The organism is Comamonas squillarum, assembly GCF_025309455.1.
GTDB lineage: Bacteria > Pseudomonadota > Gammaproteobacteria > Burkholderiales > Burkholderiaceae_C > Comamonas > Comamonas squillarum.
The window spans coordinates 3329020-3559705 of the sequence record NZ_CP104377.1 but is presented as its reverse complement, the minus strand read 5'-3'; the positions used below and the strand labels follow the sequence as shown (position 1 = coordinate 3559705).

General features: G+C 64.7%; 192 protein-coding genes and 1 riboswitch (1 of these 193 cut by a window edge). Of the genes, 104 read left to right on the top strand and 88 right to left on the bottom strand.

Going from position 1 to position 230686, the window contains the following annotated elements:
* Window positions 1-110: 110 nt before the first annotated feature.
* Window positions 111-665, bottom strand: coding sequence for a Spy/CpxP family protein refolding chaperone (locus tag N4T19_RS16475; protein ID WP_260718547.1), 555 nt, complete (start codon window positions 663-665; stop codon window positions 111-113).
* A 312-nt stretch (window positions 666-977) separates the two neighbouring features.
* On the opposite strand from N4T19_RS16475, the gene N4T19_RS16470 reads away from it, so the two are divergent.
* Complete coding sequence (locus tag N4T19_RS16470) at window positions 978-2057, top strand: recombination-associated protein RdgC (protein ID WP_182344319.1); 1080 nt, start codon at window positions 978-980, stop codon at window positions 2055-2057.
* 76 nt (window positions 2058-2133) lie between these two features.
* Here the strand turns inward: N4T19_RS16470 and cueR are convergent, their stop codons facing one another.
* From cueR to gstA, 3 genes are all read right to left on the bottom strand, one after another.
* Window positions 2134-2610, bottom strand: coding sequence for a Cu(I)-responsive transcriptional regulator (gene cueR, locus N4T19_RS16465; protein WP_116925341.1), 477 nt, complete (start codon window positions 2608-2610; stop codon window positions 2134-2136).
* A 2-nt stretch (window positions 2611-2612) separates the two neighbouring features.
* Window positions 2613-2807: a heavy-metal-associated domain-containing protein gene (locus N4T19_RS16460; RefSeq protein WP_021027169.1), complete on the bottom strand. Its 195-nt coding sequence runs from the start codon at window positions 2805-2807 to the stop codon at window positions 2613-2615.
* A 155-nt stretch (window positions 2808-2962) separates the two neighbouring features.
* On the bottom strand, window positions 2963-3565 hold the full coding sequence (gene gstA, locus N4T19_RS16455) for a glutathione transferase GstA (protein ID WP_260718546.1): 603 nt from the start codon (window positions 3563-3565) through the stop codon (window positions 2963-2965).
* 221 nt (window positions 3566-3786) lie between these two features.
* Here gstA and mnmG point away from each other — a divergent pair, with 221 nt between their 5' ends.
* The 7 genes from mnmG (at window position 3787) to N4T19_RS16420 (ending at window position 10898) form a co-directional block, all read left to right on the top strand.
* Window positions 3787-5766: a tRNA uridine-5-carboxymethylaminomethyl(34) synthesis enzyme MnmG gene (mnmG, locus tag N4T19_RS16450; protein WP_182344315.1), complete on the top strand. Its 1980-nt coding sequence runs from the start codon at window positions 3787-3789 to the stop codon at window positions 5764-5766.
* A complete protein-coding gene (rsmG, locus tag N4T19_RS16445; RefSeq protein ID WP_260718545.1) occupies window positions 5763-6419 on the top strand; it encodes a 16S rRNA (guanine(527)-N(7))-methyltransferase RsmG in 657 nt (218 codons plus the stop codon). The genes mnmG and rsmG overlap by 4 nt, the downstream gene beginning before the upstream one ends.
* A gap of 158 nt (window positions 6420-6577) precedes the next feature.
* Window positions 6578-7192 (top strand): LysE family translocator, encoded by a 615-nt coding sequence (locus N4T19_RS16440; RefSeq protein WP_260718544.1) that lies wholly within the window; start codon window positions 6578-6580, stop codon window positions 7190-7192.
* Window positions 7193-7214: 22 nt separating this feature from the next.
* Window positions 7215-7988, top strand: coding sequence for a ParA family protein (locus N4T19_RS16435; RefSeq protein WP_021027164.1), 774 nt, complete (start codon window positions 7215-7217; stop codon window positions 7986-7988).
* Between the two features lie 175 nt (window positions 7989-8163).
* A complete protein-coding gene (locus tag N4T19_RS16430; RefSeq protein ID WP_409935119.1) occupies window positions 8164-8727 on the top strand; it encodes an RBBP9/YdeN family alpha/beta hydrolase in 564 nt (187 codons plus the stop codon).
* Between the two features lie 3 nt (window positions 8728-8730).
* Window positions 8731-9648 (top strand): ParB/RepB/Spo0J family partition protein, encoded by a 918-nt coding sequence (locus tag N4T19_RS16425; RefSeq protein WP_116925336.1) that lies wholly within the window; start codon window positions 8731-8733, stop codon window positions 9646-9648.
* A gap of 209 nt (window positions 9649-9857) precedes the next feature.
* Window positions 9858-10898 carry a peptidoglycan-binding protein gene (locus N4T19_RS16420; protein WP_182344309.1) on the top strand — a complete coding sequence of 347 codons (1041 nt, stop codon included), beginning with the start codon at window positions 9858-9860 and terminating at the stop codon, window positions 10896-10898.
* Window positions 10899-10955: 57 nt separating this feature from the next.
* Here the strand turns inward: N4T19_RS16420 and N4T19_RS16415 are convergent, their stop codons facing one another.
* From N4T19_RS16415 to N4T19_RS16405, 3 genes are all read right to left on the bottom strand, one after another.
* The gene (locus N4T19_RS16415; protein WP_260718543.1) at window positions 10956-13049 is read right to left on the bottom strand and encodes an ATP-binding response regulator; all 2094 of its coding nucleotides are present in this window, start codon (window positions 13047-13049) and stop codon (window positions 10956-10958) included.
* Window positions 13050-13054: 5 nt separating this feature from the next.
* Complete coding sequence (locus N4T19_RS16410; protein WP_165841151.1) at window positions 13055-14563, bottom strand: ABC transporter substrate-binding protein; 1509 nt, start codon at window positions 14561-14563, stop codon at window positions 13055-13057.
* Between the two features lie 85 nt (window positions 14564-14648).
* Window positions 14649-15302 (bottom strand): response regulator transcription factor, encoded by a 654-nt coding sequence (locus tag N4T19_RS16405; RefSeq protein WP_021027159.1) that lies wholly within the window; start codon window positions 15300-15302, stop codon window positions 14649-14651.
* Between the two features lie 368 nt (window positions 15303-15670).
* Between N4T19_RS16405 and N4T19_RS16400 the strand changes: the two genes are divergently transcribed.
* From N4T19_RS16400 to N4T19_RS16385, 4 genes are all read left to right on the top strand, one after another.
* Window positions 15671-16246, top strand: coding sequence for a hypothetical protein (locus tag N4T19_RS16400; protein WP_182344305.1), 576 nt, complete (start codon window positions 15671-15673; stop codon window positions 16244-16246).
* 19 nt (window positions 16247-16265) lie between these two features.
* Window positions 16266-17642, top strand: a complete 1377-nt coding sequence (locus tag N4T19_RS16395) for a CsgG/HfaB family protein (protein ID WP_260718542.1) — start codon at window positions 16266-16268, stop codon at window positions 17640-17642.
* Between the two features lie 118 nt (window positions 17643-17760).
* Window positions 17761-20760: a beta strand repeat-containing protein gene (locus N4T19_RS16390; RefSeq protein ID WP_260718541.1), complete on the top strand. Its 3000-nt coding sequence runs from the start codon at window positions 17761-17763 to the stop codon at window positions 20758-20760.
* A gap of 144 nt (window positions 20761-20904) precedes the next feature.
* A complete protein-coding gene (locus N4T19_RS16385) occupies window positions 20905-21534 on the top strand; it encodes an N-acetyltransferase (RefSeq protein ID WP_260718540.1) in 630 nt (209 codons plus the stop codon).
* 15 nt (window positions 21535-21549) lie between these two features.
* On the opposite strand, the gene N4T19_RS16380 is transcribed toward N4T19_RS16385, so the two are convergent.
* Window positions 21550-22164, bottom strand: a complete 615-nt coding sequence (locus N4T19_RS16380; RefSeq protein ID WP_182344297.1) for a flavin reductase family protein — start codon at window positions 22162-22164, stop codon at window positions 21550-21552.
* A 59-nt stretch (window positions 22165-22223) separates the two neighbouring features.
* Window positions 22224-23135, bottom strand: coding sequence for an AraC family transcriptional regulator (locus N4T19_RS16375; protein ID WP_116925327.1), 912 nt, complete (start codon window positions 23133-23135; stop codon window positions 22224-22226).
* 125 nt (window positions 23136-23260) lie between these two features.
* On the opposite strand from N4T19_RS16375, the gene N4T19_RS16370 reads away from it, so the two are divergent.
* Complete coding sequence (locus N4T19_RS16370; RefSeq protein WP_260718539.1) at window positions 23261-24550, top strand: MFS transporter; 1290 nt, start codon at window positions 23261-23263, stop codon at window positions 24548-24550.
* A gap of 108 nt (window positions 24551-24658) precedes the next feature.
* On the opposite strand, the gene N4T19_RS16365 is transcribed toward N4T19_RS16370, so the two are convergent.
* Together N4T19_RS16365 and N4T19_RS16360 are read right to left on the bottom strand one after the other, a co-directional pair.
* Window positions 24659-26080: an FAD-binding oxidoreductase gene (locus tag N4T19_RS16365; RefSeq protein WP_260718538.1), complete on the bottom strand. Its 1422-nt coding sequence runs from the start codon at window positions 26078-26080 to the stop codon at window positions 24659-24661.
* Between the two features lie 136 nt (window positions 26081-26216).
* The gene (locus tag N4T19_RS16360) at window positions 26217-26441 is read right to left on the bottom strand and encodes a hypothetical protein (protein WP_116925325.1); all 225 of its coding nucleotides are present in this window, start codon (window positions 26439-26441) and stop codon (window positions 26217-26219) included.
* Between the two features lie 154 nt (window positions 26442-26595).
* On the opposite strand from N4T19_RS16360, the gene N4T19_RS16355 reads away from it, so the two are divergent.
* Together N4T19_RS16355 and N4T19_RS16350 are read left to right on the top strand one after the other, a co-directional pair.
* Complete coding sequence (locus N4T19_RS16355; RefSeq protein WP_116925324.1) at window positions 26596-27207, top strand: cob(I)yrinic acid a,c-diamide adenosyltransferase; 612 nt, start codon at window positions 26596-26598, stop codon at window positions 27205-27207.
* A gap of 14 nt (window positions 27208-27221) precedes the next feature.
* Window positions 27222-28121 carry a LysR family transcriptional regulator gene (locus N4T19_RS16350; RefSeq protein ID WP_116925323.1) on the top strand — a complete coding sequence of 300 codons (900 nt, stop codon included), beginning with the start codon at window positions 27222-27224 and terminating at the stop codon, window positions 28119-28121.
* Between the two features lie 37 nt (window positions 28122-28158).
* On the opposite strand, the gene N4T19_RS16345 is transcribed toward N4T19_RS16350, so the two are convergent.
* Complete coding sequence (locus tag N4T19_RS16345) at window positions 28159-29376, bottom strand: D-amino acid dehydrogenase (protein WP_260718537.1); 1218 nt, start codon at window positions 29374-29376, stop codon at window positions 28159-28161.
* A gap of 225 nt (window positions 29377-29601) precedes the next feature.
* On the opposite strand from N4T19_RS16345, the gene N4T19_RS16340 reads away from it, so the two are divergent.
* Both N4T19_RS16340 and N4T19_RS16335 read left to right on the top strand, forming a co-directional pair.
* The gene (locus N4T19_RS16340) at window positions 29602-30486 is read left to right on the top strand and encodes an amino acid ABC transporter substrate-binding protein (RefSeq protein ID WP_021027896.1); all 885 of its coding nucleotides are present in this window, start codon (window positions 29602-29604) and stop codon (window positions 30484-30486) included.
* Window positions 30487-30565: 79 nt separating this feature from the next.
* Window positions 30566-31297, top strand: coding sequence for an aspartate/glutamate racemase family protein (locus tag N4T19_RS16335; RefSeq protein ID WP_116925321.1), 732 nt, complete (start codon window positions 30566-30568; stop codon window positions 31295-31297).
* Window positions 31298-31305: 8 nt separating this feature from the next.
* Here N4T19_RS16335 and N4T19_RS16330 read toward each other — a convergent pair whose 3' ends face one another.
* The 6 genes from N4T19_RS16330 to N4T19_RS16305 form a co-directional block, all read right to left on the bottom strand.
* The gene (locus N4T19_RS16330) at window positions 31306-31734 is read right to left on the bottom strand and encodes a hotdog fold thioesterase (RefSeq protein WP_116925320.1); all 429 of its coding nucleotides are present in this window, start codon (window positions 31732-31734) and stop codon (window positions 31306-31308) included.
* Between the two features lie 153 nt (window positions 31735-31887).
* Window positions 31888-32844, bottom strand: a complete 957-nt coding sequence (locus N4T19_RS16325; RefSeq protein ID WP_116925514.1) for a LysR family transcriptional regulator — start codon at window positions 32842-32844, stop codon at window positions 31888-31890.
* Between the two features lie 83 nt (window positions 32845-32927).
* Window positions 32928-34319, bottom strand: a complete 1392-nt coding sequence (locus N4T19_RS16320; RefSeq protein ID WP_260718536.1) for an L-serine ammonia-lyase — start codon at window positions 34317-34319, stop codon at window positions 32928-32930.
* A 13-nt stretch (window positions 34320-34332) separates the two neighbouring features.
* Window positions 34333-36048, bottom strand: a complete 1716-nt coding sequence (locus tag N4T19_RS16315; protein ID WP_260718535.1) for an acyl-CoA dehydrogenase family protein — start codon at window positions 36046-36048, stop codon at window positions 34333-34335.
* Window positions 36049-36109: 61 nt separating this feature from the next.
* A complete protein-coding gene (locus N4T19_RS16310) occupies window positions 36110-36913 on the bottom strand; it encodes an ABC transporter permease (protein WP_260718534.1) in 804 nt (267 codons plus the stop codon).
* Complete coding sequence (locus tag N4T19_RS16305; protein ID WP_116925316.1) at window positions 36910-37539, bottom strand: ABC transporter ATP-binding protein; 630 nt, start codon at window positions 37537-37539, stop codon at window positions 36910-36912. The genes N4T19_RS16310 and N4T19_RS16305 overlap by 4 nt, the downstream gene beginning before the upstream one ends.
* Before the next feature lie 396 nt (window positions 37540-37935).
* Between N4T19_RS16305 and N4T19_RS16300 the strand changes: the two genes are divergently transcribed.
* From N4T19_RS16300 to N4T19_RS16235, 14 genes are all read left to right on the top strand, one after another.
* Window positions 37936-39876, top strand: coding sequence for a filamentous hemagglutinin N-terminal domain-containing protein (locus N4T19_RS16300; RefSeq protein WP_260718533.1), 1941 nt, complete (start codon window positions 37936-37938; stop codon window positions 39874-39876).
* Window positions 39877-39878: 2 nt separating this feature from the next.
* Complete coding sequence (locus tag N4T19_RS16295; RefSeq protein ID WP_260718532.1) at window positions 39879-41582, top strand: ShlB/FhaC/HecB family hemolysin secretion/activation protein; 1704 nt, start codon at window positions 39879-39881, stop codon at window positions 41580-41582.
* Window positions 41583-41668: 86 nt separating this feature from the next.
* Entirely contained in the window at window positions 41669-52846 is an 11178-nt protein-coding gene (locus tag N4T19_RS16290; RefSeq protein WP_260718531.1) for a hemagglutinin repeat-containing protein, read from the top strand.
* Window positions 52847-52849: 3 nt separating this feature from the next.
* The gene (locus tag N4T19_RS16285; RefSeq protein ID WP_260718530.1) at window positions 52850-53245 is read left to right on the top strand and encodes a hypothetical protein; all 396 of its coding nucleotides are present in this window, start codon (window positions 52850-52852) and stop codon (window positions 53243-53245) included.
* A gap of 305 nt (window positions 53246-53550) precedes the next feature.
* Window positions 53551-54042, top strand: coding sequence for an SMI1/KNR4 family protein (locus N4T19_RS16280; protein ID WP_260718529.1), 492 nt, complete (start codon window positions 53551-53553; stop codon window positions 54040-54042).
* The gene (locus N4T19_RS16275; RefSeq protein ID WP_260718528.1) at window positions 54033-54236 is read left to right on the top strand and encodes a barstar family protein; all 204 of its coding nucleotides are present in this window, start codon (window positions 54033-54035) and stop codon (window positions 54234-54236) included. The genes N4T19_RS16280 and N4T19_RS16275 overlap by 10 nt, the downstream gene beginning before the upstream one ends.
* Window positions 54237-54519: 283 nt before the next feature.
* Window positions 54520-54924, top strand: coding sequence for a hypothetical protein (locus tag N4T19_RS16270; protein WP_260718527.1), 405 nt, complete (start codon window positions 54520-54522; stop codon window positions 54922-54924).
* Between the two features lie 53 nt (window positions 54925-54977).
* Window positions 54978-55217 carry a hypothetical protein gene (locus N4T19_RS16265; RefSeq protein ID WP_260718526.1) on the top strand — a complete coding sequence of 80 codons (240 nt, stop codon included), beginning with the start codon at window positions 54978-54980 and terminating at the stop codon, window positions 55215-55217.
* Between the two features lie 255 nt (window positions 55218-55472).
* Window positions 55473-56177, top strand: coding sequence for a hypothetical protein (locus N4T19_RS16260; protein WP_260718525.1), 705 nt, complete (start codon window positions 55473-55475; stop codon window positions 56175-56177).
* Between the two features lie 87 nt (window positions 56178-56264).
* Complete coding sequence (locus N4T19_RS16255; protein ID WP_260718524.1) at window positions 56265-57827, top strand: hypothetical protein; 1563 nt, start codon at window positions 56265-56267, stop codon at window positions 57825-57827.
* A 201-nt stretch (window positions 57828-58028) separates the two neighbouring features.
* Window positions 58029-59750 (top strand): molecular chaperone HscC, encoded by a 1722-nt coding sequence (locus N4T19_RS16250; RefSeq protein WP_260718523.1) that lies wholly within the window; start codon window positions 58029-58031, stop codon window positions 59748-59750.
* A gap of 2 nt (window positions 59751-59752) precedes the next feature.
* Window positions 59753-61477: a J domain-containing protein gene (locus N4T19_RS16245; protein WP_260718522.1), complete on the top strand. Its 1725-nt coding sequence runs from the start codon at window positions 59753-59755 to the stop codon at window positions 61475-61477.
* 47 nt (window positions 61478-61524) lie between these two features.
* Window positions 61525-62157 (top strand): hypothetical protein, encoded by a 633-nt coding sequence (locus N4T19_RS16240; protein ID WP_260718521.1) that lies wholly within the window; start codon window positions 61525-61527, stop codon window positions 62155-62157.
* Window positions 62158-62339: 182 nt separating this feature from the next.
* On the top strand, window positions 62340-62717 hold the full coding sequence (locus N4T19_RS16235) for a barstar family protein (protein ID WP_260718520.1): 378 nt from the start codon (window positions 62340-62342) through the stop codon (window positions 62715-62717).
* A 47-nt stretch (window positions 62718-62764) separates the two neighbouring features.
* Here N4T19_RS16235 and recQ read toward each other — a convergent pair whose 3' ends face one another.
* Window positions 62765-64693: a DNA helicase RecQ gene (gene recQ, locus N4T19_RS16230; protein WP_260718519.1), complete on the bottom strand. Its 1929-nt coding sequence runs from the start codon at window positions 64691-64693 to the stop codon at window positions 62765-62767.
* Window positions 64694-65025: 332 nt separating this feature from the next.
* On the opposite strand from recQ, the gene N4T19_RS16225 reads away from it, so the two are divergent.
* Window positions 65026-66090, top strand: coding sequence for a homocysteine S-methyltransferase family protein (locus N4T19_RS16225; protein ID WP_116925511.1), 1065 nt, complete (start codon window positions 65026-65028; stop codon window positions 66088-66090).
* Window positions 66091-66119: 29 nt separating this feature from the next.
* Here the strand turns inward: N4T19_RS16225 and N4T19_RS16220 are convergent, their stop codons facing one another.
* Window positions 66120-66794, bottom strand: coding sequence for a GntR family transcriptional regulator (locus tag N4T19_RS16220; protein ID WP_116925302.1), 675 nt, complete (start codon window positions 66792-66794; stop codon window positions 66120-66122).
* 315 nt (window positions 66795-67109) lie between these two features.
* Here N4T19_RS16220 and N4T19_RS16215 point away from each other — a divergent pair, with 315 nt between their 5' ends.
* The 6 genes from N4T19_RS16215 (at window position 67110) to N4T19_RS16190 (ending at window position 73757) form a co-directional block, all read left to right on the top strand.
* Window positions 67110-67844: a DUF969 domain-containing protein gene (locus tag N4T19_RS16215; protein ID WP_021027884.1), complete on the top strand. Its 735-nt coding sequence runs from the start codon at window positions 67110-67112 to the stop codon at window positions 67842-67844.
* Window positions 67841-68797: a DUF979 domain-containing protein gene (locus tag N4T19_RS16210; protein ID WP_116925301.1), complete on the top strand. Its 957-nt coding sequence runs from the start codon at window positions 67841-67843 to the stop codon at window positions 68795-68797. The genes N4T19_RS16215 and N4T19_RS16210 overlap by 4 nt, the downstream gene beginning before the upstream one ends.
* Window positions 68798-68821: 24 nt before the next feature.
* Window positions 68822-69490, top strand: coding sequence for a pyroglutamyl-peptidase I (pcp, locus tag N4T19_RS16205; RefSeq protein WP_116925300.1), 669 nt, complete (start codon window positions 68822-68824; stop codon window positions 69488-69490).
* Between the two features lie 22 nt (window positions 69491-69512).
* Window positions 69513-70289: a LamB/YcsF family protein gene (locus tag N4T19_RS16200; RefSeq protein WP_021027881.1), complete on the top strand. Its 777-nt coding sequence runs from the start codon at window positions 69513-69515 to the stop codon at window positions 70287-70289.
* Between the two features lie 14 nt (window positions 70290-70303).
* Entirely contained in the window at window positions 70304-71896 is a 1593-nt protein-coding gene (locus tag N4T19_RS16195; protein ID WP_260720311.1) for a 5-oxoprolinase subunit B/C family protein, read from the top strand.
* Window positions 71897-72032: 136 nt separating this feature from the next.
* Window positions 72033-73757: an acetyl/propionyl/methylcrotonyl-CoA carboxylase subunit alpha gene (locus N4T19_RS16190; protein ID WP_260718518.1), complete on the top strand. Its 1725-nt coding sequence runs from the start codon at window positions 72033-72035 to the stop codon at window positions 73755-73757.
* A 106-nt stretch (window positions 73758-73863) separates the two neighbouring features.
* On the opposite strand, the gene N4T19_RS16185 is transcribed toward N4T19_RS16190, so the two are convergent.
* On the bottom strand, window positions 73864-76266 hold the full coding sequence (locus tag N4T19_RS16185) for a glucose/quinate/shikimate family membrane-bound PQQ-dependent dehydrogenase (protein WP_182344271.1): 2403 nt from the start codon (window positions 76264-76266) through the stop codon (window positions 73864-73866).
* 569 nt (window positions 76267-76835) lie between these two features.
* Here N4T19_RS16185 and N4T19_RS16180 point away from each other — a divergent pair.
* On the top strand, window positions 76836-77672 hold the full coding sequence (locus N4T19_RS16180; protein ID WP_260718517.1) for an aminoglycoside phosphotransferase family protein: 837 nt from the start codon (window positions 76836-76838) through the stop codon (window positions 77670-77672).
* A gap of 193 nt (window positions 77673-77865) precedes the next feature.
* Here the strand turns inward: N4T19_RS16180 and N4T19_RS16175 are convergent, their stop codons facing one another.
* Together N4T19_RS16175 and N4T19_RS16170 are read right to left on the bottom strand one after the other, a co-directional pair.
* Entirely contained in the window at window positions 77866-78126 is a 261-nt protein-coding gene (locus tag N4T19_RS16175) for a DUF7661 family protein (protein WP_260718516.1), read from the bottom strand.
* 118 nt (window positions 78127-78244) lie between these two features.
* Window positions 78245-80209 (bottom strand): sigma-54-dependent Fis family transcriptional regulator, encoded by a 1965-nt coding sequence (locus N4T19_RS16170; RefSeq protein ID WP_260718515.1) that lies wholly within the window; start codon window positions 80207-80209, stop codon window positions 78245-78247.
* Window positions 80210-80489: 280 nt separating this feature from the next.
* Here N4T19_RS16170 and N4T19_RS16165 point away from each other — a divergent pair, with 280 nt between their 5' ends.
* Both N4T19_RS16165 and N4T19_RS16160 read left to right on the top strand, forming a co-directional pair.
* A complete protein-coding gene (locus N4T19_RS16165; RefSeq protein WP_260718514.1) occupies window positions 80490-82343 on the top strand; it encodes a flavin-containing monooxygenase in 1854 nt (617 codons plus the stop codon).
* Between the two features lie 102 nt (window positions 82344-82445).
* Window positions 82446-83426: a YihY/virulence factor BrkB family protein gene (locus N4T19_RS16160; protein ID WP_116925293.1), complete on the top strand. Its 981-nt coding sequence runs from the start codon at window positions 82446-82448 to the stop codon at window positions 83424-83426.
* Between the two features lie 81 nt (window positions 83427-83507).
* On the opposite strand, the gene N4T19_RS16155 is transcribed toward N4T19_RS16160, so the two are convergent.
* The 3 genes from N4T19_RS16155 to N4T19_RS16145 form a co-directional block, all read right to left on the bottom strand.
* Window positions 83508-84809, bottom strand: coding sequence for an MFS transporter (locus N4T19_RS16155; RefSeq protein WP_116925292.1), 1302 nt, complete (start codon window positions 84807-84809; stop codon window positions 83508-83510).
* Between the two features lie 231 nt (window positions 84810-85040).
* Window positions 85041-86561 carry an acetyl-CoA hydrolase/transferase family protein gene (locus tag N4T19_RS16150; protein WP_116925291.1) on the bottom strand — a complete coding sequence of 507 codons (1521 nt, stop codon included), beginning with the start codon at window positions 86559-86561 and terminating at the stop codon, window positions 85041-85043.
* 237 nt (window positions 86562-86798) lie between these two features.
* Window positions 86799-88091 carry a solute carrier family 23 protein gene (locus tag N4T19_RS16145; protein WP_116925290.1) on the bottom strand — a complete coding sequence of 431 codons (1293 nt, stop codon included), beginning with the start codon at window positions 88089-88091 and terminating at the stop codon, window positions 86799-86801.
* Between the two features lie 287 nt (window positions 88092-88378).
* Here N4T19_RS16145 and N4T19_RS16140 point away from each other — a divergent pair, with 287 nt between their 5' ends.
* The 6 genes from N4T19_RS16140 (at window position 88379) to minE (ending at window position 93618) form a co-directional block, all read left to right on the top strand.
* Window positions 88379-89317, top strand: a complete 939-nt coding sequence (locus N4T19_RS16140; RefSeq protein WP_260718513.1) for a zinc ribbon domain-containing protein — start codon at window positions 88379-88381, stop codon at window positions 89315-89317.
* A gap of 23 nt (window positions 89318-89340) precedes the next feature.
* Complete coding sequence (locus N4T19_RS16135) at window positions 89341-89979, top strand: hypothetical protein (RefSeq protein WP_133248223.1); 639 nt, start codon at window positions 89341-89343, stop codon at window positions 89977-89979.
* Window positions 89980-90071: 92 nt separating this feature from the next.
* Window positions 90072-91553, top strand: a complete 1482-nt coding sequence (locus N4T19_RS16130) for a hypothetical protein (protein WP_165841241.1) — start codon at window positions 90072-90074, stop codon at window positions 91551-91553.
* Between the two features lie 190 nt (window positions 91554-91743).
* A complete protein-coding gene (gene minC, locus N4T19_RS16125; protein WP_116927430.1) occupies window positions 91744-92475 on the top strand; it encodes a septum site-determining protein MinC in 732 nt (243 codons plus the stop codon).
* A gap of 67 nt (window positions 92476-92542) precedes the next feature.
* A complete protein-coding gene (minD, locus tag N4T19_RS16120) occupies window positions 92543-93355 on the top strand; it encodes a septum site-determining protein MinD (protein ID WP_116927431.1) in 813 nt (270 codons plus the stop codon).
* A 5-nt stretch (window positions 93356-93360) separates the two neighbouring features.
* Window positions 93361-93618 carry a cell division topological specificity factor MinE gene (gene minE / locus N4T19_RS16115; RefSeq protein ID WP_021027472.1) on the top strand — a complete coding sequence of 86 codons (258 nt, stop codon included), beginning with the start codon at window positions 93361-93363 and terminating at the stop codon, window positions 93616-93618.
* A 381-nt stretch (window positions 93619-93999) separates the two neighbouring features.
* On the opposite strand, the gene N4T19_RS16110 is transcribed toward minE, so the two are convergent.
* Genes N4T19_RS16110 through N4T19_RS16095 form a run of 4 tightly spaced genes read right to left on the bottom strand, consistent with a single transcriptional unit; the run spans window position 94000 to window position 97221 of the window.
* On the bottom strand, window positions 94000-94458 hold the full coding sequence (locus N4T19_RS16110; RefSeq protein ID WP_021027471.1) for a PaaI family thioesterase: 459 nt from the start codon (window positions 94456-94458) through the stop codon (window positions 94000-94002).
* Window positions 94455-95615, bottom strand: coding sequence for an acyl-CoA dehydrogenase family protein (locus N4T19_RS16105; protein ID WP_116927432.1), 1161 nt, complete (start codon window positions 95613-95615; stop codon window positions 94455-94457). Before N4T19_RS16105 ends, N4T19_RS16110 begins: the two co-directional genes overlap by 4 nt.
* Window positions 95616-95647: 32 nt before the next feature.
* On the bottom strand, window positions 95648-96841 hold the full coding sequence (locus tag N4T19_RS16100; RefSeq protein ID WP_116927433.1) for a thiolase: 1194 nt from the start codon (window positions 96839-96841) through the stop codon (window positions 95648-95650).
* Window positions 96842-96855: 14 nt separating this feature from the next.
* Window positions 96856-97221 (bottom strand): Zn-ribbon domain-containing OB-fold protein, encoded by a 366-nt coding sequence (locus N4T19_RS16095; RefSeq protein WP_116927434.1) that lies wholly within the window; start codon window positions 97219-97221, stop codon window positions 96856-96858.
* Window positions 97222-97476: 255 nt separating this feature from the next.
* On the opposite strand from N4T19_RS16095, the gene N4T19_RS16090 reads away from it, so the two are divergent.
* From N4T19_RS16090 to N4T19_RS16080, 3 genes are all read left to right on the top strand, one after another.
* On the top strand, window positions 97477-98685 hold the full coding sequence (locus N4T19_RS16090; protein ID WP_116927435.1) for an ABC transporter substrate-binding protein: 1209 nt from the start codon (window positions 97477-97479) through the stop codon (window positions 98683-98685).
* An 83-nt stretch (window positions 98686-98768) separates the two neighbouring features.
* On the top strand, window positions 98769-100208 hold the full coding sequence (locus N4T19_RS16085) for an NAD-dependent succinate-semialdehyde dehydrogenase (protein WP_116927490.1): 1440 nt from the start codon (window positions 98769-98771) through the stop codon (window positions 100206-100208).
* Window positions 100209-100342: 134 nt separating this feature from the next.
* A complete protein-coding gene (locus tag N4T19_RS16080) occupies window positions 100343-101164 on the top strand; it encodes a TlpA disulfide reductase family protein (protein WP_260718512.1) in 822 nt (273 codons plus the stop codon).
* On the opposite strand, the gene N4T19_RS16075 is transcribed toward N4T19_RS16080, so the two are convergent.
* The 6 genes from N4T19_RS16075 to N4T19_RS16050 form a co-directional block, all read right to left on the bottom strand.
* Window positions 101151-102692, bottom strand: coding sequence for a class I adenylate-forming enzyme family protein (locus N4T19_RS16075; protein ID WP_260718511.1), 1542 nt, complete (start codon window positions 102690-102692; stop codon window positions 101151-101153). The two genes, N4T19_RS16080 and N4T19_RS16075, sit on opposite strands and share 14 nt — an antisense overlap.
* 10 nt (window positions 102693-102702) lie before the next feature.
* Window positions 102703-103692 carry a Bug family tripartite tricarboxylate transporter substrate binding protein gene (locus tag N4T19_RS16070; protein WP_260718510.1) on the bottom strand — a complete coding sequence of 330 codons (990 nt, stop codon included), beginning with the start codon at window positions 103690-103692 and terminating at the stop codon, window positions 102703-102705.
* A 44-nt stretch (window positions 103693-103736) separates the two neighbouring features.
* On the bottom strand, window positions 103737-104933 hold the full coding sequence (locus N4T19_RS16065; protein WP_116927442.1) for an acetyl-CoA C-acetyltransferase: 1197 nt from the start codon (window positions 104931-104933) through the stop codon (window positions 103737-103739).
* Window positions 104934-104956: 23 nt separating this feature from the next.
* A complete protein-coding gene (locus N4T19_RS16060) occupies window positions 104957-106225 on the bottom strand; it encodes an acetyl-CoA hydrolase/transferase family protein (RefSeq protein ID WP_409935118.1) in 1269 nt (422 codons plus the stop codon).
* Window positions 106222-107115 (bottom strand): MaoC/PaaZ C-terminal domain-containing protein, encoded by an 894-nt coding sequence (locus tag N4T19_RS16055; protein WP_260718509.1) that lies wholly within the window; start codon window positions 107113-107115, stop codon window positions 106222-106224. Before N4T19_RS16055 ends, N4T19_RS16060 begins: the two co-directional genes overlap by 4 nt.
* 294 nt (window positions 107116-107409) lie before the next feature.
* Window positions 107410-108315, bottom strand: a complete 906-nt coding sequence (locus N4T19_RS16050) for an SDR family NAD(P)-dependent oxidoreductase (protein WP_116927493.1) — start codon at window positions 108313-108315, stop codon at window positions 107410-107412.
* A gap of 223 nt (window positions 108316-108538) precedes the next feature.
* Here N4T19_RS16050 and N4T19_RS16045 point away from each other — a divergent pair, with 223 nt between their 5' ends.
* The 7 genes from N4T19_RS16045 (at window position 108539) to N4T19_RS16015 (ending at window position 116524) form a co-directional block, all read left to right on the top strand.
* Complete coding sequence (locus N4T19_RS16045) at window positions 108539-109435, top strand: HTD2 family dehydratase (protein ID WP_260718508.1); 897 nt, start codon at window positions 108539-108541, stop codon at window positions 109433-109435.
* Between the two features lie 87 nt (window positions 109436-109522).
* The gene (locus N4T19_RS16040; protein ID WP_116927445.1) at window positions 109523-110689 is read left to right on the top strand and encodes an acyl-CoA dehydrogenase family protein; all 1167 of its coding nucleotides are present in this window, start codon (window positions 109523-109525) and stop codon (window positions 110687-110689) included.
* A 40-nt stretch (window positions 110690-110729) separates the two neighbouring features.
* Window positions 110730-111911, top strand: a complete 1182-nt coding sequence (locus tag N4T19_RS16035; RefSeq protein ID WP_260718507.1) for a CaiB/BaiF CoA transferase family protein — start codon at window positions 110730-110732, stop codon at window positions 111909-111911.
* A 25-nt stretch (window positions 111912-111936) separates the two neighbouring features.
* Window positions 111937-113316 (top strand): MmgE/PrpD family protein, encoded by a 1380-nt coding sequence (locus N4T19_RS16030; protein WP_116927447.1) that lies wholly within the window; start codon window positions 111937-111939, stop codon window positions 113314-113316.
* Window positions 113317-113465: 149 nt separating this feature from the next.
* On the top strand, window positions 113466-114419 hold the full coding sequence (locus N4T19_RS16025) for a tripartite tricarboxylate transporter substrate-binding protein (RefSeq protein WP_232539630.1): 954 nt from the start codon (window positions 113466-113468) through the stop codon (window positions 114417-114419).
* Window positions 114420-114640: 221 nt separating this feature from the next.
* The gene (locus N4T19_RS16020; protein ID WP_260718506.1) at window positions 114641-115522 is read left to right on the top strand and encodes an HpcH/HpaI aldolase/citrate lyase family protein; all 882 of its coding nucleotides are present in this window, start codon (window positions 114641-114643) and stop codon (window positions 115520-115522) included.
* Between the two features lie 132 nt (window positions 115523-115654).
* Window positions 115655-116524, top strand: coding sequence for a hypothetical protein (locus N4T19_RS16015; RefSeq protein ID WP_021024706.1), 870 nt, complete (start codon window positions 115655-115657; stop codon window positions 116522-116524).
* Between the two features lie 67 nt (window positions 116525-116591).
* On the opposite strand, the gene N4T19_RS16010 is transcribed toward N4T19_RS16015, so the two are convergent.
* From N4T19_RS16010 to N4T19_RS15995, 4 genes are all read right to left on the bottom strand, one after another.
* Window positions 116592-117518, bottom strand: coding sequence for a tripartite tricarboxylate transporter substrate binding protein (locus N4T19_RS16010; RefSeq protein ID WP_116927495.1), 927 nt, complete (start codon window positions 117516-117518; stop codon window positions 116592-116594).
* Between the two features lie 122 nt (window positions 117519-117640).
* Complete coding sequence (locus N4T19_RS16005) at window positions 117641-119218, bottom strand: class I adenylate-forming enzyme family protein (protein ID WP_260718505.1); 1578 nt, start codon at window positions 119216-119218, stop codon at window positions 117641-117643.
* A gap of 23 nt (window positions 119219-119241) precedes the next feature.
* Entirely contained in the window at window positions 119242-120195 is a 954-nt protein-coding gene (locus N4T19_RS16000) for a Bug family tripartite tricarboxylate transporter substrate binding protein (RefSeq protein ID WP_260718504.1), read from the bottom strand.
* Window positions 120196-120383: 188 nt separating this feature from the next.
* Window positions 120384-121691, bottom strand: coding sequence for a Glu/Leu/Phe/Val family dehydrogenase (locus tag N4T19_RS15995; protein ID WP_116927450.1), 1308 nt, complete (start codon window positions 121689-121691; stop codon window positions 120384-120386).
* Window positions 121692-121899: 208 nt separating this feature from the next.
* Between N4T19_RS15995 and N4T19_RS15990 the strand changes: the two genes are divergently transcribed.
* Entirely contained in the window at window positions 121900-122682 is a 783-nt protein-coding gene (locus N4T19_RS15990) for a fumarylacetoacetate hydrolase family protein (RefSeq protein ID WP_182344238.1), read from the top strand.
* A 97-nt stretch (window positions 122683-122779) separates the two neighbouring features.
* Here the strand turns inward: N4T19_RS15990 and catC are convergent, their stop codons facing one another.
* The 9 genes from catC to N4T19_RS15945 form a co-directional block, all read right to left on the bottom strand.
* Window positions 122780-123064: a muconolactone Delta-isomerase gene (gene catC, locus N4T19_RS15985; RefSeq protein WP_116927452.1), complete on the bottom strand. Its 285-nt coding sequence runs from the start codon at window positions 123062-123064 to the stop codon at window positions 122780-122782.
* A 275-nt stretch (window positions 123065-123339) separates the two neighbouring features.
* Window positions 123340-124104, bottom strand: coding sequence for a hypothetical protein (locus tag N4T19_RS15980; protein ID WP_116927453.1), 765 nt, complete (start codon window positions 124102-124104; stop codon window positions 123340-123342).
* Between the two features lie 9 nt (window positions 124105-124113).
* Window positions 124114-124986: a YaiO family outer membrane beta-barrel protein gene (locus N4T19_RS15975; protein ID WP_182344234.1), complete on the bottom strand. Its 873-nt coding sequence runs from the start codon at window positions 124984-124986 to the stop codon at window positions 124114-124116.
* A gap of 20 nt (window positions 124987-125006) precedes the next feature.
* A complete protein-coding gene (wecB, locus tag N4T19_RS15970; protein WP_260718503.1) occupies window positions 125007-126191 on the bottom strand; it encodes a non-hydrolyzing UDP-N-acetylglucosamine 2-epimerase in 1185 nt (394 codons plus the stop codon).
* Window positions 126188-128077, bottom strand: coding sequence for a polysaccharide deacetylase family protein (locus N4T19_RS15965; RefSeq protein ID WP_260718502.1), 1890 nt, complete (start codon window positions 128075-128077; stop codon window positions 126188-126190). Before N4T19_RS15965 ends, wecB begins: the two co-directional genes overlap by 4 nt.
* 10 nt (window positions 128078-128087) lie before the next feature.
* Entirely contained in the window at window positions 128088-129107 is a 1020-nt protein-coding gene (locus N4T19_RS15960; protein ID WP_116927457.1) for a hypothetical protein, read from the bottom strand.
* On the bottom strand, window positions 129104-130057 hold the full coding sequence (locus N4T19_RS15955) for a bactofilin family protein (protein WP_116927458.1): 954 nt from the start codon (window positions 130055-130057) through the stop codon (window positions 129104-129106). The genes N4T19_RS15960 and N4T19_RS15955 overlap by 4 nt, the downstream gene beginning before the upstream one ends.
* The gene (locus N4T19_RS15950) at window positions 130054-131502 is read right to left on the bottom strand and encodes a glycosyltransferase family 2 protein (RefSeq protein WP_116927459.1); all 1449 of its coding nucleotides are present in this window, start codon (window positions 131500-131502) and stop codon (window positions 130054-130056) included. Before N4T19_RS15950 ends, N4T19_RS15955 begins: the two co-directional genes overlap by 4 nt.
* A gap of 531 nt (window positions 131503-132033) precedes the next feature.
* A complete protein-coding gene (locus tag N4T19_RS15945) occupies window positions 132034-132801 on the bottom strand; it encodes an enoyl-CoA hydratase (protein ID WP_260718501.1) in 768 nt (255 codons plus the stop codon).
* Window positions 132802-133150: 349 nt separating this feature from the next.
* Between N4T19_RS15945 and N4T19_RS15940 the strand changes: the two genes are divergently transcribed.
* From N4T19_RS15940 to N4T19_RS15915, 6 genes are all read left to right on the top strand, one after another.
* The gene (locus tag N4T19_RS15940) at window positions 133151-133603 is read left to right on the top strand and encodes a YjfI family protein (protein WP_232539485.1); all 453 of its coding nucleotides are present in this window, start codon (window positions 133151-133153) and stop codon (window positions 133601-133603) included.
* Between the two features lie 40 nt (window positions 133604-133643).
* A complete protein-coding gene (locus N4T19_RS15935) occupies window positions 133644-134348 on the top strand; it encodes a PspA/IM30 family protein (protein WP_182344220.1) in 705 nt (234 codons plus the stop codon).
* A 93-nt stretch (window positions 134349-134441) separates the two neighbouring features.
* Window positions 134442-135125, top strand: coding sequence for a ubiquinone biosynthesis protein UbiH (locus N4T19_RS15930; RefSeq protein ID WP_116927463.1), 684 nt, complete (start codon window positions 134442-134444; stop codon window positions 135123-135125).
* Window positions 135126-135203: 78 nt separating this feature from the next.
* Window positions 135204-137294 (top strand): flotillin family protein, encoded by a 2091-nt coding sequence (locus N4T19_RS15925; RefSeq protein WP_116927464.1) that lies wholly within the window; start codon window positions 135204-135206, stop codon window positions 137292-137294.
* A 129-nt stretch (window positions 137295-137423) separates the two neighbouring features.
* Window positions 137424-142925, top strand: a complete 5502-nt coding sequence (locus N4T19_RS15920) for a DNA repair ATPase (protein ID WP_260718500.1) — start codon at window positions 137424-137426, stop codon at window positions 142923-142925.
* Between the two features lie 135 nt (window positions 142926-143060).
* A complete protein-coding gene (locus tag N4T19_RS15915; protein ID WP_116927497.1) occupies window positions 143061-146429 on the top strand; it encodes a mechanosensitive ion channel domain-containing protein in 3369 nt (1122 codons plus the stop codon).
* Here N4T19_RS15915 and N4T19_RS15910 read toward each other — a convergent pair.
* Complete coding sequence (locus N4T19_RS15910) at window positions 146426-147364, bottom strand: LysR family transcriptional regulator (RefSeq protein WP_116927466.1); 939 nt, start codon at window positions 147362-147364, stop codon at window positions 146426-146428. The genes N4T19_RS15915 and N4T19_RS15910 overlap by 4 nt on opposite strands.
* A 68-nt stretch (window positions 147365-147432) precedes the next feature.
* Between N4T19_RS15910 and N4T19_RS15905 the strand changes: the two genes are divergently transcribed.
* Complete coding sequence (locus N4T19_RS15905; RefSeq protein ID WP_021025337.1) at window positions 147433-147888, top strand: PACE efflux transporter; 456 nt, start codon at window positions 147433-147435, stop codon at window positions 147886-147888.
* A 65-nt stretch (window positions 147889-147953) separates the two neighbouring features.
* Here N4T19_RS15905 and gltS read toward each other — a convergent pair whose 3' ends face one another.
* Window positions 147954-149192, bottom strand: coding sequence for a sodium/glutamate symporter (gene gltS / locus N4T19_RS15900; protein WP_182344212.1), 1239 nt, complete (start codon window positions 149190-149192; stop codon window positions 147954-147956).
* A gap of 225 nt (window positions 149193-149417) precedes the next feature.
* Window positions 149418-149530, top strand: a riboswitch (S-adenosyl-L-homocysteine riboswitch).
* A gap of 35 nt (window positions 149531-149565) precedes the next feature.
* Between gltS and metH the strand changes: the two genes are divergently transcribed.
* From metH to N4T19_RS15885, 3 genes are all read left to right on the top strand, one after another.
* The gene (gene metH, locus N4T19_RS15895) at window positions 149566-152319 is read left to right on the top strand and encodes a methionine synthase (protein WP_182344210.1); all 2754 of its coding nucleotides are present in this window, start codon (window positions 149566-149568) and stop codon (window positions 152317-152319) included.
* Between the two features lie 127 nt (window positions 152320-152446).
* Window positions 152447-152716 (top strand): helix-turn-helix domain-containing protein, encoded by a 270-nt coding sequence (locus tag N4T19_RS15890; protein WP_116927469.1) that lies wholly within the window; start codon window positions 152447-152449, stop codon window positions 152714-152716.
* Between the two features lie 3 nt (window positions 152717-152719).
* The gene (locus N4T19_RS15885; protein WP_260718499.1) at window positions 152720-154069 is read left to right on the top strand and encodes a type II toxin-antitoxin system HipA family toxin; all 1350 of its coding nucleotides are present in this window, start codon (window positions 152720-152722) and stop codon (window positions 154067-154069) included.
* Between the two features lie 46 nt (window positions 154070-154115).
* On the opposite strand, the gene N4T19_RS15880 is transcribed toward N4T19_RS15885, so the two are convergent.
* Window positions 154116-154721 carry a DUF4304 domain-containing protein gene (locus tag N4T19_RS15880; protein WP_260718498.1) on the bottom strand — a complete coding sequence of 202 codons (606 nt, stop codon included), beginning with the start codon at window positions 154719-154721 and terminating at the stop codon, window positions 154116-154118.
* 250 nt (window positions 154722-154971) lie between these two features.
* Here N4T19_RS15880 and N4T19_RS15875 point away from each other — a divergent pair, with 250 nt between their 5' ends.
* The 3 genes from N4T19_RS15875 (at window position 154972) to N4T19_RS15865 (ending at window position 157318) form a co-directional block, all read left to right on the top strand.
* Window positions 154972-155796: an ABC transporter substrate-binding protein gene (locus N4T19_RS15875; protein WP_116927471.1), complete on the top strand. Its 825-nt coding sequence runs from the start codon at window positions 154972-154974 to the stop codon at window positions 155794-155796.
* Window positions 155797-155864: 68 nt separating this feature from the next.
* Window positions 155865-156632: an amino acid ABC transporter permease gene (locus N4T19_RS15870; RefSeq protein ID WP_260718497.1), complete on the top strand. Its 768-nt coding sequence runs from the start codon at window positions 155865-155867 to the stop codon at window positions 156630-156632.
* Window positions 156629-157318: an amino acid ABC transporter permease gene (locus tag N4T19_RS15865; protein WP_260718496.1), complete on the top strand. Its 690-nt coding sequence runs from the start codon at window positions 156629-156631 to the stop codon at window positions 157316-157318. The genes N4T19_RS15870 and N4T19_RS15865 overlap by 4 nt, the downstream gene beginning before the upstream one ends.
* Window positions 157319-157375: 57 nt before the next feature.
* Here the strand turns inward: N4T19_RS15865 and N4T19_RS15860 are convergent, their stop codons facing one another.
* From N4T19_RS15860 to N4T19_RS15850, 3 genes are all read right to left on the bottom strand, one after another.
* Window positions 157376-158737: a glycerophosphodiester phosphodiesterase family protein gene (locus N4T19_RS15860; RefSeq protein WP_182344202.1), complete on the bottom strand. Its 1362-nt coding sequence runs from the start codon at window positions 158735-158737 to the stop codon at window positions 157376-157378.
* Between the two features lie 272 nt (window positions 158738-159009).
* A complete protein-coding gene (locus N4T19_RS15855; protein WP_021025328.1) occupies window positions 159010-159279 on the bottom strand; it encodes a hypothetical protein in 270 nt (89 codons plus the stop codon).
* 43 nt (window positions 159280-159322) lie between these two features.
* Window positions 159323-160102: an SDR family oxidoreductase gene (locus N4T19_RS15850; protein WP_116927475.1), complete on the bottom strand. Its 780-nt coding sequence runs from the start codon at window positions 160100-160102 to the stop codon at window positions 159323-159325.
* 123 nt (window positions 160103-160225) lie between these two features.
* On the opposite strand from N4T19_RS15850, the gene N4T19_RS15845 reads away from it, so the two are divergent.
* Complete coding sequence (locus tag N4T19_RS15845; RefSeq protein ID WP_116927476.1) at window positions 160226-161161, top strand: LysR family transcriptional regulator; 936 nt, start codon at window positions 160226-160228, stop codon at window positions 161159-161161.
* Between the two features lie 93 nt (window positions 161162-161254).
* Here the strand turns inward: N4T19_RS15845 and N4T19_RS15840 are convergent, their stop codons facing one another.
* The 3 genes from N4T19_RS15840 to N4T19_RS15830 all read right to left on the bottom strand — a co-directional run bounded on the left by N4T19_RS15840 (window position 161255) and on the right by N4T19_RS15830 (window position 162852).
* Window positions 161255-161593, bottom strand: a complete 339-nt coding sequence (locus tag N4T19_RS15840; protein WP_116927477.1) for an RNA recognition motif domain-containing protein — start codon at window positions 161591-161593, stop codon at window positions 161255-161257.
* Between the two features lie 113 nt (window positions 161594-161706).
* The gene (locus N4T19_RS15835; RefSeq protein ID WP_116927500.1) at window positions 161707-161916 is read right to left on the bottom strand and encodes a hypothetical protein; all 210 of its coding nucleotides are present in this window, start codon (window positions 161914-161916) and stop codon (window positions 161707-161709) included.
* A 264-nt stretch (window positions 161917-162180) separates the two neighbouring features.
* Entirely contained in the window at window positions 162181-162852 is a 672-nt protein-coding gene (locus N4T19_RS15830; RefSeq protein WP_409935117.1) for an ankyrin repeat domain-containing protein, read from the bottom strand.
* A gap of 177 nt (window positions 162853-163029) precedes the next feature.
* On the opposite strand from N4T19_RS15830, the gene N4T19_RS15825 reads away from it, so the two are divergent.
* Window positions 163030-164196: a hypothetical protein gene (locus N4T19_RS15825; RefSeq protein ID WP_260718495.1), complete on the top strand. Its 1167-nt coding sequence runs from the start codon at window positions 163030-163032 to the stop codon at window positions 164194-164196.
* A gap of 19 nt (window positions 164197-164215) precedes the next feature.
* Here the strand turns inward: N4T19_RS15825 and N4T19_RS15820 are convergent, their stop codons facing one another.
* The 4 genes from N4T19_RS15820 to N4T19_RS15805 all read right to left on the bottom strand — a co-directional run bounded on the left by N4T19_RS15820 (window position 164216) and on the right by N4T19_RS15805 (window position 167440).
* Window positions 164216-164842 (bottom strand): pseudouridine synthase, encoded by a 627-nt coding sequence (locus N4T19_RS15820; protein ID WP_260718494.1) that lies wholly within the window; start codon window positions 164840-164842, stop codon window positions 164216-164218.
* Window positions 164842-165528 carry a GntR family transcriptional regulator gene (locus N4T19_RS15815; protein WP_021025306.1) on the bottom strand — a complete coding sequence of 229 codons (687 nt, stop codon included), beginning with the start codon at window positions 165526-165528 and terminating at the stop codon, window positions 164842-164844. The genes N4T19_RS15820 and N4T19_RS15815 overlap by 1 nt, the downstream gene beginning before the upstream one ends.
* Window positions 165529-165532: 4 nt before the next feature.
* On the bottom strand, window positions 165533-166840 hold the full coding sequence (locus N4T19_RS15810; protein WP_260718493.1) for a C4-dicarboxylate transporter DctA: 1308 nt from the start codon (window positions 166838-166840) through the stop codon (window positions 165533-165535).
* A gap of 234 nt (window positions 166841-167074) precedes the next feature.
* Complete coding sequence (locus N4T19_RS15805; RefSeq protein ID WP_116927482.1) at window positions 167075-167440, bottom strand: RidA family protein; 366 nt, start codon at window positions 167438-167440, stop codon at window positions 167075-167077.
* Window positions 167441-167572: 132 nt separating this feature from the next.
* Here N4T19_RS15805 and N4T19_RS15800 point away from each other — a divergent pair, with 132 nt between their 5' ends.
* Window positions 167573-168238, top strand: coding sequence for a TenA family protein (locus N4T19_RS15800; RefSeq protein WP_260718492.1), 666 nt, complete (start codon window positions 167573-167575; stop codon window positions 168236-168238).
* Window positions 168239-168316: 78 nt separating this feature from the next.
* Window positions 168317-169516 carry a threonine ammonia-lyase gene (locus N4T19_RS15795; protein ID WP_116927483.1) on the top strand — a complete coding sequence of 400 codons (1200 nt, stop codon included), beginning with the start codon at window positions 168317-168319 and terminating at the stop codon, window positions 169514-169516.
* A gap of 11 nt (window positions 169517-169527) precedes the next feature.
* Here the strand turns inward: N4T19_RS15795 and N4T19_RS15790 are convergent, their stop codons facing one another.
* Window positions 169528-171045 carry an aminotransferase-like domain-containing protein gene (locus tag N4T19_RS15790; RefSeq protein WP_260718491.1) on the bottom strand — a complete coding sequence of 506 codons (1518 nt, stop codon included), beginning with the start codon at window positions 171043-171045 and terminating at the stop codon, window positions 169528-169530.
* Window positions 171046-171155: 110 nt separating this feature from the next.
* On the opposite strand from N4T19_RS15790, the gene N4T19_RS15785 reads away from it, so the two are divergent.
* The 3 genes from N4T19_RS15785 (at window position 171156) to N4T19_RS15775 (ending at window position 174300) form a co-directional block, all read left to right on the top strand.
* The gene (locus tag N4T19_RS15785) at window positions 171156-171767 is read left to right on the top strand and encodes a LysE family translocator (RefSeq protein ID WP_260718490.1); all 612 of its coding nucleotides are present in this window, start codon (window positions 171156-171158) and stop codon (window positions 171765-171767) included.
* A 103-nt stretch (window positions 171768-171870) separates the two neighbouring features.
* Entirely contained in the window at window positions 171871-172017 is a 147-nt protein-coding gene (locus N4T19_RS15780; protein WP_165841246.1) for a hypothetical protein, read from the top strand.
* A gap of 414 nt (window positions 172018-172431) precedes the next feature.
* The gene (locus N4T19_RS15775) at window positions 172432-174300 is read left to right on the top strand and encodes a phosphoenolpyruvate carboxykinase (GTP) (RefSeq protein ID WP_260718489.1); all 1869 of its coding nucleotides are present in this window, start codon (window positions 172432-172434) and stop codon (window positions 174298-174300) included.
* Window positions 174301-174683: 383 nt separating this feature from the next.
* Here the strand turns inward: N4T19_RS15775 and N4T19_RS15770 are convergent, their stop codons facing one another.
* Window positions 174684-175121, bottom strand: coding sequence for a hypothetical protein (locus N4T19_RS15770; protein WP_021029029.1), 438 nt, complete (start codon window positions 175119-175121; stop codon window positions 174684-174686).
* A 146-nt stretch (window positions 175122-175267) separates the two neighbouring features.
* Here N4T19_RS15770 and N4T19_RS15765 point away from each other — a divergent pair, with 146 nt between their 5' ends.
* The 3 genes from N4T19_RS15765 to N4T19_RS15755 all read left to right on the top strand — a co-directional run bounded on the left by N4T19_RS15765 (window position 175268) and on the right by N4T19_RS15755 (window position 177799).
* Window positions 175268-176245: a LysR family transcriptional regulator gene (locus N4T19_RS15765; protein WP_116927621.1), complete on the top strand. Its 978-nt coding sequence runs from the start codon at window positions 175268-175270 to the stop codon at window positions 176243-176245.
* Between the two features lie 41 nt (window positions 176246-176286).
* Window positions 176287-177132 carry a metallophosphoesterase gene (locus tag N4T19_RS15760; RefSeq protein WP_116927620.1) on the top strand — a complete coding sequence of 282 codons (846 nt, stop codon included), beginning with the start codon at window positions 176287-176289 and terminating at the stop codon, window positions 177130-177132.
* A gap of 244 nt (window positions 177133-177376) precedes the next feature.
* Entirely contained in the window at window positions 177377-177799 is a 423-nt protein-coding gene (locus N4T19_RS15755) for a universal stress protein (RefSeq protein ID WP_116927619.1), read from the top strand.
* Window positions 177800-177973: 174 nt separating this feature from the next.
* Here the strand turns inward: N4T19_RS15755 and N4T19_RS15750 are convergent, their stop codons facing one another.
* Window positions 177974-178918 carry a LysR family transcriptional regulator ArgP gene (locus N4T19_RS15750; RefSeq protein WP_260718488.1) on the bottom strand — a complete coding sequence of 315 codons (945 nt, stop codon included), beginning with the start codon at window positions 178916-178918 and terminating at the stop codon, window positions 177974-177976.
* 87 nt (window positions 178919-179005) lie between these two features.
* Here N4T19_RS15750 and N4T19_RS15745 point away from each other — a divergent pair, with 87 nt between their 5' ends.
* Window positions 179006-180340: a D-amino acid dehydrogenase gene (locus tag N4T19_RS15745; RefSeq protein WP_313900066.1), complete on the top strand. Its 1335-nt coding sequence runs from the start codon at window positions 179006-179008 to the stop codon at window positions 180338-180340.
* Between the two features lie 69 nt (window positions 180341-180409).
* Here the strand turns inward: N4T19_RS15745 and N4T19_RS15740 are convergent, their stop codons facing one another.
* On the bottom strand, window positions 180410-181510 hold the full coding sequence (locus N4T19_RS15740) for a branched-chain amino acid aminotransferase (protein ID WP_182344170.1): 1101 nt from the start codon (window positions 181508-181510) through the stop codon (window positions 180410-180412).
* Between the two features lie 238 nt (window positions 181511-181748).
* Window positions 181749-182558, bottom strand: coding sequence for an alpha/beta fold hydrolase (locus N4T19_RS15735; RefSeq protein WP_116927615.1), 810 nt, complete (start codon window positions 182556-182558; stop codon window positions 181749-181751).
* A gap of 154 nt (window positions 182559-182712) precedes the next feature.
* Here N4T19_RS15735 and N4T19_RS15730 point away from each other — a divergent pair, with 154 nt between their 5' ends.
* Window positions 182713-183240 carry a flavin reductase family protein gene (locus N4T19_RS15730; RefSeq protein WP_021029037.1) on the top strand — a complete coding sequence of 176 codons (528 nt, stop codon included), beginning with the start codon at window positions 182713-182715 and terminating at the stop codon, window positions 183238-183240.
* 61 nt (window positions 183241-183301) lie between these two features.
* On the opposite strand, the gene N4T19_RS15725 is transcribed toward N4T19_RS15730, so the two are convergent.
* Together N4T19_RS15725 and N4T19_RS15720 are read right to left on the bottom strand one after the other, a co-directional pair.
* A complete protein-coding gene (locus N4T19_RS15725; RefSeq protein WP_116927613.1) occupies window positions 183302-184075 on the bottom strand; it encodes a ferredoxin--NADP reductase in 774 nt (257 codons plus the stop codon).
* 145 nt (window positions 184076-184220) lie between these two features.
* Window positions 184221-185177 carry a LysR family transcriptional regulator gene (locus N4T19_RS15720; protein ID WP_260718487.1) on the bottom strand — a complete coding sequence of 319 codons (957 nt, stop codon included), beginning with the start codon at window positions 185175-185177 and terminating at the stop codon, window positions 184221-184223.
* An 87-nt stretch (window positions 185178-185264) separates the two neighbouring features.
* Between N4T19_RS15720 and N4T19_RS15715 the strand changes: the two genes are divergently transcribed.
* Window positions 185265-186356 (top strand): alpha/beta hydrolase, encoded by a 1092-nt coding sequence (locus tag N4T19_RS15715; protein WP_260718486.1) that lies wholly within the window; start codon window positions 185265-185267, stop codon window positions 186354-186356.
* 4 nt (window positions 186357-186360) lie between these two features.
* Here the strand turns inward: N4T19_RS15715 and N4T19_RS15710 are convergent, their stop codons facing one another.
* The 7 genes from N4T19_RS15710 to N4T19_RS15680 form a co-directional block, all read right to left on the bottom strand.
* Window positions 186361-187185, bottom strand: coding sequence for an IclR family transcriptional regulator (locus N4T19_RS15710; RefSeq protein ID WP_116927611.1), 825 nt, complete (start codon window positions 187183-187185; stop codon window positions 186361-186363).
* A 29-nt stretch (window positions 187186-187214) separates the two neighbouring features.
* Window positions 187215-188351 carry an alpha-hydroxy acid oxidase gene (locus tag N4T19_RS15705; protein ID WP_116927610.1) on the bottom strand — a complete coding sequence of 379 codons (1137 nt, stop codon included), beginning with the start codon at window positions 188349-188351 and terminating at the stop codon, window positions 187215-187217.
* A gap of 13 nt (window positions 188352-188364) precedes the next feature.
* Window positions 188365-189279 (bottom strand): 4-hydroxy-tetrahydrodipicolinate synthase, encoded by a 915-nt coding sequence (dapA, locus tag N4T19_RS15700; RefSeq protein WP_116927609.1) that lies wholly within the window; start codon window positions 189277-189279, stop codon window positions 188365-188367.
* 6 nt (window positions 189280-189285) lie between these two features.
* Window positions 189286-191049 carry an ABC transporter permease subunit gene (locus N4T19_RS15695; protein WP_260718485.1) on the bottom strand — a complete coding sequence of 588 codons (1764 nt, stop codon included), beginning with the start codon at window positions 191047-191049 and terminating at the stop codon, window positions 189286-189288.
* Complete coding sequence (locus tag N4T19_RS15690; protein WP_260718484.1) at window positions 191046-192140, bottom strand: ABC transporter ATP-binding protein; 1095 nt, start codon at window positions 192138-192140, stop codon at window positions 191046-191048. The genes N4T19_RS15695 and N4T19_RS15690 overlap by 4 nt, the downstream gene beginning before the upstream one ends.
* A 148-nt stretch (window positions 192141-192288) precedes the next feature.
* Complete coding sequence (locus N4T19_RS15685; RefSeq protein WP_021029043.1) at window positions 192289-193365, bottom strand: ABC transporter substrate-binding protein; 1077 nt, start codon at window positions 193363-193365, stop codon at window positions 192289-192291.
* Between the two features lie 50 nt (window positions 193366-193415).
* Window positions 193416-194846, bottom strand: a complete 1431-nt coding sequence (locus tag N4T19_RS15680; protein WP_260718483.1) for an FAD-binding oxidoreductase — start codon at window positions 194844-194846, stop codon at window positions 193416-193418.
* A 293-nt stretch (window positions 194847-195139) separates the two neighbouring features.
* Between N4T19_RS15680 and N4T19_RS15675 the strand changes: the two genes are divergently transcribed.
* Window positions 195140-196354: an ABC transporter substrate-binding protein gene (locus N4T19_RS15675; protein ID WP_116927606.1), complete on the top strand. Its 1215-nt coding sequence runs from the start codon at window positions 195140-195142 to the stop codon at window positions 196352-196354.
* A gap of 111 nt (window positions 196355-196465) precedes the next feature.
* Window positions 196466-198367, top strand: a complete 1902-nt coding sequence (locus N4T19_RS15670) for an ABC transporter permease (protein ID WP_182344152.1) — start codon at window positions 196466-196468, stop codon at window positions 198365-198367.
* 49 nt (window positions 198368-198416) lie between these two features.
* Here the strand turns inward: N4T19_RS15670 and N4T19_RS15665 are convergent, their stop codons facing one another.
* The 3 genes from N4T19_RS15665 to N4T19_RS15655 all read right to left on the bottom strand — a co-directional run bounded on the left by N4T19_RS15665 (window position 198417) and on the right by N4T19_RS15655 (window position 202052).
* Window positions 198417-198776, bottom strand: coding sequence for a signal protein (locus N4T19_RS15665; RefSeq protein WP_409935116.1), 360 nt, complete (start codon window positions 198774-198776; stop codon window positions 198417-198419).
* Between the two features lie 143 nt (window positions 198777-198919).
* On the bottom strand, window positions 198920-200524 hold the full coding sequence (locus N4T19_RS15660; RefSeq protein ID WP_260718482.1) for a DUF3482 domain-containing protein: 1605 nt from the start codon (window positions 200522-200524) through the stop codon (window positions 198920-198922).
* 13 nt (window positions 200525-200537) lie between these two features.
* Window positions 200538-202052, bottom strand: a complete 1515-nt coding sequence (locus tag N4T19_RS15655; protein ID WP_260718481.1) for a DUF2868 domain-containing protein — start codon at window positions 202050-202052, stop codon at window positions 200538-200540.
* 101 nt (window positions 202053-202153) lie between these two features.
* Here N4T19_RS15655 and trpB point away from each other — a divergent pair, with 101 nt between their 5' ends.
* From trpB to N4T19_RS15600, 11 genes are all read left to right on the top strand, one after another.
* A complete protein-coding gene (trpB, locus tag N4T19_RS15650; protein ID WP_409935115.1) occupies window positions 202154-203353 on the top strand; it encodes a tryptophan synthase subunit beta in 1200 nt (399 codons plus the stop codon).
* Between the two features lie 194 nt (window positions 203354-203547).
* A complete protein-coding gene (locus N4T19_RS15645; protein WP_260718480.1) occupies window positions 203548-204549 on the top strand; it encodes a LysR family transcriptional regulator in 1002 nt (333 codons plus the stop codon).
* 11 nt (window positions 204550-204560) lie between these two features.
* A complete protein-coding gene (locus N4T19_RS15640) occupies window positions 204561-206048 on the top strand; it encodes a SidA/IucD/PvdA family monooxygenase (RefSeq protein ID WP_116927600.1) in 1488 nt (495 codons plus the stop codon).
* Entirely contained in the window at window positions 206045-207019 is a 975-nt protein-coding gene (locus N4T19_RS15635; RefSeq protein WP_116927599.1) for an ABC transporter permease, read from the top strand. Before N4T19_RS15640 ends, N4T19_RS15635 begins: the two co-directional genes overlap by 4 nt.
* Entirely contained in the window at window positions 207016-207954 is a 939-nt protein-coding gene (locus tag N4T19_RS15630) for an ABC transporter permease (RefSeq protein ID WP_116927598.1), read from the top strand. Before N4T19_RS15635 ends, N4T19_RS15630 begins: the two co-directional genes overlap by 4 nt.
* A complete protein-coding gene (locus tag N4T19_RS15625; protein ID WP_116927597.1) occupies window positions 207951-208979 on the top strand; it encodes an ABC transporter ATP-binding protein in 1029 nt (342 codons plus the stop codon). The genes N4T19_RS15630 and N4T19_RS15625 overlap by 4 nt, the downstream gene beginning before the upstream one ends.
* Window positions 208980-208984: 5 nt before the next feature.
* The gene (locus N4T19_RS15620) at window positions 208985-210013 is read left to right on the top strand and encodes an ABC transporter ATP-binding protein (protein ID WP_116927632.1); all 1029 of its coding nucleotides are present in this window, start codon (window positions 208985-208987) and stop codon (window positions 210011-210013) included.
* Between the two features lie 72 nt (window positions 210014-210085).
* On the top strand, window positions 210086-211654 hold the full coding sequence (locus tag N4T19_RS15615; protein ID WP_182344142.1) for an ABC transporter substrate-binding protein: 1569 nt from the start codon (window positions 210086-210088) through the stop codon (window positions 211652-211654).
* On the top strand, window positions 211654-212961 hold the full coding sequence (locus tag N4T19_RS15610; RefSeq protein ID WP_116927595.1) for an acyl-CoA thioesterase/bile acid-CoA:amino acid N-acyltransferase family protein: 1308 nt from the start codon (window positions 211654-211656) through the stop codon (window positions 212959-212961). Before N4T19_RS15615 ends, N4T19_RS15610 begins: the two co-directional genes overlap by 1 nt.
* A 16-nt stretch (window positions 212962-212977) precedes the next feature.
* The gene (locus N4T19_RS15605; RefSeq protein ID WP_116927594.1) at window positions 212978-213496 is read left to right on the top strand and encodes a CMD domain protein; all 519 of its coding nucleotides are present in this window, start codon (window positions 212978-212980) and stop codon (window positions 213494-213496) included.
* On the top strand, window positions 213493-214104 hold the full coding sequence (locus N4T19_RS15600; protein WP_021024826.1) for a peroxidase-related enzyme: 612 nt from the start codon (window positions 213493-213495) through the stop codon (window positions 214102-214104). Before N4T19_RS15605 ends, N4T19_RS15600 begins: the two co-directional genes overlap by 4 nt.
* Before the next feature lie 97 nt (window positions 214105-214201).
* Here the strand turns inward: N4T19_RS15600 and N4T19_RS15595 are convergent, their stop codons facing one another.
* From N4T19_RS15595 to N4T19_RS15560, 8 genes are all read right to left on the bottom strand, one after another.
* The gene (locus N4T19_RS15595) at window positions 214202-215575 is read right to left on the bottom strand and encodes an LLM class flavin-dependent oxidoreductase (protein WP_260718479.1); all 1374 of its coding nucleotides are present in this window, start codon (window positions 215573-215575) and stop codon (window positions 214202-214204) included.
* 30 nt (window positions 215576-215605) lie between these two features.
* Entirely contained in the window at window positions 215606-216169 is a 564-nt protein-coding gene (locus N4T19_RS15590; protein ID WP_260718478.1) for a carboxymuconolactone decarboxylase family protein, read from the bottom strand.
* Between the two features lie 2 nt (window positions 216170-216171).
* Window positions 216172-217077 carry a branched-chain amino acid ABC transporter permease gene (locus N4T19_RS15585; RefSeq protein ID WP_116927590.1) on the bottom strand — a complete coding sequence of 302 codons (906 nt, stop codon included), beginning with the start codon at window positions 217075-217077 and terminating at the stop codon, window positions 216172-216174.
* Entirely contained in the window at window positions 217074-217937 is an 864-nt protein-coding gene (locus N4T19_RS15580) for a branched-chain amino acid ABC transporter permease (protein WP_232539479.1), read from the bottom strand. Before N4T19_RS15580 ends, N4T19_RS15585 begins: the two co-directional genes overlap by 4 nt.
* Entirely contained in the window at window positions 217937-218659 is a 723-nt protein-coding gene (locus N4T19_RS15575) for an ABC transporter ATP-binding protein (protein WP_260718477.1), read from the bottom strand. Before N4T19_RS15575 ends, N4T19_RS15580 begins: the two co-directional genes overlap by 1 nt.
* Window positions 218656-219432 carry an ABC transporter ATP-binding protein gene (locus tag N4T19_RS15570; RefSeq protein ID WP_116927588.1) on the bottom strand — a complete coding sequence of 259 codons (777 nt, stop codon included), beginning with the start codon at window positions 219430-219432 and terminating at the stop codon, window positions 218656-218658. The genes N4T19_RS15575 and N4T19_RS15570 overlap by 4 nt, the downstream gene beginning before the upstream one ends.
* Window positions 219429-220655 (bottom strand): ABC transporter substrate-binding protein, encoded by a 1227-nt coding sequence (locus tag N4T19_RS15565; RefSeq protein WP_260718476.1) that lies wholly within the window; start codon window positions 220653-220655, stop codon window positions 219429-219431. The genes N4T19_RS15570 and N4T19_RS15565 overlap by 4 nt, the downstream gene beginning before the upstream one ends.
* A 167-nt stretch (window positions 220656-220822) precedes the next feature.
* Window positions 220823-222367, bottom strand: a complete 1545-nt coding sequence (locus tag N4T19_RS15560) for a YifB family Mg chelatase-like AAA ATPase (RefSeq protein WP_116927586.1) — start codon at window positions 222365-222367, stop codon at window positions 220823-220825.
* 327 nt (window positions 222368-222694) lie between these two features.
* Here N4T19_RS15560 and N4T19_RS15555 point away from each other — a divergent pair, with 327 nt between their 5' ends.
* The 3 genes from N4T19_RS15555 (at window position 222695) to N4T19_RS15545 (ending at window position 225181) form a co-directional block, all read left to right on the top strand.
* The gene (locus tag N4T19_RS15555) at window positions 222695-223426 is read left to right on the top strand and encodes a TorF family putative porin (RefSeq protein ID WP_116927585.1); all 732 of its coding nucleotides are present in this window, start codon (window positions 222695-222697) and stop codon (window positions 223424-223426) included.
* Window positions 223427-223469: 43 nt separating this feature from the next.
* Window positions 223470-223808: a P-II family nitrogen regulator gene (gene glnK / locus N4T19_RS15550; protein WP_027010591.1), complete on the top strand. Its 339-nt coding sequence runs from the start codon at window positions 223470-223472 to the stop codon at window positions 223806-223808.
* Window positions 223809-223873: 65 nt separating this feature from the next.
* Window positions 223874-225181, top strand: a complete 1308-nt coding sequence (locus N4T19_RS15545) for an ammonium transporter (protein WP_043338911.1) — start codon at window positions 223874-223876, stop codon at window positions 225179-225181.
* 88 nt (window positions 225182-225269) lie between these two features.
* Here the strand turns inward: N4T19_RS15545 and N4T19_RS15540 are convergent, their stop codons facing one another.
* The gene (locus N4T19_RS15540) at window positions 225270-227522 is read right to left on the bottom strand and encodes an aminotransferase class V-fold PLP-dependent enzyme (protein WP_182344136.1); all 2253 of its coding nucleotides are present in this window, start codon (window positions 227520-227522) and stop codon (window positions 225270-225272) included.
* A gap of 100 nt (window positions 227523-227622) precedes the next feature.
* Here N4T19_RS15540 and N4T19_RS15535 point away from each other — a divergent pair, with 100 nt between their 5' ends.
* The 4 genes from N4T19_RS15535 to glcF all read left to right on the top strand — a co-directional run.
* Entirely contained in the window at window positions 227623-228084 is a 462-nt protein-coding gene (locus N4T19_RS15535) for an Lrp/AsnC family transcriptional regulator (protein ID WP_027011371.1), read from the top strand.
* Window positions 228085-228159: 75 nt separating this feature from the next.
* Window positions 228160-229107, top strand: a complete 948-nt coding sequence (locus tag N4T19_RS15530) for an SMP-30/gluconolactonase/LRE family protein (protein ID WP_021028891.1) — start codon at window positions 228160-228162, stop codon at window positions 229105-229107.
* Between the two features lie 70 nt (window positions 229108-229177).
* A complete protein-coding gene (gene glcE / locus N4T19_RS15525; RefSeq protein WP_116927582.1) occupies window positions 229178-230329 on the top strand; it encodes a glycolate oxidase subunit GlcE in 1152 nt (383 codons plus the stop codon).
* Between the two features lie 33 nt (window positions 230330-230362).
* Window positions 230363-230686, top strand: the 5' end (the start) of a protein-coding gene (gene glcF / locus N4T19_RS15520; protein WP_116927581.1) for a glycolate oxidase subunit GlcF. Its footprint extends 942 nt past the window's final position; 324 of the gene's 1266 nt are visible here — the first part of the coding sequence; its start codon is at window positions 230363-230365; the stop codon falls past the right edge of the window.

The following is a 230686-nucleotide window of genomic DNA, read 5'->3' as shown; positions in this document are numbered from 1 at the left end:
ACCGCTGACGCTGTCACGGGCATATACACAGGCACAAAAAAGCGCAGCTGGTCAGGGCTGCGCAGGAGGGGTTGGAGAGGGAGACAGATGCCAGGAGGCGGGCGGTTGCCCTATTTACTGTCCATAGGTGGAACAGTCTGTTTCGGATTGGGGCCTTGATGGCGCTGGCCATGCGGGCCCTTTCCGTCCGGGCCGCGTCCGCGGCGCTCATGCATCTTCAAGGTTTCCGCATCAAAAGTCTTTTGCTGCTCAGGCGTCAAGGTGGCATAGAAAGCCTTGGTCGCCTGGTTGCGCTGGTCCATCGCAGCCTGGTGCTTGGCATGCATGGCCTGCATCGCGTCAATACGCTCTGGCGTGGTCATCTTGGCAAAGTCTGGACGTTCAGGGCGGTCACCGGGGGCCGGGCGCTGGGGCTTGACGGCCGTCATATAGCTGGTCCAGGCGGCTTCCTGGCTGGCATTGAGCTTGAGCGAGGCCTTGAGTGCCTGCATGCGTTTGGCCATGTGTGCCTCGCGTGCTTCGGGGTCATGGGCCTTTTTGGCAGGGGCGGGGGCGCTTTGTGTGGTGGGGGCTACTGCGGGGGCAGCCGGGGTTTGGGCGAAGCTGGAAACCGACAGGCTGGCCAGCATGGCGGTCACGATGGCGCTGCGTTGTAAGAGAGACATAGTGGTTCCTTTCCGGGTTGTGATGTCTTATGCGATGTCTGCAGTGTCCGCCTGCCATGTAATAGCGCTGTCACTGGCCGGTATGGCTGTGTAAAGAATTAGCAATTTTGGTTGTGTGGCTTTGGGGGAGGCAAGCGCTGCTGCTACCAGCGCCCACCCATCCCAAACCCGGTTTTTTGCCTGGCGCATCGGGCTGGGGCGGGCCCGATTCGCGGCACAATGGACAGCAGATCAGTGCGGCACACCAGGGCCGCTTGTGTTTTTTAAAGGGCTGCTGCGCAAGACTGCAGCCCCCCAGAACAAAGGAATGGCATGTTCAAGAACATGATTTTTTACCGCATCTCCGAAACCTGGCAGCCGGATTTGGTCGCGCTGGATACGGCCTTGGCCAAGCAGCAGTTTGAGCAGTGCGGCGCTACCCAGGAAAAATCCACCGGTTGGGTGCCTCCGCGCGGCGAGGAGCACGGCGCGATGGTCGAGTCGGTAGGGGGCCAGTGGATCTTGCGGCTGATGAGCGAGAGCAAGATGCTGCCCGCCAGCGTGCTCAACCGCAAAGTTGATGAAAAGCTCGCCCATATCGAAGCCCAGGAAGGCCGCAAGCCCGGCAAGAAGGAAAAGCAGGAGCTCAAGGACGAGTGCAAGCTCGATCTGCTGCCGATGGCCTTTACCAAGCAGGGCGGGCTGTGGATCTGGATCGATCCGCAGGCGCGCCTCCTGGTGCTGGACACGAGCAGCCAGGGCCGTGCAGACGAAGTGATCACCATGCTGGTGGAGGCCTCGCCCGGTTTTTCGGTGGCGCTGATCGACACCCAGAACAGCCCCCAGGGGGCGATGTCTGCCTGGCTGCACAGCTACGATGCGCCGGCGGGCTTCAGCATTGACCAGGAGTGCGAGCTCAAGAGCGCCGATGAATCCAAGGCGGTCGTGCGCTATGCCCGCCACCCGCTGGGCATCGACGAGATCCGCGAGCATATCGACCAGGGCAAGCTGCCCACCAAGCTGGCGCTGACCTGGGATGACCGGGTCAGCTTTGTGCTGACCGAGGGCCTGCAGCTCAAGAAGGTGGCCTTGCTCGATGTGGTGATGGAAGGGGCCAGTGAGGATGGCGGTTTTGACGCCGATGTGGCCATTGCCACCGGGGAGTTCAGCCAGCTGATTCCCGACCTGATCCAGGCACTGGGCGGCGAAGGCCGCACCGAGCTGGGCCAGCTGCCCGACCGGGGCGACAAACCCGCCGCAGCGGCCCGGGAAGGGGCTGCAGCGCCCGCCAAGCCGATGAGCCAGGGGGTAGGCGCTGCCAAGCCATTCCAGGCGTCTGGCAAGCCTGGCGGCATGCAGACCGGGCCCAAATCGGCACCGGTGGACCAGGATCCGGATTCCAGCCCTTTCTGATCTGGGCCAACCGCAGAAACGATAACGCGCTCCCAGGAGCGCGTTTTTTATGCCTGTGCAATGCTTGGACAGGGCTTTAGTGCTTGCAGCAGCTGGCTGCGTCAGGGTCGGCATGCGGGTCGGACAGGCTGTCGAGAATAGGGCAGTCCGGGCGCTGGTCGCCGTGGCAGCTGTGCACCAGCGCCTGCAGCGAGCGCTCCATCGCCTTCATCGCGGCAATGCGCTCGCGCAAGGCGCCGATATGCTTTTGCGCAATCTCCTTGACCGAGCTGCTGGCGCGCTGCTTGTCGTGCCAGAGGTTGAGCAGGTTCTCGATCTCCTCCATCGAGAAGCCCAGATCGCGGCAGCGGCGGATGAAGGAGAGCGTATGCACATCGGACTGGGTATACAGCCGGTAGCCGCTGTCGGTGCGGTGCACATGGGGCAGCAGGTTCAGCGACTCGTAGTGGCGCGCCATGCGCGCAGAAATACCCGCCAGCTGGGCTGCCTGGCTGATGGACACCGGCCAGGCGATGGACCGCTCAGTGGCAGGCTTGCGTGACGGGCTGGCCATGCTTACTGGACCTGGTAGCCTTCGGCCGCAATGGCCGCTGCGATCTTGTCAGCGGGCTGGCTGGACTCGACCACCACCTTGCCTTGGGCGCGGTCGATGGCTACCTTGGCCTGGGCGTCGAGTTGCTGCACAGCCTGGGTGACGGCACGCTCGCAGTGGCCGCAGGTCATGCCTTGGACTTGGAAGGTGTTTTGCATCAGAGTTTCCTTTTCCTGTAGTTGATGGCTTGATCTTGAAAGCTGACACGGTGTGAAGGTCAAGAGCAGGGGCTTTCGCCTGGAACAAGCCATCAGAACTGCTTCGGTCCGGATGTGTTTCACGTGAAACAGCATCCATGGACCGACAGGCTGCATTACTGCTTTTCGTCCGCGATGGCCTTTTGCACCGAAGGACGGGCGCCCACGCGCTGCAGGAAGCTTGCCAGGTTTTCCAGGCCGCTGATGTCGACACCGACAAACTTGCTCCAGCCGCAGACGGTGAACAGGTAGGCATCGGCCACGCTGAAGTCCGCGCCCATCAGGAATTCCTTGCCGGCCAGCTGCGCATCCACCCAGGTCAGGCGCTTGAGCACTTGTCCACGGGCCATGTCCTTGACAGGGTCGGGCATATTGGGGTTGAACAGCGGGGAGAAGCCCTTGTGGATCTCGGTGCCGATAAAGCCCAGCCACTCTTGCAACTGGTAGCGCTCGAAGGTGCCGTTCGCGGGTGCCAGTTTGGAGGCGGGCGCCTGGTCGGCAATGTACTGCACGATGGCGGGGCCTTCACGCAGGCGCTGGCCATTGTCCAGCTCCAGCACCGGCACATAGCCCAGCGGGTTGATCGTGTAGAAGTCGGTGCCGTCCTTGAGCTGGTGGGTCTTGGTGCTGGCCATCTCCAGGGTGAAGGGCAGACCGGCTTCCAGCAGGGCGATATGGGGCGACAGCGAACAGGCGCCGGGAGAGAAATACAGCTTCATCGACAAATCTCCAGTGAAAGGTGAAAGCCAAACCATGCTATCGCTTTTGACAAAGCTTTGCAGCCAGGTGGCTGCGGCGCAATAACACGGCTGACCGCGTGTAAACCCCCAAGTCATTAAAATAGCGGGCAAAACCGACTATTCGCCATTCTGTCAAAGGGCTGCAGAAGGGCATGACTGCATGCAAGGCTGCTGCCTTGCGAGCCCTGGAACGAGGCCGTATGAGCCAAACCCCCTATACCTATCCGCAAGAATTTGATGTCATCGTTGTGGGTGGCGGCCATGCCGGCACCGAGGCGGCGCTGGCCGCTGCCCGCATGGGCAGCAAGACGCTGCTGCTGACCCACAACATCGAAACCCTGGGCCAGATGAGCTGCAACCCCAGCATTGGCGGCATTGGCAAAGGCCATCTCGTCAAGGAAGTGGATGCGCTGGGCGGCGCCATGGCGCTGGCCACCGACAAGGGTGGCATCCAGTTCCGCATTCTCAACAGCTCCAAGGGCCCGGCCGTGCGTGCCACCCGTGCGCAGGCCGACCGTATCCTGTACAAGGCAGCGATCCGCGAGACCTTGGAGAACCAGCCCAACCTCTGGTTGTTCCAGCAAGCGGTCGATGACCTGATGGTCGAGGGCGACCGCGTGGTGGGCGCCGTCACCCAGGTGGGTATCCGTTTTCGCAGCCGCACCGTGGTGCTGACGGCCGGGACTTTCCTGGACGGCAAGATCCATGTGGGCCTGAACCACTATGCCGCAGGCCGCGCCGGTGATCCGCCAGCGGTCAGCCTGTCGGCGCGCCTGAAGGAATTGAAGCTGCCCCAGGGGCGCCTGAAGACCGGCACGCCGCCGCGCATCGATGGCCGCTCGATCGACTTCAGCCAGTGCGAAACCCAGCCGGGCGACGGCATGCCCGGCGGCGTCAACGAAGGCCAGCTGCCGGTGTTCAGCTTCATGGGCAATGCAGAGATGCACCCGGCGCAGATGCCTTGCTACATCACCCACACCAATGCGCGCACGCACGAGATCATCCGCAGCGGCTTTGACCGCAGCCCGATGTTCACCGGCAAGATCGAAGGGGTAGGGCCGCGTTACTGCCCGAGTGTGGAAGACAAGATCAACCGCTTTGCCGACAAGGAAAGCCACCAGATCTTTCTGGAGCCCGAAGGCCTGACCACCCACGAGTACTACCCCAACGGCATCTCGACCAGCCTGCCGTTCGACGTGCAGTACGAACTGGTGCGCAGCATGAAGGGCCTGGAGAACGCCCACATCCTGCGCCCGGGCTATGCGATCGAGTATGACTACTTCGACCCACGCTCCTTGAAGAACAGCTTTGAGACCAAGCAGATCCAGGGCCTGTTCTTTGCCGGCCAGATCAATGGCACGACCGGCTACGAAGAAGCGGCAGCCCAAGGCCTGTTTGCCGGCCTGAACGCCGCACTGCAATGCCGGGGCGAAGGCCCCTGGACGCCGCGCCGTGATGAAGCCTACCTGGGCGTGCTGGTCGACGACCTGATCACCAAGGGGGTGACCGAGCCCTACCGCATGTTCACCAGCCGGGCAGAGTTCCGCCTGCAGCTGCGGGAAGACAATGCCGACATGCGCCTGACCGAAGAGGGGCGCAAGATGGGCCTGGTCGACGATGCGCGCTGGGATGCCTTCAGCCGCAAGCGCGATGCTGTTTCACGTGAAACAGAACGCCTCAAGGCTACCTGGGTGAACCCACGCATCGTCGCTGCGCAAGAAGCCGAACGTGTGTTGGGCAAGGCCATGGAGCGGGAGTACAACCTGTTCGATCTGCTGCGCCGCCCTGGTGTGGACTACACCACCTTGATGAGCATGAACGAAGGCGCCTACCAGACCAGCGACGTTTCACGTGAAACACTGGGTGCACTGAGCGAGTCCGTGGTCGAGCAGGTGGAGATCGGTGCCAAGTACTCGGGCTATATTGACCGCCAAAAGGACGAAGTGGAGCGCGCAGCCCATTACGAGAAACTGCGCCTGCCCGCCGAGCTGGACTATATGCAGGTGACAGCGCTGTCGTTTGAGGTGCGCCAGAAACTGCAGACCCACCGCCCCGAAACCCTGGGCCAGGCATCGCGTATTTCCGGTGTCACCCCCGCTGCCATTTCCTTGCTGATGGTCCACCTGAAAAAAGGTGGCTTCAAAGGCTTCAGCACTGCACAAGAGGTAACGACTGCATGAGCGCACCATTGGAAATCCCACTGCGTGATGGCGTTCAACAACTGGGCCTGTCGCTGAGCGATGAGCAAATTACCCAGCTGATGGCTTTTCTGGATCTGCTGCAGAAGTGGAACAAGGTCTACAACCTGACCTCGGTGCGTGACCCGCAGGAGATGCTGACCCACCATTTGCTCGACAGCCTGGCTGCGGTGCCGCCGCTGGTGCGCCATCTGGAGGGGGTCGGCCTGCCAGCCCCCAAGCTGCTCGATGTCGGCTCGGGTGGCGGTCTGCCCGCTGTGGTGTTCGCCATCTGCCTGCCGCAGCTGGATGTGAGCTGCGTGGATACCGTGGGCAAGAAGGTGGCCTTTATCCAGCAAGCGGCTGCCGCGCTGCGCCTGCGCAACCTGCATGGCATCCAGTCGCGCGTCGAGCAGCTGAGCCAGCAGTACGACGTGGTCAGCTGCCGTGCCTTTGCCGCCTTGCAGGATTTCACCGCCTGGTCGGCCCAGACCTTGAAGGCCGATGGCATCTGGCTGGCGATGAAGGCCAAGCGCCCTGACGATGAGCTGGCGCTGTTGCCCGCGTCGGTACAGGTGCTGAACATCGAGCCGCTGCAGGTGCCTGGGCTCGATGCCGAGCGCTGCATTGTCTGGATGCGGCAGCAGGCGGCATAGCCCCGCGTTGCGGATCGCAGGCCGCGCCACCTGCACCATCCACCAGCCCCGATTTTTCGGGGCTTTTTGCTGACGCTTGCGCCGGTAACAACACGCTTTTGCTGGCTTGCAAGCAGGACCGTCGTTTACACTCAAAGTTTCCATCGCAGAGGCGGCACATGTTTGGCATTTCTGACTATGGTGCATTTGTCTTCGCCGTGCTCCTGTTCTTGATGATTCCCGGGCCCGGCAACCTGGCGCTGATCACCTCCACGGGCAAGGGCGGCATCCAGGCCGGTCTGGCCGTATGCGCGGGCTGCATGGCCGCTGACCAGTTGCTGATGTGGCTGGCCGTTGCCGGCGTGGCGGCCGTGATGAGCGCATACCCGGCCGCCTTTCAAGCGGTGCAATGGCTGGGCGCAGCCTACCTGGCCTGGATTGGCTACAAGCTGATAACGTCCCGACCAGGTGACCAGCCGGTCATCAAGATTGCGCCCCGGCATTATTTCAGGCAAGGCTTTCTCATCACCATGATGAATCCCAAGGCCATCGTGTTCTACATGGCGTTTTTCCCGCTGTTTGTTGATCCGGCCACCCACCGGGGCTTGCCCACTTTTGCGGTGATGGCAGCGACCGTGGCGGTGATCAGCCTGGCCTATTGCACGGTCGTGGTGCTGCTCACCAGGATGCTGGCTGAGCGCCTGCGCGCCAATCCGGCGCTGGTTAAATGGCTGGAGAAAACGGCGGGTGTGTTTTTGATTGGTTTTGGCCTTAAGCTGGCCCTGACCAAATAAGTTAGTGGACAAGCGAGTTCTCATGGCAAAAATTTTCTGTATCGCCAACCAAAAAGGCGGCGTCGGCAAGACCACCACCGCAGTCAACCTGGCGGCCGGTCTGGCCAAGATCAAGCAGCGTGTGCTGCTGGTTGACCTGGATCCGCAAGGCAATGCCACCATGGGCTCGGGCATCGACAAGCGCGCGCTGGAGACCTCGGTCTATGACGTGCTGCTCGAATCGAGCACCATCAAGGAGGCCGCTGTCCATTCCGAGCGCTGCGGCTACTGGGTGCTGGGCGCCAACCGCGAACTGTCTGGCGCCGAAGTCGAGCTGGTCGAGCTCGAGCGCCGTGAAAAGCGCCTCAAGGCCGCGCTGGAGGCGAGCGACGCCGACTTTGACTTTGTGCTCATCGACTGCCCGCCCAGCCTGTCCATGCTCACCTTGAACGGCCTGTGCTCGGCCCATGGCGTGATCGTCCCGATGCAGTGCGAGTACTTTGCGCTCGAAGGCCTGACCGACCTGGTCAACACCATCAAGCAGGTGCATGCCAACCTGAACCGCGATCTGGAGATCATCGGGCTGCTGCGAGTCATGTTCGACCCGCGCATCACCTTGCAGCAGCAGGTGAGCGACCAGCTGCGCGAGCATTTCGGCGACAAGGTGTTCGACACGGTGATTCCCCGCAATGTGCGCCTGGCCGAAGCCCCCAGCTACGGCCTGCCCGGCGTCGTGTTCGACCCGGCGGCCAAGGGCAGCAAGGCCTTTGTCGAGTTCGCCAAAGAGATGGTCAAGCGCATCAAACGCATGAAGTGACAGCCGGCCCCGCCGCTGCCCGACCGACCTCCGCTGCCTGGCATGCGGAGGTCTTTTTCTTGGTGGCCTGCGCGCTGCAGGCACCCGCGTTGCGTATGGCAAGCATTCGGGCACAATAAGGGTTTGCATTTCTTTGAAACAGCGCAGTACGGTGGCGCTTTTTTGCTATTAAAAAATGAGCATTGAATCCTCGTCCATCAAGCTGCTGCCGGGGTGGCAAAACAGCGGGCCGGGCCATTGGCAAACGGTGTGGGAGCAGCAACTGGGGTATGAGCGCGTGCAGCAGCACGACTGGCTGCACCCCAAACGCGGTGACTGGACGGCGCGCCTGCAGGATGTGGTGCTGGATGCGCCCCAGCCCGTGGTGCTGGTCGCCCACAGCCTGGGCTGCATTCTGACGGCCTGGTGGGCCGCGCATTCGCCCCAGGCGGCCAACAAGGTGCGCGGCGCGCTGCTGGTGGCGCCGGGCGATGTCGAGCGCGCCGACCTGGCCGAACAGATCCCTGGCTGGTCGCCGATCGCGCTGCAAAAACTGCCCTTTCCCGCCATCTTGGTGGGCAGCCAAAACGACCCCTATTGCAGCGCCGAGCGCGCGCAGTGGCTCGCTGGCCACTGGGGCGCGCGCTGGGTGGACCAGGGCGCCTGCGGCCATATCAATGCCGAATCGGGGCTGGGCGACTGGCCGCTGGGCCAGGCGCTGCTGGCCGAGCTTACGGCCGAACCAACAAAGGTGAATTAAGACATGGTTACCAAGAAACCCAAGGGTCTGGGACGCGGCCTCGAAGCACTGCTGGGCCCCAAGGTCGAGGACGCTGCGCCCGCCGGCGACGACAAGGGCCAGCTGCCCCACCAATTGCGGCTCGATGACATGGTCCCCGGCGTCTACCAGCCGCGTACGCGCATGGACGAGGGCGCGCTGTACGAGCTGGCCGAAAGCATCAAGGCCCAGGGCATCATGCAGCCCATCCTGGTGCGCAAGCTGGCCTCGGGTGACCACGCCGGCAAGTACGAAATCATTGCTGGCGAACGGCGCTTTCGAGCCGCGCGCATCGCCGGTCTGGCCGAGGTGCCGGTGCTGGTGCGTGATGTGCCGGACGAGTCCGCCGCGGCGATGGCGCTGATCGAGAACATCCAGCGCGAAGACCTCAACCCGCTGGAAGAAGCCCAGGGTCTCTCGCGCCTGGTGGGCGAGTTCCAGATGACGCATGAGCAGGCTGCGCAGGCGGTGGGCCGCTCGCGATCGGCTGCGTCCAACCTGCTGCGCCTGCTGAACCTGGCCGAACCCGTGCAAACCATGCTGATGGCCGGGGATCTGGACATGGGCCACGCGCGTGCCTTGCTGGTGCTGGACCGCGCCGCGCAGATCACCGCAGCCAACCAGATCAATGCGCGAAAAATGAGCGTGCGGGAGGCCGAGAGCCTGGTCAAAAAGGTCAGTGCCGAGTTCTCGGGCGAAACCCCGGTCAAGGCCAAACCGGCGAAATCGCGCGATTTGAAGCGCGTCGAAGAAGAGCTGTCGGACCTGTTGATGGCCGAAGTGGAAGTGCGCGTGAAAAAGCGCGTCAAGCGCGCCGGCAAACTCGAAGAGATGGGTGAATTGGTAATCCAGTTTGGCTCTCTGGATGCCCTGAATGGATTGATTGATAAATTACGTGGATAATGCACCGGCCATGTGCTGCACGTCGTGATTTGGGTGACATTTACTAACAACTTCGCTTAAGAGCGGACAACGCTCCACCGAGGTTCCTGGAAGCAGGTGATTCCCGTGTCAGCAGCGCAAAGCAAAAATACGAAATCGAAGTAATCGAGCCTGGAAGGAATTCCGGGCTCGCTTTGAATGAACAACTGAATGATTTGCGGGAGAGCGACATGAAAAAGGCAGCATTGGCGGCACTGGCCGTCTTGGCATTGGCAGGCTGCGAAAGCACCGGTATGAAGCTGGGCGGCGGCACCAACAACATGGTGACCGGTGGCGCAGCAGGGGGCAGCAGCCAGGGCGAAAACAGCCAACTCGAAAAATGTGATTCGCCGGTGGGTACCGTCTCCCTGGTCGAGAACCAGCAAGCGGGCTGGTACACCATCTTGCGCAACGAATACCGCCTGCCACCGACCGCCAATCTGCTGCGCGTGCTGATCCAGCAATCGAACTGCTTTGTGGTCGTGGAACGCAGCGCTGCCGGCATGAACGCGATGAACCGCGAGCGCGCGATGATGGACAACGGCGAAATGCGCAAGGGCAGCAATTTCGGCAAGGGCCAAGTGGTCGCATCGGACTACGGCCTGACGCCTGAGGTGACCTTCAGCGAAGACAATGCCGGCGGCTTTGGCGCGGCGCTGGGCGGCATCCTGGGCGGCCGTGGCGGCGGCGCGCTCGCAGGCGTGGCTGCCAACAGCAAGACCCGTGAAGCATCGGCCATGCTGACCCTGGTGGACAACCGCTCGGGCGTGCAGGTGTCCTCGTCGACCGGCAATGCCAGCAACACCGACTGGGGTGGCTTTGGTACCTTGTTCGGTGGCGCAGCTGGTGCCAGCATGGGTGGCTACTCCAACACCTCGCAAGGCAAGGTCGTGTCGGCCGCTTTCGTCGATGCCTACAACCAGATGGTGCAGGCGCTGCGCAACTACAGTGCGCAATCCGTCAAGGGCCAGGGCCTGGGCGGTGGCGGTCGTCTGGGTGTGGATGGCGCCGCAGCGCCCAGCCAGACCTCGGCACCCGGCGCCAAGACCAATGTGCGCCTGAGCATGAAGCAAGCGCAGCAGCGCCTCAACGAGCTGGGCTACGATGTGGGCACCCCCGATGGCGCCTCCGGCCCGCGCACGCAGAACGCGCTGCGCTCCTTCCAGCAAGACCAGGGCCTGTCGGTGACGGGACGCCTGGACCAGGCCACGATGCGCCAGCTGTCGGAATAAGCCTTCCGCACTGCCTAGCCAGGCCAGCAAACCCGCCGCTCACCCCGGCGGGTTTTTTCATGCCCTGTCGATGACCTCGTCGATATCGGCAGGCGGCTGGGTTTCCATGAACTCCTCAATATCGCAGCGCAGCTGCAGCTCCCGGGCCAGCAGCTTGTGCAGCTGGCGCGGATCGATGGGCTTGTGCATCAAGGTCGCCCCCAGGCTGTTGGCCATCTGCAGCCTTTTGGGGGCCGTGTCGCCGGTCAGGATCACGTAGTGGGGCAGCATCTGCTGCCAGGGCACATGCTCGGCCGTGGCATCGCGCACGGCCATGACGACCATGCTGCCGTCTTCGGTGGCCGACAGGCGCAGGTCGGTCAGCACCACATCGAAGGGCTTGCTGTTGCTCTCCTGCATATGGCCGATCAGGCGCCGCACCTGGTCCACATTGGCCGCGCTCATCACCTGGCAATGCCATTGCTCGAGCATGCTGGCCAGCCCCACGCGCACCAGCGGCTCGTCATCGACCACCAGCACCTTGAGGCCATGCAGCGACGAGTAGTCGCCATCGTCGGGCTGCTCCCACAGGCCGGCGACCAGCCCATAGCCGCCGGCGGGCACGGCCTCTGCCATCAGGCTGACGCGGAAGACGCTGCCGCGCCCCGGGATCGATGACAGCGCGACCTTCACGTTCAGGATATCGGCCAGCTCGCGCACGATCGCCAGACCCAGCCCCAGGCCCTTGGTGCCCATGTGCTGGTCTTCGGCCACCTGGCGGAACTTCTGGAAGATTAGGTCGTGGTGCTCGTCATCGATGCCCACACCGGTGTCCCAGACCTCGATCACGCGCTGCAGGCCGCGTTTGCGCACCCCCAGCAGCACGCCACCGTGGTCGGTGTAGCGCAGCGCGTTGGACACCAGGTTGCGCAGCAGCATAAAGAGCAGCGACTGGTCGGTGTAGATCCAGTCTTCGCTGTCGCGCACGCGGAAGACCAGGTTCTTGGCGTCGGCCTGTGGGCCGAACTCCTTCTCCAGCCGGCGCAAGAAGCCGGCAATGGCCACCGGCTGGAACTTGGGGTCCAGCACGCCGGCCTCGATGCGCGAGTAATCCATCAGGGTGTCGAGCATCTCGCGGCTGGCCGACAGCGCAGCGCGCGCGTGCTCGAGCACCACCGCCTGCTGGCTGTTGAGGCCCGAGCCGCGCAAGGTCTCCAAAAACAGGTTGAGCGCCTGCACCGGCTGGCGCAGGTCATGGCTGGCGCCGGCCAGAAAGCGGTTCTTGGCGCGCACCGCGTTCTGGGCCGAGCGGGCATGGTCGCTCAGGTGCTTCTTGTACGACGCAATGGCCCGGCCCAGCTGGTCGATCTCGTCACCCCACTGCTGGGGCACCGCGTAGATGCCGCCAAACTCGTCATTGCTGACCTCGCGGCGCAGCGCCACCAGGCGGCGCGAGACCGAGGCATGCATGTAGATGCCCGCCATCGCCACGCACAGGATCAGCACGGCCACCAGCCAGTTCAGATTGCTCTGCTGGGCCGCCACATCCCGGGACAGCTGCACGCTGCGCTCATTGAGCTGGCGCCGCAGGTCGGCCGCAGCGCGGCTGGCCAGCAAGGACATGTCGGTGGCCAGCATCTGGTTCTCGGCCACCAAGTGGAAGACGGCGCGGTCATCGAGGCCATGCTGCGCGGGCTGAAAGATCGCCTGGCTCAGCTGCTGCACATTGGCGTTGAGCGCATTGCGCTTGGACTGCATCAGCGGGTCGATCGCGCCATCAAGCCGTGTCTGCGTCATCTCGCCGAGCAGCTTGTCGAGCCAGCCCATGCGGTCGGTCAGCTCCACCATGTTCAGCCGCCGCTCGCCGATGTCGTTGGTGATGGCGACCAGGCGCGCATAGCTGCCGATCATCTCGCTTTGCTGCATCACGCGCGTGCTGGCAATGAGCTGCTCCATCTCCACGCTGGACAGCTGCTGCAGGGCCTGGTTGGTGCGGCGCAGGCCCTGCAAGGTCAAGGCAAACACCACGGCAATACCCACGGCCAGAATCACCAGCATCAGCAAGATGCGCGAGGTCACCGACATCGGAAAACTGCGCTTGTCCGGTGCGGCCTGCGCGGCAGGTGCTGGTGGTGGTAGTGATGGGCTGTCTGGCATAGGGGAAGCTGCCATTGCTGTCAGTTCTGCCAGCGCAGGTCTTCGAGCGCAAAGGTCGGGATCGGGCATTGGGACCACATGCCCACCAGGCCCTTGCGCATGAAGTTGCGCTCGGGCCGCACGACGATGAAGGCGTTGACCGCATCTTCGGCCAGCTGCCTTTGCGCCTGGCCCAGCCAGTCATCGAGCTCCTGGGGCGATGCGGACGCGCGCAGCTTTTCCCAGATCTTCTTGAACACACGGTTGTTGTACTGGAAGTAGTAGTCATCGCGCGCATAGATGCCGATGTCCATTGGCTCCACATGCATGATCAGGCTCAGGTCATAGTCCTTGCGCTTCATCACCTGGTCCAGCCAGGTGGGCCAGTCCATGCGGATGATCTCGACCTGCAGGCCGATGGCTTCGAGCTGCGCGGCCACGATCAGGCTGCCGTAGCGCCCGTAGTCGGTGGGCGGCACGGCCAGGCGCAGGCTGGTGCCCGGGGCCACCTGGGCCTGGGCGAGCAGGGCCTTGGCCTGGGCCGGGTCGTAGGGGTAGCGCTGCACCAGATCGACATAGGCCCGGTGGTGGGGCGAGAAGTGGCTGCCAATGGGCAGCACCTCGATAGAGCCGCCATAGATGTTCTGGTAGCGGCTGCGGTCGAGGGCATGGTTGATGGCCCGCCGCACGCGGATATCGTTCAGCGGCGCGCGCGCATTGTTCATCGCGATCAGCAGCTTGCCTTCCACCCCGCGCTGGCCCATCACATAGTCGGTGCGCGCCATGAACGAGGCCGTCAGCCGCGTGACCGAGCTGAGCGCATCGATGCGTCCTTCGGCCAGCATGTTCTCGGTCTCGGCTGCGCTCGACATGAAGAGGAAATCGGCCATGCGGATGGCGGGCTTCTTGCTGTCCCACCACTGCTCGTTGCGCAGCAAGGTGATCGATTTGCCCTTGGTCCATTTTTCGACCTGGTAGGGGCCGGTGCCCACCGGCGTGCCGGCATTGCTCGCGGCGCTGTCGGGGTGCACCATCACCGCGCCGGGCATGGCCAGCGCATAGCTGAGCAGTGCGTCGGGCTCGCTCAGGCGGATGCGCAGCAGGTACTCGTCCACGGCCTCGACGGAGACGAGCTTGTCGAACCATTCGAGGTAGGCATTGGTGTTCTTCATCTGCAGCAGGCGCTGCAGGCTGAAGGCAGCCGTGGCGGCATTGAAGGGCTTGCCATCGTGGTAGCGCACTTGGCGGCGCAGCACCATATCGACCTGCTTGCCGTCCTGGCTCACGGTCCAGCTCTGCGCCAGACGCGGCTTGATCTGGCCTTGCCCGTCGATGATGGTCAGGCCCTCGAACACATTGGCGTAGGTGATCTCGCTGGCGGTGGCCGCCGATGTGCTGGTGATGTCGAACGACGCGGGCTCCAGCGGTATACCGATGCGCAAGCGGTCAGATGCCGCCTTGGCGGGCGCCAGGCCCACCAGGCAGCAGAGCAGCAAAACGGCCAGTGCCCAGCGCATCCACTGGGGCTTGTCTTGGGGGCCTGTATCCATCATCGCTTCCTCGTTGTGCACCTGCCTGGCATCGGGCCGGCAAGTGGCATGGCGCTGGCGCTTGGGCGGCGACAGCAGCAGCTTTTTATTTGATGGCCGTGGCGGGCAGGATACCGTTGCGTTGCGCCACCAGCACCGCCTGGGTACGGGTATCGGCTCCCAGGTGCTTGAGGATGGACGCCACCTGGTTGCGGATCGTGTGTTCGCTCAGCCCGAAATGCTTGGCAATGGCCTTGTTGCTAAAGCCCTTGGCCAGCATCTTGAGCACTTCATACTGGCGCAGCGGCAGCACCTCGGCGCTGGGCTTGGCGGCGGGCTCCAGGCTGCGGCCGCTGGCCTTGTGGATGTTGTGCTCCATGCCCAGGCTGCGCAGCAACCAGTGCTGCACCTGCGCGCAGATGGCCTCGGGCTCCAGCGCCTTGGAGATGAAGCCCGAGGCGCCCTGGCGCACCGCATCGCGCATCAGCTCGGGGTGGTCATGGCCCGAGAGCATCACCACATAGGCGCCGGGCCAGCGTTTGCGGATCTGGCCAATGCCTTCGAGCCCATCACAGCCGGGCATGCTGATGTCGAGCATGACCAGGTTGACCCAGTGCTCCTGCGCCACCGCATCGGTGACCGAGCCCGCTTCGTGGATATCGGCCTGCAGCATGTTGCTGCTCAGCAGCATCATGCGCAGGCCTTGGCGGAAGAGGGGATGGTCATCCACCAGCATGACCGATGGCAGGGGCAGTGTCATATCCGCAGGCTCCTTCTTGCGGCATGGGGGGCGCAGTTCTTCATGGCCCGTACCTTACATCTATTTACCGAAGCAACCAATAGTCCATATGAACTAGTGCGCCTTACCGCCGCTTTGATAGTTTCGAAGTATCTGCTCGTGTTGAAAAAAGTCCAATGATTTTTATGGATTTATTGAGAATACAAGGATGCATTTTTCGTCCCACTTGCGCTGCTAAATGGTCTTTAGGCTAGTACATCTGGTCTATTTACAATTGCTTACTGCCAGCCGAACATGCCTTCCATGCGATGGCTGGCCGCCATGGGATGCCTGTCGTCGCTCCATCTGTTTTGCCCATGAACAGCACAACACCCAACTGTGAGGACGACATGAAACACAGCGCCATCTACCTTGCCGCAGCCCTGCTGACGGCAGCCGCTTCCAGCCATGCCCAGGGCTGGCTCGGCGAATCGGTGCCCTGGCAGTTCCAGACCAGCGCCGACCGGGCCAACCGGGCCCTTACCAACGACCTCATAGAGAAGAAAAAAGGCGGCTACTACGACGCCTTCAAAAGCACCTACATCACCAATATCGAGCGCCAGGTGAACTGCAACTTCCAGCCCACCGCCGCCGGCAACAGCAGCTCGGCCGACCAGGCCAACCAGGTCGCCTCTCCGCAGACCAATGCATCGGCAGGCAACAGCGCATCGAGCACCGGCAGCGCCAGCGACAGCAGCGACAACCTGGGCCGTGGTGGCGTGGCCAACAACAACCAGAGCAACAGCGGCGCCATCAGCAGTGGCGTGCAGGGCAGCCCATCGACGACCACGATGGCGCCGATCAACAGCGAAAACGCCCATGGCCAGCAGGACATGCAGGTCGCGCAGAACAACAGCGGCAACCAAAGCACCAACGTGAGCGGAAGTTCAGCCTGCCAGTTCGGCGCCAGCGGTGCCATCAACTAAAGCGCGGACGGAGGACACCATGCACGCCCTGAACCTTTACCCCCTGTCCGCGCGCGGTCCGCTGCCCCGCCGCACGATGACCCTGTCGGCCCTGGCCGCCACCTTGCTGCTGAGCGGCTGCGCGCTGCCCACCTACCAGCAGGTGCGCATGGCCGATGACGAAGCGCCCGTGATGCAAGGCCCTGGCCCGCGCCACAACGGCACCCCGCTGGACAACAGCTTTGCCTGCCTGTCGCACCGCATCGTCGAGCAGCGCAACGGCCGCGCCCCGCTGTCGATTGCCGTGGGCGACATCAAGGACTACACCGGCAAGTACTCCCAGGGCGATGGCAATGTCGTCACCCAGGGCGGATCGCTGATGGTCTATTCGGCGCTGGGCAAGCTCGGCGGCGCCATCGATGTGCGCGAGCGCTTTGACACCCGCGTGGCCGAGCTGGAGCTGGCCTACACCGACCGGCGCCAGCTGGGCGATGGCAACCAGCACGCACTGGCCGATGAGAAAGGCCAGCGCGCGGTGCCCTGGCTGCCGTACTACGGCGGCTCCATCCTGCGCTCGGACTACTACATCATCGGTGGCCTCACCGAGGTGAACTACAACATCCAGTCCGGCGGCATCGAAGCCCAGGTCAACCAGATCGGCCCGCGTTACCGCGTCTTCACGATGAACGTGGGCGCCGACCTGCGCATCGTCGAGACCAAGACCTTGCGCGTGGTGCGTGCCGTCAGCCTGCAAAAGCAGATCGTGGGCCGCGAGATTGGTGCGGGTATCTTCCGCTTCTTTGGCAGCAACCTGTTTGACATCAACGCCGGCAGCAAGGACCTGGAGCCCGTGCAACTGGGCGTGCGTACTACCTTGGAGCAGGGCGTGCTCGAGCTGATCAGCACGGTGACGCAGACCCCAGCCGGCCCTTGCATGGAAGGCGCCAAGACGGCAGCAGGCGAGCCCGCTGCAGTACCGCCAACGCCTGTTCCCACCGAACCTGCAGCACCGGTCCCTGCGCCTGTACCGGCTGCTGCTCCTGTCGCTGCAGCCACCGAGCCGATGCCCGAAAAAACCAAGGCCGCGATGACCTCGCTGGACGTGGTCTTTGAAGAAAACAACACCCGCATTGCGCAGCAATCGGCCACCGCTGCAGAGACCGTGGCCACCCGCCTGCGCGCCGGCCAGGGCGTGCGCATGGCGCTGCTGGCACGCGAGAACGAGAACGACCAGAACCCCGCCCGGCGCGATGCGCTGACCGACGAGCGCCTGCAGGCGCTGCGCGCTGAACTGGCCCAGCATGGCATCCCGCCTGGCCAGGTGCAGGTGCTGTGGCGCCCCACGCCCGGCGACACCACCGTGCACCGCTACGGCGCGGGCTACCGCCTGCTGGCGCGGTTGCAGGTCAAGCCTTGACTGGCAACATTTCAAAGCTACCAATTTCATAGCTTATAGCGCTTTATAGACGGGCACTAAGAGCATAAAACACCCAAATCACGTCTAGTTTTCCTCCCTGTACCCCTAGGAGACAGTCATGTCCCACAAGCACCCAACCTTTCTTCGCCGGGCACGCCTGGCTCCGCTGGCCGCTGCGGCGGCATTGATCGCTGCGACCTCCGGTGTGGCGCTGGCGCAGAGCAATGGAACCGCTCCGGTGGCCGGACCCTCGGCCAACCAGACCAGCAACGGGGTGGTGAACGCCCAAAACAGCAGCAATGCGCAGTACACCAACTTCCCCAGCAATGGCGTGGTGAACGGCAATGGCGTGGATGCGCTGGCCATCGGAAACCAGCACCGGCTTGCCACCGGTGCGGCTGCCGCCCTGACCATCAACAACCAGCCGCCGACGCTGCCCACGGTGGACATTGCCCAGCAGGTCAGCGGCACCGTCAGCAGCACGACCTCTGGACTGATCGGCGTCAATGCCGCCAATGTGGTGGGCAACCACGATGGTGATACCGCCAGCGTGAGCAATAACGAAGCCACCTCCACCGCGATCGGCAGCACGGCGGTAGGCACCATGCAGATCACCGGCACAGCGGTGGACATGAGCACCCCGGCGACGGCGGCGGTTAGCCAGACGGCAACGGGGGCGGTGTTTGGCACCACCTCCCTGACCCAGGTAGGTATCCGCCTGAACCAGACCGGGGGTGCCAACCCCGCCAATGCCATGGACAACCTGGGGCTGAGTGTCTCGGGCAACCAGGTCGATGCCAGTGCCCAGGCCAACACCACCCAGGCGGGTATCCAGGTGCAGGGCGGCAGCGTCAATGTGGGGGCCGATGCCAGCAGTACCGTTGACCAAGTGGCCACGGGCCCTGTTTTTGGCATCTCCTCGGTCGGTGGTTTGCTGGGTATCCGGGTTCAGGGCACCCCCAACCAGCCCATGACGGACAGCACCCTGGGCGTGAGCAGCAACCAGGTGCAAGCCTCTGCTGGCGGCAACCAGCAGACCAGCAACCTGCAGATCACGGCATCGGGTGATGTGGTGCAGGCGCCCGGTACGGTTCTGGCCACCACGGCGACCCAGGGCAATGGCGGCATTGTCATCGCCTCAGGCTCGGCAACCACCCTGGGCATCGACAACCAGAAGCCTGGCTCGGCCAACAACAGCTACAGCGTCGCGGGCAACAGCGTCAGCGCCCAGGCCGATGGCAACAGCGGCAGCAACCGCACGGCTGTGGCTGCTGCAGGCAGTATCGACGGTGCGGTGTTGGAGACCACGAATTCCCAGACCCTGGTCTCGCCCGTCGTCACCGCTGGTGCGAGTGTGTTATCGCTGGGCGTGCAGACCCTGGACAGCAGCAATGACACCATGAGCGTCAGCGGCAACCTGGTACAAGCCCAGGCCCAGGGCTCCAGCGCCAGCAACCAGACCCGTGCAGGCGCCAGCAACATTGCTGGCAGCCTGGCCACCACGGCCAATACCCAGGTGAATGCGGGCGGTGCCGTTTCGGCCGGTGCTGGCGCTGCGCGCATCGGCAGCAGCTCGACCAGCCTGTCGGGCAGCAGCCTGACGGTGAGCGGCAACCAGGTGGGCGCAGAGGCCACGGCCGCCTCCGCCACCAACGATGCCCAACTCGGTGCCGACAATACGGTGACGCAATCGGCCGCCGTGGTGATGAACACGCAGGGCCATGCCACCGGCGCAGTGGAGGCCAGCGCCAGCTCCAACCTGGTGGGCGCAGCGACTGCCAGCGCCACCAATGCCACGCTGGTGGTCAGCGGCAACCAGTTCAGCGCCAGCGCTGCCAGCCAGAAGGCCGACAACCTGGCCCGCATCAATGCCACCAATGGTGTGGTTGATTCTGGCGCCATCGTGGTCAATGTGCAGGACCACCAGGCCGGCAATGTCGGTGCCACGGTCGCAGACTTCATCAACGTCAGCCCTGCGCCCCAGCCAGCCCCGATGCTGATCGGCCTGCGTGCCGACACGGCCTCGGGCGCCAGCCTCACCGTCACCGGCAACCAGGGCGCCTCGGATGCCATCGTCAACCAGGCGAACAACCAGGTCTCGATAGCCGGCAGCCGCATCGATGGCAGCTCCGCGGCCATTCTCTACAACGCACAAAACGTGTCGTCGGGCAATGCACAATCGCTCACCTGGGTCAACCTGGGGGTAGATGGCAACACCGTGGCAGACACCACGCGTGCCGGTGGCCATGAGCTGGTGGTGAGCAACAACCAGTTCAGCGCCAATGCCAGCCAGAACCAGGCCGTCAACAGCCTGGAGATGAACGCCGTCAGCACGCTGGGAACGGGCGGCCTGCAGCCGGCACTGCTGGGCAGCGTGCAGACCTCGGCAGGCGCCACCTCGGCGACCACGCGGATGGACATCCTCAGCGGCAACAGTGTGGCTACCGATGCCAGCGGCAACACCACCATCACGGGCAACCAGGCCAGCAGCATGGCGCGTGCCAACGTCGCCAACAACCAGCTGACGCTGGCTGCCGGCACGCAGGCGAGCGACCAGTTTGCGTTGCTGGCCAATTCGCAGGGCAACACCGGTGCCGTCACCTCGACCACCAGCTTGCTGGCCGGTGGCAGTGCTGCCAACCGGCTTGATGGCAACATCACCACCACCGGCAACCAGGCGCTGGCAGTGGCGGCAGGCAATACGTCCCTCAACAGCGTGCAGGTAGGTGCCGGCACGGCGCTCAACAGCGGCTCTGGCGTGGGCTTGCTCAATTCGCAGGCCAATAGCGGCAACGTGTTGGCCACCGCAACGCTGAACGCCGATGGCTTCAGCCGTGGCAGCTCGCTCAACCTGAGCGGCAATACGGCCAGCGCCACGGCCGTGGGCAACAACGCGGAGAACGTCGTGAACGTGTCGGCCCTGCCTGGCCAGCAAATGGCCAGCGCGCAGCTGACCTCCACCCAGATCAACAGCGGCAACGTGTCGGCAGTGGTCAGTGGCAGCTACAGCGCCTCCGGCGTACCGGGCACCAGCGGCATCAATGTATCGGGCAACCGCTCGTCTGCCGTGGCGATTGGCAACCGTGCCACCTCGTCGATGACATTGGGTGTGCAATAAGCCGTAAGGCCTTGCACTTTGACAGCCCGCCTGGCTCCCCAGGCGGGCTTTTTTGTGTTTGCCAGCAGCGGGGCATATCGCACCCTTTGCGTGCGAAATGCTGCCGGGGCTAACCTGCCGGGTTTTCATCTGAAGGAGTTTTGTATGAACCTCGCGATACCCCCCTTCTGGGCATCCTGGCTGTACCGGCCGGTGGAGTTGCGCATCGATGTGAGCCCGATTCCACCCCAGCAACTCGAAGGCGAATGCGCCTCCATCCACGATCGCATCCACACGCCCGGCGACAGGCTCCATGGCCTGCCCGAGATCCCTTTGTCCGACCCCCGTTTTGCCATCCGCTACCGCAGCGCCGATGGCGAGTTCTATGTCTATGTCGAAGACCAGCTGGAGCACCGCATTGCGGGCTTTACCGTCTTCAACCGCCTGATCGAGCTGGACAAGCGCGCCGACCGCTACATACGCGGCCCGCACAGCCGCTTTGACCCCGCCTACCAGCGCAAGGGCCTGGCCTCTTGCATCTACCGCTGGGCGCTCGATGCCGGCCTGTGCCTGGTCACAGGCGCGCGCCAGTCACCGGGCGCGCATGCGCTGTGGCACAAGCTCGCTGCCAGCCACCGCCTGGGCTATGTCGATATCAGCAACAAGAAAATGCACTACCTGGGCGAGCGCATGGCGCCCGAGCGGCTCGATCCGCTCAGCACCCGCATGTTTTTGCTCGGCCAGGGCTGGTCGCTGGGCAGCTTTGCCGCAGCCACCGGCATGCGCTGCGATTGACGATGCCGCGCGGCATTACGCGGGCCGGCGCATCACGAACTTGCCCGCCTCGCTGATCGTGAAATAGTCGCCCGGCCCGCCGCCGCGCAGCAGCGGCTTGCCCGCTGCCGTCTGGTACACGCCGCCTTGGAGCAGCTGCTCGTCGATATGCACCATCACCACCTCGCCCAGCACCAGCCAGGTGGGCACCTGCGTGCCTTGCGCGGTCTGCAGCTGCACGATCTGGGTGCAGCGGCATTCCATCGTCACCAGGCTGGCCTGCACGCGCGGCGGGCGCACCAGTGTCGAGGGCTCGGTGGCCAGGCCGGCCAGCTCGAATTCGTTCACCTCGGGGCCCACGGCCGCGCAGCTCTGGTTCATCGCCTCGGCCAGCGATTCGCTCGCCAGGTTCCAGACAAACTCGCCCGTCGCCTCGATGTTGTTCAGGCTGTCCTTGCGCCCCACGCTGGCAAAGCCGACGATGGGCGGCACATAGTTGAAGGCGTTGAAAAAGCTGTAGGGCGCCAGGTTCAGCACGCCGCTGCTGCTGGTGCTGGAGATCCAGCCAATCGGGCGCGGGCCGACGATGGCGTTGAAGGGGTCATGGGGCAGGCGGTGGCCTTGGCGGGGTTCGTAGCTGTGCAGGGGCATGGTGGGGAATGGCAGAGGTTGGATAGTGGAAGAAACGGCGGCAGACCTGGAACGGCCTCCTAGCGGGTCTGCATGCCCAGAAAACGCACCGGTGACAGGCCGCAGGCACGCTGCACCATGGCGCTGAAGGCGCTGGGCGTATAGCCCAGCTCGGCAGCTATCTGGCCAATGGCCAGGCCGCTGGCACCCAGCTCCACCGCCTTGGCCAGAATGACCTGCTGGCGCCACTGCAGGTAGGTGCAGCCCAGCTCCTGGCGGAACAGGCGCGCAATGGTGCGTGGGCTGGCGCCGCTGTTGTGGGCAAAGGCCTGCAGGCTGTCATGGGCCAGCGGGTCGTCCAGGACGGCCTGGCACAGGCTGTGCAGGCGCTTGTCGCGCGGCATGTCCACCCGCAGATCGAGCTGGGTCGCCTGGCGCAGCTCATCGAGCAGCAGCGCGCTGACATGGCGCTCGCGCGCGAGCTGCGCGGCGCTGGGCGCGGGTGCATCGTCGGGCAGGGTGGGCAGATCGCACACGAGCGCGCGCATCAGCTCGGAGACCTCCAGCACACGGCAGCGCCGCCAGAGGTTGGCAGCGCTGTCACCCGGGCCGGGGCCGCACTGACCTTCGGCCTGGTAGATGTAGAGGGTGCGCAGCTCGGCCGTCTCCACGAGGGTCACCGCATGCTCGACACCGGGCGGAATCCAGAGCGCGCGCCGGGGCGGCACCACAAAGGTGGCCGATGGCACGCGCAGGTGCACGGTGCCGGTGACCGAGATGGCCAGCTGCGCCCAGGCATGCTGGTGGGGCAGCACCCGGGTGTCTCCGCTCAGCTCACGCAGCTTGGCACGCACCGGCCGCTCGGCGGTGGGCACAAACAGGTGCGGGGTGAGCGAGTCCACATACTGCCAGGCACGGCGGGCGCTGGCAGCCTCGCCGCTGGCGGCAGCGCGTGCCGCGTGGGGCGGGGAGGCAGTCCGGGCAGAAGTCATGGCAGCAAGGCGGTTGGGGGTGGCAGTGATGGGGAAGGGCCAGGTGCAGCAGCTTGGCACATTGGCGATAGTAATCGTCTCTCTGTCGCATACATGCCGACAGGGCTTTGGCTAACATCGCTGCCATGACAACCAGCACAACAATACCGCCGGGCGCGCCCGGGCCCAGCGCGTTGGGCAGCCTGCGCCAAGATTCGCGCACCATCGGCCTGGTGGGCCTGGCCCATGGCTCCTCGCACTTCTTCCACCTGCTGCTGCCGCCGCTCTTCCCCTGGCTGATTGCAGATTTCGGCTTCAGCTACTCCGAGCTCAGCGTGCTGGTGTCGGCCTTTTTCATCGTCTCGGGCGTGGGCCAGGCGCTGGCCGGCTTTGTGGTCGACCGCTTTGGCGCCCGCCCCATCATGTTTGCCGCGCTCAGCAGCTTTGCGGTGGCCGGTGTCATTGCCGGCACCGCCAACAGCTATGCGCAGCTGATGCTGGCCGCCATCTTTGCCGGCCTGGGCAACGCACCCTTCCACCCGGTGGATTTCACCATCCTCAACAAGCGCCTCTCGCCCCAGCGCCTGGGCCATGGCTTCTCGGTGCATGGGCTCTCGGGCAACCTGGGCTGGGCGGCGGCGCCGGTGTTCATGGCCGGCATCACCTCGGCCACCGGCTCCTGGCGCATGGCTTGCCTCTGCGGCGCCGCGCTGGCGGCCATCATCCTGACCATCATGGTCATCAACCGCGATGCGCTCGATGACCGGGTCAGCCTGCCTGGCGCGGCCCCTGCCAAGGCGGCGGTAGCCGGCAAGCAGGAGCACCCGATGGCCTTCCTGAAGCTGCCCTCGGTCTGGCTGTGCTTCTCGTTCTTTTTCTGGACCACCTGCGCGATGAGCGCCATCCAGTCGTTCTCCAGCGCGGCGCTGCAGCAGCTCTACGGGCTGCCCGCCAGCATCACCGCCTATGTGGTCACCGGCTATATGCTGTTTGGCGCCGCCGGCATGGTGCTGGGCGGCTTTCTGGTGGGCCGGGTGGAGCGGCTGGAGAAAGTCATCTCTGCCTGCCTGCTGTTCTCCGGCATCTTGCTGGCGCTGGTGGGCACCGGCTGGCTGCCCGGCTATGCGGCGCTGGGTGTGGCGGCGCTCGCCGGTATCGGCACCGGCCTGGCCGGCCCCTCGCGCGACATGCTGGTCAAGCGCGCCGCGCCGCCGGGTGCCACCGGCCGGGTCTATGGCACCGTCTACTCGGGGCTGGACCTGGGCTTTTGCCTGGCCGCTCCGGTGTTTGGCTACATGCTGGACCACCACATGAACGCCGGTGTGTTCTTTGGCGCGGCCGTGGGCATGGTGCTGAGCGTGGTGTCGGCCGGCTTTGTCGGCGCCGGAGTGGCCGCGCGCAAGCAAAAGGAAAAGGCCGCTGTGGTGCCTGCCTGAGCAAGACGCTGTACCCCCTGGGCACCCGCAGAAAACCCGCCACAAGGCGTAAAAAGGCCCGCGCAACCGCTTGGTTGCGCGGGCCTTTCACTGGGTCGCTGGTATGGATCAGCCCAGCTGGAAGATCTTGCCCGGGTTGAGGATGTTCTTGGGGTCCAGCGCCTGCTTGATGGCGCGCATCATGGCGACGGCGCCTTCGCCGGCTTCTTCCAGCAAAAAGCCCTGCTTGTGCACGCCAATGCCGTGCTCACCGGTGCAGGTGCCGCCCAGCGCAATGGCGCGCTGCACCAGCTGGTGGTTGAGCTGCTCGGCCTGCGCGCGCTGGGCATCGTTGTCCGGGTCGATCAGGTAGCCAAAGTGGAAGTTGCCGTCACCCACGTGGCCCACCAGAAAGTAGGGGATGCCGCTGGCATCGGCCTCGGTCACGCATTGCAGCAGCGCATCGGCCAGGCGGCTGATGGGCACGCAGGTATCGGTGGTGATGCAGCGGCAACCGGGCACGCTGGAGACGGCGGCAAAGTAGGCATTGTGGCGGGCGGTGAAGAGGCGCGTGCGGTCTTCCGGGCGCTCGGCCCATTCAAAGGCATTGCCGCCATGCTCGCGGGCCAGGTCCTGCACCATCTCGGCCTGCTCCTTGACGCCGGTGGGCGAGCCGTGGAACTCCATCAGCAGCATCGGTTCCTCGCGCAGATCGAACTTGCTGTAGGCATTGACCATGCGCACTGCATTCACATCAATGAGCTCCACGCGCGCAATCGGAATGCCCATCTGGATGGTCTCGATCACGGTGCGCACGGCCGCTTCAATCGTCGGGAACGAGCAGATCGCGGCACTCACCGCTTCGGGCAGCGGGTAGATGCGCAGGCTGATCTCGGTAAAGATGCCCAGCGTTCCTTCGCTGCCCACCATCAGCCGTGTCAGGTCGTAGCCGGCCGCGCTTTTCTTGGCGCGGTTGCCGGTGCGAATCACCTGGCCGCTGGCGGTCACCACCTCCAGCGCCAGCACGTTCTCGCGCATGGTGCCGTAGCGCACGGCATTGGTGCCGCTGGCGCGGGTCGATGCCATGCCGCCAATGGAGGCGTCAGCGCCCGGGTCGATCGGGAAGAAAAAGCCGGTGTCCTTGATCGCCTCGTTGAGCTGCTTGCGGGTGATGCCCGGCTGCACGGTGATGGTCAGGTCCTCGGTGTCGATCGACAGCACCTGGTTCATGCGGCTCACATCGATGCTGATGCCGCCTTGCACGGCCAGCAGATGGCCTTCGAGCGAGGAGCCGGCGCCGTAGGCAATGACGGGCACCTCGTGCTGGTGGCACAGCGCCACGGCATCCTGCACATCCTGGCTCGACTGGGCATAGACCACGGCCGCTGGCGGCGGCGCGGTGATGGAGCCTTCGTCGCGCCCATGCTGCTCGCGCACGGCCTGCGAGGTCACGCACTGGCTGCCAAAACGGGCACTGAGCGCTGCCATGAAGGCATCGGGAATGGGGCGCTGCGCAGCAGCCAGAATGTGGGGGGAGGTGGGCGCGTTCATCGGGTTCTCCAGGGCGGGAGCCAAGAATAGCACCGCCGGCTTTTCATGGCTGTCCGCTGCGCTGCAGCCGGGCATGAAAAAACCCCGCCGTAGCGGGGAGGGGGAGAGTTCGGGAAAACCGGCAGTGGCTGCTGGGTCAGAGCGCCTTTTTGACCGGTTGGCGCGCCTGATGGCGGCGCGGGTCATGGGTGCCCAGTTGGCGCTCAACCTGGATAATGCGGCTGCCGCTAGCGGCCTGACCGATGCGTTGTTGGCTGCTATTGAGCGGCTGGGCATGCGCCATCGCCGATGTGACCGCAATCGATGCAAACAGCATCACGCTGCGGGCGTCAAAGGGATGGGCGAAAAACTTGCCAGACATCTGTAGATCCTTTCGTCATTCAGACATGGCTCTATTGAACCCGGAATCGGCCGGTTTTGCTATCATTTTTGCTTAGTGTTGCCTCGGCTACATATTTCCTGTGCCGGTAACAGAAAATAGGCGCTGGTTCACCGCTGCTTTACAAGGATTACCCATGGGCAACCGTCTCTCCCAAATTGCGACCAGAACCGGTGACGATGGCAGCACCGGGCTGGGCGACAACAGCCGCGTCTCCAAGGCCAGCGGCCGGCCCCAGGCGATGGGCGATGTCGACGAGCTCAACTCCCACATCGGCCTGCTGCTGTGCGAGCCGCTGCCCGCCGATGTGCGCGAGCTGCTGGTCGATATCCAGCACCAGCTGTTCAACCTGGGCGGCGAGCTGTCGATGCCCGGCTACGAGCTGCTCAAGGACGATGCATTGCTGCAGCTCGACACCGCACTGGCGCACTACAACGCGCAGCTGCCGCGCCTGGCCGAATTCATCCTGCCCGCCGGCACGCGTGCGGCCGCGCAATCCCATGTCTGCCGCACCGTCGCGCGCCGCGCCGAGCGCATGGTGGTGGCGCTGGAGCAGGGCGAGGCCATGCGCGCCGCACCGCGCCAGTACCTCAACCGCCTGTCCGATCTGCTGTTTGTGCTGGCGCGCGTGCTCAACCGCGTTGATGGCGGTGACGATGTGTACTGGAAAAGCGCGCGGCTGGCGCGCATGCAGGCCGAAGATGGCCACGGCGGCCCCGGCGACAACAACATCGGCGCGGGCCGCTGAACCCTGAGGCCCCCATGCGCCTGCGCCATATCGAAGTCTTCAACGCGGTGATGCACACCGGCAGCGTCAGCGCTGCGGCGCGCCTCATCAACATCTCGCAGCCAGCCGTCAGCCGCACCTTGCAGCATGCCGAGCTGCAGCTGGGCTTTGCGCTGTTCCAGCGCAGCAAGGGGCGGCTGACGCCGACCAGTGAGGCGCTGGCCTTGCTGCCGCACATGGAAAAGCTGTTCGCCCAGCTCGAAGAGGTGCAGCGCCTCGCTGACAGCCTGCGCCAGGGCCGCGACAGCGATTCGCTGCGCATTGCCAGCGTGCTGGCGCTGGGCCACGAGGTGCTGCCCCGGGCGCTGGCGCAGTTCAAGCAGAAGCACCCGCATGTCAGCGTCAGCCTGCAGTCGCTGCATTCGCCGCAGATCGTCTCGGCGCTGATGATGCAGGAGGCCGATGTCGGCTTTGTGCTGAGCAATGTGCAGCAGGCCAGCCTGCAGCAGGAGAACCTGGCCCGCGTGCCGATGGTCTGCGTGGTGCCCAAGGGCATGCTGCCGCCCTTCAAGCTGCGCGCGGGCAGCCTCTCGCTCGATGACCTGACCGGCGTGCCCACCATCAGCCTCGATGCGCAGGACCCCGTGGGCATGCTGCTGAGCCAGCTGGCGCGGGAATCGAGCGCCGGCCTGAACCACTATGTGACCGTGCAGACCTACCACACGGCGCTGGCCATGGCCCACCACGGCCTGGGCGTGGCCATGGTCGATGGCTGCACCGCCTTGTCGGCCGACACGAGCAAGGTCGATGTGCTGCCGCTGGCGCCCGGCCTGCAGGTGCCGGTCAATGCGATCCGCGCGGTCTCGCAGCCGCAATCACTGCTGGTCAAGGCGATCACGCGCGAGATGCAGAAGGTGCTGGCGGCGCAGCTGTAAGCCTCTGCGTCAACGTGCGATTGTGCGATTGCGCGGCTCAGGCAGCCTGGCCGATCTCGTAGGCCAGCTGTGCCCCCGTGCCAAACGCCAACGTAAAACCCAGCGCGCCGTGGCCGGTGTTGATCCACAGATTGCTGGCGCCTGCGCAATTGGCAATCGGCACAGCAGTCGGTGTGGCAGGGCGCAGGCCGGCCCAGGGCTGGACCTGCACAAAATCGCTGCAGCCGGGAAACACCGCTTCGGTGGAGGCACACAGGCTTTGGATCTTGTCCTGCGGAATGCGCAGGTCGTGGCCCACCAGCTCCACCATGCCGGCTACGCGCAGGCGCTCGCCAATGCGCGCAAACACCACCTTGCGCGCGCTGTCGGTGATGCTCACCGTGGGCGCCTTGTGGCCGGCTGCTGCCACATCCAGGGTGATGCTGTAGCCCTTGAGCGGGTAGACCGGCAGGTCCACGCCCAGTGGCTTGCACAGTGCCACGCTGTCCACGCCCAGCGCCACCATGAAGTGCTCGGCCTCGATATCGCCCTGCGCCGTCTGCAGCGCGACGATCTTGCCGCCTTCGCGGCGCAGGCTGTGGATGGGCGTGTCCATGATGAACTTCACCCCCTTTTGGCGCAGCCAGTCTTCGAGCTGGCGGCAGACCTGGTAGCAATCGGCGGCGCACTCGCTGGGCGTGTGCACGGCGCCGGCAAACTGGCTGCGGTAGGCGGCGAGCGCAGGCTCCAGCGCGACGGCTTCGTCGGCGCTGACGATGCGCTGGGGCGCGCTGCCCAACTGGCTTTGCACCTCGAGCTGGTGGCGCGCCGACTGCACGGCTGCATCGCTGGGGTAGAGCACCAGCTTGCCGGTGCTGCTGTAGTCCCAGTCGCCGCCCACCTGGGTCTGCATGGCCTCAAAACGCTGGCGGCTGACGGCGGCCAACTGCAGCAATGTGCGGGTGCTGGCCGCAGACCGGTCGGCATTGCAGGCACCCAAGAAAGCCAGGCCCCATTTCCATTGCTGGGGATCGGCCTGCAGGCGGAACTTGAGCGGCGAGTCGCTGCTGAACAGCAGCTTGGGCAACTGCTTCCAGATGGCGGGGTCGGCCAAGGGTTGCACATAGCTGTAGCTCAGCTGCGCACCATTGCCCATGCTGGTGCCGCTGCCCGCATGTGAGGCTTTGTCAACCACCGTAACCTGGTGCCCAGCCTGGTGCAGCTCATAGGCGGCCGCCAAACCCACAATTCCCGCACCCAGAATGCATACCTGCATGGAACACCCCCTGAAAACCCTTAAATATAGGCGCTTGAATTCAGGCTGTCGCATAGCAAAATGGGCAACAGGCATGCCGTTTGCTTATAGGTACAGCGGTTCTTCACCTTTGCGGTATGCCATGCACCATAACCAAGCGTTATGGGCCTGTCCCAAAAAGGCATTGTTGGAACAAAGCACTGGTTTCTACACTGTTTGCATTGATTGATTCAAGGAGGTCTCACCATGAAGTTTGTTAAGTCGCTGGTCTGTGCTGCCGCTGCCGTTGCCTGCCTGCCCTCGGCCTTTGCCGATGTGCTGGCCAAGGCCAAGGATTCGGGCGAAATCACGTTCGCCTACCGCGAATCCTCGGTGCCGTTCAGCTACCTCTCCGGTGGCCAGAACGCCATTGGCTTCTCGGTGGACATCTCCAATGCCGTGGCCGATGCCGTGCGCAAGGAAATCGGCAAGCCCGACCTGAAGGTCAAGTGGCAGTCGGTCACCTCGGCCAACCGCATTCCGCTGATCCAGAACGGCACCATCGTGCTCGAATGCGGCTCCACCACCAACAACAGCGCCCGCAACAAGGACGTGGATTTCGCGATCAACTACTTCTACACCGGCACCCGCGTGGCCGTGAAGAAGAGCTCGGGCATCAACAGCTGGGCCGATCTGAAGGGCAAGACGCTGGCGATCACCACCGGCACCACCAACCTGCCTGTGGTGCGCAAGTACAGCGCCGACCAGAAGCTGGACATCAACATCACCTTGGCCAAGGACCATTCCGACGGCTTCTTGCTGATGGAAAACGACCGCGCAGCCGGCTTTGCGATGGATGACATCCTGCTGTACGGCTTGAAGGCCAACTCCAAGGACCCTGCTGCCTACGAAGTGGTGGCCGATGCGCTGCAAGTCGAGCCCTATGCCTGCATGCTGCCCAAGGACGATCCTGCCTTCAAGAAGATCGTCGATGGCGTCATCGGCGGCATGATGAAGTCCGGTGAGTTCACCAAGCTGTACGACAAGTGGTTCATGCAACCCATCCCGCCGAAGAACCAGGCGCTGGGTCTGCCGATGAACAAGGAACTCAAGGACAATCTGACGGCGCAAAGCGACAAGCCTGCGATCTGATGGACAATCCCGTGTCGTGCACGGCACGCACTGCAATGGCCCGGCAACGGGCCATTTTTCATTTTCTCTGGAGTTCGGCATGACGCTTTCCACCGTAGGCATTCTGGGCGGCATGGGCCCGGCAGCGGGCGCTGATTTTGTGCGCCTGTTTGTACAGGCCTGCGCAGACCATTTGCGGGCCAGCGGCGCCGCTGTTACCGACCAGGGCTACCCCACGCATTGGCTGGCCCAGTTGCCGATACCGGACCGCAGCGCCGCGCTGCTGGCGCCCGAGACCGCAGAGGACCCCTTCGCGATGATGTGCCAGGGCCTGGACAAGCTCCAGGCAGTGGGCGCCCAGGCGGTGGCCGTGGCCTGCAATACCGCCCACGCCTGGCATGGGCGCCTGCAGCAGGCCTACCCGCAGCTGCAGCTCTTGCACATTGCGCGCGTGGTGGCCGAGGGCCTGCAAGAGCAAGGCCACCAGGCCTGCATGCTGCTGGCCACGCAAGGCACCTACCGCATTGGCCTGTATGACCAGGCGCTGGCCGCCTGCGGCATCACCGTGCACCTGCCGCAAGAGGCTGAGCGTGAGTTGCTGATGCGCGGCATCTACCAGGGTGTCAAGGCCGACCGCATGGACCAGGCGCGCGCCGATTTTGCCGCCGTGGCCCAGGCCATGCGCGCCCGCCATGGCGATGTGCCGCTGATCATGGGCTGCACCGAAATACCGCTGGCCCTGCCAGGCGCGGCCAGCATGCAAGGCCTGCCGTTGGTCGACCCGGCCTGGGAGCTGGCGCGTGCCTTGGCGCGCGTGGCCTACGGCAACTGAATAAGGCCTTAAGCGGCGTCTTCCAGCATCGCCATCGTGATGCGTGAAACGCAGGTCAGCTTGCCGTCATCGTTGACCATGTCGATCTGCCAGACCTGGGTCATGCGGCCGATATGCACGGGCTTGGCGGTACCGGTGACCCAGCCGCTCTTCACACCCCGGATATGGTTGGCATTGATGTCCAGCCCCACGCAGCGCCAGCCTTCTGGCGACGAGAACAGCGCGCCAACAGATCCCAGCGTCTCCGCCAGCACCACGCTGACGCCGCCATGCAGCAGCCCAAAGGGCTGGTGCGTGCGGTGGTCCACCGGCACGCGGCCTACCAGGTAGTCGTCGCCGATTTCAACGTATTCGATGCCCAGGTGTTCAATCGCCGTATTGCGCGCCTTGTCGCGCAGCGCATCCAGCGAGATGGGCTTTTTCCAGATAGCAGTCATGGGGTGTCCAGGCTCAACAAAAGGGATGCCACAGCATAGCGCTGCACAGGCCCGCTGCCTACCGCCTGCATGACTGGCTGGTGTTGCCAGGGCGCTGGCGTGAGCTTTGTGGCAGCTTTTGACGCAGTGGCGGGCTCGCTGGGGCCCGGCGGCTCAGTTGCTGGTCGGCACCTGTTCGTTGTCGCTGTCCGTATCGCCCTGGCCTTCGTCACCGCTGGCACCGTCTTCGACCAGCAGCTCCACCAGCTCGCGGGCAAAGGAGGGGAGCGATTCGAGGTTGCGCACCACGATCTGCATCTCGCGGTTGGACCATTCGTCCGAGATGCTGATGATGCGGATGTCCATGCTGCGCGCGTGGCGGCGGGCAGCGGATTCGGGCAGGATGCCGATGCCCACGCCCGCTTCGATCATGCGGCAGGCGGCCTCGAAATTGCCCACCTGGATGCGTTGCTTGATCGGGCGGTGCAGCAGGTCGCTGTGCTGGCGCAAGAACGCGTGGATGGCGCTCGATTCATGCAGTCCGATGTAGTCGTACTCCAGGGTGTCGCCAAAGGCCACGGCCTTGCGCCGGGCCAGCGCATGGTCGGCATAGACGACGAGCACCAGGCGGTCGCGCCGGTAGGGCATCGCGACCAGGCTTTCGGTGCGCACCTGGCCGGCGACGATGCCGATATCCGTCTGGCCTTCACCCACGGCACGGATGATGTCGTTGGACAGGCGCTCGCGCAGGTCGATATCCACATCCGGGTGCTTGCGCAGGTAGGCGCGCAGCACCGGGGGCAGGAACTCGCCCAGCGCCGTGGTGTTGGCAAACACGCGCACATGGCCCTTGATGCCACGCGCGTACTCCTGCATGTCGCCGCGCAGATGCTCGATCTGGCCCAGCACGGTGCGCGCATGCTGCACAAAGGCCTGGCCCGGCAGGGTCAGGGTCACGCCCTGGCTGGTGCGGTACAGGAGCTTGACGCCCATGCTCTCTTCCAGGTTCTTGATACGGGTGCTGGCCGCCGGCAGCGAGATGAACGACAGCTCGGCCCCCCGCGTCATGCTGTTCGCGTCTGCCACATGCACCATGAGGCGCAGATCTACCAAGTCAAAATGCATTGCCATGGCGCGATTGTAGGCGCTGGGGTCGGCCACCCCCCGTGCGCAAGGCCCGGCTTGTCACCCAGGTTGGTGGCCGCCGCTTGAGATCAGCATTCGACGATGTGCACGGCCAGCCCGCCCAGCGAGGTCTCCTTGTACTTGCTCATCATGTCGGCGCCGGTGGCGCGCATCGTGGCGATCACGTTGTCCAGGCTCACGACATGCGAGCCATCGCCGCGCAAGGCCATGCGTGCGGCATTGATGGCCTTGACGGCGGCCAGCGCGTTGCGCTCGATGCAGGGCACCTGCACCAGGCCGGCAACCGGGTCGCAGGTCAGGCCCAGGTGGTGCTCCATGCCGATCTCGGCGGCGTTCTCCACCTGCGCTGGTGTGCCGCCCATCACCGCGCACAGGCCTGCTGCCGCCATCGAGCAGGCCACGCCCACCTCGCCCTGGCAGCCCACTTCGGCGCCCGATATCGAGGCGTTTTCCTTGTACAGCATGCCGATGGCGCCTGCGGTCAGCAAAAAGTCCACCACGCCGGCCTCGCTGGCGCCGGGCACAAAGCGCCAGTAGTAGTGCAGCACGGCCGGCACAATGCCGGCAGCGCCATTGGTGGGGGCGGTCACCACCCGGCCGCCGGCGGCGTTTTCCTCGTTCACGGCCAGTGCAAACAGGTTCACCCAGTCCATCACCTCCAGCGGATCGGTGCTGGCACCGTGGGCATGCTGGGTCAGTCCTTGGTAAAAGCCGGCCGCACGGCGTTTGACGTTGAGCCCGCCGGGCAGGCGCCCTTCGGTGCGGCAGCCGCGTTGTACGCAGTCCTGCATGGCCTGCCAGATCTTGAGCAGGCCGCTGTCGATGTCGGCATCGGCGCGCCAGTGGCGTTCATTGGTGCGCATGATCTGCGCAATCGGCTGCTGGTGGTCCTGCGCCAGCTGCAGCAGCTGCGCGGCGCTGTGAAAGGGCAGGGGCAGCACCTCGGTATCGGGCGCAATCGCCTGCTGGCGCTCGGCATCGTAGGCGGCCTCTTCGCTGACGATAAAGCCCCCGCCCACCGAGTAGTAGGCCTGCGCGTCGACCAGCCCATGCTGCGCATCCCAGGCCTCCAAGCGCATGCCATTGGGGTGGAAAGGCAGGCTGACCTCGCCAATCAAGAGCAGGTCGGTGGCCGGGTCAAACACGATGCGCTGCTCGCCATTGAGCAGCAGCTGCCCGGTGCTGTGGACTTCGGCAATCAGCGCATCGATGGCATTCACATCCACCGTATCGGGCGCATGGCCGGCCAGGCCCAGGATCACCGCACAGTCACTGGCGTGGCCGATGCCGGTGGCGCCCAGGGAGCCGAACAGCTGGCAGCGCAGGCGTGCCACCTGCGAAAGCTGGCCTTGGCGTTGCAGGCGCTGCACAAAGGCATGCGCGGCGCGCATCGGGCCGACCGTGTGCGAGCTGCTGGGCCCGATACCGATCTTGAACAAATCAAACACGCTGACGGCCATGGCTACTTTCCGATCATTTTTGCAACTGCAGACTGGCGCTGAGGATAGCGCTGATCTGCGCCTTGGCAAGCGGATAAGCACCCATCACGCCCAAACTGGCATGTGGCCCCAGGCGGCTGGCGACAAAGGCATCGGCATGGGCGGGCGCTGCGTGCTGCCGCATCAGGCCCGCCTGCGCCACCAGCACCAGCTGCTGCACCCATTGGCGCGCCTGCGCCTGCTGCGCCCAGGCGTCTTGCGCCATGGCCTGCCACTGGCCTTGCAGGCGCGCCAGCGCTTGTTGGATGGGCGTGTCATCGGCTGCCATGCGCTGCAAGTCCAGCCACAGCGCGTCGCGCAGGTCAGGCTCGCGCTGCAGGGCCTTGACCACATCGAGGCACATCACATTGCCCGAGCCCTCCCAGATCGAATTGACCGGCGCTTCGCGGTAGATGCGTGCCAGCGCCGAGCTGTCGATATAGCCATTGCCGCCCAGCACTTCCATGGCCTCGGCGCTGCAGGCAATGGCGCGTTTGCAGACCCAGAACTTGGCCGCTGGCGTCATGGCGCGCTGCCAGGCCTGCGCGGTGGTCTGGCCCGGGGCGCTGCTGCCCTCAAAGGCCTGCGCCAGCTGCATGGCCAAGAGCAGCGCTGCCTCGCTCTCCAGCGCCAGGTCGGCCAGCACCGATTGCATCAGCGGCTGCGCGATGAGCGCCGCGCCAAAGGCCTGGCGGTGCCGGGCCGACCACAGCGCCTGCACAGTGGCCTGGCGCAGCAGCGCGCAGCTGCCCAGCACGCAGCACAGCCGCGTGACCGTGGCCATCTCCATGATGGTGGCAATGCCCCGGCCTTCCTCGCCCACGAGCACGCCATAGGCGTCGTCAAGCAGCACCTCGCTGCTGGCATTGCTGCGGTTGCCCACCTTGTCCTTGAGGCGCTGCACCAGCACTTGGTTGCGGGTCCCATCGGGCTGCCAGCGCGGCACCCAAAAGCAGGCCAGTGGTGCCTGCAGTGCATGGCCGTCGGCGGCGCTGCTGGCCATGCGCGCCACCACCAGGTGTGCATCGGCCATCGGCACCGAATAAAACCATTTATGGCCTTGCAGCCGGTAGGCCGCGCCGCGCCCGCCACCTGTGGCACCCTGCGGATAGGCCACGGTGGTGTTGCTGCGCACGTCCGAGCCGCCTTGATTTTCGGTCATGCCCATGCCCACCCACAAGGCCGTCTTGTCTGCCAGCGGCGCATCGCGCGCGTCATGGTGGGCACTGGTAATGCCAGGCGCGATCTGTGCCCATAGCGCTGGCTCCTTGCGCAGCACCGGGATCGCCGCCGTCGTCATCGTTGCGGGGCAGAGGCTGCCCGCTTCTGCCTGGCCATGCAGGTAAAAGCCGGCGGCCCAGGCCGTCCAGCGGCCGCTTGCTGCATCTTCCGGTGCATCGGCAAACGGCATGTCGATCAGTTGCTGCGCACGGTAATGCGCCAGCACCTGGTGCCACGCGGGGTGAAACTCCACCTGGTCGATGCGCCGGCCCCGTGCATCCCATTGCTGCAACTGCGGTGGGTGGCGGTTGGCCTGGTCGGCCCATTGCGCAAAGGCGCTGCTGCCAACGGTGCGGGCGTGTTGCTGCAGGCCCGGCAGCCAGGCCTGGGCCTGCGCGCGTGCCAGGGCGGCCTGCAAGGCCGGATCGCTGCCCAGCGGGTCGTAGTCGACCAGCTCATCCACCAGGTTGTCCTTGTCGCGCTCTGCCATGGCTGCTCTCCCAGATGTGCTTGCCCATTCTAGGAACAGCACTGCGAGATAGCAAAACAGATCAGCTATGGGCGTTCAGCCGGTCCAGCCGCAGGCGCTGGCGCTCGTCACCCAGCGCCCGGGCGGCCAGCAGCACACTGCCGGCGGCGGCCATGCCGCCCGCGCCCGTCAGCAGCAGCAACAACAAGATCTGGTACTTGGCCGCTTCCAGCGGGTCCATGCCGCCCAGGATCTGGCCGGTCATGATGCCGGGCAAGGTGATCAATCCCGCAGCCGACATCTGGTTGATGATGGGGATCAGCCCCCGGCGGATAGCGGCTCGGGTGTGCGGTGCCAGGGCCCGGCGGAAGGAGACCCCCAGCGCCAGCTGGGCCTCGATCGCAGCGCGCCCCTGGCGCACGCCATCAAAAAAGCTGTCCAGCCCCAGGCTCGCGGCATTGAGCACGCTGCCCAGCACAATGCCCATCAGCGGTATCGCATAGCGTGCATCAAACCAGGGATCGGGCCGCACGGCGGTCATCAGCGCCAGCACCACGGTCGACAGGCTGGCCAGCGCCACCACCAGCCCCGCAATGCGGTAGCTGCCCCCGCCTGCGAGCCGCTGGTGCGGCCGCACCGCCACCTCGCGCGCGGCAGCGGCAATCATCACCAGCACCACGACCAAGGTGGTGCCCGGGTGCGCCTGCTGGAACACCAGCCGCAGCACATAGCCCACCAGCAGGAGCTGCACCACCATGCGCAGCGATGCCCACAGCACCTGGCGCTGCAACTGCAGGCGCATCGCCCAGGAGGCGGCAGCGGCGGCCAGCACCAGTGCTGCGCCCACCAGCAAATCGCCGGGTTGCAGATGGATCGCCGTGTTCATTGCGCGGCCTCCATCGGCCGCAGCTGGTGGTCTACCAATTGCATGCAGCGCTGGCCCACGCGCGCGGCCTGCGCCTGCGAATGGGTCACCCACAGCAGGCTCAGGCCCTGCTGCTGGCAGCGCTGCAGCAGTTGCTCTACCGCAGCCACCGATGTTTCATCGAGGGCAGCCGTGGGCTCATCGAGCAGCAGCACCTGGGGCCTGCGCAACAGCCCGCGCAGCAAGGCCAGGCGCTGGCGCTCGCCGGTCGACAGCTGGGTCAGCGCAATATCGACAAAGCCCTGGCGCAGCCCCAGCGCACTGGCCATCTCCAGCAGCGCCGCCTGCGAGCCCGGCGGGAAATGCTCCATTACCGTCGCCCCCCACCAGGCAGGCTCTGCCGCCAGGTACATCACCTGCTGGCGCCAGGCCGGGCCGCTGAAGGCGCTGCGTGCCTGGCCGTTGAGCAGCACCTCGCCACTGCCCGGGTCCAGATCGGCAATCAGCCGCAGCAACACTGACTTGCCCGCCCCCGATGCGCCCATCACCGCCACGCATTCGCCGGCTGCCAGCTCCAGCGAGCAGGGCCCGCTGATGGGGCTTTGCAGGGCGCGGATGGACAGGCGGGCAGGGGTGGTGGGGGGCATGGGGGCTGAGTGTAGCGCTGGGCGCCGCCAGACCAAGGCGCTGGGATGAAGCAGCGTTTTGCCAACGGGGCTGCAGCAGGGCGAGTCGCTGTTTTAAGTGCGCTGAAATGCCGTGCAGATCGCTGATTCCAAGCCCTGGTTTTTAAAGCTCGCAAAATGTAAATCACATCTCTTAGCTATTAGATAATCCAATGAATATATTAAAAAATCAATGCTTTCAAAGCACCGTATTTAATATATCTTTGTTCCTAATAATATTATTTGATGTTCTCAGGCCACAGAAATACAAGAAATATCAACTCTCAAATGACTAATCCCGAATTGTTAACATTTCAGCGATAACCCCTCGTTAAGATGACCGGAATTTTCTAATATCTCACTTCCTCCAGGATCGTCATGCGTTCGCGTTATTGCCTGCAGCTGGGCTTGCTACTGGCAGCCATTCAGTCTTGCTACGCCCAAGGGGTTACCACGTCAGTGGTTCCACACGCCACCAGCGGCCCCCAAGTTCATATCGATGCAGCAGGGCGTGCGCATGTCACGCCCAATGCCTCAGAAAATGGGGTGTCTTACAACGGCTTTCAGCAGTTCGATGTGGGCAAGCCCGGTTTGTCGTTTCAAAATGAGCAAGCCAATGCCCGCACGATTGTGGCAGAGGTATTCTCGGCCGCGCCGTCGCGCATTCAGGGCGATATGGATGTGGTGGGCCCCCGCGCCAACCTGATCCTGGCCAACCAGAACGGCATCTCGGTCAACGGCGCCAACTTCTCCAACTTTGGCAGTGTGGCGCTCACTACTGGCGCCTTGAGCCTGCGCGACCAGCAGCAAAGCGAAGGCCAGGTGCAGCGCTATGTGGATGTGAGCACTAACCAAGGGCGCATCCATATTGGTGATGAGGGCATGGCCGGCAACCTGATCCGGCTGGAGCTCATCGCCAAAAGCATCCAGGTCGATGGCCCGCTGACCAATGAATTCACGTCGTCGAGCGCCCATATCCGCTTGGTGGCAGGTGAATCCACAGCCAGCTTTGATACGGCTGCGTCGCCTGTCGATAATCTGACACCCTGGGTGTACTACAAGCCCGGCCAGGCCCAGAGCAACGAGGTCGCCATTAAGGTCGGTGCCGGCTCCAAGGTCACGGCGGGCCAGATCCAAATCCTGGTGACGGATAAAGGGGCGGGCGTACGCAATGAGGGCGAAATGGTCGCCTCAGCGGGTGGATTTACCTTGTCATCCACCGGCGATGTGGTGCAAATGGGTGGTCAGATCAGCGCGCAGGGTTCCGTCCAGATCCACGCCGCCAATATCCACCTGCAAGGCTCCGCCGAGCGCCAAAGCCTGGTGTCGGCCGGATTGCAAACCCGGCTGGAGGCAGAGCAATCCATTCGCAATATCGATGGCGAGATTGTTGGCACCCAGCGCATCTCGGACGATACCCCCTATGCCGTTTATCTGAAGGCGGGCGACGCCATCGAAAACCGCAGCCCCATCGGCGCCGAAAAAGCCACGGTCATTTTTGGCAAGGGCGATTCGGTCAAGCTCGACGCTGGTGCAGGCGGCATTAGCTCCACCAATGCGCGCATCATCAGCAACCTGAATCTGGATCTGGTCAGCACCGGAGCCATCTCCAACCAAAGCGCCCATATCGCGGGCGAGGCATCGCAATGGGAATCCTCCGGTGGGCTGAGGCGCCGCACCAGCTACAGCGCCGACCAGGGGCGTCTGGCCGATGAGAACCACCAGGGCTACTGGGTGGCGCAGGGCGATCTCAGCGTACAGGCCCAGTCGTTCAGCAATACCGGCGGCTTTGTGTTCTCCAATGCGGGCAGCGTCAAGATCAAGTCCGAGACCGACATCCACAACGAGGCGCTGAGTGTGGGCGGCTACGACTACAGCCGGCGCTGCTTCCTCTTCATCTGCAAAACGCGGGCCAGCAGCACCGAAAAACTGGTGGGCGGCCAGATCATGGCGGCCACGGGGCTGACCATGGAGGCCGGTGGCACCGTGCTCAACCATGGCGGCCTGGTGTATGCCGGCCAGGGCATGCAGGTGGTGGCGCCCACCATCATTGCACGCGCCAAGCCCGTGCACACCGTCATCCTGCGTGACCGGGGCCTCAAGGCGCTGTTTGGCGATACCTGGGCGCAGATCTATGCGACCGACCAGGGCGGCAGCTTTACCGCCCAGCAAGGGCGGCTGCTGCTGCAAGGCGCAGCCCGCCAGGATGGCGGCAGCTTTGTGGCCCAGGAAGGCATTGACGGCGAGATTGAAGTGCTGCGCAAGCCGCACCGCGACCCGGTCCGCATCGAAGACCACCTCGGCATCTTCTGGTGGTGATGATGCGCAACAACCTTCCTATGCCTGCGCTGGGCAAGCATGCGCTGCTGGGTACCTTGCTCGGCCTGGCCTGCCTGTCGGCAGCGGCGCAGAACAACCCCGTGCGCGACCCCAATGACCAGCTGCTGCGCGAGCAGCAGGAAAAGCTGCGCCAGGAGCTGCTGGAGCAGAACTCTGCTGGCAAGATCCAGCAGGACAGCCAGCCTGCAGCCCCCGCCGCTGACGACAACGCCTTCCCTGCCGATATCCAGGCCACGGGGCCCAGCTTCGACATCCAGCACATCCAGGCAACAGGCGACAGCAACTTGCTGAGCGCACGCGCCTTTGACCGCATCACCCAGCCCTTTGTGAACCATGCGATGGCCGTCGAGCACATCAATGTGCTGCTGGACCGCATCAACAAGGCGCTGATCCAGGCGGGCTACACCACCTCCCGCGCCTATGTGGGTGGCCAGAATCTCAAGGAGGGCGTGCTGTCCATCACCATCGTGGCGGGGCGCATCGAGGCCATCGTCTTCAACGGCGCGCCAGCCACCGGGGTCGGTGCCTGGCTGGCCATGCCCATGCAACAGGGCGATATCCTGCGCCTGCGCGACATCGAGCAGGCCGTTGACCAGTTCAACCGTCTGCGCCGCAACAACGTGCAGGTGCTCATCAAGCCGGGCCAAACCAACGGTGGCTCCATCGTCGAGTTCGTCAACAAAGAGGGCCCCGTTGCCCGCTACAACCTGGGCATCGACAACCAGGGCTCCAGCAACACGGGCCGCGCGCGCATCCAGGCCGGTGTGGACCTGGGCAATGTGCTGGGCCTGATGGAGTCCATCACCCTGGGCCTCACCTCCAGCAAAGAGACCAATGCGATCTATGGCCTGGTGTCGGTCCCTTGGGGCTACAACACCATCTCGGCCGTCGCCTCGATCTCGGAGTACCAGAACCTCATTGGCGATACCGCGCTGGTGTACGGCCGCTCCAAGAACTTCTCGCTGTCGCTCAACCGCCTGCTGGCGCGCGACCAGAACAGCAAAACGGCCCTCGACATCTCGCTGTCCAAACGCGAGTCAACGCGCGAGGTGAACAACTTTGCGCTGACCCCGCAAGCGCAGACCAGTTTGCGCGTGGGCGTCAACCGCCTGACCCGTTTTGACACTGCGCTGGGCGCTGGGCAATGGACAGTCGATGTGGGCCTCTCGCGGGGCCTGCCCATTTTGGGTGCGGACAAGGACCCGGATGACCTGCCCAAGGAGGCCGCGCGCTACCAGTTCACCAAGCTGGACGCTGCGGTATCGCTGGACCGGCCCGTGGCCGAGCGCCTGGTCTACCGCAGCCGGGTGAGCGCGCTGTGGAGCCACCAGCCGCTGTACTCGTCCGAGCAGCTGTTTGCCGGTGGCGTCTCCAGCGTGCGCGCCTACCCCGAGTCTTTCCTGGGTGGCGACCAGGGCCTGGTCTGGCGCAATGAGCTGGCGCTGGCCAAGACCCAGCCGCTGTGGGGCAGCGCCCGCTACGAGCCCTATGTGTTTGCCGATGCCGCCATCTTGCGCACCGTCTCGGACAAGCGCTCCAGAAGCATTGCGGGCCTGGGTGCGGGTGCGCGCATTGCCTACCAGGGCGCTTTTGCCGACCTGCAGCTGGGGCGGGCCTTGCGCTCCCCCGATGGCTATGAAAAACAAGGCTGGCGTGTGAACGCCAGCCTGACCTACCAGTTTTAACGTTGGTGCCTGAGGGCACGCAGCGACAGATGTGAACGAAGGCGCAGTGGCTGTGCCGCAGCGCCTTTGGCGACAGGAGTGTGGTGATGAGTGAGAGAAACAAGAACGAGCAGCAAAAGCCCCAGGCCACCCGGGTCTTCAGCGACCGGGGCAAGAAGCGCATTGCTGCCACGGTGATGTGGGCCCATGTGCTGACGCAAGCCAGCCTGGGCGTGCTCTCGCCCGCGTATGCGCAAACACCACCGCTGCCCCCCGCGCCCGCCATCCCCGCGATGGCGCCAATTGCAGACCCGCGCGCGCCGATGGCATTCCAGCCCGGTGTCGAATCGCTCTCCAGCGGGGCATCACTCATCAACATCACCACGCCCAATGCGGCGGGTCTGTCACTCAACCAGTACCAGCGTTTTGATGTACCAGAGGCCGGTGTGGTGCTCAACAACAGCCAGATTGGTGGCAGGCCCTTGCTGGGTGGCACGGCAGGGGCCAACCCGAACTTGGCGGGCGGCACGGCCAACACCATCGTCAACGAGGTCACGGTCCAGGGCAGCCCCAGCCAGATCAACGGCACCGTCGAAGTGTTCGGCAACCCCGCCGCGGTGATCATTGCCAACCCCAGCGGCATCAGCTGCAATGGCTGCGGGGTGGTCAATACCCCGCGCCTGTCCTTCAGCACCGGCAGCATCACCTTGCAGGATGTGAATGGCGCCTCCAGCAACTTTGATCTGGCATCGGGCATTGGCTACAACGTCCAGGGCGGGCAAATCAGCATCGATGGCCGGGGTGTCGAAGGCACGGTCGGCCAGATCGACCTGGTGGGCGAGCTGCTGCGCATCAACGGGCCTTTGCGTGCGCACTATCTCAACCCGGGCATCTCCAGCATCAACCTGACGGCGGGCAAATCGCCCAACGCCGCCACGCAGACGGCCGATGCCAATGCATTGATCGCCGGCACCGCTGCCGTGCCAGGCACCACCGTGGCCATTGATGCCAGCGCACTGGGCGCGATGACGGCTGGCCGCATCACCGTGGTCTCCACCGATGCCGGCATGGGCGTGAACCTGCGCGGCCCGCTGTTGGCCTACCAGGAAGATGTCGACATCCGCAGTGCCGGCCGGGTCAACACCGGCGATGTGGCGGCCTCGCGCAACATCCGCATCAATGCCGATGGCTTCGTGGTGGCAGGCGGCAATGTGGCTGCCAATGAGCAGCTCCAAGTCAGCGGCAACGACGGCGTGTTGCTGACCGGGCCAGCCCGGGGCAACCAGCAGATTGCGCTGAGCAGCAGCCAGGGCAGCGTCAGCACCCAAGGCCCGCTGGTCACCGCCGGCGACCTGAACGTGCAGGCCGCGCAGGCGGTGCGCCTGGAGTCTCGGACCGGGGCCAGCCAGATTGCGGGCAACACGCAGCTGCGTGGCGGCACGGTCAGCGTGGCCGGCGCCTTCCAGGGCGGCGGCGATGTCAGCATCCAGGCACGCGATGGCGCGTCCATCGCTGGCGACGCCACCATTGGCGGCAACCTGCAGATGCAGACCGGTGGCGATGCTGCGCTGTTTGGCCGTGTGCAGGTCAACCGCGATGCGCAGGTCACAGCCTCCAATGTGCGCAGCTCTGGCGAACTCACCGTGGGCCAGAACCTGCAGCTGTCCGGCGCCCAAAGCGTGGACCTGCAAGGCAACACCACCGTGGGCCAGCGCCTGCAGGTCGATGGCGGTGAAGTCACCCTGGGTGGCGATATCGATGCCGGCCAGACGGATGTCACCGCCCAGCAACTGAACCTGGGCGGCGCGGACGGCAACCTCAATGCGCGCGGCGACTTGAACCTGAATGTCAGCCAGTCCTTCCACAACACCGGCCAGGTCAATGTCTCGGGCAGCTTTGGCCTCAACACCGGGGGCGATGCGCGCTTTGATGGCGCGGTCACCACGGGCTCGGGCTTTGGCGTCAACGCAGGTGGCGACATCGCCATCAACAACACCGTCAACAGTGGCGGCAGCATCAACCTGAATGCGGGAAACAACCTGCAGGTGGGCGATACCTTGACTGCCGGTGGCGGCATCAACGGCTCGGCTGGCGGCAACATTGCGCTGAACGGTCAGGCCAACTCGGCCGGCTCGCAAAACTGGCGCGCGCAGGGCGATTTCAGCGCCACGCAAGGGCTGCAAGGCAACAACGTCAGTATCCAGGGCCACAACGTCAACGTGGCAGGCCCGGTGCTGGGCCAAGGCGCCGTCAACATTGCCGCGACTGACCAGTTGCAACTGGGCAGCGAGGTGCGTGCCAACGGCAATGTGGCGCTCTCCAGCAGCCAAGGCAGCATCAGGGCGCAAGATGTGTTCTCCAACGGCTCGGTCAGCCTGCAAAGCCAGAACCATACCGAGGTGCAGAACGTGCAGGCCGGTGGCGATATCGCCATCACCGCCACGGCCGGCCCCGTCACGGCGGAGGCCCTGTTGGCAGGGCGCGATCTGTCGGTCAACGCCCAAGACCGCATTCGCGTCGCGGGCGAACTGGGCGCGGGCCGGAACGCGGCCGTGACCTCCAGCCAGGCGGATGTGCAACTGGCCAATGCCTCGGCAGGCGGCAACCTCAGTCTCAACGCAGCGCAGTCGCTGCAAGTGGCTGGTGGCGCCAGTGCTGGCGGCAACGCCGCGCTGACCTCGCAAAACGCCGGTGTCAGTGCCCAGTCGCTGCTCGCCAACGGCGATATCAACACCCAGGCCGCAGGCGACATCGCCATTGCCGGTGAAGTGGCATCGGGCGGAAGTGCCCGCTTCGCCAGCACTGGCGGCAAGGTCGATGTAGGCGGCGCTGTCTATGGCGCGCAAGGCGCCACTGTGCAAGGCAGCAGCGTCACCTTGGGCCAGGGGCTGCAATCGGGCGGAGCGGCCACCATCACGGCCAGCACCGGTGACATCAGCAGCGGCGCTGGCATCGCCTCCGTAGGCAATCTCAGCCTGCAATCGGAAGGCGCCACCCAGGTGGCGGGCTCCGTGCAATCTGCCGGCCAGGTGGCCCTGCAAAGCGGTGGCGACACCCGCATCAACGGCGACCTGATTGCCGAGCAAGGCCTGCAAGCCCAAGTAGGTGGCAGCCTGGTGGCCAACACCGTGGCATCGGGTGGCAATGCCAGCCTGGCTGCGGGCAGCATTGATGTGCAAGATGTGCAGGTCACCGGCGCAGCCCAGCTGCAAGCCCAGCAAGACATTCGCATTGCCCAGAACCTGATGGCCAGCGCCATTACCACCGAATCGGTGGCGGGCAACACGACCGTGGGCGGCCAGGTGGGCACGGCTGGCGCATTGGACATGCGCGCAGGCGGCAACATCGCCGCTGGCCAAGTGGTGGCGGGCGTGGCGGGCGGCGCAGCCACATCCATCCAGGCGGATGGCACCGTGCAACTGGCCAGCCTGCAAACGGGCGGCGACTATGTGGGCCGTGCAGGCCAGGACCATGCGGTCAGCGGCGAGATAGCCGTGCAAGGCCATGCCGATGTGCAGGCGGGCGGCAACATTTTGGCCGGGTCGCTGGCAGCAGGCGCGGGCCTGCAGGCGCAAGCCGGTGGCGATATTGTGGTGGATGGCGATGCACTGGTCATCGGCAACGCCCAACTGCAAAGCGCAGGCGCGCAGCGCGTGGCGGGCAACCTGCAGGTCACCGACCAGCTCGTGGCCAATGCACAAGGCGGCCTGCAGGTGGGCGGCGATCTGGTGGCCAACAACGGCATGCAGATCAGCAGCACGGCAGGCGCGCTGCAAGTGGGTGGCATGCTGGGCACCCAGGGCCATGCCTTGGTCGATGCGCAGCAAGGCATTCAGGTGGCAGGCAATGTGCTGGCCCAGTCGGTGGATGTGCGCAGCAGCGCCGGCGCCATTGCACTGGGCGGCCAACTCGCCACCCAAGGCAATGCCAGCTTGCAGGCGCAGCAAGACATTGCCATTGCCGGGCCTGTGGCCATCATGGGCAACCTGCAGGCCAGCAGCACGGCAGGCAGCATCAGCTTTGAGGACCAGCTGCAGGTGGCTGGCGATTTCAGCGGTCATGCGCACAAGGATCTGAACTTTCTGGGCGACAGCCTGCTGCTCGGCCAGGTCGATCTGAAGGCCGATACCGGCCGCATCCTGAACCAGGGCAACATGACCTTTGGCCAGGCGGTGAACATCGACACCACGGGCGATCTGGTCAACGAAGGCACGCTGCAATCGCAGGGCGACATCAGCATCCGCGCCCGCAATATCGACAGCAACCTGGCCAGCCAGGGCGGCATCGCCACCGCTGGCACCTTGGATCTGCAGGCCTCGGGCGGCACGCGCCTGGGCCAGAGCGGCACCTTGAGCGCTGCGCAGGACATCCGCCTGCAATCGGCATCGGGCACGCAATCGGCGGGCACCATCCAGGCCGGGCAAGACCTGCACTACGCAGGCGGCACCCTGTCGAACAGCGGCACCGTGGTGGCGCAGAACTCGGACATCGATGCGGGTCTCGCCAACCAGGGTAACGTCTACATCCAAAACCAGCTGGGCGTGACCGGCAGCAGCAGCAGCAGCGGCGAGATTGCCGCCAACACGCTGACCATGGCCGCTCTGGACAACAGCGGCAAGGTCGGTGCGCAAAGCGCGTCGCTGGGCAGCACCAGCAATGCTGGCGAAATCACCGCCACTACCATCGACATCAGCGGCGGTCTGAGCAATACCGGCGCTGTCAGCGCAGGCGACAGCCTCACAGTGAGCGGTGGCAACACCAGCAATGACGGCAGCATCACCGGCGGCTCGGTGTCCATCTCGGGCGGCAGCATCAGCAATGGCGGCCAGATCCAGTCATCGGGTGCCATGCAGATCAGCGGTGGCTCGTTTGAGAACCGCCTGCAAGAGACCAAGAGCTGCGCGCTGCCCGGTGGCTGCAGCACCCCCGATAGCTATGAGTACAGCCAGAAGCCTGGCACGGTGTCTGCCGGCACCACGCTCAGCATCAACACCAGCACTGCCCACAACCAGGGTGTCATCCATGCAGGCACTGACATCACCATCAACAGCGCGCTGAACAACGAGCGCAGCACCAACGACCCCTACACCTCGGGCGGTGCCGAAGGCGCAGCTGTCTCGGGCATCATCTCTGCGGGTGGCAACCTGACAGTGACCGGCGCATCGCTGCAAAACAGCGGCCAGCTGCAAGCGGCCAATGCGGTGCAGATCACCACCACCGGCGCCTTTGCCAACACCGCGCCCAGCGCCGATGTGGCAGGCAAGGTGCTGGGCCAAAGCGTGCAGATCACCGCAGGCTCGGTCAGCAACGATGGCATGGTGCTGGCCCAGGCCGGCGATGTGCAGATCACCACCACGAGCGGCGCCATTGCCAACCAGGGCAGCATCGTCGCCAGCGGCGATCTGGGCTTGACCGCCGCGGGCGCCGTCTCCAACGGCAAGGACGGCAAGCTGCTGGCCGACAACATCGCCATCAAGGGCAATTCGTTCAGCAACGCGGGCATTGTCTACGGCCAAAACGCCCCGCCCAGCACCATCAGCATCGAGACCACCGGAGGCTTCAGCAATGCCGCCACCGGCGTGGTGATTGCCGGAGAAAACCTGGACATCAAGGCCGGCGGCTACAGCAACGCCGGCGGCACCGTGGGCAGCTTGCAAGATGCCAGCCTCACGATGGCCGGCACCTATGCCCCCGCTGGCAATGCGCTGGTGGCCCTGGGCAGCTTGGACCTGAACGTGGGCGGTATCTCCGTGGGCGCGGGCGAGAGCTGGAACGTAGGCAGCCAGGATGTGCGCTGGACCGGCACCTTGCACAACCAGGGCACGGTCGCCATTGCCGGCAATGCCGATGGCAGCATCCGCAACGAAGCCACCGGCACGCGCGACCGCGCTGGTGCGCCAGACATCAGCCAGGGCGCCTATGCGGTGGATGCACCACCAGCGGGCCTGACGGGTGCGCAGGTCATCAGCTACACCGATGTGGCCAACCGCGCGCAGCTCTACATTGGCGGCACCTTTACCGGCCATCTGGACAACATCGCCTCCGATGCGCAGGTGAGCGGTGCCTTCTCCCTCAACCAGCAAGACATCGACCAGACCGTGGTGTGGGAGGGCAAGGACGCCAATGGCGATACCGTGCAGATGACGGGCACCTCTGTCTCCAAACCCCGCCTGGATACCAGCGCCGGCGCCACCGAGCTGACCCTGACCGGCCCGAACATCGGCACCATCGTGGGCGACAGCCTCATCATCAACGGCGGTGACATCACCATCAAGCCACCGATTGATCCGTCGACCGGTTTGCCGCTGATCACCGATGCGCAAAACACGCAGGTGAATGCAGGCAACGCCCAGGCGGGCGATGGCTCAGGCACGACCACGGGCGCGATCAAGCCCCTGGTCGTAGAGAACGCCCAGGCCGTCAAGTACAGCGATGGCGAAGGCACGGACACCAGCGGTGCAGGCGCTGGCGCCGGCAACAACGCGGGCGCAGGCGATACCGGCTCTGCCGGCACGCCCGTGGCGGGCAATGGCGACGGCCCAGCGCCCACCACGCCAGAGCGCGGCCTGAACCTCAAGGACCCCATCTTCCAGACCCCAGAAGGCGCGGTTGCCGTGCTGATGGGCGCGGGCTTCAGCCCCCAATGGAGCGACTGGAGCCAGCTGCGCGTAGTGCCCGGCGGCCTCAGCGCCAATGACCTGCAGCTCAACCTGAGCGGCCAGTTCATCAACCACGGCCGGTTGGATGTGACCAACCAGCTGATCATCAATGCCGCGCAGGGCATCGACAACTTTGGTGCCAGCATCAGTGCAGGCGGCACAGCCAGCCTCAACGGCAAGTACCTGAACAACGACAACGGCCTGATCCAGGCCGGCTCCCTGGTCACCGACATCAAGGGCGACATCAGCAACAACCGGGGCCGCATCGTTGCCAGCAACGGCGGCTTCTTGAAGGCGGATGGCAATATCTCGGCGACCGAAGGCCAGTTCATCAGCGACGCCGGCAAGTTTGTGCTGGACGCCGGTGGCGATGTGGACCTGATCGCCAGCAAGGTGGTGGGCCAACAGGGCGTGGGCATCAATGCTGGCGGCAACGTCAACCTGGGCGTCAAGCAGACGACCCAGACCACCCATGCCGATAAAAACAGCCGTGAATACCAGGCCTGGAACAACAGCGCCACCGGCAGCGATACCTTTGTAGAAGGCATCGCCGTGATCGACAGCCGCCAGACCAGCACCAGCACCGCCACCACCAGCGTGGGCACCACCATTGACAGTGCGGACGGCAGCGTTGCGATTGCCGCAGGCGGCAAGCTCGCCATCACCGGCGGCAGCATCAATGCCGGCCAGGATGTGTTGCTGCGAGGCGCCGAGGTAAGCGTGCGCGCCGCGCGCGACACCGCCGTGACCGAGCAGGCGCAAAGCCGCACTGTGGATGGCCGCGTGACGGACAGCCAGACCAGCACCACCCACAGCGAAAGCTACAGCGGTGGCACGGTGACGGCCGGCGGCAAGGTGGCCGTGATTGCCAATGGTGATGCGAGCCAAGGCAGTGGCAATGTGCTGCTGGCAGGTAGCCACATTGAAGGCAAGCAAGGTGTTGGCATCTCGGCCACGGGCAACGTGGCATTGCAAGCCCTGCAAGCGGAGAGCACCACCACCAGCAATGGCCAGCAAATCACGTACACCAGCACCCGTACCGAAGGACAAAGTGCGTCGGTAAAGAACTATGGTGCGGTCGTATCCAGCAGCGAAGGCGATGTGCAGATCGGTGCCAAGGGCACTGTGGACGTGCTTGGCTCCAATGTCAGCGCGGGCAAAGACATCGTCATTCAAGGCGCCAGTGTCAACGTACAGGCTGCGAAGGACAGCACATCCACCAACGATTACGAAAAGCGCGGTGGCAAGGAGCGCCGTGTTGCGCAAACCGATGAAGTGCTCAGTGGCGGTGAGATCTCTGCGGGCGGCGGCATCGCGCTGATTGCCAATGGAACACCGGTGCCCAGTGCCAGCAATGCGAGCCAAGGCACAGGCACAGCCGACGACCCGATTGCCCACAAGCCCAGCGTTGTCCAGCCTGGTGCAGGCCCCGGCAATATCACGCTGCAAGGTGCAACGGTCACTGCCAAGGGTGACACCTCTCTGATTGCCAGCGGCGATGTGAATGTGCTCGATATGCAAACCGAGCACGGACGTTATGAGTCCAGCTACAGCAAGAGCAGTGGCCTGCTGAGCAGCAAGCGCACCACCACTTTGGATGTGGGCCATTCCAGCCTCAGTGAAGGAAGCATCGTCAGCGGCGACAAGGTGTACGTGCAAGCGGGCCAGGACGTCAACCTGCGCGGATCGCATGTCATCGCGCAAGACTCGGCGACCATCACTGCCAAGCGCGACGTCAACATCTTGGCCGGGCAAGACACGGCCAGCGCGGAGAGCTTCAAGGAAACCAAGAAGAGCGGCATCTTTGGCAATGGTGGCTTCGGTTTCACCATCGGCAGCAGCACCACGACCACTGAGCGCACCAATGAAAGCGTGCGCGCTGCAGGCTCTAGCGTGCAGGCCCAAGGTGGCAAGGAAGGTGAAGGCAAGAAGGGCGACGTCACCATCGTCGCGGGCAACCATTACCAGCAGACGGGCTCGGCAGCGTTGGCCGCGGGTGACATCGACATCGTGGGCAAGACGGTCAGCATCGATGAGGCCAGGGAGATTGAGCGCGACAAGTTTGAAATGCGCGCTAAACAAAGCGGCCTGTCGGTGAGCTTTAGCAATCCGGTAGTGAGCCTGGTTCAAAGCGCTCAGGCGACTGCCAATCTTGCGGCTGCAACGACGCAAGTCAGCGATGCGCGTATGCAGGCGATGGGTGCAGTATCTACTGGCTTGGCTGCTTATGACACAGCGAATTTGGCTACGGATTTGGCCAAAGACCCAGGCTCAGCGGCGAGTGTCGGTATCAATATCAGCTTGGGTAGCAGCGCTAGCAAAAGCAATAGCAGCTACGAGGTCGACAGTGCCTCTGGCTCATCCATTCATGCGGGTGGCAATGCCAGGATCACAGCCACAGAAGGCGATTTGCATGTCCGTGGCAGCAGCATCGAGGCAGGCAAGGATCTGTCGCTGGATGCCAAGAAAGGCAATCTCATCCTGGAAGCAGCGGAAAACCGCTTCCAGGAGAAAAACAGTCACTCCAGCAGTTCGGCAAGCATTGGCATGGGCTTCAATGTGGGTGCGAACTCGGGCTACTCGTTCAATGCCTCTGCCAGCCAAAGCAAGGGCAACGGCCAAGGTGAAAGCCTGAGTTACACCAACACCCAGATCAAGGCGGGTGGTACCACCACCCTACACAGTGGACAAGACACCACATTGCGTGGAGCCACTGTGGCTGGCGACAGCGTCAAGGTCGATGTGGGTGGAAACCTGCTGATCGAAAGCCTGCAGGACATCAACGTCTATAAGGAAACCGGAAGCAGCAGTGGCTTTGGTGTGTCAGTTTGCGTGCCACCGCTTTGCTACGGCTCGTCGAGCCTCAGTGTCAGTGCCGGGCGCACCAATATCCACAGCGACTACGCAAGCGTGGGTGAGCAAAGCGGCATACGCGCAGGTGATGGCGGCTTCCAGGTGAATGTGGCTGGAGACACCAACCTCAAGGGTGGTGCCATCACCAGCACACAAGCAGCGATCGATGGCGGCAAAAACAGCTTTGCCACCGGCGGTACGCTGGCGATGAGCGATATCGAAAACAGTGCTCAATACGACGCGAACAGTTGGAATGTGTCGGCCTCGGTATCCGGTCAAATAGGTGATCAATCCACAGCTAAGACACCTGAGCAGATCGAATCTGCCGACAAAGACACCGGAAGGCCTGGTGCCAGAGCTGGTATTGGCAGCGCAAGCGGCAGTGCCAGCAGCACGACCTATGCGGGTATCTCTGGCGTAGCAGGCAATAGCGAAGCCAGAACCGGCGACAAAGAAACCGGCATCAAGCCGATATTTGACAAAGAGCGCGTAACGGCCGATGTCAATGCGCAGGTGCTGATCACCGCAGAGTTTGGTGCGCGCACCAGCAAGCTGATTGGTGATGAGTTTGGCAAGAAAGCGCAAGCCCTTAGGGATGAGGCAGCCGAAGAAAAAGATCCAGTGCGTAAGCAAGAGCTGGAAGAAGAAGCAAGAAAGTACTCTGAGGGTGGCCTTTACCGGGTGATCGCACATACGGTGGTGGGCGGTCTTACCGGAGGCGCAGGTGGTGCAGCTGGTGCTGCTGCAAGCCAAGCGGCTGTCGGCCATGCAGATGAACTGTTGACGGAGCTGGGAGTGTCCGGACCAGGCAAGGATGCGGCGTTGCTGTTGGTCAGCGGTGCGATTGGCGTAGCTACTGGCGGTACTACTGGGGCGGGAGCCGCCACAAATGCTACGGCCAATAACTACCTGAGTCACAAACAGGAAGCTGAGTTCAAGAACGACTTGGCCAATTGCAAAGGCGACCCTTCATGCATTGAAAAAATGACAGAGAAATGGAGCATTATTGATGAGCAGCAGACCGCCAATGTCGATAACTGCGCCTCGGGTAGAGCCTGCTCAAGTCTGGCTCTGGATGCCAGAACTGGCAATGGTTACTCATCTGCTGAAATTGATGCGATGTGCGGAGGGGTTCAGTCATGCCAGTCATTTGCGCATGGCCTTGCGCGTACCAATAGCAACGACACCATTAATGCCAATGGAAGAGCTACTTCCATACCTGTTGAAAGGAACATTCAGCGGCTCATAGATGATGGGCTTGATCCTCGGTTGGCGCAAACATTAGGCTTGCTTTCTCCTGCGGATTTGGTCGGGCTTGGGATGGCTGCAATCGGATCTGGGAAGGGTAGTGGAGGAAGTAAGCCGGTGGTTAATGGGCCAGTGGCTTCGGGTGGACCCTCTAACTCAGGAGCTAAACCGACTGGGCCAAATGTAAACGGCACTGCAATAGCGCTTAATGGCAGCGTCGTCCCAATGATTACTCCTGGATCGTTGCCTCCAGCACAAGAGGCTATAGTGACTTCAACTATTAATAATATTCAAACAGGGAATAAACCATCAGGCTCGCAAGGTGTGCGATGGGGAGTCCCGTTTCAAAATCGGGAGGGAGAATTACCGGCTGGACAATACACTGAGTATCGATTGCCACCATCTTCAGGTCAAAGTGGTGCCGGCACAAATCGAATTGTTGTGGATTCTCGAACTGGCGCCACATATCTGACTTGGACCCACTACGGTGATACTGGCAGGCCTGCTTTCGTAAGGATACGGTGAATCATGAATTCTTTTAATTACGACAAAATAATTAACGAAATTGATGTTTTTTGTGCGGAGATTTCAAGATTAAAGTCTGATGGGGTTTTTGTAATTGAATTTCCTATGCGATTTAGTAGTAAAAATGAGATATTTGAATTTGTAAAAACAGAGTTTCCATTAGACCCTTTAATCAAAGGTGGAAAAAGTTGGGATGCACTTGCAGATTCTATTGGTGGTGGGCTTGAAAAATTTCGCACCAATGGAGTAGTGGTGGTGATGAAATATGATACGAACAATAAGTGTCAATCGACCAGCTCAATGATTGAATTCATTGATATTTTGTTTCAGATAAGAAATGAACAAATCCTAGATGATATGAAAATTTATCTTTACTTGCCCAACGGCTTAGTTGAATAAATGAATTTGCCTTCGCTGAAAAATAGTGTAAATATAGATAATGGATCTAAACATCAAATTCCCGAGTGATTTGTTTGCTGTGGAAACTATTCAATTGCTTGATCCTCATCAGAAATTAGGTGGAGTTAGAGTATTCGCTGTCGATTAATGATTTGTTTGCAATGTTCTACAAATTTTGATCGGTATATTGGCGGTCTGCCAAGTGAAAGTACTGGCAAACTGCTTGTCCTCTGACGCAGTAATTTGGTTGGTATGGCAGTCTTTTATTTTCTGAAAACTTATAACAAATATTGGCGCGTAAATAAATGGCTACCTCTGTCTGTAAAATTGAAGATATTCTCGAGAGTTTAATAACTCAAAAGTCAATATTTCGTTCCTCGCTCGTCGGTTGCAATACCGATGAAATCAATTTTGTGGAAAAACATTTTGAATGTGTATTGCCCGCTGAATATCGTTGTTTTTTACAGATAGCGGGCAGAGCGGCAGGGAACATTTTTCAAGGGACTGATATTTTTTATCCGCGAGTTTTAGAGCTTAAAGATGAAGCTCGAGTGCTTTTGATGGAGCTAGATGTTGCTCATCTTCTTCCTGCAGATGCAAAGATTTTCTGCATGCATCAAGGCTATGAGATTAATTATTTCATTCCTGGCTCAAATGATCCTCCTATTTTTCAGTTTTTTGAAGGTCAGTCATCAGTATCACAGCCTTGGGCCAGTTTTTCAGAATACTTTAGAACTTCGATAGAAGATCATTTGACGCAATGGCTGGATCTAGACAAGGAAGGAACATGGGAATAATAATCTATGGCGAAGAAATTAAAACTGCAAATGATTTTCATCATGCTTTTTCCACATTTTTAGGGATTGAACGTGTATATGGAAATAATTTGCATGCACTATGGGACGTATTGAGTGCTGGAGTTGAGCGCCCAGTTATTTTGAAATGGAAAAATTCCGCAATTTCCAAATCAAATTTAGGAGAAAATTGTTGATGTGCTTCATCGAGTCGAAAGACAAGATAAAGAGTTTGGATGGGTGGATAAATTTTCATTTACTCTTGAATAAACGAAATTTATTAAACTGATCGCTCAATCGTCAATTGATTTGGTCTGGCTAGTATGGATGCTGAACTACTTAATGCCAAAAAACTGAATTTTTTGACGATGCGGTGTCGAATTTTTTCAGTGATAAAAATAGGTTTCAATAGCGCTAAATTTTAAATTATCAATCATCGCAAGTGCTATATAGGCTTCGCTCTAGAAAATTCCGAAAACAATGAGTCAACATATCTGGGTAAATTTTGATGAAAATATTGAACCTGAAAATAGGTTCTGGATAACAAATGCATTTGTTTTCAATAATATATTCAACCGCACCAGAGAATCATTTAAATCTCCGGAGTGGGCTTGCCAAGAAGCTTGCTATCAATATTCTGGAATTGAAGGCCTTGAGTTGAGCTACGTGGATAAAGATTGCTTTAATATTTTCTGCGCTCGCTGCGAAGAAGCATTCAATAAATATCCAGATGAAAAGGCGATGGAGTATGAAAATTCGAGCGAAGACCGACGTGGAACATATGAGCATGTTGCCTGGGAATGGACGGAAATAATAAATCGATTGAGGCTTGATGTCAGATACGATCCCTTGTGGATTGCTGAATATATTATCAAAGACCCTTAGTTGAACGCATAATGATTACTGCAGACTCTAGGTTGTTGCAAGAAATCTTTACCATGATCAACAATGGTATAGCTGATGATTATGATTCATTTTGCTTTGAGGTCAATGTGGGGGAGTGCTATATCGATAAAGGGTTAATAATCAAGAAAAATGGCGTTGATATAGGAAATGTTGCAGTAGATATTAATAATGCGATTTTGTATAGACTAGTCTGTGAATTACGTGAAAACGCGATTCAGCGTGGGGAATGCTGGAGTTCTTTTACGAGTTGTATGAGAGAGGAAAACCGGTGAAGACAAAAATATAAATACGATGCAGAGTAGATGCTAACGTGGCTCATTTATTTTCATTGACTTTTATTTCAAATAGTTAACTGAAATTTTGGTGTCTAGAGTTTACGCATCAGTGCGCAATCGCTGCTGAGCGCTGAAAAATTTAGAAAGACCATAGATAATTATTTTTAATAGGGCTTAGTACGTCTAGACGATAGATATTTTAAATCAAGCATTTGAATTAATAAGTTGCATTTAATTTAGTGGGTTTAGGAAATGATCAAAGTAAACAAGTCTTTTATTGGCGCCATCGCCAGCGCCGCCTTACTGGCAGGCTGTGCCACAACCTCCAACACGCCCCCAGGATCCGTCAAGGTCGACTACTCCAGTGCGTTCATCAATGGCGCCAAGCTCAAGGAAGTGCCGACCGAGGTGCAGATCGTGAAGCGAGAGGACACGGGCAATGCGGTGGCCGCGCAGGTGGGGCTGAATGTGCTGATGCTTGCCTTGGGCGGCGGCGTGGCCGCCAGTGGCTTTAGCAAGGATGACCTCAAAGGTGCGCCCATTGAGGATGTAGCGGACCGGCGCTATTTGCAAAACCCAGTCCCCACCGGTTTTGTTCAATCGCTGCAAACGGCTGTGGATGCGCGTATGGCGCAAGACAAGTTGGCCCAGGCGCAGAGCTTTCGTTACCCGTTGGTGGTGGGTGGCGGCTCCGCGCAGCTGGTGTACGACAGCTTGACGGGCGCTGAAGTCCCGAACTACCAGCTCTTGCTGAGCCTCGATGTGTATAAGCGCCGCGAGTCCAATTGGGTGCTGCCTCCAAAGCTGGTGGCCTGCAGCGGCCGCTCCGAGCCCGCGCAACCTTTGGCCTATTGGGCAGAAGACTCTTACCGCAATGTGCAGCAAGAGCTGAACCGTATGCTGGCCGACTGCCAGGCCAAGGTGCTGGCGGATCTGCCCAACCTGTTAGAGCAGTAGTTCCCTGAGAACCCTGAAGAGGATCCCTTGCCTTGCCAGCGCGCTGGCTGGGTTTTTTAGTGCGTTAGTGTTGAAAAGGATAGTTGGATGAAAAAGCATTCCTTGGCCTGGTTGGCCCCTGTACCGGTGGCGGTGTCCCTGGTGATGGCGAGCGGCGCGCAAGCGGCCGAGCGCAGTTTTACGCCGCAGGCGGGCACCTGGGTGGTGACCAGCGAAGTCAATGGCAAGCCGGGCCGTGGCCTGGCCATTGATGTGCAGGAGGACACGTTCTTCATGCAGGTCTACAACTACCAAGCCAATGGCGAGGCAACCTTCCACACGGCGCTGGGGGTGATGCAGGGCAACACGGTGACGGCGCCGCTGACCTACTACGCAGGCGGCCGCTACTTTGGCAGCGAGGCGCGCACGGCCGATGAAGCTGGCCAGGCTGGCAATGTGACGATCACCTTTGAGAACGGCCTGAAGGGGACCGTGCAGTTCCCCGGCGAGGCGCCGGTGGTGATTGAGCGCTTTGTGGCAGGTGATTCTGCCGATGCCTTCAAACCCCAGAACGCAGCCTTGATGCAGGGCGGGCAAAACGCCGTGTGGGCCACCATCGATGGCACGAACCTGCATGAGGTCTGGCAGAGCAATCTGGTGCAAGCGGGCGCCGGCTACCGGCTGACCTTGCGCCCGTTCAGCCAGGTCATCGCGCCACCGTTTACCGTTATCCGCGAGCTCAACTACGACTGCCAGCTTGCCAGCCAGGGCGCCGCTGGTTTTGACTGCACGCAAGACGCTTCGCAAGCGGAGTTGGACTACCTGCCCACGCTGAGCTTTCGCTATGCCGCCGCCGATGTGACCGGTACCGCTGTGGCCAGCGAGGCATCGGGCAAGGCGCTGAAACTGGTGGGCCACCTGCTGGCCAATGGCACGGTGCCCAGCGCCAATGCGGCCGAATGCCAGCCTGCCCTGCAGACCTTTGTGCCGGGCAACAGCTGCAATGCCTCGCGCATCCCCGTCAACGGCACTTGGGTGGTGGCCGATGAGCTCAACGGCAAACCAGGCCGGGGCATCAGCATGGATGTGCAAAACGGCGTGGCCGTGCTGCAGATTTTTGACTACCTGGCCACCGGTGCATCCACCTTCCACATGGGCTCGGGCGCCTATGGCCAATCTGCGATGGATATCGGCCTGTTCCAGTACGCAGGCGGCCGCTACTTTGGCGGCCCCGCCCGCACCGGCCACGAAGTGCAAGATGCCGGCGCTGCCTACATTGATCTGCAGCAGGCCGATTCGCTGGTGGAAGGCACCATCCAGTTCCCCCGCGAGGCGCCCAAAAAGATCATCCGCATGGACCTGACCGGCCACAGCAGCCCTGCGGAATCGCTGCTGGGCTACTGGCAGTTGTCGATGAGCAAGGGCAACCTGCGCGTTAACACCCGCGCCACCTTGGACCGCATCACCGATGGCGTCGCCACCAACAGCACGGGCAGCGTGCGTTGCCAGTTCGTATCCGTTGCTGAGCGGCGCGCTACCTGCGGCTTCTACACCGTTGGTGCAGCACCGCAAGAGATGGCCAGCACCACCTTCTTCTACAACGGCCACTCGCCCGCGACGGGCAGCGTGATGAAGATCAAGGACAGCAAGGGCAATGTGCTGGGGCTGTGATGTTGAGGGGGTTGGCGTGATGTCTTGAAAAACGCATCCGCCAACCGCATCCGCTGCGTCGCCTGCTGCCTATCGGCAGTGAAGGGCGCGCAGCGGATGTTGATACGTTCAATGATCGCTATCGCGAAAGCTCGCACCAGCCAACAACCATAGCGCGCCTGCTTGCATCACGTTGGGCGATTTATCGACTGCTGAGGAAATATGTTCGTAGGTATTGATTTAGGCACCACCCATAGTCTGGTGGCGGTGTGGCATGACGGCAAAGCCAGGCTGGTGCCCAATGCCTTGGGGCAGGTGTTGACGCCTTCGGTGGTGAGCGTGGACAAGGACGGCAGCCTGCTGGTGGGCGAGCCCGCACGCGAGCGGTTGCAAAGCCATCCGCAGCAGAGTGCTGCGGTGTTCAAGCGCGATATGGGAACGGCACGGGTGTTTCGCCTGGGAGCGCATGCGATGCGCGCCGAAGAGCTGTCGGCCTTGGTGCTGCGCTCGCTCAAGGCCGATGCAGAGGCGGAGCTGGGTGCGGTCATTACCGATGTGGTGATAACAGTGCCGGCCTATTTCTCGGATGTGCAGCGCCATGCCACCCGGTCGGCGGGGTTGTTGGCGGGCTTTACCGATATCACCTTGCTGAACGAGCCGACAGCGGCTGCTCTGGCCTATGGCTTGCACCAGAGCGAAGGGCGGTTTTTGGTGTTTGACCTGGGCGGCGGCACCTTTGATGTATCGGTGCTGGAGCTGTTTGACGGCGTGATGGAAGTGCGCGCCACCGCAGGCGACAACCGCCTGGGAGGTGAGGATGTGGATGTGCTGATGGTGCGGCGCTTTGTGCAGCACCTGGGCCTGACGGAAGAGCAGGCGCAGCAGCCCATGACCGCTGCGCGGCTGCAGCGCGCGGCCGAGGCAACCAAGCGCAGCCTGGCCGTGCAGGAAGAGGCCCTGATGCGCATTGAGCTGGACGGCAAGCCGCTGGCAATGACGTGGACAGCGCAGGATCTGGAAACCGTGCTGGAGCCCCTGATGGAGCGCATGCGCCAGCCGGTAGAGCGCGCACTGCGCGATTCAAGAATCCGCCCGCAGGAGCTGGATGCCGTGGTGATGGCCGGCGGCAGCACGCGCCTGGTAGCCGTGCGGCAATTGGTGACCCGCCTTTTTGGGCGCTTTCCGCAAACCGCTCTGGACCCGGACCAGGCAGTGGCGCTGGGCGCAGCGGTGCAAGCAGCACTGCGGGGGCGCGATGCTGCACTGGCCGAGCGGGTGATGACCGATGTGTGCCCTTATACGCTGGGTGTGCATGTTTCCAAGCAACTGGCAGATGGGCGCAGGCAGGAAGGCTTTATGTCGCCCGTGCTGGAGCGCAACACCATCATCCCAGCCAGCCGCGTGGAGCGCTTCTATCCCAGCACGCCAGACCAGCGGCATTTGCACCTGGAGATCTATCAAGGCGAGGCCCGCAGGGTGCAGGACAACATTGCGCTGGGCAAACTGGAAATGCCTTTGCCAGACCGTAGCGATGATGATGGTTTTGCGACCGACGTGCGCTTTACGCTGGATGCCAATGGCCTGCTGGAGGTGGAGGCTGTATTACTGCGGCATGGCCAGCCCCAAGGCATCGCCCGGCAGTTGGTGATTGAGGCTTCGGCGGAGCGCCTTTCGCCTGAGGAACTGGCAAAAAGCCTGGATCGCATGAAAGCGCTCAAACTCCATCCCCGTGATCGCTTGGAAGTGCGCGCACTGATCGCAAGAGCTGAACGCCACCATACACAGCTATTGGGCATGTGGCGCAGCCTACTGGCAGATGCGATTACGGAATTTGAGGCCGCGTTGGATACGCAGGATGATCGCAAGTTTGCCCAGCCACGTAAGGAGCTGCAAGAGCTTCTGGCGCGCATTGAGGCAGAGCATTACCTGGTGGATACGGAATAGTCATGAATCTGCAGGAAGCGTTTGCACAATTAGGGTTGCCCATAGACGCCGATGAGCGGGCGGTGCGCCGGGCTTATGCACGACAGCTCAAAGACATTGACCAACTGGCGCAGCCCGAGGCATTTATCGCACTGCGCAGTGCTTACGAGCAGGCCATGGCCTATGCGCGAAGCAATGCAGCATTGGATCACCCTGATGCAGAGCCTGATAAGACGGAGCCGCAGCAACCGCCTTTGGAACCGCTGCAATCTTTGCAATCGCTGGACTTGCGAGACGTGGCGTCACCAGTTGGGAATACAGAGCAGCATGAGCACAGCAGTGCTGACCCAAGCCCTGGAACCGATTCGGAGCCGAACTCTGAGCCAGAACCACAGCCAGAGCCAAAGCTGTTGGTGATGAGCCCTATGGCTGTTGCAGAGCAGCTGTTGGATGCGTGGCAATGGGAGTTTTCTCCAAATAACATTGAAGCGGCGCAGGCAGAGCTGCAGAGGCTGATGGCCAGCCCGATGCTGGAGAGCTTGGAGAACCGCGAGGCCTTTGAGATGGAGTTGGCGCTGCGCATTGAAGGCGGAGCGCTAGGTGCGCGACGCAGTGCGCTGTTAATTGCGGCGGACAACCTGTTTGACTGGCGGCGAAACGGTGTGCCAGGAGAGTCGCTTGAATATATTCTGGACGGATTTGCTGCGTTGGAGCCCAAGCAGCGAGAGCTGGTAATTGCCTTGTTGGGTGAGCCTGACCCCTGGGTTGCGCGAATGCAAATGGTGACCCCGATCACCCTGGAATTTTTTGAGCAGCAGTTGCCCAATTGGCTTGCGTGGTGGCTGCCCGAGGGACACGCGGAGCGTTGGTTTTCAGTATGGGCAGCTTTACCTGCATGGAAGCGGTTGAAAGAAGGCTTCCGCTTGGCGCCAGAGCAAGCGGGGGAAGATGCCTTTTCTTTTTGGGCTCAGATGGCTTTTATTGTCGTGCTGATCTTGGGCGGAATTTTTGCGTATCACTGGATTTCTGTGCGTGACCAACGAAGGCAAGAAGCTGGGTTGGACCAGGCGTGTTTGCAGAAGTTGGCCTTGTTCCGTTCATCCGCTTGGCAGGACCTACATGCAAAAGATCTTCGTGATTATTTTCAGTGCGCCGGTAGCGCTGGCTTTCCTATGAAAGCAGATATCCGCGGCTGGGAGCAGGCATTGCGCATTGCCAACGTATTGGCTCCGGCGCGAGATCATCGCCAGGAGGGACCTCCAGTGCTGTTGTACGACGATCTTTTGCTGAACTTGTCCGATGGCCGAGCCTTTGGCTTTGTTCGGTCTTACCCATTACCGCCCTATTGCGTGCAGCTACGCAGCTTCGCAGTTCGTAATCAATGGCTGCAGGTGGGCGATATCGCATCAGCCAAGGCTTTCGTGGAGGAGCTGGCATGGTGCGATGCGCAGAAGACTGAGGACGAAACCGAAAACCTTAAGACTAGCGATCGAGTTAGCGTGTTTGACCGGAATATTGATTCGAAAGTTTTAGGATATGTACTGCGCCATGTAGACGTTTGGCCTGATGCCAAGAAGCCAACAGTTCCCTTGGAAGTATTGATGAACGAAGCCAAGCTGCCGGATTACGACTGGCGGTTGGCGCCTGAAGTGGACGCAGGCGCTGTGGAGTGTCCGCATGACGTACCCTGCAAACAATCCGACATGTCCTTGTCGCTTTTGCCGGTAAATACAGACGAAAGAAGATAGTAAGAATCCAAACAGATTTCTACTTCATTTACTTACTAGGAGGTTCCATGGGTATTGCCCAGTCAGGGGTGGCATTTCGGCCCACAAATCCGATTCAAGACGTTCAAGCATTCATCTCTCAACTCTTTGGTCAGAACGCTGTTGAAATCCCTCATCCAAACAGAGGCGAATTTGACATCCGAAATCAAAGCGATGTCATGGTGCAGTTCTTTGACGATGTTTGCTTTGTATGCAATGGCGATCTTGTTTGGGGACTGCTCGCAGACCCGAATGCAGATATGCAGCCGCTTTCCGAGCGGCTTGGCAACCCAGCCTATCTCTTAGCTTTCTGTCACTACGACTCTGGCGGAAGTTTTGGCTATGCGGTGATGGAAAATGGCGTCCGGACTCGCACCAGATTGCAGACAACCGACATTCCGGAGCTTCTTCCACTCATTGAAAGTGGCGAACCACAACAGTTTGAGTCTACATGGCTGTCAGCAACGTCTTATCTTGAAGAAGATGAGGACAATCCACCTGAAGAATGGGAAAGAGTTTATCGCTTAGGAGATCAAGAGGTCACTGAAGATTGGCTCACTGCACAAATGTTGGGTGAAGGTCTTGAAGCGATCTTTGGAGTCTGCCCTTGGACTACAGATGCCACACCGACCTACCATTTCTTTCAGTTGCACTCAAAGTAGTAATCCTGATGGGTTTGATCATGAGGGTGTGATTTAAGTCCATACCAAAGGAAAGTCTGTTTCGAGTCTTGAGGCTCAAGTTGAAGTATTCAATTTGAGCGCTTTTTATGAGGGCTATAAAAATGCATTTTAATATCGAGTTGTGTTCTTTATTATAGACAAGCAATGAGTTTTTGCGATCTATGAGCCAAATACCGCCATTCCATTTCGAAGAACACTGCGCTGAGGAAGATGGGGCTTTTTATGCATCTCTTGGCCTCAGTATTCATAACGTTGAACAGCTGTTGCGAGAGATTGATCAGCTATTTCATTTTCCTGGATACTTTGGGTTTAATTGGGATGCCTTGTACGACTGCCTTAGAGATTTGTCCTGGATAACAGAAAGGCAAGTTGTTTTGATGCATGCAGAATTGCCAAGTATCCCAGAACAAGAACTAAGAATATATTTGGAAGTTTTGCGTGATGCAGTGTTGGACTGGAAAGATTCAGACAGTCATTCCTTGGCGGTCTTCTTCCATCCTAAAGATCGCGGAAGAATCGTGGAATTGCTTGGGCCCTGAGTAGCTCAGGGCATCAAGCCAATGCATCGCCCCGCTCATTCCGGGCATCAATCCCTGCACACCCGCAACACCGCCTCCCCATAAGCCTCTAGCTTCTTCACCCCAATCCCGCTCACCCCTTGCAGCTCATCCAGGCTCTGCGGGTTGCGCTGGGCGATGGCGGCCAGGGTGGCATCAGCGAAGACCACGTAGGCGGGGACGTTGTGCTCCTTGGCCACTTCGGTGCGCCAGGCCTTGAGGTTGATGAAGCGGACCTGCTCGTCGGGGCCCAGGTTTTGTGCGGCGACGGCGGGTTTGGTGCTGCGCTGGCGTTTGCTGGGGCTGCGCTCGGCGGTGCTTTCGCGCAGCTCCACGGTTTGCTCGCCGCGCAGCACGGCGCGTGAGCCGTCGCACAGGGTGAGGGTCTCAAAGCTGTAGCCGGCTTCGGTCTGCACCTTGTGGGTGGCCAGCGCGCCAATGGCCAGCAGCTGGCGCAGCACGCCGCGCAGCTGGGGCTCGGTGTAGTCCTGGCACAGGCCAAAGGTGCTCAGCTGCTGGTGGCCGAACTGGCGCACCTTGTCGGTTTCCTTGCCGCGCACGATGTCGAGGATATGGCTGGCGCCAAAGGTGATCTGGCTGGCCGAATGGGCGCGGTAGATGGTGGACAGCAGCTTGCGCGCGGCATCGGTGCCGTCCCAGGTCTTGGGCGGGCTCAGGCAGTTATCGCAATTGCCGCACTGGTAGCGCGGTGCCTTCTCGGCCGATGCGGCGGAGGCCTCGGGGTGGGCCGAGTCGTAGTCGCCGCCCTGGCCGTAGACCTCGTCAAAATAGGCCAGCAGGCGCACGCGCCGGCAGTCGGTGGCCTCGGCCAGGCCCAGCAGCGCGTCGAGCTTGCCGCGCATCACCTGCTTGAAGGCATCGCCCGCCGGGCTCTCGTCGATCATGCTGCGCTGGCTGACCACATCGCGGTAGCCATAGGCCATCCAGGCGTCGGCGGGCAGGCCGTCGCGCCCGCCCCGGCCGGTTTCTTGGTAGTAGCTCTCGATGTTCTTGGGCATGTCCACATGGGCGACAAAGCGCACATCGGGCTTGTTGATGCCCATGCCGAACGCGATGGTGGCGACCATCACAATGCCTTCTTCGCGCAGAAAGCGGCTTTGGTTCTTTTGGCGCAGCTCGGCGCCCAGGCCGGCATGGTAGGGCAGGGCGTTGATGCCGGCATCGCACAGCGATTGCGCGACCTCTTCGACCTTCTTGCGCGAGAGGCAATACACGACGCCGGCGTCGCCATCGTGCTCGCGCTCGATAAAGCGCAGAAGCTGGGCGGTGGCGTCTTTTTTCTCGACGATGGTGTAGCGGATGTTGGCGCGGTCAAAGCTGCTGATGAAGACGCGCGCCGATTCGAGCTGCATGCGCTCGACGATGTCGGCGCGGGTCAGCGCATCGGCCGTGGCGGTAAGCGCAATGCGCGGCACGCCGGCATAGCGCTGGTGCAGTACGGTCAGCTCGCGGTACTCAGGCCGAAAGTCATGTCCCCACTGGCTGACGCAATGGGCCTCGTCAATCGCGAACAGGGCCAGCTTGCCCATCGCATGCAGCTCATCGAGCAGGCCCAGAAAGCGCGGCGTGTTGAGCCGCTCGGGCGCCACATACAGCAAGGTGATGCCGCCCGAAATCAGCTGCAGCTCCACATCGCGGGTCTGGTCGTAATCCAGCGTGGAGTTGAGGAAGGCCGCGTCCACACCGATCTCGTGCATGGCGCTGACCTGGTCGTGCATCAGTGCGATGAGCGGCGAGATGACGATGGTGGTGCCATGGCCCTGCTGCTGGCGCACGATGGCCGGGATCTGGTAGCACAGGCTTTTGCCACCGCCGGTGGGCATCAGCACCAGCGCATCGTCGCCGCCAATCACATGGTCAACAATGGCTTGCTGCGAGCCGCGAAAATGCGCATAGCCAAAGGCATCTTGCAAGACGGTGTGGGCGAGGGAAGTCACAAATTGCTAGAGGAGGCAGCTGTGCCAGCCCCCTGGGAGGGCCGCGCAAGCGGGGTATCGTCAACGGGCCAGAAGAAGTCGCCCAGACACGGAGCCCGGGCGCAGGCGCAAAGCGCTATTGTGCGCGTTTTGGGGCGCGGCAACGGCAGGGCGGGGTTTGTGGGGCGGTAACGGGCGGTTTTGTGGCGCGGATGCCCTGCAATTGCGCTGTGGATGTGATGCAGATGTGCTGTAGAGGCCCTGCAGCAAGCGGGCGCCATACAACCAGCGCCGGTATGGCAAATAACGCCTGGGCGCCACGCCTGGCGGGCGGCCGCCCTACAATGGCCGCCATGTCACTGCCCCGCTATACCCGAGCCCAAGAACTGCCCGCCACCCTGGCCAAGCGCCTCGTCATTCTCGATGGCGCAATGGGCACCATGATCCAACGTTTCAAGCTGGGCGAGGCCCAGTACCGGGGTGAAGGCTATAGCGGCCCTGGCAGCGTCGGTGAGCGCTTCAAGGACTTTGCCTACGACGTCAAGGGCAACAACGAGTTGCTGTCGCTCACCCGCCCCGATGTGATCAGCGACATCCACGAGAAATACCTGGCCGCTGGCGCCGATCTGATCGAGACCAATACCTTTGGTGCGACGACGATTGCCCAGGAGGACTACCACATGGCCGATCTGGCCTATGAGATGAACCTCAAGAGCGCCCAGCTGGCACGTGCGGCCTGCGACAAGTACAGCACCCCGGACCATAAGCGCTATGTGGCTGGCGCCTTGGGCCCCACGCCCAAGACGGCCTCGATCAGCCCCGATGTGAACGACCCGGGCGCGCGCAATGTGACCTTTGAGGCGCTGCGCCAGGCCTACCTGGAGCAGACCTTGGCGCTGATCGAGGGCGGCGCCGATGTGATCCTGGTCGAGACGATTTTTGACACGCTCAACGCCAAGGCAGCGCTGTTTGCGGTGGACGAGGCCTTTGAGCAGACCGGCGAGGTGCTGCCGATCATGATCAGCGGCACCGTCACCGATGCCTCGGGCCGCATTCTGTCGGGCCAGACGGTGACGGCCTTCTGGCACAGCGTGCGCCATGCCAACCCGCTGTCGATCGGGCTGAACTGCGCGCTGGGCGCCACCCTGATGCGCCCCTATGTGCAGGAGCTGGCCAAGGCCGCACCCGACACCTTCATCAGCTGCTACCCCAATGCCGGCCTGCCCAACCCGATGAGCGATACCGGCTTTGACGAGACGCCCGAGATCACCAGCCGCCTGGTGCACGAGTTTGCCGCCGAAGGCCTGGTCAACATCGTGGGCGGCTGCTGCGGCACCACGCCCGACCACATTGGCGCCATCGCCCAGGCGGTGCAAAGCGCCACGGCGCGCAAGCTGTTCTACCCCGCAACTGCCTGAACGGCGGCGCGGCCTCAACGCAGCGGCGTTTACAGCTCCATGCCCGCATCGCTCATGCGGCGGGCATAGACGCTCAGCAGCACACGCTCGGAATGGGTCAGGTAGTCATGCATCAGCTTGGCCGCCTGCTCCATCTCCCCGGCCTCAAAGCGCTCCAGGATGTGGGCATTGAGGTCGATATAGGGCGCATGCATGAACTCGGCATCGCCCAGCATGCCAAAGGCCAGGCGCAGCTCCACCAGCAGGTGCGAGAACAAGGTATTGAGCCGCTCGCTATCGGCCAGCGCCACCACCCCTTTGTGAAAGCGCATATTGCCGGTGCCCACCTCCACCCAGCGGCCGGCCTCGCGCAGCTGCTTCTGGGCGGCGACGGCCTCGCGCATTTCCTTGCGCGCCGGGTGCTGCGGGATGGCCTGCTGCAGCGCCTGGCACTCGATCATGCGGCGCACGCGGTAAATGTCCATGATCGAGGCCATCGATGGGATGGCAACAAACACGCCCCGGTTGGGCAGATGGCGCAGCAGCCCTTCCTTGGTCAGCAGGCGGAACACCTCACGCAAGGTGTTGCGCGAGATCTCCAGGCTTTCGCTCAGCGCCACTTCCGAGAGGCGTGATCCGGGCTGGAATTCGCCACGCACGATGCGGTCGCGAATCTGCTCGGCCACGCGGTCATTGAGCGAGAGAGTAGGCAGTGCAACATTCATGGCGATCGCAGGTAGTCAGAGATTGATACACATGATAGCGGCGGCCTGTGGTCCGGCCCAGCGCATTGGCCCCAGCCCCTGAATCGGTCACTGTGGCGATTTTCTTCGCCACAAAGACGAGAATTTCGCCTACATCGCTATTTGAAAGCAGATGTGTACGGGTTTTCCCGATAAGAAAGCTTGTTTTGTTTGGCTAAACTTTTGTATTGTTCAACAAACTCAAATTTACCATTGGTCAAATTGATGATTTGTTGAACAAAAACTATGCGGTGCCCAGTCCTTGGGAACCGTGCCTATAACAAACCTTGTATTGTCATGGACAGCTCAATCGTCAACCTCTGGCCGCTCCTCGGGGTGGCCGTCATCATCGTGGGATTCGTCCTGCGTTTCAATCCCTTTGTGGTGGTGGTCGTGACGGCGCTCGTCACCGCTGCGCTGGCGGGTTTCCCCCTGCAAAAAGTGCTGGCCGAGCTGGGCACGGGTTTTGTCAAAACCCGCAACCTGCCGCTCATCCTGGTGTTGCCGCTGGCCGTGATCGGCCTGCTGGAGCGCCATGGCCTGCGCCAACACGCGCAAAACTGGATCGGCCACATCAAGTCGGCCACCACCGGCCGCCTGCTGATCGTCTACCTGGGCGCGCGCCAGCTGACCGCTGCCATTGGCCTGACCAGCCTGGGTGGCCACCCCCAGATGGTGCGCCCGCTGCTGGCCCCCATGGCTGAAGGTGCGACCGAAACCCGCTACGGCAAGCTGCCCGAAGCGCTGCGCTACCGCCTGCGCGCTTTCAGCGCCGCCACCGACAACGTCGGCCTGTTCTTTGGTGAAGACATTTTTGTGGCCTTCGGCGCGATTGTGCTGATGACCACCTTCCTGCATGAAGCGGGCATCGACGTCGAGCCGATCCATGTGGCCGTCTGGGGCATCCCCACGGCGATCTGCGCGTTCCTGATCCATGCCTACCGCCTGCGTCGTCTGGACCAGTACATCGCCAAGGAAATGGCCAACGCGCCTGCCGCAGCATCGACCACCCGTGAAGGAGGTGCAGCATGATTTTCAGCATCACCCAAGTCTATTGGCTCGCCGGCCTGGTCATGGCGGCCGTGGCCGTCTTCAACCTGCTCGATGCCAGCAACCCCAAGCGCTGGACCACCGGCCTGTTCTGGGGCCTGTACGCGGTCATGTTCCTGCTGGGCGACAAGATGCCGCCTGAAGTGGTCGGTGCCGGCGTGATCGTGCTGGCTCTCATCGTGCTGGTCAAGGGCGTAGGCGGCGGCAAGCCGCAAGTGCGCAGCGATGCCGAGAACAAGGAAAGCGCGCTGCGCCTGAAGAACAAGCTGTTTGTGCCGGCGCTGGCCATCCCTGTGGTGACCGTGATCGGCAGCGTGCTGCTCAAGGACTTCAAGATCGGCGGCAACTTCCTGATCGACCCCAAGAACGCCACCTTGGTGAGCCTGGCGCTGGGCTGCATCATCGGTGCAGCGATGGCCTGCAAGATGACGAAGGAATCGCCGGTGCAATCGCTGCGCGAATCGCGCCGCCTGGTCGATGCGATGGGTTGGGCCATGGTGCTGCCGCAGATGCTGGGCATGCTGGGCCTGGTGTTCTCGGACGCCGGCGTTGGCAAGGCCGTGGCCCATGTGACTACCACCTACATCAACATGGACCTGCGCTTTGTGGCCGTGGTGGTGTACGTTGTCGGCATGGCGCTGTTCACCGTCATCATGGGCAATGGCTTTGCCGCCTTCCCGGTGATGACGGGCGGCGTGGGCGTGCCGGTGCTGATCAATGTGTACCACGGTGACCCGGCCATCATGGCCGCGGTGGGCATGCTCTCGGGCTACTGCGGCACCTTGCTGACCCCGATGGCGGCGAACTTCAACATTGTGCCGGCGGCGCTGCTGGAGCTGCCGGACCGCAATGCGGTGATCAAGGCGCAGGTGCCCACGGCACTGGGCATCCTGGTCTGCAACGTGTTTTTGTTGTATTTTTTGATGAACCACTGATCGCCGCAACCACAGGACTTCTGCATGACTGACGCAACCGTACTGGTGCTGGGCTTTGAGCCCTTTGACAAAGCCCCCCTCAACCCCGCGTGGGAAGTGACCCGCAGGCTCGATGGCAAGGCAATCGGCGGTGCGCGCATCGTCGGCGTGCAGCTGCCCTGTGTGTTTGGCAAAGCGCTGGAGGCGCTGGACGCCGCCTTGCAGCAGCACCAGCCCAGCCTGGTGATTGCGCTGGGCCTGGCTGGAGGCCGCACGGCCTTGTCGATCGAGCGCGTGGCCATCAATGTCGATGATGCCCGCATCGCCGATAACGCCGGCCAGCAGCCCATCGATGTGGCGGTGGCCGCCGATGGCCCTGCGGCCTATTTTGCGCGGCTGCCCATCAAGCAGGCGGTCGCTGCGATGCGCGCAGCCGGTGTGCCCGCCGAGGTGAGCAACACCGCCGGCACCTTTGTCTGCAACCATGTCTTTTACGGCCTGATGCACCGCCTGAACACCGTGCCCGCCTGGGCGCAGACGCGCGGCGGCTTTGTGCATGTGCCCTACCTGCCCGAGATGGCCGCAGCGCTGCCGGGCGCCCCGAGCATGGCGGTGGAGACGCAGTGCAAGGGTATTGAAGCGCTGATTGCGGCCGTGCTGCGGCATGATCCAGAGCAGCAGGATCTGCAGCTGAGCGCAGGCCAACTCCACTGAAATTCATAAGAAAGGTAGCACCATGTCCCTCACCATGGATTTGAACAGCGACCTGGGCGAGAGCCTGGGTGCATGGACCATGGGCGACGATGCGTCCATGCTGTCCATCGTCAGCAGCGCCAACGTGGCCTGCGGTTTTCATGCAGGCGATCCGGCTGGCATTCTCGATACCTTGAAAAAAGCCAAGGCCAACAACGTCGTGGTCGGTGCCCATGTGGCCTACCGCGACCTGGTCGGTTTTGGCCGCCGCAACATGGATGTGGCCCATGCCGACCTGGTGAGCGATGTGATCTACCAGATTGGCGCGCTGCAAGGCCTGGCCGCTGCGGCAGGCACCACGGTGCGCTATGTCAAACCCCATGGCGCGCTGTACAACACCATCGCCCAGGACCGCCGCCAGGCCGCTGCCGTGATCGAAGCCATGCAGGCTGTGGGCGGCCAGCTGGCGCTGGTGGTGCTGGCCGGCTCGCCGCTGATGCAATGGGCGCGCGACGCGGGCCTGACGGTGATTGCCGAGGCCTTTGCCGACCGGGGCTACACCCCGCAAGGCACCTTGGTATCGCGCCGCGAGCCCGGTGCCGTGCTGCACGATCCCGAGATGGTTGCCCAGCGCATGCTGCAGCTGGTGCAGCAAGGCACGGTGCAGGCCAATGATGGCTCGGTGGTCGAGGTGCAGGCCGATTCCATCTGCGTGCACGGCGACAGCCCCGGCGCAGTGGCGATGGCCCAGGCGGTGCGTGAGCACCTGCAGGCCGCTGGCGTGCAGATCCGCTCCTTCATGGACAAGGCGGGCGCATGAGCGACGAACGCACGATGCGCTTTTTGCCGGTGAGCGACCAGAGCATGCTGGTGGAGCTGCAGGACCTGGAGCACACCTTGGACCTGCTGGCTGCTTTGCAGGCCGAGCTGCCCGCTGGCGTGCAGGAGCTGGTGCCCGCTGCGCGCACCATCCTGATCGCCTTTGACCGCTGGCAGACCAGCGCGGCCGACCTGCAGCGCCACATGGCTGCGCTGCAGCTGGGCCGCCAGGCCCGCAGCGCCGGCCAGCGTGTCGAGATCGCGGTGCACTACGACGGCGAGGACCTGGCCGATGTGGCGCAGATCCTGGGCATTGATGTGCCCGAGCTGATTCGCCGCCACAGCGGCAGCGACTACAGCGTGGCCTTTTGCGGCTTTGCGCCCGGCTTTGCCTACCTGACCGGGGGCGACCCGAGCCTGAACGTGCCGCGCCGCAGCACGCCGCGCACCAAGGTGCCTGCGGGCTCGGTGGCGATTGCCGGCACCTTCAGTGCCGTCTACCCCAATGACACCCCCGGCGGCTGGCAGCTGCTGGGCCGCACCGATGTGCCGATGTGGGACCTGCTGCGCGACCCGCCTGCGTTGCTGCAGCCGGGCATGCTGGTGCGCTTTGTCGACGCCAGCACTGCTGCTGGCCAGGCCTTGCTCCAGCAGCAATCCGCTGTGCAAGCCCCAGCCCCGGCAGCGGCGGAGCACACCGGCGCCGGCATGCGCGTGCGTGCCACCGGCCTGCAAACCCTGGTGCAGGATGCCGGCCGTGCCGGCCAGGCTGGCCAGGGCGTATCGGCCGCCGGTGCGCTGGACCAGGGCGCGATGCGCCGTGCCAACCGCCTGGTGGGCAACGATGCGCGCCTGTCGGTGCTCGAATCGGTGGCCGCAGGCCTGCAATTGCAAAGCCTGGGTGCCACCGTGGTGGCCGTCACTGGCGCCACCGGCCCCTTGACCGTGCGCAGCGCCAGCGGCGCTGCCTGGCAGGTCGAACGCAATGCGGCCATTGCGTTGAACGATGGCGATGTGATCCAGCTGGGCGAGCCCGACAGCGGCGTGCGCAGCTATGTGGCCGTGCGCGGTGGCTGGCTGGTCGAGCCCGTGCTGGGCAGTACCAGCACCGATACCCTGGCCCGCATTGGCCCCGCCGCATTGGCTACCGGCCAGACCCTGGCCGTGGGCGATGCGCGCGATGCCGCTGCCGTGGAGGACGCCGATCTGAACCCGCCGTCGCTGCCCAAGGCCGGAGAGACCGTGGTGCTCGATGTCGTCATGGGCCCGCGCACCGACTGGTTCACCCCCGAGGCCGTGGCCCTGTTTGCTGCGCAGCGCTGGCAGGTGACCCCCCAGTCCAACCGCGTGGGCTTGCGCCTGGCTGGGCAAGAGGCTCTGGTGCGCAGCCAAACCCAGGAGCTGCCCAGCGAGGGCACGGCCCTGGGCGCCATCCAGGTGCCCGCCAGTGGCCAGCCTGTCCTTTTCCTGGCCGACCACCCCTTGACCGGTGGTTACCCGGTCATCGCCTGCATTGCCTCCTACCACCTGGACCTGGCCGCGCAAGTGCCCGTCGGTGGCTGGTTGCAATTCCGCCCCCTGGCGCCCTTTGCGGACCTGGTGGGCTGAGTGTGGAACAGGGCCTGCGCGCCCGTTCTTGAATGGATTTAGCTATGAGCGAAGTGTTGATTGCAAAAGGCCGTGAAACACGCTGCGGCAGTCGCACTTCTCTGTCGTGTTTTGGTTGTCTGGAGTCTTCTCAGCCATGAAAAAAGTTCTGATTGCAAATAGAGGCGAGATCGCCGTCCGCATCATCCGTGCCTGCACGGACCACGGCCTCAAGAGCGTGGCGGTGTATGCCGACGCCGATATCGACGCCCTGCATGTGCGCATGGCCGATGAGGCCTATGCGCTTGAAGGCCAGCGCCCGGCCGAGACCTATCTGGACATCGCCAAGCTGATCGCAGTGGCGCAAAAAAGCGGCGCAGATGCCGTGCACCCAGGCTATGGCTTTCTGTCCGAGAACGCCGCCTTTGCCCGCGCGGTGATCGGTGCCGGTCTCACCTGGGTGGGCCCACCGCCTTCGGCCATCGAGCAGCTGGGCGACAAGGTGCAGGCGCGCAAGCTGGCGCTGAGCGTCGGTGCCCCGCTGGTGGCAGGCACGCCCGAGCCGGTCAAGGATGTCTCCGAAGTGCATGCCTTTGCGCGTGAGCATGGCCTGCCGATTGCGGTCAAGGCCGCGTTCGGCGGTGGTGGCCGTGGCATCAAGGTGATCTGGAAGGCCGAGGACATCGACGAGCTGTATGGCGCGGCGGTGCGCGAGGCGGTCACGGCCTTTGGCCGTGGCGAGTGCTTTGTCGAGCAGTTCCTGGACAAGCCCCGCCACATCGAAGCCCAGGTGATGGCCGACCAGCACGGCAATGTGCGGGTGCTCGGCACGCGCGATTGCTCGCTGCAGCGCCGCAACCAGAAGCTGGTCGAAGAAGCACCTGCGCCATTCCTCACCGACGCGCAGCGCGAGCGCATCCACCAATCGGCCCGCGAGATCTGCCAGGCCGCGGGCTACGTGGGCGCCGGCACGGTGGAATACCTGCTGAGCCAAGGCGGCGCAATCTCGTTCCTGGAGGTCAACACCCGCTTGCAGGTGGAGCATCCGGTGACCGAAGAGACCACCGGTACCGACCTGGTGCGCCTGCAGTTCCGCGTGGCCGAAGGCGAAGTGCTGGCCGATACCTCGGTGCCTGCACCCCACGGCCATGCTTTTGAGTTCCGCATCAATGCCGAAGACGTGGGCCGTGGCTTCCTGCCCGCCCCTGGTCTGGTCACCCGCTTCGAGGCCCCATCGGGCCCCGGCGTGCGCGTTGACAGCGGTGTGGAATCGGGCTCGCAAGTGGCGGGCCAGTTCGATTCGATGCTGGCCAAGCTGATTGTCTGGGGCCCCAGCCGCGAAGTGGCCGTGCAACGCGCACGCCGCGCGCTCAAGGAGTTCAAGATCGAAGGCGTGCCCACGGTGCTGCCTTTCCACGAAGCCGTGATGGCGCATGCCGACTTCATCAACGGCGAGCACTTTGGCGTGCACACCCGCTGGATCGAAACCGAGCTGATGCCCCAGTGGGATGCCCAGCCCGAAACCCGACCCCAGCCTGCCGCTACCGCTGGCCTGCAGCGCGTCGCCATCGAGCTCGACGGCCGCCGCGTGATGCTGGGCCTGCCCGCCTCCCTGCTGTCGGGCCTGTCGGCCCCTGGCGCTGCTCCAGCGCCCGTGGAAGCGGCTGTGGACGAGAAGGCCGTCACTGCCGCCTCCGCCGGCACCCTCACGACCTGGAAGGTCGCTGATGGCGCCAGCGTGCAGGAGGGCGAGCTGATCGCCGTGATGGAAGCCATGAAGATGGAAATGCAGATCAACGCCCCCCGCGCTGGCCGCATCAGCCTGAAGGTGGAAGCGGGCAGCTACCAGGCGGCCGGTGCCGTGATTGCACGGATCGACTAAGCCGCATTTTTACCAATGCAAAGGGCCGCGCAGCCATGGGTTGCGCGGCCCTTTTTATGCGTTGGGGAGCGGTGTTATTGGCGACGGCTCCCCATCCGTCTGCCCATCAATCCGGCAGCGCATAGGCCATCAGCGAGTCGCCCATCTTGGTGCCGAACGAGCCATGCCCGCCGGCCATGATGACCACATACTGCTTGCCGCCGATGTCGTAGGTCATGGGGGTGGCCTGGCCGCCCGCTGGCAGGCGTGCCTGCCAGAGCAGATCGCCATTGCTGGCGTTGAATGCGCGCAGGTAGTTGTCCTGCGTCGCGCCAATGAACATCAGATTGCCGCCGGTGGAGATCAGGCCGCCCAGGCCGGGCACACCGGCCTTGATGGGCGGCAGCTGCATCAGATGGGGGAGGCTGTCGCGGATGGTGCCCACGCGCTTTCTCCACACGACCTCATGGGTGGCGAGATCCACACCAGCGACGGTCATCCATGCGGGCTCCTTGCAAGGCAGACCCAGCGGTGACAGGAAGGCATTGAGCTCCACCCCATACGGCGTGCCGTACATGGGCTGCACGCCTTGCTCGGTGCCGGCGCCTTTTTCAGTGCGTGGGCGGTTCGGGTCTGCAGGGATCAGCCGCGAGACAAAGGGCAGACCCAAGGGATTCATGAACGCGACCTGGCGGTCGGTGTCCACCGACATGCCGCCCCATTCGAATATGCCGAGGTTGCCCGGGAACACCAAGGTGCCATTTTCCGACGGTGGCGTGTAGATGCCCTCGTAGTTCAGGCGGTGGAAGATCACCCGGCACATCAGCTGGTCGAACATGGTGGCGCCCCACATGTTCTTGTCGGTCAGGTTCTCGTGCGGGCCCATGTTCAATGTCGAGAAGGGCTGCGTCGGCGAATAATGCTCGCCCTTGGTTTGTGGGCCACGCTTGACGCTTTGCGGCACCGGCTTTTCGGTCACCGGCAGGATGGCTTCGCCACTGCGCCGATCAAGAACGAACAGCTGTCCTGTCTTGGTCAGCACATAAATGGCAGGCACCGTTGTGCCATCGGGGCGCTTGAGGTCGACCAGCGAAGGCTGCGAGGGCACATCCATGTCCCAGAGGTCATGGTGGGTGGTCTGGAAGTTCCAGACCAGCTTGCCGGTGCTGGCATCCAGGGCCAGCATCGAATTGGCATAGCGCTCTTTCAATTCGGTGCGGTCGCCGCCCCAGATATCGGGCGTTCCCACGCCGGTCGGCACGTAGACGATGTCGGTCTTGGCGTCATAGGCCAGCGGTGCCCAGGCATTGGGGGAGTTGTGCACAAACTCGCCTTTCTCGCCCGGCATCTGGTTCGGGTCCTCGGCGCCGGTGTCAAACACCCAGCGCAGCGCACCGGTATTGACGTCATAGCCCCGGATCACGCCCGAGGGCTCTGCGTTGGACAGGTTGTCGGTAATGGAGCCGCCAATCACGATCGTCGAGCCCGTCACTACCGGGGGCGAGGTGGGGTTGTAGCCGCCACGGTAGGGGAACGGCATGTTGGCCTGCAGGTCGACCTGGCCCTGGTTGCCAAAGTCGCTGCAGGGCTTGCCGGTGTCCGGGTTCACCGCGAACAGGCGCCCATCGTTGACCGGCAGAATGACTTTGCGGGGGCACTCGGCAGAGGCCTGGGTCAGGTTCTTTTGCACGCTGGCGCTGTTGCCCTCGACGTTGGCGCTGTCGTAGTACGACACGCCTCGGCAGGTCAGATGCTGGAAGGTGCGGTCGGCTTTGAGCTGCGGATCAAAACGCCAGAGGCGCTTGCCGGTTGCGGGGTCGAGCGCATCGAGGAACTGGTGGGTCGTGCAGATGAACATGCGGTTGCCCACCTTGATAGGGGTCAGCTCCGCCGTGGTTTCGCCCGAGTCGTCATCGCCCTTGAAGTCGCCCGTCTGGTACTTCCAGGCCAGCTGGAGCTTGCTCACATTGCCATCGTTGATCTGCGCCAGCGGCGAGTAGCGCACACCGGCCTGGGTGCGCCCATAGGCCGGCCAGTCAGCATCGGCCACGCCGGCCACCGGTGTTTTCTGCGCCGACGGCGCGCGCGCCAGGCTGCCATTGACCTCTTGCGGATCGTTGAACCAGCTCATGCCCAGCACGGCAAGCACCGCCACAAGGCCAAGCGAGAGCAGCGATTTCGCGCCTGCGCTTTGGCTCAGCCGCCGGCTCGCCCAGGGCAGCACCAGCCACAGGCCCAGCACAAACCAGATATCCAGTCGCGGCGTCAGCGCCCAGAAATCGGTCCCCGACTCCCAGATGCCCCATGCGATGGTGGCAAGCAGCAGCACCGCATACAGCCACAGGCTAGCGGCGCGGTCGCGCGCATACCACCAGGTGATGACGACCATCACCAGGCCTGCCACCAGGTAGTAGGCCGAGCCCCCCAGAGCGATCAACCATCCCCCGCCCCCTACTAAAAACAAGGTCACCAGGACCAGGATCGCTACGGTGAAGTTTCTAGCGATGGGTTTGCCATGCGATTGCGTCATTGCTTCCACTTTCAGGCCATCGGGCCCAAGGTTGAACGGAAGACTTCTACCCATTGGAGCAGTCGCTAAACCATCGAGTTTTAGAACCTGTTCAAAGTCTCTACGCAGCCGCGTTGGAGTGCAATCGGGATGAGTTCGAAGGGCTGATCCGCCGCTTGCACCAGGGTGCAAGCAAGGGCCAGCGCGAAGAAATCGCCCGATTTCACTCCAACCCTTCGGGACAGTAGTTTTGCGGGCGGTCTGCGTCGTTGCAAATCCTCGCAATAGCGCGGCTATTGCTGCGGTGTTGCGCCTAGCATCCCATCCCGCAAAACCACTGTCGCGGCGCGAGGAGACTTTGAACAGGTTCTTAGGGCCGCTGAATTGGATGAGTCGGCAACTATTGCAGCACCAGACGATGGCAGTGTCTGTCAGCCAAATGCGGTGTTTTCCGCGCAGCAGCGGAAAAGCCCGGGCACCCCAATGGGCGCCGTCTTGCTTTTGATTTGCGCAGCAGCCATCTGCGCCCGCCCATGGTGGTGCACCAGGATTTCCAGGCAGGCACATGCACGTCTACGACAATGCGGTGCATGTCCTCCGACCTCGAACCCTTCAATGTCTACCTCCAGCGCTGGGGTGTACGGGCTGCTGGCAAGCCCGTGGTCACGGCGACCAGTGATCTTCTGCCGGTGAGCCTGCGCGGGTCGCCAGAGGGCCTGCCGGCAATGATCAAGGTGACGCGAGATGCTGACGAGCGCATTGGCGGCCAGGTGCTGCAATGGTGGGGTGGCCATGGCGCGGCGCGGGTCTATGCCTCTGATCCCGCGTCAGGCGCGCTGCTGATGGAGCGCGCCATGGGCTCCCAGGATTTGCTGCGCATGGCTTTGGCAGGCGAGGATGATGCGGCGACGGCCTGTATCTGCCACACCCTGGCCCAGCTGCATTCCCACTGCGCATCGGACCCCCCGGAACATCTGCTGCCGCTGGCGGACTTTTTCAGGTCGCTGGCGCCGATGGCGCAGCGTGAAGGGGGGCTGATGGCCGACTGCGCCATGGTCACCCAGGAGCTGTTGCATGATCAGCGTGAGCAGGTCGTGCTGCATGGCGATGCGCACCACCGCAATATTCTCGATTTCGGGCAGCGCGGATGGCTGGCGATAGACCCCAAGCGCGTCAGCGGTGAACGCTATTACGACTATGTGAATGTGCTGTGCAACCCGGATCTGCCAAGCTGCACCGACCCGCTGCGCTTTGCGCGCCAGTTGGCGGTCATTGTCGATGTGGCGGGACTGGAGCGCCAGCGCCTGCTGCGGTGGGTGATGGCCCACGCCGCTTTATCCGCTGCCTGGTTTTTGGAGGACGGATCGCACAGCCAGGCCCACCAGGAGTTGGCCGTGGCGCATCTCGCTCGCCAGGCCTTTGCCTGAGGCTCTTTGAACAGGTTCTTAGGGCTGGCAGCTCGCGCCTCACCGCAGCGGCATCGCCGCTGGTGCTGAAGATGCTGCGCAGCTGTCCAGGCAAGCGCCGTGATGGTGTGGGGTGGCAGGCTATCTCCTCAGGCACCGCCCGAATGCCAACCAGAATGCCAGCCCTATCCCTGGTGGCTGCGTACACACCCGCTCAGGGAGTGCCTGCGTTCCTCGACGCATCCCCCGCACCCGTCACCCCCATCTCCGTCACATCGCCCCTGCTGCCCGTCGCCATCTCATGGTAGATGTCGTAGAGGTACTGGGCCAACTCGCTGGCGGGCAGATCGGCGGGGATGGCCAATTGCACGGGCGCGCGCTTGCCGTCCTGCCCGACGGCATAGCAGCGCCAGCCGGTGCTGACGGGTTCCAGATCAAGGATGCGGCCAAAAACATTAAAGCGGTATCGGGGCATGGGCAGGCAGCGCAGCAAGGGGGTGGTGGCACCAGCCTAACCGAGGCGGCGCAGGCCGATGCCGTGGCGGGGCTCTTGCGTGTTGCGTGCGAGGTTCGAGGAGACTGTGAACAAGGGCCTAAGGCTGCTCTCCCTCCTGCCTGGCAAACACCCGGCTGAGCTGCTGGCGCTGGATGCGGCGGTGGATGGTGGAGCGGTTCACGCCCAGCAGGCGGGCGGCTTCGGAGACATTGCCCTGGCACTGGGCCAGGACTTGCTCCAGCGTGGCGTTGCGCAAGGCAGGGCCATCCAACGCGGTATCTGCCAATGCGCCATCGCTGACCGTGTCCCGCCCCTGCGCCACAGCGGGGCTGCGCTGCAGCGCATCGGGCAGGTGCTCCAGGTCGATCTGCTGCTCGGCCAGCGCAGCGGCATAGCGCAGCGCATTGTGCAGCTCGCGCAGATTGCCGGGCCAGTGGTGGGCGCGCAGGGCGGCTTGTGCGGCCTCGCTCAGGCGCAGGCTGCAGCCCATGACGGCGAGCAGGTGCGCGGCCAGGGCCAGCAGATCGCTGCGCTCGCGCAAGGCGGGCAGCGGCAGCTCGGCAGCGTTCAGGCGGTAGAGCAGGTCGGCGCGGAACTGGCCGCTTTGGGCCAGCTCGGCCAGCGGCCGGTGCGATGCGGAGATGACGCGTATATCGACCTTGCGCGGCGCACGCGCGCCCAAGGGCGTGATCTCCGACTCGGACAGCATGCGCAGCAGCTTGGCCTGCAGCGCCAGCGGCATGTCGCCGATTTCGTCGAGAAAGAGGCTGCCCTGGTGGGCGGCCTCGATCAGCCCGGTGCGGCCTTTGTGCGCGCCTCCCGTCCAGGTGCCGGGCAGGTAGCCAAACAGCTCGCTCTCGAGCAGCGCCTCGGGGATGGCGGCGCAGTTGATGGCGACAAAGGCACCGCTGCGGCCGCTGGCCGCATGCAGCGCGCGGGCCAGAAACTCCTTGCCGCTGCCGGTCTCGCCCTGCAGCAGCACCGGCAGGTCCTGTGGCGCCAGCCGCGCGGCCTTGTGCAGCACCTGGCCCATGGCCGTATCGCCGGTGTTCAGCGCCTGCAGCGGCGCTGGCAATGTGGGGCGCGGGATGGGCTGCGCGCTGCTGCGCGGCTGAGGCGGCAGCGCATGGGCAAACCAGATGCTGCCGTCGCGTGCGCGCAGGATGCGCTCTTGCGCCGGGCGGTTGCGCATCAGCTGCGGCAGTGCCTGCAGGTCGGTGTCAAAAAAGCGGCCCAGGGGCTGGCCTGTCAGCAACGGGTGCTGACGCCAGTTCAGCCCGGCAATGGCGGCCAGCATGCGGCTGGCGGCATGGGTCATCGCGCGGATGCGGCCGCGCGCATCGATGCTGAGGGCGGCGTCAGCATCGACATCCAGAAAATCGGGCGACTGCGCCAGGCGCAGCACCCAGTCGCTACCCGATTGGGCCATCAGGTTGGCCAGCTCCACGCGGCGCACGGCAGCGGTGACCAGGTGCAGCGCCATCTGCTGGCTGGCGCGGGCGGCGGGCGAGCGCAGCAAGGACAGATCCAGCACCGCAGCGAGCTGGCCTTGCAGGTCGTAGATGGGCGCGGCGGTGCACGACAGGCGCGTGTGGGTGAAGTCGAAATGGTCGCTCTGGTGTACCGTCAGCGCCTCGCCGGTCGCCAGGCAGGTGCCGACGGCCGAGGTGCCTGCCACATCCTCGCGCCACTGCGCGCCCAGGTAGAGGCCGGCGCCGCGCAGGTCGCTGGCGTCGCTGTCATGGCCCAGAAAATCCACCGCCACGCCATGGCGGTCGGCCAGCAGCAGCACATAGTCCAGGCCCTTGAGCTGTTGGTAGAGGCGCTCGAGCCCGCTGCGGGCAATGCGGATCAGCGGCTCGGACTCTTCGCGGTGGGCGCGCAGCTGGCCGGCGGGCACGATATGGGCTTCGCTGGTGCGGCAGGGGTCGAGCCGGTGCTGGTCGATGCAGCGGCGCCAGCTGCCCAGCACGGCCCGGTCGCGTGCCTCCCCCTGCAGCGGGTAGCCCATGCCAAAGGCTTCGAGCTCCTGGACATGGGCGGTATAGCTGTGGATGGGCATGGCGGGTCTCCTGCAATCACCGGGCTGATTCTGTGCCCGCCCGCAGGTGCTGCCAATCAGGCTAACCCGCAACACATGCTGCAGTGCAAAAGGGCGCATGCAACAGGTGTTGCATCGGCTGCGGCAGTGCCGCTGCCAGCCCGCTGCTGGCAAACCCGCAATGCGCGCCCCTGGTGCAAGGAGGTTGCAGTGCAGCATGGCCGCTTGGCATGGGGCTTGCAAAAACAGCCCAGCTGCGGCCGCTCAGCCGCTGCGATATCCCAAAAAAAGGAGACAAGCCATGACAACCGCTACCACCGCCAACCCCACCCCGGATGCCAGGCCCGCTGAGGCCGGCACCCCCACCGCCCGCGCCCAGGCCCTGCTGGACCAGCTCAACCAGGCGCTGGCCGCCCGCGATTTTGCGGCCGCCAGCCAGCTGTTTGCCCAAGACTGCTTCTGGCGCGACCTGGTGCTGCTGACCTGGAACCTCAAGACCTGCGAGGGCCCCGCGCAGGTGGCCGACATGCTGGCCGCGCAGCTCGACGCCGCCGCGCCCCTGGTGCTGCAGCTCGATCCGAAGGAGGAGGTCATCGAGGCCGATGGCGTGCTGAGCGCCTGGCTGGTGGTGGATGCGCGCCATGCGCGGGGCCTGGGCCACCTGCGTATTCGCGATGGGCGCATCTGGACCTTGCTGACCACGATCCAGGAGCTCAAGGGCTTTGAAGAGGCGCAAGGTGTGCGCCGGCCGATGGGGGCCGAGCACGGCATACGCCGGGGCCGCAAGACCTGGCTGGACCGGCAGCAGGAAGAGGCCGAGACCCTGGGCGAGAGCCGCCAGCCCTATGTGCTGGTGATTGGCGGCGGCCAGGGCGGTATTGCGCTGGGCGCGCGGCTGCGCCAGCTGGGCGTGTCGCACATCGTCATCGACCGGCAGCCGCGCCCGGGCGACCAATGGCGCAACCGCTACAAATCACTGTGCCTGCACGACCCGGTCTGGTACGACCACCTCCCCTACATCCCCTTTCCCGAGCACTGGCCGGTGTTTGCGCCCAAGGACAAGATTGGCGACTGGCTGGAGATGTACACCCGCGTGATGGAGGTGAACTACTGGTCGTCCACCCAATGCCTGGGCGCGCGCTATGACGAGGCGGCCCAGGAGTGGGAAGTGACGGTGGAGCGCGAGGGCAGCCAGATGGTGCTGCGCCCCCAACAGCTGGTGTTTGCCACCGGTATGTCGGGCAAGGCCAACATCCCCCGCATCGAAGGCCAGGAGCGCTTCCGGGGCGAGCAGCAGCACTCGTCGCAGCATTCCGGGCCCGAGGCCTATGCCGGCAAGAAGGTGGTGGTGATCGGCGCCAACAACTCGGCCCACGACATCTGCGCGGCGCTCTGGGAGCATGGCGCCGATGTGACCATGGTGCAGCGCTCGTCCACGCATATCGTGCGCTCCGATTCGCTGATGGACATTGGCCTGGGCGATCTGTACTCGGAGCGCGCGGTGGCCAGCGGCATGACCACGAAGAAGGCAGACCTGGTCTTTGCCTCGCTGCCCTACCGCATCATGGCCGACTTCCAGGTGCCGCTGTATGACCGCATCCGCGAGCGCGATGCCGAGTTCTACCGCCAGCTCGAAGCGGCAGGCTTCATGCTGGACTTTGGTGATGACGATTCGGGCCTCTTTATGAAGTACCTGCGCCGCGCCTCGGGCTACTACATCGATGTGGGCGCCTGCGACCTGGTGATCGACGGCAGCATCAAGCTGCAGGCGGGCGAGAACAAGGGCATCAGCCACCTGACCGAGAACGCCGTGGTGCTGAGCGATGGCACCGAGCTGCCCGCCGATCTGGTGGTCTATGCCACCGGCTACGGCTCGATGAATGGCTGGGTGGCCGAGCTCATCAGCCAGGAGGTGGCCGACAAGGTGGGCAAGGTCTGGGGCCTGGGATCGGACACGACCAAGGACCCGGGCCCCTGGGAGGGCGAGCAGCGCAATATGTGGAAGCCCACCCAGCAGCCGCAGCTGTGGTTCCACGGCGGCAACCTGCACCAGTCGCGCCACTATTCGCTGTACCTGGCGCTGCAGCTCAAGGCGCGGCAGGAAGGGCTGGCCACCCCGGTCTATGGCCTGCAGCCGGTGCACCATCTGCGCTGAGGGTGCCTGGGCAGTTCGCAGAATGTCAGGAATTGGCACCTGGTGCCAGCTATGGCCGATGGCTGACACCGGCGGGCCGCCCATCGATGCCAGAATCGGGCGATGGTGACACAAGACTCGACGCTCGCCCAGCGGGTGCAACGCAAGCTCAATCCTTTCCGCCCCTTCTACCATGCGGCCGAGCAATGGCTGGCGGCCGATGGTCTGCGCATGAGCGCCGCCATGTCGTTCTACGGCATGCTGAGCCTGGCGCCGCTGCTGCTGCTCTTGGTGGGGGTGCTGGGCTGGTGGCTCGATCGCTCCTACATCGAGAGCAACCTGATCCACCAGGTCGAAGACATCATGGGATCGCAAGTTGCCGATGTGGTGCGCGGTGCGCTGTCGAGCGCGCAGACCAAGTCGCAAGGCCTGATCGCCTCGGCGATTGGTTTTGTGATGCTGCTGTCGGGCGCGACCGGGGTGTTTGTGGAGCTGCAGACCTCGCTCGAGCGCCTGTGGAACCATGGCGAAAAAGTCGACAAGAGCGGCACGCCCTGGTGGTACTCGCTGGTGCAGCGTGTGCGCGGCCTGGGCTATATCCTGGTGCTGGGCTTTTTGATGCTGATATCGCTGGTCCTCACGACGATGCTGAGCATGACCACGCGCTGGGCCGGTGCCGTGTTGCATATCGAGGCCCCCGGCATGCTGCTGGGCGTCATCAACGAGACCGTGTCCTTCCTGATCACCGTCACCTTGTTCGTCGGCATGATGCGTATCGGCACCGGCACCAAGCCCCGGCTGCGTTTTTTGATTGCCGGCGCGGCCATTGGCGCCTTCCTCTTCACCATCGGCAAGCAGGTGCTGGCCTGGTATCTGTCCACCGCTGCCGTGGTCTCGGCCTATGGCGCGGCCGGCTCGCTGGTGGTGCTGCTGATGTGGATCTATTTCTCGTCGGCTATTTTGCTGTTTGCCGCCAGCTGCGCGCGCGCACTGAACAGTGCTGACATTGCGCTGCATGGCAAAGGAGGAGGCGGGGCCGAGGAGGACAGCACGCGCCTGCGGCCAACGGCCGGGCAGGCCGCTACCGTGGATTTCCAGATCTAAGAACCTTTTCAAAGTCTCTACGCAGCAACAACAATGCGCCCGAGGGCGCATTGTTTTTTGGGAGGAGGGCTTAGCCGCTCCTTAGTGGGCCTGGGCCTTCACATCAAAGCCTTCGGCGCGGGTGTCATGGCGCATGAAGAACACCAGTGCAAACGCGACGACCGCCAGCGATGCCAGGAACATGACGGCGTAGACATCGTTGCCCATCTTGTCCTTCAAGGTGCCGAAGATCGTGGGGCCGATGTAGCCGCCCAGGTTGCCGATGGAGTTGATCCAGGCGATGCCCGCAGCGGCTGCGGTGCCGCTCAAAAAGGCGGTGGGCAGGGTCCAGAAGGTGGGCAGCGCGCTGAAGATGCCAAAGGCAGCCAGGGTCACCGCCGCCATCTTGGGCACCGGTGCGGCGGTGTTGGCGGCGATCAGCAGGCCGGCGACGATGCAGGCCAGCGGAATCAGCACAAACCATTTGCGCTCCTTCATGCGGTCGGAGCCGCGCGTCCAGAAGATCATCGCGATCGCGCCGACCAGGTAGGGGAAGGCGTTGATAAAGCCCACCTGCACATTGGACAGGCCACCAAAGCCCTTGATGATCTGCGGCAGGAAAAAGCCCAGGCCGTAGAGCGGCACGGTGATGCCCATGTAGACAAAGCCCAGCGCGATCACCTTGGGGTTGAGCAGGGTCTGCTTCCAGGAGATCTTGTGGATGGATTCGCGGTTCTGGCGCTCGGCCGTCAGGGTCTGGGCCAGCCAGGCGCGCTCTTCGTCGCTCAGCCACTTGGCATCCTGCGGGCCATCGGGCAGGTAGAACAGCACGACAAAGGTCAGGAAGATCGCGGGCAGCGCTTCGAGGATGAACAGCCACTGCCAGCCGTGCATGCCGCCCATGCCGTCCATGTCGAGGATAAAGCCGGAGATGGGCGCGCCGATCACTGTGGAGATGGGGATGGCAAACATGAACCAGCCCACAATGCGCGCCCGGTAGGCGGCCGGGAACCACAAGGTGATGTAGAAGATCACGCCGGGGAAAAAGCCCGCCTCGGCAATCCCCAGCAAAAAGCGCACGATGTTGAAGCTGGTGGCGCCGCCGACCCAGGCCTGCGCGGCCGACAGCACGCCCCAGCTGAACATGATGCGGGCAATCCATTTGCGCGCGCCAAACTTCTCCAGCGCCAGGTTGCTGGGCACTTCACAGAGAAAGTACGACAGAAAGAAGATACCGGCCGCGCTGCCAAAGACCGCTGCCGAGAACCCCAGGTCCTTGGACATGCTGGCCCCGGCAAAGCCGATATTGACGCGGTCGAGGTAGGCGATGAAGTAGCAGACCATCAGCAGCGGCAAGAGCCGCCAGCTGATCTTGGAGATGGTGCGCTGTTCCAGGGTGTCCATATTTGGTCTCAGATGCTGTTATGGGTAGGACGGGTGGCTAAGGTGCTTCGCTTTTGATAGCTGTATGTTCAGCTTTATCAAAGGCTTCTGCGGCTTTTTACATAGCTGATGCCATGGATCGCCGCTATTGTGCGCCGCAGCGCGCGCCGCCGCTATTGCGTCGGAGACAGATGCAAAAAAGCCCCGCGCAGCGCAGCTGCCGGGGCATGGAAACGGGGTCAGGGTCCGGAATCAGGCGGTCTTCATCGAGCCGGTATCGAGGTAACGCTGGTGCCAGGACAGCGCCTCGGTCAGGATGTGGGGCGTGTGCAGGCCGGCCGACTGGTGCATCGCGCGGTCCACATAGTCCTGCAGCATGGGGCGGAAGTCCGGGTGCGCGCAGCGCTCGATGATGAGCTTGGCGCGCTGCCTGGGCGAGAGGCCGCGCAGGTCGGCCAGGCCCTGCTCGGTGACGATGATCTGCGTGTCGTGCTCGGTATGGTCCACATGCGAGCACATCGGCACGATGCAGGAGATATGGCCGTTCTTGGCCACCGAGGGCGTGACGAAGAAGGACAGGTAGCCGTTGCGCGCAAAGTCGCCGCTGCCGCCAATGCCGTTCATCATGCTCGAGCCCATCACATGGGTGGAGTTGATGTTGCCGTAGATGTCAGCCTCGATCATCGAGTTCATCGCGATCACGCCCAGGCGGCGCACCAGCTCTGGGTGGTTGGAGATCTCCTGCGGGCGCAGGATGATGCGTTCGCGGTAGAAGTCGATGTTCTCCTCGAAATCGCGGTAGGCAGCTGCCGACAGCGAGATGGAGGTGGCCGAGGCGCGCGCCATCTTGCCCGTGCGCAGCAGGTCCAGCATGCCGTCCTGCAGCACCTCGGTAAAGCCCAGCAGGTTGTCGAAGGGGCCGGTGAGCAGGCCGGCCAGCACGGCATTGGCCACATTGCCCACGCCCGACTGGATGGGCAGCATCTCCTGGGGCAGGCGCCCCATCTTCATCTCGTGCGAGAGAAAGTCGATGATGGAGGCGGCAATGGTGTTGGAGTTGGCGTCCGGGGCGGCAAACACATTGTCGCGGTCACCCTTGTGGGTCTCGACGACGGCGACGACCTTGTCCAGGTCCACCTTCAGGTAGCCCTCGCCAATGCGGTCATCGGCGTGGGTCATGCGGATGGGCACGCGGCGCGGCGGGATGGCGGTGCCGTAGTAGATGTCGTGCATGCCTTCCATCTTGGCGGGAGGCTTGGTGTTCACCTCCAGGATCACCTTGTCGGCAATCTCCAGCCAGGTCTTGTTGTTGCCAACGGCAGTCGACGGGATCAGCAGGCCATCGGCGGTGATGCCCAGTACTTCGACCACCGCCACATGCATGTGGCCCAGAAAGCCGAACCAGGCATGCTGGGCGACGTGGGACAGGTGCATGTCGATGAAGTCGATGTCCCCGGCATTGATGGACTTGCGCGCGATCGGGTCGGTGTTGAAGGGCAGGCGCTGGCCGATGGCAGCGGCCTCGGCCAGCACGCCGTCGCATTCGGCAGCGGTGGAGGCGCCCGTCCAGACATTGATCTTGTAGGGCCGGCCGGCGGCATGCTCGGACTTGGCATGGGCTGCGATGGCCTGGGGCAGGGCCTTGGGGTAGCCTGCGCCGGTGAAGCCGCTCATGCCCACATTGGCGCCAGCAGGGATCAGCGCGGCCGCGTCGGCGGCGGACATGATGCGGGAGTGCAGCGCGCTGCAGCGCACACGGTCATTCAACGACATGGGGGGAGACTCCAGGAAGGTGTTTTCGTTATTGTCTACAGATGCTGCCCGGCGGCAAAGGCCGGGCTGCGAGGCGGGCAAATCTTAGCAGTCGTTGCACCCGAAACCATTAAGGATCCGGGAATACCCGATTGTGGATAAGTGCTACTGCGCTGGCAATTTATTGTTGCACTGCAACAATTTAGCGCATAAAAAAAGCCCGGGACAACCGGGCTTGGCGATGCGTTGGCGTGCCGCTCAGCGCTTGTCGCTGCGGTTGAGCAGTTGGTAGAGGATGATCGCGCCGAAGGTCGCGGTCCCGATGCCGCCCAGCGCAAAGCTGCCGAACTTCAAGGTGAAGTCGCCGGTGCCGATGATCAAGGTGATGGCCGCGACGATCAGGTTCTTGTTCTGCGAGAAATCCACCTTGTTTTCCACCCAGATCTTGGCGCCGGCCACTGCAATCAGGCCGAACACCACGATGGATACGCCGCCCATGACGGGCAGTGGAATGGCCTGGATCAGCGCGCCGAACTTGGGCGAGAAGCCCAGCAGCAGCGCGATGAGGCCAGCGACCATGAACACCGCGGTGGAGTAGATGCGGGTGGCCGCCATCACGCCGATGTTTTCTGCATAGGTGGTCACGCCCGTGCCGCCCACGCCGCCGCTGACCATCGTGGCCACGCCGTCACCGATGAAGGCCCGGCCCATGTACTGGTCCAGGTTGCGGCCGGTCATGGCTGTCACGGCCTTGATGTGGCCCAGGTTCTCGGCCACGAGGATGATCACGATCGGGGCGATCAGCACCATCGCCTGGGGGCTGAACTGGGGTGCCGAGAAATTGGGCATGCCAATCCAGGCGGCCGTGGCCAGGCCCGACAGATCCACCGGCTTGCCCAGGCCCATGCCATTGGTCAGGAGGGCGTAGAGGACAGCTGCGGCAATCAGGCCCACCAGGATCAGCAGGCGCTGCACCATGCCCCGGGTGAGCACGGCCACCATGCCAACGCAGACAAAGGTCATCGCCTGCATCCAGCTCTCGAAGTTGTTGCTGGCCATGTTCTTGACGGGAACCGTGGCCAGGTTCAGGCCGATCACGGCGACGATCGCGCCCGTCACCACCGGTGGCATGAAGCGCTCGATCCAGCCCGTGCCCACCGCCTGCACGATAAAACCGATCAAGGTGTAGAGCAGGCCACAGGCGATGATGCCGCCCAGCGCCATGCCGATGTTGGCATTGGGCCCGGAGCCGGCGTAGCCGGTGGCGGCAATCACCACGCCGATGAACGCAAAGCTCGATCCCAGGTAGCTGGGCACGCGCCCGCCGGTGATCAAAAAGAAGATCAAAGTGCCGACGCCACTCATCAAAATGGCGACATTGGGATCAAAACCCATCAGAATGGGCGCCAAAATGGTCGAGCCAAACATGGCGATGACATGCTGCACCCCCATGATCGAGGTTTGTGGCCAGGGCAGGCGCTCATCGGGCGCGACAACATCATCAGCACCCGGGCGCACTTCGCGCCAGCGGGGAAGGAAGGAATCAGACATGGTTTTGGCAGGCCGCAGGCAGGGCTGCTCCGGGAGGGGCAGTTGCAGGCGAGCGAGAGAAAAGGTGCTGCATCATAGTGAATTTGGCAAGCCTTGTAGAGAGAGGGAAACTCTCTAACCAGCGCCAGAGCGGGGACTGCAAGGCCCCGCATGCCCGGGTCGGCGCAAGGCTGTGGTGCGGTAGCACTGGATTGTTGGGTGAATGCGATAGATAATCACAATGACATTGAGAACAAATACGGCTGGTTGCCTGCAGCAACCGGCCTGTTTCGGGAGAGAGGGTTTCCATGAACTGTGTGCAATGTGGCGAGGCATTGGCCGCCAGCGCTAAATTCTGTCGAAAATGCGGCTGCAAGGTGCAGAGCGCAGCGGCGCCCGAGGCCGTAGCCAGCCCCCGCAGTGCGCCGGCTGCGCCGGTGGCCGCCTACGCCACCTGCCCCGATTGCGGCGCGCTGTGCAAGGGCCAGGCGCTGTTTTGCAAGCAATGCGGATGCCGGTTTGAAGAGACGCCTGGTTTTGAGGACACGGCTCCCTACTGGGACGCGCCGCTGAGCGTGGCCGAAGAAAAGGCCATTCTGGTCTTTGGCAATGTGCAGGACAGCTCCCTGCCGCCCTCCAGCTTGCCGCCCGGCGAGCGCATCCAGACCAGCGCTGCGATGGTGATTGGCGGCGCGGCGGCGAGCCCGGCAGCGGCCGTGCCGGCGCCCGCGTTGCGCGAGCCCGAGGTGCCCTTGTGGGAGACCGATGCCGCTGCCAAGCGTGCCCCTCCCGTCGCAGCGGACCCCCCTCTGCGGCCACGCGCCAGCGCGCAGCTGCGCAACCCCATGCCTGAAGCCCCGCCGCCTCCCAGCGGGCAGGGGCTGCGCATCGTGCTGGCGCTGCTGGGCATTGCCGTGTTGGCCGGTGGCGGTGCCTGGTGGTGGACGAGCCAGCAAGGGCGCCCGGCCGGTGGCGCGGTGGCTGCGCCCAGTGTCTCCGCACCGGCAGCGCCCGCCCAGCCCGTGGCCGCTGATGCCGCCGTGCCGGTAGAGTCCGCAGCGCCTGCGATGGTCGCGACCGATGCCGCACTCGCCCCCAATGAAACGCTGCTGGCGCCAGCGCCCGCCGAGGATGCTGCGGCCGCAGCGGTGGCGGTGGAGGAAGCGCCCGCCCCGGCACCTGCACCGGCCCGCCCGGCGGTGCGCAAGCCGGTGCGCAAACAGACTTTGGATGATTTGCTCAATTGAAGGAGAGCCTTGTGAAACTATTGATGAAAATGTCCGCCCTGGTGTCGGTGCTCGCGCTGGCCGGCTGTGCTGCCCCGCCGCCAGAACCCGCACCGGCTCCCGCGCCGGCCGTACCGGTGCAGGTCGAATGTGGTGTCGCATCGCCCCCCGGCTGCCGTGAGCCTGCCGTGCCACCTGCCCTGGTGACCTGGGAGCAGAAGATGAAGGGCGAGATCGACGAGGCCGAGGCCCTGCGCCTGCGTGCCGTCGAGGCCATGTCCGCCTTGCCTGCCAAGCAGCGCATCAAGGAAGGCAGCAAGACCATGACCACCGAGCAGGTCTTCAGCACCAGCCAGTCGCCCGCCACGCGCGCCATGCCGGTGCTCGATTCGGTCTCGCTCGATCTGCCCTGGGCCGCCAAGTCGCGCCAGGAGCACAAGGATGCGATGGTCGCCATCAAGGACATTGCCACGATGATGGCCGACAACCGCGGCGGCGCCACGATTTTTGTCACCGTCTCGCCACGTGATCTGCGCGCCAAGAAGGTCAACACCAATTCCGGCACCGCGCCCACCGAGGCCGGCAACCCGGTCGAGGTCAAGAAATCGGCCGACAAGAATGTGCCCGCCGGTGTCGAGCATTTCGTGATCCAGGCCAAACCCTGGCCCAGCCGCATCGACTGAGCAGGCGGCCCATCCCCCCATCTCCGCCATGAAAGCGCCTGCGCAGGCCATGGCGGAGCAGCTATACGGTAAAAACGACGAAGGAATCGCAGATGTCTTCTCCCCAATCGATGTTGAAGTCCATTGACTTTGGCCAACTGATGCGAGCGGCCGAGGGGCTGACCCAGTGGCGCGTGCTCGGCTTGTCGTTCCTGACCTGGCTGGCCGGAGGGCTGGTGATGGTGGGCGGCCAGATGCTGGCAACCCGTGCGGGCAGCATGCTGCTGGCGCTGCTGTTCCTGGTCATCGCCTCGGTGGTGTTCTCGGCCGGCATGTCGGCCGTCGGCATCCTGCTGCAGGACAAGGCCAAGGATGTGGAGCAGCGCAGCGTGGCGGCCGCCATCCGCGCGGGCCTGCTGTGTGTGCCGCGATTTATCCTGTTTGGTCTGCTGGTGCTGGCCGTGGTGCTGGGCCTGTGCCTGGTGGCGGCCATTGTGTATTTCGTCTGCAAGATCCCGTTCATCGGACCGATCCTGCTGTTCTTTGCCCACCCGGTGATGGTGATCGCCGCCTCGGTGTTCTTCATCGCGCTGTACTGGGTCGCCGCGCCACTGCTCGCGCCGGCGATCTGGGACGGCCGCTCGCTGCGCCGCGCCGTATCGCTGGTGGTGGCTGTCGTGCGCACGCGCCTGGTGCCACTGGTGCTGATGCTGCTGGCGCTCTATATCGTCATCACCGTGATCACCTTGGTGGTGTTTACCGGCTTCATCCCCGGCTTTGCCTACATGACGGCCATTGCCAGCGGCGTGATTGGCCCGAGCATGATGGCCTCGATGGGCGGCATGGGCAACTCCGCCGCCTTTGGCGCGATGGCCAGCAGCGGCCATATGCTGGCCGGTACGCTGTCGACCGTGATCCTGTTTGCGGTGCTGATGGCGCTGACCATGCAGGTAATGATCATGGGCGTGAACATCATCTACCTGATGGTCACCGACGGTCTTGATGAGCAGGGCACCGAAGAGAGTCTGCAGGCCGGCATTGACCTGGCGCGCGAAAAGGCCCGCCAGGCCCAGGGCATGGCCCGTGAAGCGGCCGACAAGGTGCGCCACGCCGCGCATATGGATGGCCATGGCCACCAGGGTGCTGCGGCACGAGGCCCGGCAGCGCCTGTGGCGCCAGTGACGCCAGCCGCACCGGTGGCACCGCACCACGATATCTTTGCCCCGGCACCTGCGCCGGTCGCACCTGTCGCACCGGCTGCTCCCGTGGCGTCCGCGCCGGTACCCGCCCCTGCGCCTGTGCCGCCTTCGGCGCCCGTGGCTCCGGTACCACCTGCCCCCGTGTCGCAAGCCCCTGTGGCCCCGGCACCCGTGGTGGCGCCAGCCCCCGTGCAGCCGCCCGTAGCGCCAGCTACCGCAGCGGGTCTGGGTGGCGCAGCGGTGGCTGGCGGCGCGGCAGCTTCGGCCTTGCCGCCTGCGGCAGCCCCAGCGGCACAGGCGGCCTCCGAGCCCTTGCTGCGCTGCCGCAGCTGCTTTGAAGTGGTGGCGGCCGACGATGTCTTTTGCGGCCACTGCGGCTTCCAGCTCAAGCCTTGACGGGTTGTGGCATTCTTTGAGGGCGCGCAAGCGCCCTTTTTCATGGCACTCTGTATCCGCCCGTAAGCGCGGCTTCATTGGTAAAAGAGTGTTGTCAATCCGGGCAAAACGGCAGACCGGCTGCGGCGATTCACGTCAGGCAGGTTACACTTTGCCGATTCATGTCCAGTAACTAGATCGGCTTATAACCATGTCAGGTGAAACGACCCAGCGCAGCGGTTTCGATATGAAAAGCGCCCAGTTGCCGGTGGTTGCGTTCGCACTGCGTTCGGCCGACCTGGAGCAGTTGGCGCAGGAGTTTGCCGAGCGTTTTGGCAGCGACTCCGCCTTCTTCGACCACGACCCGGTGCTGGTCGATCTGGCGCAGCTGCGCGAGGCCGATGAGGACATCGACTTTGCTGCCCTGGTGGCCTTGCTGCGCCAGTACCGCACCACACCGGTGGCGGTGCGCGGCGGCAGCGAGGCGCAGATGGCCCGCGCCTATGCGGCGGGGCTGATCGCCGCGCCCGAGGCGCCACCTGCGCGCAAGGCGGCTGAGCCCGAAGTGCGCGAGGTCGAAGTCGAGGTCATCAAGGAAGTGCAGCTGCCGGCCAAGGCGACCATGCGGGTCGACAAACCGATGCGCTCGGGCCAGCAGGTCTATGCGGCGGGCAGCGATGTGATCGTCAACGCCATCGTCAGCTACGGCGCCGAGGTGATTGCCGATGGCAACGTCCATGTCTACGGGCCCTTGCGGGGCCGGGCCGTGGCCGGCGCCCGGGGGGATAAGAGTGCACGTATTTATTGCACCTGTTTTGAGCCGCAGCTGGTGTCCATCGCGGGCATCTACCGCACGGTCGAGTCGGATTGGCCCGCCGAGCTGTCGGGCAAGGCAGCCGTGGTGCGGCTTGAAGGTGAGAAACTGTTGATCGAACCGCTGTGACAGGCGCACGGGGACGGCCCGCACCGGGCTTTGGACATTTGAGGACGTAAAGGGATCGGATCGAAAGATGGCAAAAATCGTCGTTGTAACTTCCGGCAAGGGCGGAGTTGGAAAAACTACCACCAGTGCAAGCTTTGCGGCCGGACTGGCGCTGAGCGGGCACAAGACTGCGGTGATCGACTTCGATGTCGGCCTGCGCAATCTGGACCTGATCATGGGCTGCGAGCGCCGTGTGGTCTATGACCTGATCAATGTGATCCAGGGCGAGGCCAACCTCAACCAGGCGCTGATCAAGGACAAGCAGCTCGAGAACCTCTACATCCTGGCCGCCTCGCAAACGCGCGACAAGGATGCGCTGACGCAGGAGGGGGTCGAGAAGATCCTCAAGGACCTGGCCGCGATGGACTTTGATTTCATCGTCTGCGACTCGCCCGCCGGTATCGAGAGCGGGGCGCTGATGGCCATGCACTTTGCCGACGAGGCGCTGGTGGTCACCAACCCCGAGGTCTCTTCCGTGCGTGACTCGGACCGCATTCTGGGCATGCTCAGCTCCAAGACCAAGCGCGCCGTCGATGGCGGCGATCCGATCAAGGAGCATTTGCTGATCACCCGCTACAACCCCAACCGGGTGCAGGACGGCCAGATGCTGTCGCTGGAGGATATCCAGGACATTCTGCGCATTCCGCTGATTGGTGTGATTCCCGAGTCGGAGTCGGTGCTGCAGGCGTCCAACCAGGGCACGCCTGCGATCAACCTGAACCAGACCGATGTGTCCGAAGCCTACAAGGATGTGGTGGCACGCTTTTTGGGTGAAGACAAGCCGATGCGCTTTACCGATGCGCAAAAGCCTGGTTTCTTCAAACGCATTTTTGGGAGGTAAGTTCAATGTCCTTGCTGTCCCTGTTCTTGGGTGAAAAGAAAAAGACCGCGTCGGTCGCCAAGGAGCGGCTGCAGATTATTTTGGCGCGTGAGCGCACTGGGCGTAGCAACAACCAGCCGGACTATCTGCCTGCGCTGCAAAAAGAGCTGATGGCGGTGATCGCCAAGTACGTCTCCATCAATCCGGATGACGTCCGCGTCAACCTGGAACGACAAGACAACCTTGAAGTTCTTGAAGTAAAAATCGAGCTTCCAGACAAGTAAGTCGGTGGGGATCCTGTCCTGGGTGCATGTGTGCTCTGGCGGATTCTTGTTCTGGATGGGACTTTGGCAGTTTTCGTTTTTGGGTGGCGATATGGGCCCGCATGCGTTGTTGTGGCGCCTTGCCATACCAAAGTATTGTCTGCGGCGCCACGCCTAGCCTGCGGGCCCATCTCGCCATTGGGGTGGGTGGCTTGGGCGCTGTGCGCGCTGCTCCTAGCTGTTGAATACCGGAATCACCATCCTGTTTTCCGTTCTTCAAAAACAAACGCGACCTTCGGGTCGCGTTTTCGTTGGGGGTAAGTCGGTGGACTTCTGGTGGGTCGTGGATAAGTCAGCGGCTTATCCACAAAACTATGCACATGGCCGTGCTTTTCCCCTCAGTTATGCACTGGGCTCGGCCGTGTTGTCGTAGGCGTGGGCTTTCCAGTACTTGAAGGTGCCCTGGGCGGTGGCCAGGATGCGGCGGTTGGCGTCGTAGATGTTGGCCTGGCAGGTGCACAGCGAGCGGCCCTGGTTGATGACCCAGCCTTCGGCAACCAGCGGGCCACGGCCCGGGTAGATGAAGCGCGAGGACATCTCGACGGTGACGGCGGTGCTCGACGGCGCGCCGGGCGCGAGCACGGCAGCGCGGGACATGGCCACGTCCAGCAGGGTCATCAGGATGCCGCCATGCGCGGCGGGCAGCTGGTTGCACAGCTCCTCGCGCAGGTCGGGCAGGTGCACGCGCACAATGCCGTCTTCAAAGTTCGGGTCCTGGCGCGCGCCGATGAGGCGCAGAAAGGGCACGCGGGTGTTGAGGTCCTCGATGCTCAGCTGCTGGCGGGGTGGGGTGGTGCTCATGCGGCGGCCTTGGCGTCGCGCACCATGTTGCGCGCAATGATGATCTGCTGGATCTGGGTCGTGCCTTCGTAGAGGCGGAACAGGCGCACATCGCGGTAGAAGCGCTCGATGCCGTACTCGGCCATATAGCCCGAGCCGCCCAGGATCTGCACCGCGCGGTCGGCCACGCGGCCGCACATCTCGGTGGCAAACATCTTGGCGCTCGATGCCTCGGTCGAGACGTTCTGGCCCGCGTCGCGGCGGCGCGCGGCGTCAATGGTCATGCACTCGGCGGCATACAGCTCGGCCTGGCTGTCGGCCAGCATGGCCTGCACCAGCTGAAAGTCGCAGATCGCCTGGCCAAACTGTTTGCGCTCGAGCGAGTACTGCAGCGCGTCGCGCAGGATGCGCTTGGCGCAGCCCACGGCCACGGCGGCGATGTGGATGCGGCCTTTTTCCAGCACCTTCATCGCGGTCTTGAAGCCGCGGCCCTCTTGCAGGCCGATCAGGTTGGCGGCGGGCACCTTGACGTTGTCAAAGATCACATCGCAGGTGTGGGCGCCGCGCTGGCCCATCTTCTTGTCGTACTTGCCAAAGCTGATGCCCGGGCTCTGGGCATCGACGATGAAGGATGACACGCCCCCCGCGCCCTTGTCGGCCGGGTTGGTGCGCGCCATCAGGGTGAACATGCCGGCATGGGGCGCATTGGTGATAAAGCGCTTGGTGCCGTTGACGAGGTAGTGGTCGCCCTGCTTGACGGCGGTGGTGCGCAGGGAGGCGGCGTCCGAGCCGGCTTCGGGCTCGGTCAGCGCGAACGAGGCGATCACCTCGCCGGTGGCCAGGCGTGGCAGCCACTCGGCCTTCTGGGCATCGGTGCCATCCATCAGAATGCCTTGCGAGCCGATGCCCACCGTGGTGCCGATCACCGAGCGGAAGGCGGGCGAGGTCTGGCACAGCTCCAGCAGCACATGCACTTCCTCCTCCATCGTCAGCTCCAGACCGCCGAACTGCTCGGGAATCGTCAGGCCAAACAGGCCCAGCTCGCGCATCTCCTGCACGATGGCTTCGGGGATCTCGTCGGTCTCGGCGACTTCGTTTTCGGCGGGCACCAGGCGCTCGCGCACAAAGCGGCGCACGCTGTCGAGCAGCGCCTCCAGGGTTTCTGGGTCTCGAATCATGGATGGTTCTCTGTTGTGTTCTGTAGCGCAGGTCAGAGCGTTGCCGCCGTGCCCAGGATCGCCGTGGCCTGGCTGGACAAGGTGCCGCCATTGCCATGGGCCAGTGCCAGCTGGGCGCCCGCCACCTGGCGTTCGCCGCAGTTGCCGCGCAGCTGGCGCACCGCCTCGATCAGCGCAAAGATGCCGTACATGCCCGGGTGCACGCAGGACAGGCCTCCGCCATTGGTGTTGACCGGCAGGCTGCCGCCCGGCGCAATCGCTCCGCTGGCAACAAAGGCACCGGCCTCGCCCTTTTTGACAAAGCCCAGGTCTTCCAGGAAAAGCAGGGTGTTGATGGTGAAGGCGTCGTAGAGCTCGACCACATCCATGTCCTGCGCTGTCAGGCCTGCCATCGCAAAGGCCTGCGCGCCGGACTGGCTCGCAGCGGTGACGGTGAGGTCGGGCATCGACGAGATCTGGCGGTTCCAGCAGGCCGTGGCATTGCCCAGCACATAGATGGGGGCGTTGGGGCCGCGCTGGGCGTCTTCTGCGCGGCTGAGCACAAAGGCGCCGCCGCCATCGGTCACCAGGCAGCAGTCGCGCACGGTGAAGGGATCGGCCACCATGCGCGCGCCCAGCACCTGCTCGATGGAGAGCGAATCGCGCATGAAGGCCTCGGGGTTCTTCTGCGCCCATTGGCGCGCCGAGACGGCGACGGCCGCAAGCTGCTCGCGTGTGGTGCCGTACTGGTGCATGTGGCGGGCCGCAGCCATCGCATAGGCTGCGACCGGCATCGTGGGCTCAAACGGGTGCTCAAAGGGCTGCGGGTCCATGAACTTGCGCGCAGCGGTCGATTCTTTGCGGCCAAAGGCGGCCGAGCGCTGGGCGCTGCCGTAGCAGACCAGCACATGCTTGCACTGGCCGGCCTCCAAGGCCATGATCGAGGGCAGCAGGTGGGCGATAAAGCTGGAGCCGCCCAGCATGGTGCCATTGACGTAGTTTGGGTTGATGCCCAGGTGCTCGATCACCGGCATGGGCCACATGGTGGCGTTGACGCTGCAGGTGGCCAGGCCGTCGATGTCCTGCATCGTCAGGCCCGCATCGGCCACGGCCGCATGGGCGGCGCGGGCGAGCAGCAGCATGTCGTCCGAGCCCGGGGCTTCGCCGCAGCCATAGGTGGCCACGCCGGTGATGGCGGCCTTGCCGCGCAGCGCGCGCAGGCCGCTGCTGGTATGTACTTGTGCCATGTTTTTATCCCTCGTTATGCGGCTTTGAACACCACCAGGCCCTTGCCGTTGTGCTCGATGACTTCGGCCTTCACCGCCATGCCGATCTTCACATCGGCCGGTGCCATGCCTTCGACGCGGCTCATCATGCGCGGGCCTTCTGCCAGGTCCACCAGCGCGACGTTGTAGTCGCCACCAGCCTCGGCCTTGCGGCGGATCACTGTGGTCGAGTAGACCGTGCCCTGGCCGCTGGGTTGCTCCCAGGCCAGCGCATCGCTGCCGCAATGCGGGCACAGCTCACGGGGGTAGAAGATGGCCTGGGCGCAGGCCTTGCAGCGCTGAATCTGGAAGCTGCCCGTATCCAATGCAGCCTGGTACTGGCTTGACATCGAGGGTGTCATTGCGGAATCTTTCTGAGGAGATAGCGGATGCTCAAGCATGGCCCCATTGCCTGCTGCACGCAATTATTGGTTGCCGAAGAGGGGGTTTGGCCGCGCTTGACGAACCTGGGTGACAGCAGTTTGCTCTAGAAGACCATCAGGGTTTTCTAGGCTTTGGCGCAGCCTAAGGCGGCGCTTGGCAAATGCAGAAACCGGCGCGCTGGAAATCTCTAGCATCGTCTGTCAAACGCTTTCTATAAAACCGGAGACAAGACCATGAAAATGACCGCGCTGGCTTTGGCCATGGCCGCATGCTGCACGACGGGCGCGCAAGCGCAGGGCATCTCTGACGACGTCGTCAAGATTGCCGTGCTCAGCGATATGTCCGGCCCCTATGCCGACACCGCAGGGCGGGGCTCGCTCGAAGCCGCGCGCATGGCGGTGGAAGACTTTGGCGGCAGTGTGGGGGGCAAGAAGATCGAGGTGGTGTTTGCCGACCACCAGGGCAAGGCCGATGTCGGTGCCAGCCGTGCGCGCACCTGGTTTGACACCGATGGCGTGGACGTGGTGGTGGACCTGAACAACTCGGCCGTCGCGATGGCGGTCTACAACCTGGCTAAGGAGCGCAACAAGCTGGTGCTGACCTCGGGCGGCGCCTCAGACACGCTGACCAGCGAAGCCTGCATCCCCACTGCCATCCACTACACTTATGACACCTATGCGATGGCCAGCGGCGTGGCCCATGCGATGCTGGAAAAAGGCAAGAAGGACTGGTACATCATGGCGGTGGACTATGCCTTCGGCAAGGCCGGCGCCGAGACGGTGACCAATATCGTCAGCAAGGGCGGCGGCAAGATCGTGGGCCGCACCAACTTCCCGCTCAATGCCAGCGATTTCTCGTCCTTTGTGCTGCAGGCGCAGGAGTCCAAGGCCTCGGTGGTCACCCTGGTGAGCGCGGGCAATGACACGATCAATGCGATCAAGTCGGCCAAGCAGTTTGGCCTGATGCAAAAGCAGACGGTGGCGCCGCAGTTCATGTTCATCCAGGACGTGCATTCGCTGGGCCTCAAGACCGCGCAGGGCCTGACCTTTGCGACCGCCTTCTACTGGGACCGCACGCCCGAGACGCGCGCCTTCTCGCAGCGCTTTTTTGAGCGCATGGGCAAGAAGACCATGCCCTCGATGGTGCATGCCGGTACCTACTCGGCCGTGACCCAGTACCTCAAGGCCGTGGCGGCCACCAAGACCGACGATGGCCCCGCGGTGACCAAGTACCTCAAGTCCAACAAGATCGAGGATTTCTTCAGCCAGAACGGCCATGTGCGCGAGGACGGCCGCATGGTGCACGACCTCTACCTGGTGCAGGTCAAGTCGCCTGAGGAATCCAAAGGCCCTTGGGACTACTACAAGGTGCTGGCCACCATTGCGGGTGACCAGGCCTTCCGGCCCATGGCCGATGGCAAGTGTGGTTTCGTGAAAAAGTAACCACAGACTTATCCACAGGCAACGCGGTCTTCAGCGCTGAAAGACCGCGTTATGCATTCCAAACCCCCTTGCAGGAGCCCAGCATGTCCCAAGCTTATCCACAGTTGCAACTATTTATCAACGGCCAATGGCTGTCCGCCGACGGCCGCAAGAGCGAGCCGGTCATCAACCCGCTCGACGAATCCACGCTGGGCCAGCTGCCTCACGCCAGCGCCGCCGATCTGCAGGCCGCCCTGCAGGCCGCCAACGCAGCCTTTGAAGGCTGGAAGCGCACCTCGCCGCTGGCCCGCTCGGACATCTTGCGCAAGGCCGCCAGCCTGATCCGCGAGCGTGCCGACCACATTGCCCGCTGCATGACCCTGGAGCAGGGCAAGCCGGTGCGCGAAGCCAAACTGGAAGTGCTGGCCGCTGCCGACACCTATGACTGGTATGCCGAAGAGGGCCGCCGCAACTATGGCCGCCTGGTGCCCGGCAAGACCCCGACCCAGCGCATCGCGGTGCACCATGAGCCCGTCGGCGTCTGCGCCGCCTTTGCGCCCTGGAACTTCCCGGCCATCACCCCCGCACGCAAGATTGCCGGCGCTTTGGCCGCTGGTTGCACCCTGGTGCTCAAGCCCGCCGAGGAAACACCCGCCACCGCCCAGGAGCTGGTGCGCGTGCTGCATGACGCCGGCCTGCCCGCCGGTGTGCTGAACATGGTGTTTGGTGTGCCCGCCGAGGTCTCGGGCTACCTGCTCGACCAGCCCGAGGTGGCCAAGTTCTCGTTCACCGGCTCCACCGCCGTGGGCAAGATGCTGGCCTCGCATGCCGCCAAGAGCATGAAGCGCGCCACCTTGGAGCTGGGCGGCCATGCACCGGTCATCGTCTGGAAGGATGCCGACATCAACAAGGCCGCCGATGCCCTGGTCGCCGGCAAGTTCCGCAATGCCGGCCAGGTCTGCATCTCGCCCACGCGCTTTTATGTACACCGCGATGTGTTCGACAGCTTTGTGAGCGCCTTTGTCGAGCGCACCAAAAAGCTCAAGGTCGGCAACGGCCTGGACGAGAGCAGCCAGATGGGCCCGCTGGCCAATCCGCGCCGCATCGAGGCCCTCACCCGCCTGATCGCCGATGCCCAGGAGAAGGGCGCTACGCTGCACACCGGCGGCAAGCGCATGCCCGGCAAGGGCTTCTTCTGGGAGCCCACTGTCATCAGCAACCTGCCCGAAGACGCCGGCCTGATGAACGAGGAGCCCTTTGGCCCGGTCGCGCTGATCAATCCCATCGCCGACATGGACGAAGCGCTCCAGCGCGCCAACCGCCTGCAGTACGGCCTGGCCGCCTATGCCTTCACGCAGGACAGCGCCGTGCGCCAGCAGCTCTCCAACGGCGTGCAGACCGGCATGCTGGGCATCAACACCTTGAACATCTCGATGGCCGAGGCACCGTTTGGCGGCGTCAAGGAAAGCGGCTGGGGCTCGGAATGCGGCATTGAAGGCCTGCAGGCTTACTGCAATATCAAGCTGGTCAGCGAAGACCAGTAAAGCAGTTTTTCCCCTTCCCGGGCCCTGCTGCCGGGCCCAGGAATGGAACCAAAAGGCGCGCCAGGTATTCAGACTGCACAATCGCCGCTGGTGTGTACCCACTCCAGCGTTTTTTGTCTTTCAGAAATACAACGATGAGCGCAAGTTTGCAGATCGGGCCGTTCTCACTGCCCTGGGGTTTGGTCATTTTGATGCTGGCATGGCTTGCGGCCGATGTGCTGCTGGCGCGCTGGGCGCGCAAGCGCGGCCTGTCCACAACGCCGCATGCCTGGCTGCTGCCGCTGTTGGCGCTGGTGGCGGCGCGCCTGGGCTTTGTCGCCCGCTATGCCGACGAGTACCTGGCGCAGCCGCTGTCAATGCTGAATGTGCGCGATGGGGGCTGGGAGCCCTGGGCGGCGCTGGCGGTGGCGGTTGTCTATATGTGGTGGCTGTGGCTGCGCAAAAAGGCCGTGTTCCAGCCGCTGGCGGGCGCGGCAGCGCTGTTTGGCGTGCTGTGGCTGGGCGGCAATGCCCTGGTCTCCAACTTCTCCTCCAGCGCCAAGGCCTTGCCGCCGCTGTCGCTGGTGGCGCTCGATGCCCAAAGCCATGCGCTCGACCAGTTCAAAGGCAAGCCCGTGGTCATCAACCTCTGGGCCAGCTGGTGCACCCCCTGCGTGCGCGAGATGCCCGCGCTGCTGGAGGCGCAAAAGCGCTACCCGCAGGCGCAGTTTCTCTGGGTGAACCAGCAAGAGGCGCCTGAGGTGGTGCTCAAGGCCGCGCGCGGCTTTGGCCTGCCCGATGGCCAGGTGCTGCTCGATCCGCGCAACAGCATGGGCGAGGTGGCCGGCAGCCGCGCGCTGCCCACCACCTTGTTCTATGACGCCAGCGGCCAGTTGCAGGGCCAGCGCGTGGGCGAGTTGTCTGCCGCCAGCCTGAACGACTTCATGCAGCAGATCGTTCCGCCTACGACGCCGTAGCGCTTGCGGGCGCTGCAGCGGTCTGCTCCGACTCCAGCCGGGCCTGCAGCTCGCGCTTCATCACCTTGCCATTGGCATTCACCGGCAGCTCATCGATGGCAATGATGCGCGCCGGCCGCTTGTAGGGCGCCAGGTGCTCGCGCAGGTGTTCCTGCAGCGCCTGCGCATCGGGTGGATGGCGGGCATCCTGCACGACAAAGGCGATCACGGCCTCGTTGCCATCGGCTTCCTTCTGGCCCACGACGGCGGCGCGCTGGATGCCGGGGAAGCTGCCCAGCGCATGCTCGACCTCGCTGGGGTAGACGTTGAAGCCCGAGCGGATGATCATCTCCTTGAGGCGGCCCACGACGAAGAGCGCGCCATCGGCATGCAGCTCGCCCAGGTCGCCGGTGGCGTACCAGCCGCCGTCGCGCAAAGCGGCTGCCGTGGCCTCGGGGTCACGGAAGTAGCCGGGCATCAGGCCCGTGCCCCGCACCCAGATCTCGCCGCGCTCGCCGGTCGGCAGCGGACGGCCGCTGTGCGGATCGACGATCTGCAGTTCCGCGCCATCGATGCAGTAGCCAGCGCTGGTGTCGCTGCGGGCTTCGTCGATGTGCGTCAGGTGCAGCGAGCCGGCGTATTCGCTCATCGCATAGCCATGGTGCAGGGTCTGGCCAAACAGCGCCTCGACCTTGGTTTTCAGCGCCAGATCGAGCGGGCCGGCGCCAGTGTAGAGGTAGCGCAGATGCGGCGCCGCCGGTTGGCGGATGCCCTGCTGCTCGCAGTACTGCAAGAGGCGCGCAAACAAGGTGGGCGGGCCTTGCAGCTGCGTGATGCCATGGTGGGCGAGCGCGTCGAGCAGATCGGCGGGCTCGAACTGGCTGCGCATCTCCAGCGCGGCGCCGGCCGACAGCGAGGCCAGCAGCACCGTGCCCAGGCCGAAGATATGGGTCATCGGCACAAAGGCGTAGACCTTGTCATCGGGCCCGAGCCGGCGCGACTGGGCCGAGACGCGGGCAAAGTGCGCCACACCGCGCTGGCTCATCAGCACGCCCTTGGGCGTGCCGGTGGTGCCGGAGGTGAAGATGATGGCAGCGACTGGATTGCCGTCCGGCTCGGGCTCGGCGCGCGCATCGGCACGCACCGCCGTGTGGGCCAGGCCCGGCACGCAGGAGGGGCTGACGCCATAGCGCTCGGCGTGCGCGGTAGCGGCCTTGGAGACGCGGTCGGTGAAGTAGACCACCCGCGCATCGGCCTTGTCGGCAAAGCCGCGCACCTCGCCGGGCGCCATGCGGGCATTGACGCCGCAGGCCCAGGCGCCCACGCGGCTGCAGGCCAGCAGCAAGGCGGCATGCTCGGGGCAGTTCTCGGCGACCACCAGCACGCGGTCGCCGCTGCGCACCTGCAGCACGCGCAGCTCCGCCTCCAGCGCATCGACCAGGCGGCCCAGGTCGGCATAGCTCAACGTGCGGTCCGGCAGGTAGATGAAGGGCCGGTCAGGGGCCTCCTGCAGCCAGCGGTCCAGAAACTGGTGAATGCGAAATTCCATATGTTCCTCTTCAGTCCACCACAATGCCCTGGGTCACGGTGGACCACATCTGGCGTTCCTTGGCGGCGCGCTCGACCAGGGTCTGGGGGCTGCCCGTCCATTCGTCGTAGCCCAGCTCCTTGTACTTGGCCTTGAGCTCAGGCTGGGCCAGCGCGGCATTGATCGCCTTGTTCAGGCGCATCTGCAGCTCGGGCGACATGCCCTTGGGGCCGTAGACGGCATACCAGCCGCCGACATCAAAGCCCTTGAGGCCTTCGATGCCGCTTTCGGCAAAGGTTGGCACATCGGGCAGCGCCGGGTTGCGCTGGGGCGAGGTGACGGCAATGGGCGTCACCTTCTTGCCGTGGATGTAGGTGCCGGCGGTGCTGATGATGTCCATCATCATGTTGATCTGGCCGCCCATCACATCGGTCATCGCTGGCGCGTTGCCGCGGTAGGGCACATGGTTCAGCTCGATGCCGCTGCGCTTGGCAAACAGCAAGGTGCCCAGGTGGTTGGAGCCGCCAACGCCCGCCGATGCATAGCTGAGCTTGCCAGGGTGGGCCTTGGCATAGTCGACCAGCGCCTGCGTGGTCTTGAAGGGCTCGTTGTTGTTGGCTACCAGCACGTTGTAGTAGCTCAGCACCGGCGCGATCGGGGTGAGGTCCTTGACCGGGTCGAACTGCATCTTGCGCATCACATTGGGGCTGATGGTGATCGTGGGGCTGGCGGCAAACCACAGGGTCAGGCCATCGGGGTTGGCGCGCGAGGTTTCGTTGCCGGCCAGGGTGGCGTTGGCGCCCGTCTTGTTGTCGACCACGACGGTGCTGCTCAGCTCCTTGGACAGCGCGATGGACAGCAGGCGTGCGCCCTGGTCCACGGGGCCGCCGGCCGAGTAGCCGACGATGAGGCGCACCGGTGCGCCCGATCCCAGGCCCCCTTGGGCATGGGCAGCAGCGCAAAGGCTGAGGGCGGCGGCTGCCGTGGCGGCCAGCAGGCCGCGGCGGTGGATGAAGGTCATGTCTTGTCTCCTGGTTTTTTGTCGTAGGTGGCAGCTGCCGTGCGTCAGTAGCGCTCGAACACGGCGGCAATGCCCTGGCCGCCGCCGATGCACATGGTCTCCAGGCCGTAGCGCCCCTTGCGGCGTTCGAGCTCATGCAGCAAGGTGGCCAGAATGCGCACGCCCGTGGCGCCAATCGGGTGGCCCAGCGAGATGCCCGAGCCGTTCACATTCAGGCGCTCGGCATCGTTCCACTCCAGGCCTTGCAGCACGGCCAGCACCTGGCAGGCAAAGGCCTCGTTGATCTCGACCAGGTCCATGTCGTTCATCGACAGGCCCAGCTTGCCCAGCAGCTTCTTGACGGCAGGCACCGGGCCAATGCCCATGCGCGAGGGCTCGCAGCCGGCAGCGGCCCAGCCCACCAGGCTGGCCATCGGCGTCAGGCCCAGCTCCTGGAGCTTGTCTTCGGCAACGATGAGGCAGGCGGCCGAGGCATCGTTTTGCTGGCTGGCATTGCCGGCGCTGACGGTGCCGCCCTTCATCAGCGCGCGCAGCTTGCCCAGCGAGTCCATCGTGGCATCGGCGCGAAAGCCCTCGTCGCGGCTGAACAGCATGGGCTCGCCCTTGCGTTGCGGCACGCTGACGGGTACCACCTCGGCATCAAAGCGGCCGGCCTGCCAGGCGGCGGCAGCGCGCTGGTGGCTGCGCAGCGCAAAGGCGTCGGCCTCTTCGCGGCTGATGCCGTAGTCGCGCGCCAGGTTCTCGGCGGTCTCGATCATGCCGGAGATGACGCCAAAACGCTCCACCGGTTGCGAGCGCTCGCGGCCCCGGTCCAGGCGGTCATACATGGTGACGCTGCCGGCGCGCTTGCCCCAGCGCATATCGGTGGTGTAGTACTCGATATTGCTCATGCTCTCCACACCACCGGCGATCACGACATCGGCGGCGCCGCTTTGCACCATCATGCAGGCGGTGACCACCGCTTGCAGGCCGCCGCCGCAGCGGCGGTCGAGCTGCATGCCGGGCACTTCCACCGGCAGGCCGGCCTGCAGCGCGGCCCATCGGCCCACGCAAGGCGTTTCGCTGCTGGCGTAAGACTGGGCAAAAACCACATCGTCGATGCGGCTGGGGTCGATGCCACTGCGCTCGACCACGGCACGCACGGTGGTGGCGGCCAGGTCCTCGACCGAGACGGGGCGCAGGCTGCCCCCGTAGGTGCCTACCGGGGTTCGCAAAGGGGTGACGATGGCGGCTTTACGCATGGTTATGTCTCCAGAAAATTGAATCAATTCAGTTGTTGGCGCGCTTGGGCCGCCAGAAGGTCTCGGTGTTCAGGCGCGGCAATCGCCAGCATCGCGCGCACGCGCTGGGCCAGGCTCAGGCCGCGCAGATCGGCCACGCCATGCTCGGTGACGATCAAACCGGCATCGGCGCGCGGTGTGGAAACCGGCCCGGACAGCTGCGCGACGATGCGCGACTGGCCGCGCGCGGTAGACGGCAGCGCGACGATCGGCAGGCCGCCATCGCAGGCGGCAGCGGCCCGCAAAAAATCCATCGCACCGCCGACCGCGCCCAGGTACTGGCCCGCCACCACCTCGGCATTGATCTGGCCCGTTAGGTCCACCTCGATCGCCGAGTTGATGGCGGTGAGCCGCTGGGTCTGGCCCAGCACCCGGGCGTTGTGGGTGTAGTCGGTGCCGGCAATGCGCAGCGCACGGTTGTTATGCGCCCAGCGCCGCGTGCGGGCACTGCCCATCAGCAGGCCGGTGACGCTGGTGCCCACATCGATGCCCTTGCGCGCATTGGTGATGACGCCGGCTTCCACCAGGTCGGCGACGCGGTCGCCAATGGTGCCGCTGTGCACGCCCAGATCGCGGTGGCCCTGCAGTGCCTGCAGCACCGCATCGGGCAGGTTGCCAATGCCCAGCTGCAAGGTGGCGCCGTCTTCCACGCGGCTGGCGATCAGCTGCGCAATCGCCTCTTCGGCGGGGCCAATCTTGCCAGCGGGCACATCGACGACGCCCTGGTCGCTCTGCACCCAGGCATCCACATCGGCCAGGCGCAGGCTGGCGCCCGCCACCCAGGGTACATCGGCGTTGACCTCGGCAATCACGCAGCGCGCATGGCGCATGGCAGTGACCAGGTAGTCATGGGCTAGGCCCAGGCTGCAGTCGCCATCGGCATTGGGTGGTGATACCTGGACGAACACCACATCGACGGCGATGCGGCGGCTGGCGATCAGCTGCGGAATCTGTGAATAGTGGCAGGGAATCGGATCGAGCACACCGGCCATGCCGAGCGTGCGGTGCGAGCCACCGGCCGCATAGCCGCGCATGTCGATGGCATCGGCATGGTCAGGCTGCAAGGTGGTTGCGCCGCCAATGCCCAGAAAGACGCTGGTACGCGCAAAGCGCTGGCGCTGGGCCACATAGGCCTGGATCAGCGACAGCGGCTCGGCGGCCGACTGGCCCCAGACGATGCTGTCACCAGCGCGGATGAACTGCGCCAGGTCCAGGTCTGCCAGCGCCATCTGCCGGCCTTGGGCCATGCTCATGGCTGCGCGGCAGCGATGCTGGCATTGCCGTGGCTGAGCACGACAATGCCGCGCTCGACCACCAGCGCGCGGAACTGCAGCGCGTCCCCTTCCTGCCAGACCTCGGTGCGCAAGGTCTCGCCCGGAAACACGGGCGACGAAAAGCGCGCATGCATGCTGCGCAGCAGGCTGGCATCGCCATTGCAGGCGGTCATCACCAGCGCATGGCAGACCATGCCGTAGGTGGCCAGCCCGTGCAGGATGGGCTTGTCAAAGCCAGCGGCCTGCGCCACCTGGGGATCCGCATGCAGGGGGTTGTAGTCGCCCATCAGGCGGTAGAGCAGGGCGGCCTCGGGGCGGATGGTGTGGGTATAGGTCCAGCGCGGCGCCGTATCGGGCGTGGGCGCCAGTGCCGGCAGCGAGGCATCGCTGGGTTGGCCGCCCAGCGCTTCGCTGTAGCCGCCATCACCCCGGCAGAACGTGACCTGCTCCAAGGTGGCATAGCGCGTGCCATCTTCGCCTTCCAGGCTGCGCTCGCTCACCACAATCGCGCCTTTGCCCGCGCCCTTGTCGATCACGCGCGTGATCCGCGTCTTGCCCACCACCTTGGCCCCCACCGGCAGCGGCTGGTGGATGGTGGTGCGCTGCTCGCCATGCACCAGCTTGACCCAGTCAATACCCGTATCCGCCTCCTTGGCCCAAAAGCCCGGATAGCCCAGTACCGAGCTCATCGTCGGCAGCGCCTGCAGCGGCTGCGCCATGCCCTCGTAGACCAGCGGCAGATTGCGGGCATCGAGCGGATCATTGCCCACCCCCAGACTCAGCGCATACAGCATCGTGTCGCGCTGCGAATAATCCTGGTGCACCGGCGCAAACGGCCGGTCCTTGAGTTGCTGGTAATTGATGGTCATGGTCGTTGTCTCTGGGGGTTGTTGTGGTGCGAAGGCGGAAGGGAAACGGCACTTCGTTATCGGCTCTGGATGCGCACAGGAGGCTGTTCTGGAGGTCCTGCAACGCCACTGGGGGGCATCTGTGAAACTGGCAGAGCACACCTATCGAGCCTGTGTGAACAACTCAGTCGTCCCTACTGAGCGCCATGCCAAAAACTGGCGAGGCCGATCTACCAGGCACCGACGAAGGGCCGCCCCGCCCGGAGGGTGCCGTCCCCCTTTAGGGGGAAGCGGCAACGCCGCACAGGGGGTAGCTTAGACAGGATCCCAACTGAATACTTCCCCCGACCGCTCCATCGGCACAAACGAGGATTTGAGCGCCGGCATCGCATGCGAGGCGATGTCCTCGGGCGTCCAGCCTTCGCCCTGGTGCACCGAGCGCAGCGGGCGCGGTTGGCTCATCAGGAAGATCTCGTTATTGCGCACGGCAAACACCTGGGCGTTCACATCCTTGGCCTGGTCGCTCAGCAGGTAGACGGCCAGCGGCGCGATCTTATTGGGGGTCATCTGCTTGAGCTTGTCCACGCGGGCCTGCTGCTCGGGCGTGTCGGTGGGGATGGAGCCGATCATGCGGCTCCAGGCAAAGGGCGAGATGCAGTTGCTGCGCACATGGAACTTGGCCATGTCCAGCGCAATGCTCTTGGACAGCGCGACGATGCCCAGCTTGGCGGCCGAGTAGTTGGCCTGGCCAAAGTTGCCGATCAGGCCGGAGGTGCTGGTCATGTGCACCATCGCGCCGCTCTCCTGCTCCTTGAAGTGGTTGGCCGCAGCGCGCGCCACGTAGTAGCTGCCGTAGAGGTGGACCTTAATGACGGCATCCCACTCGTCGACGCTCATCTTGTGGAAGAACCGGTCACGCAGGATGCCGGCGTTGTTGACGATGCCGTCGAGCTTGCCAAAGCTGTCGAGCGCGCATTGCACGATCTTGGCCGCGGCATTGGCGTCCGAGACGCTGTCGGTATTGGCCACGGCCTGGCCGCCTGCGGCCTTGATCTCGTTGACGACTTGTTGCGCGGGGCCGTCGTCATGGCCTTCGCCGGTGGTGGAGGTGCCGATGTCGTTGACGACAACCTTGGCGCCCTGCTGGGCCATGGCCAGGGCCATATCACGGCCGATGCCGCCGCCAGAACCGGTGACGATAACGACTTTGCCTTCGAGCATGGTGGACATGTCTGCTTTTCCTTGGATCTGTGTGTGTCGATGAATGCCACCAGCATGCCGTCCATTAAGCGCATTGCCAATTCGCAAATGCGTAGGCAGGTCTTTGGCAAACTGAAACGACTGGCTCACAAATGCGCGTTAACCCGCTGTCTTCACCGCTGTAAAAGGAGAGGTTCCAATCTCTGCGATTGCGCTGGCGGGCGCAGCCTGCGACAGTGCCACCATGTCGCAAACCCCTGAACCTTCTGCCGCCTCGCTCTCTGCCGAGCAGGTCACCCATTTGCAAAGCTGGATCCACAAGACCGAGACCATGCAGGACCTGGTGGCCCGCACGGCCGCGGCGGGCCTGTCGGCCACCCTGGACCGCGATGATGCCCCGGCCCAGGATGGCGACAGCCTGCCGCCGCTGTGGCACTGGATGAACTTTTTGCCGATGGCGCGGCAAAGCCTGCTGGGGCCGGACGGCCACCCGGCGCGTGGCGGCTTTCTGCCCCCGGTGCCGCTGCCCCGGCGCATGTGGGCGGGCGGTCGCCTGCAGTGGCAGGCGGACAACCCGCTGCGCATTGGCGAGCGCGTCGAGCGCGTCTCGCGCATCGCCTCGGTGGACCACAAAGTGGGCCGCTCGGGCGAGCTGCTGTTTGTGCTGGTGCAGCACAGCTACCGCAATGCCCGGGGCCTGGCGCTGACCGAGGAGCATGACATCGTCTACCGCGCCGCCGCCCAGCCCAGCGACCCGGTGCCCCAGCCCACGGCCGCCCAGACGCAGGCCGCCTGGAAGCGCGAGATCACGGCCGACCCGGTGATGCTGTTCCGCTACTCGGCGCTCACCTTCAACGGCCACCGCATCCACTACGACCGCAGCTATGTCACGCAGGAAGAGGGCTACCCGGGCCTCATCGTGCATGGCCCGCTGATCGCGACCTTGCTGGTCGATCTGCTGCGCCGCAATGCGCCGGATGCGGTGCTGACCGACTTCTCGTTCAAGGCCATCCGCCCCACCTTTGATCTGCACCCCTTCACCGTGCTGGGCGAGCCCCAGGACGATGGCAAGACCATCAAGCTCTGGGCGCATGACCATGAGGGCTGGCTCACGATGCAGGCCACCGCCAAGATCCGCTGAGCGCCGCCACCAACAACGCTTTTCCCAACACCGGCGGGTGGCGCAGACGCTGTCAGCGCCGCCACCCCCAACGCCCGACCCAGAACCATGATCGAACATACCGGCTCCAACAACTTCCCCGAAATCCGCGATGCCATCCGCGCGCTCTGCGCCGAGTTCCCCGATGAGTATTTCCGCAAGGTCGATGAGGCGCGAGCCTACCCCGAGACCTTTGTCGAGGCGCTGACCAAGGCCGGCTGGCTGGCCGCGCTGATTCCGCAGGAATACGGCGGCTCCGGCCTGGGCCTGACCGAGGCCTCGGTCATCATGGAAGAGATCAACCGCTGCGGCGGCAACTCCGGCGCCTGCCACGGCCAGATGTACAACATGGGCACCTTGCTGCGCCATGGCTCGGCCGCGCAGAAGGAAAAGTACCTGCCCAAGATCGCCAGCGGCGAGTGGCGCCTGCAATCGATGGGCGTGACCGAGCCCACCACCGGCACCGACACCACCAAGATCAAGACCACGGCCGTGAAGAAAGGCGACAAGTACGTCATCAACGGCCAGAAGGTGTGGATCAGCCGCATCCAGCACAGCGATTTCATGATCTTGCTGGCGCGCACGACGCCGCTGGCCGAAGTGAAGAAAAAGAGCGAAGGCATGTCGATCTTCATGGTCGATCTGCGCGAGGCCGAGAAAAAGGGCCTGACCGTGCGCCCCATCCTGAACATGGTCAACCACGAGACCAATGAGCTGTTCTTCGAGAACCTGGAGATCCCCGAGGAGAACCTGATTGGCGAAGAGGGCAAGGGCTTCAAGTACATCCTGGACGGCCTCAACGCCGAGCGCACCCTGATCGCTGCCGAGTGCATTGGCGACGGCTACTGGTTCCTTGACCGCGTGACCAACTATGTGCGCGACCGCGAAGTGTTTGGCCGCCCGATTGGCCAGAATCAGGGCGTGCAGTTTCCGATTGCCGATGCCTTCATCGAGGTGGAAGCGGCCAACCTGATGCGCTGGAAGGCCTGCGAGCTGTTTGACAAGCACGAGCCCATGGGCGCCCAGGCGAATATGGCCAAGTACCTGGCGGCCAAGGCGAGCTGGGAGGCGGCCAATGCCTGCCTGCAGTTCCACGGCGGCTTTGGCTTTGCCTGCGAATACGACGTGGAGCGCAAGTTCCGCGAGACGCGTCTGTATCAGGTCGCGCCCATCTCGACCAACCTGATCTATTCCTACGTGGCCGAGCACATCCTGGGCCTGCCGCGCTCGTTCTGATGGCGCTGCGCAGCGATAAAAACAGACAACCGGAGTCTTCATGACAAGACCATTGGACGGGATCACCGTCGTATCGCTGGAGCACGCAGTCGCTGCGCCTTTTTGCGCGCGCCAGCTGGCCGATCTGGGCGCGCGCGTCATCAAGGTGGAGCGGCCGGGCAGCGGCGATTTTGCGCGCGGCTATGACAGCCGGGTGCGCGGCCAGTCCTCGCATTTCACCTGGCTCAACCGCAACAAGGAAAGCCTGGCGCTGGACCTCAAGGATGCGGCATCGCTGGAGGCGCTCAAGCAGCTGCTGGGCTCGGCCGATGTGCTGCTGCAGAACCTGGCGCCGGGCGCTGCGGCGCGCATGGGTTTGTCGTACGAGGCCCTGCATGCAGCCTTTCCGCGCCTCATCGTCTGCGACATCAGCGGCTATGGCGACAACGGCCCCTACCGCGACAAGAAGGCCTATGACCTGCTGATCCAGAGCGAGGCGGGCTTTCTGTCGGTGACCGGCACGCCCGAGACGCCGAGCAAATCGGGCATCTCGGTGGCCGATATTGCGGCGGGCATGTATGCCTACACGAACATCCTCTCGGCCCTGCTGCTGCGCGGCAAGACGGGCGAGGGCAGCCATATCGATGTGTCCATGCTCGAAGCGCTGGGCGAGTGGATGGGCTACCCGATGTACTACGCGTTCGAAGGCGCAGCGCCACCACCGCGCACCGGCGCATCGCATGCCAGCATCTACCCCTATGGCCCGTTTGTGGCCGGCGATGGCGGCACGGTGATGCTGGGCCTGCAAAATGAGCGCGAGTGGAAGATCTTCTGCGACCAGGTGCTGCTGGCACCGGCACTGGCGACCGACGCGCGCTTTGACAGCAATGCCAAGCGCAATGCCAACCGCGCCGATCTGCAGGCCGAGATTGTGCGCATCTTTGGCGCGCTCCAGGCGAGCGACGTGGTGCAGCGGCTTGACGAGGCCGGCATTGCCAATGCCCATGTCAATGACATGGCTGGTCTGTGGGCACACCCGCAGCTGCTGGCGCGCCAGCGCTTTGCGCAGGTGGACACGCCCGTAGGCACGGTGCCTGCGCTGCTGCCGCCCGGCCGCAACAACCAGTACGACTACCGCATGGATGCGGTGCCTGCAGTGGGCGAGCACACGGCCGCCATTCTCGATGCGCTGCAGCTGCCGGCCGATGCGCTGGCAGCGGTGCGCAAGGCCTCAGGCCTTTGATGCTATCTGTTGGAGAGACAAGAACATGACCACAGCAACCACACAACCCACGCCCGCCGCCCAACTGGCCCGCTTTGCCGCCGAGCTGCAGTACAGCGACATTCCCGAATCGGTGCTGCAGAAAACCGAAGACCTCTGGGTCGACTGGTTTGGCTCGGTGGTCGCCGGCCACAATGCCCGCCCCGTCGCCAGCATCACCCGCTTTGCACTGGGCCAGGGCCCGGCACAGGGCCCGGCCGAGGTGATCGGCCCCGAGGGCCGCAGCAGCAGCCCCTACCTGGCGGCCATGGCCAATGCCGCCGCCTCGCATGTGGCCGAGCAGGACGATGTGCACAACGGCTCGGTGTTCCACCCGGCAGCGGTCGTCTTCCCCCCGGCCGTGGCCGTGGCGCAGGCGCTGGGCAAGTCCGGCAAGGAGCTGCTGACTGCCTGTATCGCCGGCTATGAAGTAGGCATCCGCGTGGGTGAGTTTCTGGGCCGCTCGCACTACAAGATCTTCCACACCACCGGCACGGCCGGCACCTTGGCAGCAGCTGCGGCCGTCGGCCATCTGCTGGGCCTCAATGCGCAGCAAATGCTGCATGCCTTTGGCTCGGCCGGCACGCAGTCTGCAGGCCTGTGGGAGTTCTTGCGCACCGCTGCCGACAGCAAGCAGCTGCACACCGCCCATGCCGCCGGTGCCGGCCTGATGGCCGCCTACCTGGCCAAGGATGGCTTTACCGGCGCGGCCGATATCTTCTGCGGCGCGCAGGGCATGGCCGCTGGCATGTCCAGCGACAGCGACCCGGCCCGCCTCATCGATGGCCTGGGCACGCGCTGGGCGACGCCTGAGACCTCCTTCAAATGGCATGCCTCCTGCCGCCACACCCACCCGGCCGCCGATGCGCTGCTGCAGGTGGTACGCGCGCACCAGCTCAAGGTCTCGGACATTGCCGAGGTGGTGACCCATGTGCACCAGGCCGCGATCGATGTGCTGGGCCCCGTGGTGGACCCCAGCACGGTGCACCAGAGCAAGTTCTCGATGGGCACGGTGCTGGCGCTGGCTGCGCGCTTTGGCTTTGCCGGCCTCAACGAATTCGACAACGAATTCCGCGCCGAAGACACGATGGCGCTGCGCGACAAGGTGCGCATGGTGCTGGACCCCGAGGTGGACGGCGCCTACCCGCAGCGCTGGATTGGCAAGGTGACCGTGACCACCACCGATGGCCGCGTGCTGGAAGGCCGGGTCGACGAGCCCAAGGGCGACCCGGGCAACACCCTGAGCCGCGAGGAGCTGACCGACAAGGCGCTGCGCCTGGGTGAATTCAGCCGCGCCGTGCCCGCCGCGCAGATGCAGCAATCGGTGCAGAAACTGTGGCAAGTACGGGATTGGACCAGGGTCGAAAAGCTGTTGGTCGCCGTATAAAGAAAGCAGCAGCGCCGGAGCTTGGTGGCTGCGCAGCGGGGGCCCGTTCAGGCCCCTTCCCCCTACCGGGACGGGCAATGTACCTGTCCCCAGACAAGGAGACAAGAATGCGCTTTCGCATGTTGACCCCGGTGGCCGCTGCCGCCGTGATGGCCGCAGCCGGCCTGGGCCTGCACCTCAACGCCCAGGCGGAGGACTGGCCGACCAAACCCGTGGTGCTGGTGGTGCCCTACTCGGCCGGTGGCCCCACCGATGTGGTGGCCCGCATGCTGGCCATTCCGATGGGCAAGTCGCTGGGCCAGACCGTGGTGGTGGAGAACACCGTGGGCGCAGGCGGCACGATTGCGCCAGCGCGCGTGGCCCGCGCCAAGAACGATGGCTACACCATCCTGATCCACCACATGGGCATGGCCACGGCGCCATCGCTGTACAAGAAGCTGCCCTACGACCCGCTGAAGGATTTCGAGTACATCGGCCAGGTGCTCGATGTGCCGATGACGCTGCTGTCGCGCAAGGACTTTCCGGCCAACAACTTCCAGGAGCTGATGGCCTATGTGAAGGCCAACCAGGAGAAGGTGTCGCTGGCCAATGCCGGCATTGGCGCCGTCTCGCAGCTGTGCGGCATGCTGTTTGCGTACCAGGCGGGCGTCAAGCTCACCACCGTGCCCTATAAGGGCGCGGGCCCGGCGATGAATGATCTGATGGGCGGCCAGGTTGATCTGCTGTGCGACCAGACCACGCAGACCGCGCCGGTCATCAAGGACGGCAACCGGGTCAAGGTGTTTGGCGTGACCACGCCCCAGCGCCTCACTGCCATGCCGCAGATTCCCACGCTCGATGAGCAGGGCTTGAAGGGCTTTGATGTCAAGGTCTGGCACGGCATGTATGCCCCCAAGGGTACGCCGGCAGAGGTGATCACCAAGATCAACACCGCTTTGAATGTGGCCTTGAAGGACCCCGTCGTGGTGCAGCGCATTGCCGACCTGAGCAGCGAGCTGGTCACGCCGGACCGCGCCACGCCGCAGAGCTTGAAGACCTTGCTGGAATCCGAAGTGAAACGCTGGAACACGGTGATCAAGGCAGCCGGCGTGACCGCCGAATAAGAGCCGCCAACACAACCCTTGATACGTCGTTGCCTGGCCGGCCGCGCCAAGCCTTGTCGTACTACTGTCCTGCCTGCGGCTCGGCGCCTAGTCGGGGACGCCTAGTCTCAACCGCAAACCTTCGGTTTGCTGGGTCGTGTTAGCGGCTCTAAGCCTGGCGTTCACCCGCGCAGGAGCAGGGGCCATGGGCCCCTTTTTTGATAAACGGAAGACTGATGGACATGACTCTCAACGCGCATCCGCTCGCCACCGCCACCTCCTGGCTGTTTGTACCGGCCAGCCGCCCCGAGCGCATCGCCAAGGCCCTGACCAGTGGGGCTGATGCGGTGATCGTGGACCTGGAAGATGCGGTGGCGCCGCAGGACAAGGAAGGAGCCCGCGCCGCCTTGCTGGGCGCCTTTGGCCAGCTGCAAGTGGCAGAGCGCGCCCGCGTGCTGGTGCGCATCAATGCCCATGGCACGCCCTGGTTTGATGGCGACCTGCAGGCGCTGGCCCAGCTGGTGGCGCAGGGCGCCGCCGGGGTGGTGCTGCCCAAGGCAGAGGCCGCCGATGCCATGGCGCTGCTGCTGCCGGCGCTGGGTACGCAAGGGCTGCTGGTGCCCATCATCGAATCGGTGGCGGGCCTGCATGCGATCGATGCGATTGCGCGCGCGCCGCGCGTTTTGCGGCTGGCCTTTGGCCATCTGGATTTTCAGGTCGATGCCGGCATGGCCTGCGCCGAGGACGAGACTGAGCTGGTGCCAGTGCGCCTGGCCGTGGTGCTGGCTGCGCGCCGCGCACAGCTGCCCGCGCCCATCGATGGCGTGACGGTCAACACCCAGGATGCCGCCGTGGTGCAGGCCGATGCGGCGCGTGCGCTGCGCGGCGGTTTTGGTGGCAAGCTCAGCATCCACCCGATGCAGGTGGCGCCCATCAATGCGGCCTTTGCGCCGACGGAGGCGCAGCTGCAGCGCGCCCAGCAGGTGCTGGCTGCCGCCGAGGCAGCGCAAGGCGGGGTCTGCGTCGTCGATGGCCGCATGGTCGATGCCCCCGTGATTGCACTCGCCCACAAGACCTTGCAGCGCCACCAGCAGGCCCAGCGGCGCCTTCAAGGCGCGTCCTGAACAGGTTCTCAAAAAGGCGGCCTGCACGGGGTGCAGGGCAGGACACTTTCTGACACAGACCTCCGCAATCTCGTCGATATACTCGCTCCACTACCGCGCCGCTACATTGGCGCACCGATATAGGAGAGCGACATGTTCAAACACGCGATTGCCTGGGCCGCCGTGGCCCTTACCGGAATGGCCCATGCCTACGTGCCCCAGGGCGGCACCTGGATCATCTCCGACGAAGTCAACGGCCGGCCCGGCCGTGGTTTTGCCGTCGATGTGCAAAACGACGTGCTGGTGATGCAGGTCTATGCCTATGAAAGCAGCGGCCAGCCCACCTTCTACATGGCCACCGGCCGCCTGAACGAGAACAGCGAGCTGACGACCACCTTGGGCCGCTACGAAGGCGGCCGTTTCCTGGGCAGTGGCGACCGCAGCGGCGTCGAGCGCGGCAGCCCTGGCAATGTGCGCATCCGCTTTGTCAGCGGCACCTTGGGCTACATCACCCTGCCGGGCGAAGGCGAGAAGGAAATCAAGCGCTACCAGTTTGGCTATGACAACTCGCCCGCCTCCTTGCTGGGCCTGTGGAGCCTGGTCTATGGCGACAGCAATGGCAATATCGAAACCGAGACCATGCAGCTGACCCGCATCACCGGCGGCTCTTCCTTCAGCAGTGGCATGACCGTCTCCTACGACGGCTTGTTTGCCTGCGAGCAGATCATCCGGGGTGTCGATACCGGCAAGACCCAGTGCGTGAAGATGCGCAGCGGCACCTCGAGCGAAACGGTACGGAGCTTCTGGTTTAACTTCAGCGTCAACCAGGCGGAGGGCAACTGGAACAATACCCGTGGCTCGGGCGAGGGCGCGCTGTATGCCAACCGCCTGATGCAGAACTCGGGCCGCATCACCGGCCTGTTGCGCAAGGTGACGCCGGATGCCGGCAGCGAGCAGGGCAGCAATGACGATGCGCTGCGCGCCGCACTGGAAGCCCAGGCCAGCGCGCGCCAAAGCCGCTGATCTGCGTTAACTGCCCCATGAAAAATGCCCTGGCTTGCCAGGGCATTGTTGTTGGGGCCTGAGCCTTTTATTCGATGCGGGCGCCAGTGGCTTTGACGACAGCAGCCCAGCGCTCCATCTCGCGGTCGATATGGGCGCCCAGCGCTTCGGGCGTGGAGCCGACGGGCTCATAGCCGCTGGCGGCCAGCTGCGACTGCAGCGCGGGGTTTTGCAGCGCGGTCGCAATCTCGCGGCTGAGCTTGCCGGTGATGTCGGCCGGGGTGCCCGCCGGGGCGATCACCGCGTACCAGCCATTGATGTCAAAGCCGGGAAAGCCCTGCTCCTGCACGGTGGGGATCTCGGGTGCCAGCGCCGAGCGCTTGGCGCTGGTGACGGCCAGCGCATGGAGCTTGCCGCTGCGCACATGCGGGATCGAGGTGGAGATGCTGTCAAAGGTCAGGTCGATATCGCTGGCCAGCATCGCATTGACGACGCCGGCACTGCCCTTGTAGGGCACATGGGTCATCTTGACGCCGGCGGTGCTGGCAAACAGCGCCCCAGCCAGGTGGCCGGTGTTGCCATTGCCGGCCGAGCCATAGGTGAGCTTTTCCGGGGCGGCCTGCGCGGCCTTGACCAGCTCGCCAATGTTCCTGGCCTGCAGCTTGCTGCTGCCCACGACGATCATCGGCAGGTTGGCCACCAGCGAGACCGGTGCAAAGTCCTTGCGGGTGTCATAGGGCAGCTTGGGGTAGAGGCTGTCATTGATCGCATGCGCGGCCAGCACCATCAGCACCGTGTAGCCATCGGGCTTGGCGCGCGCCACATACTGCGAGGCCAGGGTGCCACCGGCGCCGGGCTTGTACTCCAGCACCACCGGCTGGCCCAGCTGCTGCTGCAGCTGCAAGGCCAGCGGCCGGCCCAGCAGATCGGCACTGCCCCCAGGGGGGTAGGGGATGACCAGCTGGATCGGCTTGGTGGGCCAGGGCGCTGCATGGGCCATGCCGGCCAGCAGCATGCCGCTGGCGACCGCCAAGCCTGAGAGCAGGCCGGCCAGCTGCCTGCGCCGGAGGGAAGTGGTGTGGCGATGGGTCAAGTCGTGTCTCCTGGTCTTGTTGTTGGACGGGTGTTGGCTGGCAATCAAGCGGCAGACTGGCTGACCTGGCTCGCGTACAGCGTGCGCAGCTCGCGCTTGAGCACCTTGCCGATCTCGCTGCGCGGCAGCTGGCTGTGGATGACCAGGTCGGCCACACGCTGGGTCTTGCCGACGCGGCTGTTGAGCCACTGCTGCAGCTCGGCCGGCTGGGGGCTGCTGCCGGGCTGGGGCACCACATAGGCGACGGGGCTCTCACCCCAGGCGTCCGAGGGCACGCCGATCACCGCGCACTCGCGCACCTCGGGGTGCTGCAGCATGACGGCCTCGATATCGCTGGGGTAGACGTTGAAGCCGCCGGTGATGATCATGTCCTTCTTGCGGTCGCCCAGCACGATGAAGCCATCGGCATCCATCTGGCCCACATCGCCGCTGCGGATAAAGCGCTCGCCGCTGGGGCTGATCCACTCGGCCTCGCGGGTCTTGTCGGGCTGGCGGTGGTAGCCGGTCATCATGCCGGCCGAGCGGCCGACGATTTCGCCCTGCGCGCCTTGGGGTAGCTCCTGGCCGTCCTCGTCGATAAAGCGCAGATCGGCGTCCGGCCCGGCGCGGCCGACGGTGTGCAGCTTGTCGGGGAACTGGTGGCAGTGCAGCTCGCAGCGCACGCCCCCTTCGGTCATGCCGTAGTACTCGATCAGGCGCCCGGGCCAGCGGCGCAGCACCTCGGCCTTGAGCGCGGTCTTGAACGGAGCGCTGGTGCAGAACTTGTGCTGCAGCAAGTGCAGATCGGTCTGGTCAAACGCCGGGCAGTCGAGCAGGCGCTGGTACTGCACGGGCACCAGCATGGTGTGGGTGGCGCGCTCGTCCTGGGCCAGCTGCAGGTACTGGGCCGCGTCGAACTTGCGCATCATCACCAAAGTGCCGCCCAGCGCCAACGTGGGCAGGACCGCCACCAAGGTGGTGTTGGAGTACAGCGGCGTCGCGCACAGCGATACCGCATCGGGCCCGTAGCCGTTGGTGACTGCGCGCTTGACATGCGACCAGCGCATGCCCCAGCTTTGCACAATGCCCTTGGGCACGCCGGTGGTGCCCGACGAGTAGATCAGGTTGAAGGGCCACTGCGGCGTGGGCTGCACCGCTTGGGGCGCCTGGCCGGCGGGCACCTGGGCGAGCCAGTCGCTCCAGCGCGTGCCGGCCTGTGCGGTATCGTCCAGCGCGATGCAGGGGCGCTCGGCCGTGCTGGCCAGCGGCCACTGGGCGGCGACCTCGGCATCGCGCAGCAGCAGCTTGGCCTCGGCGTTGTCCAGCATGGCGCTCAGGTGCTCGGCCGTGGCCGATGGCGCCAGCGGTGCCACCACCACCCCGGCCTGCAGCGCGCCCAGGTAGGCCAGCACATAAGGCACCGAGGTGCTGGCGCAGATGGCCACTACATCACCGGCCTGCAGGCCTTGCTGCTGCAGCGCGCAGGCCACCTGGCGCATGCCCTGGGCCAGCTGGGCGTAGTTCAGGCGCGTGGCGTCCAGCACCAGCGCGGTGTGCTCGGGGCGCTCCTGGGCCTGGGCCAGCACCAGGGCGGGGATGGAGCCAAAGGGCTGGGCGAGTTGGAAGGAGGAAGTGTCAGACATAGCAAACATGCAAACGAAGGAAATCAGTCCAGAGACAGGTTGGCGGCGCGCACGATCTCGGCCCAGCGCTTGCGCTCCTGCGCGATAAAGGCGTCGTGCTCGGCCGCCGTCTCGCCGCCGGGCACACCACCCAGCTCGGCAAAGGTGCGGCGGATGTCGGCGCTTTGCAGTGCCTCATGCGCTGCCTGCTGCAGGCGGTTGACGATGGCATCCGGCGTGCCCGCCGGGGCGAGCAGGTCAAACCAGGCGGTCACATCCATCGGCACACCGGCCTCGCGCATCGTCGGCACATCGGGCAGCTGGGCCGAGCGCTCGCGGCTGGTGATGGCCAACGCCCGGAACTTGCCCGACTGGATATGCGGCATCGAGCTGGGCAGGTTGTCGATCATGAAATCGATCTGCTGGCCCAGCAGCGCAGTAACCGCAGGCGCTGCGCCGCTGTGGGGTACCAGGGTGACATCGAGCCCGCTTTGCTGGCGGAACAGCTCGGTGGACATGTGCGGCGACTGGCCCACGCCGGAGGTCGCGGCCGTCAGCGGCTTTTGCTTGCCCAGTGCCACGAGCTGCTGCACGTTCTGGATGGGGGAGTTGGCATGCACCACCAGGATGTTGGGCACCGAGATCACATTGGTGATGCCGCGCAGATCGTTGGGGCCATAGGCCAGCTTTTTGTAGAGGCTGAAATTGATGGCCACCGGGCCGATGTTGCCCATCAGCAAGGTGTAGCCGTCGGGCTTGGCGCGCGCCACATAGGCGGTGCCGATGCTGCCGCCGCCGCCGGCCTTGTTCTCGACGATGACGCTGGTCTTGAGCGAGGAGCCCATCTTCTGGGCCAGCAGGCGCGCTGCGATATCGGTGGTGCCGCCAGCTGCTGCGGGCACGACGATGGTGATGGGGCGGGACGGCCAGTCGGCCGCAAAGGCCAGCAGGGGGGAAAGCAGCAGGGCCGCGAGGGCGCGGCGGCGCGCAAAGCGCATGGCGTTGTCTCCGTATTTATCGTTAAGGGCTCACGATAGGGAGTTCCACCCAGCGGCGTGATGGGGTTTGCCTGCACCAGCGCGCATTGGGCCTTCGCACTTGCGAAAGCCATGCTTTGCGTGCGCGGAAGCAGGGCGCAAAAAAAGCGGCCCGAAGGCCGCTAGCAATGCGTGGAGTCGTTCTGGCTTTATGGGTACAGACCACGTGCCTCGCGTGCGTGCAGAATGCGGCGGCAGGCGATGATGAAGGTGGCGGTACGCAGGGAGACCTTGTTCTCTTGCGCCACTTGCCACACAGCGGCAAAGGCTTCTTGCATGATGCGCACCAGACGGGCGTTGATCTCGTCTTCGCTCCAGAAGAAGCTGGAGAAATCCTGCACCCATTCGAAGTAGCTCACCGTCACGCCGCCCGCGTTGGCGATCACATCGGGCAGCACCAGCACACCCTTGTCGTTCAGGATGTCATCGGCTTCGGTGGTGGTGGGGCCGTTGGCGCCCTCGATCACCATCTTGGCCTTGATCTTGGCGGCGTTCTTGGCGTTGATCTGGCCTTCCAGTGCAGCGGGGATCAGGATGTCGCAGTCGACGGACCAGAAGTCCTCGTTGGCCATCTTGTCGGCGCCCTTGAAGCCGCCCACACCGCCGGTGTTGGCCACGTGCTCGAGCACGGCGGGCACATCCAGGCCCTTGGCGTTGAAGATGGTGCCGGTGTGGTCCTGCACGGCCACGACGATGGCGCCCGCTTCGGCAAACAGCTTGCCTGCCGTACCGCCCACATTACCAAAACCTTGCACCGCCACTTTGGCGCCTTGCAGGGCCAGGCCCGACAGCTTGGCGGCCTCGACGCCCACGGTGAACACGCCGCGGCCGGTGGCCTCGACACGGCCGAGCGAGCCGCCCAGATCGATGGGCTTGCCGGTGACCACGCCGGTAGCGGTGGCGCCGGTGTTCATCGAGTAGGTGTCCATCATCCAGGCCATGATCTGGCCGTTGGTGTTCACGTCCGGTGCCGGGATGTCCTTGGACGGGCCGATGAACAGGCCGATTTCGCTGGTGTAGCGGCGGGTCAGGCGTTCGAGCTCACCCTTGGACAGGGTCTTGGGGTCGACGCGGACACCGCCCTTGGCGCCGCCGTAGGGCACGTTCACGGCGGCATTCTTGATCGACATCCAGGCCGACAGGGCCATCACTTCGGACAGGGTCACATCCTGGTGGAAGCGCACGCCGCCCTTGCCCGGGCCGCGGCTCAGGTTGTGCTGCACCCGGTAGCCTTCAAAGTGGGCGATCGTGCCGTTGTCCATCTCGATGGGCACATCCACGATCAGCGCGCGCTTGGGGCGCTTGAGCGTCTCGACCCAGCGGGCCAGCGAGCCCAGGTAAGGCGTGACGCGGTCGACCTGCTGCAGGTAGTTGCCCCAGGGGCCCAGGTGCTTGGGGTCGAGGTAGGAAGGCAGAGCGTGTTGTGGCGCTGCGGCGGGAGTGCTGTTGGACGGCATACGATCCATGCGGTTGAAAAGGTCTGTACAGCTTAAATCCGCTCTATACCTTTGTCCAAGGCCGGATGATTGGGATGGAATGCTTTTTTTGCATAACCTTGCACCGGTTCTGCTTACATGTAGCGTGTTTGCTGCGGTGACAGGGGCGGGCGGCGCTGTCCGTTACGCTATGCCGATTGGACTTTTTACACTTTCGGACGCCATCGCCATGCCCTCTGCCGACACCGCTTCGACCTTTCAACCCGCTGCCCTGGCCCAGGCGCTGCAGACCGCCACCGGGGCCGGCGCCGCCATCGACGCGGCCGCCTGGCCGGCGAGCCTGGCGCCTGCCGACATCATCGCCGTGCACCGCGAGCGGGCCCAGCGCTGGGGGGACGCCGCCCAAGCGCCCCAGTACTGGAAATCGGGTGGACCCAGCCGCAGCCAGCCGCTGGGCCATGCGCCTCTGCCGCCCCAAGGGGTGCACGGTGGCGGCGCCGATCTGCGTGCCACCCCGTTTTTCCTGCGCGGGGTTGAGGCGGAGATTGCGCTGCGCCTGGGCCAATCGGTCGATGCGGACCAGGCCGCTGCGCTCGATGAGGCCAGCGCCGCCCAGCTGATCGATGCGATGGCGCTGAGCATCGAGATCGTCGATTCACGCTGGCAGCAGCAGCTGCAGGCGCCTGCGGCCTTGAAGGCGGCGGACCTGCTCTGCCACGGCGCGCTGGTGCTGGGCGCCTGGCAGCCGTACCGCCCGGTGGATGGCAGCACGCAGCGCTGCACGGTACAGATCGGCGCGCAGCCCGCCCAGGCCTTTGAGCGCAGCTATGGCCTGCAGGACCCGGCCTGGCTGCTGCCGCAGTGGCTGCGCCATGCGACGGCGCACTTTGGCAGCCTGCGCGCCGGCACGGTGGTGACCACGGGCAGCTGGTGCGGCTTGCTGCAGGCGGCGCCTGGCGATGCAGTGCGGGTGCAGTTTGACGGCATCGGCGAGCTGCGCGTGCAGCTGTAGTCCGCGCATCCAAGCCGGAAAGCACAACGCACACCGTCGCTGCTTGCGAGGGTGTGCGTCGTACAAGCGGGTGGCCGGCCCCTGCCGGCGCGCCGACTCAGTTCTGGGCGATGGCCGAGGGGTGCTGGGCCAGCGGCGTGACCGAGATCTTCATGTAGGGGAACAGCGGCAGCGCCTGCAGCAGGCCGTGGAGCTCGTCGTTCGATTCCACATCGAACACGCTGTAGTTCGCATACTCGCCCGCCACGCGCCAGATGTGCTTCCAGCGGCCATCGCGCTGCAGATCTTGCGAATAGGCCTTCTCGCGGGCCTTGATCTCTTGGGCCTGCGCTTGGGGCAGGTCATGGGGAATGTTCACATCCATGCGAACCAGATACAGCATTGTTTTCTCCTTGGCGGCGCCCCAGCGGGCCTGCCCCGTGGCTGGCCACCGGGCGCCATGGGTCGATCGGTTGGTCTGGGCCCTGCGGACAGGGCCACGGCGCATTGTCCGCCCAGTGGCAAGCCAACAGGGTCTCGTCGGCTAATCGTTGCTTGGGAAACTTTTTGGATCCTGGAGGAGGGTGCGGCCGGCAAGGTGTGGCCGGCGAGGTGCGGCCGGCGAGGTGCGGCCGGCGAGGTGCCCCCGGCGAGGTGCAGCGAAGTGGGCGCCCCCAGCTAGGCGCCCCCTCGCTCAGGCGCTGGCGCAAAGCTCATGAACAGACCGTAGATGCCCAGCTGCGCCGCAATCTGGGGCAAAAAGCTGAACAGCATGTACAAGGGCAAGGTGACCAGCAGGCTGAACTGCTGGGCCAGCCAGGCGAGCGAGGCGGCCTGCAGCGGAATGCTGACGACCAGCATCAGCATGCCGGTCATCGTGGCGGCGACCTTGTGCAGCACCGGGATCGGGAAGATGTAGAGCACCAGCGCATGCACAGCCGGCAGCAGCCAGAGCATGGCCAGGCCCATGTCCAGGATGTTGTCGGCCAGCAGGCGGTTGACGTCGCTGACGGCCAGCGTGGGCAGGAACTCGTAGGACAGCAGACCCACGATGCCCAACAGCGCGACGATGCGCAGCCCGTAGATCAGCGGCAGGCGCTCGCGCGAGAGCACAAAGGACAGCGCCATCAGCCCCAGCGACAGCAGCGCGCCACCCCACCATTGCCAGAGGCTGGGGGGCGGCACATAGAAATGTGTGCGCACCACCTCGATGGGCACGCCCAGCAGCGATGTGGTCTGCACCTCGACCCCCTCGCTGCTGCCCAGGCCCAGGTGCGGCCAGGCCCAGCCCAGCACATCGGCCCAGCGGTGCATCAACAGCGGCGCAGCCCACCACAGCACCAGCCAGAAGGCCAGCAGCAGCACCAGCAGCTGGGCGCTGTGCTGCCAGGTCCAGATGTAGCTTCTGAGGCCCCGGTGCTGGCGGGTCATGCGCAACGACATGGCCTGGCCTTAGAAGTCGAAGAACACCGCAGCGCTCAGGCCCTTGCGGTTGTAGTAGGGGTTGCGGTAGAACTGGCCGCCCACCAGGTAGCCCCAGTCCTTGCCCAGCCACTGGCGCCATTGCAGGCTCAGCTCGGTCGATTGGAAGCCGACCTGGTTGCCCACGCCGTTGGCGATGGCGCCGGTGGGCAGGTAGCCTTCCTTGCCATGGTCGATGCGGGCGGTGAAGTAGTGCTGCTTTTCGCGTCCCATGGTCAGCGCGGCAAAGCCGCGGTAGCCTTCGACCGAGCCGGGGTTGGACTTGTTGTAGACCACGCCGCCTTCGCCCACCCAGTCGTTGGTCGAGTAGTAGGCGACCGAGGCGGTGATGCCGGTGTCGCGGTGGATGCCGTCGCGGCTGGCCGATTTCATCAGCGACAGGCCCGTCACCCACTGCTGGCTCTCGGTCCACTTGCGGTAGATGGCGATGTCACCGCGGTACTTGTTCTGGAAGTCGGCCGAGCCGGAGCTGGCACCCACCGACATGTACCACCAGGGCGACAAGGTGTGTGTCAGCGACAGCGCGCCCACGGTGCCGCGCTGGTCGAAGTGGCGCTGGCTGGCCAGGTCCCAGTTCAGGACGGTGCCGGGCTTGAGGCCGACATAGCCGCGCACGTACTCGTCATTCCAGTTGCTGTTGCCGCCGGTCAGGCTGGAGAAGCCCGCGCCGATATCAACCCGGCCGCGCTGGCCCGGCTCGAAGTCTGCGGCCGGTGCTGCAGGCGCGGCGGCGGGCTCGGTGATGGGCGCTGTGGTGCCGGCACCGGTGGTCTGGGCCATGGCAGGGGCCAGCAAGGCGGCGGCGCTCAGCGCCATGGAGCTGCGGAGGAAGAAGGTGTTCATGGGGTTCTTGTAGAGGTTGTTCAGAGGGAGGAGGGCTGCAGATGGCGGGCAATTGCGGCGGCGATCTGCAAGCCGCTGCTGCCATCGCCAAAGGGGTTGTCCACAGAGGCGGGCGGCAGGCCGGGCAGTTGGCCGGTGGCCAGCACAAGGCTGGCGGCCGAGAGGATGCGCTCGGCCTCGGTGCCCACCAGCAGGCCGGCGCCGCAGGCGATGACTTCGGGACGCTCGGTCACATCGCGCATCACCAGCAGGGGCTTGTTCAGTGACAGGCCTTCTTCCTGGATACCGCCCGAGTCGGTCAGCAGCAGCTGGGCGGCGTCCATGATCTCCACCATGGGCGCGTAATCCAGCGGGGCCGTGAGGCGCCAGCGGCGCTGCACGTCTGCGGAGCTGGCGCCATGCACGCCGCGCACCACCTGCTGCACCAGCGGGTTCAGGTGCACCGGCCAGACCACGGCGGCCTCAGGGTGCTGCTCGAGCAGGCGCGCCACCGATTGGGCGATCTCCACCATGGGCGCGCCCCAGTTCTCGCGCCGGTGTGCCGTTACCAGCACCAGCTGGCGCAGGCCGCTGTCGACGAACCACTGGTAGTCGGGGTTGGCCACCGGCTGGCCGGCAGCGCGCTGCGTGCGCACATGGCGCGCGGCCAGCAGCACGGCGTCGACGACGGTGTTGCCGACCACCGCGATCTCGCCGGGCACGTTTTCCTTCTCCAGGTTCTCGCGGGCCTGGCCGGTGGGGGCAAAGTGCCATTGGCTCACGCGGCCGATCAGGCTGCGGTTGATCTCTTCGGGGAAAGGCTCGGAGATGCGGCCCGAGCGCAGACCGGCCTCGACATGGCCGACGGGGATCTGCAGGAAGGCGGCCGCGAGCGCGCCCATGGCCGCGCTGCTGGTGTCGCCATGCACCAGCGCTACGGCCGGTTGGAGGCTGGCCAGGGTGCTGCCGATGGCCGACATCAGCTCGCTCGACAGCGCCGGCAAGGTGGCGACCTCGCGCTTGAGGCGGATCACCTCCTGGGGCGCGATGCCGAAAAATTCATAGAGCGGCCAGGCCATCTCTTCGTGCTGGCCGGTGTGCAGCACATGGGTGGTGATACCGCGCTGGCGCAGCGCCAGCACCACCGGGGCCATTTTGATGATCTCGGGCCGGGTGCCCATGATGGCCGCGACGGACAAGGAGGAGGAAGGGGTGGAGGAGCTCATTTTTGGCGACGCATTTCAAGGCTGAGTTCTTGACCGTCCTGCACGCGCACCAGCCAGGCACTATCGGTGGCTTGCACCTGGGCCTGGCCAGCGAGCACACGCACGGCCGCATATTTTGTCTTGGGCACAGTCCAGGCCATCGCGGTCAGGGACTGCGGGTGGCTGGCGCTGAGCAGGTCGTTGTCGCCCTCGGCCGCGATGGACCACTGCACCTGGTTGCGCCGGCTGAGGAAGTCGGCCGCCTCGCCCATCGAGATAAACTGGCACTGCTTGCGGTCCGCACAGGCCTGTACGCTGTCGATGTAGGCCTTGACCGCTGGCAGGTACTCCACCGCGCCAATCGGGTGAAAGTAGCTCAGGCGGATGCTGCGGGTATGTTCGATAAAGCCCGCCACCTGCTGCAGCCACTGGCCGAACTCGGCAACCGGTATCTTCTGGAACGAGGCCTCTTCGGCCGACGCAACCTGGCCGTAGGTCAGCACGGGGAAGGCCCAGGACTGCTGGACCTGGCGCGTGCCCAACCACAGCCGTGTGGGCGGCATGCCGACGTTGGCCACCGTGTAAAAGGACTGCACGCCGTGCTCGGCCATCCAGTCATAGGTCCACAGCGGCGTATTGCCGTTGGGGGCCGAGTATTCCTTGGGCTGCAGGCCATGGTTGGCCTTGGTGACCGAGGCATTGTTCAGGTCGAGAAACGGCATGAAATCGTCGGCGTTGTCGTCGGAGGCGTTGTTGCCGAAATAGTTGTGGATCCAGCCGCCGTGGTTGCCGATGCTGTGGCCCTGGCTGAGCAGCATCTGGATCATCTTTTGGGCGTCTTCGTTGTAGTCCAGGTCCATGCCCAGCCCGTCGCCTGGCTGGTTCACATCGGGGCCGGCGGTGAAGTGCAAGGACTGGTGGCCGTGGTCAAAAATGCCCGCTTCCTGCAGCTCGTGCAAAAAGCCGATGGCCCGGCCGTCGTCGTTGTGCCAGTTCAGCACCAGCGCGCCAATGCCGTCCGGTGATGCCAGCAGTTGCGGCTGCTGCACCAGCTGCTGGGCAAAGTAGGCCAGAAAACCGTGCAGGAAAATGCCGTCGGTGCGCTGCAGCAAATAGGTCAGCGGCAGGTTGATGAACATCGCCTGCCCTTTGCCCCAGTGGTTGACGCTGGCCACCACATCGCCATTGCTCGATTGCAGCAGGATGCGTGCGCCCTGGGGGCGGTCGGTCTTGAGCACGGTAAAGCGCTGCGAATCCTTGGTGTAGCCGGCAATGAAGCTGGGAAAGCCAGGTTGATCGACCGCCAGCTCCTCGGGGTCGATCGCAGTGAGCTTGGCAGCGGCCTTGGCATCGAGGTAGCGCCCGGGCGGGATGCCCAGCAGCTCCATCGTGGTGGGCGCGCCCCGGATCTCTTCATAGTCGGACAGCTGGTCCTTGTAGGTGTCGTAGTCGCCATAGCGCACGCCGAGCATCTGCGACAGGCGCGATGTGCCCTTGCTGTAGTAGCCGCGCTCGTCGAGCATGCCGCCGTCCTGCACCACCATGGCCTGGCCGCCAGCCTGCACCACGTCGATCAAGGTCTGCACTGCCGCATCAGAGATATTGCGGTGGAAGGTATCGGGCAGGATCACCGCCTGCTGCGCAGCGGGGGCGCCATAGTGGATGCCACGCATCCATTCGCTGATCGCCAGCGGCTTGAGCAGCAGGCCGCGCTCGCGCGCTGCCTCGCTCCAGATCTGCACCTGGGGCGCATGGGCGGGCATGCCATCGGGGATCAGCAAGCTGATGGTGGCGTAGTGCTGGCTGGCCTGCAGGCTGCGTGACTGGTGCCAGCCAATGACGGCGAGCAGGCACAGCACCACTGCGGTGGCGGCCAGCCATTTTTTCCAGCGCAAGAGCTTGTTCATGGTGTCAGCCTCAAGGGTTGGCAGCCGGGGTGGTTGTGGGCGCGGGCACCGGCGCGGGCGCCGTGGCCATTGCAAAAGGGCACTGGGTGCTGATACCCGTGTGCGCCAGCGCGTGGTCGATCATCGCATCCAACACGGTCCAGCCTACCGCAGGCTGGAAGGGCCGTAGCGATGCACGCCAGCAGGCGGCCTGGATCGGTGCGGTCTGACGCATTTTCCATGCAACCAGGCCCCATGCATAGTGGTCTTCGCTGCGCGAGAGCCAGGCGCTGCCATGCTGGGCCAGCCACTGGGCGGTGGCGCGGTCCGATTCGGCGCGGGAAATCACCCCGGTCTGCCACAGGTAGGCGCTGGCCAGGGTATGGGGATAAAAGCGCGGACGGTCGTATTCGGGCAAGGCCGGTTTCCAGTCGCTGCCACTGCGAAAACGCCGGTTGATGGCCGCTGCCAGCTGCTTGGAGGCGGGGCCCGCCTGCGCCCCTTCGGCCGCGCGCAGCGCTTCGTAGACCTCGATGTTGTCCATCAGGTAGTACAGCTCGGTGTCCAGCAAGGCTTTGTAGAGCTGGTTGCTGGGGTTGCGCAAGCGCGCGAGCAGCTGTTGGCTGCGCGCAATGGCCTGCTGGGCAGCGGCCTGCTGACCAGGAGTGAGCCATTGCTTCTGCCGCGCCAGGTGCAGCATCTCGATCGTGGTGGCGGCCATGGAGTCGTCGGCATCGGCGCCCATGCAGCTGCGCCAGGCAGTGTCTGCGGTGGGGCAAAAGCGGTCAAAGCCGCCATCCTGGCGCTGGCGCGGCAGCAGCCAGGCCAGCCACTGCTGCAGCTCGGCGCGTAGCGGCACACCCGCCTGCAGCGCGATCGTGAAGCCCTTGTTGACGAAGTAAGGGTCTACGACCTGGCCGCCCAAGGTGGTGTAGTAGGCGCCATCGCCGGTGGCAAAGGCGGCCAGCGCCGGGGGCTCGTCCGGCTGCGCTGCGCCTGCCAGCTGCCAGGCCATGGCTGCCGAGGCGATCCAGAGATTGCGTGTTTTCATAGCACCACCTGTCCGGAACGTACAGCAGCCATACTGCCATAGACGCGGACACTGGCGTGTAAGGCAATGGTCCAGGCCGAGACACTGCTGGGGCACTCCTTGTCGCCCACCTGGCTGTCGGGGCCCAGCTGCAGGCGCTTGCCGGCGCACAGCGGCCCTTCGACATAGTTGTTGCCCTTGGTCTGCAGGTCGCCCTGCACGAACACCGCGCCCTGCACACAGGCGCTCTGGGCCAGCACGGCATTGCCATGCACCTTGATATGGCCCACGACCACGGACATCTCTTCCATCAGCAGGTTGCCGGTGACCACCAGGCCACCGCGCACAATGGTGCCGGCGGGAATGCGCAGGTCGCCTTCATGGCGCCGCTGCAGCGTCGTCAGCGGCATGCCGGTGCCCAGCTCGGGCAGCGGGAACTGCAGCGAGCGCTTGAGGGGCCAGGTAAAGATGCAGGCGGCCGAGAGACGCAGAAAGCGCGCACCGGGCGAGAGCACGATATGGCGCTCGGCGCTGGTCAGGCGGGCCAGCTGGGCCGGGCCCAGGCAGTGGATGCTCTTGGCATGCAGCACGCGTTGCACCACGCTGTTGGCCTGCAGCTCGACGATGTCGCTGGAGACAAGGGTGCGCAGCTGGGACCTGAAGCCGATCACGACCGGCACCTCGGTCCGGGCCATCAGGCGCGATTGGCCACGGGGCACCATCAGGCGCCCCTGGTCATCGTGCTGCCACTGGGCCACGCGCGGCATGGCTTCGAGCAGATCGAGTTGCTCGGCCATGCGCTGGGCCGTGTAGTCCGTGCGGCCGTTGTCCAGCGGATCGATGGCCAGTGCATCGGCATCGCTGCGCGAATACAGCTCGCGCAGCGCCGGCAGCAGCGGCAAGAGGAAGACCAGGGCGGTCACGGTCAGCCACATGCTGCCAAACAGCAGGGGATGGACGGGGGCGTTCATACACGTGCTTCAGGCAGGGCTGCGGGCGAGACGACCGGGGCAGCGGCGGGCGCCTGGCGGTAGCGCACGGTCTTGTCCCATTTGAACTGGCGCTTGAACAGCTTGTCGAGCAGCAGCCCGTCGATCGTGGCCTTGGAGACGGCCACCATGCTGACGACAAAGCCCGTCAGCAGCAGCGGCAAGAGGCGCAGGCGGCGCTGGTGGCCGTCAAGGTGCACGGCAGCGGCCACTTCGAAGAAGGCGGCGAAGTTGCCCACGCAGGCAAAACCGGTGGCGATCAGCAGCATCAGCAAGGCAATGTTCACATTGGCACCGATGCCGTAGCCGGTGACCGTCAGCACCAGGGCCAGCAGCCAGCCCACCAGCAAGATGGGCGACATCAGGAACACGCCCAGGAGCGCCACGCCGTCGACACGCTCCATCCAGCGCAGGCCCTTGCGGGTCAGCATCTCGGTGCCCAGCTTGGTCATCACCTGGTTGTGGCCCTTGGCCCAGCGGCTGATCTGGCGAAAACGCACGGCCCAGCTCTCAGGCACTTCCTCATAGCATTCGGCGTAGCCCAGGTAGGCGGTTTGCCAGCCCTTGAGCAGCAGGCGGTAGGTCAGGTCGGTGTCTTCGGCCAGCACCTCGGGGGTCCAGCCGCCCACATCCTGCAGCGCGCTCAGGCGAATGCCGCCCACGGTGCCGCCGTACTGCGCCACCGCACCCATGTTGAAACGGGCCTGCTGGTCGACCTGGTAGCCACCGGAGCGCTCCAGATCGAGCAGGCGGGTGAGCAGGTTCACGCCGGCGTTCTGGGGCACCACGCGGCCCATGACGGCGCCCACCTCGGGGTCGAGGAAGGGGGCGACCAGCTGCTTGATGATCTTCTTGCCCGGCAGGTAGTCGGCATCGAACACCACGATCAGCTCGGACTCGCCCCGGGCCTGGACGATGGCGGTGGCATCGGCGAGCGCCGCAGCCTTGCCTGGAGGGCCTTCCTGGCGGTGGAACAGCTGCAGGCGGCCAGGGTGGCGGTCGGCATAGCTGTCGATGATCTGGCGCGTGCCATCGGTCGAGCGGTCATTGACCGGCATGATCGTCAGGCGATCGCGCGGGTAGTCCACATCCAGGAGCGCCTCGATGCAGCCCGAGATCACGGCCTCTTCGTTGTGCGCTGCAATAAAGACGGTGATGTGCGGCCAGTGCGCCTGCTCGATGCCGGCATACAGCGGGCGCTGGCGTGCGAACAGGCGGTTGAGCGTGAAGGCGTAGTGGCGGAAGGTGTAGAGCGCCTCCAGCGCCACCACCACCATCAGCGCGGCCAGGCACAGACCCAGCCCCCAGGTGGCCCAGCTGGCTTGGTAAGGCCGCAGTGGCTGGGCATGGGCCCATACAGGCAAAAGGCCCAGGAGCGCTGCGCAGAGGGCAGGGGCCTGAAAGGAGGGGGCGGAGCGCTTGGGCATGGTGTTTGATAGAAAAAAATTCTCACGACTTGTGATTCGATTATATCAATCGCCACAAATGCATGAATAGTGTTTCAATAAGTATCCTAGTAAAAAGTAAGTATTTATTAACGACAAAGGGAAATACTATCAACGATCTGCCTACAAACGCCGTTGGTGAAGTTACAAATTGATGCTTGATTTAGAAGCGATTTTTAACGATCTAATGTAAATATTGCTGCGGCGCATCAAAATTTTCTGTGTCTGGATGATGCTTTTTCTTGGGGGTGTGTTGCCAATCCCATAGAAAAATGACAAGGGATGGCTGGGGCTTGGCACCACACTGCGCCTGCAACAAGGGGCCAGCGCTGGGTATATGCCATCCGGGCGCGATGGGGCATCACCCCTGCGCAGACGGCACGGGCGATCAAGGGGGCGGTAGGGAGAGAAACGGGCCCCGGTTGCGGAGCCCCGGCATCAGCAGGTGATGCAGCCTGCTAGCAAAGCGCAGATAGGCCTGCCCGCTCAAGCGCAGGCAGGCTTGCCCCTGTATCAGTGCTGGCCAAAGCGGGCCATATAGGCCTGGGGCTCACCGGTCTTGAAGGCGTTGGCAAATTCCTGCACGCTGTCTTCGATGGCCTGGTCGAGCGATTGCTTTTCCCAGGTGCGCAGCATGCGTTTTTGCTGGCGCAGTGCCTGCGGGCCGTAGCCGGCCAGCTGGTTGGCCAGGCGCTTTACCTCGTCGTCGAGCCGCTGGGGCGGCACCACCTGGTCGAGCAGGCCCCATTGCAGCGCCTGTGCGGCGTCAATGTTGTCGCCGGTCAGCAGCAGCCACTGCGTGCGCGCCCCGCCAATCAGCCGGGGCAGCATGGCGGCATGGATCACCGAGGGGATGCCGACCTGGACCTCGGGCATGCCGCACTGCACCCGGTTGCTGGCAATGCGGATATCGCAGGCGCAGGCCAGCTCCAGCCCGCCGCCCAGCGTCCAGCCCGGCAGGCGGGCAATCACCGGCGTGGGGAACTGGCGCGCGCCTTCGCAGACGCGGCGCAGCCGGGTGATGAAGGCAGCGGCATTGTCCGGCGTCAGCGCCCGCATTTCCTTGATATCAGCGCCCGCGACAAAGGCCTTGTCACCGCTGCCGCGCAGCACCAGCACGCGGATGCGCGTGTCCTGCGCCAGCGTATCGAATGCCTGGGCCAGCGCTTCGAGCACCGGCGACGACAGGATATTGAGGCTGCCGGCATGGCGAATCGTCAAGGTGGCGACGCCGTTGTCTTGCAAGGCAGCGTGGGCGTGGTGCAGGTCGATCAAAAGCATGCGGCCATTGTGAAGATGCCACAGGATGGGGCCGGTCCCCACAGAGACAAAACACGGTGACAGCCCGTGAAATAGCCCTGCAGTGCTATGATTTCAAAGGAGAATTTACACATTGAAACTATTACATGTACACATCACATGTAATGGCTGTTATCGTCATCCCATGGATCCAAAAACATCTGCCCACTACCAGCGACTGCACCGCCAACGGCTGCGGGAGCAGGGTTTGGTGAAAAAAGAGGTCTGGGTACTTCCAGAGTACAGCGCGGCCCTGCATTTGCTCGAAAAGCAGATGCGCCAGCCGCAGGCACAACCGGGTTCATTGACCATCCACCGACAGGAGGGGAGCATGGAAAGCAGCAAGCACCACTACCGCAGCATTCAGGCGCTGGCCGACGAGCTGGGCGCATCGGCGCTGGCCCGCGAGGGCAAGTTGCAGATAGAGCTACTGGAGGGGGCCGAGACCAGCGTGCTGGTCACCCTGTCCGATTTTGGCGACCTGCCCGTGCATGTGGCCCTGTCGGGTGAGCAATTGGTGGTCGAGGCCTTTTTGTGGCCCGCCAACCAGGTGCGCGATAGCGCCGGTCTCAATGCGCAAATCCTGCGCCTGCAAAAGCTGTTCCCGTTCACGACGATGGCGCTGGAGCCCCTGACCCGGGGTGGCGAAGGCTATGTGATGTTTGCCGCGATGCGCGCCAACAGCAGCACGGACGACATCCTGGCCGAGATCCTGATCCTGGCCGACAGCGTGATCCAGGCCACCGAGGCGCTGGCCCCCTATCTGACCCTGGCGCAGGTCTGAGCGCAGCCCGTCCCCGACCCCACAGTACAAGGAGAGCATCATGACCGTATGGAACAAGCTGGTGACTGCGCTGCGCGGCGCCGCGCACGAGGCGGGTGAAGCCGTCACCGACAGCCAGGCGCTGCGCATCCTGGACCAGGAAATCCGCGATGCCGACAACGACCTGAACAGCTCCAAGGAAGCGCTGGCCGAGATCATGGCCAAGCAAAAGCTGTCCGCTGGCAAGCTGCAGACCACGCAAGCCAAGATTGCCGAGTACGAAGGCTATGCGATGAAGGCGCTGGAAACCCAGGACGAGGCGCTGGCGCTTGAAGTCGCCGGCAAGGTGGCCCTGCTCGAAACCCAGCGTGACGAGGAAGAGGCCCAGCTGGGCGCCTTCACCCAGAGCGTGGAGCAGCTGCGCGGCGCGATCCAGACTGCGCAGTCCAATATCAAGCGGCTCAAGCAGCAGGCCGACACCGTCAAGGCCACCGAGAGCGTGCAGCGCGCCCAGGCCACGGTAGCGGGCCGCTACACCGGCTCGCAGTCGCGCGTGCAGACGGCGCTCGATTCGCTCGAACGCATCAAGCAAAAGCAGGCCGAGCGCGGCGCCCGCATGGAAAGCGCGGCCGAGCTGGCAAACAGCAGTAGCGAAGACGCGCTCGATGCCAAGCTGCGTGCCGCGGGCATCACCGCCGCTGCCGGTAATGCGCAGTCGGTGCTCGAGCGCCTCAAGGCGCAGCGCGCCAGCACCAAGCAGGGCTGATCGCGCCCGGGCCCCTGGCGGGCCCGACCAGACACACAACAAGTGAGGAGCCGGCGCCACGCCCGCTACCGCACACCGAGAAGAGGGACTGCCATGTCGACCTTTCTGCACTATGCGCTGGGCTTTCCGACCTTCATCTTCGGCGCATTGCTGCTGTGCATGCTGCTGTACTGGCTGATCGCGCTGGTGGGCCTGGTGGAGACCGATTCACTGGACCAATGGCTGCTGTTCGATGGCAGCGACCATGCCCATGGCGTGGAGCATTCGGTCAGCGCGCTCGCCGGCCTGCTGCTCAAGGTGGGCCTGGGCGGCATTCCGGCCACCGTCATCCTGACGGTGTTGCTGCTGCTGTCCTGGCTGGCCTCCTATGTGCTGTGCCATCTGGTGCCGATGCCCGAGGGCTGGACCCTGGTCAACCTCATCATCGGCAGCGCGCTGGCGCTGGCCGCGTTGGTGCTGGGCTTTGCCGCCACCGTGGTGGTGCTGCGGCCGCTGCGCGGCCTGGTGGCGCGCATTGCGCCGCCCGAAACCCCGCAGGTGCTGCTGGGCCGCACAGGCCTGGTGCGCAGCGGCGTCGTCAACGCCACGCAAGGTTACGGTAGCGTCGATGACGGCGGCGGCGGGCTCAATGTGCAGATGCGCTCGCCCGAGCGCGATCTGCCGCGCGGCACCGAGATCGTGCTGATCGAGCACCTGCCTGCGCACAACGCCTGGCGCGTGGTCAGCAAGGCCGAGTTCGACGGCAGCGAGATACCGGGTTTGCACCCACCTGTTTGACAGGAGCGGCTCGCCAGCGCCGGCGCGGCGGGCCCGCATCGCATTTTTTTAGAAATTGATACTGATAGGGAGCTACGCATGAATTGGGGAAATCTGGAGTGGTACATCGTCGCGGGGGTGGTGATCGGCACGGTCTTCATCGTCATCCTGGGCCTGTTTGCGCTGGTCAAGGCCTTCTACATCAAGGTGCCCCAGGGCACGGCCTTGATCATCAATGACACGACCTCGCAGCCCAAGGTGAAGTTCACCGGCGGCATGGTGCTGCCGGTAATCCACAAGAAGGAGTTCATGCGCATCTCGCTGATCACCTTGGAGATTGACCGCCGTGGCAAGGAAGGCCTGATCTGCCGCGACAACATGCGTGCCGACATCACCGTGGCCTTCTACCTGCGCGTCAACGAGACCGCCGCCGACGTGCTCAAGGTGGCCAAGGCCATCGGTGTGGAGCGTGCATCGGAGAAGGGTGCCGTCAATGAGCTGTTCAATGCCAAGTTCTCCGAGGCCTTGAAGACCGTGGGCAAGCAGATCGACTTTGTCAAACTGTTCGAGAACCGCCAGGATTTCCGCGACCAGATCATCCATGTGATCGGCAATGACCTGAACGGCTATGTGCTCGAAGACGTGGCCATCGACTACCTGGAGCAGACCTCCAAGGCCTCGCTGGACCCGAACAACATCCTGGACGCCGAAGGGATTCGCAAGATCACCGAGCTGACGGCCAACCAGAACATCGTCACCAACGAGCTCGAGCGCAATGCCGAGCTGGCCGTGACCAAGAAGAACGTCGAGACCAAGGAAGCGATGCTGGCGCTCGAGCGCCAGCAGGCTGATGCCGAGGCGCGCCAGAAGCGCGAGATCGCCACCATCCAGGCGCGCGAGCAGGCCGAGACCCAGAAGGTGCAGGAAGAAGAGCGCCTCAAGGCCGAGCAGGCCCGTATCCAGACGCAGGAGCAGCTCGACATCCGCGAGGAAAACCGCCAGCGCGAAGTGGCGGTGGCCCAGCAGAACCGCGAGCGCGCGGTGGTGATCGAGATTGAAAAGGTCACCCGCGCCAAGGACCTGGAAGTGGTCTCGCGCCAGCGCGAGGTGGAGCTGCAGCGCATCGAGAAGGAAAAGGCCATCGAGGTCGAGAAGGCCAATATCGCCAATGTGATCCGCGAGCGCGTGGTGGTGGAAAAGGGCGTGGCCCAGGAAGAGGAGCGCATCAAGGAAGTGCGCGTGGTGTCCGAGGCCGAGCGCATGAAGCAGGTCACCGTGCTGACCGCCCAGGCCCAGGCCGAAGAAGACATGGTGCGCCAGGTCAAGAAGGCCGAGGCCGACGAGTCGGCATCGCGCCACAAGGCCGTCGAGGTGACCACCTTGGCCCAGGCCGAGCTGGAAGCGGCCGGCAAGACCGCCGAAGCCAAGAAGAAGATGGCCGAGGCCATCGAGGTCGAGCGCGCAGCGCCGGGCCTGGCGGACGCCAAGGTGCGCGAAGTGACGGCAGCGGCCATTGAGCGCGAGGGCATGGTGCAGGCCAAGATCATTGCCGAAAAGCTGATCGCCCAGGCGCGCGGCGAAGAGGAAAAGGGCCTGGCCGAAGTGCGCGTGATCGAGGCGCAGGCCGATGCCAACGAAAAGCTGGGCCTGGCCGATGCCAAGGTGCTCGAAGAGCGTCTGATGGCACAGGCCCGTGGTGAAGCCCAGGTGGGCAACACCAAGGCAGTGGTGACCCGCGATGTCGGCCAGTCCGAAGCCGATGTGCTGCGCGACAAGCTGTTTGCCGAGGCCAAGGGTCTGACCGAAAAGTTCACGGCGCTCGCGTCGCTGTCCGACCAGGCCCGCTCGCACGAAGAGTTCCGCATGCAGCTGGAGAAGAACTTCGAGCAGGCGCTGGCTGCGATCGAGGCGAACAAGACCGTGGCGCAGGAGCAGGCCGAGGTGCTGTCGGCCGCGCTGTCCAAGGCCAATATCGACATCGTCGGCGGCGGTGGCGACTTCTTCAACAACTTTGCCAAGGCGCTGTCGGTGGGCAAGGCGGTCGAGGGTGTCTCGGCCAAGAGCCCCATCGTGCAGGAGCTGCTGCAAAAGTTCATCGGCGGCAAGGGCCTGCCCACGGATGCACTGAGCAACCTGCTGGGCGGCGGCCAGGACAAGAAGAGCCTGCCGCCATCGGCGGCCGAATCCTGAGTCCAGGCCTTGGCCTAGCCCGCCTGGCCCGGCGGCGCCCTGTGCGCCGCTGGGCGGGCCACTCCCATCGCAGGCCCCAGCACCCGTGCTGGCCGGCCTTGCCCCACCGCATTCTCTGCCGCTCTAGCCATGTCCACTATCCCCACCAACCACCCACCGGACCGCTCTGCCGTTGACGACGCCGTCGCCAGCGGCGGCTCCTATGAAGTGCTGGCCAAGCGGCTCGATGCCCAGGGCCAGGCGCTGGAGACGCTGGCGCGCGAACTCAACGAAGCGCGGCTGGAGGAGTTTGGCCGCAGCCAGATGGAGGTCATCGCCCGCATGCGGGTGCGCACCGAAAACAACTGCCTGGGCCGCGACATCGCCCAGGTCGGCGGCTTTTTGCTGTTTGGCTACAACGTGTTCATGGGCCTCAAGCAGGAGACGCGCATCGAGGATGTGTTTGCGCTCTACCGCCTGCACGAGGGCGAGCAGGGCTACGAAGTCACGCCGGTCGAGCTCAAGGACAGCTTCCTGGGCATCCAGAGCTTTGTGCAGGATTTCCAGGAGCTCTACGCCTACTACAAGCACACCAAGCTGATGCAGCTGGCGGTGCGGGATGGCAAGCTGCTGGCCAGCTTCCAGATCGGCGAGCGCCTGGGCGATGTGCGGGTGTTCCGCTGGTCGGTCTCGCCCGATGGCCAGCAGATCCGTTACATCGACAACCGGGGCGAGCGCGACATCGAGCTGCCTGCCCCCCATGATTTTGAGTGGCAGCGCGTCGGCCGCGAGCACCTGGTGCAGGGCCGCCACCCGCACATCAATATCTTGGACAAGGTGTTTGTCGAGACGCTTGACGGCGACCTGACGATCAAGGTCGAGAACAACACCAATGACGGCCTGGGCATCTACCGCGAGCCGGTGCAGGAGAAGAACCAGTCGCTCGATGACGCGGTGTTTGAATACGCGGCCGTCGGCAGCCTGGTGTTGCTCAAGATCCTGCCCTACCGTGAGGACCAGTGGCGTTACCTGGTCTACAACACCTTGTCGCGCCAGGTGCTGCGCATGGATGCGATTGGCGCGGCCTGCATCCAGCTGCCCCAGGACCACGGCATCATCTTCCCCGGTGGCTACTATCTGCAAAACGGCGAACACCGCGCCTTCGAGCAGAACATGCAGGGCATGCGCTACCGCCGCAGCATCCGCTCGCCCAATGGCGAGGATGTGCTCTATGTGTTCTACGAGCCCGAGAGCGGGCGCATGGCGCTGTTCAAGTACAACCTGATCGAGCGGGCGCTGCAGCCGCCCCTGATCGGCCACGGCTATGCGCGCATGGACGATGGCCGCATTGTCATCTTTGCTGCCGAGAGCAATGAGGCCTCGCGCGTGCACCCGATGCAGCTGTGGCGCACGCCCTTTGCGTCGGACGACTATGCCGCGCGCCAGCCGCAAAAGGACAGCGTGCTGGGCCGCATCGGCAATGCCGAGCTGGTCAGCGGCATCTCCGACCTGTACAGCGTGCGCAAGGAGATTGCCGCCACCGAGGTCTCGCTGCCGCGCTATGAGCGGCTGATCGACACGGCGCGGCGCCTCTTTGAGCGCTACCACTGGCTCAGCAGCCCGGGCATGCAGGCGCTGCATGAGAACCTTTTGGGCATTGTCGCCACCGGCGACGCGGTGCTCGACGAGTACGAAAAGGTCGAGAGCATCCGCCAGGCCTCGGCCAAGGCCATGGGCGAGGTCAGCAGCCGCCATGCGCAGCTGCTCAAGCAGATTCGCCTGTCCGACGGCGACAGCATCGATGCCTATGTGGGGGCGCTGACCGATCTGGCCGCATTGCGCGGCCAGCTGCTGGCCACGCGCGAGCTGCGCTATGTGGATGCCGCAGCGATCGAGGCCATGGTGCAGACGGCCGAGGAGGCCCAGGCTGAAGTCTCGCAGCGCACGGCCGGCTTTATCGCCACCGACGCGGCCATGCAGCCCTATGTGGAGCAGCTGCAGGCGCTGGACCAGCAGGCCCAGGCAGCGACCACGGTGGTGCAGCTGGCCGAGCCGCTGGCGCAGATGGCCCAGATGTCGGCCGCGCTCGATCTGCTGTCCGAGCTGATGGGCAGCCTCAAGATTGACGACGCCACCCAGCGCACGGCGGTGGTGGACCGCATCTCGTCCATCTACGCCCGCTTGAACCAGGTGCGCGCGCGCGCCGAGCAGCGCAAATCCGGCCTGGGCAGCGCCGAGAACCTGGCCCAGTTTGCCGCGCAGCTGGCGCTGTTCTCGCAAAGCATCGTCAGCGGCCTGAACCTGGCCCAGACGCCCGAGAAATGCGATGAGCAGCTCGCGCGCCTCCTGGTGCAGCTCGAAGACATCGAGAGCCAGTTTGGCGAGCATGCGCAGTTTCTCTCGGACATCATCGCCAAGCGCGAAGAGGTGCTGGAGACTTTCGAGGCGCGCAAGCAGTCCTTGCAGGACGAGCGCCAGCGCCGCGCCCAGGGCGTGCTCGATGCCGCGCTGCGCATTGTGCAAGGCCTGCCCAAGCGCACCGAAAAGATCGCCAGCCCAGAGGCACTGCACGCGTTCTTTGCCGGCGACCCGCTCATTGCCAAGCTCAAGGAATTGGCCGGGCGCCTGCGCGGCGAGTTGCAGGACCCCGTCAAGGCCGATGACATCGACAGCCGCATCAAGTCGCTGCGCGACCAGGCCTTCCGCGCGCTGCAGGACCGAACCGACCTGTACGAGGGCGATGGCAAGCTGATCCGCCTGGGCCGCCACCGTTTCTCGGTGGGCAACCAGGATCTGGACCTGACCTTGCTGCCGCGCGACGGCCAGCTCTACCTGCACCTGGTGGGCACCGAGTACTTCGAGCCGGTGGACAATGCCGAGCTGGCCGGCCTGCAGGCCTACTGGGATGCCTCGTCGCCGGCCGAATCGGCCGAGATGTACCGGGGCGAGTACCTGGCGCTGGAGGTGGTGCAGTCCGTGCGTGCCGGGCGCGAAGGCTGGAGCCAGGACCGCCTGCGCCAGCTCCTGCCCGATGGCGAGGCGCTGACCCAGGCGATCCGCGAGTTTTCTGCGCCGCGCTACCGCGACGGCTATGAGCGCGGCATCCACGACCATGATGCGGCCGCCATCTTGCAGGCGCTGGTGCCGCTGGCCGATGGCGCCGGGGTGCTGCGCCATGCGCCGCAGGCACGCAGCCTGGCGCTCTTGTTCTGGAGCCAGCAGGCCCATATCCAGCAGCCCCAGCTGGCCAGCAGCATTGCACGCTGGCCCGAGCGCGCGCAGCAGGCCCAGGCCATGCAGCAGCTGTTGGGTAGCGAGGCCGAGCGCCTGGCGCTGCAGACCGACATCATGGCCCAGCTGCGCGCCTTTGCGCAGGACCAGGGCCTGCTCGATGCGCTGCTGCGCGCCGACCCGGCCAGCCCCTTGCTGGCAGCGGCAGCGCCCGATGCGGGAGAGTGGGACAGCGAGGCCGACAACCTGCTGCGCGCCGCCGCCGATTACCTGCAGGCCGAGCTGGCGCACAAGGCGCTGCGCTTCCATTTCTCGGGCGCCAGCCAGGCGGTGGTGGCCGCCTTGCAGCAGGCGCTCAAGGCCGGCCCCAAGGAAGGACTGCACTGGGCCGATCTGCAGCGCTACTGGGCGGGCGGCGAGGCGGGCCAGGCCAGCCGCGAGCGCGGCGCCGCACCGCTGGCCCAGCGCTGGCGTAGCGCGCTGCACTGGCTGCAGACAGTGGCCCAGGCCGCCCCCGAGGCCGAGCGTGCCGCCTGGCTGCCTTACTGCAGCGAAGCGGCCGCCTGGCTGGTCTGCCAGAGCGAGCTGCCGCACCAGGTCAGCAATGTGGATCTGCGCTGCGAGGTGCTGGGCCTGCTGGGCCAGCATGGCCGGGTGGATGCCGGCCGCATGTCCATCCAGCTCGACGAGCTGACCACGCGTGCGGCGCGCCACTACCGCCGCTACCTGCCGCAGTGGGAGCGCTACCAGGCGCTGCGCCAGCAGCTGCTGGGCGAGTACCGCGCGCGCTTCCGGCTCGAGGAGTTCAAGGCCCGGCCGCTGTCGTCCTTTGTGCGCAACCGGCTCATCAACGAGATCTACCTGCCGGTGATTGGCGACAACCTGGCCAAGCAGATCGGCGTCGTGGGCGAGAACAAGCGCACCGACCAGATGGGCCTGCTGATGATGATCTCGCCGCCCGGCTACGGCAAGACCACCTTGATGGAGTACGTGGCCAACCGCCTGGGTCTCATCTTCATGAAGATCAACGGCCCGGCGCTGGGCCACTCGGTGCGCTCGCTCGACCCGGCCCAGGCGCCCGATGCGACGGCGGCCAAGGAGCTCGAAAAGCTCAACCTCGCGCTGGAGATGGCCAACAACGTGATGCTGTATATCGACGATATCCAGCACACGCATCCGGAGTTCTTGCAGAAGTTCATCTCGCTGTCCGATGGCACGCGCCGCATCGAAGGGGTGTGGAGGGGCCAGACCAAGACCCATGACATGCGCGGCAAGCGCTTTTGCGTGGTCATGTCCGGCAACCCCTATACCGAGTCGGGCGAGGTCTTCAAGATCCCCGACATGCTGGCCAACCGCGCCGACATCTACAACCTGGGCGATGTGCTGGGCGGCATGGATGAGGTCTTCAAGCTCAGCTATATCGAAAACAGCATGACCTCGAACGCGGTGCTCGCGCCGATGGCCACGCGCAGCCTGCAGGATCTGTACCTGCTGCTCGACCGGGTGCAGGGCAAGGAGGTGTCGGCCAATGCGCTGTCGCACGACTATGCGGCCGCCGAGCTGCGCGAGATGGAGGCGGTGCTCCAGCGCATGCTGCAGGTGCGCGAGCTGGTGTTTAAGGTCAACCAGCAGTACATCCACAGCGCCGCGCAGGACGACAGCTACCGCACGGAGCCGCCTTTCAAGCTGCAGGGCAGCTACCGCAACATGAACAAGCTCGCCGAGAAGATCACCCCGGTGATGAACGATGCCGAGATGGCGCAGATGCTGAGCGACCATTACCAGGGCGAGGCGCAGATGCTGACCGGCGGCGCCGAGGAGAACCTGCTCAAGCTCGCCGAGCTGCGCGGCAGCGCCGATGCGCAGGCCCAGGCGCGCTGGGCCGAGATCAAGGCCCAGTTCCAGCGCCAGCAGGCCGCAGGTGGCGCCAATGCCGATGCGGCCACCCGCGTGACGACCCAGCTGGTCGACCTGGTCGCCGCTACGCGTGCGATGGCCCAGGCACAGCAGGACCGCCACCAGGGTGACAGCGCCGCGCAAGAGGGCCTGCAGCGCATGCTGGCGCAGTGGGGCCAGGCGCAAACGGCCGTGGGCCAGTCGCTCGACGGCATTCGCCAGGCGGTGCTGGACAGCGCGCCGGCGCCGCAGCCCGCGCGCCACGCTGATGCACCGCCGCTGGACCTGGCCGTGCAGCAGCTGGGCCAGCTGGTGCTGCAGTCGCTGCAGCCGGTGGTCGAGCACCTGGACCAGAGCCGGCGCCAGCAGCTGGGGCTGCACCGCGTGCTGATGCAGGTCGCCACCCGCATGCAAGAGCAGATCGACCAGCAGCGCGCCGGCCGCCAGCCGCTGCAGGCCACCTTGCAGGCCGACGATATCGACAAGGCCTTTGACCGCATGCAGGATAGCCGGCCACCGCGCTGAGCATCCCAGCGTCCCTGGCAACTGCAGCCACTACCGCCGCGGCCACCGCCAGGGACGTTGAAAGCATTGTTATCAGGTGCAAGCAGCGCCCTTGTCCTAGCCTCCGGGGAGGGCGCATACCGATACACTGTGCCGATGCGAGCCTCCCCCCTCTCTTTCTCTGCCCGCCAGGGTCTGCCACGCTGGTGGTTGCCGGCCCTGTGGCTGCTGCTGTGCGCATGCCTGCTGCCCTCGGCAGCGACGGCACAGTCGCTGACCTCGCTGGCGGGCCTGGGGGGCAGTTCATCGAGCAGCAGCGATGAAGAGCGCGCCATCCAGGCGCAGCGCGAGGCCACCACCACGGCCGAGCAGGAGGCCGATGCGCTGACCCAGTCGCTCGAGCGCCTGCGCAGCCGCGTGCAGACCCCCGCGGGCGCGCCCCCCGCACCGCTGAGTGACCAGGAGCTGGGCCAGATACAGACGCGCTGGGAAGAGCGTGTACCCGCCAATGCCAGCCAGGAAGTGCTGGAAAAGCTACTGACCGACGAGCGCGAGGCGATTGCCGCGCTCAAGGCCGGCATCGAGAAATCGGCGGCCGAACAGGCCAACCTGGTGGCCCAGCCCGGCAATGGCCGCAGCGACCTGGCCAGCCTGCAGCAGCGCGTGCAGGAGACCGCGACGCCGGTGACGGCCGAGCCGGGAGAGTCGAAGGCGCTGACCCAGGCGCGCCAGCAGCGCCGCAGCGCCGAGCACCGCCGCGCCACGCAGGAGCTGGCACTGCGCCAGGAAGAGCAATCGACGATCGAGACCCGCCAGCGCCTGCTCGATGTGCAACTGCAGACCCAGCGCCGCGAGCTGCTCGAGCGCACGCCGCGCGTGGCTTGGCTCAACCAGCGCATTGCCGACCGCGCCCGCCAGCAGCTCGAGCAGCAGGTGCAGCAAACGCAGGCGGCCGAGAACGACACGGCCGAGGCCTCGGCCGCCGTGCGCGAGCTGGCGCAGCAAAACAGCGCGCTGGCCGCCCAGATCCTGGCGCACAACGACCGCCTGGTCAAAGAGCGCCAGGACCTGGCCAGCGACGAATACCGCCAAAGCCAGCTGGCCTCGGCCTTGCGCGACACGCAGGCGCGCCTGCGCCTGGGCGGCAGCGCCTCGGTGGGCCAGTGGCTGTGGAAGCAGCGCGTGGCGCTGCCCACCGTCAACACCATCCAGTCGCGCCGCAAGGCCACGTTGCGGCAGCTGGCCGAGCTGCGGCTGGCGCTGTTCAATGCCAGCGAGCGGCGCTTCAGCCTCAACGGCACGGCCACGGGTGGCGGCAACTCGGGCATGACTACGCGCGGCAGTGCCCAGAGCACAGCCTTGTGGACCAAGCAGGCCGCGCTGATTGACCAGCTCCAGCCCTTGCTGCTGCGGCGCATTGCGGTGCTGGAGCAGACCGATGCGGCGCTGCAATCGACCTTGAACAGCGGCAACGCGCTGCGCCAGGTGATGGACAAGGAGCTGCTGTGGTTCCCCAGCCATCTGGCGATGGGCGGCGCCTGGCTGGACGAATGGCGCTCGGTGCTGCGCAGCTCGGACGGTGCGCCCCTGGAGCAGGGCGCGAGCGCCTCGCCCTGGAACACCGCGCGGGCGCTGGGCGCGAGCATGCTGCGCAACCTCTGGATCTATGCCGGTATCTTTGCCGGCGTGCTGCTGCTGCTGGGCCTGCGCCGCTATGCCTTGCAAAAGCTGCAGGCGATTGCCACGCAGGTGGACAATTTCTCGCAGGACCACTTTGGCCTGACCTTGATGGCGCTGGGCTGGAGCCTGCTGTATGCGCTGCCCTGGAGCTTTGCCACGGCCGCCCTGGGCACCTTGCTGCAATCGACGGCAGCGCCGGTGGCGCTCGAGCCGCTGGGCCAGGCGCTCGAGCAGCTGAGTGCCTTTGTCTTTGTCGTGACCCTGCTCAACGTGCTGTTCCGCCCCTGCGGGCTGGCGGTGGCGCATTTTGGCTGGCCGCGCGAGCGCGTGCAGGTGCTGCGCCAGATGGTGCTGCGCGCCACCTGGCTGATCGTGCCCATCGATCTGCTGGGCGGCCTGGCCTTCTTCAGCCACGATGATTCGGCGATCAGCACCTGGGGCCGCATGTGCCTGCTGGTGCTGACCCTGGGCCTGGGCTGGATGGCCTTGCGCTACCTGCGTCAAAGCCTGCGCAAGCAGCGCCCGGGCCTGCGCTGGAGCCAGGTGGTGAGCGTGGCCGTGCTGCTGGTGCTGGCCGTGACCCTGGTGGGCATCGGGCTGGGCTATGTCTACACCGCCACCGAGGTGATCCAGGCGTTGCTGAGCAGCTTTGTGTTCCTGGCGGCGGCCGAGGTGCTGGTCAGCCTGCTGCGGCGCTGGCTGCTGCTGGGCGAGCGCCGCCTGGCGCTCAACCGCCTGCGCGCCGCTGCGCTGCAGCGCCAGGCGGCCAATGCGGCAGCGGCTGCCGATGCCGCCACTGGCAGCCCCGCCCCGGCCAACAACAATGCCGCCGATGAGCAAAGCCAGATGGCGCTGGTCACCGTCAGCACGCAGGCACACCGCCTGCTGGGCCTGCTGCAGCGGGTGCTGGTGGCGCTGAGCCTGGTGTACGCCTGGTCGCCGGTGCTGCCAGCGCTGCTGCGCTTTGAGGGCGTGGTGCTGTGGTACACCACCAATACCGAGGCCAGTGGCATTGCGCGCCCCGCGCCGGTGAGCCTGATGGACCTGCTGGTGGGTGCGCTGATCTTGCTGATGACCTTCAGCCTGACGCGCAACCTGCCCGGCCTGGTCGAGGTGGTGTTCTCCGGCACGCGCCGGGTCAGCAGCTCGGACCGCTACACGATGGCGACCCTGGCGCGCTACGGCATCACGATTGCCGGCACGGTCAGCGCGCTGTCCTTGCTGGGGCTGCGCTGGAGCCAGCTGCAGTGGATGGCCGCCGCGCTGACCGTGGGTCTGGGTTTTGGCCTGCAGGAGATTTTTGCCAACTTTGTCTCGGGCCTGATTCTGCTGGTCGAGCGGCCCTTCCGGGTCGGCGATGTGATCACCATCAACCAGCACACCGGCACCGTCACCCGCATCCGCACGCGCGCCACCACGGTGCTGGATTTCGACAACCAGGAAATCGTCATCCCGAACAAGACCTTCATCACCGGCCAGGTGACCAACTGGACCTTGAGCGACGATGTGACGCGCCTGATCATCGATGTCTCGGTTGCGCACGGCAGCGACCCGGGCGAGGTGCAGCGCATGCTGCTGGCCATTGCGGCCGAGCACCCCAAGGTGCTGCGCGAGCCCGAGGCCAACTGCTGGTTCATGGCGCTCGAAGGCCAGGGCCAGAAGTTCGAGCTGCGCGTCTATGTGGGTGCGGTGGACGACCGCCTGCCGGTGCGCAACGACCTCAACCGCAGCATCAACGCGCGGCTGAAGGCAGCCGGCATTGCGGTGGCCTTCCCGCAGATGGACATCCATGTGCGCGACCTGCCGCCCGCCCCCGCTGCGCCGCAAGAAGCCCCGGGCGCTTAAGGTGTTTGGGAGGCTGCCTGCACCAGCGCCACAAAGCGCTTGGCGGCCAGGCCCATCGGGTGCTCCTTGGACCAGACCACATCCACATAGAGCTGGGCGCCATTGCTGAGGTTGGCAAACTCCATCGCCACCAGAGCGCCCGACTGCAGCAGCGGTGCCACCAGCGGCTGGGGCAGCCAGCCCCAGCCAATGCCGGCGCTGACCATCTGCAAGGCAGCCACATGGTTGTCGGTGCGCCAGACATCGCGGGCGTAGACCAGGCGCTCATGGTCCAGCGACCAGTCGCGGCTGGCAACGATGATCTGGCGCGTATTGGTCAGGTGGTGCTCGCGCAGCTGGGGCCGGGCGGCCTCGCCGGGCGCAGGCGCCTGGACCAGCGCCTGCATCAGCGGGTGGCTGGGGGCGATGACGGCCAGCAAGGTCTCGGTCGCCACTTCCTGAAAACCTTCGCGGCCGTCCAGGCTCGGCCGCTCAAAGACCAGTGCCAGCTGCGCGCGGCCGCTGTGCAGCATGGTCAGCGCATCGGCCTGGGGGGCCGTGAGCACCTCGACGGCCAGCTGCGGGTACTCCTGCGCCAGCGCGGCCAGTGGCGCAGCCCAGGGGGCTGAGAGCAGCTCCGGCGCCATCACCAGGCTCAGCCGCGATTCCAGCCCTTGCTCCAGCGCCAGCGCATGGGCGTTGAGCTGCTGCAGCTGCGCGGCCAGCAGGCGCGCCTGCGGCTCCAGCGCCAATGCGGCGGGCAGCGGTCGGGGCTCGCGCCCTTCGCGGGCAAACAGCGGCATCTGCAGCTCGGCCTCGAGCTGGGCGATCTGCATGCTGACGGCCGAGGGCACCTTGCCCAGCGCCCGGGCTGCGGCCGAGAAGCTGCCATGGTCGAGCACGGCCAACAGGGTCTGGATCGTGTCCGAGTCAAAGGGGGCGAAGGCACTGCGCATTGATGTATCAATTTTTCTGAAAGATTCTGACTTATGTTATCAGTTCATGACACATAAGATAGCGCCCCATGTCAGTTCAAAAAATACACAACAGCCCTTGGTCGCTGCAGGGGCCGATGCGGCGCGTGGTCTATGTGGCCCTGTACGAGGCCATCGCCATCGTGGCCGCCACGGCAGGCCTGTCGGCTCTGTCGGGCCAGGGCGCTGCGCACTCCGGTGTCGTAGCCGCCGCCTCGTCGGCCATCGCGATTCTGTGGAACGTGGTCTGGAACCATTTGTTCGAGCGCTGGGAAGCTACCCAACCCACCCGTGGGCGCGGGCTGGGCCGCCGCATTGCGCATGCGCTGGGCATGGAAGGCGGTCTCGTCTTCATGCTCGTGCCGCTGTTTGCCTGGTGGTTCGAGGTCAGCCTCTGGGATGCGCTGGTGATGGACATCGGCCTGCTGCTGTTCTTCCTGGTCTACACCTTTGTCTTCAACTGGTCGTTTGACCGCCTGTTTGGCCTGCCGCAATCGGCACAGTAGGGGTCTGAAAACGCAACGGGGCGCCGTGTTATCACTGGCGCCCCGTTGCTGTTAATGGCTGTGCTTTAGCGCAACCAGGCAATCATCAGCTGCAGCACAAAGGCATTGATGATGTCGATAAAGAACGCACCTACCAGCGGCACGATCAGGAAGGCCTTGTGCGAGGGCCCATACTGGCTGGTGATGGCCTGCATATTGGCCACAGCCGTGGGCGTGGCGCCCATGCCAAAGCCGCAGTGGCCGGCGGCCAGCACGGCGGCGTCGTAGTTGCGACCCATCGTGCGGAAGGTGATGAAGACGGCAAACAGCGCCAGCGCCACGGTCTGCACCGCCAGGATGAGCATCAGCGGCCCGGCCAGATCGGCCAGCTCCCAGAGCTTGAGCGACAGCAGCGCAATGGCCAGGTAGATCGACAGGCCGGCGTTGCCAAAAACATCGATGGCGCGGTCAAACACTTTGAAGCCAAAGCCGTAGTCGAGCACATTGCGGATCACCACGCCGCCGCCCAGGGCCCAGACAAAGGTGGGCAGCTGCAGCATCGTGCCCTGGGTGGCGCTGGTCATGAACTCGGCAAAGGCCAGGCAGCCGGCAAACAGCGCCAGGGTCTCGATGGCGGCCTCGGCGGTGATCAGGCGCGGGGCGGTGTTGGGCGTCTCGAAATTGGCGACCTGGCTGCTGTCGTTGCCTGGGGTGTGCTCACTCACTTCCTTTTCAGCCAGCGTGCGTGGCTGGGCCAGCTGGTGGCGCGTGATCAGGCGCTTGGCCAGAGGGCCGCCCAGCAGGCCGCCGATGACCAGGCCAAAGGTGGCGCAGGCAATGCCCAGCGCGGTGGCGCCGCTCAGGCCGTATTGGTTCTCCAGCACCGAGCCCCAGGCGCCAGCGGTGCCGTGGCCGCCCAGCAAGGTGATCGAGCCCGCGACCAGGCCAATGAGCGGATCCAGCCCCAGCAAGGTGGCCAGGCCCACGCCGACACCGTTTTGCACAAAGATAAAGGCGACGATGACGCCCAGAAACACCACCAGGCCCATGCCGCCTTCGCGCAGCTTGGCAAAGTTGGCGCTCAGCCCGATCGACGAGAAGAACACCAGCATGAAGCTGGTCTGCATGCCGGTGGCAAAGGCCAGGGTCAGGCCGGTGGCCTGGTGCAGCGCAAAGATAAGGGCGGCCACCACCAGGCCGCCGGAAACGGGCTCGGGGATGTTGAAGTCGCGCAGGAAGCGGATGTGCCGCGTCAGCCACTTGCCCAGCAAGAGCACGAGGACGGCAAAGATCAGGGTGTAGTAAGCACTGAAACTCAGATGCAAGGGAATTCTCCTCAAAGTGCAGGTCTGGACCTGTTTGAAAACAGAAAGCCGGTGTTGCCTATGGGTTGGCGTTGTTTGCCGGCAAAGCGCTGCAATATGGGTGAATGCCGAAGCATCGTCTGATTGAATAGGGCTATAACCAACAATGGTGAATGGTGTTTTTGGCTATGGACAAGCCCCTCTGCCTGTGCTTTGGCGCCCGGCCTGGCTTAAAATGCAGGGCCTTGTTCCAAGGAGCGCTGCAGCAGGCCGGTGGTACCCCCATCGCAGGCCTGTCAGGCTTGGGGCAGGTCGACGGGCATGCCGCGCATGGCCCGCATCAACGGCGCTCACCTGTTCTGTCTCTGTTTTCTGGTTTTCACAGGTGAGCCCCATGTCCGCGTCTGCTGCCCCCGTTTCCGTTCCTCCCATGCGCCTGTCGGGCCTGGAGCCCGTGTTTGTTGGCGAGGACAGCCTGTTTGTCAACGTCGGTGAACGCACCAACGTGACGGGCTCCAAGGCCTTTGCGCGCCTGATCCTGAACGAGCAGTACGAAGAGGCGCTGGCCGTTGCGCGCCAGCAGGTGGAAAACGGCGCCCAGGTGATCGATGTGAACATGGACGAGGCCATGCTCGACAGCAAGGCCGCGATGGTGCGTTTTCTGAACCTGATCGCCTCCGAGCCCGATATCGCCCGCGTGCCCATCATGGTCGACAGCTCCAAATGGGAGGTGATCGAGGCGGGGCTGCGCTGCATCCAGGGCAAGGGCATCGTCAACTCCATCTCGATGAAAGAGGGCGTGGACGAGTTCAAAGCGCATGCGCGCCTGGTCAAGCGCTATGGCGCCGCCGCCGTGGTCATGGCCTTTGACGAAAAAGGCCAGGCCGATACCTACGAGCGCAAGATCGAGATCTGCGAGCGCGCCTACCGCATCCTGGTTGACGAGGTCGGTTTCCCGCCCGAGGACATCATCTTCGACCCCAACATCTTTGCCGTGGCCACCGGCATCGAAGAGCACAACAACTACGGCGTGGACTTCATCGAGGCGACGCGCTGGATCAAGCAGAACCTGCCCGGCGCCAAGGTGAGCGGCGGCGTATCGAACGTGTCGTTCTCGTTCCGCGGCAACGACCCGGTGCGCGAGGCGATCCACACGGTGTTCCTGTACCACGCAATCCAGGCGGGCATGGACATGGGCATCGTCAACGCCGGCATGGTCGGCGTCTATGACGACCTCGAGCCGGTGCTGCGCGAGCGCGTCGAAGACGTGGTGCTCAACCGCCGCCCCGACGCCGGCGAGCGCCTGGTCGAAGTGGCCGACAGCGCCAAGAGCGGTGCCAAGGACGACAGCAAGAAGCTCGAATGGCGCGGCACGCCCGACAGCCCCAAGACGGTGAATGAGCGCCTGTCGCATGCGCTGGTGCATGGCATCACCGACTTCATCACCGAAGACACCGAAGAGGCCTACCAGGCCATCGTCGTGCAAGGCGGCGGGCGCCCGCTGCATGTGATCGAAGGGCCGCTGATGGACGGCATGAACATCGTCGGCGACCTGTTTGGCGCCGGCAAGATGTTCCTGCCCCAGGTGGTCAAGTCGGCCCGCGTGATGAAGCAGGCCGTGGCCCACCTGGTGCCCTATATCGAAGAGGAAAAGCGCCAGCAGGAAGCGGCGGGCATGGACGTGTCGAGCAAGGGCAAGATCGTCATCGCCACCGTCAAGGGCGATGTGCATGACATCGGCAAGAACATCGTCACCGTGGTGCTGCAGTGCAATAACTTCGAGGTCATCAATATGGGCGTGATGGTGCCCTGCCACGAGATCCTGGCCCGTGCCAAGGCCGAGGGCGCGGACATCATTGGCCTGTCGGGCCTGATCACGCCCAGCCTCGAAGAGATGCAGTATGTGGCCGGCGAGATGCACAAGGACGACTATTTCCGCATCAAGAAAATTCCGCTGCTGATTGGCGGCGCCACCTGCTCGCGCGTGCACACGGCGGTGAAGATTGCGCCCAAGTACGAAGGCCCGGTGCTTTACGTGCCCGATGCTTCGCGCAGCGTGAGCGTGGCCCAGAGCCTGCTGGGTGAGAACAAGGACCGCTACCTGCAAGAGGTGGAGGCCGACTACGACAAGGTGCGCACCCAGCACGCCAACAAGAAGAAAACGCCGCTGTGGACCTTGGCCCAGGCCCGCGCCAATGCCACCCCGGTGGATTTTGCCGCGCACCCGCCCGTCACGCCCCGCGTGCTGGGCCGCCGCGTGTTCAAGAACTTTGACCTGGCCGAGATCGCCCAGTACATCGACTGGGGTCCATTCTTCCAGACCTGGGACCTGGCCGGCCCGTACCCCGCCATCCTCGACGATGAGGTGGTCGGTGTGGAGGCGCGCAAGGTGCTGGCCGATGCCCAGGCCATGCTCAAGAAGATCATCGAAGGCCGCTGGCTGCAGGCCAATGGCGTGATGGGCCTGTTCCCCGCCAACCGCGTGGGCGACGACATCGTGTTCTACACCGACGAGTCGCGCAGCACCGAGCTGCTGACCTGGTACGGCATGCGCCAGCAAACCGAGAAGCAGGCGGTGGACAACGTGATGCGCCCCAGCCGCTGCCTGGCCGACTTTGTGGCCCCCAAGGAATCGGGCATCGGCGACTACGCCGGCCTGTTTGCCGTCACGGCTGGCATTGGCGCCGAGAAAAAGGACAAGGAATTTGAAGCCGCACTGGACGACTACAGCGGCATCATGTTCAAGGCCCTGGCCGACCGCCTGGCCGAAGCCTTTGCCGAATGCCTGCACCTGCGCGTGCGCCAAGACCTGTGGGGCTATGCCGCCGATGAGCAGCTGAGCAACGAGGAACTCATCAAGGAAAAATACCAGGGCGTGCGCCCCGCCCCCGGCTACCCCGCCTGCCCGGACCACACCGCCAAGATCGACCTGTTCAAGGCGCTGGATGCCGCCGATATCGGCATGCACCTCACCGAGAGCCTGGCCATGTTCCCCGCCTCCAGCGTCAGTGGCTTCTACCTGGGCTACCCCGAAGCCGTCTACTTCAATGTCGGCGAAATCGGCGAGGACCAGCTGGCCGATATGGCCCAGCGCCGGGGCATGGACATCGAGGTCCTGCGCCGCGCGCTGGCGCCGAATCTGGCGTAAATACAATCCTTAGGTTGTAAAACGGAAATACAAACTACGATTTGTATTTCAGAAATACAGCCTATATTTTGTAAATCACAAATACAGCGTATAGTGTGTTTTTCTGCTGCTTGCAGAGGAGCGCGCCATGGACGAATTCACCGTACGCACGACGGCACAGCTGCCGACGCTGCTCAAAGCCTTTCGCAAGACGGCCAAGCTGACCCAGGCGGATGTGGCCACGCGTCTGGGGGTCACCCAGCAGACGGTCTCGGCCATGGAGCGCAATGCCGAGTCGGTCAGCGCTGAACGCTTGATGAAGCTGATGGGCATCCTGGGCGTGGATCTGGTATTGCGCGCCCGCCCGGCCACGTCTCCGGACACCGGCCGTGAACTGCAGACACTGGATAGCTGGTAAGCCATGCGCAGCGTTGGCCATAACAAAGCCCTGGGCCTGTGGATGAACGGCCACCGTGTCGGGACATGGCGCGTAGAGGCGGGTAGCGATGTTTTGCAGTACGACGACGCCTGGGTGCGTGATGTGGCTCTGCGCCGGCCCTTGTCCTTGTCACTGCCCTTCACACCGGGAAATGGTCCGCACAAAGGCGAGGCGGTGCGCTTTTATTTCCAGAACCTGCTGCCGGACAACGAGCAGATTTTGGAGCGCATCGCGCGCCGCTACAAAGTAGGCGCTACAGACCCCAATGCGCTGTTGCAGGAAATTGGCAGAGACTGCGTTGGCGCCTTGCAGATCCTGCCCGCTGGTGAGGCGCCCCCCGAAGAACCGGAGATGCAGTACGAGGTGCTGAGCGAGGCGGACGTGGCGCGCCTGGTTCGCGCCGTGGTGAACCCGACGCAGTCTGGCGATGGCGGTCTGGATGACGACGATTTCCGGATCTCGATTGCCGGGGCGCAGGAGAAAACCGCTCTGCTTTACTGGGCCGGCCAATGGTGCAGACCCCTGGGTGCAACACCGACTTCACACATCCTGAAATTGCCGCTGGGTCTGATTGGCAATATGCAGATCGACATGCGCCACTCGGTAGAGAACGAATGGCTGTGTTCGAAGCTGGTGGCCGCCTTTGGGATTCCGATTGCGCCCTGCGACGTGCTGCGCTTTGAAGACCAGAAGGTGTTGGCCGTTGAACGCTTTGACCGGAGCGTATGGAAGGAGAAGGTCCTGGTACGGATCCCGCAGGAGGACATGTGCCAGGCCAGTGGTGTCTCGCCCATTCTCAAATACGAGAGTGATGGCGGGCCCGGCGTCGATACCATCATGGACTTGCTGGCGAGATCCAAAAGTCCGGGGACAGACCGGTTCCAGTTCTTTATGGCACAGCTGTTGTTTTGGATGCTGTGTGCCACTGACGGCCATGCCAAGAACTTCAGCATCTTTTTGCGGCCCCAGGGCGTGTTCGAGATGACGCCGCTGTATGACGTGCTCTCGGCCTACCCCATTTGGGGAGCCGGGCCTGGCAAGTTGTCGCCCCACAAGGCGCGCATGGCCATGGCCGTGCGTTCCAAAAATGCGCACTGGAACATGAACAAGATCATGCGCTGCCACTGGGAGGCTGTGGGCGAGCGCTATGGCATCCGCTCGCCCCAAGGCTTGGATGTGCGAGCAATCATCGACCAAGTGGTGGAGATGACACCGGACGTGATTGCCCGCGCCGAAAAGCAACTACCCCCTGACTTTCCGCAGAGCGTGTCAACGGCCATATTCCAAGGCCTGCAAGACGCCGCGAACCGCCTGGGCAGGGTGCATGACTGAGCTGCGGTGTTGATCCAGGACAGCGCTCGCCCCAAGGCTTCACAGCTCAACCCGCCAAGATCCCCTCCAGATTTGCCCGCAGCGCCGTAGCGCGCTCCGTCACCCGCGGCAGCGCTGCTTGGGCGATCGATTGCGCCAGTAACGCCTCACCCAACACGACGGCGACCCGGGCCCAGGTGAGCAGGTGGGCGGGGTGCATATCCTTGTCCTGCGCCGCCAGCCGGGCGGCGGCCAGGAACGACGCGGGGTAGGCGCTGAAAGGGGCAAAAAAGGCCTGGGACTGCCGCTGCCATTCCGACACTACAAAGGCCACTGATTCGGCCGCCTCCTGTGCGCTGGTGCCATAGGCAAACTCGGCATCTGCGGCGTTGCGAAAGCCGGCGATGACCGAGCCGCGCCAGGCGCAGTCATGGTCGCGCATCGCCGGCGGCGCGGGCATGGCGCCACCGGCCACATCGCCCAGCGCCTGCAGATGGGCGCCCAGGTTGACCTGGAACACCGCGCTGCGCGGGCGGTGCTGGACCTCAACGACATGCACCACGCCACCGTCCAGCACACGCCGGGCGATATCGCCCTGGCGGACAAAGCCGGCGGCCACAAGTTGCGGGAAGAACTGCGCACGCAATTCGCTGGTGGTGGTTTTGCGGTCCATGGTGGGTGGTTCTTGGGGGATGGGGCGGCAGGTGCAGACATCGGGTGTGCCGCGCACCCTTGCTTATAAAGCCTTTTGAGCGTTTTGGGCGATGTGCTTTGTCGTCGAGTCGTACATGCGAAATCTACATATCGATTGAATGAAATCGTCGTTGTCCAACGACGGTCTGTATTCCTACACTGGGCCCTCAATCAAGTTTTCGCTGGCCCGGGCATGGTGCCCTGGCGTGGGGATCTCAGAAAGCATAGCTATGAAAAACAAGGCATGGGCGATGGTGGCCACCGCTGCGGTGGCAGCGCTGGCATCGGGGGCGGTGTGGGCCGATCGCCTGCAGGATATCAAGCAGGCGGGGGTGCTGCGCGTGGCAGCCTTTGATGCCAATCCACCGTTTGGTTTTGTCGATCCCAAGACGCGCAAGATCGTGGGTCTGGATGTGGACTATGCGCAGGCCTTTGCGCAGCGACTGGGCGTGAAGCTGCAGCTGGTGCCGACCAACCCGGCCAACCGCGTGCCGCTGCTGCTGTCGAACAAGGTGGACCTGGTGCTGGCCAATTTCACGATCACCGAGGAGCGTGCCAAGCAGGTGGGCTTCAGCGTTCCCTACTTTGCCTCGGGCACACAGTTCATCGCGGCCAAGGGCACGTTGACCTCGCCCGCGCAACTGAACCAGCTGCGCATCGGTGTGGACAAGGGCACGACCAATGAGATCGTGCTGCGCGAGAAGCACCCGCAAGCCACCTTGGTGGCCTATGACGACACGCCGTTTGCGTTCACTGCGCTGCGCAATGGCAATGTGCAGGCCATCTCGCAAGACGGCCCCAAGCTGGTCGGCCTGCTGGCCACGATCAAGGATAAAAAGGAGCGCGACAAGTGGGAGGTGCCGGCGTTCACGATATCGAGCGACTACATCGGCGTGGGCATTCCCAAGGGGGAGGCTGCGCTGACCGACTTTGTCAACACCGCCCTCAAGGAACTGGAGGCCAGCGGCCAGGCCGGCAAGATCTACGACACCTGGTTCGGGCCGCAGAGCGCGACACCGCTGGTGCGCAATTTCAAGATCGGCGACAAGCCATAACAGCATAGGTACCGCACAACCCCCGCGTCTGAGAAGGCGCGGGGCTGTGCCTTTTGGGGTTGGTGTTTATGCAATTTTTGATCTCCTGGCTGGAGCCGCTGTGGCCGCATCTGCTGGCGGGCAAGTACTGGCGCTGGCTGCTGGAGGGCTGGTGCACCACGGTGCTGGCCTCGCTGCTGGTGATGGCGGCGTCCACCGTGCTGGGCATCGGCTTTGCGGTGGCGCGCAGCACGGCCTGGGCGCCACTTCGCTGGCTGGCGCTGGCCTACCTGTCGGTGTTTCGCAATACGCCGCTCTTGGTGCAGCTGTTCTTTTGGTACTTTGGCGTTCCCAGCCTGCTGCCACCAGCCTGGATGGCCTGGCTCAACCAGGCGCACAGCCTGGCGCTGGGCCCGTTCAGCCTGGGCTGGCCTTCGCTGGAGTTTGTCTCGGCCTGCATCGGCATGGTGTTCTATGCGACGGCCTATGTGGGCGAAGAGGTGCGCGCGGGCATCAACAGCGTGCCGGCCAGCCAGAGCCAGGCGGCGCGCTCGCTGGGCATGGGCGGCTGGCAGCTGCTGCGCCATATCGTGCTGCCCCAGGCGCTGGCGCGGGTCATCTCGCCGCTGATGGGCCAGTACATGAACATCGTCAAGAACACCTCGCTGGGCATGGCCATTGGCCTGGCCGAGCTCTCGTACCGGGCGCGCCAGGTGGAGGCCGAGACCTTCCAGTCCTTCCAGGTCTATGGCATCAGCACCTTGCTCTACATCGTGCTGATCGTGGTGCTGGAGCTGCTCAGCCAGCACCTGGCCCAGCGCCGCCGCTGGGGCCGGGTGGAGGTGAGGCGCGCATGAACTTTGCTGCACTGAGCGATGACTGGCACTACCTGCTGGTGGGCACCTTTCCCGATGGGCCACCGGGCGGCGCCTTGCTGAGCCTGATGCTGAGCGCCGTCTCCGGCCTGCTATCTGCCGTGCTGGGGCTGGCACTGGGCATTGCGCTGGTGATGGGGCGGGGCCGGGCCTTGCAGTGCCTGCGGGTGCTGCTGGGCTTTTTGCGCGCCATTCCGGTGCTGCTGCTGATCTTCTGGATTTATTTTTTGCTGCCGGTGCTGTTCAACGTGGATGTGCCGGGCAGCGTCTCGGTGGTCTGTGCGCTGTCGCTGGTCAGCGGCGCCTACCTGGCCCATGGCGTGGCCGCTGGCCTGCAGGCGGTTGCGCCGGGCCAGTGGGATGCCGGCGCGGCGCTGGGCCTGACGCGCTGGCAGGTGCTGCGCAGCCTCATCCTGCCCCAGGCGCTGGCGGTGATGCTGCCCTCGTTTGTGAACCAGTGGGTGACCCTGATCAAGGACAGCTCGCTGGCCTATATCGTCGGCGTGGGCGAGCTGTCCTTTCTGTCCACCCAGGTCAATGCGCGGCTGATGGTGCACCCGGCCGAGGTGTTCCTGCTGGTGGGCGCGATCTACTGGCTGATGTGCTCGGCGCTGAACCTGCTGGCCTGGGCCGTGGCGCGGCGCAGCCAGCCGCGCTTCGCGCGCTGAGGCAGGCATCAAAAAAGGACGCCAGGGCGTCCTTGGGGGTGGAAGCAGCTGCCTTGCTTACTGGTTCTTCAGCTCGGCAATGTAGGCATCGCGGGCCTGCACGCCCGTCGGGGTGAAGTCGGTGAACACGCCATCGATGCCCAGGCGGTAGTAGGCCAGGAACTCCTGCACCGGGTCACCCTTGTAGATGCCGGCCAGGCGGCCCGCTTCGTTGCGGAAGGTGAAGCTGTGCACGATCAGGCCAGCCTTGTGGGCGTTGGCGATCAGGCCGGTGTCCTTCAAGGTGTTGACGTCCTTCAGGCCGGCGCCGTCCTTGTAGGGCACGACGGAGTGGGCCAGGACCTGGGGCTTCCAGGGGCCGATGCCGTCGGCATAGGTCTTGATCTCGGCCAGGCCGGCCGGGGTCTGCATCACGGCAAAGGTGCGGGCATCGCCAGCCAGGGTCCAGCTGTAGGGGCGGCCGCTGATGAAGGTCCATTCATCGGTGGTGATGTAGACCATCGAGCCATCCTTGAGGTCGAAGTCATTGCCATCGATCAGCTGCACGCCCTTGGCCTTCATGCCGGCCTTGCGCAGGTACTTGAGGCTCTCAGGGTCAAAGCTCTGGATGTAGATGGCCGAGTCCTTGCTGTTGAGCTTGTTCTTCTCGAGCAGCGCCATCACGGCATCTTCAAACGGGTGGCTGCCGCTGCCGCAACCATTGGCGATCGCCTGCTGGTTGTTCCAGTAGGGGTTCTTGGTTTCGGCATACACGGGGATGGTGCGGCCCAGCGCCTTGCCCTTGGCCGCTGCGATGTCGATCACATCCTGGGCGCTGATCAGCGGCAGCTTGCCGTTCCACTCGGTGGGGCGGTCGGCGCGGTTGTCCAAGGTGGTGCCGGCAATCCAGTCGCGCAGCTCCTGCATCGTGAAGTCGCTGATCGACCAGTCATTGCTGTGGTCTTCGCCGTCGACGATCAGCGCCTTGAGCACCGACTTCTGGTTGCCCGGCTCGACCAGGTCCGTCAGGTACTGGCTGGGGCCGTTGGCCGGGATGGCGGGGTATTTCACATTCACCAGCACGCCGGGCGTGGTGCGCTTGCGGGCTGCCACGGCGGCATTGGTCTTGGCCACATCGGCGATGTTGGTGCTGTCGCTCAGCCAGGCGTTGTGGCGGGCCACCAGCTGGCAGTCACGCGTCATGTGCATGTCCAGCTCCAGCATGTCGGCACCGGCGTCGGCCGCCTTCTCGTAGGCCATGCGGGTCTGCTCGGGGTACATGCCCGAGTAGCCACGGTGGGCGATCACCTGGGGCTGCTTGCCGTCCAGGGTCTTGAAGCTCGGATCATCATCGCCGCCGCCGCAGGCGGTCATCAGCAGAGCTGCGCACATCGCAGCGCCCAGCGTGGCCAGGCGAAAGGTGGGTTGGTGTGTTGTCATCGTCCGTTGTCCCCAGGGTTGGTGAATCAGCAAGTGGATGGATGCTGCGGGGTCGGTATGACGGCACGGTGACAATGTAAAGCGCGCGTCTGCGGCTCACAACAGGCGAGGTGTGCAGGCACTTGTCGGTCTTTGCTGCCGCCTGTAGAGAACACCCCCATCAACCGCTGCAGGCATCCAATTCCACGCACCAGCGTAGTGCAAGGCAGGCAGCGGGCCCAGTGTTTTCGATGCTGCAGCGCGGCAACTGTGGTGTTCTGTCCAATCGCCGATCAGGCGCGGCCCAGCCACCAGACCAGGCCCAGCGCCAGCGCGGCGGGCACGGCGAAGTTGACGAGCAAGATGGGCAGCTCCTGCGCGACGGTATAGCCGGCCTTGTGGACGCCGACCCACATATTGACCAGCGCGACCCCCAGCCAGGCGGGGATGAAGTACTTGGCCGCCAGCGCGATGCTGGCCGCATCGGCGCCCCAGAGCTTGCCCAGCAGGGCAAAGACGGCCAGCAGCAGCAAGCCGGTCAGCATGACCAAAATCATATGCATGGGCAACTCCTTGTGGTGGTGGGAGGGCGGCGCCCTCCAGGCTTTATTTTGTCGTATAGCCGCCGTTGATCAGAATCGTCTGGCCGGTGATCCACCAGCCATCGCTCACCAGGTGGCGCACAAAGGGCACCACGTCTTCGATGTCGGTCAGGCCCGTCTGGCTGAACGGCGACAGCGCCGCCGCGCTCTTGTGGTAGGCCTGGGCATCGGCGCTTTCCTGGCCGTAGAAGAAGGGCGTGTCCATGGGGCCGGGGCCCACGGCGGTGACCGAGATGCCCCGCGCGCCCAGCTCCTTGGCCGCTGCGCGGGTGTAGTGCTCCACCGGCGCCTTGGTGCCCGCGTAGGACGCGTAAAACGGCGTGAAGGCGCCCAGCAGCGAGGTGACCAGCGTGCAGATCTTGCCGCCATCATTCACCTGCTTGCCTGCCTCCTTCAAGAAGAAGAAGGCGGCCTTGTTGTTGACCGCATCCATCTCGTCAAACTCCGCTTCGCTGATCTCGGCCATCGGCTTTTTCAGCACCTTGCCGACGGTGTTGATCGCAATGTCGGGGCGGCCCAGCGCGGCCACGGTGTCGGCAAACAGCTTCTCCACGGCGGCGGCCGTGGTCAGGTCGCCTTGCAGCATCACCGCCTTGGCGCCCAGCTTTTGCAGCGCTGCCAGCGTCTGCTCGGCATCGGCCTTGCTCGCTGCGCTGTTGTAGTGGATGGCCACGGCCTTGGCGCCATGCTGGACAAAGTCGGTGGCCAGCAGGCCGCCCAGGTTTTTGGCACCGCCGGCGATCAAAACGGTCTTGCCCTGCAGGCTGTGTTGGGGTTTGGACATGAAAAGCTCCTTGGGGATAGGTCAGAGCTGTTCAGCGTAATTGGTCACGAAACAAAGATAAATATAGAATTTATTCCATGTTTATCCAGAATTTATTAACAATGAATGTGCAGGATCCGGGCTATGGACCGCATTGACCTGCTGCGCATCTTTTTGCGTGTGGCCGCGACCGGCAGCTTTTCCCAGGCCGCCGACCAGCTGGCGCTGCCCCGGCCCACCGTGTCGCTGGCGGTGCAGCAGTTGGAAGCCCGGCTGGGCACGCGCCTGCTCCACCGCACCACACGCAAGGTAGCGCTGACGTTGGATGGCCAGGCGCTGGTTGATAGCGCCAGCAGCCTGGTTGACGAGATGCAGGACCTCGAGCAGCGCTTTCGCCCGCAATCGCATGCCGTGGCCGGGCGCCTGCGCATCGATGTGCCCAGCCGCGTGGCGCGGCTGATCGTCGCCCCCGCATTGCCAGCGCTGCTGGCGCAGCACCCGGGGCTGGAGGTGGATCTGGGCTCCAGCGACCGGGCGGTGGACCTGGTGCAGGAGCACATCGACTGCGCCTTGCGCGTGGGGCCGCTGGCCCACAGCTCGCTGGTGGCCAAGGCGCTGGGCAGCATGGAACTGATCAACTGCGCCAGCCCCACCTACCTGGCCCGGCAGGGCACGCCGCAGACACCGGCTGACCTGGCAGGCCACCAGAGCGTGCACTACAACTCGCCCACCAGTGGGCGCCCTGCCGCCTGGGAATGGGTGGAGGGCGGCGCCGAGCACAGCATGGTGCTGCCCGGGGCTGTGGGTGCCAACCATGTGGAGAGCTATATCGCCTGCGCGCTGGCGGGCCTGGGCCTGATCCAGATACCGCGCTATGACGTGCAGGCCCATCTGCAGTCGGGCGAGCTGGTGCAGGTGCTGCACAGCTACCCGCCGCCTGCGCTGCCGGTGCATGTGCTCTACCTGCACCGGGCGCAGCTGTCGCGCCGGGTGCGGGTGTTCATCGACTGGATCGCGCAGCTGCTGGCGCAGGCCGGAGCGATTGCGCCCGGCCCGGACGGCCCCGTGTCCGCTCCATGACAAAGCGCCTCTCTGTACCAGCGGTACCGAGAGGCGCTTTGTAAGGCCTGATCGAACCGGCTACGACAGCCGGGTCTTCAAGATGCGATGCGCTCAGTAACGGCCACCGCCGTAGCCGCCTTGGCCGTAGCCCACGTCGGAGCGACCGCCCGAGTTGCTGTAGCCACCCGCGCCTCTGGATTCTTCACGGGGGCGGGCCAGGTTGACGACGATCTGGCGTCCGTCGACCGACCTGCCATTGAGCGCGTCGATTGCTGCCTGGGCCACATCGGCCGAGGCCATTTCGACAAAGCCGAATCCCTTGGAGCGACCGGTATCGCGGTCCATCATGACTTTGGCGGAGGTCACCGAACCGAATTCGGAGAAGTTGTCCTGGAGACTGGAATCGGTCACGGAATAGGGCAGGTTGCCCACATAAATTTTGCTGCTCATGTCAGAGCCTTTCTGAAAGAAGTTGCACCATGGGTGCGCATGGAGTGGCGGCGGACTGGACAGACCAGGCCATGTCGCCAAGGAATGGGAGGGGTGGTGTTGCCACCCCGCGGTCAGCAGACCGGAGGCTTGGGCATGGATGACTGCAGCCAGCCTTGGGTCACTGCAAAGATGCGCGCCGCTTCTGCAGAGGCGAATGTCTTGTCGAAGCGGAATACCCGGCAATAGCTGCCATTGCCCGGTGATCGCTGGAAGGAGAAGGATGCGCCAAAGCGGCCATTGGGCGCTTGGTGGGTCGACGGGGAAACGAGGTACTTCCCGATGGAAATAAAAGTCTTAGAAATGGGTATCAATCAGGATCACGGGCTTGGGCAGCCTGTGTGAGCGTGTAGGTACGCGGTTGACTGCTGCTCTGCAGACCAACCAGGCGAATGTCGCCAAGAACGCTGGAAGTAGCCCTGCCACCCACCAGCGGGAAAAAAGAGGCTTGCACAGCGGCAAATACCTCTCAGACGGTGTTCACTATAAAGCAATAGTTATAAAAAGTCTAATTTTTATTAACGTATTGCATAAAACAACGTTGCGCCTCAGCGCGCACCGGCCGCTGTCAGCATCTCCACCATCGCGCTATAGCCGCGTTGCCGGGCATGGGCCAGCGGTGTCACGCCCTCCTTGTCGGCCAGGTTGACATCGGCCTTGGCATCGATCAAGAGCTGCAGGATCTGCTGGTGGCGCGGGCCGCCATCGCTCAGCACGATGGCCTCCATCAGCGCCGTCCAGCCCAGGCGGTTGACATGGTTCACATCGACGCCGGCGTTGATGAGGGTGCGCACGGTCTCGACATGGCCGCGCTCGGCTGCCGGGATCAACGCGGTGCCGCCATAGCGGTTGGTGCTGCGCAGGTCGGCGCCATGGGCCAGCGTCATCTGCAGGATCTCCTGGTGGCCGCGTGCGCCGGCGTACAGGTAGGGGCTGTCTTCGATGTGGTCCTTGGCATTCACATCGGCGCCGGCCTCGATCAAGGCCTTGGCCGCTGCCACCTGGTTGCTCTGGGTGGCTACGAGCAGCGGCGTGCGGCCCTGGGCATCGCGTGCATCGAGGGCGCTGGCGCCACCGTTTTGCAGCAGTTGCTGGATGCGGCTGCCGTTGTTGGCGGCCGCTGCCTGGTGCAGGGCGAGCGTGGTCATGTTCTGTGCGTGGGCAGGGGGTTGCGTCAGTTGAAAGGCCAGGCCAAGGCAGAGGCTGAGCAAGGGGCGCATGGGGTTTCCTTTGAACAGGTTCTTACAGCGGGGGTATGGCAGCCGCGTCCATCCCCTCCAGTTCATATACTCCCAAAACCATAGCTGGTCTTGCAGGCTTAGTGGGTGCGAAAGGGCATTCTTGCACAGGAATGCCGGATGCCGGTGGAGATGAGAGACAAGGGAGTGCAGAGAAGAATGGGCGGGAGCAACGAGGGAAAGCAGCAGCGCGGCCATGCGGCGCTGCTGGTGCTGGGCGGGGTGCTGATGGCGGCGCTGGGCGTGCTGCTGCTGTGGCTGTGGTTGCCGCTGCTGATAGCAGTGGCCGCAGGCGGGCTGGTGTTTGTGCTGCTGTCGCAAGCGGGCCGCATCGGCTGGATGCTGGAAGGGCGGCGCGCGCTGCGCGATCCAGGCTTGCTGATGGAGGATGGGCGGCTGCGCACGCCCGTGTGGCTGCCGTTTTACGCGATGCTGGCGGCCTTGCTGGCGACGGCTTGCGGCTGGATGGTCCTGTTCCTGCTGCCCGACAGCCTGCACCCGGCCGAGATGCTGCAGATGGGCACGGGCCTGGCCGGCGCCATCGTGGTGCTGGTAGCGGTCTGGCTGCTGGGGCAGCTGAGCACCGGCTGGTCGCTGCTTCGGCAGGGCCAGGCCTGGAATGCCCGCCGCATGTCGCCCGAATGGTGGATTTGGGCGGCGATCGCCTTTGTGCCAGCAGCGCTGGCCATGGGCCTGATGGCGCCGGACCGGGCCGGGCTGCAGGTCTGGGGCCTGCAATGGCGCGGCTATGACAGCCAACCTATCCGCATCCAGCTGGCGCCCGCCAGCAACCCCGAACAAGCCCGCCTGCGCGACGCGGCCCTGCTGGAGCTGGTGCAACCGCTGCTGGTGCAGGGCAGCCGCCGTATTGCTGCCAGCATGCGCAGCCGCCACGGCACAAGCCACTGGAGCGCCGCCCTGCCAGCGCGCTACCGGCTGCAAGGCGATGTGCTCGACATCCAACTGGCAGGCCGCCTGGAGCCGGAGGGGCTGCAGCGCTATGCGCAGCAACTGCAGCAGCTGGGCGCGGGCGACCACCGCGCCCTGCGCTGGTTGGTGGCGGCGCAATGCCTGCCAGCCCCCAGTGCGATGGCAGCCTTGAGCGCGGCCGCGCGGCGCGCGCAGTGGGCGCAGGTGCAGGCCTGTGCGCAGCAGCGCAGCCAGGCCTTGCAGGCGCTAGGCGCGCAGCTGCAAGGGCAGATCGAGCAGGTGGAGGTGTTGCCGCTGGCGCACTACCGGCCCTGGCCCCGGCGTGGTGGCTGGCAGGCGGTGGCCCTTCCCTCGGGGCAAGAGGCTTTGGATGCATTGCCGCTGCTGGCGCAATGATGCCTGGCGCGGCGACTTTTTACAGCGCCAGATCCGTCCACTGCCCGGGCTCCAGGCCAGCGAGCGAGTAGGGGCCAATGGCCATGCGCACCAAGCGCAAGGTGGGGTGGCCGGCGGCAGCGGTCATGCGCCGCACCTGGCGGTTGCGGCCTTCGCGGATGATGAGCTCGATCCAGCAATCGGGCACGCTCTGGCGCACGCGGATGGGCGGGTGGCGCGGCCACATCGCAGGCTGCGGGTCGAGCATGCGCACCTGGGCCGGCAGGGTCTTGCCGTCTTTCAGGTCCACGCCATCGCGCAGCTGCTGCAAGGCGGCGGCATCGGGAATGCCTTCGACCTGCACCCAGTAGGTCTTGGCCATCTTGTGGCGCGGGTCGGCAATGCGGGCCTGCAACTGGCCGTCGTTGGTCAGCAGCAGCAGGCCTTCGCTGTCGCCATCGAGCCGGCCAGCGACATAGACGCCGGGCACGTCGATAAAGTCTTTCAGGCCTTGCCAGCGCCCCTCGGGCGTGAACTGGCTGACAACGCCATAGGGCTTGTGAAAGCCCAGCAGCCGGGGCGGGCCGGCCGGGCTTGCGGGCCTGGCAGGCTTGAGGAGTCGGCCCGGCCCGCCGCTCTTGCGCGGCCGCATGCGTGGCTCGGGCATCAGCGCTGCACGGGGCTCAGGGTGGCACGCAGGCGCTCGCCAGGCGCAGTCTCCGGGGGCGGAGGGGTGGTCTCCAACGCTTCTTCGACGTTGCCGATATGGGCCAGCATCAGTGCGCGGGCCTGCTCGGCGTCGCCCCGCTCCAGCGCCTCGACAATGCTGGCATGGTCCGCGCAGGACTGCTCGGCGCTGTGGTCGGACTGGTAGAGCGTTGCTGCCAGCGTGGTGCGGGCGGTCAGGTCGCGCAGGGTATCGGCCAGCAGGCGGTGGCCCATGTTCTCGGCCAGGCAGACATGGAAATCGGCCAGCAGAAAGGCGCGCGTGGCCGCGTCGGCGCCCTGGATCGCGCGCTGCTCCTCGTCGATATGCAGGCGCAGCTGGCGGATCACCTGCTGCATCGGGCGGCCTGCGGTCTCCAGGATGCCCGCCTCGATGATGCGCCGGGCGGCGAAGGCGTCGCGTGCCTCTTCGGCACTGGGCTGCACCACGTACCAGCCCCGGCGCGGCTGCACCTGCACAAAGCCGCGCGCCTGCAGCTGCATCAGCGCCTCACGCACCAAGGTGCGGCTGACCGAGAAGTTGTCTGCCAGCGCCTGCTCTCCCAGGCGCTCCCCGGGCGAGAGCTTCTGCGCGAGGATGGCTTCGACGACGCGTTCTGCAATGGTGGTGGGGCTGACAGCAGTCATGGGCTCAGGCGTGGGGTGTAGACAGCTCCGATTGTGCCGTGTCTTGCGGTAGTTTCTCGCCATTGAGCACCTTATGGGCGCGCTCGCGGTCGATATCGCCTTCCCAGGAGGCAATCGCCACGGTCGCCACGCAGTTGCCGATCAGGTTACCCAGCGCCCGGGCAATGCCCATGAACCAGTCCACCGACAGCACCAGCACCAGGCCGATGGCCGGGATCGCGGGGATCGCATGCAAGGTGGCGGCCAGCACCACGATGGCCGAGCCCGGCACGCCGTGCGCGCCCTTGGAGGTGACCAGCGCAATGGCCAGGATGGTCAGCAGGTCGGTCATCGAGATCGGCGTATTGGTGGCCTGGGCAATGAAGACCGCCGCCAAGGTGATGTAGATCGAGAACGCATCCAGATTGAAGGAGTAGCCGGTGGGGATCACCAGGCCGACCGTGGAGTCGCGGATGCCCAGGTGGCGCAGCTTGGCCATGATCTGGGGCAGCACGCTGTCCGACGAGGTGGTGGCAAACACCACCATCAGCTCTTCACGCAGGTAGCGCAGCAGCTTGATGAGGCTGAAACCCGAGACGCGCATCGCAAAGCCCAGCACCACGAAGACAAAGAAGGCGACGGCCACATAGAACAGCAGCACCAGCATGCCCAGCTGCTTGAGCGAGCCCACGCCGTACTGGCCGACGGTAAAGGCGATCGCGCCCAGCACACCCAGGGGCGCGAGCTTGATGATGATGCCCATCACCTTGAACAGCACATGCGACATGGTGTCGATCAGCAGGCTCACCGGCGCGCCGCGCTCGCCCAGCATGGTCAACCCGCAGCCAAACAGCACGGCAAACAGCAGCACCTGCAGCACGTCGCCGGTGGCAAAGGCCTGCACCACGGTGGTGGGGATCAGCTTCATCAGGAAATCGACCGTGCCGCCGCTGGTCAGCTTGTCGGCATTGCTGGCGTAGGCGCTCATGGCCGAGGCATCGAGCTTGCTCGGGTCCACGTTCATGCCTGCACCAGGTTGGAACACAAAGGCCAGTACCAGGCCCAACACCAGTGCAATGGTGGTGAGCACCTCGAAGTAGATCAGCGCCTTGACGCCGACCCGGCCCACGCGCTTGAGGTCGCCTGCGCCCGCGATGCCATGCACCACCACGCAGAACACCAGCACCGGGATGATCATCTTGATGAGCTTGATGAAACCATCGCCCAAAGGCTTGAGCTTGACGGCCCACTCCGGCACCAGCAGGCCGATGAGGACCCCAACGATAAGAGCCACCACCACCTGCCCGAACAGCGATCTGACAAAACGACGCATACGCATTCCTTTTCGGTTTGTATACAAGTTGTAAATTTCTTGTATGCAAAATGTACCCATGCACATACCGATCAGTGAACAGGGATTACCCGTGAGCGTTCACCGACTTGTGCAGCCTGGGAGACACAAGCAAAAAGCCTGCCATGCAAGTTGCAAGACAGGCTTTGTATGCAAGGAATGCTGCGTTCAGCGCAGCCTTAGAACAGGTTCTTGGGCAGGGCCAGCGCGCCCCGATCAGGCCTTGTCGACGGCGGCGACCACCACCACTTCGATCTTGTAGGCCGGGTTGCCCAGCGTGGCCTGCACGGTGGCGCGGGGCGGCGTGTGGCCGGGGGTCACCCAGGCGTCCCAGACGCTGTTCATCTGGCCAATCTCGCTGATGTCGGTCAGGTAGATCTGGCACTGCAGGATGCTGGCCTTGCTCGATCCGGCCTCGCCCAGCAGGCGGTCGATATGGCCCAGCACTTCCTGGGTCTGGGTGACGATATCGGCACCGGGGTTGTTCTCGGGGATCTGGCCGGCCAGGTAGACGGTGCCGTTGTGGATGGCGATTTCGGACAGGCGGGCGCCGACATGGCGGCGGTCGATGGCAGAGGTCATGCTCGTCTTTCGGTAACAGAGGGAGAGGGTGGGGATGTGCAAAAATCATAGCGCATCACAAGGGTGGTACGCAGGCACAAGGCTGTTGCGGCACAATGGCCCTCTTTGCCGTTGCAGCCCCTGCCGCCCACCATGACCGACCGTTTTTCCGAATCGCTTCAAGCGCTGAACCAGCCCGTCTGGGATGCCTGCATCCAGCACCGCTTCATTGACGAGATGCGGGCCGGTAGCCTTGATGAGGCGGTGCTGCGCCGCTACCTGGTGCAGGACTACCAGTTCATCAACCAGTTCGTGGCGCTCTTGGGCGCGGCCATCGCCAGCGCCGATAGCTTTGCGCCGCGCGTGCGCCTGGCGCAGTTTGCGGCGATGATCACCAGCGACGAGAACACCTACTTTCAGCGCAGTTTTGACGCGCTGGACGTGTCCCAGCAGGAGCGCGATACGCCGCCGCTGACGCTGCCTACCGTGCAGTTCCAGGCGCTGATGGGGCAGGCTGCGCGCAGCCAGAAATACGCCAACTGCCTGGCCGTGCTCTGCGTGGCCGAAGGCCTGTACCTGGACGGCTTTGACCAGCCCGGCCAGCGCCTGCCGCCGCGCTTTGAACATGCCGAATGGATCAGCCTGCACGCCAATGACTTCTTCCGCGATTTTGTCGGCTGGCTGCGCGCCGAGCTCGACCGCATGGGCGAGAGCATCGAGCCCGACGTGCGTGCCGAGGCGGCCGATTATTTCAGCCGCGCGGTGGCGCTGGAGCAGGCGTTTTTTGACCATGTCTACCAGCCGCCCAGCGCCGACTGACGCCCGGCAACACGGATACGGCACCCATCACCACTGCCGCCCCCTGGCCGGGCGGCCCACCCTCCAGCGAGTCATCCCATGCTCAGCATTCAAGACATCCGCGACGCCGCCCAGCGCATCCAAGGCAAGGTCGAGCGCACGCCGTGCCTGTACTCCCACACCCTGTCCCAGATCGTGGGCGCCAAGGTCTACCTCAAGTTCGAGAACCTGCAGTTCACGGCGGCCTTCAAGGAGCGCGGTGCCTGCAACAAGCTGATGCAGCTCAACGCCGAGCAGCGCGCACGGGGCGTGATTGCGATGAGCGCGGGCAACCATGCCCAGGGCGTGGCCTACCATGCGCAGCAGCTGGGTGTGCGGGCGGTGATCGTGATGCCGCGCTTCACGCCGGGCGTCAAGGTCGAGCGCACGCGCAGTTTTGGTGCCGAGGTGGTGCTGCATGGCGACACGCTGGAAGAGGCCCGCGCCCATGCCTATGCGATGGCCGAGGACCAGAAGCTGGTGTTTGTGCACCCCTTTGACGATGCCGACATTGCAGCCGGCCAGGGCACCTTGGCGCTGGAGATGCTCGAAGACCAGCCCGACCTGGACACCCTGCTGGTCGCCGTCGGCGGCGGGGGCCTGATTGCCGGCATGGCCACCGCCGCCAAGGCGGTCAAGCCCGGCATCCAGGTGGTGGGTGTGCAGACCTCGCGCTTTCCCAGCATGGTCAATGCGGTGCAGCACCAGGACCTGCCCGTCGGCGTCTCGACGATGGCCGAAGGCATTGCGGTGGCGACGGCCGGCCTGATCACGCGCGAGATCGTCGCCCGCACGGTGGACGACCTGGTGCTGGTCGAGGAGAGCGATATCGAGCAGGCGGTGCTGATGCTGCTGGAGATTGAAAAGACCCTGGTCGAGGGCGCGGGATCGGTGGGGCTGGCGGCGCTGCTGCGCTACCCCGAGCGCTTTGCCGGCCAGAAGGTGGGCCTGGTGCTGTCGGGCGGCAATATCGACCCGCTGCTGCTGGCCTCCATCATCCAGCGCGGCATGGTGCGCTCGGGCCGGCTCGCGCGCCTGCGCATCAGCTCGCGCGATGTGCCCGGCATGCTCGCACGCATCACGGCCATCGTGGCCGAGGCGGGCGCCAACATCGAAGAGGTGCACCACCAGCGCGCCTTCACCAAGCTGGCCGCGCAAAACACCGAGATCGACATCGTGCTGCAGACCCGCAGCAAGGCGCATATCGATGAGGTGGTGGACAAGCTGCGCGCCGTGGGCATGCAGGTCGATCTGGCCTGAGCCAGGCTCCGTCAAGCGCCGCGGTGGCGCTTGAGCAGCAGGGCCAGGGTCTGCCAGGCAGCTGGCTGCTCGGCCATGGCCACCGAGATGCGCAGCAAGCGCGAGGGCGCCTGGCGTGGCGAGAACAGCACCCCAGGCGCCAGCAGCAGGCCATGCTCGCTGGCCTGGCGCGCCAGCAGTTCCGCATCCATGCCGCAGTCCACCCAGGCGAAGGTGCCGGCGACGGGCTCATGCACCGCGTGGCAGCCCAGCGCTTCGAGCTGGCGCAGGCAGCGGTGGCGCGCCTTGTCCACGCGCTCGCGCAGCCGGTCCACATGCTTGCGGTAGCTGCCATCGGCGAGGATGCGGTGCACGATCTGCTCGCTGGGCAGGGCCGAGGTCAGGCCCCCCAGCAGTTTCAGATCCGTCAAGCGGTGGATGAACTCGGGGCGCGCGGCCACATAGCCCACGCGCAGACCGCCCGACAGCGTTTTGGAGTAACCCCCCACGAGCAGCACGCGCTGCAGCCGGTCCATGGCCGCCAGGCGCAACGGCATATTGCCCAGGTACTCGGAATAGGTGTCGTCCTCGACCAGCAAAAAATCATGCTGCTCGGCAATGCGCAGCACGTCATGGGCCACGCCGGCCGACAGGCTCAGCCCGGTGGGGTTGTGCACCGCGGTGTTGAGGATAAAGAGCTTGGGCTGGTGCTGCGCGGCCAGTGCCTGCAGCGCCTGCACATCGGGGCCGCCGGGCAGGCGCGGCACCCCCACCACGTTGACCCCCATGGTGTTGAGGCGGCCAAAGATCAGGAACCAGCCCGGGTCCTCGACCAGCACGGTGTCGCCGGGCTGCAAAAAGCAGCGCACGATCAGGTCCAGCCCGTGGGTGACGCCGCTCACCGTCATCAGCTGGGTTTCGGGGTGGGCCGGCACTTCTTGCGCCTGCAAGGTCGATGCGATCTGGCGGCGCAGCGGCGCCAGGCCCTGGGGCAGGCCATAGCCCAGCAGGCTGCGCTCGGCACGCAGGCCCTGCTTCAGGATGGCGCGCAACGCGCCGCTGATCAGTCCCTCGTCCATCCAGCTGGCCGGCAGGCAGCCGGCGCTGCCGGTGTGGCCGGAGCCATCGGCATCCTCGCGGAAGATACCGCGCAGCAGGTAGGAGGTATCAAAGGCCGCGCCCTGGGCCAGGCTGGCCGCAGGGGCTGCGGCCGCCTCGGCCAGCGCGCGCTGGGCACAGACAAAAAAGCCCGCACCCCGGCGCGACTGCACCAGGCCCTGCGCGGCCAGCCGGTCATAGGCTTGCACGACGGTGTCGCGGCTCACCCCCGCCTGCTCGGCCAGCGCCCGCACCGACGGCAGGCGCATGCCCGCGCGCAGCCCATGGTTGCGGATGCGGTCGCTGAAATGCGCCACCAGCTGCTCGACCAGGGAGGCGCTGCCGGTGCGCACCGGCTGCCAGCCCCAGGCAGCTGCGGCCAACGGACTGGCGGTTGCAGCTGCGGGGGAAGCGTGGGCAACAGCGGCGGCAGGTGAAAGTGTCAGGGTCATAAGAGCAGGCCAATTCTTGAACTGGCCAGATAAAGTGTACCGGTACTGTACTGCATGGCAGCGCTAGCATGTCAACAGCTTTTCTTTTCTCCTTTTTCCCGCACCTTGCCATGTCCGTTCTGCCCGAAACCTCCGCCTTTGTGGTGCCCCTGGCCCTTTTCGCCTTTGTCAGCTCCGTCACGCCGGGCCCCAACAATGTGATGCTGACGGCTTCGGGCGCGAGCTTTGGTTACCGCCGCACGATGCCGCACATGCTGGGTATCAGCCTGGGGGTGGTGGCCATGCTGCTGCTGGTGGGTCTGGGCCTGGGCGTGGCCTTTGAGCGAGAGCCGCGCCTCTACACCTGGCTCAAGTACCTGGGCGCCGCCTACCTGCTGTGGCTGGCCTGGAAGATCGCCCGCTCGGGCCAGGCGGGGGCCGGGCAGGCCGGGGCACAGCCCTTTGGCTTTTGGCAGGCCGCTGCCTTTCAGTGGGTGAACCCCAAGGCCTGGATCATGGCCATCGGCATTGTGGCGACCTACACCCCGCGCGATGGCTATGCCGCCAATCTGCTGCTTGCCGCGCTGGTGCTGGGCCTGGTGAACTACCCCAGCGTCAGCGTCTGGACCTTGTTTGGCAGCGCGGTGGGCCGCGCGCTGCGCACGCCCCGGGCGCTGCAGCGCTTCAACTGGTGCATGGCGGCGCTGCTGGTGCTGTCGCTCTACCCCGTGTTGGAGGGCTGATCGTTGGCGAAAGGGTCATGCAGCTGGCTCAGGGTTCGCCCGGCATGCAGGCCCGGCGCCCGCTCGCTACAATGGTTCTCAGCCTTTGCATTGGAGAGAGCCCATGTCCAGCCCGCACACCGACGCCGACACCGAACACCCGCCGATGGATACCGTGGAAGCCATTGTTCCGCTGATGCCGGTGGTGCTGCCCGTGGTGGGCGCGCTGATGATGTTCCTGCTGGCCTTTATCGCCGTCTACATGGCCTGAGCGCTGCGCGCAAACCGCGCTCCAGCTCTTGTTGCTGAACCCGCCGCTGGCGGGTTTTTTGTTGCCTGCCGCTCCCTCGCGATGGCTGGCGATAGCTGACGCGGTCCCGCGCTGCTGTGGCCGCTTGGCGACGCCGGGCCCAGCGCCACCTGCGCGACAGGAGGCTTGCCAAAGAAACCGGTATCAATACAGTTATGCATTTCGTCATGCGTCAAATGCATAGATGTTGAGACTGAAAATCACCGTTTTGGGGGCCGACTGCTAAAATCGCCAGTCCAGCGTAGGCATTTTTGCGCACAGGCATGGCGCCTTGTCCGACGTTGTGGAGACGGTTTTTCAAAAATGGGTTGCTGTCGGCCAGGGGCTTGTCGCAGCGGTTTTTGATGAACCGTTTACAACTTTGAAAGCCTTCCCATGAACGCAAACATCCAGGCCGGTGTCGCCATTCAGGCCCCCGACTACGTCAAGAACCCCAAGCTCATCGCCTGGGTGGCCGATATGGCCGCGCTGTGCAAGCCCGATGCCGTCTACTGGTGCGATGGCAGCCAGGAAGAATACGACCGCCTCTGCCAGCAACTGGTCGATGCCGGCACCTTCAAGAAGCTCAACCCCTCCAAGCGCCCCGGCAGCTTTCTGGCCTGGTCCGATCCCTCGGACGTGGCCCGCGTGGAAGACCGCACCTACATCTGCTCGGCCAAGAAGGAAGATGCCGGCCCGACCAACAACTGGATGGAACCTGCCCAGATGCGCTCGACTCTACAGCCGCTGTTTGACGGTTGTATGAAGGGCCGCACCATGTATGTGGTGCCGTTCTCGATGGGCCCGCTGGGCTCGCCCATTGCCCACGTGGGCATCGAGCTGTCCGACAGCGCCTATGTCGCGGTCAACATGAAGATCATGACCCGCATGGGCCGTGCCGTGTATGACGTGATCGGCAGCGATGGTGCATTTGTGCCCTGCGTGCACACCATCGGCGCGCCGCTGCAGGCCGGCGAAAAGGACACCACCAGCTGGCCTTGCAACAAGACCAAGTACATCGTGCACTACCCCGAGACGCGCGAAATCTGGTCCTACGGTTCGGGCTACGGCGGCAATGCGCTGCTGGGCAAGAAGTGCTTTGCGCTGCGCATCGCCTCCACCATGGGCCGCGACCAGGGCTGGCTGGCCGAGCACATGCTGATTCTGGGCGTGCAAAATCCCCAGGGCAAAAAGTACCACGTGGCCGCCGCTTTCCCCAGCGCCTGCGGCAAGACCAATTTCTCGATGCTGGTGCCGCCCACTGGCTTTGAAGGCTGGAAGGTCACCACCATCGGCGACGACATCGCCTGGATTAAGCCCCAGGCCGATGGCTCGCTGCGCGCCATCAACCCCGAAGCCGGCTACTTTGGCGTGGCCCCCGGCACCAACTACCACACCAACCCCAACTGCATGGCCAGTTTGGACAAGAACGTGATCTTCACCAACGTCGCGCTGACCGATGACGGCGATGTGTGGTGGGAAGGCATGGAAAAGGACAGCGGCCAGCTGCCCGACCACCTGATTGACTGGCAAGGCAAGGACTGGACGCCCCAGATCGCCAAGGAAACCGGCGCCAAGGCCGCCCACCCCAATGCCCGCTTCACCGTCGCTGCCACCAACAACCCGGCGCTCGACGAAGCCTGGGACGACCCCAAGGGCGTGAAGATCGATGCCTTCATCTTTGGCGGCCGCCGCTCGACCACCGTGCCGCTGGTGACCGAGGCGCGCAACTGGAAGGAAGGCGTCTACATGGCTGCGACCATGGGCTCGGAAACCACCGCTGCCGCCTTTGGCGCGCAAGGCGTGGTGCGCCGCGATCCATTCGCGATGCTGCCTTTCATGGGCTACAACATGAGCGACTACTTCGCCCACTGGCTGAACCTGGGCGACAAGCTCGAAGCCGCTGGCGCGCAGCTGCCCAAGATCTACACCACCAACTGGTTCCGCAAGGATGCCGCTGGCAAGTTCGTCTGGCCTGGCTACGGTGAGAACATGCGCGTTCTCAAGTGGATGCTCGACCGCCTCGAAGGCCAGGTGCAGGGCACGCAGACCGCCTTTGGCGTGGCACCGCAGTACGCCGAGATCAACTGGACCGGCCTGGACTTCAATGCCGAGCAGTTCAAGACCGTCACCAACATCGACACCGCCGTCTGGACCGAAGAGCTGGCATCGCACCAGACCCATTTCGACCACCTGGCCCAGCGCCTGCCCCAGGCCTTGCTGGACATCAAGGCCGATCTGGAAAAGCGCCTGGCCGCTGCCTGATCGGTAGCTCAGGAAGTCGCTGGTAGCACTGCTGCCAGTGGCTGGGATAGCGAAACACAACAAAACCCCGCATGTTTCAGGCATGCGGGGTTTTGTTTTGTGGGAGTGGCGGGCCTTACACCCGCTGGGGCTCAGCGTCAGCGCATCGGTAGGACTGTGGTTTGTTGCATACAGTCGGCACCGCTGAGGGCAGGAAAGCGCTTGCCAACCTTCTTCCAGGCACCTGCCGCTTGTGCTGGCGGAGGTGTTTAGCGATGCCAAGCTGCTGATCCGCTATGGATGGGGGCGACCACCGACAACAAAAAAGCCACGGCATGCCGTGGCTCTTGAAAAGGCAGATCGTGGCTGCCGGCGCTGGGGCTCTGGAGGACCCCCGGCGTTGATCAGTAGTTCTTGTGGTAGAACGAAACCGCTGCGTCGCTCATGGCGCGGTTCAGGTCAGCCATCACGCGGCTGTCTTGCAGGGCCACTTGCCAGGTCTTGTCGTCTTCCAGGGCGCGGCGGTGGCCTTCGTCCCAGCTGCGGCGAGCGGCGCGCAGGCTGCTGCTCAGGTTGCGGGCAGGGGCAGCGAGCAGGGCGATGGCGACAAAGGCGACGGCCCACAGCAGGGCCCAGCCAGCGATCCAGTGGCTGCCGCCAGCGACGGAGTCCACCAGGCGGGTGGCAACCACCAGCACGGCAGCGACCAGCGCGGCCAGCATCAACGATGCGCCAACGCCCTTGGTGCCGAAGGTGGTCTTGAGATGTTCAGCAGCACGTTCCACACGCAGAACGCCCGTGTGCTCGGTAGCCATGTCAGTGTGTACAAAACTGTTGGTCATGATGGATGTCTTTGGGATTAATGCTTCTTTGAAGCGATGAACGAAGTATAGGGTTTACCCTAGACGTTCTCAAATTTATCTTTTGAATCTGTATCATTCATGTCAGTGATGTATTGCGGTTCGCCCAGCGCTGCAAAGGATTGAAAATGCTGCCCCACCAATTTCGGCACCTGGACCTGAACCTCTTGCGTGTATTCGACGAGGTGATGAATGAGCGCAGCCTGACCCGGGCGGCCGACAAGCTGGCCATCACCCAGCCGGCAGTCAGCAATGCGATGCGGCGCCTGCGCGAGGCGCTGCATGACGAGCTTTTGGTGCGCAGCGGCCAGGGTGTGGAGCCCACACCGCTGGCCAATGCGCTGTGGCCGGTGGTGCGCGAATCGCTGGCGCGCCTGCAGGCCAGCTTTGCGCCTGAGCGCTTTGACCCCGCCCATGCGACCCAGGCCTTTGTCGTGGCGATGGCCGATGCCACCGCCGCCACCTTGCTGCCCAGCCTGATGCACATTCTGGAGACCGAGGCACCAGGCGTCTCTGTGCATGTGCAACCACTCACTACCCGTGATCCGCGCGAGGAGCTGGACGCCGAGACGGCGGACCTGGCCGTGGGCTATTTCCCCTTTGTGCTCGCCGAGATGACGGCGCGCGCCCAGTCGGGGGACCTGGTGGATTTCGAGAGCCGGCGCCTCTATGACGGCGAATACCTCTGCGTGATGCGCAAGGACCATCCTTTGAGTGAGGGCTTGCTGACTTTGGAGCGCTACTGCGATGCACGCCATATGCTGGTGAGCTTTTCCGGCCAGCCCTTTGGCTTTTTGGACGAGGCGCTGGCATCGATCGGCCGCAAGCGCCGGGTGGTGCTGACGGTGAACCAGTACTTCACCGCCGCGCGCGTGGTGGCGCGCACCGACCTGCTGACCGTTTTGCCGCGTCACTTTGTGCCTGCCACCGGCATCGCCGATCTGCTGGCCTTCCAGCCGCTGCCGCTGCGCGTCGAGGCCGTGCATGTGGATGCGCTGTGGCGCAGCCGCAGCGGGCATATTCCGCCCTCGGCGCTGGAATGGATGCTGCATGCACTGGAGCGCTCGGCCCGGGCGGCTTTTCCTGACCTGGAATTACCGATGTAGCGGGCTGCAAGGCGCTAAAGCCCATGGTAGGCTAGGCGACCATGCACCTGCAAATTCTGTCCGACCTGCATCTGGAGACCCACCCCCATTTCCGTGCTCAGCCTGCGCCCGGCGCCCAGTTGCTGGTGCTGGCCGGCGACATTGGCTCCTACCAGAATGGCTCGATGCTGGACGATAAGGATTTTGGCCTCACCCAGTTCAGCCCGCAGCAGGCTGGCGGCCATTGGCCCGAGCCGGTAATCCTGGTGCCTGGCAACCACGAGTTTGACAACCAGGATTTCGATGCCGCCCGGCTGCGCCTGCGTGCCAGCTGCGAAAAGTTGGGCATCACGATGCTGGACTGCGACACCCTGATCATCGACGGCGTGCGCTTTATCGGCACCACACTCTGGTCCGACTACGACGCCATTGCCCTGCACAACGGCGTGACCGAGCTGGGCGCGCTGATGAAGCAGCGCGAGAAGGCCTTCAAGGCCGCGAACTTTTACTTGACCAAGGCCCAGATGCAGCGCAACGGCCAGCCCTTTTTGGCCGCCGAGATGCGCGACGAAGCGCTGCGCTGCCAGGAATGGCTGCGCGCCGCACTGGCCGAGCCCTTTGATGGCAAAACCGTCGTCATCACCCACTTTGCGCCCAGCCTGCGCAGCGCCGATCCGCGCTATGGGCTGACGCCCGGAACCGCCGGTTTTTGCAATGTGCTCGATGACCTGCTGCCCTATGCCGACCTCTGGATCCACGGCCACCTGCATGCGCCCAGCGATTACCTGGCCAAAGGCCAGCACAGCGATGGCCGCCCCTGGCAATGCCGGGTCGTGGCCAACCCGCTGGGCTATGCGCGCAAGGGCGAGCAGGAGAGCTTCAATCCGCATTGCCTGGTGGCGGTGTAGCCAGGGTCGATCCACTTCCGGCATTCCCTCTGCCAAGCCCAAATCCAAGGGTTTTTACCTAAATTTGTCGCCGCGCCTGATGCATATCAATGCCCGTTTGACGATAAATCTATATGCTGATACACATGATTTAGCCTGTAAAGCGCGTTCTCGCTGATGGAGCGCGGGTTTGCCAGGCCACAGTCCAGCGTTGGTGGCGCCACCGGTGTTGGGTCCCTCACCCCTTTTTTGAAGGAGTCAAGGCATGCGTATTTTGTTGGCCGTTGATGGCAGCCCCTACACCCAGAAGATGCTCGATTACCTGGCAGCGCACGCAGAGTGGCTGACGCCCAACCACCATTACACGGCGCTCACGGTGCAGCCCCTGCTGCCGCCCCGGGCTGCCAAGGCCTTGGGCAAGGCGCTGGTGGACGACTACCACAGCGAAGAGGCGCAGAAGGTGCTGGTGCCGGTGCAGGAGTTTCTGGCCGCCCACCAGGTCAAGGCCGTGGCCGAGACTGCCGTAGGCCCGATCTCCCAGACCATTGCCGAGACGGCCGATAAGGGCGGCTATGACCTGCTGATCATGGGCACCCGCGGCCATGGTGCGCTGGCCAAGCTGGTGCTGGGCTCGGTGGCGACCCAGGTGCTGGCCGAGAGCAAGCTGCCGGTATTGCTGATTCGGTAAATGGATCAGATCATGCGTCTGTCATTTGCTATTCACCATATAGCAATACTTGGCGCGGATACTGCGCATGCAATGGATGTCACTGATGAGGGAGGGATGGAACCACCGGTGCGATGAATGCCTGTGGACATCCGGAAACTGCTTGCATCCCCCTGGGGGTGCAGGCAGTTTTTTTTATGCCTTGACCATGGCGCGAGCGGCCGCCGTGGGCGGCGCCAGGCTGCTCTTGGCGCTGTGCACCATCGCATCGCTCAGGGCGCCCAGCAAGGCCGACTGCAGGTTCCAGCAGTGCCAGTACAGGTCGACGCGCAGCACCTGGGTCTCGGCCACATTGACCAGGCGGCCATCGGCGAGGTAGGGGCGGGCCAGCAGCTCGGGCACCACGCCCACGCCCCAGCCAGCGGCCACGGCGCGCACCTGAGCTTCGGAGTTGGGCACATAGAGCTGGTGCAGGCCGACGGTCTTGAGGCCCATCGCGCGGGCGACAAACACGCGCTGCATGTCGTCCTTGCGGTTGTAGCTCAAAAACGGCAGGTGCTTGAAGTTGCTGCGGTTGATTCCTTGCGGCACATGCTGCTGGGCAAAGGCGGGCGATGCCACGGCGATGTAGTGCATCGCGCCCAGCGCGGTCACGCGGCAGCCGCGCAGCGCCTGCGGCATGGTGGTGACGCAGCCGAGCACCTCGCCGGTGCGCAGCAGCTCCAAGGTGTGGTCCTGGTCGTCGGTGATGATCTCCAGCGGCAGCTGCTGCAGCGCGATGTCCTGCAGTGCATCGAGCGCCCAGGTGGCAATGCTGTCGGCATTGATGGCAATCGAGATGGCCTCGTCATGCGCATTGCGGCGCATGGTGTGGGGCAGCAGGCTGTGCAGCTCCTGCTCCAGGTCGGTGCGCAGCAGCCGCAGCTGCTGGGTGTGCTTGAGCAGCAGCTGGCCGGCAGCGGTGGGCCGCAGCGGGCGGCTGCGCACCACCAGCACCGAGCCGATCTGTGCCTCCAGTGCGCGCAGCCGCTGCGAGACGGCCGATTGCGTCACATTCAGGCGCAGCGCGGCCTTCTCGAAACCGCCTTCTTCAATCACGGCGGCCAGGCATTCCAGCGCGATAGGGTCCAGGTTGCTCATGGGGCTCCAGTATTAGTAGAACTGATGAATCCTGAAGAAGTTTAATTGCACTTTATGTTACAGCCAAGATGCCAGACACTGAGAGGCATGAAAGTCATCATCCTCGGCGCCGGCATCATCGGCACCAGCACTGCCTGGCATCTGCTGCAACTCGGCCACGACGTCACCGTCGTGGATCGCCAACCGGACGCGGCGCTGGAGACCAGCTATGCCAATGCCGCGCAGATCTCGGTGAGCTACTGCGAGCCCTGGGCCAACAAGCATGCCCCGCTCAAGGCGCTCAAGTGGATGTTCGACAAGGAGGCGCCGCTGCTGCTGCGCCCGCATGCCGATCCGCATCAATGGCGCTGGCTCACGCAGTTTCTGGCCGAGTGCAATGACCGCTCCTTTGCCCGCAATGTGCAGCAGATCGTTGCGCTCGGTGCCTACAGCCACAACGCCTTGAAGGCCGTGGTGGCCCAGACCGGCATCCAGTTCAACCGGCTCGAGCGCGGCATTGCCCACTTCTTCACCAGCGACGAAGCGGTGCAGGATGCGCAGATGGCCGTCGACCTGATGCGCCAGTACGGTGTGAACCGCCGCATGGTCAGCACCGAAGAGTTTTTGAAGATCGAGCCCGCCTTCAAGCCCTATGCCGCGCATATCAAGGGCGGCACCTTTACCGAGAGCGACGAGAGCGGCGATGCGCGCGTGTTCACGCAAAAGCTCGCCCAGCTCTGCGCCCAGGGCGGTGTGCAGTTTCTCTACAACCACCGTGTCGAGCGGCTGAATGTGGCCGGTGGCGCGATCGACTCGGTCACCGTGCGCGCCACCGCAGCAGGCGCAGACAGCAGCCCGCGCACCTTGCAGGGTGATGCCGTCATCGTCGCCTGCGGCAGCTATACCGCGCCGCTGTTGCGCACCTTGGGCCTGAATGTGGCCATCTACCCGGGCAAGGGTTACAGCGCCACCTTGCCGATCTTGAAGCCTGAGGCCGCGCCCTTTGTCAGCTGCATTGACGATGGCAACAAGCTGGCGATGAGCCGCCTGGGCAACCAGCTGCGCGTGGCCGGCACGATCGAGCTCAACGGTTTTGACAGCTCGCTGGACAGCCCCCTGGCCAAGGCCCGCTGCCACATGCTGGCGCGCCGCATCGAGGAGCTGATGCCCGGCGTCTGCGACACCCGCCTGCCTGAGCAGGGCGGCAACCCGCAGTTCTGGACCGGCCTGCGCCCCGCTACGCCCACCAATATTCCGTTCATCGGCCGCACCAAGATCGGCAAGCTCTGGATCAATGCCGGCCACGGCACCTTGGGCTGGACCCATGGCGCCGGCAGCGGCAAGGCGATGGCCGAGCTGGTGAGCGGGCGCATGCCGGAGATGCGCTTTGGCTTCTATGGCTTCGAGAGCGACAGCAAGCGCCAGACTGCCGTCGCTGTGTAAAGGTCTCACAGCACCGTGAAAAAAGGGCCGCACACTGTGCGGCCCTTTGGCGTTTATATCGCGGACGGATCAGGCGTCCAGACGCACCAGCCAGCCGTGGCGGTCCGGGGCGCGGCCGTACTGGATATCGGTCAGTTCCTTGCGCAGGGCCATCGTGACTTCGCCAGCGGGGGCCGACAGGTCGCCCACCGAGAAGCCCTCGCCCTTGAGCTGGCCGATGGGGGTGATCACGGCAGCGGTACCGCAGGCAAACACTTCGGTGATCTCACCGGAGGCCACGCCCTGCTTCCACTCGTCCACAGCGATCTTGCGCTCTTCGACCACCATGCCACGGTCGCGTGCCAGTTGCAGCAGCGAGTCGCGGGTGATGCCTTCCAGAATGCTGCCCGACAGCGCAGGCGTGACCAGCTTGTTTTGCTTGCCGTAGACCAGGAACACGTTCATGCCGCCCAGCTCTTCGAGGTACTTGCCTTCGGCAGGATCGAGGAACAGCACCTGCGAGCAGCCGTTGTCCTGGGCTTGCTGCTGGGGCAGCAGCGAAGCGGCATAGTTGCCGCCGCACTTGGCAGCGCCGGTGCCGCCCTTGGCCGCGCGGGCATAGTCGGTCGACAGCCAGATCGCCACGGGCGCCACGCCCTTGGCAAAGTAGGGGCCGGCGGGGCAGGCGATCACATAGTAGGTGGCCTTGTGGGCGCTGCGCACGCCCAGGAAGACTTCGTCACCGATCATGAAGGGGCGCAGGTACAGGCTCGCTTCGTTGCCGCTGGGCACCCAGTCCTTGTCCACGGCGATGATCTGCTTGAGCGATTCGACAAAAACATCGACCGGCAGCTCCGGCAGCGCCAGGCGGCGGGCGGAGCGTTGCAGGCGCTCGGCATTGGCCTGGGGGCGGAAGGTCCAGACCGAGCCATCGGCATGGCGGTAGGCCTTGATGCCTTCAAAGATTTCCTGGCCGTAGTGCAGCACGGCAGCGGCGGGGTCCAGCGCAATCGGGCCGTACGGGGTCACGGCCGCATCGCGCCAGCCGCCCTCTTTGTCCCAGTGCACCGAGACCATGTGGTCGGTGAAGTGCAGACCAAAACCCGGGTTGTCCAGAATCTTGGCGCGCTCTTGGGCGCTGCGTGGCTGGCTCGATGGGGTGACGGCAAAGGTCAGGGAAGAGGGGGACACGGGACTAATCCTTCAGTTGGCAACAGGGACAGCAGCGTCCTGTGGGGAGCCGCTGCCGATCATGGTGGCCGTCCGCCAGCCTGGAGAGGCTCCAGGAAAGTGACGGGCTGCACGCCAAACCCCATAGCATGCCAGTTTTTTGCCCCGGTGGCGCCCAGCGGGCTGCATTGCCAGGATGGCAAGTCAACCACCTGCAGAGGCAAACCGCCGCCGCAGGCGCCGGATTTACGGGTTTTTCCTAGTGCACCGTGGCGCGCTGGGTCGCCAAAAAGTCGAGCAGCAGGCCTTCGAAGGCATCGGGGCTCTCCAGCTGGGGCCAGTGGCCAACGCCCTCCAGACGGGCATGCCGAGCGTCGGGCAGTTGGTCTGCCAGCGCCTGCATGCGCTGGGGTGGCATGCAGACATCCTGGCCGCCGCTCACCAGCAGGCAGCGCTGGCTGAGGTGGGGCAGGCGCTCGGCCAGGGTGCTGGGGCCGGCCAGCATCTCCAGCATGCGGCCATAGGCCAGCGGCTGGATCTGGGTGATCGCGTGGCGCGCCAGCTGCAGCCCTTCGGGCAAGGCCTGCTGGCCCGATTGCAGCTGCACCAGCAGCTCGGCAAAGCGCTGCATCTGCACCGCCTCGGTGCTGGCCTGCTGCTGGCACTGGGCCAGCAATTGCTGGCGCGTCTGCACCCAGTGCTGCTGGCTGTCCGCCTCCAGCGCCGGGCCGCCGGCCACCAGGGTCAGGCTGCGCACGCGGGTGGGGTGGCGCAGGGCCAGCTCGGCGGCCACCATCGCGCCCATGCCATGGCCGACGATATGGGCGCGGCCAATCTTCAGCGCTTCGAGCAGGCCATCCGCCGTGGCGGCCAGCGCCTTCAGGCTGTAGCCGCCATAGGGTGGCGGGTTGGCATGGTAGCCAGGCATGTCCCAGGCGATCGCGCGGTAGCCCTGGCTGGCGAGCAGCTCCACCTGCGGGGCAAAGCCCAGGTGGTCGGTGTCGGCATCGTGGAGCATCAGCACCGTCGGGCCACTGCCAAGCATCGCGAAGTTGGGAATCAAGGACATAGGTTTGCTTCTCGCCGTGTATTTCCCCTGCAGATGCGGCCCGCCTGCCTTGTTTTCAAGCACCTACGCGCGCAGGGGCCTCGCCCCCTGGCCGATAATGACCCCATCCATGCTTTTGACGGCATGGCGTCTGCCCCTGCCGTCTGCCTGCCCCGTGAACCGCTCCCTCCCCCCTGAACACCTGCAATCGCCTGTTTCTGCCTCGTTTTCCGAACGTGAGTTTCGCAATGCGCTGGGCCAGTTCGCCACCGGGGTGGCTGTGGTCACGGCACTGGCGCCCGATGGCAACAAGGTCGGGCTGACGATCAGCTCCTTCAATTCCGCATCGCTCACCCCGCCACTGGTGCTGTGGAGCCTGATGAAAACCGCCTCGTCAATGCCGGTGTTCGAGACCGTGAGCCACTACGCGATCAATGTGATGGGCGCGCACCAGAAGGAGCTGGCCCTGCAGTTCAGCCGCAAGGGCATCGACCGCTGGGCGGGCGTGGAGTATGAAGTGGGCGTGACCGGCGTGCCGCTGCTTGCGGGCGCCATTGCCAGCTTTGAGTGCCGCAACGGCCCGCACCATGATGCGGGCGACCATGTGATCCTCGTTGGCGAGGTTGCGCACTGCCAGCATGTGGTGGGCGTGCCGCCGCTGCTCTACCACGGTGGCAATTTCTACACCGAGCAGCTGATCTAATCTGCGCTGCAGGCAACAAAAAACGACCCGAGGGTCGTTTTTTGCTGGGCGGGGGCGCTGCTTACTTCTCGACGAAGGCGCGCTCGACGACAAAGTCGCCGGGTGTCGAGGTATTGCCTTCCTTGAAGCCCTTGGCTTCAAGCAGTTCCTTCAGCTCAGCGAGCATCGCGGGGCTGCCGCAGAGCATCACGCGGTCGGTGTCCGGGTTCAGTTCGGGCAGGCCGATGTTCTGCGGGAAGGTGCCGGCGGTGATCTGGTTGGAGATACGGCCCTGGTTGCGGAAAGGCTCGCGCGTCACCGTCGGGTAGTAGACCAGCTTGTCCTTGACGATTTCGCCGAGGAACTCATGGTTGGGCAGCTCTTCTTCGAGCAGCTGCTGGTAGGCCAGCTCCTGGACCTGGCGCACGCCGTGCACCACAACGACCTTTTCGAAGTGGTCATAGGTCTCGGGGTCGCGCGCCACCGACAGCCAGGGCGCCAGGCCCGTGCCGGTGCCGATCAAATACAGGTTCTTGCCCGGCAGCAGGTAATCGACCAGCAAGGTGCCCGTGGGCTTTTTGCCGACGATGATGGTGTCACCCACCTGGATGTGCTGGAGCTTGCTGGTCAGCGGGCCGTCATCGACCTTGATCGACAGGAACTCCAGGTGCTCCTCGTAGTTGGGGCTGGCGATGGAATAGGCACGCAGCAGGTTCTTGCCATCGACCTTCAGGCCAATCATCGTGAAGTGGCCGCTGGAAAAACGCAGCGCGGGATCACGGGTGGTCGTGAAGGAGAACAAACGATCGGTCCAGTGGTGAACAGACAGGACACGTTCTTCGAGAAAGGCGCTCATAGCAGTGCAGTAGTCAGTTGGTCTTGTGTATATCTATAAACGCTATTGTTCACTATTCATACAACTTAAACGTCATATGGACATATCGGCGCGTTGTGAGCGGGGTTTTTAGCCAATAAGCGAAGGCTGCGCAGCCCTGAAACACTCAAGCGGATGGTCCGGTGTGCGCTGCATTCTGATGTTTGGCTGTGGCCGCCACTAAATCGCGGAGCCACACGCAACCCGGATCTTCGTGGCTGCGTTCATGCCACAGCATGCGATAGCCAAAGCCGGGCAATTCAAGCGGTGGCTTCAAAAGCCGGAGGCCATTGGTGTCCGCAAGCGCAGTCGCGACCCGCGTGGGCAGGGTGACGATCAAATCCGAGGCAGCACTGACCAGGCCCGCCGTGGCAAAGTAGGGGAGCGACAGAGCGATATGCCGTTTCTGGTGACAGGCAGCCAGGGCATCATCCACTTCGCCCGTCCGCCCACCAAAGATGCTGACCAGCGCGTGCGGCCACGCGACAAACTCTTCCAGACTGAGCACCTCGTCTGCGCGCGCCTCTTGGTTTACCAGCAAGGGGTGGTTTGTTCGCAGCACGCAGGAATAGGTCTCCCGAAACAGCGGGCGGGTTCTCAGCGTGCCCGCAACCGGATCGTCGCTGTACAGAACGAAGTCCACCTGGCCCGCATTGAGCAGCTCAAAAACCGCATCGGAAAACGGGATCACTTCGATGCCGGCCAAAGGGGCTTGTTGTGCGAAAGCTTGCATCAAGCTGGGCAGCACCGCGACTGCGCCGTAGTCGGTGGTAGCAACGCTGAACACGCGCCTGGTGGTGGCCGGGTCAAACACTGCGGGTGCTACACATTCTTCCAGCTGGTGCAGCAATGCGGCAAGCGGTGCCGACAGCGCTTGCGCACGCAACGTGGGTGCCATGCCTCCAGCCACCCGTACCAGCAGTTTGTCGCCCAGTTGCAGACGCAGCTTGGCCAGCGCTCGGCTCACCGCAGGCTGGCTCATATGCAATCGCTCTGCCGTTCTGGTAACACTGCCTGTGTCCAAAAGCACACGCAGCACCACCAGCAAATTGAGGTCAATACGCCTAATATCCATTTCGCGCATAACCAAGATTCTAACTATTCATTAGGAGAAATATACGCCTTCGCCAACACTTCGAACCCTTGCAAATGGCAAAGAAAGTCAAGTCCCATGTCCTTTCCACGTATCTTCAGCAGCGTTGCCCTGATCGCTGGCCTCACCGCTGGCAATGCCCAGGCTGCTGCTCCCGCCTCTCAGGCTGACTCTCGCGCGGCCTTCCAAACCCAGGCCTGGGGTGCCAGTGGCCGCATTGCCAACACGCACTATGCGGTCGAGCAGGTGCGGTTCCTGTCGCAAGGCACCGAAATCGTTGGCAACCTGTTGCTGCCCAGTGGGCATGTGGGGCCTCGACCTGCGGTGGCGGTGATGGGCCCCGTCGGCTTTGTCAAAGAGCAATCACCGATGCAATACGCTACACGGCTGGCGCGGGAAGGCTTTGTGGTGCTGGTGTTTGACCCGCGTTACCACGGCGAAAGCGCCGGCACGCCAAGGCGGCTGGAGAGCGGAGCGGCCAAGACGCAGGACCTGCAAGCAGCGTTGGAGTATCTCGCCCAGCGGGCGGAGGTGGACAGCGCGGCGCTGCATCTGCTGGGTATCTGCCAGGGCGTGAACTGGGCGGTGGATGCTGCCATCACCGAGCCGCGCGTGCGGTCGGTGGCGCTGGTGGCCGGGCACTACCTCACGCCCCAGACGGCATTGATGTACCTGGGCAGCGAGCAGGAGATCGAGCGCCGCGCCGCACGCTCACAGGCTGCCCTAAAGCAGTTTCAGGAATCCGGTGCCGTGGATTACATCCCGGTCGTCTCGGAGCGGCCCACTCCGCCCAACCCGGATGCACTGCTGAAGGCGTCTGCGGTTCAGCAGTTCTACAGCCGCTGGGCCGACCGGCATGCGTTCTGGAACTTCCATGGTCTGTGGGAAAACCGGATCGCCATGATGTCGGAGGCTGGCATCTGGGGGCACCGCGCCGATCAGGCCATGGCCAAGCTCAGCACCCCCACGCTGATGGTGCATGCGGACCGTGCGGCAAGCGGGCCTGACATCCCACGGCGGCTGTTTGCATCCATTCCTGCGGCCAGCAAGGAACTCGTCTGGCTCGGCCAGGAAAACCAGATGCAGTTCTACGAAGACCCCATCACGCTCGACCGCGTGACACCGGAACTCACGCGTTTCTATCACTCCCAGACCGTCCGTACCAGGTGAATGTCTAGAAATTATCCAGGATATTGGAGATCGAGGTCGCCGCCAGCAGCACATGGGGCAGCAGCTCGGCCTCGGCCTTGGCCGTGCCCCAGCGGGTGGAGGGGGCCGAGATGGTAATGGCGCCAATGGGCACACCGCCCCGGCCGGTAATGGCGGCGGCCACCGAGATATCGCCCACCACAGTCTGGTTCTGCACAATCGCATAACCGTCGCGCTCGGCGTCTTCAATGCGGCGCAGCAGCTCCTCGGGGTCGGTCATGGTCTGGGCGGTAATCTTGACCAGCGGGGTCGATTCGATCAGGCGCAGCCGCTCGTCCATCGGCAGCTTGGCCATCATCGCGCGGCCCGAGGCGGTATAGGCCGCAGGCAGGCGCGAGCCCACGGCAAAGTCCGAGTTGTAGATGTAGCGGCCCGGCACCTTGGCGATAAAGACCACCTCGTTGCCATCCATCTCCTGCAGGTTCGAGGTCTCGCCCAGGGTGTGGGTCATCTCGATCAGATAAGGGTAGGCGCGCTCGACGATGCGTTGCGAGCGCAGGTAGTTGTAGGACAGGCGCAGCACCTCAGGCGCGAGCGTGTAGAGGTTGGAGCCAGGCAGGCGCCGGATGTAGCGCAGTTTTTCCAGGGTGAAGATGATGCGCTGGGTGGCACTGCGGTCGAGCTGGGCGGCGCGGGCAATCTCGGCGAGCGACATCTCGCGGTGGGTGTCGCGAAAGGCCTCCAGCACCTGGAAGGCCTTGGCCAGCGAGCCGACAAACAATGAGGATTCACGGGCGGTGGGTTCAACGCTTGCTACGGGCTCGGCAATGCTGTGTGTGGTTTTAGGCATCGTAAAAAGCGGCTGTCTCGGGTCACTGTCTAGTATTTTTGCAGAAAGGTCGCGTCCAGCCTCGTGGCCTGCGGGGCGCCCAGCAATCGGAGGGTGGTCTCCAGCTCGGTGCGCAGTATCTCCAGCACTTCGGCCACGCCCTGGGGCCCGCGCGAGGCCAGTCCGTAAAGGGGCGCGCGCCCCAGCAGAACGGCATCGGCCCCCAGCGCCCGGGCTTTGGCGATGTCACTGCCGCGGCGCACCCCGCCATCGACAAAGATATGCATCTTGCCATGAACGGCGTCGGCAATCTGCGGCAGTTGCGCCATGGGCGCGGGTGCGCACTCCAGCTGGCGCCCGCCGTGGTTGCTGACCACGATGCCATCGGCGCCCGCCTGCAGCGCGCGCCGGGCATCCTGGGCGCTGAGCAGGCCCTTGACGATGACCGGGCCCTGCCAGTGGCGCCGCACCCAGGCCAGGTCTTCCCAGCGCAGGGCCATGTCCATCTCGCGGCTCATTGCGGCGGCCTGCTTCTGGATATTGCTCTCCACCCCGGCGCTGCGCGCCAGGTTGACCAGCTGCGGCGAGCCGCCCTGGCGCAGCATGCGCAGGCACCAGCGCGGGTGGCTGAGCAAATCGGCCAGCAGCCTGGGCGTCCAGGGCACGGGCATGCGAAAGCCGTTGCGCACATCGTGGTCGCGCTTGCCATGCACCATGGTGTCCACGGTCAGCATCAGCGCGCTAAAGCCCGCCGCCTGCGCGCGCGCCATCATGCTCTGCGCAATGCGCCGGTCCTTTTGCACATAGAGCTGCAGCCACAGATCGCCCGGGCTGGCGGCGCGCACATCCTCCAACAGCGACGTGGAGGCGGTCGACATCACAAAGGGCAGGCCGGCGGCATGCGCTGCGCGGGCCAGCACCTGCTCGGCCTGGGGCCAGTACAGGCCGTTGAGCCCGGTGGGCCCGACAAAGGCCGGCATGGCCTGCTTGCGGCCAAACAAGGTGATGCTGGTGTCCACCTGGCTGACATCGACCATGGCGCGCGGCAAAAAGGTGACATCGCCCCAGGAGGCGAGGTTACGTGCCATGCTGCGGCCGTCTTCGGCGCCGCCTTCGAGGTAGTCAAAGGCAAAGCGGGACAGGCGCTGGCGGGCCAGCACGCGGTAGTCTTTGATGGCGGGCAGCATCGCGGGTGCTCGCTCAGGCCAGCTGGCGCTCGGCCTGCAGCCGCACTGTCAGCGCCTCGCGCAGGCGGGCGGACAGATCGGGGTTGCAATCGACCAGCGGGGCCAGCAGGTGCGGGGCCTGCACACCCACCAGGTCCCAGACCGACTTCATCGGGCCGGGGTTGGTTTCGGCAAAAGCCAGGTCCAAGAGGCCAATCAGCTCCTGGTGCAGGGCCAGCGCTTCTTCGGTCTTGCCGCTGGTCAGCAGCGCGTACATGCGGGTCCAGGTCTTGGGCAGCAGGTTGGCCGTCACGATGATGCCGCCCTGGGCGCCGCAGAGCATCTGCGCGGGGAAGATGGTGTCCTCGCCGCTCAGCACCGCAAAGCTGGCATCCACGCCCTGGACCACCTTGAGGAAGTGGTACATGTCGGTGTTGCAGGCCTTCATGCCGATGATGTTCTCGTGGCGCGAGAGCTCGTGCAGCACTTCGGGCGCGATCGAGATGCGGGTGCGGTAAGGGATCTCGTAGATCACCACGGGCAGCGGCGAGGCATCGGCATAGCGCATGAAGTAGTCGCGGATGCCTTGCTGCGATGGCGTGGTGTAGTACGGCGTGAGCAGCATCAGCGCGTCGGCGCCGGCATCGGCCAGCGCCTGGCCCGAGGCAATGGCGTCGTGGTAGCCGGGGTCGAGCACGCCGGCCAGCACCGGCAGGTCGGCGGCCTGGTGCTCGCGCACCGTGGCCACCATGCGGGCCCGCTCGGCGCGCGACAGGGCGCCGTACTCGCCGGTGCCACCCAGCGGCACGGTGCCGCTGATGCCGCTGCCTTGCAGGTGGGCGAGCAGCGCACGCACGGCCTGGGTGTCGATCTGGCCGTCGGCGGTCACGGGCGTGGCCAGTGCCGGGAAGATGCCGCGGAGTTGCTCAGAGGTGATACGTGTAGTCATGGTTCATCAATTCAAAGAAGCGGCGGAGCGGCGACGCAGCCAGTCCGCACAGGTGATCAAAATGCCGATGAAGGCGAACAGGCAGGTCGAGACGGCGGCGATCACCGGCGAGATCTGCAATGTCACTTCATCCCAGAACTGCTTGGGCAGGGTGGAGCTCAGGCCCCCCGAGGCAAACAGCGAGATGGTCAGCTCGTCAAACGAGGTGGCAAAGGCAAACAGGAAGGACGAGGTCAGGCCGGCGGCAATGATTGGGAAGGTCACGTAGCGCAAGGTCTGCCAGGGGCGCGCGCCCAGGCTTTGGGCGGCCATGTCCAGGCGCGTGTCGTAGTTGCGCAGCACGGCCATCATCGTCATCACCACATAGGGGATGGCGATGACGGTATGCCCCAGCACCAGACCCAGCGAGGTGCCCACCAGGCCCACCTTGGAGAAGAAATAGAACATGCCCACGGCAATGATCATGCGCGGGATGATCAGCGGCGACAGCACAAAGGCCAGCAGCAAGGCCTTGCCGCGCATCTGGCCGCGCACCAGCAAGAAGGCCACTGGCGTGCCCACAGCCATGGCGGCCAGCGCGGCAAAAAAGCCCACGACAAAGCTGCGCACCGTGGCGTTGATCCACAGCGGCGAGGCCAGCATGTCCTGGTAGTGCTGCAGGGTAAAGCCCTGGGGCGGCCAGTTCAGGCCCGACTTGTCGGCAAACGAGATCGGGATCATCAAGAGCGCAGGCACGCTCAGGAACACCAGCAGGGCCACCACGCTGGCGCGCAGCACAAAGGAATCCCCCTGCTGCAGATCGCGTTTGCGCGAGCGCGGCACCAGCGCAATCAGCCGGTCGCTGATGCTGCCGAACAGGCCCAGCACCATCTCGGACAGCTGGCGCATGAAACCGCTGCTGTGGTTGCTCTTGTCCGACTGCGCGCCCGTCATCGTCGACAGACCCAGCACCTTGTCATAGATCGCAAAAACGATCAGCACGACGATCAGCAGCAGCACCGAGATGGCGCCGGCAAAGCCCCAGTTCATCACCTGCATCACCTGCTCGATGATCAGCTGGGTGATCATGGTCTCCTTGCGGCCACCCAGCAGCTGCGGCACGATGAAAAAGCCCACGGCGGTGACAAAGACCATGATCGCGCCCGCTGCCACGCCGGGCATGGACAGAGGAAAGTACACGCGCCAGAAGGCCGTGCCCGGGCGGGCACCCAAGGTGAGCGCGGCACGCGGCAGGTTGCGGTCGATGTTCTCCATCACCGAGAGCATGGTCAGCACGGCCAGCGGCATCAGCGCATGGACCATGCCCACGAGCACGGCGCCAAAGCTGTAGAGCATGTTCGACGGCGCATCCTGCAGGCCCAGCGCCAGCAGCAGCTGGTTGGCCAGGCCATTGCGGCCCAGCACAACGATCCAGGCGAAGGCGCGCACCAGAAAGCTGGTCCAGAACGACAGCAGAATCCAGAACACCCAGCGGCTTTTCTTGTCCTTTTGCAGCGACGAGACCAGGTAGGCAATCGGGTAGCCGCCCACGATGGACAAGAGCGCCGTGACCAGCGAGATCTTCAAGGTGATCCACATGGTATCCAGGTAGACCGAAGAGCTGAACAGCTGGCTGTAGTTGTTCCACTTGAAGCTGCCGTCGCTGTAGATGCTCAGCAGCAGCAACTGGCCCACCGGGTAGACCAGCAGCACCAGAAACAGCATGACCAGCGGTGCGGCCATCATCAGCGGCCTCAGCCAGGCGGCACGGGGGGTGGCGGCGCTGTTCATGCGGGCTCCGGGACGGCCACGGCGTCGCTGCTGGACCAGCCAAAGTCCAAGGTGCTGCCCAGCGCGTGGTCATGCTTGGCGATGGAGGTCGGGAAGGACAGCACCACCGGCTCGCTGCTGAGCGCTGGCGCCTTCAGGTAGAGCTTGGTGAGGCTGCCGGTGATCATCGTGTCGAGCAGCTGGCCGCTGAAGCGCTCGCTGGTGCCCTGGGCCGCAGCTGCGGCGGCCATGTTCTGCGGGCGCACCATCACGCAGACCTTGGCGCCGGTGGCCAGCGGTTGGTCGGCCGAGGCCAGCAGCTCGGTGTTGGTGCCGTTCAAGGCGACGCGGGCCTGGCCGCCCTGGCTGGACACCACCGTGCCCTTGAACAGATTGCTCTCACCCAGAAAATCGGCCACAAACGGCGTGCGCGGGCGGAAGTACAGGTCTGCGGGCGAGCCCAGCTGCTCAATGCGGCCGCCGTTCATCAGGCAGATGCGGTCCGACATGGTCATCGCCTCTTCCTGGTCGTGGGTCACATAGACGATGGTGGTGCCGGCCTCGCGGTGGATGCGCTTGATCTCCAGCTGCATGTGCTCGCGCAGCTTCTTGTCCAGCGCGCCCAGGGGCTCATCCATCAGCACGATCGAGGGCTTGTAGACCAGGCAACGCGCCAGCGCAATGCGCTGCTGCTGGCCGCCCGACAACTCTTTGGGAAAGCGCTGCGCCACATGGGGCAGGTGCACCAGCTCCAGCGCCTCCATGGCGCGCTTCATCGCGGTGGCGCGGTCCAGCTTGCGCATCTTCAGCGGAAAGGCGATGTTCTCGGCAATCGTCATGTGCGGGAACAGCGCATAGTTCTGGAACACCATGCCGATGTCTCGCTCATAGGGCGCGCCATAGGTCACATCCTTGCCATTGATCAGCAGATGGCCGCCATCGGGCACGGACAGGCCGGCGATCATGCTCAGCAAGGTGGTCTTGCCCGAGCCCGAAGGGCCCAGCAAGGTCAGGAACTCGCCTTCGGGCACTTCCAGGTTGGTGGGGTGCAGCGCGACAAAGGAGCCGTAGCGCTTGGTCAGGCCCGCAATCGACAGTTTTATATTCTTCATTTCAATCTTCTCCATTGCACCGGGGCGCAACGAATGAACCAACGGAGGCTCTGCAAAACCCTCGCCTGGGGCAGGGAGCTTTGCAGAGACTCCCACATGCCTGCAGCGGCGTGCCGCTGCAGGCTTCGTCATCGCTGGCGGGCAGCGCTTACTTGAGCACCCAGCCGTTGAACTTCTCGATCACCGCAGCCTGGTTGGCCACCCAGTACTTGGCATCGATCTGCACGCCGTTCTTGATGTTGTCGGGATAGGTGGGCGATTCCTTGGCCAGCTCGGGCTTGATGAACTTGAAGGCTTCTGGCTGGGTCACGCCGGCGGCAAAGTACTGGGTCAACGAGGCCATGCGCTGGGGCTCGGACGCGAACTTGATGAACTCGCGGCAGGCGTCGGCATTGGGCGTGCCCGCCAGGATGGACCAGCTGTCCACGCCCCAGATGTTCTGGTTCCAGACGATGCCGATCTTGGCGCCATCGGCATTGGCCGACTGCGGGCGCGACACCCAGGTGGCGATCATGTCGACTTCGCCGGACTTGAGCATCTGCTCGACCTGGGCGCCCGAGTTCCACCAGACATCGATCTTGGGCTTGATCTCATCGAGGGCCTTGAAGGCGCGGTCCAGATCCAGCGGGTACAGCTGCGCAGCAGACACGCCCGAGGCCATCGCGGCCTGCTCCAGCGTGTCAAACGGGTGCTTGCGGATGCCACGGCGGCCGGGGAAGTCCTTGACGTTCCAGAAATCGGCCCAGGACTTGGGCGCGGCGCGGCCCTTGAAAGCCTCTTCGCGGTAGGCCAGCACGGTGCTGTAGACATTGGTGCCCACGCCGTAGGGCGACATGTACTGCGCCGGGATGGTCTTGACGAAAGGGTCGTTTTCCAGGCCGTGCTTTTCCAGCAGCACCTTGCCGCCTTCGGTCAGCAGCAGGATGGCCGGCTGGCTGATCTTGGCCATGTCCCAGGTGTAGTTCTTGGTCTCGACCATGCTGCGGATCTGGGCCACGGGCTCGGCCGTTGCCTGCACCCCCACCACTTCGATGCCGGTCTTCTGCGTGAAAGGCTTGTAGTACACCGCGCCATAGGCCTTGGTGTAGATACCGCCGTCATCACGCACCACGATACGCTTGGACGTGGCACGGGCATAGCGCAGTACGGCAGGTGCAGCAATCAGGCCTGCGCCAGCCACGGCCGCCTTCAGTGCGGTGCGACGGGAGGTAGTGATCTCAGTCATAAAGTGTCCTTTCGAAGGAAGAGGCAGGGGAAGTCAAGGGAGGGAGGGGATCAGGGGGCGGGCGGCAGCAGGCGCCCGGGGTTGAAGCGCTGCTGCGGATCGATGGCGCGCTTGATGGTCTGCATCAGATCGAGCTCGACGGCGGGCTTGAACAGCGCCATCTCGTCGGTCAGCACCTGGCCGATGCCATGCTCGGCGCTGAAGGTGCCTGCCAGCGCGCAGGCCACTTCGTTGACGGCCTGCTTGACGCGGTGCGAGAGCTGGTCCTGCTCAGCGGGCGAGAGCGCCTGCCACTGCGCAAACTGCATCTGCGGGATGAAGTGCACATTGCCGTCGCCCAGGTGGGCCACGATGATGATGGGCGCGCCCGGCACGATGCCGTGCGCGGCGGCCGTCGCCTGGGTGATGAACGCCGGGATGGCCGACAGCGGCACCGCCGGGTCGGTGTTGATGCCGATGCCGGCCTTCTTGTTGCCTTCGGAGACGCTGTGGCGCACCTCCCACCAGTCGGCCTGTTGCTTGCCGTTGGTGGCGATGGCCGCATCCAGCAGCAGGCCCTCTTCGGCGGCGGCCGACAGCGTCTCTTCGAGCGCAGCGGACAGCAGCGCCTCGTCACAGGTGTCGGTCAGCTCCACCAGCACATGCCAGGGGTAGCTGGGGCTGAGCGGCGCGCGGCGGTCGGCCACATGGCCCAGCACAATGTTCAGCTGCACATCGTTGAGCATCTCGAAAGCCGACAGCGAGGCGCTGCAGCGGCTCTGGAACCGGGCCAGCATGGCGATGGCCGCCTGGGGCGATTCCACCGCCAGCCAGGCCATCGCGCGCGCCGTGGGCAGCGGGTGGAGCTTGAGCGTGGCGCCGGTAATGATGCCCAAAGTGCCTTCTGAGCCAATGAACAAATGCTTGAGATCAAAGCCGGTGTTGTTCTTGCGCAGGCCGTAGAGCCCTTCCCAGATGCGGCCATCGGGCAGCACCACTTCGAGGCCCAGCACGTTCTCGCGGGTATTGCCATAGCGCAGCACGCCCGTGCCGCCGGCATTGGTTGCGATATTGCCGCCGATCTGGCAGGAGCCTTCGGCGCCCAGGCTCACCGGGTAGAGGCGCCCATGGCTGCGGGCGGTCTCCTGCACGGTCTGCAACACGCAGCCGGCATCGACCACCATCGAGTTGTTGGCCGGATCGACCGCGCGCACCTGGCGCATGCGGCCCAGGTTGATGACCACGGTCTCGGGCAGATCGGCACGCGGAATCGCGCCTTCGCAGAGGCTGGTATTGCCGCCCTGGGCCACGACCGGCACCTGCGCTGCATGGCAGATCCGGACCACCTCCGCCACCTGCGCCGTCGTCGACGGGAACAGCACGCACTGGGCCTGGCCCTGGTAGCGGCCGCGCCAGTCGGTCACATGGCCGGCCAGGTCCTGCTGGCTGCGGAGAACTGCGCTATCACCAAGCAACGCGATGAAGGTCTGAATCAATGCCATATGCCCACGGGTCCAAAGTCTGGGAGAGGAACCGATGATCGCTAATTCTTAATAAGATTAGTATTAGATGAAATACGAATACATGTGATCGAATGACAATTAGTCAAAATCTGGCTAGGGCGCCGCAGGCCGCAAAACCTGTCGCACCAAGCGGTCAAAAACGCATCGGCATCCGCATGCGGGCAGCCCTTTGCAGGCCCGGGCGTTCACAGCGCGCGGAAGCCGTCACAATAGCGGCCTGAATGTCAGCGCCTGCCTCCGCTGTGGGGCCGGTCTCACCTGGAGACTTTTGCATGCGTATTTCTGCCCGCACCCCTCTGTTGTCCCGCACGGCCAGTGCGCTGGTGCTCGCTGGTCTGGGGGCCTCGGCTGCCCAGGCGGCCGGTGTCATCAAGATCGGTGAGATCAACAGCTACAAGAACCAGCCCGCTTTTTTGGAGCCCTACAAGCGCGGCATGGAGCTGGCGGTGGACGAAGTCAACCGCGCAGGCGGCGTGAACGGCAAGAAGCTCGAGCTGATCACGCGCGACGACAATGCCAACCCGGGCGATACCGTGCGCGTGGCCGAGGAGCTGATCGCGCGCGAAAAGGTCGATGTGCTGGCCGGCGGCTTTCTGTCGAACACCGGCATGGCACTGACCGATTTTGCCAAGCAGCGCAAGTTCTTCTACCTTGCTACCGAGCCGCTGACGGACAAGATGGTCTGGAGCAATGGCAACGCCTACACCTTCCGCCTGCGCCCCTCCACCTACATGCAGGTGTCGATGCTGGTCGAAGAGGCGCTCAAGCTCAAGAAAAAGCGCTGGGCTCTCGTCTACCCCAACTACGAGTACGGCCAGTCCTCAGTCGCCACCTTCAAGGCCAAGATGAAGGCGGCCCAGCCTGATGTGGAGTTCGTCACCGAGCAGGCCACCGTGCTGGGCAAGGTCGATGCCGGCAGCGTCGTGCAGGCGCTGGCCGATGCCAAGCCCGATGCGATCTTCAATGTGCTGTTTGCCACCGACCTGACCAAGTTTGTGCGCGAGGGCAATACGCGCGGCCTGTTCAAGGACCGCGAGGTCGTCAGCGTTTTGAGCGGCGAGCCCGAATACCTGGACACGCTCAAGGCCGAAACGCCCAATGGCTGGATCGTCACCGGCTACCCCGTGCACACGCTGAAGACGCCCGAGCACAAGGCCTTCTTCGACGCCTACCAGGCCAAGTACAAGGACTACCCGCGCCAGGGCTCGGTCGTTGGCTATGCCGGCATCAAGTCGCTGGCCGAGGGCATCAAGAAGGCCGGCAACACTGACACCGAGGCGCTGATCAAGGCCTTTGAAGGCCTGCAGGTCGTGTCGCCGTTTGGCCCGATCACCTGGCGCGCGCAGGACCACCAATCGACCATGGGCGCCTATGTGGGCAAGCTCAAGAACGTGGGCGGCAAGGGCGAGCTGGTGGACTATGTCTACCGCGATGGCAAGGACTACCTGCCCAGCGATGACGAAGTGCGCAAGATGCGCCCGCAGTAAGCTGATGGAACGCTGCCTGGCCCCCGCAAGCGCCGCAGGTCGGTGGGCGCGCATGCCCCGCTGGCTGGGGCGGCAAGACGGCCAGGCATGGCGACAAGCGCAGGGAGGCGCATGAGTTTTTCCGGTCTGCTGGTGCAACTGCTCAATGGCCTGGCCGGCGCCTCGTCGCTGTTTCTGGTGGCCGCCGGGCTGTCGCTGATTTTTGGCGTCTGCCGCATCGTCAACTTTGCGCATGGGTCCTTTTACATGGTGGGGCTGTACGCGGCCTATGCGCTGGCCGAGGCCATGGCGCCCCTTGGGGGCGGCTGGGGTTTTTGGCTGTCGCTGCCGCTGTCGGCCATCGCCGTCGGGCTGCTGGGCGGTGTGGTGGAGGTGCTGCTGCTGCGCCGCATTTACAAGGCGCCCGAGCTGTTTCAGCTGCTCGCCACATTTGCGCTGGTGCTAGTGATCAAGGATGCGGTGCTGTGGCTGTGCGGGCCCGATGAGCTGCTGGGCCCGCGCGCGCCGGGGCTGGGCGGCGCGGTCGATATCCTGGGCCGCGCCTTTCCAAGCTATGACCTGTTCTTGATCGCGGTGGGCCCACTGGTGCTGGGTGCCACCTGGCTGCTGCTGCACCGCAGCCGCTTTGGCATGCTGGTGCGCGCCGCCACGCAGGACCGCGAAATGGTGGGCGCTTTGGGCGTGCGCCAGGCCTGGCTGTTCACGGCGGTGTTTGCGCTGGGCGCCGCGCTGGCCGGGCTGGGCGGCGCGCTGCAGCTGCCGCGCGAACCGGCCACCCTGGAGCTCGATCTGCAGACCATTGGCTCGGCCTTTGTCGTGGTGGTGGTCGGCGGCATGGGCTCGCTCACCGGTGCCTTTGTCGCGGCACTGCTGGTGTCCACCGTCAAGGCGCTGTGCATCTGGCTGGGCGTGGTGCAGATCGCCGGTATCGATATTGCGTTTCCGCAGCTGACCTTGGTGGCGGACTTTTTGGTGATGGCCGTGGTGCTGGTGCTGCGCCCCTGGGGCCTGCTGGGCAAGCCGCAGGCCGCGAGCCGCAGCCAGGGCCTGCGCGAGCAGCCGCTGCGCGCCCCCCCGCCTGCCTTGAAAGCCGTGGGAGCTGCTGTGCTGCTGGCCTTGCTGGCGCTGCCCTGGGCGGTCGATGCGCAGTCCTACACCCTGGTGCTGATGGTGGACCTGGTCATTGCCGCGCTGTTTGCGACCAGCCTGCATTTCTTGATGGGGCCGGCAGGTCTCCATTCCTTTGGCCATGCGGCCTTCTTTGGCCTGGGCGCCTATGGTGCGGCGCTGCTGCTGAACGCGGCGGGCCTGCCGATGCTGTGGGCGCTGCTGCTGGCGCCACTGCTGGCGGCCTTGGGCGGCCTGTTGACCGGCTGGTTTGCGGTGCGGCTGACGGGCGTGTATTTCTCGATGCTGACCCTGGCCTTTGCGCAGATCATCTGGGCTACCACCTTCCAGTGGGATTCGGTCACCGGGGGCAGCAATGGCCTCACGGGTGTCTGGCCGGCGGCCTGGCTGGAGGACAAGCGCTGGTTCTACCTGCTGACCCTGCTGCTGGCCACCGCTGGCGTGCTGGCGCTGTGGCGGGTGCTGTATGCGCCGCTGGGCTATGCGCTGCGTGCCAGCCGCGACGCACCGCTGCGCGCCGAGGCCATCGGCATTGCGGTGGCGCGGGTGCAGTGGATGGGCTTTGTGCTGGCTGCCTCGGTGGCCGGGCTGGCGGGCGCCTTGTTTGCGTTCTCCAAGGGCAGCATCTCGCCCGAGACCATGTCGGTGGCCAAGTCCGTCGATGGCCTGGTCATGGTGCTGCTGGGCGGTGTGCAGACCTTGGTGGGGCCGATTCTGGGCGCCTTCAGCTTTACCTGGCTGCATGACGCCATGGCGCGCAACACCGACTACTGGCGTGCCACCTTGGGCGCGGTGATTCTGCTGCTGGTCTTGCTGTTCCCCCAGGGCATTGCCGGCTACGGCAAGCGCTGGTGGCAGTGGCTGGTGCAGCGCCGGGCAGCGTAAAAAACCCTGCGGGTTTGCGCAGGGTCTGGGTGGTGCGGGGCGGCGCCGATCAGCTGTTGCAGGCCTTGCTGCCCTTGGCCGGTTGGATGCCCTTGGCTTTCGCATCTGCCACCGTCATGTACTCGCCTTGCTTGGTGGTGCCGTAGTAGCGGTCACCTTGGCAGTGGTAGATCTTGGAGCTCGTATTGGCCCAGACCTTGCCGGCACCGCCGCCAGGGGCGGGGGTCTTGGCCTTGGCCTTGTCGGCAGCGGCCGCTGGCGCTGCGGCTGGGGGGGCCGCCGGCGCGGCCTTGGCGGCAGGGGCTGGTTTGGCCGCCGGTGCCGTGCCCGCTGCCGGTGTCTGGGCAAAAACTGCCGCTGTGCTGCACAGGGCGATACCGCTGATCCAGGCTTTCCAGGTATTGCGCATAGAACTCTCCTGTCGTTTTGTTGCAAGGGATGCCGGGCCTCAGGGCCATGGCACCCCCATGCTGCGACGGGCACCTGCAAAAAACAACCGGGTCAATGCGGATATATGTTTTTTATCGCCATTAATTTTTTAATTGCTTGTTTTTATTGATTGTTGGCATGAGCACTGCCTGCCGGTCGATCCATGTCGGGGTACAGGCGGCCTAGCGCCTGGTGCAGGCATTCACCGAGCTGCAGCTGCAGCGCCTGCAAGTGGGCGGCGCGCGCCTCGTCGCTCAAACCGGCATCGGCGGCCAGGCTGCCCAGCGCCTTCCACTGCTGCTGCCATTGGGTGGCGCGGTGCTGCACGGCGGCCTGCACGGCCTCGCTCCACTGCGCCGGCGCGCTGGGGCTGGTGTAGCGCCCGCGTCCCCGGCCAAAGTGCGAGATCACCAGGTACTTGAGCAGCAGCTGGCCGGTCAAGGCGCTCAGGTACTCGGGCGAGAGGTGAAAGCGCTGGGCCTGCTGGTCAAACATCTTGTTGGCGCTCCAGGCGGCACCGGCAAAGGTGACGGCACCCACCAAGGCGCCCACCAGCGCGCCTGCGCCCAAGGTCATGCCGCCGGCCACCATATCGGCGCCCAGGCCGGTTGCAGCACCAGCCGTGAGCGCGCCCCAGAGGCTGGCCGTCTGCGGATCCAGCGGTGTGCTGGTTTTCAGGTGGTCCTTGAGCTGCTGCTGGATCTGGCTGGCCGCCTGGCCATCGAGCTGGTGCAGCGCCAGCAGCGCCTGGGTGCTGGCCAGGTCGGCCTGCTGCAGGGACTGGGTCAGGCGCTGCATCGCGGCGGTCTGCTCGGGGCTGAGCTCGGCGCCCTCAGGACCACTGCCACGGATGGCCTGTGCAACCGAGCCGCTCACCTTGCTCCAGGCGCGCTGCCAGAGCTTGTTGTCGCTGGTCTGCACGGTCTCCTGCGCAGTGGCCGCCAGCAGCAGCTGCTCGGCCAGGGCCTGCAGGCTGGCCGCTTCGCGCGCTTGCTGGCGCTGTGCGCGGGTTTGCAAGAGGCGCTGGTAGGCCGGCTGCTTGGCATCGGGCAGCAGCGGCGCGATGGACTGCATCACCTGCTTTTCATGCCACCAGCTGCGCGTGAAGGCATCGAGCACCTGCACCGAGCGCACGGTGCCGGCAAACTCGGCCGTCGCCGCGCGCCAGCGCTGCAGGTCGGCGGCGGTTTGGGTGGCTGTGGTGTCACTGCCGATCTGGTTGAGCAGCACCAGCACGGGCTTGTCCATCCACTGCAGGATGCGCATCTCGCTGGCCCAGTAACCGGCGTCGGCCGGGTCTTCGGCGGCATTGACCAGGTAGAGCATCACATCGGCATGGTCACGCGCGGCCTGCAAGGCGCGCTGGCTCATGTAGAAGGGCTTGTCGCGCCAGCGGTCCCAGACATTGGACAGAAACCAGCCCAGCGGGTTGCCCTGCTGCTTCAAGCGGTTGTAGAGCCGCACCGAATCGCCAAAACCCGGCGTGTCCCAGAGCCACAGTTCATCGCCTTGCTCGGTGCGCTGCAGCAGGTATCGCTGCGATTGGCTGGTGACATGGGCGGCGTCCTGGACTTCGCCAATGTCCTCGGCGACCAGGGTGCGGGCCAGGGTGGTCTTGCCGATATTGGTGTGCGACAGCAGGCACCAGGCGATGGTCTGGTCGTTGGCTGCATCCGCTGCCTGCGGCACAGCGGCGGGGAGTGGGGGGGCGTTCGTCATCTCGGTCATCGTGCGGGTCTCGTCAGGTGCCGGTGGTGATCAGCTGCGCGTTGAAGCCGTGCTGCTGGGCAAATTCCTGCCACAGCGCTTCGCGCTCCTGCAGGCGGCGGGGGGCGCCGGCATTGCGGGCGGCAAAGTCACTGGCCCAGAGCCAGAGCTCGCCGTTGGCGCCAAAGCGGCTGCGCAGCTGGGCCAGCAGCTCGCCATGTACCTCGGCCTCGGGCGTGGCTGACAGGTTGATGAGCGCAATGGCCTGCGCAGCGGGCGCCAAATCGACGGCCGGCAGCGCAGCGCCATAGGCCAGCGTCGGCAGCCAGTCGACATGGGCGCCGGCGCCATACAGATCGGTCGCAAAGTGGTCGATCGCGGCGCGCCGCTCGGGCGTCACATCCATGCTGAACGGCAGCAGCACCAGGCGCGTGGCCAGGCCGCCAAAGTCGCGCTGCAGCCGGGCAAAGTAGGCCTGGTTCAGCGGCAGCTGCAGGTGCTGGCTGCGCCAGCGCGCGCGCAGCCCTTGCCATAGCGCCAGCAGCACACGCGGTACCACCACGGTGGCGCCCAGCAAGGCGGTATAGGCCCAGACCCAGCGCGCGCCGACACCGGAGGCGGGGGCTGCCATGGCCTGGGTTGCCGGGGCCGATGGCGCCGCGGGCAGGCTGCTGCTCACCCAGCCTTGCAGCGCCTGGATATCGGTCAGGCTCCAGGGCGTCGTCCACTGCAGCCATTGGGTGGGGGCGAACAGGAGGTTGAGCCAGTGCTGCACCTGCGGGGCCGACAGGAAGGTGCTCTCCCAGCCGACCTGGTATTCCTTGGTGAGGCCCGTGAGCCAGAGCGAGGCCAGTGCGCCCACGGCGACCAGCGCCGCGCCCAGGTGCAGCCACAGCAGCCATTGCGCGTTGCGCACCCCTTCGCTGGCCTGCCACCAGTTGCGCTCAAAGCGCAGCGCCATCTTGCGCAGGCCGCTGCCGCGCAGCGCGGGCATGGCCTTGCCGCGCAGGCGGGCGATCCAGCCGGGGTGCTCATCGGCAGCAGCCGCGCTGGGTGCCGTGCCGGCTGGCGTGGGCTGTGCGGGCTCCCAGGGCGCCACGCGCGCTGGCTGGCGCCGTGCCAGGCGCAGCAGGCTGCGCAGCAAGAGCACGGTGTACATCAGCAGGTTCCACAGCACGATGCCCATCAGCGACAGCGACAGCAGATCGACCCGGTGCGGATCGGTAATGCGGTGGCTGGCAAAGCCAAGGCACAGCGCCAGCAGGCCGATCGCCAGCGGTGCCCAATGCGCCAGGCCCGGGGCATGCTGCCACAGCTGGCGCACATCAGCGGGCAACTGGCTGGCCTGGATGATGCGCTTGGCGCGCAGCTGCAGAAACTGGGCAAAGGCGGCCTGGCCGGCCTTGCCACCCAGCGCGGGCTTGCCCAAGGTGTGCAGCACCTCCTGCGTGATGGCCTCGCAGCGCGCAGCGCTGGGCAGGGCCTCATGGGGCGGTGAGGTCTCGATGGCATGGGCCAGGGCGATGTCACGAACGGCGTCAGCTTTCATGGCAGCTATTGTGGCATCGGGAAAACCTGCAAGGTTTTGCCTGGAGTGCTGTGGTATCAACAAGCTTTGCCTTCACAGAGATAAAGCAGCCTATGACAACCATGATGAACTTTGCTGAGATGCCCGATGCCAACGGTTTCTTTGGTGACTACGGCGGCCAGCTGGTGCCCCCGCATCTGAAAAAGGCCATGGACGACATCGCCGAGGCCTACGAGCAGATCGTGCAGCGCCAGGATTTCCAGGACGAACTCCAGCAGCTGTTCCAGGACTATGTGGGCCGCCCCAGCCCGATCTTCCATGCCCGCCGTTTGTCAGAGCAGCTGGGCGGCGCGCAGATCCATTTGAAGCGCGAGGACCTCAACCACACGGGGGCGCACAAGATCAACCACTGCCTGGGCGAGGCGCTGCTGGCCAAGTTCATGGGCAAGACCAAGGTGATTGCCGAGACCGGCGCCGGCCAGCATGGCGTGGCGCTGGCCACCGCCTGCGCGCTGGTGGGCATCCCCTGCGAGATCCACATGGGCCAGGTCGATATCGAAAAAGAGCACCCCAATGTCACCAAGATGCGCATCCTGGGCTGCAAGCTGGTGCCGGTGACCTTTGGCCAGGCGACTCTGAAGGAGGCGGTGGACAGCGCGTTTGAGGAATACCTCAAGGATCCGACGAACTACCTGTATGCGATCGGCTCGGTGGTGGGCCCGCACCCGTTTCCGAAGATGGTGCGCGACTTCCAGTCCATCGTCGGGCGCGAGGCGCGCGAGCAGTTCCAGACCCGGCACGGCAAGCTGCCCGACTATGTGGCCGCCTGCGTGGGCGGTGGCTCCAATGCGATGGGCATCTTTACGGCCTTTCTGCCCGATGCCAGTGTCAAGCTAGTGGGCGTGGAGCCAGCGGGCGAGGGCGTGGACCAGCCGGGCAAGCATGCCGCCACCTTGTCGGTGGGCAAGCCCGGCGCCATCCATGGCATGAAATGCTATGTGCTGGAGAACGCCGATGGCAGCCCTGCGGCCGTGCATTCCATCGCTTCGGGCCTGGACTACCCCGGCGTGGGCCCGCAGCACAGCTACTTGAAGGACCTGGGCCGGGTCGATTACCAAGCCGTGGACGACCAGGCCTGCCTCAACGCCTTCATGACCCTGTCGCGGGTCGAGGGCATCATCCCGGCGCTCGAAAGCGCCCATGCCGTCGCCTGGGCCATGGGTATCGCGCCGCAGCTGGACAAGGGGGTGAACATCCTCGTCAACCTCTCGGGCCGGGGCGACAAGGACGCCGATTATGTGGCCAAGAAGCTGGGGCTCTGAGCGAGTTTTGAGCTAGAAGCAGCCGGAAACGGCCGTCACGCAGGGAGCGCATGCTCCCTTTTTTGCGTGGCTACGGCATAGCGCAGGTCGCCTGGTACTCGGGTAAATACGCTTCTGCTATTTGGATATGTCTATTTAGTATTTGTGGATTGCATACTCGATAGCTCAGAATGCGGTTTTCGCATTCAATACCCATGGAACTTCGCCAGCTTGAGGCCTTCGCGGCCGTGATCTCGACCGGCAGCGTGACGGCCGCCGGGCGCATGCTGGGCCGCTCGCAGCCCGCGATCAGCCGCCTGGTGCAGGAGCTGGAGCAGGAGATTGGTTACGCGCTGTTCAGCCGCAACGGCCCGCGCATTACCCCGAATGAACAAGGCTTTTTGCTGTACGAGGATGTGGCCCATGCGCTGCACAGCCTGCAACAGATCCGCCAGCGTGCCCGCGAGATTGCAGGCGGCAGCCAACGCCCGCTGAACCTGCTGGCCACGCCGGCGCTGGCCGCGGGCCTGGTACCTGCGGCGCTGGCGCGGCTCGAAGGCGCGATGGCGCAGAGCATCTCGCACATCCAGCTGCGCAGCGCCTCGCCCGAGCAGGTGGCGCAAGGCGTGCTGACGGGGGCCGCCCAGCTGGGCGTGAGCAGCCTGCCGCTGGAGCACCGGGGCCTGCAGGTGCACTGGATTGGCCGCGCGCCCTGCGTGGCGGTGCTGCCCGAAGCGGACCCACTGGCCGCGCTGGACGTGGTGCCGCTTTTGGCACTGGCCGAGCGCCGCATCATCACCATGGCCAACCCCTACCGCTTGCGTGGCCGCCTCGATGAAGCCTTTGCCGCTGCCCGCCCGGGCGCGCAGCCGGGCGAGACCCAGTTCATGGAAACCAATGCTTCGGTCAATGCGATGGCCGCCGTGCGCGCCGGCCTGGGCGTGTCGGTGCTGGAGCCGGTGACGGCGCTGGGCCTGCCTTTGCAAGGCGTGGTGGTACGCCCGCTCGATACCGAGATCCCGTTTTTGTTTGGCGTGGTCAGCCAGCAGGCCACGCCGTGTACGCCTGCGATGGATGCGCTGTGCCAGGCCTTGACCGAGGTGGCGCACGCGCTGCTGCCCGGCTTTGTACTGCATGACGCACGCGCCCACGCCGCGCTGCTGGAAGAAATGCTGCCCGAGGGCCAGCGGCCCGCTGCGGGCACACCAGAATTTTGAGAGAACCACGCATGAACGACGAACGCTTACTGCCGCCCCAGGGGCTGGCCGCACTCGAAGCCCGGGTGCGCCAGGACCTGGCCTGGCTGGACCTGCCCGCCAAGGACTGGCTGCCCGAGACCGCGCTGGAGGGCGAGCCGGTGCTGCCCGTGGCCATCATCGGCGGCGGCATGTCGGGCCTGGCCGCATGCGCGGCGCTGCGCTTCATGGGCGTGCCGGCCGAGATCTTTGACCAGTCGCCGGCGGGCTTTGAAGGCCCCTGGGCGACGACGGCGCGCATGGAAACGCTGCGCTCACCCAAGCAGCTCACCGGCCCGGCGCTGGGCAAACCGGCGCTCACTTTCCGCGCCTGGTTCGAGTCGCAGTTCGGCCTGGAGGCCTGGGAGGCGCTCGACAAGATCCCGCGCCTGCAGTGGATGGACTACCTGCGCTGGTACCGCCAGGTGCTGGCGCTGCCGGTGCACAACGGCCACAAGGTGCTGGCCGTGCGCCCACGCGGCGCCGATGGCGTGGTGCAGCTCGATCTGGAGACGCCCGGCGGCGCACGCAAGGTGCTGGCGCGCCATGTGGTGCTGGCCACCGGCCGCGACGGCCTGGGCGGCGCCTATGTGCCCGAGATGGCACGCAGCCTGCCGCGCGACCGTTGGGCCCATTCGTCAGACAGCACCGATTACGCCCAACTGGCTGGCCAGCGTATCGGCGTGGTGGGGGCCGGTGCCTCGGCGATGGACAGCGCAGCGACGGCGCTGGAGAGCGGCGCGGCCAGCGTTGATCTGCTGATCCGCCGCAACGACATTCCCCGCGTCAACAAGGGCAAGGGTGCCGGCAGCCCGGGCCTGACCCATGGCCACCTGCAGCTGCCCGACGACTGGAAGTGGAAGATCCGCCACTACATCAATGTGCAGCAGGTGCCGCCACCCCGGGGCAGCACCTTGCGCGTCTCGCGCCATGCCAATGCCCGCTTCAACCTGGGCTGCGCGATCGAGCGCATGGAATGGACCGGCGACGAGATCCGCGTCCATACCTCCAAGGGCGTGTTCCACCTGGACTTTGTCGTGTTCTCCACCGGCTTTCGCATCGACTGGAATGCGCGCAGCGAGTTTGCGCCCTTTGCCGCCCATGTGCGCAACTGGGGCGACCGCTACCGCCACCCCGAGGGCGAGGACGACCAGGAGCTGTCCGATTCGCCCGACCTGGGCCCGGCCTTCGAGCTGCAGCAAAAGATTCCCGGCGCCTGCCCGGGGCTGGAGCGCATCCATGCGTTCTCCTACCCGGCCGCGCTGACGCATGGCACGGTGTCCGGCGATATTCCTGCGATCAGCGTGGGCGCCGAGCGCCTGGCACAGGGCATCAGCAGCCGCCTGTATGCCGAAGATGTGCAGTGGCATTTCGAGAAGCTGCAGGCCTTCAGCGACCCCGAGGTGTTTGGCGATGAGTGGACGCCGGCTGAACCACCTGGCCAGGCCACCGCACTGCTGGACAAGGCGGGCGCACCATGATCGGCTGGCTGCTGCGCCGCCTTGTGCAGGCCGTGGTGGTGGTGCTGCTGATGACGGTCATCGTCTTCGTCGGCCTGCATGCCATCGGCAACCCGGTCGATATCCTCATCGGCCAGGACGTGGACCAGGTCGAGCGCGCGCGCATCATCGCCCAGCTGGGCTTTGACCAGCCGCTGTGGCGCCAGTACCTGGGCTTTGTCGGCGGCGCGCTGCAGGGCAACCTGGGCGTGAGCTTTGTCTACAACGTGCCGGCGATCGAGCTGATTTTGCAGCGCCTGCCTGCAACCCTGGAGCTGGCGATTGCCGCGCTGGTCATCGCCGTGGTGCTGGGCGTGCCGCTGGGTCTGCTGGCCGGACTCTATCCCGAGAGCTGGTTTTCCAAATCCATCATGGCCGGCAGCATCGTGGGCTTTTCGCTGCCCACGTTCTGGGTCGGCCTGATGCTGATCATGACCTTCAGCGTGTCGCTGGGCATGCTGCCGTCGAGCGGGCGCGGCCAGACGGTGGAGTTCCTGGGCGCGCAGTGGTCGTTTCTGACCACCGATGGCCTGCGCCACATGCTGCTGCCTGCGATCAACCTGTCGCTGTTCAAGATCTCGCTGGTGATCCGTTTGACGCGCGCCGGTGTGCGCGAGGTGCTGCCGCTCGACTATGTGAAGTTTGCCCGCGCCAAGGGCCTGTCGCCGCTGCGTGTGGTGGGCCTGCATGTGCTGCGCAATACGATGATTCCGCTGGTCACCGTGCTGGGCCTGGAGCTGGGCTCGACCATCGCCTTTGCGGTGGTGACCGAGAGCATCTTCTCCTGGCCGGGCGCTGGCAAATTGATTCTGGACAGCATCAATGCGCTGGACCGTCCCGTCATCGTCTCCTACCTGGTGGTGGTGGTCTGCCTGTTTGTCACGCTCAATCTGATCGTGGATATCTTGTACAAGGTGCTCGACCCCCGCGTGCGCCTGGAGGGCGCAGCATGAGCGGCACCAACACCCCTGCCAACGCCCCCGTGGGCACGGCCCCGGCCGCGGCGCTGCGCCAGCCTTCGCCCTGGCGCGCGCATGTGGCCGATTTTCTGGCCTCGCGCCTGGCGCTGTTTGGCCTGATCGTCGCCGTCGTGCTGATCCTGGCGGCGCTCGTCGCGCCCTGGATCACGCCGCAGAACCCCTATGACCTGCAGCAGCTCGATGTGCTCGATGCGCGCCTGCCGCCGGGCTCAGCCAATGGGCTGGCCAGCTTCCACTACCTGCTGGGCACCGATGGCCAGGGGCGCGATCTGTACTCGGCGATTCTCTACGGCCTGCGCATCAGCCTGCTGGTGGGCGTGGGCTCGGCGCTGATTGCCGGCGTGGTGGGCACCTTGCTGGGCCTGCTGGCCGCCTATGCCGGTGGCAAGACCGACACGATCATCATGCGCGTGGTGGACCTGATCCTGTCCTTCCCCTCGATCCTGGTGGCGATGATGATCCTCGCCTACCTGGGCAAGGGCGTGGGCAATGTGGTGCTGACCCTGGTGATCCTGGAATGGGCCTACTACGCCCGCACGGCACGCGGCCAGGCCCTGGTCGAGCGCCGGCGCGAGTATGTCGAGGCGGCGCGCTGCCTGGACATCCCCAACTGGCGCATCATGGTGCGCCACATCCTGCCCAACTGCCTGCCGCCGCTGATCGTGATCGGCACCCTGCAGATCGCCCGCGCCATCACCCTGGAGGCCACCCTGAGCTTTCTGGGCCTGGGCGTGCCGGTGACCGAGCCTTCGCTGGGCCTGCTGATCTCCAACGGCTACCAGTTCATGCTCTCGGGCCAGTACTGGATCAGCTTCTACCCCGGCATTGCGCTGCTGGTCACCATCGTGGCGATCAACCTGGTGGGCGACCGCCTGCGCGATGTCCTGAACCCGAGGAACACCCGATGAGCAGCGTGCCCACCTTGCAGGTGCGTAATCTGCGCACCGAGTTTGCGACCCGCGCCGGCACCCTGCGCGCGGTCAACGATGTGTCCTTCACCTTGGAGCGCGGCCGCATCCTGGGCCTGGTCGGCGAGTCCGGCTCGGGCAAGTCCGTCACCGGCTTTTCCATCATGGGCCTGGTCGATGCACCGGGCCGCGTGACCGGCGGTGAGGTGCTGTTCCAGGGCCGCGACATCACCAAGATCAAGCCGCGCGAGCTGCGCCAGCTGCAGGGCAACCGCATCGCGATGATCTTCCAGGACCCGATGATGACGCTCAACCCCGTGTTGCGCGTGGACACGCAGATGATCGAAGCGGTGCGCGCCCACACCTCGGCCAGCAAGGCCCAGGCGCGTGAGCGGGCCCGCGAGACCCTGGCGATGATGGGCATTGCCAGCCCCGACGAGCGCCTGCAGGCCTACCCGCACCAGCTCTCGGGCGGCATGCGCCAGCGCGTGGCCATTGCGACTGCGATGCTGCACCGGCCCGATCTGATCATTGCCGACGAGCCCACGACGGCGCTGGATGTGACCATCCAGGCGCAGATCCTGTCCGAGGTGCAAAAGCTCGCGCGCCAGCAGGGCACGGCGCTGATCTGGATCACGCATGACCTGTCGGTGGTGGCTGGTCTGGCCGATGAAGTGGCTGTCATGTATGCCGGCCGCATCGTTGAGCAAGGCGGCGTCGATGCCGTGCTGGACAGCCCCCTGCACCCCTATACCGCTGGCCTGATCGGCAGCCTGCCGGCCAACAACCGGCGCGGCAGCCGCCTGCAGCAGATTCCCGGCATGACGCCCAATATGCTGCAGCTTCCTCCCGGCTGCGCCTTTGCCGCGCGCTGCACCCGCGCCACTGCCGCCTGCCAGGCCCAGCCTGAGCAGACCGAGCCGCTGCCCGGCCGCCTGGTGCGCTGCTTTCACCCGGCGCTGACCGCCAGCGCCCCAAGCACCCTTGGTGCCACCGCGCCGCAAGGCCTGGAGGCCCGCGTATGAACGAGATGACGAATACCACAGCAGCCGACAGCGCGGCAGACACCCCGGTGGTCGAGCTGCGCCAGGTCAGCAAGCGCTTTGGCGAGCAAAAGCCAGGCATTGGTGGCCGACTGCTGCAAAGCCTGGGGCTGGAAAAGCCCCACCCGGTCACCCGCGCGGTCGACCAGGTCGATCTGCTGGTGCGCCCCGGCGAGGTGGTGGGCCTGGTGGGCGAATCCGGTTGCGGCAAGTCCACCCTGGGCCGCATCGCGGCGGGGCTGTTGCCCCCGTCCGATGGCGAGGTGCTGTTCTCCGGCAAGGCCATGGCCAGCCTGACGCCGGCCGAGCGCCATGTCGAGCGCCTGCGCATCCAGATGATCTTCCAGGACCCGTACGCCAGCCTGAACCCGCGCCTGCGCGTGGACGAGATCGTTGGCGAGGCGGCCCGTATCCATGGTCTGGTCGACCAGGCTGGTTTTGACGACTACGTCTGCGCGCAGATGGAGCGCGCCGGGCTCGACCCCGCGCTGCGCAGCCGCTACCCGCACCAGTTCAGCGGTGGCCAGCGCCAGCGCATCGGCATTGCCCGCGCGCTGGCCGTGCAGCCCCGCATGCTGGTCTGCGATGAGGCGGTCGCCGCCCTCGATGTGTCGATCCAGGCGCAGATCCTGAACCTGTTCATGGACCTGCGCGAGCAATTGCACCTGACCTATCTGTTCATCAGCCATGACCTGGGCGTGGTCGAGCATATCTGCGACCGGGTGGTGGTGATGTACCTGGGCCGCGTGATCGAGACCGCGCCGGTCGAGGAGCTGTTTGCCCGGCCCAACCACCCCTACACCCAGGCCTTGCTGGCCGAGGTGCCGAACATGAACGCGCGCCACAAGACCTACTCGGCTATCCAGGGTGAAATCCCCAGCCCGCTCAACCCACCCAGCGGCTGCCACTTTCATCCGCGCTGTCCGCGTGCCATGCCGCGCTGCAAGGTGGAGGCGCCCCAGCTCAAGGGCATCGCCATCCAGCACCAAAGCGCCTGCCATTTGAACGACGCCTGAGCGCTCAGCTGAGCGCCGCCTTTTTCTCCGTATTTGTTCGAACCGTTTTCACAGTTTCACCAGGAGTTCGCCATGAAACGCATCATCGTCTCTTCCCTCACCGCTGCCCTGATGGGCGCTGGCCTGGCTGCCCATGCGCAGACCTTGAACATCGGCTTTGCCGACCCGGTCTCGTCGATGGACCCCCAGCTCAACAACCATGCCGGCGACCGCTCGGTGGACCTGCATTTCTGGGATCTGCTGGTGCAGAACAACCACAACAAGCTGCAGCCCGGCCTGGCTGCGAGCTGGAAGAACCTGGACCCCAAGACCTGGGAGTTCAAGCTGCGCACTGATGTGAAGTGGCAGGACGGCAAGGCCTTCAGCGCCGAGGACGTCATCTACTCCTACCAGCGCGCCCGCGCCGTGCCCGGCAGCGTGGCCACCTTTGCCGGCTACCTGCGCACCGTCGAATCGGTGACGGCCAAGGACCCGCACACGCTGATCATCAAGACCAACATCCCCAACCCCGATCTGCCGCTGAACCTGGCCTCGGTGCACATCGTCAGCAAGCATGTGGGCGAAAAATCGGCCACCGAAGACTACAACTCGGGCAAGGCCATGGTCGGCTCGGGCCCTTACAAATGGGTGTCCTACACGCCAGGCGACCGCGTGGTGATGCAGCGCAACGATGGCTACTGGGGTGACAAGCCGATCTGGGACAAGGTCAACTACCGCTACATCAACAATGCCGCATCGCGCACCGCTGCGCTGCTGGCCGGCGATGTGGATGTGATCGACAAGGTCTCGGTCTCTGATCTCGCGCGCCTGAAGAATGCGCCCAATGTCACCGTCTACCCCTACGACGGCCTGCGCGTGATGCTGCTGCAGCCCAGCTTCAACCCGGCGCCCAATGCCTTCATCACCGACAACGCCGGCAAGCCTTTGCCTAAGAACCCGCTGCTGGACCAGCGCGTGCGTGAGGCGCTGAACCTGGCGATCAACCGGGGCGCCATCGTGGACCGCATCCTGCAGGACGCGGCCACCGAGGCCAACCAGTGGATGCCCAAGAACACCTATGGCTACAACCCCGACATCAAGAACATTCCTTTTGATGCCGCCAAGGCCAAGAAGCTGCTGGCCGATGCCGGCTTCCCCGAAGGCTTCAAGCTGACCATGCATGTGCCCAACGACCGCTACCCACAAGGCCCGGAAACCGCCCAGGTGGTGGCCCAGTTCTGGACCCGCATTGGCGTGAAGACCCAGGTGGAGGTGGTGCCTTGGGCCGTGTACTCGGGCCGCGCCAACAAGAACGAATATGCGATGAGCATGCTGGCCTGGGGCAATGGCACCGGTGAGGCCAGCTATGCGCTGGTGAACGTGCTGGCCACGGTCGATGCCAAGAAGGGCTTGGGCGCCTCCAACTGGGGCCACTACAGCAACCCGGCCGTGGACAAGGCGCTGACCGAATCCACCGAAGAGTTCGACATGGCCAAGCGCGAGAGCATCCTGCGCCAGTCGGCCAAGGTGGTGTCCGATGATGTGGGCATCATCCCGCTGTTCCACTACCGCAATATCTGGGCCGCGAAGAAGGGCCTGAAGGTCACCCCGTTCAGCAGCGACCGCACCACCGCATCGATGGTGACCAAGGTGGCACCCTGATGGCCCAGCTGTCCATCACGATGGACCAGGCGGACGCGCTGATCGATGTGGCACGCCACATCCGTATCGAAGGCGCCCAGCCCGGTGAGGCGGTGGAGGTGACTGCCGAGACCCCGCGCAGCGGCGTGCTGTGGCGCGCGCAGGCGCGTTTCATCGCCGATGCTAAGGGGACGGTAGATCTGCGCCGCGATGCGCCCGTCTCCGGCAGCTATGCCGGTGCCGATGGCATGGGTCTGGTCTGGTCGCAAAGCCCGGTGGCATCCACCAGCCGCGAGCTGTTCAACCAGCCGGTGACCGATGCGCTGCTGACGACCTTGCAGGCCAGCACAGGCACTGCGCAGGCGCAGGCAAGCTTGAGCCAGCAGCTCGCAGCCCCCGGCGTGACCCGCCGCGAGGTGCGCGAGGACGGGCTGGTCGGTACCCTGTACCTGCCCGCTGGCGCCGGCCCGCACCCGGCGGTGATGATCGTCAACGGCTCGGGCGGCGGCATCAATGAGCCGCGCGCGGCGCTCTATGCATCGCGCGGCTATGCGGCCTTTGCGCTGGCGTATTTCAAGGCGCCTGGCCTGTCGCCCTACATCTCCAACACCCCGTTGGAGTATTTTGAAAAAGGCCTGCAATGGCTGCGCCGCACGGTGCAACCCGCGCATGACTTTGTCGCGCTCAGCGGCCAGTCGCGCGGGGGGGAATTGGTGCTGCTGCTGGGGGCCACCTTTGCGCAGCAGGTATCGGCCGTGGTGGGCTATGTGCCCAGCGCCTTTGTGCACAGCGGCCAGAACGCCTGCGACCCGCAGGTGGGGCGCGAAGGCCCAACCTGGCTGCTGGGCGGCAAACCGCTGACCCACATCTGGGAGAACAACCGCACAGCCAGCTGGGCACCGTTTGACGAAGGTCCATCGCCCCACCGCCATGAGCGCGCGATGCGCACCGCCTTGCTTGATGCCGAGGCCGTGGCGCGTGCGCGCATCCCGGTCGAGCGCATCCAGGGCCCGGTGATGCTGCTGTCGGCCACCGACGATGGCTCCTGGCCGTCGAGCGTGTATTCGCAGATGGTGCGCGACAAGCTGGCCGAGGTGCAGCACCCGCACGATGTGCAGTGGCTGGACTTTGAGCGCGCCGGCCACGCGATCCTGTTCCCCTATGTGCCGACCACGCAGCTGGTCTACGCGCACCCGGTCTCGGGCAAGGTCAGCACCGGCGGTGGCAACCCGGCCGACAACGCCCATGCCGATGCCGCGTCCTGGCAGGGCGTGCTGCAGTTTCTAGAACGCGCGGTGGCGGCCAAGGCCGGCGCTGCACAACCATAAATCCAAGGAGTCTTGCATGTCCACATCCCCCAGCGATGACCTGATCGACCGGCTGGTCGGTCTGGCACCGGGCAGCCGCACCTATGCGGCGCGCCACCAGCGTGAAAAGGTGGTGGCCGCCACCCAGGGCAGCTACCAGGCGCTGTTTGATCCGGCGCTGCCGGGCATCAGCCTGGCCGAGCGCCTGCTGGTTGCGCTCTACGCCTGCCGCCTGACCCCTGCGCCCGAGCTGGTTGCCCACTACCGCGAACGCCTGCAGCAGCTGGCAGTCGATGCTGCACTGATCGCCGTCGCCGAGACCGGCCAGCCCCAGGATGCGCAAGACCCGCGCCTGGCCGCCATGCTGGCCTTTACCCGCACCCTGATCGAGAACCCGATCGAGGGCGACAAGGCGGCGCTGGAAACCCTGCCAGCCGCAGGCATCAGCACCCCGGCCGTTGTGGCGCTGTCGCAGCTGATCGCGTTTCTCTCCTACCAGGTCCGCCTTGTCGCCGGCCTGCAAGCCATGAAAGCATCCGAGGAGGCCACCGCATGAGCACGCCCGCCGCATTCCAACCCGCCCAGGTCATCCGCGCCCACGGCTTTACCAACGAATCGCTGGAGTGGAAGGCCTGGCTGGATGTGGTCCAGCTGGGCCAGGCCACGCCCGACCAGATGGCCGTGCTCGAAGAAAGCCACCCCAAGGCCAAGACCTCGGACTACTACCTGTTCCTGGTGCACCAGCCGCTGATCCTGCGCGAGCGCTCCACCGCCTTCAACGCCATCATGTATGCGCCCGGCGGCCTCTCGCGTGCCGAGCGTGAGCTGGGCTCCACCGTGGTCTCGCGCATCAACGGCTGCGTCTACTGCGCGTCGGTCCATGCGCAGCGCTTTGAGCAGCTGGCCAAGCGCAGCGACACCATCGCCCAGGTGTTCGAAGAGCCCGCCACCGCCGGCACCACGGCGCGTGAAAAGGCCATCGTGCAGTTCTCGATCAAGATCACCGAGCAGCCCGCCGCCATCAACGCCGCCGACATCGATGCGCTCAAGGCCGAGGGCCTGAACGACGGCGAGGTGCTGGACCTCCTGCACTCGGACGCGATCTTTGCCTGGGCCAACCGCCTGATGCTGAACCTGGGCGAGCCGCTGATGCCGGAAGCCTAAAGCGGCTGTCTGCGCTGATGTGCCAACCCCCATCGCCTGTTTCCGGGTGGTGGGGGTTGTTTTTTGTGGGTGGTCCTTGTGGCCGTCTGCTGGAACATCAGCGCCGGTAGGCGGCGCCCGGATGGCTGGCCGGCAGCAGCTTGCCCCCTGCCGGGAACAGCTTTTCGCGCAGTGTCCCTTGCGCATAGCGCGTCTTGAACATGCCCCGGTTTTGCAGCTCGGGGATCAGCAGGTCGACGATGGCGTCCAGGCTCTCGGGCATGACGGTGCGCACAAGGTTGAAGCCGTCGATATCGCTCTCGGCGACCCAATGGGCCATCTGGTCGGCCACATCAACCGGCGAGCCGATGAAGACCGGCGCGCGCGCACCGACGGGGCTGAAATCCAGCAGATCGCGGACCTTGGGCGGCTGTGGCGTGTTGCGGGTCAGGTGCTCGACGGTGGACTGTATGGCATTGGTCTTGGCAAAGGGCAGCACATCGTCCAGACCCAGCTGGGACAGGTCCATGCCGGTCCAGCCCGAGACCAGCGCCAGCTGGCCGGCGCTGTCCAGGTAGCGGCGGTAGTCGTCGCGCAGGTCCTGGGCTTCGGAGGTCGTCGGCGCAACGATCACGGTGGCGCCCAGCAGGGTGAGCAGATCGTAGGGATCGCGCCCGGCGTTGCGGGCTGATTCACGCAAGGCCTTCACCGATTTGGCCGCTGCCGCAGGTGTGGGGCCATTGATAAAGCAGGCCTCGGCATGGCGGCCGGCAAACTGCTGGCCGCGCGCGGAGCTGCCAGCCTGGTACAGCAGGGGTGTGCGCTGGGGTGAGGGCTCGGCCAGCGCCCGGCCATGCACGCGGTAGTAGGGGCCGTCATGGGCGACGGCATGCACGCGCTCGGGGTGTGTGAACATGCCTGTGTCCTTGTCGCGCACGGCAGCACCGGCCTCCCAGCTGCCTTCCCAGAGCTGGTAGATCGCGGCCATGAAGTCTTCGGCTACCTCGTAGCGCTCGTCATGGTCGCGCAAGCTATCGCGGCCCAGGCCGCGCGCGCCGCTTTCCAGGTAGCCGGTGACGATGTTCCAGCCCAGGCGGCCGTTGGTCAGGTGGTCCAGGGTGCCAAAGCGCCGTGTGAAGGAAAACGGATGGTCGTTGCTCAGACTCGATGTCACACCAAAGCCGATGTGCTCGGTCACCAGGGCCATGGCCGAGATGAGCATCGTCGGGTCGAGCTGCGGGGACTGGGCCCCTGCCACCAGCGCCGCATCGGCATTGCCCGCGTAGACGTCGTAGATGCCAAACACATCGGCGATAAAGATGCCGTCGAGGAGGCCGCGCTCTGCCGTGCGGGCCATGTCCGCCCAGTAGCGCAATTGGTGGTATTGCGCCTGGTTGTCGCGCGGGTGCTTCCACAGGCCCGCCCAGTTGTGGGAGGGCGCGGCCATCTGAAAAGTGTTGAGGCGCAGTTCACGCCGGGGCTGTCGGCTCATTCCCATAAATCCATCACGGTGCCTCTGCCCTTAGACCTGCGCCGCCGCCTCGCTGGCTGCCGGGGTGGCCAATGGCGCGGTCTGCACCTGCAGAATGTCGTTGAAGCGGTTGAAGGCGCCGCACAGCGCGGTGCGCCAGGTCAGCTCCACAATCTGCGCTTCGCTGAAATGCTGGTGCAGGCGCGCAAAGATTTCGTCGCGCGTCTGGCTCCAGTTGCGGGTCACGGCGATCGCGTACTCCACCACCAGGCGGTCCACCTCGTTCAGTTCAGGGTGGCTGGCATAGTCCAGCAAGGTCCGCACGCCTTCGGCCGACAGGCCTTCGACGAGCAGCTTGGGCCCATGGTGGTCGATGCAGTACTCGCATGCATTGAGCAGCGAGACGGTGACGATGGCCAGCTCGGTGTAGCGCCTGGGCAGCACCGCTTCCTGGCCCAGCTGCAGCAGCAGCGCCCAGGTCTGCGAGAAGATCGGCAGGCGCTGCGCCATGACGCCGGCCTGGTCGGCAAAGTCGCCAGCGGCCAGCATGCGGTCCCACAGCGGCTGCTCTGCGGCGGGCAGGTCGTCGCGGGATTTGCGGGTGATTCGGGACATGGCTATTTTCCTTGAGAGCGGGGGCCGAGCCGGTACTCCGGCAGCAGGCCGTTGGGTTTGAAGATCAGCATCGCCAGCAGCAGCAGGCCCACCAGCGACAGGCGGATGGCGGCCAGCTGCGTGCCATCGAGCCAGGGCACGACGCCGGCCAGCATGCGGCTGCCCTCCAGCAGCAGGATCACCGTGAAGCCGGCAACCAGCACGCCGGCATGGCTACCGCGCCCACCCAGGATCACAGCCATGAAGGCGTAGGCCGTCAAGATGGTGCTGAACTGGGTCGGGTCGATATAGGTGTAGTAGAAGGCGTGCAGGCTGCCGGCAATGCCCAGGATGGCGCCGCCCAGCGCAAAGCTGCGCGCCCGCACCCAGAGCACGTTCTTGCCCAGCGCCTCGGCCACGCCCGCGTCCTCGCGCGTGGCGCGCAGCAGGCGGCCAAAGGGCGAGCGCGCCAGGCGCTGCAGCACCACAAACACCAGCGCCAGCCAGACCAGGCAAAAGCCCAGAAAGAACAGGTCGCGCCAGGCGCTGGGCACCAGCTCGGCAAAAGGCCGCACGATGTTGGGGATGCCCAAGGTGCCCCGGGTCAGCCATTCCTCGTAGCTGATAAAGAGCCGCAGCGATTCGGCAAAGCCCAAGGTGACGATGGCCAGGTAGTCCTCGCTCAGCCGTACGGATATCAAGCTGACCAGCGCGCTGGCCGCTGCCGTCAGCAGCAGCGCCAGCAGCATGGCAGCGAGCGGCGGCAGGCCCTGCATCTGCAGCAGGCTGCAGGCATAGGCGCCCAGCATATAAAAGCCGAACAGGCCAAAATTAACCAGGCCACCCAGGCCCCACTGCAGGTTCAGCGCCAGGCCCGACAAGGTGGCGATGACCACCAGCACCAGGGTTGCAATCAGATAGCTTGTCATTTGCGCACCCACTTGGCACCAAAGAGACCCTGCGGGCGCAGCAGCAGCAGCAAGGCCATGACCCCAAAGGCCACCACCGTGCGGTAGTGGGGCGGCAGCAACAGGGTGGCCAGCTCTTCGGTCACGCCCAGCAGCAGCGCCCCCGCCACTGCCGCCATCGGGCTGCCGATACCGCCCAGAATGGCTGCGGTAAAGACCGGCAACAGGTAGTTCCAACCCATTTGCGGATCCACATTCGAATCGAGCCCGATCAGCACGCCCGACAAGGTCGCCATTGCGGCGGCCAGCGCCCAGACCGCGGCCGTCACCTTTTTGCGCGAGATGCCGCGCACGTCCGCCAGATCGGGGTTGTCGGCCACCGCCTGCATGGCCCGGCCCAGGCGCGTGAAGCGGAACACCAGCCACACGAGCGCCAGCGCCACCAGCACGCAGACCAGGGTGATGAGCTGCTCCTGGTTGACGCGCAGGCCGAGCAGGCGCGCGGGCCGGGCAATCTCCACACCAAAGCCGCGCGGCGCATTGCCGGCGACCAGGCGCACCAGGTTCTCCAGCACCAGGCCCAGGCCGATCGAGGCCACCAGCAAGGTGACGCCCGAGCGCCCGCGCAGCGGCGCAAACACCAGCCGGTCGAGCAGCAGCGAAAGCGCAACGCTGAGCGCCATGCCGGCGGCCACCGCCAGCGGCAGCGGCCAGCCCAGCGGGCCGTTGAAGGCATAGACCAGGTACGCGCCGGTGGTCACCATCGCGCCAATGGCGTAGTTGGCAAAGCGCAGCACGCTGAAAATCAAGGCCAGCGACAAGGCCGGCAACGCAATGAGCAGGCCCGATACCAGGCCGTTGAAGATGAGTTGCGCCAGCATCAGTGCGCTCCCAGATAAAGACTTTGCAGCTGGCCGTTGGCCAGCAGCTCCTGGCTGGGCGCGCGTGCCCGCACCTGGCCGGCGACCAGCACCAGGCCCTGGTCGGCCGCAGCCAGACCCAGGCGGGTGTTCTGCTCGATCATGAACAAGGTGACCCCGGTGTGCGCCACGCGCTGCACCACGTCAAACAGGCGCGATGCATTCAGCGGCGACAGGCCCGCCGAGGGCTCATCGAGCGCCAGCAGCCGGGGTGAGGGCATCAGCGCCGCGCCCATGGCCACCATCTGCCGCTGGCCGCCGCTGAGCAAGCCAGCGGCCACGTTCAGCTTGGGGACGATCTCGGGAAACAGCGCCAGCACCGCATCGAGCCGCTCGCGCAAGGCCCTGGCGCCACCGCTGGCGATGAACTCATGGCCGAGCTTGAGGTTGTCCAGCACCGAGAGGTTGCGGAACACATTGGCCTCCTGCGGCACATAGCCCAGCCCCAGGCGTGCGCGGCCCGGCGCATCGAGGGCGGTGATGTCGCGGCCATCCCAGATGACGCGGCCCGACTGCGGGCGGATCAGCCCGGTCACGACGCGCATCAAGGTGGATTTGCCCGAGCCATTGGGGCCGACGACCACCAGGCTGGAGCCGGGTGCGACATCCAGACTCACGGCATGCAGTACGGCGCGCGCGCCGTAGCCGGCCACGACGCTGTCCAGACGCAGTTCGGCGCTCATGCCACACCTCCGAGGTAGGCCTCGACCACCAGCGCGTTGGCAGACACCTGGGCAAAGCTGCCCTGGGTCAGCACCTTGCCCTGGGCCAGCACATACACCGGGTCGCACAGCGCGGCAATCATGTCCATGTTGTGTTCCACAATGGCAAAACTCATGCCTTCGGCCTGCAGGCTGCGGATGAAGTCCGCAATCTCGCCGACCAGCACCGGGTTGACGCCGGCCGCCGGCTCGTCGAGCAGCACCAGCCGGGGCTTGAGCATCAGCGCGCGGCACAGCTCCAGCAGTTTCTTCTGGCCGCCCGAGAGGCTGTCGGCCCGGTCATGCGCCAGGCGCCACAGCCCCACGCGCTCGAGCAGGGACTGGGCTTGTGCCATCGCCTGGGCTTCGTGCTGGCGGGCGGCCGCCGTGTTCAGCAGCGCATGCCAGAGCTTTTCGCCGGGCTGCTGGGGAGCGGCGAGCAGCAGGTTCTCCAGCACCGTGAGCGCGCCCATCTCGCGCGAGATCTGAAAAGTGCGGGTGAGCCCGGCCTGGGCGCGGCGGTGCACGGACCAGTGCGTGATGTCCTGGCCGTCGAACAGCACCCGGCCGCCCTGGTGGGCCTGCTGGCCGCCCAGCACGTTGAACAAGGTGGACTTGCCCGCACCATTGGGCCCCACCATGCCGGTGATGCCGCCGCGCGCAATGCGCAGGTGGGCACCGTCCAGCGCGGTGAATTCACCAAAACCTACATGAACATCCTGAACCCTGAGCAGATCGTCTGTCTGCAGGCTCATTTGGTGGTGCCCACCAGCTTGCTCACGCCGTTGAGCACGCGGTAGTGGCCGTAGTCCAGGTCCACCTGGTCGCCATTGGGCGCAAAGCGGAAGTCCGCCGTCGCGCCGGAATAGCGGAAAGGCTTGCCTGCGCGAATCAGCTGCAGGCCCTGCACGGGGTCGTGCACATCGGGACCTTTGGTGTTGACCACATTGGCGATTTCCTTGCTGAAGTCGGCCGCCTTGGCGCTCTTGGCTTTTTCGATGGCCAGCGCCAGCACATTGATCTCGTCAAACACATTGGCGCCAAAGGCGACGATGGTGCCTTCGGGTTGCTGCGTTTGCTTGAGGTAGAGCTGGTAGCTGGCGTTGTTGCCCACCGGCGTGGCCTGCACATGGTTCACGCCTTCGGCGGCGGCCTTGCCCACGTTCTGCACAAACTTGCCGCCGCTGTCGGCCGCATGGCTGAAGGTGTAGAGCTTGCTTTCGTAGCCGCTGCGGTAGATCTCGCGCACGATGGCGCTGAACTCGGGGATATAGCTGGGCAGGAAGACCGCATCGGGCTTCTTGCTGAAGATCTTTTCCACCTCGGCCCGGTACGAGGGCTGGTTGGGGTTGAAGTAGAGGGTGTCAAGCACCTTGCCGCCTTGCTGCGCAAAGCGCTCGGCAAAGGGCTTGACGGTGCTGAGCGTGAAGGGCGTCTGCAGCACCAGGATGGAGGCGGTCCTCGGGCCATCCTTGTAGGCCACATTGGCAAAGGCCTGGCCCCAGTTCTTGCCATTGGTCTGGAAGCGCCAGACCAGGCCCTTGTTGTCGCCCTCGGTCAGCTCATCGGCCGAGCCCACGGGCAGCAGCGCAACACTCTTCTCGAGTGCCACCGGGCGCACGGCCAGCGCCACCGCGCTGCTCCACACGCCGGTGATCGCTACTACGCCATCCACATCAATCAGTTTGCGCGCGGCCGACACGCCGGCTGTGGGCGTGGTCTCGTCATCGGCGACGACGATCTCCAGCGGACGGCCCAGCACACCGCCATGTGCATTGATATGGGCTGCGGCTGCCTTGGCCGCCGTTTCCTCTTCCTTGCCATAGGCGCCACCCGATCCGGTCAGCGGGGCCAGCAAGCCGATACGGATGGGGGCGCCGCTGGGGGCACTGGCTGCACCTGCCGCACTGGCACCGGCCACCACACAAAGCGACGCTGCCGCCACGCCCAACACCCGCCACTGACCCAATTTGCTCACGCCCATATCCGCTTTCAAAAAACCGCCGTTCGCAGCAGGGCTGCGCGGCGCAAAAGGGGGATTGTGCGAAGTCAGCGTTGCGGGAGGAACTAATTTTTCTGACTTACTAAACGCGTTTTCTGCATAAGGGTGGACATGCGGCAGCGCTGCCCGCGTGCATGTGCTGCCTACATGCCGCTGCTGCCCAGCAGCGCCCGCCGGTACTGCACCGCCTCGGCCACATGGGCCGGGCTGATGGTCTCCGACTGCGCGAGATCCGCAATCGAGCGCGCCACACGCAAGCTGCGATGGATGCCGCGTGCCGACCAGGCCAGCTGGGCGGCGGCGGTTTGCAGCAGCTGCAGCGCAGCGGGCTCGGCATGGCAGTAATCGTCGAGCGCCTGGCCTTGCAGCTGCTGGTTGAGCATGCCCTGGCGCTGCAGTGACCGGGCGCGGGCGGCGGTCACCCGCTCGCGGATGGTGGCGGTCGATTCGCCGGCCGGGGCGGTCAGCAGCTCATCGGCGGGCAGGGGGCTGACTTCCAGGTGCAGGTCAATGCGGTCGAGCAAGGGGCCGCTGATGCGGGCCTGGTAGCGGCTGACCTGGTCGGGCGAGCAGCGGCAGGCGCGCTGGCGCGAGCCCCGAAAACCGCAGGGGCAGGGGTTCATCGCGGCAATCAGTTGGAAGCGGGCGGGAAAGGTGGCCTGCTGCGCGGCGCGGGCGATGCTGATCTGGCCGGTCTCCAGCGGCTCGCGCAGTGCTTCGAGCGCGCTGCGCGGGAACTCGGGCAGTTCGTCCAAAAACAGCACGCCGCAATGGGCCAGCGATATCGCACCGGGCCGGGGCGGACTGCCGCCGCCCACCAGGGCCACGGCGCTGGCGGTGTGGTGCGGCGCCATCGTGCTGCGCTGGCCCCAGCGCTGGGCATCAAAGCTGCCGACCAGGCTGTGCACGGCGGCGTTCTCCAGCGCCTCGGCCACGCTCAAGGGCGGCAGCAGGCCGGCAAAGCGCTGGGCCAGCATCGATTTGCCAGCGCCCGGTGCGCCCAGCATCAGCAGGTTGTGGCCGCCTGCGGCAGCGATCTCCAGCACCCGCTTGCTGGCCGCCTGGCCTTTGACATCGGCCATGTCGGCGCCGGGGGCCTCGGGCGGGCGGGGCTGGGCGGGCATGCGCTGCCACTGGCTGGGCGCTGCATCGGGCTCGGCGCTGGCGGCCTGGGGCGCAAAGTGCTGCACCACGTCCAGCAGGTGGCTGGCGCGGTAGACCTCGGCATCGGGCACCAGGGCGGCATCCTCTGCACTGCCCGGGGGCAGCACCTGGCGCACCTGCTGGCCGCGCTGGTGCAGGTCCATGCTGGCGGCCAGCGCGCCGCGCACCGGGCGCAATGCACCCGACAGCGACAGCTCGCCGGCAAATTCATAGTCCTTGAGCCGGTCCGCATCGATAGCGCCGCTGGCCGCCAGAATGCCGACCGCGATGGCCAGGTCGTAGCGGCCCGACTCCTTGGGCAGATCGGCCGGTGCCAGGTTGACGGTGATGCGTTTGTTGTGCGGAAACTCCAGCCCGCTGTTTTGCAGCGCTGAGCGCACACGCTCACGCGCTTCCTTCACTTCCAGATCGGCCAGGCCGACCAGGGTAAAGCTGGGCAGGCCATTGGCCAGATGGACTTCGACGCTGACGGGATGGCCGGTGAGCCCGACCAGGGCCCGGCTGTGCACCACGGCGAGACTCATGGGCGGGCTTCCTTGTTGTTTTGCACCTTTTTGGTGCATTGCGAAGCACCTCTTGGAGGCACGGCTGCCACCAGCATCGCAAAAGTCGCTGGCAGCAACAAGTGGCGACAGCCCGGGGAAGGCGTGGCGGCGGCGCCGGCCTGCCATCCCGCGCCCCCGGCCGCCCTGTGGCGGCTCAGAACGTAAGCATTTGCAAAAAAATATAGCGCGCTGCGCTTGTCTGGTGCGCGCAACGCAGCGGGTAGCGCTGGGTTTGGCACGCTCTGTGCATTGTGCTTGCCACAAACGGATGGGTCGAATTCATCAACAAGGAGTGTGGCAATGGCAATGAGCAACAGAGGCTGGATGGTGGTGGCGGGTGCAGCGTTCCTGGCGCTGCCAATGGTGGCAAGCGCGCAGCTGACCGCCAATGTGAGCGTGACCACGAACTACAAGTTCCGCGGTCAGGACCAGAAGTCCTCTAGTGCCCAATGGGTCAAGCCCGCACTCCAGGGAGGGGTCGACTACGCCTTTGGCGACAGCGGCTTTTATGTGGGGAACTGGAACTCCACCGTCGACTGGCTCGACAACAACAAGCTGGAGATGGATTTCTACGGTGGCTACAAGTTCAAGGCCGCTGATGTGGATTGGGATGTGGGTCTGCTGACCTATGTCTACCCCGGCAACACGCTGGGCAACACCACCGAACTGTATGGCTCGGGCACCTACGGTCCCGTGACCGTGAAGTACTCGCACACCGTGTCGAAGGATTACTTTGGCTGGGCCGGCACCAAGTACGACAGCACGTACAAGGGCCGCAACACCGGTTACCTGAATGTGGCATTCGCCCAGGAAGTGGCGCCCAAGACGACCTTGAAGCTGGCCGTGGGCTATACGCGCTTTTCCAGCGACATCAAGGACCTGGGCGTGCCCAACTACCTGGACTACAGCGTGGGCGGTGCCTATGACCTGGGTGATGGCTTCTCGCTGAGCGCTGCCTGGGTGGGCGCCAACAAGACGGGTGCCTTTGGCTTTGTGAACAAGGGTCGCGCGATCGTATCGCTGACCAAGGCTTTTTGACGCAGCGCCGCTGCAATAAGTGACGACAGGAGAGACTATGAACATGAAACTGGTAGTGGCGGTGATCAAGCCCTTCAAGCTCGATGAAGTGCGTGAGGCGCTGTCCGATATTGGGGTGCAAGGCATCACGGTGAGCGAGGTCAAGGGCTTTGGCCGTCAGAAGGGCCATACCGAGCTGTACCGAGGCGCCGAGTACGTGGTGGACTTCCTGCCCAAGGTGAAGCTGGAGATTGCGGTGGCCGAGGACCTGGTGGACCGGGTGATCGAGGCCATCGAGAACGCAGCGCGCACCGGCAAGATCGGCGACGGCAAGATCTTTGTCTCGCCGCTGGAGCAGGTGGTGCGTATCCGTACCGGCGAAACCGGCCCGAACGCGATCTAAAAAACAGCGCTCCGCGCTGGCAAGGCGCGCGCAACAAGCCAATTTATCTTGAAGGTGTGAACAACATGAGACGACTTCTTTCCTTGGCAGGGCTGGCGGCAGTGGCACTGGCCACTGCGGGCAACGCGGCTGCGGCCGATGCGGCAGCTCCCGTTCTGAATGCAGGCGATACCGCCTGGATCATGACCTCGACCATGCTGGTGATCCTGATGGTCATCCCGGGTCTGGCGCTGTTCTATGGCGGTCTGGTGCGCAGCAAGAACATGCTGTCGGTGCTGGCCCAGGTGTTCACGATCTTCTCGCTGATCACTGTGCTGTGGACCATCTACGGCTACTCGCTGACCTTCTCCGGTGAAGGCAACTTCTTTGGCGACTTCGGCAAGGTGTTCCTGATGGGCATCACGCCCGATACCTTGTCGGGTGCGATGGCGACTGTGCCGGAGTATGTGTTCGTCTCGTTCCAGGCCACGTTCGCCGCCATCACCGTGGCGCTGATCGTCGGTGCCTTTGCCGAGCGCATCAAGTTTGCGGCCGTGATGATCTTCGCCGTGCTGTGGTTCACCTTCAGCTACCTGCCGATTGCCCACATGGTCTGGGGCGGTGGTCTGCTGGGCAAGGATGGCGCGCTGGACTTTGCCGGCGGCACCGTTGTGCACATCAACGCCGGTGTGGCCGGTCTGGTGGGCTCCTATGTGCTGGGCAAGCGCCTGGGCTTTGGCCGCGAAGCGCTGGCTCCGCACAACCTGACCTTGACCATGGTGGGCGCATCGCTGCTGTGGGTGGGCTGGTTCGGCTTCAACGCCGGCTCGGCAGGTGCTGCCAACGGTATTGCGGGCCTGGCCTTCATCAACACCATCGTGGCCACCGGCGCAGCCTGCGTGAGCTGGTTGGTGTGCGAGACGCTGCACAAGGGCAAGCCCTCGATGCTGGGTGCCGCTTCGGGTGCCGTTGGTGGCCTGGTGGTCATCACCCCAGCCGCCGGTTTTGTCGGCCCCATGGGTGCCATCGTGATGGGTCTGCTCGCCGGTGCTCTGTGCCTGTGGGGTGTGTCCGGTCTCAAGCGGCTGCTCAAGGTCGATGACACCTGCGACGTCTTTGGTGTGCACGGCGTGGGCGGTATCCTGGGTGCCATCCTGACCGGTGTGTTCTGCGCCTCCAGCCTCGGCGGTGTCGAGCCAGAAGGCTACAACATGGCCCACCAGATCTGGGTGCAGACCAAGGGCGTGCTGATCACCATCGTGTGGTCGGGTGTGGTGGCCTGGATCTCGTACAAGGTGGCAGGTTTGCTGACCGGTGGTCTGCGTGTGACGGAAGAAGCGGAACGCGAAGGCCTGGACATCACCTCCCACGGCGAAGCGGCCTACGGACGTTGATTCTTGCGGATACTCCTTGGGGGGCCGGACGGGTGCACAACCCGGCCGGCCTTTTTTTATGCGCCGTGCTGGCGGTTGAAATGCGTTCTCAGACGGATGCCGTGGCGCGCTCTGGCCACAGCGCCAGGCCGCCGGCCACGCTGAAGGCCTGTTGGTGGCCCAGCCGGCGCAATGCATGGGCGGCCTGGGCGCTGCGGTTGCCGCTGCGGCAGTAAAACACCACGGGGGTATCGGCCGGCAAGGCCAGCCACTGCGGCAGCGCATTGAGCAGGCCCGACAGCGGCACGGCCTGGCTGCTGGCGCCATCGTCCAGGCCAGGCGCCTGGCCCAGCTGCTGTTCATAGGGCTCGCGCACATCCACCAGCAGCGCGGCGCTGCCCGCCTGCTGCAGCGCCTGGGCACGGGCCACGGGCAGCTCCACACACACGGCGGGCGTGGCGGCATCGACGCGGGCGCCGCAGGCCATTGTCTGGTAGGCGGTGGGGGCCAGGTCCTGCTCCAGCGCGGCCTTGGCAGCGGCAAAGGCGGCGGCATCGAGCTGGCCTTGCAGCACGCCGGCCAGCAGCGGCTGGGCTGCAGCTTCAACGGCCAAGGTGCAGGCAAAGCGGTTGTCATAGTCATGGCCGGGCAGCAGCAAGGTTTGCGGGCCCACGGCCCGGGCCAACAGGCGCAGGCTGTCCGCATAGGCGAGCGGCGCGCTCTGCACAAAATCGCTGCGGCCCAGCGCGCCGGGCAGCACGGTATCGCCCACCAGTGCCAGCTGCAGCTGAGTGCCTTCATGCAGCAGGTAGGCGGTGGAGTCTTCGGTGTGGCCGGGCAGCGCCAGGCGGCTTAAGCGGTAGGCGCCCAGCGTGATCTGCGTGGCGCCTTGGGGCCAGCCCAGCGCATCGACCGCGCCCGTGGCCTGCAGCGCAGCGGGAACGGCAGCGCGCAGCTCGGCCGCCGATGAGGCATGGTCGCCATGGCTGTGGGTATCGAGCACGGCCGCCAGGGTAAAGCCCCGGCAGCGCAGCCATTGCGCCAGGCGCTCGACCAGCTCGGGCAGCGGATCGACGACCACACAGCGCTGGCTGGCAGCATCGGCCAGCAGGTAGCAGCAGGCGCCGTCAACGACAAAGCGCGTCAGCAGCGGGGCTGTGCCATGGGCGGTGTCCTCAGGCGCTTCCACCAGACAGTTCGCGCGCAGTGCCGCGCCGCAGGCGCGGATGCGCTGGCAGGCCTCGGCGATCATCTCGGCCGGGTCGGCCGCGCCAAAGGACATGCGCACCGCAGCAGCCGTCTGCCAGGCGGGCAGGCCCATGGCCTCGAGCACATAGCTGGGCTGCGCCTTGCTGGCACTGCAGGCCGAGCCGCCACTCACCCGCAGGCCGGCAGCGTCAAACAGATCGAGCAGCAGCTTGGCGCTGAGGCCCGGCACGGCAAAATTCAACGTGGTGGGCAGGCACAGCGCGGGCGGCGCATTGAACACCAGGCCGGCAAAGGCCTCGCGCAGTGCGGCTTCGAGCTGGCTGCGGTGGCCCGCCATCGTGGCGGCGCTGGCAAAGCTGCTGCCGTCCTGCAGCGCGCGCAGCACGGCGCCCAGCGCGGCAATGCCGGCCATGTTCTCGGTGCCGGCGCGCAGCGCGCCTTCCTGCCCGCCGCCGGCCAGCAGCGGGGTAAAGGGCGCGCCCTCACGCACATAGAGCATGCCCACGCCCTTGGGGGCATAGAGCTTGTGGCCGGAGAACGGCGCGTAGTCGATGCCGCGCTCTACCGGCTTGAGCGCCAGCTTGCCCAGCGCCTGCACGCCATCGACCAGCCACAGCGCCGGGCTGCCGCGCAGCGCATCGGCAATGCCGTCCAGGTCGCTGATGACGCCGGTTTCGTTGTTGGCGGCCATCGTGCACACCAGGCCGGCCGAGGGTGCCTGCGCGCGCAGCCAGGCCAGGTCATGGCGGCCATCGCGGCCCACGGGGATGGCGGCAATCGGCAGGTGCAGGCCGAGTACGGCGTTCCAGTGCTTGAGGGCCTCGGGCACGGCCTTGTGCTCGGTCGCGCCATAGAGCAGCTGCAGCACAGTGCTGTCGCCGGCCTCGCGGCGCTGGCGCAGGGCGCTCAGCGCCGACAGCACGGCGGTCTGGATGCCCTCGGTCGCACCGCTGGTGAACAGCAGCTGGCCGCTGGGCACGCCCAGCACCTGGCGCGCGGCGGCACGTGCTTCGTCGAGCAGCGCGCGGGCCTTGAGGCCGCTGCCATGGATGCTGCTGGGGTTGCCGTAGGCATCGGCCATCACCGCCAGGGCGGCGGCGCGGGCTTGGGGGAGAACGGGGGTGGTGGCGTTGGCGTCGAGGTAGATTTCCATGCCCAAATTGTCCAGCCCGGGCCGGGGAATACAGTCGCAAAATTCGCCAGCTACTGCACAATATTGGAGTTCTATTCCAGAAAATAGGAAAAAAATGAAATTGGATTCTATTGACCGCAAACTGCTGGAGTTGCTGCAGGCCGACGCGGAGACCCAGGTGGCCGATCTGGCGGCCCAGGTCGGGCTGTCGGCCACGCCCTGCTGGCGCCGTATCCAGCGGCTCAAGGAGGCCGGGGTCATCAAGCGCCAGGTGGCGCTGGTGGACCGCGACAAGGTCAATGTGGGCGTGACGGTGTTTGTGGCGGTGCGCACCAGCACGCACAGCCAGGAGTGGTTTGAGCGCTTTCGTGCGGCAGTGGCGGCCATTGCCGAGGTGGTCGAGTTCTACCGCATGAGCGGCGAGGTGGACTACCTGCTGCGCGTGGTGGTGCCCGATATCGCCGCCTACGACAAGGTCTACAAGCGCCTGATCGCCGATACCCAGCTGCTCGATGTGTCGTCGAGCTTTGCGATGGAAGAGCTGAAGTTCACCACCGCCTTGCCGCTGTCCTATATTCCATAAGCCAGCCTCGCTGCAAGCCAGGTGGCACAGATAATGCTTAGGGTTTTCCATGCAATTCATTTCTAAAGGAACGCCATGATCTGGCATACCGTGGTCAGCCAGCCCTTTGCGTTGGGGGAGTCCCCTTTCTGGCAAGCCAGCGGTGGTGTTCTCTATGGCGTCGATGTCGCTGGCAAACAGCTGTGGCGCACGATGCCCGGATCGGGCTATATGGACCGCTGGGACATGCCCGCCGAGCCCGGCTGCATTGCGCCGGCCCGCAGCGGCGGCGCGCTGGACGGCTGGATCGTCGTGCTGCGCGACCGCATCTGCCGCGCCACCCACTGGGGCGGTACCCTGCACGACATCGCCCGCCTGCCGATCGACCCGGCCACCGAGCGCGGCAACGATGGCCGCTGCGATGCGCAGGGCCGCTTCTGGGTCGGCACCATCCACGAGCCCGCCAGCGGCCCGCGCCAACCGGTGGCCGCGCTCTACTGCATCGATGGGCTGACGGGCACCACGACGGTGCGCAAGGTGCAAGATGGCGTCTCCAACGCCAATGGCCTGGCCTGGTCGCCCGACCGGCGCACCATGTACTGGGCTGATACCCCCAGCCACACGATCAAGAAATTCGCCTGCGACGTGAGCGGCTACCCACAAGGCGAGGGCGAAGTCTTCATGCGCTTTGATGCCAAGCCCGAGGGCTGGACCCCGGGCGAGCCCGGCTATGGCGGCCGGCCCGATGGTGCCGCTGTGGACGTTGAAGGCAACTACTGGTGCGCGATGTACGAGGGCGGGCGCGTGCTGCAGATCTCCCCGCAAGGCCGCATCCTCGCCAGCCACTACACGCCGGCACTGTGCCCCACGATGCCCTGCTTTGGTGGCAGCGATGGCCGCACCTTGTACGTCACCTCCGCCCGCCACGGCCGCAGCCGCGACGAGCTGGCCCAGCTGCCGCTGTCGGGCTGCGTGTTTGCGATGCGTGTCGGTGTGGCCGGCCTGCCGACCCAGCCTTGGCGGGAAATCGGGCATGGGTTCTGAGAAGTGCTTCAAAGTCCCCCATCTAACTTGAGCGCCGCACGCCTGGCGTAACTGCCGCTACCATGGGGCCATGGACCAAGCTGTGGCTGCCTCTCTTTCCCCCACCGTGCTCGACTGGCAGGAGCGCGTTCGATCGGCGCATGCCCACAAGACGCCGCTGCGCATCCGGGGCGGTGGCAGCAAGGATTTTTATGGTGCGCGCCTGGGCGGCGAGGTGTTCGACACCCGCAGCTACAGCGGCATCGTGAGCTACGAGCCCAGTGAGTTGGTCGTGACCGTGCGGGCCGGCACAGCGCTGGCGGCGCTGGAGGCGAGTCTGGCCGAATGCGGCCAATGCCTGGCCTTTGACCCGCCACATTTTGGCCCGGAGGCCACCGTCGGCGGCATGGTGGCGGCCGGCCTGTCGGGCCCCTCGCGGGCGGCGGTGGGCGCGGTGCGTGACTACATCCTGGGCCTGGAGTTGATCAACGGCCAGGGTGAGCTGCTGCGCTTTGGCGGCCAGGTGATGAAGAACGTCGCGGGCTATGACGTGTCGCGGCTGATGGCCGGTGCCTGGGGCACCCTGGGCCTGCTCACCGACATCAGCCTCAAGGTGCTGCCGATGCAGCGCGCCCAAGCGACCCTGTACTACGAATGCACGGCGCAGCAGGCACTCGACAAGCTCTCGGCCTGGCGCGCCAAGCCGCTGCCCATCAATGCCAGCCTGTGGCAGCAATCGGGCGACGGTGAGCAAGGCCATCTGCTGGTGCGGCTGCGCGGCGCAGTGGCCGCTGTGCAGTCGGCCCTGGATGGCATGGGCGGCACCATGCTGGACCACGGCCAGGCCGATGCCGCCTGGCTGGCCTGCCGTGAGCAGCAGCTGCCCTGGTTCAGTGCCATGGACCCGAGCCACGCGCTGTGGCGCCTGTCGCTGCCGGCCACGACGCCGGTGTTGCCCTGCACCGAAGAAGGCCTGCAGCCGCTGATGGAATGGGGCGGCGCGCTGCGCTGGGTGCAAGCCCCCATGCAGCATGCCCAGGCCTTGCAGGCGCTGGCCACCAGTGTGGGCGGCAGCGCCGTGTGCTTCAGGCCCGGCCCGCAGGTGGGCCTGGTCGCATCCGATGATTTTGGTTTGACGCCTGCCTCGCCCGCACTGCGCCAGGTGCAGCAGCGGCTCAAGCATGCGTTTGACCCCCATGGCATTTTCAACCCCGGCCGCCTGGGCGACTGGGCGTTGAGCTAAGCGCATCTCCGCTAATCGAGGCACCCCTGCACCATGCAAACCCAATTAGCCCCCGAATTCAAAGACACCCCCGAAGGCCAGGAGGCCGAGGCCATTTTGCGCAAGTGCGTGCATTGCGGCTTTTGCACCGCGACCTGCCCCACCTACCAACTGCTGGGCGATGAGCTCGATGGCCCGCGCGGCCGTATCTACCTGATCAAGCAGGTGCTCGAGGGCCAGGAGCCCACACGCAAGACCCAGACCCACCTGGACCGCTGCCTGACCTGCCGCAATTGCGAATCGACCTGCCCCAGCGGCGTGCAATACGGCAAGCTGCTCGATATCGGCCGCCATATCGTCGACCAGAAGGTCGAGCGT

Excerpts from the sequence above, each read along its gene's own strand:
- N4T19_RS16475 (WP_260718547.1), bottom strand. The coding sequence starts at position 665 with ATGTCTCTCTTACAACGCAGCGCCATCGTGACCGCCATGCTGGCCAGC.
- N4T19_RS16470 (WP_182344319.1), top strand. The coding sequence starts at position 978 with ATGTTCAAGAACATGATTTTTTACCGCATCTCCGAAACCTGGCAGCCG.
- cueR (WP_116925341.1), bottom strand. The coding sequence starts at position 2,610 with ATGGCCAGCCCGTCACGCAAGCCTGCCACTGAGCGGTCCATCGCCTGG.
- N4T19_RS16460 (WP_021027169.1), bottom strand. The coding sequence starts at position 2,807 with ATGCAAAACACCTTCCAAGTCCAAGGCATGACCTGCGGCCACTGCGAG.
- gstA (WP_260718546.1), bottom strand. The coding sequence starts at position 3,565 with ATGAAGCTGTATTTCTCTCCCGGCGCCTGTTCGCTGTCGCCCCATATC.
- mnmG (WP_182344315.1), top strand. The coding sequence starts at position 3,787 with ATGAGCCAAACCCCCTATACCTATCCGCAAGAATTTGATGTCATCGTT.
- rsmG (WP_260718545.1), top strand. The coding sequence starts at position 5,763 with ATGAGCGCACCATTGGAAATCCCACTGCGTGATGGCGTTCAACAACTG.
- N4T19_RS16440 (WP_260718544.1), top strand. The coding sequence starts at position 6,578 with ATGTTTGGCATTTCTGACTATGGTGCATTTGTCTTCGCCGTGCTCCTG.
- N4T19_RS16435 (WP_021027164.1), top strand. The coding sequence starts at position 7,215 with ATGGCAAAAATTTTCTGTATCGCCAACCAAAAAGGCGGCGTCGGCAAG.
- N4T19_RS16430 (WP_409935119.1), top strand. The coding sequence starts at position 8,164 with ATGAGCATTGAATCCTCGTCCATCAAGCTGCTGCCGGGGTGGCAAAAC.
- N4T19_RS16425 (WP_116925336.1), top strand. The coding sequence starts at position 8,731 with ATGGTTACCAAGAAACCCAAGGGTCTGGGACGCGGCCTCGAAGCACTG.
- N4T19_RS16420 (WP_182344309.1), top strand. The coding sequence starts at position 9,858 with ATGAAAAAGGCAGCATTGGCGGCACTGGCCGTCTTGGCATTGGCAGGC.
- N4T19_RS16415 (WP_260718543.1), bottom strand. The coding sequence starts at position 13,049 with ATGGCAGCTTCCCCTATGCCAGACAGCCCATCACTACCACCACCAGCA.
- N4T19_RS16410 (WP_165841151.1), bottom strand. The coding sequence starts at position 14,563 with ATGGATACAGGCCCCCAAGACAAGCCCCAGTGGATGCGCTGGGCACTG.
- N4T19_RS16405 (WP_021027159.1), bottom strand. The coding sequence starts at position 15,302 with ATGACACTGCCCCTGCCATCGGTCATGCTGGTGGATGACCATCCCCTC.
- N4T19_RS16400 (WP_182344305.1), top strand. The coding sequence starts at position 15,671 with ATGAAACACAGCGCCATCTACCTTGCCGCAGCCCTGCTGACGGCAGCC.
- N4T19_RS16395 (WP_260718542.1), top strand. The coding sequence starts at position 16,266 with ATGCACGCCCTGAACCTTTACCCCCTGTCCGCGCGCGGTCCGCTGCCC.
- N4T19_RS16390 (WP_260718541.1), top strand. The coding sequence starts at position 17,761 with ATGTCCCACAAGCACCCAACCTTTCTTCGCCGGGCACGCCTGGCTCCG.
- N4T19_RS16385 (WP_260718540.1), top strand. The coding sequence starts at position 20,905 with ATGAACCTCGCGATACCCCCCTTCTGGGCATCCTGGCTGTACCGGCCG.
- N4T19_RS16380 (WP_182344297.1), bottom strand. The coding sequence starts at position 22,164 with ATGCCCCTGCACAGCTACGAACCCCGCCAAGGCCACCGCCTGCCCCAT.
- N4T19_RS16375 (WP_116925327.1), bottom strand. The coding sequence starts at position 23,135 with ATGACTTCTGCCCGGACTGCCTCCCCGCCCCACGCGGCACGCGCTGCC.
- N4T19_RS16370 (WP_260718539.1), top strand. The coding sequence starts at position 23,261 with ATGACAACCAGCACAACAATACCGCCGGGCGCGCCCGGGCCCAGCGCG.
- N4T19_RS16365 (WP_260718538.1), bottom strand. The coding sequence starts at position 26,080 with ATGAACGCGCCCACCTCCCCCCACATTCTGGCTGCTGCGCAGCGCCCC.
- N4T19_RS16360 (WP_116925325.1), bottom strand. The coding sequence starts at position 26,441 with ATGTCTGGCAAGTTTTTCGCCCATCCCTTTGACGCCCGCAGCGTGATG.
- N4T19_RS16355 (WP_116925324.1), top strand. The coding sequence starts at position 26,596 with ATGGGCAACCGTCTCTCCCAAATTGCGACCAGAACCGGTGACGATGGC.
- N4T19_RS16350 (WP_116925323.1), top strand. The coding sequence starts at position 27,222 with ATGCGCCTGCGCCATATCGAAGTCTTCAACGCGGTGATGCACACCGGC.
- N4T19_RS16345 (WP_260718537.1), bottom strand. The coding sequence starts at position 29,376 with ATGCAGGTATGCATTCTGGGTGCGGGAATTGTGGGTTTGGCGGCCGCC.
- N4T19_RS16340 (WP_021027896.1), top strand. The coding sequence starts at position 29,602 with ATGAAGTTTGTTAAGTCGCTGGTCTGTGCTGCCGCTGCCGTTGCCTGC.
- N4T19_RS16335 (WP_116925321.1), top strand. The coding sequence starts at position 30,566 with ATGACGCTTTCCACCGTAGGCATTCTGGGCGGCATGGGCCCGGCAGCG.
- N4T19_RS16330 (WP_116925320.1), bottom strand. The coding sequence starts at position 31,734 with ATGACTGCTATCTGGAAAAAGCCCATCTCGCTGGATGCGCTGCGCGAC.
- N4T19_RS16325 (WP_116925514.1), bottom strand. The coding sequence starts at position 32,844 with ATGGCAATGCATTTTGACTTGGTAGATCTGCGCCTCATGGTGCATGTG.
- N4T19_RS16320 (WP_260718536.1), bottom strand. The coding sequence starts at position 34,319 with ATGGCCGTCAGCGTGTTTGATTTGTTCAAGATCGGTATCGGGCCCAGC.
- N4T19_RS16315 (WP_260718535.1), bottom strand. The coding sequence starts at position 36,048 with ATGGCAGAGCGCGACAAGGACAACCTGGTGGATGAGCTGGTCGACTAC.
- N4T19_RS16310 (WP_260718534.1), bottom strand. The coding sequence starts at position 36,913 with ATGAACACGGCGATCCATCTGCAACCCGGCGATTTGCTGGTGGGCGCA.
- N4T19_RS16305 (WP_116925316.1), bottom strand. The coding sequence starts at position 37,539 with ATGCCCCCCACCACCCCTGCCCGCCTGTCCATCCGCGCCCTGCAAAGC.
- N4T19_RS16300 (WP_260718533.1), top strand. The coding sequence starts at position 37,936 with ATGCGTTCGCGTTATTGCCTGCAGCTGGGCTTGCTACTGGCAGCCATT.
- N4T19_RS16295 (WP_260718532.1), top strand. The coding sequence starts at position 39,879 with ATGCGCAACAACCTTCCTATGCCTGCGCTGGGCAAGCATGCGCTGCTG.
- N4T19_RS16290 (WP_260718531.1), top strand. The coding sequence starts at position 41,669 with ATGAGTGAGAGAAACAAGAACGAGCAGCAAAAGCCCCAGGCCACCCGG.
- N4T19_RS16285 (WP_260718530.1), top strand. The coding sequence starts at position 52,850 with ATGAATTCTTTTAATTACGACAAAATAATTAACGAAATTGATGTTTTT.
- N4T19_RS16280 (WP_260718529.1), top strand. The coding sequence starts at position 53,551 with ATGGCTACCTCTGTCTGTAAAATTGAAGATATTCTCGAGAGTTTAATA.
- N4T19_RS16275 (WP_260718528.1), top strand. The coding sequence starts at position 54,033 with ATGGGAATAATAATCTATGGCGAAGAAATTAAAACTGCAAATGATTTT.
- N4T19_RS16270 (WP_260718527.1), top strand. The coding sequence starts at position 54,520 with ATGAGTCAACATATCTGGGTAAATTTTGATGAAAATATTGAACCTGAA.
- N4T19_RS16265 (WP_260718526.1), top strand. The coding sequence starts at position 54,978 with ATGATCAACAATGGTATAGCTGATGATTATGATTCATTTTGCTTTGAG.
- N4T19_RS16260 (WP_260718525.1), top strand. The coding sequence starts at position 55,473 with ATGATCAAAGTAAACAAGTCTTTTATTGGCGCCATCGCCAGCGCCGCC.
- N4T19_RS16255 (WP_260718524.1), top strand. The coding sequence starts at position 56,265 with ATGAAAAAGCATTCCTTGGCCTGGTTGGCCCCTGTACCGGTGGCGGTG.
- N4T19_RS16250 (WP_260718523.1), top strand. The coding sequence starts at position 58,029 with ATGTTCGTAGGTATTGATTTAGGCACCACCCATAGTCTGGTGGCGGTG.
- N4T19_RS16245 (WP_260718522.1), top strand. The coding sequence starts at position 59,753 with ATGAATCTGCAGGAAGCGTTTGCACAATTAGGGTTGCCCATAGACGCC.
- N4T19_RS16240 (WP_260718521.1), top strand. The coding sequence starts at position 61,525 with ATGGGTATTGCCCAGTCAGGGGTGGCATTTCGGCCCACAAATCCGATT.
- N4T19_RS16235 (WP_260718520.1), top strand. The coding sequence starts at position 62,340 with ATGAGCCAAATACCGCCATTCCATTTCGAAGAACACTGCGCTGAGGAA.
- N4T19_RS16225 (WP_116925511.1), top strand. The coding sequence starts at position 65,026 with ATGTCACTGCCCCGCTATACCCGAGCCCAAGAACTGCCCGCCACCCTG.
- N4T19_RS16220 (WP_116925302.1), bottom strand. The coding sequence starts at position 66,794 with ATGAATGTTGCACTGCCTACTCTCTCGCTCAATGACCGCGTGGCCGAG.
- N4T19_RS16215 (WP_021027884.1), top strand. The coding sequence starts at position 67,110 with ATGGACAGCTCAATCGTCAACCTCTGGCCGCTCCTCGGGGTGGCCGTC.
- N4T19_RS16210 (WP_116925301.1), top strand. The coding sequence starts at position 67,841 with ATGATTTTCAGCATCACCCAAGTCTATTGGCTCGCCGGCCTGGTCATG.
- pcp (WP_116925300.1), top strand. The coding sequence starts at position 68,822 with ATGACTGACGCAACCGTACTGGTGCTGGGCTTTGAGCCCTTTGACAAA.
- N4T19_RS16200 (WP_021027881.1), top strand. The coding sequence starts at position 69,513 with ATGTCCCTCACCATGGATTTGAACAGCGACCTGGGCGAGAGCCTGGGT.
- N4T19_RS16195 (WP_260720311.1), top strand. The coding sequence starts at position 70,304 with ATGCGCTTTTTGCCGGTGAGCGACCAGAGCATGCTGGTGGAGCTGCAG.
- N4T19_RS16190 (WP_260718518.1), top strand. The coding sequence starts at position 72,033 with ATGAAAAAAGTTCTGATTGCAAATAGAGGCGAGATCGCCGTCCGCATC.
- N4T19_RS16185 (WP_182344271.1), bottom strand. The coding sequence starts at position 76,266 with ATGACGCAATCGCATGGCAAACCCATCGCTAGAAACTTCACCGTAGCG.
- N4T19_RS16180 (WP_260718517.1), top strand. The coding sequence starts at position 76,836 with ATGTCCTCCGACCTCGAACCCTTCAATGTCTACCTCCAGCGCTGGGGT.
- N4T19_RS16175 (WP_260718516.1), bottom strand. The coding sequence starts at position 78,126 with ATGCCCCGATACCGCTTTAATGTTTTTGGCCGCATCCTTGATCTGGAA.
- N4T19_RS16170 (WP_260718515.1), bottom strand. The coding sequence starts at position 80,209 with ATGCCCATCCACAGCTATACCGCCCATGTCCAGGAGCTCGAAGCCTTT.
- N4T19_RS16165 (WP_260718514.1), top strand. The coding sequence starts at position 80,490 with ATGACAACCGCTACCACCGCCAACCCCACCCCGGATGCCAGGCCCGCT.
- N4T19_RS16160 (WP_116925293.1), top strand. The coding sequence starts at position 82,446 with ATGGTGACACAAGACTCGACGCTCGCCCAGCGGGTGCAACGCAAGCTC.
- N4T19_RS16155 (WP_116925292.1), bottom strand. The coding sequence starts at position 84,809 with ATGGACACCCTGGAACAGCGCACCATCTCCAAGATCAGCTGGCGGCTC.
- N4T19_RS16150 (WP_116925291.1), bottom strand. The coding sequence starts at position 86,561 with ATGTCGTTGAATGACCGTGTGCGCTGCAGCGCGCTGCACTCCCGCATC.
- N4T19_RS16145 (WP_116925290.1), bottom strand. The coding sequence starts at position 88,091 with ATGTCTGATTCCTTCCTTCCCCGCTGGCGCGAAGTGCGCCCGGGTGCT.
- N4T19_RS16140 (WP_260718513.1), top strand. The coding sequence starts at position 88,379 with ATGAACTGTGTGCAATGTGGCGAGGCATTGGCCGCCAGCGCTAAATTC.
- N4T19_RS16135 (WP_133248223.1), top strand. The coding sequence starts at position 89,341 with ATGAAAATGTCCGCCCTGGTGTCGGTGCTCGCGCTGGCCGGCTGTGCT.
- N4T19_RS16130 (WP_165841241.1), top strand. The coding sequence starts at position 90,072 with ATGTCTTCTCCCCAATCGATGTTGAAGTCCATTGACTTTGGCCAACTG.
- minC (WP_116927430.1), top strand. The coding sequence starts at position 91,744 with ATGTCAGGTGAAACGACCCAGCGCAGCGGTTTCGATATGAAAAGCGCC.
- minD (WP_116927431.1), top strand. The coding sequence starts at position 92,543 with ATGGCAAAAATCGTCGTTGTAACTTCCGGCAAGGGCGGAGTTGGAAAA.
- minE (WP_021027472.1), top strand. The coding sequence starts at position 93,361 with ATGTCCTTGCTGTCCCTGTTCTTGGGTGAAAAGAAAAAGACCGCGTCG.
- N4T19_RS16110 (WP_021027471.1), bottom strand. The coding sequence starts at position 94,458 with ATGAGCACCACCCCACCCCGCCAGCAGCTGAGCATCGAGGACCTCAAC.
- N4T19_RS16105 (WP_116927432.1), bottom strand. The coding sequence starts at position 95,615 with ATGATTCGAGACCCAGAAACCCTGGAGGCGCTGCTCGACAGCGTGCGC.
- N4T19_RS16100 (WP_116927433.1), bottom strand. The coding sequence starts at position 96,841 with ATGGCACAAGTACATACCAGCAGCGGCCTGCGCGCGCTGCGCGGCAAG.
- N4T19_RS16095 (WP_116927434.1), bottom strand. The coding sequence starts at position 97,221 with ATGACACCCTCGATGTCAAGCCAGTACCAGGCTGCATTGGATACGGGC.
- N4T19_RS16090 (WP_116927435.1), top strand. The coding sequence starts at position 97,477 with ATGAAAATGACCGCGCTGGCTTTGGCCATGGCCGCATGCTGCACGACG.
- N4T19_RS16085 (WP_116927490.1), top strand. The coding sequence starts at position 98,769 with ATGTCCCAAGCTTATCCACAGTTGCAACTATTTATCAACGGCCAATGG.
- N4T19_RS16080 (WP_260718512.1), top strand. The coding sequence starts at position 100,343 with ATGAGCGCAAGTTTGCAGATCGGGCCGTTCTCACTGCCCTGGGGTTTG.
- N4T19_RS16075 (WP_260718511.1), bottom strand. The coding sequence starts at position 102,692 with ATGGAATTTCGCATTCACCAGTTTCTGGACCGCTGGCTGCAGGAGGCC.
- N4T19_RS16070 (WP_260718510.1), bottom strand. The coding sequence starts at position 103,692 with ATGACCTTCATCCACCGCCGCGGCCTGCTGGCCGCCACGGCAGCCGCC.
- N4T19_RS16065 (WP_116927442.1), bottom strand. The coding sequence starts at position 104,933 with ATGCGTAAAGCCGCCATCGTCACCCCTTTGCGAACCCCGGTAGGCACC.
- N4T19_RS16060 (WP_409935118.1), bottom strand. The coding sequence starts at position 106,225 with ATGAGCATGGCCCAAGGCCGGCAGATGGCGCTGGCAGACCTGGACCTG.
- N4T19_RS16055 (WP_260718509.1), bottom strand. The coding sequence starts at position 107,115 with ATGACCATCAATTACCAGCAACTCAAGGACCGGCCGTTTGCGCCGGTG.
- N4T19_RS16050 (WP_116927493.1), bottom strand. The coding sequence starts at position 108,315 with ATGCTCGAAGGCAAAGTCGTTATCGTCACCGGTTCTGGCGGCGGCATC.
- N4T19_RS16045 (WP_260718508.1), top strand. The coding sequence starts at position 108,539 with ATGTCGCAAACCCCTGAACCTTCTGCCGCCTCGCTCTCTGCCGAGCAG.
- N4T19_RS16040 (WP_116927445.1), top strand. The coding sequence starts at position 109,523 with ATGATCGAACATACCGGCTCCAACAACTTCCCCGAAATCCGCGATGCC.
- N4T19_RS16035 (WP_260718507.1), top strand. The coding sequence starts at position 110,730 with ATGACAAGACCATTGGACGGGATCACCGTCGTATCGCTGGAGCACGCA.
- N4T19_RS16030 (WP_116927447.1), top strand. The coding sequence starts at position 111,937 with ATGACCACAGCAACCACACAACCCACGCCCGCCGCCCAACTGGCCCGC.
- N4T19_RS16025 (WP_232539630.1), top strand. The coding sequence starts at position 113,466 with ATGGCCGCAGCCGGCCTGGGCCTGCACCTCAACGCCCAGGCGGAGGAC.
- N4T19_RS16020 (WP_260718506.1), top strand. The coding sequence starts at position 114,641 with ATGACTCTCAACGCGCATCCGCTCGCCACCGCCACCTCCTGGCTGTTT.
- N4T19_RS16015 (WP_021024706.1), top strand. The coding sequence starts at position 115,655 with ATGTTCAAACACGCGATTGCCTGGGCCGCCGTGGCCCTTACCGGAATG.
- N4T19_RS16010 (WP_116927495.1), bottom strand. The coding sequence starts at position 117,518 with ATGCTGCTGGCCGGCATGGCCCATGCAGCGCCCTGGCCCACCAAGCCG.
- N4T19_RS16005 (WP_260718505.1), bottom strand. The coding sequence starts at position 119,218 with ATGTCTGACACTTCCTCCTTCCAACTCGCCCAGCCCTTTGGCTCCATC.
- N4T19_RS16000 (WP_260718504.1), bottom strand. The coding sequence starts at position 120,195 with ATGCGCTTTGCGCGCCGCCGCGCCCTCGCGGCCCTGCTGCTTTCCCCC.
- N4T19_RS15995 (WP_116927450.1), bottom strand. The coding sequence starts at position 121,691 with ATGCCGTCCAACAGCACTCCCGCCGCAGCGCCACAACACGCTCTGCCT.
- N4T19_RS15990 (WP_182344238.1), top strand. The coding sequence starts at position 121,900 with ATGCCCTCTGCCGACACCGCTTCGACCTTTCAACCCGCTGCCCTGGCC.
- catC (WP_116927452.1), bottom strand. The coding sequence starts at position 123,064 with ATGCTGTATCTGGTTCGCATGGATGTGAACATTCCCCATGACCTGCCC.
- N4T19_RS15980 (WP_116927453.1), bottom strand. The coding sequence starts at position 124,104 with ATGTCGTTGCGCATGACCCGCCAGCACCGGGGCCTCAGAAGCTACATC.
- N4T19_RS15975 (WP_182344234.1), bottom strand. The coding sequence starts at position 124,986 with ATGAACACCTTCTTCCTCCGCAGCTCCATGGCGCTGAGCGCCGCCGCC.
- wecB (WP_260718503.1), bottom strand. The coding sequence starts at position 126,191 with ATGAGCTCCTCCACCCCTTCCTCCTCCTTGTCCGTCGCGGCCATCATG.
- N4T19_RS15965 (WP_260718502.1), bottom strand. The coding sequence starts at position 128,077 with ATGAACAAGCTCTTGCGCTGGAAAAAATGGCTGGCCGCCACCGCAGTG.
- N4T19_RS15960 (WP_116927457.1), bottom strand. The coding sequence starts at position 129,107 with ATGAAAACACGCAATCTCTGGATCGCCTCGGCAGCCATGGCCTGGCAG.
- N4T19_RS15955 (WP_116927458.1), bottom strand. The coding sequence starts at position 130,057 with ATGAACGCCCCCGTCCATCCCCTGCTGTTTGGCAGCATGTGGCTGACC.
- N4T19_RS15950 (WP_116927459.1), bottom strand. The coding sequence starts at position 131,502 with ATGCCCAAGCGCTCCGCCCCCTCCTTTCAGGCCCCTGCCCTCTGCGCA.
- N4T19_RS15945 (WP_260718501.1), bottom strand. The coding sequence starts at position 132,801 with ATGCTTTTGATCGACCTGCACCACGCCCACGCTGCCTTGCAAGACAAC.
- N4T19_RS15940 (WP_232539485.1), top strand. The coding sequence starts at position 133,151 with ATGGAAAGCAGCAAGCACCACTACCGCAGCATTCAGGCGCTGGCCGAC.
- N4T19_RS15935 (WP_182344220.1), top strand. The coding sequence starts at position 133,644 with ATGACCGTATGGAACAAGCTGGTGACTGCGCTGCGCGGCGCCGCGCAC.
- N4T19_RS15930 (WP_116927463.1), top strand. The coding sequence starts at position 134,442 with ATGTCGACCTTTCTGCACTATGCGCTGGGCTTTCCGACCTTCATCTTC.
- N4T19_RS15925 (WP_116927464.1), top strand. The coding sequence starts at position 135,204 with ATGAATTGGGGAAATCTGGAGTGGTACATCGTCGCGGGGGTGGTGATC.
- N4T19_RS15920 (WP_260718500.1), top strand. The coding sequence starts at position 137,424 with ATGTCCACTATCCCCACCAACCACCCACCGGACCGCTCTGCCGTTGAC.
- N4T19_RS15915 (WP_116927497.1), top strand. The coding sequence starts at position 143,061 with ATGCGAGCCTCCCCCCTCTCTTTCTCTGCCCGCCAGGGTCTGCCACGC.
- N4T19_RS15910 (WP_116927466.1), bottom strand. The coding sequence starts at position 147,364 with ATGCGCAGTGCCTTCGCCCCCTTTGACTCGGACACGATCCAGACCCTG.
- N4T19_RS15905 (WP_021025337.1), top strand. The coding sequence starts at position 147,433 with ATGTCAGTTCAAAAAATACACAACAGCCCTTGGTCGCTGCAGGGGCCG.
- metH (WP_182344210.1), top strand. The coding sequence starts at position 149,566 with ATGTCCGCGTCTGCTGCCCCCGTTTCCGTTCCTCCCATGCGCCTGTCG.
- N4T19_RS15890 (WP_116927469.1), top strand. The coding sequence starts at position 152,447 with ATGGACGAATTCACCGTACGCACGACGGCACAGCTGCCGACGCTGCTC.
- N4T19_RS15885 (WP_260718499.1), top strand. The coding sequence starts at position 152,720 with ATGCGCAGCGTTGGCCATAACAAAGCCCTGGGCCTGTGGATGAACGGC.
- N4T19_RS15880 (WP_260718498.1), bottom strand. The coding sequence starts at position 154,721 with ATGGACCGCAAAACCACCACCAGCGAATTGCGTGCGCAGTTCTTCCCG.
- N4T19_RS15875 (WP_116927471.1), top strand. The coding sequence starts at position 154,972 with ATGAAAAACAAGGCATGGGCGATGGTGGCCACCGCTGCGGTGGCAGCG.
- N4T19_RS15870 (WP_260718497.1), top strand. The coding sequence starts at position 155,865 with ATGCAATTTTTGATCTCCTGGCTGGAGCCGCTGTGGCCGCATCTGCTG.
- N4T19_RS15865 (WP_260718496.1), top strand. The coding sequence starts at position 156,629 with ATGAACTTTGCTGCACTGAGCGATGACTGGCACTACCTGCTGGTGGGC.
- N4T19_RS15860 (WP_182344202.1), bottom strand. The coding sequence starts at position 158,737 with ATGACAACACACCAACCCACCTTTCGCCTGGCCACGCTGGGCGCTGCG.
- N4T19_RS15855 (WP_021025328.1), bottom strand. The coding sequence starts at position 159,279 with ATGCATATGATTTTGGTCATGCTGACCGGCTTGCTGCTGCTGGCCGTC.
- N4T19_RS15850 (WP_116927475.1), bottom strand. The coding sequence starts at position 160,102 with ATGTCCAAACCCCAACACAGCCTGCAGGGCAAGACCGTTTTGATCGCC.
- N4T19_RS15845 (WP_116927476.1), top strand. The coding sequence starts at position 160,226 with ATGGACCGCATTGACCTGCTGCGCATCTTTTTGCGTGTGGCCGCGACC.
- N4T19_RS15840 (WP_116927477.1), bottom strand. The coding sequence starts at position 161,593 with ATGAGCAGCAAAATTTATGTGGGCAACCTGCCCTATTCCGTGACCGAT.
- N4T19_RS15830 (WP_409935117.1), bottom strand. The coding sequence starts at position 162,852 with ATGCGCCCCTTGCTCAGCCTCTGCCTTGGCCTGGCCTTTCAACTGACG.
- N4T19_RS15825 (WP_260718495.1), top strand. The coding sequence starts at position 163,030 with ATGGGCGGGAGCAACGAGGGAAAGCAGCAGCGCGGCCATGCGGCGCTG.
- N4T19_RS15820 (WP_260718494.1), bottom strand. The coding sequence starts at position 164,842 with ATGCCCGAGCCACGCATGCGGCCGCGCAAGAGCGGCGGGCCGGGCCGA.
- N4T19_RS15815 (WP_021025306.1), bottom strand. The coding sequence starts at position 165,528 with ATGACTGCTGTCAGCCCCACCACCATTGCAGAACGCGTCGTCGAAGCC.
- N4T19_RS15810 (WP_260718493.1), bottom strand. The coding sequence starts at position 166,840 with ATGCGTCGTTTTGTCAGATCGCTGTTCGGGCAGGTGGTGGTGGCTCTT.
- N4T19_RS15805 (WP_116927482.1), bottom strand. The coding sequence starts at position 167,440 with ATGACCTCTGCCATCGACCGCCGCCATGTCGGCGCCCGCCTGTCCGAA.
- N4T19_RS15800 (WP_260718492.1), top strand. The coding sequence starts at position 167,573 with ATGACCGACCGTTTTTCCGAATCGCTTCAAGCGCTGAACCAGCCCGTC.
- N4T19_RS15795 (WP_116927483.1), top strand. The coding sequence starts at position 168,317 with ATGCTCAGCATTCAAGACATCCGCGACGCCGCCCAGCGCATCCAAGGC.
- N4T19_RS15790 (WP_260718491.1), bottom strand. The coding sequence starts at position 171,045 with ATGACCCTGACACTTTCACCTGCCGCCGCTGTTGCCCACGCTTCCCCC.
- N4T19_RS15785 (WP_260718490.1), top strand. The coding sequence starts at position 171,156 with ATGTCCGTTCTGCCCGAAACCTCCGCCTTTGTGGTGCCCCTGGCCCTT.
- N4T19_RS15780 (WP_165841246.1), top strand. The coding sequence starts at position 171,871 with ATGTCCAGCCCGCACACCGACGCCGACACCGAACACCCGCCGATGGAT.
- N4T19_RS15775 (WP_260718489.1), top strand. The coding sequence starts at position 172,432 with ATGAACGCAAACATCCAGGCCGGTGTCGCCATTCAGGCCCCCGACTAC.
- N4T19_RS15770 (WP_021029029.1), bottom strand. The coding sequence starts at position 175,121 with ATGACCAACAGTTTTGTACACACTGACATGGCTACCGAGCACACGGGC.
- N4T19_RS15765 (WP_116927621.1), top strand. The coding sequence starts at position 175,268 with ATGCTGCCCCACCAATTTCGGCACCTGGACCTGAACCTCTTGCGTGTA.
- N4T19_RS15760 (WP_116927620.1), top strand. The coding sequence starts at position 176,287 with ATGCACCTGCAAATTCTGTCCGACCTGCATCTGGAGACCCACCCCCAT.
- N4T19_RS15755 (WP_116927619.1), top strand. The coding sequence starts at position 177,377 with ATGCGTATTTTGTTGGCCGTTGATGGCAGCCCCTACACCCAGAAGATG.
- N4T19_RS15750 (WP_260718488.1), bottom strand. The coding sequence starts at position 178,918 with ATGAGCAACCTGGACCCTATCGCGCTGGAATGCCTGGCCGCCGTGATT.
- N4T19_RS15745 (WP_313900066.1), top strand. The coding sequence starts at position 179,006 with ATGAAAGTCATCATCCTCGGCGCCGGCATCATCGGCACCAGCACTGCC.
- N4T19_RS15735 (WP_116927615.1), bottom strand. The coding sequence starts at position 182,558 with ATGTCCTTGATTCCCAACTTCGCGATGCTTGGCAGTGGCCCGACGGTG.
- N4T19_RS15725 (WP_116927613.1), bottom strand. The coding sequence starts at position 184,075 with ATGAGCGCCTTTCTCGAAGAACGTGTCCTGTCTGTTCACCACTGGACC.
- N4T19_RS15720 (WP_260718487.1), bottom strand. The coding sequence starts at position 185,177 with ATGCGCGAAATGGATATTAGGCGTATTGACCTCAATTTGCTGGTGGTG.
- N4T19_RS15715 (WP_260718486.1), top strand. The coding sequence starts at position 185,265 with ATGTCCTTTCCACGTATCTTCAGCAGCGTTGCCCTGATCGCTGGCCTC.
- N4T19_RS15710 (WP_116927611.1), bottom strand. The coding sequence starts at position 187,185 with ATGCCTAAAACCACACACAGCATTGCCGAGCCCGTAGCAAGCGTTGAA.
- N4T19_RS15705 (WP_116927610.1), bottom strand. The coding sequence starts at position 188,351 with ATGCTGCCCGCCATCAAAGACTACCGCGTGCTGGCCCGCCAGCGCCTG.
- dapA (WP_116927609.1), bottom strand. The coding sequence starts at position 189,279 with ATGACTACACGTATCACCTCTGAGCAACTCCGCGGCATCTTCCCGGCA.
- N4T19_RS15695 (WP_260718485.1), bottom strand. The coding sequence starts at position 191,049 with ATGAACAGCGCCGCCACCCCCCGTGCCGCCTGGCTGAGGCCGCTGATG.
- N4T19_RS15690 (WP_260718484.1), bottom strand. The coding sequence starts at position 192,140 with ATGAAGAATATAAAACTGTCGATTGCGGGCCTGACCAAGCGCTACGGC.
- N4T19_RS15685 (WP_021029043.1), bottom strand. The coding sequence starts at position 193,365 with ATGACTGAGATCACTACCTCCCGTCGCACCGCACTGAAGGCGGCCGTG.
- N4T19_RS15680 (WP_260718483.1), bottom strand. The coding sequence starts at position 194,846 with ATGGCATTGATTCAGACCTTCATCGCGTTGCTTGGTGATAGCGCAGTT.
- N4T19_RS15675 (WP_116927606.1), top strand. The coding sequence starts at position 195,140 with ATGCGTATTTCTGCCCGCACCCCTCTGTTGTCCCGCACGGCCAGTGCG.
- N4T19_RS15670 (WP_182344152.1), top strand. The coding sequence starts at position 196,466 with ATGAGTTTTTCCGGTCTGCTGGTGCAACTGCTCAATGGCCTGGCCGGC.
- N4T19_RS15665 (WP_409935116.1), bottom strand. The coding sequence starts at position 198,776 with ATGCGCAATACCTGGAAAGCCTGGATCAGCGGTATCGCCCTGTGCAGC.
- N4T19_RS15660 (WP_260718482.1), bottom strand. The coding sequence starts at position 200,524 with ATGACCGAGATGACGAACGCCCCCCCACTCCCCGCCGCTGTGCCGCAG.
- N4T19_RS15655 (WP_260718481.1), bottom strand. The coding sequence starts at position 202,052 with ATGAAAGCTGACGCCGTTCGTGACATCGCCCTGGCCCATGCCATCGAG.
- trpB (WP_409935115.1), top strand. The coding sequence starts at position 202,154 with ATGATGAACTTTGCTGAGATGCCCGATGCCAACGGTTTCTTTGGTGAC.
- N4T19_RS15645 (WP_260718480.1), top strand. The coding sequence starts at position 203,548 with ATGGAACTTCGCCAGCTTGAGGCCTTCGCGGCCGTGATCTCGACCGGC.
- N4T19_RS15640 (WP_116927600.1), top strand. The coding sequence starts at position 204,561 with ATGAACGACGAACGCTTACTGCCGCCCCAGGGGCTGGCCGCACTCGAA.
- N4T19_RS15635 (WP_116927599.1), top strand. The coding sequence starts at position 206,045 with ATGATCGGCTGGCTGCTGCGCCGCCTTGTGCAGGCCGTGGTGGTGGTG.
- N4T19_RS15630 (WP_116927598.1), top strand. The coding sequence starts at position 207,016 with ATGAGCGGCACCAACACCCCTGCCAACGCCCCCGTGGGCACGGCCCCG.
- N4T19_RS15625 (WP_116927597.1), top strand. The coding sequence starts at position 207,951 with ATGAGCAGCGTGCCCACCTTGCAGGTGCGTAATCTGCGCACCGAGTTT.
- N4T19_RS15620 (WP_116927632.1), top strand. The coding sequence starts at position 208,985 with ATGACGAATACCACAGCAGCCGACAGCGCGGCAGACACCCCGGTGGTC.
- N4T19_RS15615 (WP_182344142.1), top strand. The coding sequence starts at position 210,086 with ATGAAACGCATCATCGTCTCTTCCCTCACCGCTGCCCTGATGGGCGCT.
- N4T19_RS15610 (WP_116927595.1), top strand. The coding sequence starts at position 211,654 with ATGGCCCAGCTGTCCATCACGATGGACCAGGCGGACGCGCTGATCGAT.
- N4T19_RS15605 (WP_116927594.1), top strand. The coding sequence starts at position 212,978 with ATGTCCACATCCCCCAGCGATGACCTGATCGACCGGCTGGTCGGTCTG.
- N4T19_RS15600 (WP_021024826.1), top strand. The coding sequence starts at position 213,493 with ATGAGCACGCCCGCCGCATTCCAACCCGCCCAGGTCATCCGCGCCCAC.
- N4T19_RS15595 (WP_260718479.1), bottom strand. The coding sequence starts at position 215,575 with ATGAGCCGACAGCCCCGGCGTGAACTGCGCCTCAACACTTTTCAGATG.
- N4T19_RS15590 (WP_260718478.1), bottom strand. The coding sequence starts at position 216,169 with ATGTCCCGAATCACCCGCAAATCCCGCGACGACCTGCCCGCCGCAGAG.
- N4T19_RS15585 (WP_116927590.1), bottom strand. The coding sequence starts at position 217,077 with ATGACAAGCTATCTGATTGCAACCCTGGTGCTGGTGGTCATCGCCACC.
- N4T19_RS15580 (WP_232539479.1), bottom strand. The coding sequence starts at position 217,937 with ATGCTGGCGCAACTCATCTTCAACGGCCTGGTATCGGGCCTGCTCATT.
- N4T19_RS15575 (WP_260718477.1), bottom strand. The coding sequence starts at position 218,659 with ATGAGCGCCGAACTGCGTCTGGACAGCGTCGTGGCCGGCTACGGCGCG.
- N4T19_RS15570 (WP_116927588.1), bottom strand. The coding sequence starts at position 219,432 with ATGAGCCTGCAGACAGACGATCTGCTCAGGGTTCAGGATGTTCATGTA.
- N4T19_RS15560 (WP_116927586.1), bottom strand. The coding sequence starts at position 222,367 with ATGAGTCTCGCCGTGGTGCACAGCCGGGCCCTGGTCGGGCTCACCGGC.
- N4T19_RS15555 (WP_116927585.1), top strand. The coding sequence starts at position 222,695 with ATGAGCAACAGAGGCTGGATGGTGGTGGCGGGTGCAGCGTTCCTGGCG.
- glnK (WP_027010591.1), top strand. The coding sequence starts at position 223,470 with ATGAAACTGGTAGTGGCGGTGATCAAGCCCTTCAAGCTCGATGAAGTG.
- N4T19_RS15545 (WP_043338911.1), top strand. The coding sequence starts at position 223,874 with ATGAGACGACTTCTTTCCTTGGCAGGGCTGGCGGCAGTGGCACTGGCC.
- N4T19_RS15540 (WP_182344136.1), bottom strand. The coding sequence starts at position 227,522 with ATGGAAATCTACCTCGACGCCAACGCCACCACCCCCGTTCTCCCCCAA.
- N4T19_RS15530 (WP_021028891.1), top strand. The coding sequence starts at position 228,160 with ATGATCTGGCATACCGTGGTCAGCCAGCCCTTTGCGTTGGGGGAGTCC.
- glcE (WP_116927582.1), top strand. The coding sequence starts at position 229,178 with ATGGACCAAGCTGTGGCTGCCTCTCTTTCCCCCACCGTGCTCGACTGG.